We start from the raw sequence: 226,356 nt of genomic DNA on the forward strand, positions 1-226,356 counted from the left end.
TGCCGGCGGTCGTCGCGCTCCTGAGCGTCTGGCGCTACGGCGATCGGTACCCGACGTGGAGCCTGCTGCTCGTGCTGGTGGGACTGCTCCTCGCGGCCGGCGGTGCCGGGGCGGCGCACAACGGGCCGCTGGACTGGCTGGTGCCGGCGGCGCTGCGGGCCGGCGAGTACCTGTTCGCCATCGCGGTCGGTGTGATCGGTGGTGCGCCGGCCTGGCTGATCTTCGGGTACGTCTTCGTGCTCACCCTGCACCACTACGACCTGGTGGCGCGGCTGGAGAAGCGGCAGCCGGCACCTCCGTTGCACGCGGCGACGCTCGGCTGGGAGGGCCGGTCGGTGTTGCTGGGGCTGACGGCGATTGCCGGAATCACGAGTATTGGTCTGGCTACACTCGGTATCTACCTGTTGGTGCTCTTCGTGGCGAGCGTGGTGCTGGCCTGGTTCGTCCAGCCGGCCCGGCCGGCGCGGGTGCCGGCCGGTGCCGGGGGGAGCGCGACAATCTGACGGGGGCCGGGACGATGACGCTGATCAGCTTCGTCGTCCCGGCCTTCCGAGTGCAGGGCTACCTGCGGGAATGCCTGGACTCGATCCTCGGCCAGCCGGTCACCGACATCGAGGTGATCGGGGTCGACGACTGCTCGCCGGACGCCAGCGGCGACATCCTCGCCGAGTACGCGGCCCGCGACGACCGGGTCCGGGCCGTGCGGTTGGAGCGCAACGTCGGGCTCGGCCCGGCCCGCAACGCCGGGCTGGACCGGGCGGTGGGCGAGTACGTCTGGTTCGTCGACGGCGACGACTGGCTGGTGCCGGACTGCCTGGTGGAGGTGGCCGAGCGGCTCCGCGTCACCCGGCCCGACGTGCTGCTGGTCGACCACGTCCGGGCGCACTGGGACGACACGGTCACCCGCAGCGCGATGGCCGAGGTGTTTCCGGAGCCGACCGGACCGGTCGCGTTCTCGCTGCGGGACCGACCGGAGACCCTGGAACTGCTGCACACCGCCTGGAACCGGCTGGTCCGCCGGCAGTTCCTGGCCGAGGCCGGGCTGCGTTTCGCCGCCGGTTGGTACGAGGACGTGTCGTTCAGCTATCCGGTGCTGCTGGCGGCCGACCGGATCGGCGTACTCGACACGGTCTGCGTGAACTACCGGCAGCGGCGGGCGGGGGCGATCACGAAGACCCGGGGTGAGCGGCACTTCGAGGTCTTCGAGCAGTGGCACCGGGTGTTCCACGAGCTGGACCGGCTGGGCGCCGACGACCTGCGGGCGGCGCTGTTCGAGCGGATGATGTGGCACTACCTGACGGTGCTCGGCAACGGGGACCGGATCGCCCCGGAACTGCGGCCGACCTTCTTCGCCCGGGTGGCGATCGAGCACGCCCGGTTCCGGCCGCCGGGCGGGCACCGCATCCCACCGGGGGTGGAAGGGCTCAAGCACCGGCTGGTGGCGGCGGGACAGTGGCGGACGTACCGCGCGTTACGGGCCACCAGCCGGACCGGGGAGGCGGCCCGTCGTACCGCCGGACGGGTTCGGCGCCGGGTCGTACCGCCGGCCCGGGCCAGTCTGCGGACGGCCCGGGACGTCGCGCTGTACGGCTACCACCGCGCGGAGCTGTGTCGCCCCGTCGACCCCAACCTCGCCGTGTACGCGGCCTACTGGTATCGCGGCTACGCGTGTAACCCGGCGGCGGTCTACGAGGCGGCGCGGCGGTTGGCGCCACAGATCCGGGGCGTGTGGATCGTCCGCCGGGACCGGGTGCACACCATGCCCGACGGGGTCGAGTACGTGGTGGCCGGCACGCCCGCGTACCACCGGGTGTTGGCTCGGGCCAAGTGGCTGATCAACAACGTCAACTTTCCGGACTCGGTGCGCAAGCGGCCGGGTTCGGTGCACGTGCAGACCCACCACGGCACCCCGGTCAAGGTGATGGGGTTGGACCAGCAGCGCTACCCGTTGGGTGCGGTCGGGATGGACTTCGCCGGGCTGGTGCGCCGGATGGACCGCTGGGACTTCAGCATCACCGCGAACAGCTTCTCCACCCAGATGTGGGAGCGGGCGTATCCGGCCGCGTACACCACCCTGGAGGTGGGGTACCCCCGCAACGACCGGCTGGTCAGCGCGACCACCGAGGAGGTGCTGCGGCTGCGCGCGGAGCTCGGCGCCGGTCTCGGCGAGCAGGTCGTGTTGTACGCGCCGACGCACCGGGAGCACCTGCCCGGGTACCGGCCGCCGTTCGATCCGGAACGGGTCCTCGACGCGCTCGGCCCGTCCGGGTTGCTGCTGATGCGTAGTCACTACTTCCACGACCGCAACCACCTGCGGGCGTGGCCACCGGGCGGCCGGTCCCGAATCATGGACGTCAGCTCCCATCCGCAGATCGAGGACCTCTATCTCGCGGCCGACGTGCTGATCACCGACTATTCGTCGGCGATGTTCGACTACGCGGTGCTGGACCGGCCGATCGTCATCTACGCGCCGGACTGGGACGCGTACCGGCTGACCCGGGGTGTCTACTTCGACCTCGTCGCCGAGGCGCCCGGCCCGGTGGCGCGTACCTTCGCCGAGTTGCTGGCGGTGTTGCGCACCCGGCAGCTGGGCTCCACCGCTGCCGACGAGGCGCGGGCGCGGTTCCGGCAGCGATTCTGCGGGTTGGACGACGGTCGGGCCGCCGAGCGGGTGGTCAGCCAGGTGTTTCTCCGCGATATCTCCGGCTGAGTTTGGAAATTTCAGCCGATAGCCGCTACTCGATGGAACGTAATAGGTCTGTCACGACTCGAACATGGAACGTTTACCCGATGTGCGTTCGACATGATCCTGGTCACAGTCATTGCCGGGTTCGGCCGACGAGGTGGGGGAGGAGACGGGTGACCACCGTCGCGCTCAAGGATGTCACGAAAGTCTTCCGAGATGGCACGGTCGCGGTGGACAGCGTCAGTCTCGACGTCAACGACGGCGAGTTCATGGTGCTGCTCGGGCCGTCCGGCTGCGGCAAGTCGACGGTGCTGCGCATGGTCGCCGGGCTGGAGGAACCGACCTCGGGGGCGGTGATGCTCGACGGTGAGGTGGCCAACGACCTGCCGCCCCGGGAGCGGAAGATCGCCATGGTCTTCCAGGACTTCGCGCTCTACCCGCACATGAGTGTCGGCGACAACATCGCCTTTCCACTCAAGCTGGCCGGGATCGAGCCGGCCCCGCGCGGTGAGCGGGTCGCCGACGTGGCCAGTGCCCTCGGCATCGGTGACGTGCTGGCCCGACGCCCCAGCCAGCTCTCCGGTGGGCAGCGGCAACGGGTCGCGATGGGCCGGGCCATCGTCCGCCGACCCGGCCTGTTCCTGATGGACGAACCACTCTCCAATCTGGACAGCGGCCTGCGGGCGGAACTGCGCGCGGAGATCTCCGGCCTGACCCGTGAGCTGGGCGTCACCACCATCTACGTGACGCACGACCAGGCCGAGGCGCTGACCATGGCCGACCGGGTCGCCATCATGCGCAAGGGAGTCCTCCAGGACGTGGGCACCCCGACGCAGGTGTACGGCCGGCCGGCCACCCTCTACGTCGCGGCGTTCCTGGGCAGCCCCCGGATGAACCTGCTGGAGGCGTCGGTCTACGTCCACCTCGACCGGTACGTCACCCTCACCCTCGGCGATCAAGCTCTCTACCTGCCCTGGGACGACATCCGCAGCCGCGCGGTGGCGCACTACCACGGCGAACGGATCGTGGTCGGGATGCGGGCCGAGGCGCTCACCCCGGTCGCCCCGGACTCACCCGGCGACGTCCTCCAGGGCCGGATCCGTTACCTGGAGCACCACGGCCACGAGTCGCTCGCCTTCCTCGACATCGGTGCGACCGCGATCGTGGTGGACGAGGTCGGCGCACCGGCGGACAGCGACACCCCGTTCGGCCAGCGCGGTCTGCGCCGCTTCGGCCAGGTGATGCAACGATTCACCGGCCGGGCCGCCGTGCCGGACGCGAACCCGAACAGCGGCCGGACCAGCGGCCGGACCAGCGTGCTGAACGACCCGGGACGGCACCACCGTCGCCCGGCCGAACTGGCCGTCCGCCTCGCGCCATACCCGGCGGTCTCCGCCGGTCACCCCCTCGCCATCAAGGTACGCATGGACGCCCTGCACTTCTTCGACGAGCGCGGCGACCGCATCGACGTCGGCTGGCGCTGACGCTGGTAAGGAAGGGCCCCTTATTAACGCCTAGCCCGGTGTCTCGCGGACCTTGGTACGGGACGGCCCCCATGAGGGCCGTTACGTAACAAGATCCGGGGCGGGTCCTAGCTCGGGCCGGCGAGTGGGCGGCGGTAGGGGGACCAGGCGACGAAACGGGTGAAGAGGTCGCGCGGGGTGGGGCCGTCGTCGGGGTTGAGGCGGTAGAGATCCCGGGCGGCCTCGTAGAACAGCCCGGCCAGGTAGATGGAGAGGCCGATCTCGTTGCGGCCGTACTCGACCTTGAGCAGCAGGCGGGCCATGGCGCAGGGCCACGGATGCCCGCAGGCCCGGCAGCACCACATCGGGCGCAGCGGGGTGTGCGGTTTTTCGTGCGACGGGTACGCCCGGGGCCGGTCGGCCGCCGGTCCGCCGCTCGGCTGGGGCAACTGGTGGCTGATCACGTCGGACTCCTCGCCGTACGGATGGACTCGGGCGCCGGGGCCCGTCGCGTCAGGGGGATTGAGCGCGACGGGCCCCGACCGAAATCCCCGCGATATGGCGCAATCGGGGAACTTTCTACGTGACAGTCTGGTGAGGACACCGCTACTTTCGGAAGGCGATCGCCCCCTACCAGCCCGGCTGTACGACCCGGCCGGCACCGATGTGCAGAGGTGTGCAGATGGACCGGATGCCCATGCTGGACCTGTTCGCCGGTGAGCTACGCCGGCTGCGGACCAAGGCCGGGCTCTCGCAGGAGTCACTCGGCGAGCAGATCAGCTACTCGGCTTCGTTGGTGGCGTCGGTCGAGCAGTGCCGCCGCGCACCCCGGGAGGAGTTCACCGTCCGCTGCGACGACGCCCTGCACGGCGAGGGGCTGCTGGTCCGGATCCGGGAGGCCATCCTCAAGGAGAGCCTGATGCCGTGGTTCCGCGAGTGGGTGACGATCGAGCAGGAGGCGAGCGCGCTGTGCGGCTTCGAGCCGCTGGTGGTGCCCGGCCTGCTCCAGACCGAGGGGTACGCCCGCGCGCTCTACGAGGGCGCGAGCCAACTCGTCGGCGATCAGGTCGAGCAGCCGCTGGCCGCCCGGCTCGACCGGCAGAAGGTGCTCGCCCGGCCCAACCCGCCGCTGCTGGTGGCGGTGCTCGACTACACCGTGCTGGAGCGCCCGGTCGGTGGCCCGAAGGTGATGCGGGAGCAGTTGCGGCACCTGGTCGAGGTGGGCCGCCGGATCAAGGTGCACCTGCACGTGGTGCCCAAGGGGGTCGGCGCCTACCCGGGACTCAACGGCGCCTTCGTGATCGCCACGCCGCCGGAGGGCGACGACATCGCCTACCTGGATAACCAGATGCGCGGCACCATCGTCGAGCGCACTGTGGACGTAAACTCCCTGCGGCAGAACTGGGAATCTGTCCGGGCCGAGGCGCTGCCCCACGGGGCCACCCTCAAGATGATCTCGGAGGCGGCGGAAGCATGGACCTGACCGGCGCGATCTGGCGCAAGAGCAGCCGCAGCAGCGGTAACCAGGGCAACTGCGTGGAGGTGGCCGACAACCTGGCGCGGGTGGTCGGCGTACGCGACAGCAAGGACCGGCAGGGGCCGGTGCTCACCTTCGACCCGGAGACCTGGCGGGCCTTCGTGACGTTCACCAAGGGTCACTGAGCCGCGCTTGTCGAGGTAGTTACTGGCCGGTAACGTGCCGGTATGACTATCGACTCGCGGCAGGTGGCGGCCGGCATGCTCCAGGCGGTGCCGTTCGCCCGTACGCTCGGCATCGAATTTGTCGAGGTGGCTCCCGAGGCCGACGGCGGGGTCCGGGCGGTGGTCCGGCTGCCCGACTCGCCGGCCACCCACAACCACGTCGGCGGCCCGCACGCCGGGGCGATGTTCACCCTCGGTGAGACCGCCTCCGGCGCGGTGGTGCTCGCCGCCTTCGGCCACCTGCTCGACCGCGCGACGCCGCTGGCGGTGCGCGCGGAGATCGCGTACCGCAAGCTCGCCCTCGGGCCGGTGCTGGCCACGGCGCGCCTCGGTCGCCCGGCCGCCGACGTGGTCGCGGAGCTGGACGCCGGCCAGCGTCCCGAGTTTCCGGTCACCGTCGAGATCGCCACCGAGGCGGGCAAGCCGACCTCGGAGATGACCGTGATCTGGACCCTGCGCCCGAACTGACCGCCGCGCCGGCTCGGGCGAAGTGCGTTTGTTGACCGGTGACCGTGGATAGATTGGTACGGTGCTCGGCCTGCCTGATCATGTGACCGCATGTCTCTTCGACCTGGACGGTGTGCTCACGCAGACCGCCCGGGTGCACAACGCCGCCTGGACCGAGACCTTCGACGACTTCCTGCGTCGGCACGCCGACGCCACCGGCGAGCCGTACCGGCCGTTCGATCCGGGCCCGGACTACCACCGTTACGTCGACGGGCGCCCCCGCCTCGACGGCATCCGCACGTTCCTCGCCTCGCGCGGCATCACGCTGCCGGAAGGCACGCCGGACGATCCGCCGGGCGCGCAGACCGTGCACGGCCTCGGCAACCAGAAGAACTCCCTGGTGTTGGAGCGGATCCGCAGCATGGGCGTGGACGTCTACCCCGGCTCGGTGGCGTACCTGAAGGCGGCGGCCGAGGCCGGGCTGCGCCGAGCGGTCGTCACGGCCAGCGCCAACGGCCGGGAGGTGGTCGCCGCCGCCGGGCTGGCGCCGCTGCTTCAGGAGCGGGTGGACGGGTTGACCGCACGGGCCGAGGCGCTGCGCGGCAAACCGCACCCCGACACCTTTCTCGCCGGAGCGAAGCTGCTCGGTGTCCAGCCCGAGCAGGCGGCGGTCTTCGAGGACGCCCTCGCCGGGGTGGAGGCCGGGCGGGCCGGCGGATTCGGGTACGTGGTCGGGGTGGACCGCGCCGGCCAGGCCGACGAGTTGCGGGCCCACGGCGCCGACGTGGTGGTCAACGACCTGACCGACCTGCTCGCAGCCGGACGGCTCGCGTGATCAGGGAGCGGGCCTATCCGGTCGAGCCGTGGCACATTCGGGAGACCCAGCTCGACATGGACGTGCTGGCCCAGTCCGAATCGGTCTTCGCGCTGTCCAACGGGCACGTCGGGCTGCGCGGCAACCTGGACGAGGGTGAGCCGCACGGGTTGCCCGGCACCTACCTCAACTCGTTCTACGAGCTACGCCCCCTGCCGTACGCGGAGGCCGGGTTCGGGTTTCCCGAGTCCGGTCAGACCATCGTCAACGTGACCAACGGCAAGCTGATCCGGCTGCTGGTCGATGACGAACCGCTCGACGTGCGCTACGGCGAACTGCTCGCCCACGAGCGGATCCTCGACCTACGCGCCGGCACCCTGCACCGGACGCTGCACTGGCGCTCGCCGGCCGGGCGGGAGGTCCGGGTACACAGCACCCGACTGGTCTCCTTCCGGCAGCGCTCGGTGGCCGCCATCCGCTACGAGGTGGAGGTGGCCGACGACAAGCCGCTGCGGCTGATCGTCCAGTCCGAGCTGGTGGCCAACGAGACCCTGCCGCCGCAGAGCCGCGACCCCCGGGTCGCCGCCGTGCTGGAGTCGCCGTTGCTGGCGGAGGAGGAACTGACCACCGAAGACGGCGGGCTGCTGATCCATCGGACCAAGGTCTCCGGGCTACGGGTCGCCGCCGCGATGGAGCACGAGGTCGACTCACCGGCCCACACCAGCATCGAGTCCGAGGGGTACGAGGACTGGGTGCGTACCACCGTCGGATGCGTGCTGGAACCCGGCCAGAAGCTCCGCGTGGTGAAGTACCTGACCTACGGCTGGTCCAGCCGGCGTTCCCTGCCCGCCCTGCGCGACCAGGTCGGTGCCGCCCTGGCCGCCGCCCGACTCGACGGGTGGGACGGGCTGGTCCGTGAGCAACGGGAATACCTGGACGAGTTCTGGGACGCCGCCGACGTGGATGTCGACGGTGACCCGGAGGTGCAGCAGGCCGTCCGGTTCGGACTGTTCCACGTACTCCAGGCCGGCGCTCGCGCGGAACGCCGGCCCATCTCGGCCAAGGGGCTCACCGGTCCCGGGTACGACGGGCACGCCTTCTGGGACACCGAGATGTTCGTGCTGCCGGTGTTGACGTACACCCACCCGGCCGCCGTTCGGGACGCCCTGTACTGGCGATACTCCACGTTGGAGCAGGCGCACGAGCGGGCCCGCACGCTCAACCTGGAGGGCGCGGCCTTCCCCTGGCGGACCATCCAGGGCCCGGAGTCGTCGGGCTACTGGCCGGCCGGCACCGCCGCGTTCCACATCGCAGCCGGCATCGCCGACGCGGTACGGCGCTACGTGCTGGTCAGCGGCGACCGGCAGTTGGAGCGGGAGATCGGGCTGACCCTGCTGGTGGAGACCGCCCGGCTGTGGCGCTCCCTCGGGCACCACGACCGCAACGGCCAGTTCCACATCGACGGGGTGACCGGTCCCGACGAGTACACCGCGGTCAAGAACGACAACATCTACACCAACCTGATGGCGCAGCGGAACCTGCTGGCCGCCGCAGAGGTGGTGATGCGCTACCGCGACGAGGCGTTCCACCTCGGGGTCACCGACGAGGAGGCCGCCGCGTGGCGGGACGCCGCCGCCGGCATGCACGTCCCGTACGACGAGGAAATCGACGTACATCAGCAGGTGGAAGGCTTCACCCGGTTGCAGGAGTGGGACTTCGCGCACACCCCGCAGGACAAGTACCCGCTGCTGCTGCACTACCCGTACTTCGACCTGTACCGCAAGCAGGTGGTCAAGCAGGCCGACCTGGTGCTGGCCATGCACTGGCGAGGCGACGCCTTCACCCCCGAGCAGAAGCTGCGCAACTTCCTCTACTACGAGCGGCGTACCGTCCGGGACTCGTCGCTGTCGGCCTGCACCCAGGCGGTGCTGGCGGCGGAGGTCGGCTACCACGAGTTGGCGCACAGCTATCTGCGCGAGGCCGCGCTGATGGACCTGCACGACCTGAACGAGAACACCCGCGACGGGGTGCACATGGCCTCGCTGGCCGGCGCCTGGATCGCGTTGGTCGCCGGGTTCGGTGGGCTCCGCGACCACGACGGCGTGCCCTCGTTCGCCCCCCGGCTGTCCAGCCGGATCGGCCGGCTGTCGTTCTCCCTCCAGTGGTGCGGCATGCGGCTGCGGGTGGACGTACGACCGCACCAGACGACGTACGCCCTGCACCACGCCGAACCGGACGCGGTGCTTGAGCTACGCCACTACGGCGAGCCGGTACGGGTCACCTGTGCCGAGCCGGTGACCGTACCGGTTCCGCCGCCGTCGGAGGACCTGCCGCCGCCGGAGCAGCCACCCGGCCGCGCCCCGCTGCTACGCCTGCCCGAGCACCTGTCGTAGCCGCTTGCGGCGCCGCGCCCGGCGCCCGTGTGGCGTTCCGGTGCCGGCTGTTGCCGTCGGCGGGCTGGTGCGAGCGGTCAGATCGGCTCGCCCTGGGAGGGGCGGCCGGTGGCGTCGTGGGGCGTGCGGGCTCGCGGGTCGTCGGCCGAACGCGCCTGGGCCGCCTCGTCCGCCCAGTCCCGGTCGGGCCGGGTGTCCTGTTCCCGCCGCTTGCGCTCGGCGGCCTGGTCGACGGGCTCACGGTGATGATGCGGCATGACGGTCCTCGCGATCTGGTCGCCGACGCCGTTGACGCCGGTCCGTCTGCGGTCCCCCGACGGCTACCCGAGGTCACCAGCGGCAAACGCGCGGGCAGCGGACGGGCGGTCGGGCCCCGACGGCGTGGCGGCAGCCTGGCCGGGTACCCGCCGTGGCAGGCAGCGCCGTGATCTGGAGGATGAGATGGACGTTCGGGACAGTGCGGTGACGATCCCGGCGGGGGTGGCCGACCTGCCGGCGGACCTGATGGTCCCGGCCGACCCGGTCGGGGTGGTGCTGTTCGCGCACGGCAGCGGCAGCTCCCGGCACAGCCCGCGCAACCTGGCCGTGGCGCGCTCCCTCAACGAGGGCGGGCTCGGCACCGTCCTGGTCGACCTGCTCACCGAGGCCGAGGACGAAATGGACGCGGTCACCGCCGAACTGCGGTTCGACATCGAACTGCTGGCCACCCGGCTGGCCGCGATCGTGGACTGGCTGGCCGCCGAGCAACCGTTCGGCGCGGCCCGGATCGGTCTCTTCGGAGCCAGTACGGGTGCCGCCGCCGCCCTCGTCGCCGCCACACGACGACCGGAGCAGGTGCACGCCGTGGTGTCCCGGGGCGGTCGCCCCGACCTGGCCGGCGCCGCCCTGGGTGAGGTACGCGCCCCCACCCTGCTGCTCGTCGGTGGCCTCGACGAGCAGGTGATCTCCCTCAACCAGCACGCCCTGGGTCAGCTGGCGGCCCCGGCCGACCTGCGGGTGATCCCCGGCGCGACGCACCTCTTCGAGGAGCCCGGCACCCTGGAGCAGGTCGCCGAGGCGGCTGCCGCGTGGTTCCACGACCACCTGCACCCCCAACCCACCCCCGCCTGACACCGTGCGTGCCCGTTCGCGCACGCCAGGCGAGCCCCGCCCACGGTGCGCCCCGGGCCGACTCGTCGGGGTCGGGCGAGGCGCGGGTGCACGCCGGATGTGCCGGGGGCGAGGTGCGGCTCAGGCTGGTTCGGGGCGCGGTCGGGCGGGCGGTTCGGCTGGGCCGGGGGTGGGCGGTTGCGGCGGTGCTGCTGCGGCGGCCTGTCGTTGGCGCTGCACGCTGTCGATGATCCGCCAGGCGACGGCGGCGATCGGCACCGCGACGAAGGCACCCGCGATGCCGGCGATGAGGGTGCCGGCGGTCACCGCGAGCAGGATCACCACCGGGTGTAGTCGTACCTGCCGTTTCATCACCAGCGGCTCCAGCAGGTTGCCCTCGATCTGCTGGACGGCGATCACGGCGGCCAGGGTGAGCAGGGCCGTGGTGGGACCGTCGGCGGCCAGCGCGACCAGCACCGCGACCGCACCGGCCACCGTCGCACCGATGATCGGTACGAAGCCGCCGATGAACGTGATCAAGGCCAGCGGGAACGCCAGCGGCACTCCGAGCAGAACCAGTGCCAGGCCGATGCCGACCGCGTCGATGCCCGCGATCAGCATGGTCCCCCGGCTGTACGAGCCGAGGGTGTGCCAGCCGACCCGGCCCGCCTCGGCGGCGACCTCCCGGTTCGGCCCGGTCATCCGGTCCAGCGTCCAGTGCCACATCCCCCGGCCGTCCTTCAGCAGGAAGAACAGCAGCACCAGGGCGAGCAGGGCGGAGCCGAACACCTCGGCCACGGTGCGGGCACTGGAGACCGGGTCGACCTCCTGATCGGTGACCCCCTGGCGGAGCTGGGCGAGCAGGCCGTCGAGCTGCTGGTCGGTCACCGGCAGCGTGGAGGTGATCAGTTCGCGGGTGCGTCCCAGCCCCTGCCGCAACTCGTCGCCCAACTCGCTGAACTGGACGGCGGTCAGGTTCCACACCAGCACCCCGACCCCGCCCAGGATGCCGAGCAGCAGCAGCACGGTGAGCAGGGCGGCCAGCGCGGCGGGCAGCCGCAGCCGGCGCAGCGCGAGTTGTACCGGGTCGAGCAGGGCGGCGAGGAAGAAGGTGGCGGCCAGGGCGATGGCCAGCGGCGTGACCAGCATGGTGATCCGGGCCAGCAGATAGAGCCCGGCGGCGATCACCACCAGGCAGGCGCTCCAGACCACCGCGGAGCGAACCAGCCAGGGCAGGGCCGCCCACGTCTGTCGCGGTCCGGCTTCCCGGTCCGCCGCCTTATCGGGCTCGCGCCCGGCACCCGCTGCGACCACGTCGCCCTCCTCGCCTCGGGCGAGGTCGTACCCGTCCGGCGTCGCTCCGACACCGTCGTGGCGCAGGTTTGACCGACCCGCGCGGCCACCGGGCGTCCGCCTGCGGCGCGTCGGGTCAGTACGCGGCGACCGGGGCCCGGCCGACGGCCACGGTCGGAATCTCGCGGGTCTGCTCGACCCCACCGGACGCGGCCTGCTCGACCTCGCCGAACGCGGTCAGCGGCAGCACCGACTCGTGCTGTTCGGCTGCCGGCAGGAGCGCGGAGACGGTCTCCGCCCGCAGGCTGCGCGCCGACGCGGCGGCGACCTCGGCGGCCCGCCAGGCTTCCTGCTCCCGCTCCCGAGCGGCCCGCTGCTGGGCGAAGAGGTGGTCGCGTACCGCCCGGCGCAGCACCAACTCCTGCTCGACCGGGTGCAGTCGGGGATCCCAGCCCCGGTGTGCGAAGACATCGCTGAGCTGCTCCACCGACAGTTCCCGCCGCCAGTACGCGTCCAGCGCCGCCCGGTGCAGCCAGCGCTCACGGTCGGCGTACTCGGTCGGGGTGCGTGGGGTCTGCGGCAGTGGCAGGCCGGCGGCGTCGGACAACCGGCGGACGTCCGCCTCCGCCGCCTCGTACGCCTGCCACGCCTGCTCGGCCTCGTCCTGCGCGGCCAGCCAGTCGTCACGCTGGCGGCGGGCCGTCGTCTCGGCCCGCTCGGCGGCCACCGTCACCTCCTCGGCCCAGCGGTCCTGGTCGCGCTGCCGGGCGGGCTGTTCGGACTTGCTCGGCAGGGCCGCCTCGCGGATCCGGGCACCCGCGTCGAAGCGGAGTCGCCGGGGACGCAGCAGCAGGCCGGAGACGGCGAGGGTGACAACACCCAACAGGCTCAGCCAGATGGCGGCGGCCCGGGGTACGTCGAGGAGTACGGCGGAGAGAGCGGTTCGCATCATCAGCACCTCGTGGTCGGGTGAGGGTCGTCGACTGTGCTGGAGGGGAGGCAGGAGTCCGCGTGCCCATCGGGCCGGCGGAGCGTCGCGGGTGGGGCGCGGCTTCGGCGGTCGCCGAGGCTCGCGGTGACCCGTGACGGGCCTGCCTCGGTCAGGCGGTGGGCGGACCGCGCCGGGTCGGCTCGCCCGGACCGACGGCGATGCGTACGGCGGCGGGCCGGGTCGCGATGGCGGCGACCGGGGCGGCTACGGCGTCGGTGTGCTCGGGGCGGGCCGGTGCGAGCGCCTGGACCGGCCGGGCCGGTAGCTGCTCGGCGACTGGAACGGCCGCGACGACCGGCCGGGCCGCGACCACGGTGGCGGCCGGCGGGGCCGACAGGTCGGTGGCACCGGGCCGGGACGCGGGATCGGTGGCGGTGGCCGTGCCGAGACCGACGGCCAGTACGAGTGCCGCCAGCGCCAGGCGGGTCAACTCCCGCAGCGCGCACAGCGTCGCCGGCCACAGTGGACGGGCGAACGCGAAAGTCGGCACGGCTCAAACCTATCGCCCCCGGCGGGGGATCGCAGCGCCACGAAGGTGACCGGATGGTGAAGCGTGCCACGCCGAGCGTCGGGTCGGTGCCCGGATCTACGGCGTGGTGCCGGCCACCGGCTCCTTTGTGAACAGCGCCAGCAGGTCGCCGACCTGGCGGTCGGCCTCGGCGGGGTGGCGGAACCGGCCGGCCGGGTTGAGGGTGTATTCGTTGCGCCGCCCGACCCGGGTGCGATGCAGGTAACCGCCGGCCTCCAGGTCGGCGACGATGGCCTGGGCGGCCCGCTCGGTCACACCCACCTCGTCGGCGACGTCACGTAGCCGGGCGGTGGGGTTACGGGCGATGGCGAGCAGCACATGCGCGTGGTTTGTGAGGAAAGTCCAGTTACGGGTGCTTTCCCGCTCGCCTGTGGTTGCCATGTCCGCCATCGTATGACCCACCCTTCGGTTCTCCGGGCCGCGCCGTCCGCCCGCGCACCCGTTCGGTCCCGTACGCAAGCGTCGAGCGATACCTGAAATGCATATCACGCATTGCTTGACGTGGCTTGCACTGCGTGTGACGGTGGGGGCAGCCCGTGACCAGCGTCGGCCGGGATGACCAGGCATCGCACGAGAAGCGAGGTGACGCCGGATGAGTCGACCCGGATCGATCGGCACGCAGCCGGGGCCGGAGCGTGAGCTGCTCACCACGGATCTTCCGGGCGCCCCGCAACAGGCGCTCGCCGAGCTGATGGCCGGCAACCGACGGTTCGTCACCGACACGCTGCGGCACCCCAACCAGAACGCCGGCCGCCGGGCCGCCGTCGCGGCGGAGCAGCACCCGTTCGCGGTGATCGTCGGCTGCTCCGACTCCCGGCTGGCCGCTGAGATCATCTTCGACCGTGGGCTGGGTGACCTCTTCGTGGTCCGTACCGCCGGGCACACCATCGGCCCGGAGGTGCTGGGCAGCGTGGAGTACGCGGTGTCGGTGCTGCGTACGCCGCTGGTGGTGGTGCTCGGACACGACTCGTGCGGTGCCGTGCAGGCGGCCCGGGCGGCCCTGGCCACCGGCACCTCGCCCGGCGGACACCTGCGCGCGGTGGTGGACGCCGTGGTGCCCAGCCTGCGCCGGGCCCAGGCCGCCGGGGTGGACGAGCTGGACCAGATCGTCGACATCCACATCGCGCAGACCGTAACGGCGATGCTGGACTCCTCCACGACGCTCGCCGCCGAGGTGGCCGCCGGACGTTGCGCGGTGGTCGGCATGTCGTACCGGCTGGCCGCTGGCGAGGTGCGGGCGGTGGCCGCAGAACCGGCGGACCTGGCCGCCATCGCGGCGCCGGCCGCCTGACGCGCAACACCCCGGACCAAACGGCGAGGGCCGTCCCGCTACCAGCGGGACGGCCCTCGCAGTACGCCGGAGGCGGCCTAGAACAACGAGACGTGCACGTGGTCCGTGTGGTTCGACGGGCCGCTGTAGGAACTCCAGGTATTGCTCGTGACGAACCAGATCTGCCGGTTCCAGATCACGTAGTAGACGCCCAGCCGATCGGCGTTGCGGACCAGGAAGGCCGCCAGGTTGTTGCCGTAGATCCGGGTGTCGTTGTTGTGCCACGGGGCGAAGCCGCGGTTCTGCAACGACCAGTCACAGGCCCGGCCCTTGGGATGCTCGAACTTGTCGCCCGGCCGGAAGCAGCCCACGAACCGGTCGAAGCCGGCCCGCTTGACCTCCTTGTACATGTGCAGCGTCCGGGGCGTGATGCAGCCCGACGTGGTCGGGTCCTTCTGGCTGCACGACTCTGGCTTCCAGCTGCCGTCCGCGGCCCGGTTGGGCGCCACCCGGGCGACCGGGGAGGTGGCGGCCACCAGTCCGCCGGTGAGGCCGGTGCCGCCGACAAGCCGCAGCGACTTCTCTGCCTCGTTCTTCTTGCGGGCCATGTCGTTGGTCAGCTTCTGCTGCTCGCGTACCTCGGCGTCGAGCGCCAGCTTGGCGGTCTCGGCGCGCAGCTTCACCGCGTTGACCTCGCCCAGCTTCTTGCCGTTGACCAGGTTCAACTCGTCGAGTGCGGACGCCCGGTCGAGGAACGAGTCGGGGGCGTTGCTCTGCAACAGCATCGCGATCGCACCCACCCGACCGGTCCGGTACGACTGCGTCGCGATCTCGGCGACCTGCGGCGCGAGCGCGTCCAGATCGGCCTGCGCGCGGCGGACCTCCAACGCGAGGGAGAGCTGCTTCTTCTTGGACTTTTCGAGGTTCGCCTTGGCCTTGCTGAAGTCCCGGCTGCTCGCCTCGATCAGGTCGTTGAGCATCGGCGGGTCGTCATGATCCGAAGGCGCGGGTGGCTTTGGCGCGGCCGGCGCGGGCATCGGCCCGGCGAACACGGCGAACGCGGCGAACACGGCCACCACGGGCGTCAACCAGCGGCGTAGGGGTGCCGTCACTGTCTTCCCTTCCATCGACCGCCGACCGGGTTAGCTGACGGGTTCGGGACGGAAGTGGCCCCTACCGCTGTCGCGGATTCACCCCACGTACCTGGGTTCCCGGCTCGCCTGGTGGCGATTGGGCGGCGGCACCGCAGGCGCCGCTGCGCGCCTTCGGCGGTGACCGGCAGTGAGGTTACCTGACAGTCCATCTGGGCCTCTACGCCCCGAACCCGACGAGATGTGTCATTTCGTAATCGCGGTGGGTGACGAGTGACACGCATGCCGATCGGCGAGGTCGGCGCGTTCACGCTGAGGAGTGTCACCATCGGGTGTCCGTGCTCCTGTCCGGTTCGGGCCACTCCGAGCGGGTGGCGGAGGACGTGTTGCGGGTGCGCGGTGTGCTGAGGGCGTGTAGCGCCTCGGCCCGGTCCGTCGCCGGCCGGGAAACCCTGGGGTTGTCGCCGCCGCCCGCCACGGCAGCGGCCGGTTCGTCGTCGTCGGGCGGGCCGCCCGCGACGGTGGCCCCGGCACGGCCCCGGCCGGCGGTGGTCACCAGCGTCGCCAGGGCGGTGGTCAGCGGTACGGCGGCGATCAGCCCGAGCGTGGCCACCACGCTGCGGACGATCTCCTGGGCCAGGAACTCGCTGGTCACGATCTGACCCAGCGCGCGGGAGTCGGCGGTGAGCAGGAGCAGCAGCGGCAGCGACGCACCGGCGTACGCCAGGACGATGGTGTTCACCACGGAGGCGATGTGCGCCCGTCCCACCCGGGTCGCCGAGCGGTACAACTCGCGGCGGGAGAAGTTCGGGTTGGCGTGGGCCAGTTCGGTGACCGCCGCCGCCTGGGTGACCGTGACGTCGTCGAGTACGCCCAGGGAACCGATGATGATGCCGGCCAGCAGCAGGCCGTGCAGGTCCACGTCGGCCCGGAACATGGACAGCGTGGTGGCGTCCTCGCTGCCGAAGCCGGTCAGGTGGGTGGCGCCGGTCGCGGCCAGGCCGAGCAGCCCGGTGAGCACCAGCGCGCCCAGGGTGCCGAGTACGGCGACCGAGGTCTGCGCGGACACGCCGTGGGTCAGGTACAGCACCACGAACATGATCAACGCGGCGCCGACGATGGCGACCACCAGCGGCGGCTGGCCGGCGCTGATGCCGGGCAGCACGAAGGTGAGCAGGATGGCGAAGCTGGCGGCCAGACCGGCCAGGGCGGCCAGCCCGCGCAGCCGCCCGAAGGCGACGATGGCGGCGGCGAAGAGCACCCCGAGCCAGATCAGTGGCTTGCCGCGCTGGTGCTCGGCGATGTTGTAGGCGCTGATCGAGGGATCCTCCGGGTCGATCAGCGAAACCAGGATGACGTCGTCGTCGACGCCGACCCGGGGTGCGCCGGGGCCGGCCGGGATCGGCGTGGCGACCTCCTGGCCGGCGTCCGGACCGTTCTCCACCCGTACGGTGACGGTGCCGCACGGGCCGTCGGCCGTCGTCGGGGTGCCCTCCGGGACCACCGGGTTGGGCGGACACGGTTCGGTCACCACCCGGGTGACCGTGCCGTGGTAGCGGGGCAGGTCGTCGCCCGGCTCGGGGCGCGGTGCGTCACGGGGCCAGAGCACCAGGGCGGCGACCAGCGTGGCGAGGAAGAGGGGGACCACCGTCACGACGAGGATCCGCCGCACCCTGGGCGGGGTGGGCGGAGCGGAACGGGTGTGGTCGGCGCCCATTCAATAGTCTCCCAACGATTTCCATCCGGAGTACGTGTCGGCAGGCGAGTCGGTTCAGCCCTGTCGTACGACTGTCACGGTGGGCGGCCGAGGCGGCCGGAACGTGGCGAACCGGCTGCGTACGGTGAGTGTTGGGCCGGCTCTGGCCGGGCGCCGCAAAGCGGCGGCGGTGGTGTGCGTCCGGCGGGCGCGGGCCGGAAAGCGCGCAGGTCGGCAGGCCATCGTGTGCGAATGGTAGCCAGCCCGGCATCGGAACGCAGGTCGCGGGCGCTCGTCGGCGGTTCGCGACATCGGTCCACGCCCATGGGCGCGGGGCGGTACGGCTGCTCAGCCGCGCTTCATCAGGCGGCCGACGGCGGCCATCATCTCGGTGGCCATCTCGTCGGCGCGGCCCTCGGCGGCACCGGTGTGCATGCAGTGCCGGGCGTGCCCGTCGAGCAGCCCGAGGGCGACCTTGTCCAGCGCGGCCTGGATGGCGGAGATCTGGGTGAGCACGTCGATGCAGTAGCGATCGTCGTCGACCATCTTCTCGACGCCGCGCACCTGGCCCTCGACGCGGCGCAGCCGGGCGAGCAGTTGATCCTTGCTGGCGGTGTAGCCGCGGATCGGTGCGGGTGTGGTCATGACCACGAGGATAGCCTACCCCTGGGGGGTATGGTACGGTCGGCGCTGCGGATACCCCCGGTGGGTATCCAGGCGAGTGCCGGCCCAGCCAGCGGCTGGGCCCGGAAGGGAGAACCTCATGGTCACCACGACGTACCAGGTGCAGGGCATGACCTGCGGGCACTGCGTCAGCGCGGTCAGCGCCGAGGTCGGTGCGATCCCGGGCGTCAACGACGTCCAGGTCGATCTGGCCGCCGGCCGGGTCAGCGTGACCAGCGAACAGCCGCTCGACGAGAACGCGGTGCGCGCGGCCGTCGACGAAGCCGGATACGAGCTGCTCGGCGCCTGAGCCGACCGGCGGAAACCCGAGGTGCAGCGATGAACACGGCGACGAAGCTGAGTGGTTTCGCCCTCGGTCTCGCGGCGGTCTTCGGGGCGGCGTACGGGGTCGGCCAGGTGACCGGCCCCGTGGCCCCGGTCGTCGCCGACGGCCACGACGCGGACGGTGCCCCGCACGGCACCGACACAGCCGCGCCCGACGCGGCAGCGGACGGGCCCGACGCGGGGCTGCCCGGCGGGCTGCTCGTCTCCGACCGTGGCTACACCCTGGTGCCGGTCGGCGCGGCCCCAGGCGAATTCGCCTTCCGGATCAGCGGGCCGGACGGACAGCCGGTGACCAGGTACGACGTGGTCCACGACAAGCCGATGCACCTGATCGTGGCCCGCCGAGATCTGGCCGGCTTCCGGCACGTGCATCCGGAACTGGCCGCCGACGGGACCTGGCGGGTCGCCTCGCCGCTCGGTGGGCCCGGCGTGTGGCGGGCGTTCGCCGACTTCACCCCGACCGGCGCCGAGCCGCTGACCCTCGGCGTCGACCTGACCGTGCCCGGGGAGTTGACCGAGCGGCCACTGCCCGCCCCGGCGAGCCGCGCCACGGTCGACGGCTACACCGTCGACCTCGCCGGCACACCGCAGCCCGGCCGCAGCACGACGCTGACGCTCACCGTCAGCCGGGACGGCGTACCGGTCACCGATCTCGATCCGTACCTGGGCGCGTACGGGCACCTGGTCGCGCTGCGCCAGGGGGACCTGGCGTACCTGCACGTGCACCCCGAGGGCGTACCGGGTGACGGGCGGACCGAGCCCGGCCCACAGGTCAGCTTCGCCACCGAGTTCCCCTCGGTCGGGGCGTACCGGCTCTATCTCGACTTCCAACATGGCGGGGTGGTACGCACCGCCGAGTTCACCGTGCACGTCGGCGAACCGGGCGACCTTCCCAGGCCGGACGGGGCCACGCCCGACGACGGGCACGGTACGCCCGGCCACGAGCACGACTGACGGGACCAGCGATGACCACCAGCAGACCGCTGTCCACGGCGACGAACCAGATCGAGCTGTCGATCGGCGGGATGACCTGCGCCTCCTGCGCCGCCCGGATCGAGAAGAAACTGAACCGGCTCGACGGCGTCCAGGCCAGCGTCAACTACGCCACCGAGAAGGCCACCGTCTCGTACGACGCACCGGTCACCCCGGACGACCTGATCGCCACGGTGGAGAAGACCGGCTACCGCGCGACGCTGCCGGCGCCGGCCAACACCCCGGCCACCAGCGACGAGCCGGCGGACGAACTGCGGAGCCTGCGTACCCGGCTGTGGGTCTGCGTGGGGCTGACCGTGCCGGTGATCGCGCTGGCCATGGTGCCGTCCTGGCAGTTCACCTACTGGCAGTGGCTGTCGCTGGTCCTGGCCGCCCCGGTCGTGGTCTACGGCGGGCTGCCGTTCCACCGGGCCGCGCTGGTGAACCTGCGACACGGCGCGGCGACCATGGACACCCTGGTCTCGGTGGGCACCCTGGCGGCCTTCGGCTGGTCGGTGTGGGCGCTGTTCCTCGGCACCGCCGGCACGCCCGGAATGACCCACCCGTTCAGCTTCGACATCGGCCGCACCGACGGCGCCGGCAACATCTACCTGGAGGCGGCTGCCGGGGTGACCGCGTTCATCCTCGCCGGCCGCTACTTCGAGGCCCGCTCCAAGCGCACCGCCGGGGCGGCCCTGCGGGCACTGCTGGAACTCGGCGCCAAGGACGTGTCGGTGCTGCGCGACGGGGTGGAGACCCGGATCCCGGTCGAGCAACTCGCGGTGGGGGACCGGTTCGTGGTCCGGCCCGGCGAGAAGATCGCCACCGACGGGAAGGTGGACGAGGGCTCGTCGGCGGTCGACGCCAGCCTGGTCACCGGCGAGTCGGTACCGGTCGAAGTCGGGGTCGGTGACGCCGTGGTCGGCGGCTGCGTCAACGCCGGAGGCCGCCTGGTGGTCACCGCGACCCGGGTCGGCGCCGACACCCAACTGGCCCAGATGGCCCGGCTGGTCGAGCGGGCGCAGTCCGGCAAGGCCGCCGCCCAGCGCCTCGCCGACCGAATTTCTGGGATCTTCGTGCCGATCGTGCTGCTGCTGGCGGCCGGAACGCTCGGCTGGTGGCTCGGCTCCGGCGCCGGACCGACCCCGGCGTTCACCGCCGCGGTGGCGGTGCTGATCATCGCCTGCCCGTGCGCCCTCGGCCTGGCCACGCCGACCGCGCTGCTGGTCGGCACGGGACGCGGGGCCCAACTCGGTGTGTTGATCAAAGGGCCGGAGACGCTGGAGTCCACCAAACGGGTCGACACGGTGGTGCTGGACAAGACCGGCACCGTCACCACCGGTCGGATGACCCTGCTGGAGGTGACCCCCGGCGCGGGGGAGCAACGCGACGAGGTGCTCCGGCGGGCCGCCGCGCTGGAATCCGGCTCGGAGCATCCGGTCGCGCGGGCGGTGGTGGCCGGCGCCGTCGAGGTCGGCGAACTGCCGCCGGTCACCGGTTTCGTGAACGTGGCCGGGCTGGGCGTCACCGGCACCGTGGACGGCCGCGAGGTGCTGCTCGGCCGGCCCCGGTTGCTGCGTGAGCGCGGCCTTGTCGTACCGGACGATCTGGCGCGGGCGGCGACCGACGCGGAGGCGGCGGGCCGTACGGCGGTGCTGGTCGGTTGGGAGGGCCGGGCCCGTGCCGTGCTCGCCGTGGCCGACCAGGTCAAACCGACCAGCCCGGAGGCGGTACGCCGACTGCGTGCGTTGGGTCTGACCCCGGTGCTGCTCACCGGCGACAACGCCACGGTGGCGGCGGCGGTGGCCGCCGAGGTGGGTGTCGACGAGGTGATCGCGGAGGTGCTGCCGGCGGAGAAGGTCGACGTGGTCGCCCGGCTTCAGGCCGAGGGCCGGGTGGTGGCGATGGTGGGTGACGGGGTCAACGACGCCGCCGCGCTCGCCCAGGCCGATCTCGGTCTGGCCATGGGCACCGGTACGGATGCGGCGATCGAGGCGTCCGACCTGACCCTGGTCCGCGACGACCTGCTGGCCGCGGTGGACGCCATCCGGCTCGCCCGCCGCACCCTGGGCACCATCAAGGGCAACCTGTTCTGGGCCTTCGCGTACAACGTGGCGGCGCTGCCGTTGGCCGCCGCCGGGCTGCTCAACCCGATGATCGCCGGAGCGGCGATGGCCTTCTCCTCGGTCTTCGTGGTCGCCAACAGCCTGCGGCTCCGCCGGTTCCGCGCGGTTTCCTGACCTCGGTGGTTTGGCCGGGCTCGACTGGGTACCTGATTGCGGTAGCCACCGCACGAACCCCGGGAGGTTGACATGGGTCTCGAGGACAAGTTCAACAACAGCGCCGAGAACACCACCGGCAAGGTCAAGGAAGGTGTCGGCCGGGCCACCGACAACGAGCGGCTGGAGACCGAGGGTCGTGCCGATCAGACCCGCGCCAACATCAAGCAGGCCGGCGAGAAGATCAAGGACGCGTTCCGGAGCTGACCTGCGGATCCACCGAACCGCCGGGCTGGCCAGCGCCGCCCGGCGGTTCGGCCTGAGCGGGCTCCGGACCGGCGACGGCGTGAATCTCGGATGTCGCGGGAACCAACCCGCCCCGCCGACCGACCAATACGGCGATGACAGCCGTGACCGACGAGATCACCGGGTACGCGTTCGCCGCGGGCCGGGGCGACCATGCCGCCGCCGCGGCGTTCGTCCGCGCCACGCAGCATGACGTACGACGGTTCCTGGCCCACCTGCCCGGGGTGCGGGAGGTCGACGACCTGGTCCAGGAGACGTACCTGCGAGCCTGGCGTGCCCTGCCGTCGTTCGCCGGCCGTTCCACCGCCCGGACCTGGCTGCTCGCCATCGCCCGCCGGGTCGCCGTGGACCAGGTGCGGGCCGCCACCGCCCGCCCGCGCACCGCGAACCTCACCGACTGGCAGGCCGCCGCCGAGGCGACCTCGGCCGGGATGCGGGGCGGGGTGGACGAGGAGGTGGTGCTGCACGGGCTGCTCGACGGCCTGGCCCCCGAGCGGCGGGAGGCGTTCGTCACCACCCAACTGCTCGGGCTGTCGTACGCCGAGGCGGCGCAGGTCTGCGACATCCCGGTCGGCACCATCCGCTCCCGGGTGGCCCGGGCCCGCGAGGACCTGGTCGCGGCGATGCGTCCGGCCACCGGCCGCCGGGGTGACCGCCCGGGCGCCGTCGGCTGACCCGCGATCCCGACCTGGCCGGGGCGGTCCGACACCGCCCTGGCACGGGGGTCGGACCGGTCAGGCGGCTCGGCGCGGGGTGTGTTGCCGACCGTGCTGGGCCTGGGCCGGGTAGGGCGGCAGCAGGCGCAGGGCGGCGGGCTCGTCGGTCTCGTCGAGGCGCAACCGCCAGCGGGAACGCTCCGGGCGGTGCCGGTCGCTCGGGTCGCCGGGCTGCCGCATGCTGCGGGCCAGCAGCACGGTGATCAGATAACCGACCACCAGGAAGCCATGGCTGATCAGGCGCTCCACCGCGACCTGGGAGGCGACCAGGTCGTTGACGGACAGCAGGACGAGCGTCGCCACGAAGGCACTGAGCATGGGCAGCAGGCCGGAGGGGCGGGTCCGGCGCAGCGCCACGAAGAGGAAGCCGGCCCCGACCGCCACGTTCCAGGCGGCGGACTCGTGCCACAGGTGCTGACCGGTGGCGTGCAGGTGCTGGGCCACCTCGGCCCGACCGATCTGGGCCAGCCCGAGGACCAGTTGCACCGCACCGAGCAGGCCGAGCGCGGCACGCAAGCCGGTGACCGCGGTGACCCGGCCGGCCAGCGATGCGAACCACCGCTGGCGCCGCAGCGCGGCGACCGGCGTACGCCAGCGCCGCTGCGGTGGCGGCGCGGCGGTGAGGATGGTCTCGGTCAGATCCGGCAGCGCCGACACCACCTGGGTACGCGCCCGCCGGGTCACCGTGGCCGCCGTGTCCAGCCAGCCCCGGCAGCTCAGACAGGTGTCAAGGTGCCCGCTGGCCGCACGTTCCTCGCCCGGCGTCGCCTCACCGTCCAACTGCGCCGACAGAATCTCCCGCCACTGCTCGCACCCCATGTACCGGTAGTCGCTCGCCGGGCCGGCCTGGTTCCCAGCCGGACAACCCCGGGGCCGGTCAGTGACCACCCCGGGCGGCCCAGGCGTGCAGCGCCTCCCGGTCGCCGGCCCCGTCCAGGTTCAGCGCCGCCTCGATCAACGCGAGGTGGGTGAAGGCCTGCGGGTAGTTACCCAGCGCGGTGCCGTCGGCGGCGAGTTGCTCGGCGTACAGGCCGAGCGGGCCGGCGTACTGGCTGAGCTGGTCGAAGACCTTGCTGGCCTCGTCCCGCCGGCCGGCCAGCACCAGCGCCGAGACCAGCTCGAACGAGCAGAGCAGGAAGGCGCCCTCCTCGCCGGGCAGCCCGTCGTCGGCCCGGTAGCGCCGCAGCAGGCCAGGGCCGATCTCCAACTCCTGCCGCACCCGGTCGATGGTGGCGAGCATCCGGGGGTCGTCGCCGGGTAGGAAACCGACGAGCGGGATGCGCAGCAACGAGGCGTCCAGCTCGGTCGATCCGTACGTCATCACGAAGCTGCCGACCTGTGGGTCGAAGCCGCGCTCCAGGACCTCGGCGTGCACCGCGTCGCGGGCCGCGCGCCACCGCTCCACGTCGGCGGTCCGGTCGTCGAGCAGTTCCGCCAGGCGTACCCCCCGGTCCAGGCAGACCCAGGTCATCACCTTCGCGTTGACGTAGTGCTGGCGCGGCCCGCGTACCTCCCAGATGCCGTGATCCGGCTCGCGCCACCGGCCGGCCATCACGTCGACGTGCCGGCGCAGCAGCGCCCACTGCTCGTCGGTCAGGTCACCGGTGAGGTCCTGGTACACCAGCGCGGCATCCATGATGTGCCCGTACGTGTCGAACTGCACCTGCTCGGCGGCCTCGTTGCCGATCCGCACCGGCCGGGAGCCGGCGTACCCCTCCAGGTGGGGTAGCTCCTCCTCGTCGGCGGTGCTGCCGAGGATGTCGACAAGCGGGGTGAGCAACTCGCCGGTGCAGACGGAGAGCAGGAAGTGCAGGTACCGCCGCCCCTCCTCGGCGTGACCGAGCCGGAACAGGGCGAGCAGCAGCAGCGCCGCGTCCCGGTGCCAGGCGTAGCGGTAGTCCCAGTTGCGCACCCCGCCGATCTCCTCGGGCAGGCTGGTGGTGGGCGCGGCGATCAGCGCGCCGGTCTCGTCGAAGGAAAGCCCCCGCAGCACCAGCGCACTGTGCCGGACGGCGTCGGCCCCGAAGCCGGTGTAGTCGCTGCGCGCCGACCACGCCTGCCAGGTCCGGCAGGTACGAGCCAGCAACTCGTCCGGGTCGACCACGTCGGCTGCGTCGTCGTCGTAACCGACCAGCAGGGCCAACGTCGTACCGGCGGACAGCTCCGCGGCGAAGCGCAGCTCCCCACCGGTCACCTCGCCGGGCAGGTCGACGCCCACCCACAGATCGGTGCCGGTGGCCCGCCAGCGCCCGCCGGCCTGCTCCCAGACGACGTCCCGGGCGCCGTACCCGGCCCGGGGCGCCACCCGGACGGCCAACTCGACGGTGCCCCGCTCCACCGTCACCCGGCGCACCAGCAGCTTGTCGGCGCGCAGCGGCTGGGCCTCGTCACCCGGCGCCACCGACAGGAAGTCATGCACGATCGCCGACCCCTGCGGGGTCGACCACCGGGTCTCCAGGACGAGGGTGTCCGGCAGGTAGCGCCGGGTCGGCGCGGCGCCGCCGGCCACGGACAGTTCGAGCACGCCGCCCGCGTCACGATCCAGGAGGCGGGCGAGGACCGCGTCGCCGGCGAAGTGCGGCACGCAGAACCATTCGACCGCGCCGTCGGCGGCGACCAGCGCGGCGGTGTGGGTGTCGGAGAGGAAGGCGTACGAGTCAATGGGGGGATAGTTCACCGCCTACGACTACCCCGCCGGCTGCCGGGTAAGCGCCCCATTCGCGGAGCAGAGGAGTTCGTGGGGTGTCCCGTCCGTTCGTGAACTGGTCCGGCAGCCTCACCTTCACCCCGGCCGGCCACGCCGAGCCGGCCGACGAGGACGAGGTGCGGGACCTGATCGTGCGGGCCCGCGAGTCGGGCCGCACCCTGCGGCCGGTGGGCTCCGGACACTCGTCGAGCCCACTGGTGCGTACCGACGGCCTCCTGGTCAGCTTGGACCGGATGGCGGGGGTGATCGACAAGGCCGGCGAGTTCGCCACCGTCCTGGGCGGTACCCGGCTCAAGGCGCTCGGTGAGGGCCTCTACGACGCCGGCCTGGCGATGGACAACCTCGGTGACGTCGACTACCAGTCGATCGCGGGTGCCACCGCGACCGGCACCCACGGCACCGGCCTCGGCTTCGGCAACCTCTCCACCCAGGTGACCGGGGTCCGTCTGGTCACCGGGACCGGTGAGACGCTCGACATCTCGGCGGACCAGAACGCCGAACTGCTGCCCGCCGCCCGGCTCTCGCTGGGCGTACTGGGCGTGGTCACCCAGCTGACCCTCGGCGTGCAGCCTCGGTACGAACTGCGTCGGCGGGCCTGGTGCGCGCCGGTCGAGTGGACCCTGGACCACCTGGCCGAGTTGCAGCACACCAACCGCAACATGGACTTCTACTGGTATCCCCGCAGCGACCTGACCCAGGTCCGGACGATGAACCGGGCGGACGACGCGCAGGACGGGCAGCCGTGGTCGACCCGCCAACTGCTGGAGTCCGGCCCGGCGGGCGAGCTGCGGGAGATCGAGGTCGGGCCGACCCACCGGACCATCCCCCGGCACCGGGAACTGCGCTTCGAGGAGATCGAGTACATGCTCCCCTCGGATGCGTTCCCGGCCTGCTTCGCCGAGGTCCGGCGGCGCATTCTGAGCCGGCACCGCCGCACGGTGGGTTGGCGGGTGCTGGTCCGCACCATCGCCGGCGACGATATCTGGCTGAGCAACGCGTACGGCCGTCCCACCACCACCATCGCCTGCCTACAGAACACCTCCCTGCCCTACGAGGAGTACTTCCGCGACATGGAGGCCGTCTTCCGGCGTTACGGTGGCCGGCCGCACTGGGGCAAGAAGCACTGGTTGACCGCCCGGGAACTGCGTCCGTTGCTGCCCAGGTGGGACGACTTCCAGGAGGTGCGGCGTCGGCTCGACCCGGACGGGGTGTTCCTCACCCCCGACCTGGCCCGGCTGCTGGAGGATGCCTGATGGCGCTCGGGGCGCGGGTGTGGGTGGTGCCGGGTGGCCGCATCCCGTTCGGCGGCACCGGCCCGGAGCCGGAGTACACCAGCTTCGACCAGCTGTGTGTGCTCAACACCGGCGACGACGAGGCGGACCTGCGGCTGGACTTCTACTACGAGGACACCGAGCCGGTCGGGCCGTACCGGCTGGTCGTCGGCGCCCGGCGGATCCAGCACGTACGGGTCAACGACCTGATCGACCCGGAGGCCGTCCGCCTCGACCGGCCGTACGGCTGTGTGCTCCGGTCCCCGGTGCCGGTGGTGGTGCAGTTCCTCCGCCAGGACACCCGGCTTCCCGGCGCGCTGGCGCTCGCCGCCACGATGGCCTACCCGGTCGACTAGGTTCTGTCTCGCGGATCTTGGTACGAGACGGCCCCCATGGAGGCCGTTTCGAACCAAGATCCAGGGACGAGCTTTGGATTACGGCCAGAGGGGCGCGGTGAGGGTGACGGCGACGAAGGCGGCGCCGAGCGCGGCGGCGACGCTGAGCACGACGTTAGCCAGTGCGTGGCGGCGGGCGCCGTCCTCGAACAGCCGCACCGTCTCGTAGCCGAAGGTCGAGTAGGTGGTCAGTGCCCCGCACAGGCCGCTGCCGAGCAGGGCGACCAGGGAACCGGGGACCGCACCCACGGTGGCGCCACCGATCAGCACACCGAGGATCAGCGAGCCCACCACGTTGACGGTGAGGGTGCCCCAGGGGAAGGCGGAGTCGTGACGACTCTGCACCGCCCGGTCGAGGAGATAGCGCAGCGGTGCCCCGACGGCCGCGCCGAGCGCCACGAGCAGCACGGTCATCCGGCGCTCCGCCGGTGCCGCGCGCCGGTCGCCAGGCGGGTGAGGGTGAGGCCGAGCCGGACTGCGGTGAGCGCGGCGACCAGGCTGCCGGCGAGGTACAGCAGGGCCGTCCGGGGCGCGCCGACCGCCAGCGCCTGCTGCACCTCGACGGCGTACGTGGAGAAGGTGGTGTAGCCGCCGAGTACGCCGACGCCGAGGAAGGGGCGGACCAGCCGAGGTGCGGTCCACACCTCGGTTATGAACACCATCAGTACGCCGATGAGCAGGCAGCCCGAGACGTTGACCGCGAAGGTGGCCCACGGGAAGCCGCCGGGGTCGTGGGGGAACGCCACCGCCAACCCGTGCCGCAGCACGGCGCCGGCCATGCCGCCGAGGGCGATCGCGCCGAGCAGGGTGCCGCTACCGCCGGCCAACTCCGCTCGCTGGCGCGGTAGGTGGAGATCGACGTCCGGATCGACGGGCGGTCGGTCGGGCGGTACGGCGCCGGGCGGTACGGCGCCGGGCGGTACGGCGCCGGGCGGTACGGCGCCGGGCGGTACGGCGCCGGGCGGCGGGCCGGGCGACACGGGCCATCACCTCCTCACCGCTGATCGAGAGTAGTCCTGGCACCTGGCCGCTGCTCGACGCCGCGCAGTAGGGTGCGCCAGGTGACCGTGCTGCGTTCCGTCGTGCTGTTCGTCCTGGCCGCCGTCGCGGAGATCGGCGGGGCCTGGTTGGTGTGGCAGGGCTGGCGGGAGCACCGAGGGCTGTGGTTCGTCGCCGCCGGGGTGCTCGCCCTCGGCGCGTACGGGTTCGTCGCCACCTTCCAGCCCGACCCGAACTTCGGGCGCATCCTGGCCGCGTACGGCGGGGTTTTCGTCGCCGGCTCGCTCGCCTGGGGGATGATCTTCGACGGCTTCCGCCCGGATCGGTGGGACCTGACCGGAGCGGCGATCTGCCTGCTCGGCGTGGCCGTCATCATGTACGCCCCGCGCGGCGCCTGATCGTTTCCCGCTTCCGGGCAGGCCACTCCGGCACTGCATCCCCACCCAGCCCAGTGCGACGAATGTCCGGTTTAGCATATTTTGGGACGGGAGGGGATCTACAGTGCCTCAAGGGCTGGTGAGCAAGCTGAGCAGGGAGGGATCATGTCCTTCACGCGCTGGCGCGGGATCGTGCGCGGGACACTCCCGGTCGCCCTGGTCGCGGCAGCCGTGCTGGCCCTGCCCGGCGCCGCGGCGGCGGACGGCTCGGTCCTGTTCGATCAGCCCTTCCACAACAACACCCCGAACGGCACCGGTGCGGTGGCGGTGCCGGGTGTGCCCTCGGGTACCAGCAGCAACAGTGCCTGCCTGACCGCGGCGGGCAACAACACGACCGGGCCGCTGCTCAGTTGCCCCGTCGCCACCGACCCGCCAGGCTCCGGCCGGCTCCGGTTGACACCCGCGTCGCTCACCCGGCAGGGCGGGGTGTTCGGCGCGGTGAGCGTGCCGACCTCACAGGGACTGCACGTCACCTTCAACGCCTACCAGTACGGCGGTAGCAGTCCGGGCGCGGACGGTCTGGCCTTCGTGCTCGCCGCCGTCGATCCGGCCGACCCCCGCTCGCCGTCGATCATCGGCCAGCCGGGCGGCTCGCTCGGCTACTCGGCCGCGTACAACGGGGGTTCGGTCGGCCTGTCCAACGGCTATCTGGGCATCGGGTTCGACGTCTTCGGCAACTTCAGCAACAGCGTCTACCAGGGCACCGGGTGCACCAACCCGCCGTACATCTCCACCACCGGGGGACGGGTGCCCGGCCAGGTCGTCATCCGTGGCCCCGGCCGCAACGGGGTCGGCTACTGCGCGATCAACAGCACCGCCACCAGCACCTCGTCCACCGCCCTCGCGCTGCGGGCGAACACCCAGGCGGCATCCGTGGTGCCGGTCGAGGTGGTCGCCAACACCACTGGTTCGTCGTACACCACCAGCAGCGGGATCACCGTGCCGGCGGGGCAGTACGCGGTCCGGTTCACCCCGGTGGGCGGTACGGCGCGGACCCTCTCCGGCTCGCTGCCGGTGGTCGCGTCGAGCCTGTACCCCTCCCCGAGCTGGCTGAACGCCAACGGCATTCCCCGGCAGCTCGCCTTCGGCTGGGTCGGCTCGACCGGCGCCGTCACCGACTACCACGAGATCGACAACGCCCGCGCGGTCAGCTTCAACCAGGTGCCGAACCTCGTGGTGAGTCAGACCAGCTCGGTCGGCGCCAGCCCGCAGCCCGGCGACCCGGTCAGCTACACGGTCACCGCCGGGGTCGCGGCCGGCCCGAGCGAGCCCGCGCCGATCCTGGTGACCCAGACCATGCCGACCGGCGTCGTGCCGCGCGCCGCGTCCGGCACCGGCTGGGTCTGCGCGCAGCCCTCGGGCCAGAGCATCACCTGTACGAACAGCAACACACCGTTTGCCGGTGGCAGCACCCTGTCGCCGATCGGTGTGGTCGCGACGGTGACCGGCACCGGCGTCACCCCGGCACTGATCCAGACGGCGACCGTGGCCACCTCGTCGTCGGTCGACGCGAGTCCGGGTTACGCGAACTCCACCACCCCGGTCGCGCCGCTGGCCGCGCCCACCGCCGTGACCGCCTCCCCGGCATTGGGCTCGATCTCCGGCGGTGGTGCGGTCACCGTACGCGGCAGCAACCTGGCGGGGGCCACCGCGATCACCATCGGCACGGCCACCGAACAGTCGACCGGCACCTCGACCCTGCTGCTGCCGTGCACCGCCGCACCGGCGGCCGGCTGTTTCACCGCCAACGCGGACGGCAGCCTCGGCATCTCGTCGATGCCGGCGCGCTCCGGCGCCGCACCGGTCACCGTCACGGTCGTCACCCGGGGCGCCGCCGGCTCGGGCAGCTACGTCTACGCCGCCGTGCCGGCCACCCCGGCCACCCCGACGGCGGTTGCCGGCGTCGCCAGCGCCACCGTCTCGTGGACCGCCCCGGCGGACAACGGCAGCCCGATCACCGGGTATGTGCTCACCCCGATCCGGGACGGCGTGGCCCAGTCACCGATCACCGTCGACGCCGCCACCACCACCCGTACGCTGACCGGGCTGAGCACCTCGGTCCAGTACACCTTCCAGGTGGCGGCGACCAACGCGTTCGGCACCGGGACGGCCAGTAACGCGTCGGCCCCGGTGGTGCCCTACACGGTGCCCGCAGCGCCCATGATCAACTCGGTCGCCGCCGGCACCAACTCCGCCACGATCAGCTGGAGCGCGCCGGCCAACGGCGGCTCGACGATCACCGGCTACCGACTGACGCCGTACCTCGGTGGCGTCGCCCAGGCGCCGGTGTCGCTGCCCGCCACGCCGACCTCCGGCACGGTCACCGGCCTGACCGCCGGTGCGACGTACACCTTCCGGGTCGCGGCCGTCAACGCCGCTGGCACCGGGCCCGACTCGGCGCAGTCCGCCGGGGTGACGGTCAACGCCCCGCCGGTGTTGAACTTCCCGCCGCCGGCCGGCGGCGAGGTCGGGGCGAGCTATCGGGTCACCCTCACGGTCAGTGGTGGCACCGCGCCGTTCGCCTGGTCGGTGAGTGCCGGTGCGCTGCCGCCGGGGCTGACCCTGGGCGCCACCACCGGCGTGCTCTCCGGGGTGCCGAGCCAGGCCGGCAGCTTCGCGTTCACCGTTCGGGTCACCGATGCCAGTGGCTTCTCCGACACCCGACCGGCCACCGTGGTCATCGCCGCCCCGCCGAGCCTCGACTTCGCCGATCCGCCGGCCGGCAGGGCGTTCGAACCGTATTCGTACCAACTCACCGTGACCGGTGGCACCGCGCCGTTCGCCTGGTCGGTGAGTGCCGGTGCGCTGCCGCCCGGGTTGAGTCTCGACGCGGGCAGCGGGCTGCTGCGCGGCACGCCGACGCAGGCCGGGACGTTCGCCTTCACCGTACGGGTGACCGACTCGTTCGCGCAGTCCGCCACCCGCCCGGTCAGCCTGGTGATCGCACCGCTGGGCGGGCTGCGGATCAGCGTCCCGTCCGCCGCCTACCTCGGACGGGGTACCCCGGGCACCCCGTCGCTGACCAACCAGCTCGGGCTGGTCACGGTGACCGACGACCGGGGTCCGAACGCCGGTTCCTGGACCGCGACGGTGTCGGTCACCGCCTTCACCACGGGTTCCGGTTCACCCGGCGAGACCATCCCCCGGTCCGCCGTCCGGTACGCCTCCGGGTCGGCGGTGAACACCACCGGCTCCGGTGTCTTCCTGCCGCAACCGGGCACGGTGCTGGACGTGCCGCGTACCGCAGCGGGGTGGTCCGGGCCGACCGGGGCCAACTCGGCGACCTGGAACCCGAGCCTGTCGGTGGCGCTGCCGGCGGAGGCGGTGGCCGGCGGTTACCGGGCGACGGTGACCCACTCGGTCATCTGAGGGCCCGGCGTCGGCGACCCAGCGCGACGAGCACTCCGCCACCGGCGAGCAGCAGCAGGGCCAACGCCACCAGCGAGCTGGTGCCGGTGGCGGGCCCGGTGACCGGTAGCGGCGACGGGTCGGGTGTGGGTTGGGGCGGGTCCGGCGTCGGACTGCCGGTCGGCGATGGCAGCACCTCGAAGGTGACCCCGGTCGAGCCGGGCGGCGCCGTCGCGGCCAACGATCCGGTGCTGGGCCGGTGCTGGGCCGACACCGGGGGCGGGGCGGCGGTGACGCTGAACACCAGGGCCGCGACCAGGCTGGCGCAGGCCAGGAGGCCGAGCCGCGCCGGGCGGGTGAAGGGAACGTCGCGGGTCCGGACCATCATCACGACCTCCGTGCGGGCGTACGCCCGGACCGGGTCCGGCGCGGCCGGTCCCGGTTCGGAGCGGGGAGCGCGGCGGTCCGCGGTCACGGGCCGCCACCAAGGAACGCGTAACTGATCCTATATGCCCGATTATGAAGTGAATCTCGTTTTTCGTGACGAAGATGCGGTTCGGCCCGGCCCCGCCGAGGCGGCGGGCCGGGCCGGTTGTTGGTCGGTCGGGCGTCAGACGGGCTGGCGGAACAGCTCACTCGCCGCTTGCGGGTCATCGGCCGGCACGGTTTGGGACCTGCGTCGCGCGACGTACCAGACGGTGCAGACGACGACGGCCGCCAGCGCGACCAGCCCGCCGAGTGAGTAGATCAGCCAGGCGGGGGTCGAACTGTCCAGCGCGGTCCGCGCGGTGACCGGCAGGGTGATCCGGCCGTCGGCGGTGCGTTGCACGACGCCGCTGGCCAGGTCCAGTCGGACGGCCCAGACACCCGCCGGCAGCGACTGGTTGACCTCGATGCGTACCTGCCCGCTCTGGCCGGGTGGAATGGTCACCCCGTTGGTCACCTTGAACGGCCCGGCCCGGATCGACTCCTTGGTCAGGGTCAGCGTGCCGGTCATGTCCAGGGCGCGGCCGCCGGTGTTGGTCACCCGGGCGGTGACCACCGGGTACTCGCCCAGGCCCGGCTCGGCGGCCACCTCGTCGATCCGGAAGTCCGACGGCGGTTCGCCGCCGGGACCGACGTCGAGGTAAAGCCGGATGCCGACCCGGTGCACCTGGGTGACGTTGCCGCCCCGGGGTGACTCGCTGGACACCTGGGCCCAGATGGCGCCGTACCGTTCGCCCTTGGGCGCGGTACGGGGCACCTCGATGTCGACCTCGACCGGAGCGCGTTCGCCGGGTGCGAGATCGAGGCTCGCCGCTCCCAGGCTGACCCAGTCGCTGAGGTCGTTGCCGCCGCGCCCCTCGGTCACGGTGAACGTGTTGCCCTCGATGGTGGCGGCCCCCGCGTACAGCTCGATCTGCTGGCGCTCGGTGGAGTCGTTGCTGACCTCGACCCGGCGGCTGATCGTCGTGCCGGGCTTCACGTGGTCGATGACGTACACGCGGGCCCGGGGGTCGTCGGCTCGTGCCGCCGGGATGTCCAGCAGTCGGAGACCGATTCCCGCACCGTCGGGCGCGAGTGCGTGCCGGTGCTCCGGTACGGCGACGGCCGGTGCCGCCGGCACTCCGAGCGCCACGAGGGCGACGGAGGCCAGCGGCACCAGCCGGCCGAGGAGCCTAGAGCACCGAATGTGTCACCGTTCCCCGGTAGGTGCCCTGCACGGTTTCCGACGGGATGTTGACCACGAGGGTCGGGTTCCAGGTGGCGAAGTTGTTGCCGGTGCCGCCGGACTTGCTGAACGCCGTGCGCGGCACGTTGATGATCTGCTGGTCGCCCGAGGTCGGCTGGCCGGGTGTGAAGGTACCCGTGCCGGCCGTCGCCGTGGCCGTACCGGACCAGTACCGCACGTTGATGTTCGGGATCGTCTCGCCGGAGGATCCGCCGCCGGTGACGAAGTCGGTGGAGATGACCGTCGCGGTCCAGTTCGGGGTGAGTGACGAGCGCTGGTCGAGCACCGTGACCGGGCCGAGCAGGCCGGAGACGCTGCTCCCCTCGACGCCGTGGCCGATGTTCGCCGTGGCGGGCACGGTGATCGACAGGCCGCCGGTGGCGTCCACGGTCAGCGTGACGATCGTGTCTTCCGCGAAGGCGGGCGCGGCGAGCGCAGTGGACACGGCCACGCCCGCCATGACAGCGGCGGCAAATCTCTTTCGCATCGAGGCTCCTTCTTCCTGGATCTTCCGGTGGCGTCTTGAGGAGGCCACTGAAGATTAAGGAGCACTAGATGCCAGTTTGTGGTGTTTTGGGGCTAAATACCTTTTTGGGGGTTAGGTCCGTCTCGGCGGTCCTGCGAGGGGCTGCGCGCCCCGTGGTGGTCACCCCGCCGCGCTGCCACCTGACTGGCGACGCCGCAGGAGCACCACCACCGCACCGATCACCAGCGCGGCCAGCACGACGGCTCCGGCCAGCAGCGCGATGGTGCCCGCACCACCGGACGAGCCGCTCGCGGCGGGGCTGGCCGGTGCGGCGGAGGTCTGCTCGGCGGTCGGGCTCGGGCTCTCCGCCGGCTGGCTCGCCTCCGGACTGGGAGTGGGGCTGGGCTCGGCGGTCGCGGTCGGGTCGGCGACGGTGAACGTGTACGACCCCTGCACCGGGTGCCCGTCCAGGGAGACCACCCGGTACGCGACCGTGTAGACGCCATTGGCCAGCGTCGAGTCGATGGTGACGGTGCCCTTGGTGCCGTCGACCTCCGGTTCGCTGGTGGCCACCGGCTGCTTGTCGGCGTCACTGAGCGTGATCGTGGTGAACGACGGGTTCAGCTTCTGTAGGAAGTCCAGGGTGACCTTGGCGGGTGCCTTGGTCAGCTCGGCGTCCTGGGCAGGTGTCGCCTTGCGTAGCACGTTGTGCGCGTACGCGGGGGAGGCCGGGCCAGCCAGCAGGGCGGTGGCGGCCAGCAGGGCGGCGACCAGGCTCAGGGCGGACAGGTGGCGGAGTCGGGTGCGCATGATGACGATTCTCCTCCTCAGTCGAGCAACTGCTGGCCGACCCAGCCGCCCTCGGGGCAACCGGGCGGGATGGCGAAGACGGCGGAGCCGATCGGAGTGGTCCATTCGTTGAGCAGGTCGCGCTCGGCGAGCCGCTGCTGGATGGGCAGGAACTGCCGGGCGATGTCCGCCTGGTACGCGGCGAAGATCAATCCGCTGTCGGCGGTGCCGTCGGCCGCCGGCACCCCGTCGTAGTTGTAGGGGCGGCGCAGGATCCGGAACCGGTCGTCGCTGACGTGCGCCCGGGTGAGGTGGGAGAAGTCCGGAATGACGGTCAGCCCGTCGGGGCCGAGAGCGGCGAAGTCCGGCTCGTCGTGCTCGGCCGTGCCGGTCAGCGGGGCACCCGTGTCCAGCCGCCGACCCACGCTGAACTCGCGGTCGGTGCGACCGAGCAGATCCCAGGTCTCCAGGTCCATGCTGATCCGGCGGACCACCAGAGTGGTGCCGTCGCGCAGCCAGTCCGGCCCGTCGGGGATCCACACCGCCGTCTCCAGCGGTTCGCCCGGCTTCGGATTGGCGGTGCCGTCGAGCTGACCGAAGAGATTGCGCTGGGTCCGGCCCGGCTCGGCACCGGCGGCCCGCCGGAAGCCCGACTGGACCCAGCGCACGGTGGCGAACGGGCGGCCGTCCTTGACCAGCACCCGCTGGGCGTGGGCGACCGTGATCGGATCGTCGGCGCAGATCTGCACCAGCAGATCCCCGCCGGACCAACGCGGTTGCAGTCGGTCGATCGAAAACGGCGGCAGGTCGGCCACCGACGGTGGACGGCGCTCGTCGAGGCCGGCGGCGGTGAACAGGCCCGGACCGAAGCCGAACGTGACGGTCAGCCGGGCCGGCAGCAACCCCAGTTCCGGCTCGGTGTCGGCGAGCGCGGGCCGGCCCTGGGTGAGCCGGGCGGCGTCGTCGGAGAGCAGGCGCAGCATCCGACCGAGCGCGGCGCGGTCGGTGCCGGGGCGCAGGGTGAAGGCGACGAACGCCGCGTGCGCCTGGGGTTCGGTGGTGATGCCGGACTGGCGTACGCCGTGGAACGGCTCGGTCGCCGCACCGACGGTCGCGGCCACCGGCACCTGCTCCGGTGCGCCCGTGCGACCCCCGTCGCGGGTGGCGCCGACCACGGCGGCAGCGGCCAGCGTGCCACCGGCGGCCAGCGCCCCACCGGTGAGCAGCCCACGCCGGCTCACCGGCCGGCTGGTCGAGGTCACGGTGCCGGGCTGTGACTGGGCGACATGCCGGGCATCGGCTCGCCGTGACCGGGGGCGTAGCTCTCCTGGGCGCCGGTGAACGGCTTGGCCACGGCGGTGAACGTCTGCGTCCGGCCGTCACCGAAGGTGAGGGTGAAGCTGACCTCGTCGCCGGCGCGTACCGGCTGGGCGAGGTTCATCAACATCAGGTGATCGCCGCCGGGCTCCAACCGGTGCTCGGTGCCGGCTTTGATCACCACACCGCCGTCCTTGGCCCGCATGACCATCTTCCCGTCCTGCATGGCCATCTCGTGCAGTTCCAACGGGGAGACCGGGGAGGACGCGCCGGTGATGGTGACGTCGGAGTCGGTGTCGTTGACCAGCGTGGCGAACGCCCCCGTCATCCCCGTGTCGGCCGCCTTCACCCACGGGTCCTGGACGGTCAGTACGCCGTCCTGCGCGCCGGCGGGCGCGGCGGAGGTGGCGGTGGCCGACGGGTTCGGCGCGGTGGTCGAGCCGTCCTCGGCAGCCCCGCAGCCGGCGACCAGGCTGGCGAGGAGAACCCCGGTGAACAGGGCGGCCGGGCGCACGAGCCGGCCGGAGATGGCGCTGGGCATGGGCTTCCTCTCAAGGGTCGACGTCGTGAACTTGGTCGCCCACACCCACCCACAAGTTCCACCCACCCGCGTAATGCCGGTCACCCCTGGCCGCGATCGGGGAGCTTGCCCGGCACGGTGGCCGTCCCCGGTGGCGTCGGGTCGGCTCCCGGGGCGGCAGATGCCGGCTCCATCTCGCTCTGCATGCCGCAGATGCGATGCGCGACGCCGACTTTCCATCGAAAGTGCAGCCATCTAACATGGTCGCTGTGGCGGTGTTCCGGATGGGCGAGGCGGCCGAGCTGCTCGGGGTCAGTGTGGACACGATGCGGCGCTGGGTGGACGCCGGGCGGCTCGCCGCGAGCCGCGACGAGCAGGGCCACCGGGTGATCGACGGGGTGGACCTCGCCGCCTTCGTCCGGGCGCAGGCCGCCGACCCGGACCACCGGGCGGAGGAATCCTCGGCGCGGAACCGGTTGCGCGGCATCGTCACCGCCGTGGTCAAGGACGCGGTGATGGCTCAGGTGGACATCCAGGCCGGCCCGTTCCGGCTGGTGTCGCTGATGAGCCGGGAAGCGGTCGACCAACTTGGCCTGGAAGTCGGCTCGGTAGCCGTGGCAGTGATCAAGTCGACCACCGTCGTGGTGGAGCGGCCTGCCCTGGCCGTCGGAAACAGTGGGAGGACCAACCCGTGATCGCGACCCGCCTGCGTACCGTCCTGGCCGCCGTCGCCGTGCTCGCGGTGCTGGCGGTGACCGGCTGCGCCGACGAACCGGACGCCCCACCCTCGGCCGGCGACGGGATCAGCGGCGAGCTGACCGTGTTCGCCGCCGCCTCGCTGCGGGAGTCGTTCACCCGGATCGGGCAGGACTTCGAGTCCGCCCACCAGGGCTTGAAGATCACTTTCAACTTCGCCGGCAGCTCCGCCCTGGCGGCCCAGATCAACCAGGGGGCGCCCGCCGACGTGTTCGCCTCCGCCGCGCCGGCCAACATGGCCACCGTCGTCGACGCCGGCAACGCCGCCGACGAGCCGGTCATCTTCGTACGCAACCAACTCGTCATCGCCGTACCCAAGGGCAACCCGGCCGGGGTGACCGGCCTGGCCGATCTGACCAAGCCCGACGCGAAGGTCGCCATCTGCGCGGAGCAGGTGCCGTGCGGCGCGGCGGCGCGCAAGGCCCTGGACGCCGCCGGCGTGGCGCTCACCCCGGTCACCCTGGAGCAGGACGTCAAGGGCGCGTTGAACAAGGTGCAGCTCGGCGAGGTCGACGCCGCGCTGGTCTACCGCACCGACGCCCGCGCCGCGGCCAACGACGTCGACGGCGTCGAGTTCCCGGAGTCGGCCGGCGCCATCAACGACTACCCGATCGTGGTGCTGACCGACGCCGCCAACCCGACCGCCGCCCGCGCCTTCGTCGAGTTCGTCCGCGCAGACACCGGTCGTGCCGTGCTCACCGCCGCCGGATTCCAGGCGCCGTAGCCGGTGCTCGGGGCCACCAGGGAGGCGCCGCCGGCCAGGCGCATCAGCCACGCCCGCCGGATCCCGGTCGCGCTGCTGCTGCCAGCCGCGATCGGCCTGCTGTTCCTGCTGCTGCCCCTGGTCGGGCTGCTCGTCCGTACCCCGTGGGCGACCCTGCCGCAGCGGCTCACCGAGCCGGGTCTGCTCACCGCGCTGCGGCTGTCGGTGCAGACCGCCACCCTCGCCACCCTGCTCTGCCTGGCGCTCGGCGTACCCCTGGCCTGGCTGCTGGCCCGGGTGCCGTTCCCCGGCCGCCGGCTCGTGCGCGCCCTCGTCACCGTCCCGCTGGTGCTGCCGCCCGTGGTCGGCGGCGTGGCGCTGCTGTTGGTCTTCGGTCGTCGTGGGCTCGTCGGCTCCTGGCTGGACGAGACGTTCGGCGTCACCCTGCCGTTCACCACCACCGCGGTCGTGCTCGCTCAGGCCTTCGTCGCCATGCCGTTCCTGATCATCGCCGTCGAGGGCGCGCTGCGCGGTGCCGACACCCGCTACGAGGAGGCCGCCGCCACCCTCGGTGCCGGCCGCTGGACCACCTTCACCCACGTGACCCTGCCCCTGGTCGCACCCGGTGTGGCCGCCGGAGCGGTGCTCGGCTGGGCCCGCGCGCTCGGCGAGTTCGGCGCCACCATCACCTTCGCCGGCAACTATCCGGGCCGTACCCAGACCATGCCGGTGGCCGTCTACCTCGCGCTGGAGACCGACCTGGAGGCCGCCATCGTGCTCAGCCTCATCCTGCTCACCGTCTCCGTGGTGATCCTGGCCAGCCTCCGCGACCGCTGGGTGAGCGCACCATGACCACGCCGCGCCCCACACCGGCCACCGACCAACCCAGTCCGCTCGCCGGGCCGGGTCTGCTCGACGCGCACCTGGTGGTCGACCGGGGCAGCTTCCGGCTCGACCTGCCGCTGACCATCGCCCCCGGCGAGGTGGTGGCACTGCTCGGGCCCAACGGCGCCGGCAAGACCACCGCTCTGCGTGCCCTCGCCGGCCTGCACCCGCTCACCGCCGGCCACCTCACCCTCGCCGGCCGGAACCTCGACCACCCCGGCCTCGGGATCTGGATCCCCACCGAGCGCCGCCCGATCGGCGTGGTCTTCCAGGACTACCTGCTCTTTCCGCATCTCAGCGCGCTGGACAACGTCGCCTTCGGGCCGCGCCGGCACGGCCTGAGCCGGCAGCAGGCCCGGCACCGGGCGGCCGGTTGGCTGACCCGGATGGGGTTGACCGAGCACGCCCGCCGCAAGCCCCGCCAACTCTCCGGCGGTCAGGCTCAACGGGTCGCGCTCGCCCGTGCCCTGGCTGTCGACCCGGCGTTGCTGCTGCTCGACGAGCCACTGGCCGCCCTCGACGCCCGCACCCGACTCGACACCCGAGCCCAGCTGCAACAGCATCTCGCCGCCCACCCCGGCGCCACCCTGTTGGTCACCCACGATCCCCTCGACGCCCTGGTGCTCGCCGACCGACTCGTGATCATCGAGCATGGTCGGGTGGTCCAGGAAGGTGACGCCGCCACCATCACCGCCGAACCCCGTACCGACTACGTCGCCCGCCTGGTGGGGCTCAACCTCTACCGGGGACACGCCACCGGCCACCACGTCCGGCTCGCCGACGGTCATCTGCTGACCACCAGCGACCAGCACGACGGGGAGGTCTTCGTGGCCTTCGCACCGGCGGCCGTGGCCCTGCATCCCCGCCAGCCCGACGGCAGCCCACGCAACACCTGGCCGGCCACCATCACCGGCATCCAGCGCCACGGCGACAACCTCCGCATCCAGCTCACCGGGCCGATCGAGGTGGCCGCCGACGTCACCCCGGCCGCCGCCGCCCAGCTGCGACTGGCGCCGGGACAACCGGTCTGGGCCGCCGTGAAGGCCACCGAGACCCGCGCCTACCCCGCCGGGCAGGGGCGCTAAGTTCGGCAGATGTCCACCCGGCAGCAGGTACGGGTCTGGTCACCGCCGGTCGGCGGGATCACCGAAGTGCTGCACGCCCGATTCACCGACCACGCCTATCCCATGCACACCCATGGCAGTTGGACCCTGCTGGTGGTCGACGACGGCATCGTCCGCTACGACCTCGACCGTCACGAACACGGCGCGTTCCGGCAGGTGGTCACCCTGCTGCCGCCCGGAGTCGCGCACAACGGCAGCCCGGCCACCCCGGGCGGATTCCGCAAACGGGTCCTCTATCTCGACACCGGGCAGTTCGGTGACGGTCTGGTGGGTCGCGCCGTGGACCAACCGTCGTTCGACGACGTCACCCTGCGCCGTCGGATCGACCTGCTGCACACGTTGGTGGCGGAGCCCGGCGACGGGTTCGCCGCCGAGGTGCAACTCGCCGTCGTACTGGCACGGTTGCGGGCCCACCTCACCCGGCGTACGCCCGAGGCACCGGTGGTGCGCGACGCGCGGATCGCGCGCGGCCTGCGGGCACTGCTGGACGAGCACTTCGTGGCCGGGCTGAGCCTGCGCGACGCCGCCGAGGTCCTGCACGCCCACCCGACCTACCTGGTGCGGGCCTTCTCCACCGCGTACGGGCTCGGGCCGCACCAGTACCTGATCTCCCGGCGGGTGGACCGGGCCCGACAACTGCTGCGGGCGGGCCTGCCGGCTGGCGAGGTCGCCGTCGCCGCCGGCTTCTACGACCAGGCCCACCTGACCCGACACTTCAAACGGATCCTCGGATTCACCCCCGGCCGGTACCCGACCGCCGACGCGCGGCGGTCCTCGCCGCCCCGGCGTACGCCGAGCCAGGCGTGCCGGTCACGTTCGCGGTAGCTCGCCGAGTTACGGGTGCATCCGGGCACCCTTGATCACCTTGTCCACCCCGTTGCGTGGGCCGTACACGGCCAGGCCGGTCAGGTCCAGATCGGCGCGACCGACCGCGCGTACCACAGCCCGGTTGTCCCGGTCGTTACCGGTGCCGAACAGATCCGAGGTGAAAACCGCCAACGGCAGCTCACGCGCGACGGCGCGTTGGTGGGCGGCGGTCAACACCTCCTTCGAGCCGGCGAAGACCAGCACCGGCTGCCGGAACATCGGCAGGTAGGGCGTGCCGTCGGCGTCGGCGTACGGCTCGCCGATGACCTCGGGCGCGGCCCGGCCGATGCCGCTCACCAGGAACGCCGTCATGTTCAGCCGCTGCCAGACCGGCAGGTCGTCGCGGAGCAACACCGCGATCTTGGTGTCGAAGCGTACGGGCTCGATGCCGGTTTCCATGACACCGAGTGTGATGCCGTAGCCGGGCCGGGTCTTGTACGAATCTTCCCTGCGGCCGTTCACTGCGTTGCGCGCAGCTGGACCCGGCGCAGCAACTGGGCGTTGAGCGCCACCACGATCGTCGAGGCCGACATCAACACCGCGGCGACCGCCGGACTCAACGTCACCCCGGCCCAGGCCAGGACACCGGCGGCCAGCGGCAGCGCGACCACGTTGTAACCCGCCGCCCAGGCCAGGTTCTGGATCATCTTCCGGTACGCGGCCCGGGACAGCCGGATCACCCCGGTCACGCCGCGCGGGTCGGAGGAGGCGAGCACCACCCCGGCGGATTCGATCGCCACGTCGGTGCCGGCCCCGATCGCGATGCCGACGTTCGCGCGGGCCAGCGCCGGTGCGTCGTTGACGCCGTCCCCCACCATCGCCACCCGCAGCCCCCGGCGTTGCAGATCCGCCACCGCGTCGTCCTTCTCCGCCGGCAGCACCTCCGCGAAGACCTCGTCCGTACCCGCCCGGAAACCCAGATCGGCGGCGACCGCCTCGGCCACCGGACGCGCATCCCCGGTGATCATGACGATCTTCCGTACCCCCTGCGCCCGCAGGTCGGCGATAGCCTGCCGTGCCTCGGACCGCACCTCGTCCTCCAGCGCGAGCGCACCGAGCACCTCCGCTCGGCCATCGTGCAGCCGCAACAGGTGCAGCACGGCCGCACCACGGCGGGACCACTCTTCCTGCCGCCGGCTGAGATCGTCGGGAACGGCGGCGGCGAACTCCCGCAACAGCGCGGGTCCACCGACGGCGTAACTGGCACCATCGACCTCGGCCCGGACGCCCCGGCCGGTCAGCGACCGGAATCCGGTCGCCGTCCGGCGTAGACCCTGCGCCCCGGCGGCAGCCACGATCGCGCGAGCCAGCGGATGCTCGCTGTCCGCCTCCACCGCCGCCGCGATGGCCAGCACCTCCCGCTGCGCGTCCGTACCGGCCCTCTCCGGCCCGATCCCGCCGGCCGCGTCCCCGGTGGTGTTCTGATCGTGCGGACTGGCGGTGTTCTGGTTCTGTGGGCTGGCCGCGTCCTGGTCGTGTGGCTCGGTGGTGTTGTGGTCGTGTGGGCTGGCGGTGTTGTGGTTCTGTGGGCTGGCCGCGTCTTGGCCATGTGGCCCGGTGGTGTTCTGATCGTGCGGGCTGGCGGTGTTGTGGTTCTGTGGGCTGGCCGCGTCCGGGCCGTGTGGCTCGGTGGTGTTGTGGTCGTGTGGGCTGGCGGTGTTCTGGTTCTGTGGGCTGGCCGCGTCCTGGTCGTGTGGGCCGGCGGTGGCGGCGATGCCGGTGACCGCGTGTTCGCCCCGGGTCAGCGTCCCGGTCTTGTCGAACAGCACCGTGTCGACGGTTCGCATCCGCTCCAGCGCCAGCCGGTCCTTGACCAGGATGCCGCCCTTGGCGGCGACCGCCGTGGACAGGGCGATCACCAGCGGAATGGCCAGGCCGAGCGCGTGCGGGCAGGCGATGACGAGCACGGTGACCGTGCGGACCACCGCCTCGCTCAGGTTGCCGAGCACGGTCCACACCACGAGCGTGACCACGGCGGTGGCGCTCGCGATGTAGAACAACCAGGCGGCGAAGCGGTCGGCCAACACCTGCGCCCGGCCGCTGGACTGCTGCGCCTGCGCCACCAACCGCTGAATGCCGGCCAGCGCGGTGTCGTCGCCGACCGCGGCGATGCGTACCCGAAGCGCCGCGTCGGTGGCCACCGTGCCGGCCACCACCCGGTCACCGGCCGCCCGCAGCACCGGCCGCGACTCGCCGGTGATCATCGACTCGTCCAACTCGGCCTGCCCATCGACGACCTGCCCGTCCGCCGGCACCCGTCCACCCGGCCGCACCAGGACCGTGTCCCCGACGCGCAGCTCGGCCACCGGTACCCGCTCCGTCCCACCCCCCGGCCCGGTCCCGCCGTTCGGCTCGGTCTCGCCGTTCGGCCCGGTCCCGCCCTCAGGCCCGGTCTCGCCGTTCGGCCCGGTCCCGCCGTTCGGCCCGGTCCCGCCGTTCGGCCCGGTCCCGCCCTCAGGCCCGGTCTCGCCGTTCGGCCCGGTCCCGCCCGCCGGGCGGATCCGTTCCGCATCGTCGGGCAACAACGCGGCCAGCGCCGACAGGGCGCCCCGGGCCTGGCCGATCGCCTTCATCTCCTGCCAGTGCCCGAGCAACATGATGGTGACCAGCGCGGCCAGCTCCCACCAGAAGTCCAGATCGAACGCGCCGATCGCGGTGGCCAGCGAGGCCAGGTAGGCGACGCTGATCGCCATCGCGATCAGCAGCATCATGCCCGGGGCCCGGTCCTGGATCTCGCGTACCGCCCCTTGGAGGAAGGGCCATCCGCCGTACGCGAACACCACCGTGCCCAGCACCGGCCCCACCAGGTCGATCCCCGGAAAGTCCAGTTGGTAGCCGAACCAGTCCATCACCATGTGACTGCTGACCACGATCGGCACGGTCAGCACCAGGCTCAGCCAGAACTTACGACGAAACGCCTCCGGATCATGCCCCGCATGCTTGTCATGCCCCCCACGCTTGTCATGCCCCGCATGCCCGATGTGCCCCCCATGCCCGCGCCCCATCTCATCCCCTCCTCCCCGCCACGATATACCCCGTAGGGGTATAGGCGGCGCGGATCTTGGTACGAATGTGCCCCTATAAGGGCGCTTCCGTACCAAGATCTCTGGGGGGTTTGGGGGTAGGCGCCGGATCACTCGTAGGTGAATGGGTGCTCGGCCAGCTTCGACGCTGGTGTGCGGGGGTATCTGTGCCGCTCACGGCGTCGGTGGTGGGCGATCCGTGCCGCTCGGCGACCAGCGTGGATGGCGAGCGGCACGGGTCAGTCCCTGCGGGGTGGATCAGGCCAGGAACTGGGCGGGGTTGCGTTCGATCTGGTCCAGTTGTTCGCGCCGCCACCGGTCGACGAGCAGCCCGTGCAGTTCGACATGGGCGCGGAGTTCGCGCTCGGCCTTCTCCGTCGCCGCCGACGCGCCGGCCCGTAGCCGGGCGTTCTCCTCTTCCTCCAGGATCAGGTTCTCCGTGCGAAAACGCTGCACGTCACGCGTCTCCCGCAGTTCGCGGATCCGCTCGTACGCGGTCACCGGGCCGAGGAACACCAGCAACTTCGCCAGCACCGGCAGCATCTCCAGTGCGGTGATCAGCAGGATCAGCGCCAGGTAGGCGGCGCCCAGCGTGGCGTCGCGGTCGCGCAGGTCGTCCAGCGCGTCGATGCGGGCCAGCAGCCCGTCGTCCGCGCTGAGCCGGGCCGAGAAGCTGTCCTCTTCGTCCCGCCGGATCTGTTCGATCCGATCCAGCTCACCTCGGGCCGTTTCCAGGTCCGTGTCGGCGCTCTTGCGTTCCTCGGCGCGGATCCGCTCGGCATTCGTCCGTGCGGTCGCAAGCTGCTCCCGAGCCTGCTGGCGTTCGGTCGCCAACCGTCCTCGACGCTCGACCTTCTCCCGGTAGGCCGGACCCGCGCCGACCCGGCCGCTGCCGCACTTGCCTTCCTTCTCGCACACCACCGCCTTGTCGGCCGCCTCGTACGCGCGGCTGAGTCGCTGGTATTCCTGGCTGAGCCGGTTGACCGTCGGATCGTCCTCGACGTTGGTACCGCCGGTTCCGTTGACCACAGCCTGCAACTCGTCCACCCGCGCCTTGAGCGTGGGGATCGCGGTGAAGCGTGGATCCTCGGCCAGAGCCCGATTGAACGCCTCCTGTGCCACCCGGTGGTTGATCTCCAGTTGGGTCTCGATCTCACTCTCGAAGATCCGCAGCACGAGCGGCGTGGAAATGACCGCGCCGATCAGCATGGCCAGGGCCAGCCGGGGCAGTGCGGCGATCAGGTTGGCGTAGGCGGAGGGGCGACGGGTCACCCCGGCGATGAGCATCCGGTCGATGGTCAGCACCGCCAGACCCCAGAGCAGCCCGGCGAGCACGGCCCAGGCCAGGTCCAGGTCCATCGCCGTGGTCAAGGCGAAGGTCCCGGATACGGCGCCGAGGAACGCGGTGACAAGTACCGCCGCGCCAGTGGTCTGATAGCGATGCCGTTCACTGGGGCACTGTTCGAGAATGTCGGCGTCGGCGGCGGCGAGCCAGACGAAGAACTTACTGATCATGTTGTCTCCCCCGGTTCGGAAACAGGAAGGTGGTCAGGGGGCGTGGTGCCAGTCGACGTCGACCGGTCGGCACGTGGGGTGCCTCTGGTGACGCGGCCGTGCTCGGCGGCGCGCCCAGTGGCGGCAGGTTCGGTCGCCTGGAGGTGATCGCCGGAGTGGACGCTGGCGACAGCTGCGGTACCGGGACGGCACCACACCAGGGAGGTATCGCCAGCACCGAGATCACGGCCGACACCTCCTCCGCCGACCCGAACGGCCCGACGGCTCGAAGCCGGATCGGGCCGCTGGAGGTCGGGACGAGTTCGACGGATCCGTCGACGTCGTCGGTGACCACGCCGAAGCCCGGCGCGGCCACCAGCACGCTCCGCGCGTGCCGGGTCCGCCAGCGCACCGTCACGGCGTCGCCCGACAGGACGTGCGTACGATCCACATCGAGCAGATCCACCTGCGGTGGTCCGGCCCAGCGTCCCAACTCTCGGGCCCAGGTCGCAGCGGTGGGGCGGGCCTGGCGATCCTTCCAGCCGGTACGCAGGACCTGCCGGAACAGGTTGGCGAGGCCGGTGGGCAGTGCGGCGAACTCGGCCCGCCGCCAGTCCCGGTAAGCCTGATAGGTCGGCTCGGTCGAGTGATCGGGCCCATCCCGGTCCGCCTCAAGCGTCGCCGGTGCGAGGTCCGGTAGATGCCAGTACGGATGTGTCCCGAAGATCGCATGGTGCAGGACGACGGCGAGGGCCCACCGGTCGGTGACCGCGTCGGTCACCTCGGGGTGTACGCCGAACCGGTCGTACAGCTCGGGTGCGAGATGCCCGTCGAGGAGTTGGCTCCGGTCGGCATCGGCGCGGCCAACCGTCGCGGGCGCGGCGCCGGTCAGCACCGCCGCCGGTCGACCGGGGTCGACGAGCACGCTGGCGGTGTTGATGCCGCCATGCACGATGCCCGCCTCGTCGAGTGCGGCAACCGCCGTGGCGATCGACGCGGCCAGCCGGAGCCGCTCCCACAGCGGTCGGGCGAGGTGCCCGGCCGGGTCGTCGGTGAGCAGGTCGTGCAGCGGACGCGGCTGGTTGGCGTACCGGTCCGCGTCGAGCAGGACGACGTGTTCCTGGTGGGCGTCGTCCCAGGCGGCGCACACCACCGTGGACCGTGTCGCGATCGGCCAGCCTGGCCATCGCGGGGGTGCGCCGTCGCCTGCCACGGTCACCCCAGCACCAGGTGCGGCCGGCGACGGCCCGCCATCCGCTGCCGTGCGGCCACCCACACCACCCCGAGTTCCGGACCGGCGACCCTGGTGAGGTCGATGTCGGCCGGTGCCGGTCCAGGTTCGCCGCAGGTGGCGACGGCAAGCTGGATCCGGGAGTCGCTGGCGACCTCCGGGTGGCTCTCGCCCCGGCAGTCGCCGGCCGAGCCGATCATGGCCAGCAGGTCCACCGTTGCCGGCAGCCCGTCGTCACGTTGGTCGAGGAAGGACCGACTCAGCTGGTAGCCGGCGGCGAGGCCGGCGTCCAGTGCCGAGGGCGTGGTGACCGGGTCCGTGGAGAGTTGCCGGACGATGTCGGTCACCGCCCGGCCGGTGACCGTGTCCGCCCAGCCGTGCAGCGCCCTGGCGATCGTGTCGAACACCACCCAGGCGAAGTGGTGATTGGGCGCCGCGAGGGAACGGTTCGCCATGTCCACCACGTGGTCCATCGCGGTGGCCGGCCACTGGTCGCGCACGGTGGCGTCGATGAGGAAGACGACGAGTTGGTGACCGCTGCGGGGCGGAGGGGGCAGGATCATGGCAGGGCCCCGTACCGCTTGACGTGGCGCAGCAGGTCACCCATCCGGCGACCGGTCAGGGCCGCCCGGGCGGCGCGGAAGCCCTCGCCGTAGACCGGATCGGGCGAGCTGGCCATTCCCTGCCGCACCAGCGCCGCCCTGGGGTCCGGCTGCCGGCGCAACCACTCGTCGGCGGTCAACTCGCACAGCCCTTCCTCGACGGCCGTCGGCAGTTCAGGGAAGTCCCGTTGGCGGATCCAGACGTGCATGCTCTCGTGTGCGACGGTCGACCCGAAGTGCATTCGGGGCATCCCGGTACACACGGTGATCCCGGTGGCCGCGCCGTTGAGCAGATGCGTGACGCCGAAAGTGGTTCCTGCCGTTGCGCCTTCCGCGCTGTCCAGTTCGGCCGGCGTGCCGATCCGCACCCGGATCGGTGTCCGGAGGCGGACGCCCATGCGGTGCAGGCCGGCGCGCACCGTGGGCAGGTAGGCGCGAAGGTCGGCGGTCGAGCAGATCGCGGTGGCCGCGCAGGCGTCGCAGTAGCGACCCGTGGCCGAGTTGCGCATCGGCGCCGCGCAGAGCAGGCACGCTGGGCTGTCGCGGTGGGCGAGACAGAACCGGTCACCGAGGTGGTTCTCCCACCAACTGGTGCCCAGCCGCAGCCCACACAGTCGGCAGGAGCGGGCACGGTCAACGTACCCGGATCCACGTGCCGTCGGTGTCCCGTCGCCAGCCATCGGTTCCCACCACCTTCCGGGCCGGGAGTGGAAGCGCTGGCCTGGCGGGTGGTACCAGTGGAGCGCCGAGTCGTTCGCGGAGGTGGAACAGCCAGTCCCGGGCCTTCGGGCGGTCCTTCGGCGGTCCGTCGAGCGCCGCCCGCAGTAGCCGGGCGCCGGCCGATCCGAGCACCGGCGTGGCGATGGACCAGTCGCGGTTCACCGACGACCTGCGGCCCGGCGTGAGGCAACGAAGGATGAACAGGGCCAGCTTGTAGCGGTCGGTCAACTGGGACGAGCCCCGCACCCGTTCCGGCGGATCCCAGTCGGGGGAGTCCTGCTGCTTGTTGACTGCGGCGCTGCCGCGTACCCGAGCCGCGTCGCAGTCCACCAGCAGCACCGACGGGGTGGGGTGCAGCCGGTAGAGGATGTTCCGGGCGGACAGGTCGCCATAGACCAGGTCCGCACCGTGCATCAGCGATATCGCGTACGCGAGTTGGGCGCAGACGGCGATGCGGGACCGGACATCGCCGTCTGCGGGCACGTCGATCTCGCTCCGGCGGGCGGTGGCCGGATCGAAGATCAGATGTTGGACCTCCCGGGGTATGCGTTCCGGGGGGCCGAAGGGCAACGCGATGGTCTGCATGAAGTCGTCGGAGATCAGGCGCATGAGCACCCCGGCGGGGGCGCCGTCGCCGTCGACCACCACCCGGAGCGGCCAGACGGCCAGGTCGTCGAAGGCGGCCCGGCGCTGCGGTGCCATCCCGACCCGCACGGCCACCAGATGTTGCAGACCGGCCAGGGAGACCGACATCGATCGGAGTTTGTACTCCTTGAACACCAGCGGTCCCGGTGTGGCCGGCAGTTGGTAATCGCGCAGCAGGTAGATCGTGCCGTTGGCGCCGGCGTTGAGCCGGTCCCGCACGCCGAGGTCGTCGACGGAGACAGGTTTGGGCTGCTCGGTCACGGCTCGATCCCCGCCGGATCCCAGACCCCCACCACCGTACGGTCGTCGTCGTAGCTTTTCCGCCCGAACCCCACCTGAAGCGCGAAGTCCAGGGCGGACGCCGGTACGCCGGACCAGGCCCGGGCGAGAGCCGTGCCGACATCTCCGGTGCCGTCGCCCAGTGGGTCGCCCACCCCGTCGCTCATCGCCAGCATGACCGCGTGGACGGACACCCACTGCGTACGCACGGGAAGGTTCGCCGGATCGTCGGGCAGTTGCGGTAGGGCCACGGTTTTCGAGGAGGCGACCTCCTGCCCGGCGCCCTTGACCTCGGTGAGGCAGTTCCAGGTCCGGTCCGCCTCGATGACCCAGGCGGGCGAATCACCCAGCCACGCGACCTGGACCTGCCGCTGGCCGTTTTCCGCCTCGGTGGGACACACCAGGATCGTCACGGTCGTGGCCATCGCCGCGGGCACCTCGTGTCGGGGGAGCTTCAGCCGCTGCTCGCCCGTTGACAGGATCCTTCGCGACAACTGCTGAAACAGGTCGTACCACTCGGTCCGAGTAAGTGGGGTTGTCCGGTCGTGCAGCAGCCGGGCGGCCTGATGGGTGGCGTGGCGAGCGACCAACTGGGCCGCCCGGTGGGAGTGCTGGGCGGAGGAGAGTCCGTCCGCGACGGTGACCACCAGCCACCGCTCATCCGCAGAGGTGCTGACCGCGTAGGCATCCTGTCGTGGGCCACCCTTCTGGCGGTGGGAGAGCCCACGCACGCTGGCCGCGTACACCGAGAGAGGGCCTAGCTGGCCGCCGTCGAGGACGGTGTCCGGGGCGTCGAGCGTCCGGCCGAACAGTGGTTGGATCTGGGTGAACGAGTCGCCGGGGTTACCGATCTCCCAAGGTCGGACTGGCTGTGGCCCGTCGACCGCCACGCCGGTCGGCGGATCGGTCGGGTCCTCGCCGGGGTCCCCCATCCCGTTCTGGGCTGAACCTAGGGGGTCCACCTCGTTCTCCTGCGCGGACCGGAGCCGGTGGCGGCCCGCCGGCCGCGGCTTGGGCGGGATCGCCGTCCCCCTTGCCTCGGGCAGCAGGTCGCCGTCCATGCTGGACTGTCGACCGAGATACGGATCGGGATCGATGTCCGCCTCGTCGTCCGGGCCCTGCCCGCGCTGGTCATCGGGATGATCAGACCAGGTGAAGGCCGACCGGTCGGATCGCTGGCCGATGTTTCGGCTCTCCGGAGCGGTCGGAAGCGGTGGCGGGGCGTACGGTTCGGCGCTGGACGGCTGCTCCATGCTCAGTCCAGCCAGTCATCTTCGACGTCCAGGCTCGGCGGCACATCCCCCGGCCCGGGCAGAATCAGACCGGAACCACCCTGGGCGATGCTCTGCCCGGAGGCCAGCACCGAGGAGATCAGCACCTCGGTCATCGCCCGAATGGCTTCTGCGGCATCTTTGCCGGTCTTCATCATGTAGAGCTTGCTCTTGCTTGGGGGGTATGCCAGCTTTCGCAGGATGTCCCGATCGGCGGTGTCGACGCCGCAGGGGACGAGCACCGGGTACCACCGGAAACCGGCATTCGTCTCCCGGTCGTACTCGGTGAGCGCAGCGAAGTCGCTCTGCCAGTCGTCGAGGGGCTCACCGTCACTGATGAAGAAGACCGCCGGACGGTGCACGCGGTATCCGTCGCTGCGCAGTTGTGCAACGTCGGTCTCCAACTGCTGGCGCAGCATCCGGAACGCGGCGCCGTAATTGGTGCCGCCACGCAGGTCCAGGCTCGGCAGAGTGGTCAGCCGCGACACGTCGCAGAGCGGCACCCGCAACTCCGCGTCGTCGGCGAAGTCGAGCATGCCCAAGCGGACCTTGTCGTTGAGGATCGGGTTCTTCGTGAGCGCGTTCACGACGGCCGGGAAAATCTCCCGGGCCGCGTCGAGTTTGTCTCCCTTCATCGACCAGGAGACGTCGATGACCAGGTAGAAGGGGAGAAGGATTCCCTGTTCGGACATTGTCGAACTCCGTTTCCTGACTCAGGTTCGAGGGTCGGTTCCGGCGCCACCGGAGCGGTTGCCGGCGAGGGCGGTGAGCATCTGGGCGAGCAGGGCGACGACGTTGTGCTGCTCCATCGCGAGTGGAGCCCCGTCCGATCCCGGTCGCCCGTCGCCGTCGATGAGTCGCCGCAGGAGCTGCTCCACCAGGTCAGGGCGCTTGTCGGCACCGATCTCACTGAGCACCAGCGTGATCTTGGCGAGATGGTGCTGGTCCGCGCCGATCTGCCGTTCATGGGCGCGGTGCCCGGCCGACTCCCGGAGGCAGAGCGCCATCAGATAGGTGGCGGTGGTGGTGATGCCGATGGAGGCGATCAGGATCGGCCACTGCGGGTTGTTCCGGTGTGCGAGCGCGCCGACGACGAGCACGACCAACCCGAGCGCGCCGAAGCCCAGCCCCACGTGGCGCCAACGGTCGGCCTGCCGGCGCTCGCGGCTGCGGGTCCCGTCGTCGGTCCAGAACTCCGTACGGCGCACCCGCAGGTCGGCGCAGAGCAGCCGGGCCTCCTCCCGCAGCCTGGTGAGGAGCGAGAACTCGGTCTGGTAGGCCCGGCGCTCCCGATACAGCAGTTCGGCCACGCGCTGATCCAGGCCACGGAGTTGCTCCGCCAGCAGCACGCCCCGGTGTTCGTCGTTGCTGCGGTGCCGCCGCAGCGACTCCTCAAGCCTGCCCAACTGGGCGTCGACCTGGTCGGCCACGTGGCCAAGCGCCTGCTGCTGGACCTCGGTCAGCAACCGGAATCGGCGGCTGCGGGCATCGCCGTCGGGGTCGACCAGGCGCAGAAGATCGTCAACGGTGCGGCCGGCGTCCCGGATATCGCGGTTGAGCGTCGCGAGGAGTGCCAGCCGCTGGCTGTCCCCGGCGCCCCCGGTCCGCGCCCAGCAGAGCTCCACCTGGTCGAACAGCACGTTGACGCGGGTGGCGACGGCCGGCGTGTCCAGCAGGGCGTCCGGTGCCTCGGTGAGCCGGTCCAGCGCCAACTGGAGCAACCCGACACCGTCGGACAGGGTGAGGCGGTTCGACAGCGGTACGCCCTCGGTCAGTTGGATGAGCTGGCGGCGGGCGGCAGCGACCCGTTTGCCCATCTGGGCCGGGGCGGCGGGCGGGGGCGTCATGCCGATCCTGTTCGGCGCAGCCCGGCTGCGGCGGCCAGCACCGCCGGTGCCTGCTGGGCGTTGCTGACGATCACCCCCAGCAGCGGCTGGAGGTCGTCCGGGTCCGCGTCCTCGGCGACGAGCTGCCGTAGCTGCCGCAGCGCGCGGTCAACCTGCTCGGGGTCGCCGAGGCGGGCCCGGTTGTCGCGGACCGCCGCCGCGAGCTGGTCGAGCGGGTCGGGCCCGGTGCTGCCGTTGGTCGCCTGTGCGTGGTCGCCTATTGCCAGGGCATTCGCGTTCGCCTGCCCGACGTTGTAGGTGCTCACTCGTCGCCTCCGGTCGGTTCGAGGGGGTCAGGGGGTGCCCGCCCAGGGCAGCGTGAGGCCGGGCCCGGTGGGCGGTGTCGTGGGTGAGGTCGAGGCCAACGCCGGCTGACCCGTGGGGCCCACGGGGGCCGTGGCCTGCGCGTTGGTGCCGATGGCCATGGTGTTGGCGAGGGCGGTCTGAATGTTGTAGTTGGTGTTGTTGATCTTTGATCTGTCCTGGTTGAACTGGGTCGTGTCGACGCCGTGCTGATCGAGGAAGCGTTCGATCCCGGTGAGGACCCGGCGGCGTAGTGCGTTGAGGGTCATCTCCTCGTCCGCGTAGGCGAACAGGAAGATCCGCTCGCGGTCGGCCGCCAGATCGCGGATGTTGGTGGCCGCACCACGATCGAGGGCCTGGGCCCGCCGGACCCGGCGCCGATCGGCGGCGAGCGTGCGTGACCTGCCCAGATCCAGCAGCCCGATGTGAAGCAGTTCGAGCGGGCTGCGCACCAGCAGCCGCCATGCCGAACGGCCGGTGTCACGCAGGGCGTACCAGATGACCTCGTGGGTGTTGCGGGCGAGCCGGTCCAGCGCGCACATCTCGGCCCGAATCGGAAGCAGCACGAACGCGTGGCCCTCCACGAAGAGGTCCCCCGCCGCCAGCCCGACCCGGACGAAGAGGCTCACGACCAACTCGCCACGCCACGAGAACTTCTCGATGCAGAGGTAGGTCCGGGCGTCCGGTCGAGGCTTGGCAATGCCGAGGCGCAGGGCCTTCGGATCGACCCGGGACGCGGGCCGGTCGAACGGGTCCGGAAGCAGCGTCGGAACCGCCGCCACGCCGGTGCCACCGACGAAGAGCCGATTGTGCACCCGCAGGTCCGCAATGCCTGCGGCGCGGACCGCCCGGGTCAGCTCGCGATGCAGATCCACCGCGTCGAAGGGTTCGACCTGCCGGGGATTTCCCGCCGGGTCGGTGGCCGCCTTTGTCGCGTCCACGTCGATGCTCCAACTGCCCAGCGGCAGCCCGCAGCCGTCGAACGGCCATCCGCCGCGGAACACCACGACATTGCTCTCCATGACCTCGGCGAGGCGTCGCTCGACGGCGGGATCGGCCGGGCTGGCAAGGTCGCGTAGCTGCCCGCCGGCACCGTTGACGCGTTGCGCCGACCGATGCGCCACGATCATGGTGGTCAGCACGATGCCGTACGGCAGCACCAGCCCGACGCAGACGGCGGCCGTCATCAGGACACCGACCGCCTGACCGAACCACAGCGGATCGACGGTCAGCAGGAGCATGACGGCCAGGACCAGGAGCACCAGGTTGGCGGCGAGCAGACAACGCATCAACAGGCTGCGCCGGTAGGCGGTACTGGCATGGCGCACCAGCGCGATCAGGTCGACGCCGAAGGCCGGCCCCACGGATCGCAGACCGGGGGCGGTCAGTTCGTTGACCACGTACCGGGCGAAGGAGGGCGACAGATGGGCGTACGAGCACAGGTACCTGTCGACCGCGTCCGCCGTACCCCCCGGGGACCCGGCAGGGTCAGACGCCATCGCCGGCAGCCCTTCGGCCCGCGGTGAACCAGGTGCCGCCGGTGGGTCCGATCACGGCGTGTGCGGAACCGAGGACGACACCCGACCCGGCGGACGGCATCCCGGCGGTGTCGGCGGGCGCCGTCGGGCCGTTGGCGGCGACGGTACGACGCACCGCCGAGCTGTCCGCAGCCGCGGCCACCCAAGGCGCCGGCAGGTACGCCCAGGCGGAGAAGTTGCTCTCCTTCACCGTCACCGGGATGCGCCGGAACTGCTCCGGCGCCGGCCCGTAGCCCTGCCGGACCACGGCATCGAAAACCGCGTCGGAGACGACCAGAACCAGGTCCGCGTCGGGCGCATCGGCGATCAGGTCGCGCGCTGCGGGCGCGTCGAGCAGCCGGGCACACTCGCTGAGCACGATGCCCGCCCAACCGCCATGTGGCTCGCGATTCAGAAGCCCCATGTGGATGGCGACCCGAAGGCGCAACCGCGAGCGTTCGTTGGCGGACTGCCGATGGACCCGTAACTCGGTGACCAGGTTGTCGACGAAGGGGCTGACCATGGCCAGTGGCGACACTGCCGCCGGTGCGTGCAGGCGGAAGCCGTCGCCCAGGTCCGTCGGAGCCAACTCCGCCAGATCCAGGTCCTGCCGGCGAAGCGTCCGTTCGAGAACTCCGCGCAGGTCGTCGCGCATCTTCAGCTGGAGCTGATCGTGGCGGGCACTGGAGCCGACGACGTCGGTGGCCACGATGGTGTGGTGGAAGGGTTGAAAGCTCATGACATCTCCCGCGATCGCGTGCCATTCACTCTTAGTGGGGATTCCGGCGGAGCTCTGTGTACGGAGACACAGAAGAGAACTGGTCCGGCGAATCGGTCAGAGTTCAGTCGGCGATCAGGTCAGCTCGATCGACCACAATCCGCGAGCGACCCGTGCGAACGGCTCCCGATTCACGCAAACGGCGTAACTCGCGTGCCGTCGCCTCCCGGGACACCCCCGCGAGATCGGCCAGGTCCTGTTGGGACACGGGTACGACCACCGGCCCGGCGTCGCTGGGAAACAGGCCCGCCAGGCGGAGCAGGGCACGGCGTATCCGCTCCGGCACGTCGTAGGCGACATGGTCGAGGAGCCGGTGGTCCGACTCCACGGCGCCGCCGCCGATCACCTCCAGCAGGGGTGCGACGAGCCAGGAATGGTCCCGCAGGGTGGCCGACACCCGGGGACCGGACACGGTCACCACGGCCGAGGGCAACACGGCGACCATGGACAGCCGGACGGCCGCCCGGTCACCGAAATGACTCACGATGCTTCCGGCGGACCTGACCGCCAGCGTCGCGGTGGTGCCGTTCTCGGCCAGCCCGACCAGCTTGACCGCACCCTCCACGACCAGCGTGATGGCCTCCGGTTGGAGGTCCGGAAACGGCGTGGCCGAACCGACCGCCAGCAGCCGGTATCTGCCCGCCGTACGCAGGACCTGCCAGGCCCGGGGGATGCGGTCGCGGTCGGTCGATGGCCGTGCCGGCAACTGGCGTGCCGGCGTACGTGGGCCGCCGCTCGTCTCGGCGGCGAGCCGGCGGGTGTCAGGTCTGGCCTCGTGGCCTGTCGCGCCCATGCGGCCAGCCTGAATCCGGGACCGAGAACGCACGTGTTCGTCGATCACAGCCGCTACGTGTCCGTTGACACAGAGCGGCACAGCGACCGCAGCACCTCGGGTCGAACGACGACGATTCGCTGTCGACTGGTCCGCAGGACGTCCCGTTCCCGCAGTGCGCGCAGCGTACGGGCGGCCATCTCCCGGGAGGTCGCGGCGGCGGTGGCCAGCTCCCGTTGGGACAACGGCAAGTCGATGACCAACCCGTCGGGTGTGTCGACACCGTGCCGGGCGGCCAGTTCGAGCACCCGCGCCGCGATCCGAGCCGAGCTGCTCGTCGAGACGTACTCCAGGCGGTGGCGATCGGACTCCCGCAGGTTGCGAGATATGTGACGAAGCAGGGAAAGCGCCACCTGCGGATATTGTGTCAATGATCTGACAAAGCGCTCGTCGTCAATAACCACTGCTGATACCTCCAGCAACACCTGAGCTGAGGCCGACCGGTTCGCACCATCGATCGCGGCCAACTCGCCCAACACATCACCCGGCCCCCGGAGCGCGAGCAGCGCCTCCTCTCCGGTCCGCGACGTCGAAGTGACCTTGACCCATCCCTCCAGCAGCAGGATGACGTGCCGAGAAGGATCTCCCTGGTGGAACAGGATGCTGCGCGGTCGATAGACCCGACGGGCGCCAAGCTCCAGAAAGGCACGGCGTACGTCGGGCTCCAGGGCCGCCAGAAACGAATCCGGATGTGGCGCGATCTTCGGCATGACGCTCCCGCGCGATCGGTGATGTCGGCCTCTCACCGTAGGGCACGACAGATTGGCCATCGTTCGTCCACAAGGTCCGTACGAATCGGCCGGGTGACCGCCGGTCGCACCGCTTCTACCCACCCGCGAATAGCCATTTGACGCACTCGATCACACGACATCGACATCGTCGTCGCATCCTTCGCCTGCCAACGTGAGCCGTATGGTGCGAAACAGCGGAGCGGCCTGCGGTCCTGGTGATGCGGATCGAGGGGCGGCAACGCCCGACACCGTCGACGCCGATGGCCTGGATGACGTGGTGCGGGTGGCAGAGGCCCTCCTGGCCCAGTCGCGGGAGGAGCTACGCCGAGCCGACAGCAAGGCGTTGCAGGGCCTGGCCGTCGTGGCGGCGCTTGCCGTCCTCTGGACCGCACCCCTGACCGACGGCCTCTGGCGACCGGCGAGCCTCCATTGGTCGGGCCAACTGAGTTGGTGGCTGGGCTGGGCGCTGTGGTGCGCGGCCGCCGGGTCCTTCGGTGCCGCGGCCTTCCCGTGGCTGAGCTCCGCCCGCACCGAGAGCGTCGTCTACTTCGGCGACGTCAGCCGGTTGGCCGGCAACCTGCGCCGGTTGTCCGCCGCGCTGTCGAAAACCGCCTCGACGTACGTCCAAGGGCTCCTGGCCGAGTTGGCCTGGACCAGCCGTACCGCGATGCGCAAGTACCAACTCGTCCGGGTCGGATTCGCCGCCGTCGCGTTGGCGACCGCGGCCATGCTGCTGGCGCTGGCCTGACGGGCAAGGCTCGGCGGCCGGGCTGCGGCCGGCGTTGGCCCGGTGGGCGCTCAGGCTGGCGGCGGTGAGAACGCACCGCTACCTGCGGCATCACCACGACAATTGGCGCCTATCACCATGTTCTCCGAACGGCGTCGCCAGGTGCCTATAGGGCGAAATTGGCGAAATGTAATGGCGGGGTGCGCTGCCAGGCCCAACTGCCGCCGACGTACGGGCTCGCCGAGGTGCAGATCGCCGCGAAATCGAACGAATCAGCGCTTTCGCGCCGCTGCGGTCCCACTCGACAGCGCCGGTGCCGACGGTCGACCGTGCGCCCTCATCGTCGCGTGACCAGGAGCAACCCCAAACCGCAACAGCCTTGCAACACCCTTGACATCGGAAGACGTGCCCAGCGACACTACCCATGCTAATTCGATTTAGCAGAGCACCAGATCGAAAGCGTGCCGGAGCGAGTCGTCAGCGGGCAAGCCCGGTGGCCCAGGAGGAGGCTCCTCATGTCCAACCACCCCACCGCGTCTCGTCCCGCAGACATCGCCTGTCGGCCGCCGGCACCCAGCACATCCCCGTAGTACCCACCCCCGACGTTCGGCGAGCCGGACGAGCACCCGGCGGCAGCGCCGACGCGCGAGGGCGCCGCCACCCTCCGGTGGCTCCTGCGGCACCGAGCCGAACCAGGAATCGATGAATTCAGCCAGACGCCACCCGGGCTCGGCCGGAGGTGAACAGCGGGCCCTCAGTTGCCGTTTTCCGAAACAAATGCGAATAAGGCCACGAGAAGAGACTACAAAGGAGAATGCCCAAATGAGGAAGGCGATCGGAAGGCGCAGGCTCAGGCGTGCGGTCTCGTTGCTCGCGTTCATGTCACTCAGTGCGGTCGGAATCGTCGCCGCGCCAGCTGCCGTCGCAAACGAAGCCGCGACCGTGGAAGGCGCGACCGTCAAGGCGGACCAGGGCTCGCCGACCGGATACACCGTTGAATTCGTCTACCGCAATCCCAACGCCACGCAGGTCCGACTTGCCGGCGACCTGACGCTACTCGATGTCTTCACCGGCACCACGCGGTATCAGCCGGAGGCGTGGCAGACGGGTCGGTACCACGCTGGCGGTACCGAGTTCCTCAGGGACATGACCAGGGATTCGAACGGAAACTGGTCGGTCTCGCTCCCGCTGCACGCCGGCGGCCTCAGCTACTGGTACCGGGTCTGGGACCCGACGCAGGGCTGGGTGAACAAGCGCATCTGGGACCCCGCCTCGACGAACCCCCGCCCCCCGGGCCAGTCCTCGTTCCGGGTGAGGAACAACGACGTCCTCGACGCCGTGTACGTGCCGTACGCCGAAAAGCAGAACGACCCGGTGCTCAAGGAGCGGGCGGAATACGAACTGCCGATCACGGACCCCGCGAAGCGGGGCACCGTCAAGTACATCCCGTACACCACGATTCTGGGCGACGGCGGCCATTACCTCGGCGTCTACCTGCCGGCCAACTACGACGCCAACCGCGCAGAGCCCTACAAGGTCGCGTACCTTGCCCACGGCATTTTCGGTGACGAGACCGACTTCATGGTCCCGGCCAATGTCCCGAACATCCTGGACAACATGACGGCCAAGGGTGAGATCGAGCCGACCGTGGTGGTCACCATGGGCAACCACTTCACCGGCACCAGCCTCGGCTTCGCCTCGTACAACCAGACCAACGCCGCCAACAACCTGGTCCAGACGATCCTTCCCCTCATCGAGGAGAACTACAACGTCTCGACCGAGCGGGACGGGCGCGCCTACGCCGGATTCTCGTACGGCGGCATGACGGGTGCCCACGTCATCCGGGGCTACCCGACCACCTTCGCCTTCTACGGACACTTCTCCGGCAACCCGGCGCTCTCGACCCAGGACTACGACAACGTCGCCACCGCGGTCGGAAACGACGACCTCTTCGTGTTCCTCGGCAACGGTGTCTTCGAAGGCAACCTCAACGCGCAGAACACCATCGCGAACAACTTCCGGGCGCGCGGCTACACCGCCGAGACGACCCAGGTCCCCGGCGCGCACGACGGAATGACGGCGAGCCAGCTGTTCACGATCTTCGCCAGGGACTACCTGTGGTCCGGAGTCGACTCCGTGTCGGTCACGCCCGCGACGGAGAACCTGACGAAGGGCTGGAACTGGGTCAAGCAGTTCACCGCCAACGTCACCACGAACGAAGGCGTCAGCGGGGCGGTGACCTGGTCGGTCGAGGGCGCCAACTCGGCGGGCACGACCATCTCCGCGGACGGTCTCCTCTCGGTGGCCGCCAACGAGACCGCCTCGGCGCTCACCGTCGTGGCAACGTCGGTGGTCGACCCGACCAAGGCAGCCTCAGCCCAGGTCACCCTGACCGCCCCTGGCACCGCACGAGTCGTCGTCAAGGCGAAGGCCGCACCCGCGTCGGTCGTCCGTGGTGGCACCTTCACCCTGAACGTCGACGTACGGGCACAGCACCAGCACAAGAAGGCCCCGACGGTGACCGGCGAGATCGCCGTCACCTTCGGCGGCACCACGCAGGTGGTTCCGCTGACCGACGGCGCGGCCGTCGTCACCCTGCCGACCACCGGACTGCCGGCCGGCGGCTACCCGGTCCACGTCGCCTACTCCGGTGACTCGACCTACACCCCGGACACCGCAGTACACCAGCACCTGCGGGTTCGGTAGCCAGTAAGCATGGTGGGCCGACGACCTCCCGTCGTCGGTCCACCATCACCGGCCATTCGGGCGCCGGACGCAGGTGCTGGTGTAGCGCCGTCTCTGCCGGCCGCCGACCGGAAACCGGGGATGCCGGTGTACCAGCTGGCGTGGGCTGGGAGAACAGCGGTGCGGGGTGACGTGGGTGAAGGTGGGCCACTCCCTGCTACCCCGGGTGAAGCCCTCGGTCGCTAGACTGGCCACTCGCGCCCTCGTAGCTCAGGGGATAGAGCATCGGTTTCCTAACCCGACGCTCCGCCGCTGTCCGTAGGCCGATGACCTGCGGCTTCCTCTTTTTGTCGGTGCGTGCCGGTCGCTTCTCGGCCTTGCTGCGATCGATTGTTGACGATCAGCACACCACGCCCTTCGGTCCTCGGGTTCTGACCCGCTTCGGTGGCCCTGACCGGCCGTGGAGTGAACTGCGGGGGAGGTCAGTCTGCTGTCGAGGCGGAAACCTGCCACAGTGCGCTGACCGGCATTGCGCGGAGTCGGTCGCCGAACGGCAGCGTGGAGGTTCCGGTGTAGAGGACGACGCCGGTGATGAAGTCGTCGCCGAGGCGCTCGGCAAGTCGGCGTAGTCCGCGGAAGTCGTCGGGTCCGACGGTGGTGGCTGCTTTGACTTCGATCCCGACCACCTGACCAGCTCGATTCTCGAGCACCGCGTCGACTTCGTACCTGCTCTGGTCCCGGTAGTGGGACAGGTCGACGAACTGGTCGGACCAGGTGAGCTGGCGGGACAGCTCGGACAGGACGAATGATTCGAGCAACGGGCCGAACGGTGCGCCCGGCCGGAGCAGTGCCCGGGCGTCAGTCGCGATCTCGTTGGCGGCGATGCCCGAGTCGACGAAGATCAGTTTTGGCGCGGCGGTTGCCCGGCTGCCCAGGTTGCGGGACCAGCCGGGGATCCGTTTGACCAGAAAGATCTCTTCCAGTGCCTGGAGGTAGCGGGCGATCGTCGGCCGGCTGAGCCCGAGGTCGGATTCGAGGGAATTGGCGGCGATGATGGTCGCGGATCTGGCCGCGAGGAGTCGTACCAGCTTGCGTAGCTCGCCCTTGTGCTGGATGTCGGACAGTTGCCGCACATCGCGGTCGACGAGCGCCTGGACGTAGGCGTCGAGGAACCGTTGGCGGCGGCGTGGGTCGGTGCGGGTGGTCGCCTCGGGTAGGCCGCCGCGCACGATTCTGGCCGCGTAGTCGGCGCGGGACACGTCCGACTCGTGTCGCAGGTCCGGGCCGCGCGCGAAGATGGCGTCGACGAATCCATCCGGCGCTGCGTCGAGTTCGCCCTGGGAGAACGGCCAGAGTTCGACGGTTTCCATCCGGCCTGGCAGCGCGTCCGGGGCAGCCACCATGCCGAAGAGGCGAGATGAGCCGGTGAGCAGGTACCGGCCAGGACGGGGATCCTCGTCGACGGCAGCCTTGATGGCCAACAGGAGTTCCGGAGCACGCTGGATCTCGTCGATGACCAGGAGTTCGGAGGAGTCCACGAACCCAACGGGATCGGCGATCGCCGCCGCCCGGTCCTGGGCCCGATCGAGATCGCGGCGTTCGGCTAGACGATCGCCGGCAACGAGGCGGACCAGGGTGCTCTTGCCTGCTTGGCGTGCTCCGTTGATCAAGACGACGCGGGTGTCGGCCAGGGCAGCGTTGACCTGCGCGGCGGCGTGGCGGGGGATCAGGTGCGAGGTGGGCACGGCGTCATGATAGCGGGCGCGTTTCGATTTGCGAGGGCCTTAGGTTTCGATTTGCGGCACCAGGTATGTTCGATACGCGGCCATTTGATGTTCGATTTGCGGGCCACCCGGCCGGGGCGTTCGTGAAAGGGGTCCACCGTCATGCCGCGTTGTTGCGGGTGGCGGCGAGTTCGGGAAAGGCTTTTTCCCAGCGCTGGCGGAGCTGGGGTGGCAGCCAGAGGGTGGGCCAGAGCCTCCGGAGGAGGTCGGCGTCGAGCCAGGTGTGCAGATCCTCGACGGTACTGGCTTCGGTGAGCACCACCTTGTACATGCTGGCCAGGCGTGCGGTCCGGTTCAGGTCGTACTCGGGGTGCCCGGACCAGTCGAGGTGACGCGGGAGTGTCACCGTGCCTTCGGTCGGGCCGTGCAGCGCGGCGAGGGTTTCGGCCACTATGTAGGGCTTCCGGTCGCCGTAGGGTCGGTAGTCCGGCGGCGGCTGGGGTGATGTCCTGCGCCGGCTGATGTTGGTCGCCCGTCGGACTTCCGGTCGGAGCGCCTGACGGATGGTCTCTCGGCTGTATCCGGTGGCCCGCTGCAGATCCACCGGCCGCCAGCCGGCCGCATGAAACGCCCGCAGCTGGTCATCCCGCTCGGTCAACGCAGCCGCCCGCGTCGCCTCGTACCTGGAGACAACCGCCTGCAACTCATCCTCGGAGAACCGACCCATGGCCGTCAGCCTACTACGCTAGGCCAAGCACGCTTGGCTTTGTCATATCCCTGTAACCGGCGGGACCAGCCATGGTGATCGCGATGGGATGCACTCATGTTCTGGTGAAGCCGAGGCCCCGGTATCCGGGCATGCGGCGTGGGAGTGAGGCGGCGAGGATGGGGGTGGCCGGGTCGTGGTAGTCGTGGACCTCGGCGAGGTCCTTGCCGGGCGCGGCGCGGATGACGCGGCCGGCGCACTGGACGAGTAGGCCATCGAAGGAGATCGGGGCGGCGAGGAAGAGGGTGTCGAGGGCGGGGGCGTCGAAGCCTTCACCGATGAACGGTGTGGTGCCGATGACAAGCAGGCCGTCGCCGGCCTTGGCGCCGTCGAGCCGGTCAACGATGGTCCGCCGTTCGCGGGTGCTCATCGCGCCTTGGAGCACGAGCGGCTGGTGTCCGCGTGCGGCGAGCAGAGCGGTGAGCGCCTCGACCTGGGCGACCCGTCGGGTCAGGACGAGACAGTTGCGGCCGCGGGTCAGGGCTACGGCGACATCATCGGCGATCTGGGTGTTGCGGGGCTCGTCGAGGGCCAGTCGCCGGTGCACCTCGGCGAGCGCGCCGGGCACGTCCAGGTCGATGTCGCCGGGCTGGAATGTGGTCTCGTGGATGAACAGCGTTCGACGGGGTCCGGCGTCGGGGTGCATCGCCGCCGCGAGAGTGCCTTGTTGCTCGTCGGTCAGGGTGTGTCGGACGGGTCCGAGTTGCCAGGTGACGAGTTGGCCGAGGCCGTCGCGTCGGGTGGGTGTGGCGGTGAGGCCGAGCCAGAACTGCGCGGCGATCCGTTTTACCGAGTGCTCGTACGCGGCGGCGCCGAGGTGGTGGCATTCGTCGACGATGACGTGCCCGTACCCCTGGGTCAGGGTGGCGACGTCGTCGCGCCGCGCGAGGGAGGGCAGCAGCGCGATGTCCACCGTGCCGGTGAGCTTGCGTCGTCCGCCGCCGAGTTGGCCGGGCTTGATGCCGAGGAACTGTTGGATGCGGGTGCGCCACTGGTCGGCGAGGGCTTTGCGGTCGACGAGGACGAGGGTGGGGGTGTTGCGTTCGGCGATCACGGCGCAGGCCATGACGGTCTTGCCGGAGCCGGGTGGGGCGACCAGGATCCCGTCGTCGTGGGCGAGAAGCGCGCCGACCGCGGTGGCTTGCTTGCTGGTGAGTTCGGCGGTGAACGCGGTGTCGATCTCGGTCCCGGAGTTTCGTGCGTCCGTGACGGCCAGCCGTGACCCGGCGCGTTCGACGATCGTGGTGATGGTGTGCCGCAGGCCCCGCGGGAGGACCAGGCGGTCATCGAGGGTGAGGTCGTAGCCCTGGATGAAGCGTGGGGTGTCCCAGGTGGACTTGCGTAGTCGCTGCAGTTCGTAGAACTTCGGGTTGGCCATGGCGGCGGCGTGTTTGAACGTCGCCAGTGCGGCGGGGGTGAGCTGTCTGGCGTCGATGCTCAGCCCGGCGCCGGCCTCAGCGTGGACCACCGGAGGTAGCGGAGGATTGACCTGGGTTGCGGCGGACCGGCTCATCGTGGCGATGTCGGCACCGGTGACGGCTTGCTTGGCCTGCCGGGCGATGTGTTCGGCGTCGCCGGCGCTGAGCCGGTCCAGCGTCGACAGGAACGCCCACTGGTCCGCGTACGGCTCGAGCGTGCCGAGGTCGAGGAAGGTGGTCAGTCCGTCCTTGCGACGACGGCCCTGTAGCGGTGCGGCGATGAGGTTGCCGAAGCCGCCGTCAGGCAGCACGTCCTGGTTGGGGAACAGCCGGTCGTACGACCGCAGATCCATCGACCCGCGCAGCACCATCGCCTCACGGAGAAGCACGGTGCCGACGGCCCGGCCGGTGGCCGCGGGAACAGCGCCGGTGAAGAAGACCCACACGTGGGCGCCGCGGCCTGACTGGGAGATCTCCAATGCAGCCGGCACCGCGCTGGCGCGTGCTGCCTTCACGTAGGCGAGGGCGTCGAGCATCGCCGTCGGCCCGTCGAAGTCGGCCACGATGAAGTGGCAGGTGTTGCCGGGCATCAGCGGGTACAGGCCCATGAACACGTCGCCGACGAGATGCGCGGCGACGACCTCCGTCGTGCGGGGCAGGTAGGTGGCATCCCGCCGGTCCATACCCTTACGCCAGCCTCCGGCGATCGCGGGCATCCAACCGGCAGCGCCGGTACGGGTGTTCTCCCACCGCACGGCGTACACGTCGGTCCGGGCCCGGAACCGGTCGGCGAACAACGCCAGCTTGTCCCGAGTCGGCGAAGCCATGGTGACCAGCCCTGGCGGCTCAACCGGCGCGGACAACTGCTCCGGTGCCGCAGTCGTGTCCTGGCCGCGCAGCTCCAGCAGACGTGCCAGCCGGGTGTTCTCCGCCCGTAACCGCTCCACCTCCCGCCGAAGATCGACGAACTCGGCCACCGAACCCATGCCGACCATCCTCGCGCATCGGGCTCCGAGCACCCCGACAGCGGTCCGATATCCTCCGCCGATGGCATCGAAGGGTAACGCCGCGCTGGAGGCGATGATCGAGGAAGCGACCGTCGACGCGTGCGGCGACGACGAACAGCTCACCGGCCTGTTCACCATGATCGAGGAGCATCTGGCGGTGCCGTTCACCACCACCGTCCTCGGCGTCGAGGTCACCGTGCGGAAGATCGACCTGACCGCCGACAGCATCGTGGCGGTCTGCGCCCGCGGCCGACACCGGCAGAGGATCGGCATACTCGACCTGCCGCTACCCACCCCCGCGCCGGACGGCGCCGCGTGGATCGACGCCTACCGTCACTGGGTCGGGAGGTAGGCCACGATGAGCGAGTACCAGTACTACGAGTTCACCGCCGTCGACCGGCCCCTCACCATCCGGGAGCAGGCCGAACTGCGGTCGCTGTCCACCCGGGCCGACATCACCGCCACAAGCTTCGTCAACACCTATCAGTGGGGCGACTTCAAGGGCGATCCGCGCAAGCTGATGGCACGGTACTTCGACGCGCACCTGTACCTGGCGAACTGGGGTACCCGCCAGCTCATGCTGCGGCTACCGAAACACGTGCTCGACCCCGCCACAGTCGCCCAGTACTGCCAGGGCGGCAGCGCGTCTGCCAGGACCGCCGGCAAGCACGTCATCATCGACCTGCACAGCGAGGACGAGGACGGCACCTACGAGTGGGACCTCGACGGTCACGGCCTGCTCGCCTCGATCATCCCGATCCGGGCCAGCCTCGCCGCCGGCGACCTGCGCCTGCTGTACCTGGGGTGGCTCCACTGCGTACAGGCGGAGGACATCGCCGACGACGAGCCCGAACCGCCCATCCCAGCCGGACTGGGCACCCTCGACGCGCCCCTCACCGCCGTCGCCCAGTTCCTCCGCATCGACCCCGACCTGATCATGGCCGCGGCTGCCGGGTCTCCGCCAGCCGCAGCCAGCGAACCGACCCCTACGGAACTACGCACCTGGGTCGTCCAACTGCCCGCCCGGGACAAGGACGCCATCCTGACCGACCTGATCACCGGCGGCGACAGCCACCTACGCAGCCAACTGTTGCGCCGATACCGCGACGCGCACCACACCGACGCGTCCACCCCGACGGCCGCCCGCACCGCCGGGGACCTGCTCGCCACCGCCGCTGACCTGCGCGCCGAACGAGAACGCCGCGACGCCGACCAGCGCGAACGCGACCGGGTACGCCAGGAACGGTCCGCCGCAGCAGCCCGGCAACGACACCTCGACACCCTCGCGGTCGACCAACCCGCCGCCTGGCAGCAGGTGGACACCTTGATTGCCACAAAGAAGCCGCGTGAGTACGACACCGCAGTTCAACTCCTCGTCGACCTACGCGACCTCGGCGAACGCGACGCGGACAGCGGGCTGTTCCAGCGGCGGCTGGCCGAGCTACGGACGGTGCACGCCCGCAAGCCCAGCCTGCTCGAACGCTTCGACCTGGCAGGTCTGGATGCCTGAACAGATCCGGGCGACCGCCGCGTCCGCCCAGACCAACCTGCACGCCGTGCTGCACCTCGTGGCCACCGGTCGGCTCCGGTGTAGCCAGACGACCCGGCGGCCCGCGGCCACCGCCGTCGCCGCCATCGCCGACGTACTCGAGGGCGGCGACTTCTACCCCGACGAGCCGATCGCGGCGTTCGCGTGGCCGCTGATCCTCCAGGCCGGCGGGCTGGCCGAACTCGCCGGCGCCCGGCTGCAGCTCACCGACCGGGGACGCGCCGCCCTGGCCAAGCCGGCCGCCGCGACGGTCCGACGGCTCTGGCGATCCTGGGTCACCACCACCGTCCTCGACGAGTTCAACCGAATCGACGAGATCAAAGGCCAACGCGCCGCGAACGTCCTCACCTCAGCCAAGAACCGCCGCAAGGCCGTCGCCACCGCCCTCGCCGCCTGCCCGCACGACGAGTGGATCACCATCGACGACCTGTTCTCCACAATGCGCCGCAGAAGAGAAACCTCTCCGACCGTTGCCCGCAGCGAACGCGGACTGTGGAAGCTGTACCTCGTCGACCCCCAGTACGGCAGCCTCGGCTACAGCGGATTCGCGGACTGGCCGATCCTCGAAGGCCGCTACACCCTCGCCGTACTGTTCGAGTACGCGGCGACGCTCGGCCTCATCGACATCGAGTACACCGACCCCGCCGGTGCCCGCACCGACTACCACGACAACTGGGGCGCCGACGACCTCGACTACCTCAGCCGCTACGACGGCCTCCTCGCCATCCGCCTCAACCCACTCGGCGCCCACGCCCTCGGCCTAGCCGACGACTACCGGCCGGTGGACAACGTTGCGGCGCCGGAGCGGACCCTCAAGGTCCTCTCCACCCTGGACATCGTCGCCGTCGGCGACCCCACCGCCGCTGACCGGCTCATCCTCGACGCCCATGCCGAACGCACCAGCGACCGGGTCTGGACGATCCGCGCCGACACGCTCCTCACCGCGATCGAAACCGGCCGACAGCTCGGCCCATTCGTCACCTTCCTCGCTGACCGAACAACGCACGACCTGCCGGAAACCTTGACCGTCCTGGTCGATGACGTGACCACCCGAGCCACGAGGATCCGCGACCTCGGCCTCGTCCGTCTCATCGAATGCGCCGACGCCCCACTCGCGACCCTCATCGCCCGCGACCCAAAACTCCGCCGCCTGTGCACCCTCGTCGGCGACCGGCACCTCGCCGTGGCTGCCGAACACGAACCGCAGTTCCGCCGCATGCTGCGGCCCCTCGGACACACGGTCGCCGCCACGACCGGATGAACCCGCACAGTGCAGCAGGACACCGCCGCATCGCCAACGCGCCCCGCACGAAACTGTGGCGGTGGCAAATCTTGTACGTGTGCGGCGGCTCGGTGGCCACCAAGGTCAGCAGCTGCTCAGCATCACCCGCCGGGGAGACCAGCTCACCCGTCCGACGCCGGCGAGCGATGGTCGTGCTCGCGTCTCCGGTGGGAACACGGTGCCGGCGATCGCCCCGCCTGGTCCAAGCCGACGAGGACACGAGCCAGCAGCTCGCTGCCGGCCTCCAAGGCGAATGGAACCTCAATCCGACCGGATGCACGCCAAGCTCACCCGACTCGTCGCCCGCCAGATCCTGGCCGAACCCGAACCGGGGTCCGGTAGGCGTAGGCCATGTCGAGGAGGTTGGGCGTTCGGTCTCACTCGCGGGCCAGCCCCGGTGGCAGCGCGTCTTCGTCGGGTCGGATCTGGCGGGCGTTGGCCACCGGGTCGCGTTCGAGGGTGTGGATCAGTGGTGCCGGGCCGCCGACGCAGGTCCAGGTGTCGTCCCAGAGCGCGGAGACCAGCCATGACCGGTCGGCGGGGAAGAAGAGGTCGGGTAGCGCGCCGTGCGGGTGGCGGATGTGACCGCCGGTGCGCCAGGTGAGAGCTTGCTCGGGGCCGGCCTCGACCAGCACGTACGGCCAGTTCCAGTAGAGGAACACCCTCGGGGCGTGGGGGAAGACGACGTCGTGGGCGCCGGTGTCGAGGTAGGCCAGCCACCAGGACTGGTCAGGGGTGTGTGTGATGAGGTCCTCGATCAGGGCCTGCTCGTAGGCGGCGGCGGTGACGTCGTCAGCCTGGTACGTGGTGGCGTAGGCGTCGAAGACCGGCGGGATGGCGGTGGTGATCGAGACGCCGGCAGTGGTGTGACCAGCGATCCAGCCCACGTCGGCGGCGGCGCCGATGCGCCAGTCCCGCCCGTCCTTGCTGACCTGCACACCGCCATTCAAGCCGCTGCAGCGACGGTTGGCGTGGGAATCAGGCCGGTTGCGGAGCGGCGGCCCCGCGCCCCCGTTATGGGCAGTCACGCCGTACGCCTTCCCCGCGCTCGATCGATCCCCGGGTCTCGCACTTCGTGTCCGAGGCGCCGGCCAGCGACGGTGGGAGGCTGGGGTCGCCGTGCCCGCGGGGCCGGGAGTGGGGATGGCTGTGTGTGTTACGCCGTGATCGTGGCTGAGCTTCGAGGTGCCGCCCGCTCCCGCCTCGGGGGCGCGTTGGTTGAACGGGCGCGGCCCTCCTGGCCGTAGACCCCGATGCTCGGGAGCGGTGGGTATGGCTGCGTGTGTTTCGCCGAGATTGCTTGGCTGACGGTAGGAGATGCCACCCGCCGCTTCATCGTCTGCGAGATTCGGTAGACCGCTGATGGAGACCCGCGACCTGCGTTCGCATTGGTAGAAGGTGCCGGCAAATCCGAACCCACAGACCAGGGCCCGACAGAAATTCGATCGAATGAAGGAGAGGCGCGAGGGTGGCGAAGCTGTGGATCGGCGTGGACATCGGTAAGACCCACCACCACGTCGCCGCCGTTGATGGCGACGGTCGGCTCGTCTACTCCCGCCGGGTCGCCAACGACGAGACCGCTCTCCTGGCGGTCATGGCCGAGGTGTCGACGCACGGCCGCCCGGTCTGCTGGGCGGTCGACGTCACCACCGGCCTGTCGGCGCTGCTGCTGACCCTGTTCTGGCGGCGGCAGGTGCAGGTTCGCTACGTCTCCGGCACCGTCGCGTTCCACATGGCCGCCGCGTTCGCCGGGGAGAACAAGACCGACGCCCGCGACGCGGTGGTCATCGCGCAGACCATCCGGATGCGTCCTGACATCCCGATCCTGGAACCGTCTGACCGGCTCCTCGCCGAGTTGACCGTGCTGACCGGCTACCGGGCCGATCTCGTCGGCCAGCGCGTCGCCACCCTCTTCCGGTTACAGGAGCTACTCACCGGGATCAGCCCCGCCCTGGAACGGGCGGTCGACCTGAACCGCAAAGGCCCGATGATGGTCCTCGCCTGTTGGCAGACCCCGGCCGCGATCCGGCACGCCGGCGTCGACCGGATCACCACCCTGCTACGGCGCGGCCACGTCAAGAACGCCATCCAGGTCGCCGAGGCGATGGTCGCCGCCGCCCGGCAGCAGACCGTCACCCTGCCCGGCCAACGGGCCGCCGCCGTAGTCGTCGGGCAGATGGCCACCGAGATCCTCGCCTTGGAGCAGCGCATCGCCGCTGTCGACGACCTCATCGCCGAGCAGCTCGACCAGCACCAGCTGGCGCCGATCATCGGGAGTCTGCCCGGCATGGGCGCCCTGCTCACCGCCGAACTGCTGGTGCACACCGCCGGCATGACCGAGTACGACAGCCCTGCGAAACTCGCCGCCCACGCCGGCCTGGCGCCTGTTTCCCGCGACTCCGGGACGGTTTCCGGCAACCATCGGCAGCCTCGTCGCTTTCACCGTCGGCTGCGGCACATTCTGTGGATGGCCGCGTTCACCGCCGCCAGGGAATGCCCCACCTCCCGCGCCTACTACGAGAAGAAACGCGCCGAAGGAAAGAACCACCGGCAAGCCATACTCGCCCTCGCCCGGCGACGCGTCGACGTTCTCTGGGCACTCGTCCGTGACCGTAAGACATTCACCCGACCGGCACCAGCGATCCGCGCCGCAGCCTGAACCAGCACGCTCCCCGCCGACGCGACCCCGGTCCCGCCGGCCGCTCCACCCTGCCCGTCAAGATCATCTGGAGTCACATGGAGACTCGGGCTGTGGTCCTGGGCTGGGCGAACAGGGGTCCGGGGAACGGGGGTGAACGTGGGCCGCTCCCTGCCACCCCAGGTGAACCCCCAGGTCGCTAGACTGTGCCCTCGCGCCCTCGTAGCTCAGGGGATAGAGCATCGGTTTCCTAAACCGTGTGTCGCAGGTTCGAATCCTGCCGGGGGCACCAGGTCACAGCCTTGATCATCGATCACTGATCCGCCTGCCAGGCCGTCGTGTCCGATCGCTTGTACCTGCGCCCGACTGGTGTCCAGGTGTTCAGCGACAGGGGGGCTGATCAGGGGCGTAGGCGCGGCCGACCATCCGCGATTTTGCGGGCCTTGCTTCGGCCTACGTTCTGCCGATGGTGGTCGGTGCCAACTTCGATCCGCTGTGCGGAGGCATTCGTTGCTCTGCGTCGCCGTACTTTTTCCTCCACGGCACCAGCGACCGGCGCTGGTGCCGTGGAGGGCAGGTCGGGATGAAGTCCACCGGAAGTGCTTCGGGCAGTGGTCCGGACCGGCGGTCCGGGCAGCTGGCGGTGAACCAGGTCGCCCGGCGGTCTCGTTGGTGGTCGACTAGTTTCGAAGGGCCACGACGGGGCGCCGATCCTCGTTCTCGCGCAAGCTGCGGTCGCTCATGTGCTTGATGTTGTCGATCAGCACCAGCAGGGCGCGGACCGAGGGTAAGATCATCTGCCCCTCGCGGGTCAGCCTCGCGCCGGTGGAGTCGCGGTTGAACAGGCGCGCACCGAGCGACTGTTCAAGGCAACGGATTTGGTAGCTGACCGCCGGCTGGGAATAGCCTAGTTCCTTTGCGGCTAGGTCCATCCGTCCAATCTCGGCGATCAACGCGAAGGCTCTGAGCTCTCGCTCGTGCATACTGTCCCCCGTTTTAACTTATTCGTTCATCACGCCGTCAGGAACTGCGTCGATGACCGAGCGGATCCGGCTTTCACAGGAACCCAGGTCACCGATACGCCGTACGCGGGTGTGCGTGGGCGATTGCTCCGATTCCTCACAGCTGGTCCGATCCGCTAGCAGGATAAGCCGCGATCTGCGACCGCTGTCAATGGTCGGTCGCGCGGGAGCCACCAACCCCCTGCTGGCAAGTGGTGGAAGGGCTGCTGGTGGCCTTCGCTGTCCCGTCGCCTGGCGTGGGAAGCGCCGGTGAAACCAGGTATGTCGAGGGACGCTACCGTCTGCTGCTCGGGGTTTGGCCCGGACGGGAACGGCCTCTCGATCATGCATTCACGAGGGTTCACGCGAGACGCGGTGCGGACTGCGGCAGTCTCGGCCGCCCTCTGATGGATCACCTCGACCGCACGAGGGAGACGGCGGGGCGGTGGAGCTGGAACCTTCACGCACGTCTGGTCGTCGCCGAGCAGCAGCCAGCGACCGTCGGGCCGATGGTCGTGGTCACGTCGGCTGACTGAGTAGGCGATCAGCGCTCACCGCAAGGCCGCATGCAAGCTATCGATATAGCGGGTCAGGTCGTTGAGCGCGCCACCGCAGTCCCCGTACCGTCGCTCGTGGGTGACGCCGCCCGTCAGCCGGTAGCAGGCGCGGCGTCCCGGGCCGGTTCATGCCGCCCGCTCGCACGTCGGCACACCGACGTGATCACCACGGGGGAGATGACGATGGGTGATGTGATTCGACCTGGGCCGGGACGGCCGATGTCCGGAAGTTGTGCGGCCAGGATCGCCATTCGATGACGGCCGCAGGTCGACGGGCGGTCGCCGACCAGCCCACCATCGTGGACCTTCACCTGCACTCCCGTTTCTCCGACGGCGACGAGTCCCCGGGCGATCTGGCGCGTCGGTGCATCGCAGCCGGTCTGCGCGTCGCTGCCTGCACCGACCACGACACCCTCGACGGGGTGGCGGAGTTCGCGGCGGTGGCCGAGGAGGGTGGCGTTCGGGCCATTCCCGGGTGCGAGCTGACCGTCACGTGGCGCGGGCATGAGCTGCACTGCCTGGCGTACTTCGTCGACCCGTCGCAGCGGGCGCTGCGGGCCCGGGTCGACGAGGTCCGCCGCGCCGAGGTCGCCTGGTGGCGGGACTGGTTCGACCAGGCCGGCCGGGTTACCGGTGTGCCGGTCGACTGGACCCTCGCGGCGCAGAAGTTCGGTGCCGACCGGGTGGCCTACCGTGGCGATTACCTGGACCTATTCCTAGGCGCAGCGACGGGGGACGCCCGCTTCGCCGGTTATCCCATGGGCGAGCACGCGTCGTTCATCCAGGACTGGTGCCGGCCGGGGAAGCCGCTGCACGTGCCGTATCCCTGGCGGCCGGCGCTCGCCGACGTGGTCGGCTGGGTGGCCGGAGCCGGTGGGGTGACCGTACTGGCCCATCCTGCCCGCGCGTTCGCCGCTGACGAGTTGCCGGTCCGCTTCGCCGAGCTGGTGGAACTCGGGGTGACCGGGGTGGAGGTGTGGACGACGTGGCACGACCCCACGGAGATCGACCGACTGCACCGGCTGTGCGAGAAACACCAGCTGGTCCCGACCCAGGGCTCGGACCACCATGGGGTACGGCTCAAGCCGTGGGCACCGGAGCCGGGCCTGGTACCGGTCGACGCGCCCGATCCGCTCGACATCGTTGCGCGACTTGAGCAGGCGCGGCCGACCGTCGCTGCGGGGGCACGATGAGTTCCTGGCGCCTGCTGCCGGTGCTGGTGCTGCGCCAGGCCGGTTTCCCGTTCGAGATGGTCACCGAGTACGCCGACAGTAGGGCGGTCCTCGATGCCGCCGAGCTGACCGAAGCCGAGTCGATCGCCCGGGCGGCTGCCGAGGAACTCAAACGGTCGTTCCGCGCGGCGGCGCTGCCAGACCGTGTGGTCGTCGCGTCCTGGCTCGGCTTCCTGCGCCCTCTTGACGAGGTGCGGCTCGCCGACCTGCGCCGACGGTTGCCGGAGCCGGTCGGCCCGGTGCTGCGCCGGTATCAGGATGCCGCCGTCCGGCTCGACCACGGTTGGCGGTCCTGGCAGCGGTGTCACGACGAGCGCCTCGCCGAGGCCGCGACCAGGTTGACGACGACCTTCCGCACTGACGCCCTGCTGCGCGACGCCATGTTGCTCTCGAACGACGCGCAGTTCCCGCACTTCACGGCCTGGCTGGACGCCCCCGGTGACCCGATGTCCCGTCGGGGCCGCAAGATGACCGACCTGCTCATCCGTTACCTGCAAAGGTTCGGCACCAAGAACGAGACCCACTCGCACTTCGGTCCGCTGACCGTGGGCCGTGCGGCACGGGACGTGTCGGGGGTCGCCTGGGCCGCCGCGAAGCCCGAGCGACGGACGTTCTTCTCGCACTGGGCGGCGGAACGGGTGGCGGCGAACCTGTCGGTACGGCCCGAGCAGCGGGACCGGGTCACGGTGCGACGCCGTCCCCTGGCGTTCTTACGCGACGGCGCCGTGCACCTCTACGCGTTCACCAGCGAAGCGGGGTTGTCGGCCGACTGGCATTTCCGTCAGGTCGCCGAGCGGCCACTGAGCGGGGCGGAGCGACTGCTGTTCGAGTTGGCCGACGCGGAAACGACAGTTGGCCAGCTGCGTGCGGAGTTCGACCGGCGGGGCGTCGCTGGATTCGACGCCGCCCTGGAGTCACTGACCGTCGAGGACATCCTCGTCGCCCGGTTCGAGGTGCCGATCGGGGTACCGGAGCCGCTCGCGGCGCTGCGCGAGTCGATCACCGAGGACGTCGAGGCCGAGGCGGCGCTCGCCGCCCTGGACGAGGCGACCAGGGCGATGGCCGACACCACGCCAGCGGACCGTCCGGCCGCGCTGGCCCGGGTCAAGGAACTTTTCGGCACGGTGACCGGGGAGGCGGCGAACCGGGGCAGTGGTCGGCACTACGCCGACCGGTCGGTGCTGTTCGAGGAGTGCCACGGCGCGGTCAGCGACTTCGTGCTGGGGCGCGAGGCCGTCGACTTCGTCGAGGACGAACTGGCGCCGGTGTACGAGCTGGCGCTGGCCGGCCCCCGGCTGCGGATGATCCGTGAGACGGCGGTGCTGACGGACTGGCTGACCGAACGCTTCGGACCCGGCGCACAGGTGCCGCTGGATGAGTTCTACGCGGCCTACTTCGCCGACCGGGACAGCCTGTCACGCCGGTGTGACGTCATCGACGCCGAACTGGACCAGCTCGACCGGGACCTGACCGAGGTGCTGCTCGGCTCGCCCGACCCCGAGGCGGCTGAGGTCGCCGTACCCAGGGAAAGGCTCGACGCCTTCCTGGCCCGATGCCCATCCGGGCCGCCCGCGCTGTGCAACCCGGACATCATGCTGGCCGCCGAGGACGCGTCGGCGTTCGCGCGAGGGGAGTTCCTGGCGGTCGTGGGTGACTGCCACGCGACGCGGGAACTGCTCACCCACACCAGCTTCGCCGCACTCGTCCGCGAGCGCGCACCGGAGGTGGTGGCGGAGGTGGCGGCGGCGTACCGCGGCCTGGTGGAGCCGGACGAACTCGTCTGCGACCTCGCCCGCAGCCACCCGGACAAGACCGCGAACCGGGTCCCGTTGCCGATGCCGGATCTGGAGATCTACGGTCGTTCGTCCCGGCCACGGGCGGAGGTCATCACCCCGGATCGCCTCTACCTTCAGCTCGGATCCCGGATCGAGCTGCGGGCCGAGGGCGTGCCCGGACGGCTGCGACTGCTCGCGCCGCCGAGCGGCGGCCCCAGCATCAGACTGGACCCGCTCGCGCCGTTCGCGTTTCCGCGCCGACTCGGCGGCCTTGGCCTGCACGCCGGTCACCTGCCGCACGTACCACGCATCCGCGCCGGCCGGGTGGTGCTGCAACGCGAGCGGTGGCACATCCCCACCCAGGAGTTCGTCGGCACCGGCCCCGGCGCGGCCCGCCAGCGTGGCGACGCCGCCGAGTTCTACGCGGCCTGCCGCCTGCGGGAGCGGTACCGGCTGCCCCGGTTCGTGTTCGCCAAGGTGGCGCACGAGCCGAAGCCGGTGTTCGTGGACCTCGATGCCCCGCTGCTGGTGCGGCAGCTGTTCCGGCTGGCCCGCACGGGAACCGGGGTGATGCAGCTCAGCGAGATGCTGCCCGGCCCGCGACAGCTCTGGCTTCAACGCGACGGGCGGCGGTTCACCAGCGAGATCAGATGTGCACTGTTCACCGCGGATCGGTCCGGTGTCCGCCGGACGAAAGAGGAGGTGCGGACACATGGCTAGCAACGACGAGGCCGACTACCGGATCGCCGACCTGGGTCTGGCGCGAGCCGGCCGGGTGGAGATCCGGTGGGCCGAGCACGAGATGCCCGGGTTGATGGCGCTGCGCCGCAGGTACGCGCCGTCCCGGCCACTTGCGGGCAAGAGGATCAGCGGATTCCTGGCCCTGACCGTCCAGACGGCCGTCATCATCGAGACGCTGATCGACCTCGGTGCCGACGTGCGTTGGTCGGGCTGCAACGTGCTGGGCACCCAGGACCACGCGGCGGCAGCGGTGGTGGTCGGCCGGGACGGGACACCGGAGCGGCCCACCGGGCCGGCGGTCTTCGCCTGGCGTGGGCAGAACGTCGACGAGTACTGGTGGTGTGCGGAGCAGTCGCTGCGGTGGCCCGACGGCGGCGGTCCCGACTCGGTCATCGACGACGGCGGCGACTTCGGCATGGCGGTGCACACCGGGTTGGCCGCCGAGGCGGACGGCTTCGTGCCCGACCCGGCCACCGCGCGTACCGGGGACGAGGCCGCCATGCTGCGCATGCTCGCCGCCACCCTGGCCGAACGACCGAAGCAGTGGACCACCATGGTTGCCGGCCTCCGGGGCGTGACCGAGGAAACCACCTGCGGGATGGTCCGACTCAACCGCCTGCACGAGCGCAAAGAGCTGCTCTACCCGGTGATCAACATCAACGACGCGGTGACCAAGTCGAAGTACGACAACCACTTCGGTTGCCGGCACTCGCTCATCGACGGGATCAACCGGGCCACCGACGTCCTCATCGGCGGCAAGGTCGCCGTGGTGGTCGGCTACGGCAACGTCGGCAAGGGATGCGCCCAGGCGTTCCGTGGGCAGGGGGCGCGGGTGGTGGTCGTCGAGATCGACCCGATCTGCGCGTTGCAGGCCGCCATGGACGGCTACCAGGTGACCACGCTCAACGAGATCGTCCCGGTGGGGGACTTCTTCGTCACCGCCACCGGCGCCTGTCGGGTCATCCGCCCCGAACACATGGCGCGGATGAAGCATCTCGCGATCGTGGGCAACATCGGCCACTTCGACATCGAGGTCGACGTCGCCGGCCTGGCGGCATACCCGGGCATCCAGCGTGCGCAGGTGAAGCCGCAGGTGGACGAGTGGGTCTTCCCGGATGGTCACTCGGTGATCGTTCTCGGCGACGGCCGGGTCATCAACTTCGCCAACGCGACCGGCCATCCGTCGTACGTGATGTCGGCTTCCTTCACCAACCAGGTGATGGGGCAGTTGGAGCTGTACGAGCGTACGCCGGGCCTCGAAATCGGCATCCACCTGCTTTCCCGGCGGATGGACGAGGAGGTGGCGCGGCTGCATCTCGACTCGCTCGGGGTGCGGCTGGACGTCCTCACCGAGGAGCAGGCCGAGTACCTCAACGTTCCGGTGCAGGGACCCTTCAAGTCCGACACCTACCGGTACTGACCCGATGACGCCGAGGCAGGACGCCGCGTCGTGGACGGCTTTGCCGGTCGTGATGGTGCGCCAGGCGGGTTTCCCGGTCGACCTGCTGGAACCGCTCGCCGACAGCACGGTGACCAGCAGGATGGTCCGCCTGCGTACGGCTGAGGCCACGGCCCGGCGCGCCGCCGGTGAGCTGCGGGACCAACTGCGTGCCGCCGGTGGCCCGGTGTCGGCGACCGTGGCCGCCCGGATCGGCATGTTGGCACCGGTGCCGGACTCGGTTGCGGGCTCGCGCCGCTACCGGGAGGCGGTGGCCCAGCTCCAGGGCGAGTGGCGGGAGTTCGCGGAGCTGCACCGCGCCTGGCTGGCGCAGGGCCGTCGCAGCGTCGTGGACGCCTTCCGCGCCGATCCGGCGCTGCGTGAGGTGCTGTTGCTGTCCAACGATGCCCACTACCCACGGTTCGCCCGTTGGCTGGCCGAGCCGGACGTCGACCCGACCTCGCGGACCTACCGGCGGATGGCGGATCTGCTCTGTCGTTACCTGCAACGGGTCACCGCCAAGAACGACACGACCGCCCACTTCGGCCCGATCTCGGTCGCGTTGCTGGGTACCGAGCCCGGCCTGCACTGGTCCGACCGTAAGGCCGGCCGCCGGGTGGACTTCTTCACCCACTGGGCGGCCGAGGCACTGGGACGCCGTTTCGCCAGCCAGGCACCGCTGCGTGACCAGGTGCGGCCGCGACGTTCGCCGTTGGCCTTACTGGACGGCCGTCGACTACGGCAGTACGCCCCGACGACCAGCAGCGGCCTGATCTCCGACTGGCGGTTCGACCAGACCGACGACGTCGTTCTCGACCCGGAGCAGACCTGGTTGCTCGGGCGTTGCGACGGTGAGCGGACACTCGCGGAACTGCGGGCCGAGTGGCCCGGCGGCGACCTCGACGGCGTCCTCGCCGACCTGGCCGCGCGCGGCCATCTGGTGGCCCACTTCGAGATCCCGGTCGGCGAGCCGGATCCGCTGGCCGCGCTCCGCGCGGCATTGCCGTCGCCGGCCACGTCTCCGGCGGCCTCCTCGGCGCACGGACTGCTCGACACCTTCGGCAAGCTGCTAGCCGAGTTCGGGGCGGCGGAGTACGGGCGGCGGGCGCCGGTGCTGGAGCAGATGAAGCTCGCGTTCACCGAGGCGACCGGGGCACCGGCCCACCGGGGCGAGGGGCGCATCTACGCGGACCGGTCACTGGTGTACGAGGAATGCCACAGCCGGGCCGCGGACTTCACCTTCGGCCCCGATCTGGCCCGCCTCCTCACCGAGGACCTCGTCCCGGCGTACCAGATCGCGTTGGCGGGCTCCCGGGCGCGGATGCTGGCCGAGCGGGCCCTGCTCGCGGAGTGGGTCAGCGGTCGGTTCGGCGCCGGCCGCGACGTCGCACTGCCCGACTTCTACGCCGCACACGTCGAGGATCGGGCGCTGCTGGCCGAGCGGAGCCGCCCGGTCGACGAGCAGGTCGCGCAGCTTGAGCGGCACCTCGTCGGCACCCTGCTCGCCGACGCGGATCTTGACGCCCGCGCGGTGGAGGTGCCGGCGGAGCGGCTCGCCGCCCTCGTCGCGGGCCTGCCGACCGTCCCGTCGGCGGTCTGCAATCCGGACATCATGCTGGCGGCCAGTTCCGCCGACGCCGTCGCCGACGGCGACTACCAGGTCGTGGTGGGCGAATGCCACGCCGTCCGCGAACTGCTGGCGCACAGCAGCCTCAGCCCGCTGCTGGCCGAACGGGCACCGGAGCTTGCCGACCTTGTCCACGCGGCGTACGGGGGCCTGCTCGACTCCGACGAAGTGCTCTGTGACCTGGTCCGGTCGCATCCGAACAAGACCGCCGTCCAGCTCCGCTTCCCGTGCCCGGACATCGAGATCACCGGGCGCTCGGCGAAGCCACGCAGCCAGGTGATCCAGCCGGACCAGCTGTACCTCAGGGCGGCCGACGGGCAGATCGACCTGTACGCCCGGGGCGTGCCCCACCGGCTACGGCTGCTCACCACCCCCGCCGGGGGTCGCTCGATCCGGCGGGACCCACTGACCCCGTTCTCCTTTCCTCGACACTTCGGCGGGATCGGGATCCCGAGTGCGCTGCCGCACGTGCCGCGCATCACCTCGGGGCGGCTGGTCCTACGCCGGGAAAGTTGGCGCGTACCGGCGGATCAGCTGTGGCGGCCGACCGCCGTTGCCGGCATCTCCGGCGACCCGGCTGAGTTCCGTGCCGTGCAGGACCTGCGCGAGCGGCTGGGGCTGCCACGGCACGTCTTCGCGCGACTGCCCGGCGAGCCCAAGCCGATCTACCTGGACCTCGACTCGGCGATGTTGGTGCGCCAGGTCTGCCGAATCGCCCGGCAGACCGACGGAGTGGTCGAGCTCAGCGAGATGTTGCCGGGCCCGAGCCAGCTCTGGCTGCACCTGGATGGACAGCGGTACACGACCGAGCTGCGGTACGCCGTCTTCTCCGGTTCGCTCCGCACTACAGAAAACGGGGACCGTTCATGAAGATCTGTCTGCTGGTTGCCATGCCGGACCGGCCATTGTTGTTCGTGCAGCAGCCCGTGGAGTCGCTCTACACGGCGACGATCCTGCGGCAGCAGGGTCACGACGCCTACCTCGTCGACGCGCGACTGGGGGAGGACCAGGTCAAGCTCGGTGACCCAGACCTGGTCATCGTCATCACCCAGACGTACGACCTGACACAGTGCAACTCGATCTCGCTGGAAAAGTCCCGGGAACTCGTGGCCATGGTGCGGCAGCGGCATCCGGGGGTGCCCATCGTGGCGGCTGGTGTGCACGCCAGCATGGAACCGGAGATGACCCGCCGCGATCTTGACGTCGATGCGTCGCTCCCCGGCGAGTTGGAGTCGGCCGTACCGGCGTTCGTCGCGCGGGTGACCGCCGACCCCTTGGCGCTGCACGGCCCGTTTGACGACATACCGCAGCAGGTCGACCCGCAGACCCTGCCGGTGCCCGACTACGACCTGGTCGACGTGCATCGCTACTGGGGTGAGGTGGTCGACCCGTCCGGTGCCATCCGTAACGGGACCACCGGGCTGATCTTCGCCAATCGCGGGTGCCCGTACACGTGCAGCTACTGCTTCGTCTGGTTCGGCGCGAAGATCCGTCGGCGTGATCCCGAACAGGTCGTGGCGGAGATGCGGGCCCAGCGGGAACGGGGCGTACGACACTTCTTCTTCCTGGACTACACGTTCACCATCGTCCCCACCTGGGTACGGGAGCTGTGCGCCCTGATCCGCGCGGAGAAGCTGGACGTCTCCTGGATCTGCCAGACCCGGGTGGAGCGGGTGAATCCGGAACTGCTGGCGGACATGCGCTCGGCCGGATGCACCGGCATCTTCTACGGGGTCGAGTCGCCCTGGATCGCTGACCTGGACATGGACAAGCCGACCGGACGGGAGGCCATCGAGGAAGCGGTGCGGCAGACCAACGACGCCGGCATCCAGCCGCTGGTCTTCATCCTCTTCGGCACCGAGAACGGCGATCCGGCGAAGGCGCGGGAACTGCACGACTTCCTCCGTGACCTGCCGGCCACGTTCCATCCGAGCGTGCTGCTGCCACGGCCGTTCACCTCGCTGTGGAACAAGCACACCGAAGGGATGGCGCGACCGACCAGTTGGACCGAGTACGCGCAGGTGGCGTCCGAGCTTCAGCGGGAGATCCTCGGCCGGTCAGAGGTGGGCGCGGTGCACAAGGAAATCCTCCTACTGCCCAACTACGTCGAGAACCGGCTCCGGGTGGAGGAACCCGTTGAACAACGGTGACGGGGCCGACCGGGTGACAGTGGGGCGACAGGCGTTGGCCCGGTTCTGCCGGGAGCGGCGCCTGGCCCTCGGTCTCCTGACGGCATCGTTGGGCATGGCGCTGGTGTCGGCCGCGTTCCCGGTGGCCGTCGCCTACGGCGTCGACGCGGCGACGCGGTCGGACCGGCGTGCCGTCTGGACGCTCGCGGTCACCGCCGTCGCGATCGGCGTCGTCGTCTGGGCGCTCAACTGGATTCGCGTCCACCTGGCCCGGCGGCTGATCGCCCGTACCGTGCTCGAACTCCGGCTCGACCTGCTGCGGTGCGCGCTGCGCGGCGGCCTCGACCTGCACGACCGCTACCCACGCAGCACCTTGCTGAGCCGGGCCACGCACGAACTGGACGAGTTCGGCGAGAGCGTCTTCCGGCTGCTGGAACTGGCGCAGCAGGTGATCGTGGTCGCGTTGCTGCTGCCGCTGATGCTGGTGCTGGACTGGCGGCTGACCATCCTCACCCTGCTCTGTGGTGCACTGATAATCCTGGTGGGCAGGGTGTTCCGGCGCTACACGGCTGCGTCGGCGGCGCGGGCGGCAGCCGACGCGGGTGCGGTGTCCTCCCTGGTGCAGGAGTTGACGGCCGGTCTGCGGGTGATCCAGTCGTACCGGGCCCAGGATCTGCTGGACGAGGCGGTCGGTCGGGCGAACCGTGCCGCCGCCGCGTCCTGGCACTCCGCCATGACCCGGGCCGCGCTGCTCATGCCGATCATGGCGGTGCTGGTCGGACTGGCCATGGCCGGCGTGGTGTGGGGAGGAGGGCTGCTGGTGGGCGCCGCGGTGATCGGTGTCTCCGCCTGGTACCTCTTCGTCGTCGCCGCGGACCGGATCTCCTGGACGCTCTCCTCGGCGGGGGCGCTTGAGGCCCAGGTTCAGCAGGCGGCGGCGAATGCCGCCCGGGTCTTCGAGATCCTCGACCGGGACGAGCGGCCGGGCACCCTGCCCGGCGAGGAACACTCGCCACGGCGGCCGGCGGCCCGAGCCGTGGAACTCAGCCTTGACCAGGTGCGCCTGCGTTACCACAACGGGACCGAGGCGCTGCGCGGCGTGTCGTTGCGGGTGCCGGCCGGTTCCCGGATCGGGCTGGTGGGGCGGTCCGGCACCGGCAAGTCGAGCCTGATCAAGGCGGTTGCCGGGCTTCACCCGCTGGCCGGCGGCGCGGTGCTGCTGGACGGAATGCCCCTGCCGCGCTGGCCCGAGCCGGAACTGCGCCGCGTGGTGGCCTACCTGCCGCAGCGTCCGCAGCTCTTCTCGGGCACCCTGGCGGACAATCTGCGCCTGACCCGCCCGACCGCCACCGACGACGATCTGCTCCAGCTGATCCACCGGGCGGGGCTGGCCGACTGGTTGGCGACGCTGCCGGGTGGCCTGCGCGCCGACGTGGGGCCGGGTGGCGCGGGACTCTCGGCCGGGCAGCGGCAGATCGTCGGGATCCTGCGGGCGCTGGTCAAGGAGCCGGGTCTGGTGCTGCTCGACGAGCCCGCCGCGCACCTGGACAGCTCGACCGAGAAACACCTGCGCGAGGCGATGTGGTCGCTGCTCGATCAGGCCACCTGCCTGGTCATCGCGCACCGGCTCGACACGGTTCGGGAACTGGACCTGCTGGTCCTGCTCGACGCGGGACGGATCGTCGAGCAGGGGACCCACGACGAACTACTGAACGCCGACGGGACGTACGCGGCGCTGCACGCGGATCACCTGGTGGGGGCGATCCGTGCCTGATCGACTGTCCGGACCGACGGAACTCCGGGCCTGGCTCGTCGCACGGGCCGCCCGCTCCTGGCCGGTGCTGGTCGGTTCGCTCCTCGGAGGGCTGGCCGCCGCCGGGTTCGCCGTCCTCGCCCCGGTGGTGACGGGCTTCGCCGTCGACGGCGTGTTGGCGGGCGGCGCCACCGGCCGGCTACTCGCCCTCGGTGCCGCCGTCCTGCTCGCCAGCCAACTGCTCCGGGCGGCGGTGCTGCAGCTGCGCCAGCGCGCCGCGATCGCCTTCGCCGCCCGGACCGAGCGCGACCTGCGTACGGTGCTGGTGCGGCAGACGCTGCACCACGGCGACCCGGCGCACCGCCTGTCGCTGGCCAACGGGTTGGTCGGTGACCTGCGCGTGGTGCGGGCGGCGATCTACCCCGGGCTGGACATCACCGTCTCGTCGCTGGCGTTCCTGGTGGTCGCCATCGCGGTGGCCCCGCTCTACCACCCCTCGCTGCTGCTGGCACCAGCGCTGTTCACCGTCGGCTATCTGGTCGTCGGCGCACGCCACCTGCGCTCGCTGACGACCGCCGCCGAGCGGGTCCGCCAGGACGGCACGTCATTGGTTGCGGTGGTCGCCGAGGCACTCGGCAACGTCGAGGCGATCCGCGACGCGGACCTGCCCGACGCGGTCTGGGACCGGCTGCGCACCGCCGCCGTCGCCCACCACGACACGGTGGTACGCCGGGCCGGTACGGAGCGACGCGCCCCCATGTTCCTCCTGCTCGGCGTCGCCCAGGGGGTCGGCTTCGGCCACGCGCTGCTGCTTGCCAACCGGGGCACCCTGAGCCTGGGTGACCTGGCCGGCTACACCGGCGTGCTCATGCTGCTCGGCGCGCCGGCCTTCAGCGCGGTGATCGCCTTCAGCCTGGTCGCCGACGGGCGGGGCGCGCTCCGCCGGCTCGCGGCCACGTTCGCCCTTGCGGCCCCGCCGTCCTCCCTGCGGGCGACACCATCCGTGGACGTCCCCGTCATCACCGCCCGTGGCCTGGTGCTCGACGTTGCGCCCGGTGCCTCGTCGGTCGGCACGAACCTCACCATCGCGCCCCGGTCGCTCGTGGTGATCACCGGCGAGGTCGGAGCGGGAAAATCCGTGCTGGCCCGCACCCTCGCTGGCCTGCGGGCACCTCGGGCCGGCGGGGTCTGGATCGACGGGGACCCCACCGACGCGTGGGATCCGGTCGTCCTGTCCAACGTGGTGGCCCACGTCGACGAGGAGGACGCGCTGTTCTCGACGAGCCTTGCCGACAACGTCCGGGTCGGGCGGCTCGACGCCGGGCAGCGGGAGCAGACGTCGGCGGCGGACCGCGCGGGGGTCGACGAGTTCGCCCGGTCCCTGCCCGACGGCTACGACACGCTGCTCGGCGAAGGGGGCGGACACCTCTCCGGCGGCCAGCGGCAGCGGGTGCGGCTGGCCCGGGCGCTGTTGTCCCCGGCGCGGGTGCTGGTCCTCGATGATCCGTTCAGCGGTCTGGACGCCGAGACGGCGCGGCGGCTCGCGGCGGAGCTGGTGGAAGAGGCGCGGAACCGCACCGTGGTGGTGGTGACCGAGCGGCAGGACGTCGCCGACGCGGCGGCGGTGAACCTCTGTGTGTCGAATGGTGTCCTGACCGTCCAAGAAGCAGCCGCACAGGAGACAGCGTGACCGATCTGGACAGCCCGACCGCGGGAGCGAACGCGGACAGCAGCTACGACAGCAACGACCTGGTGAACATCGAGGCCGCCGTTGCCGAGGCGGTGGAGAAGCTCCAGTTGACCGACCTGGCTCCCGCCGGTTCGGGCCTGGAGTTCGTCGTACACCGCGCCGTCAGCTCCGAGCACGGACTGGTGGCGGTGCGGGTGCCCCGCTACCGGGCCTACCGGTTCCCCGGGCGCAAACCCTTCACCGCCGAGCGATCGCTGGGGCAGGAACAGCTGATCTGCGGGCACCTCTACGCGATGGGCTTCCCGGTCGCGGAGCCGCTCGCCATGGTGCAGACGGCGGCCGGGCCGGTGCTGGTGTCCGGTTTCCTGCCCAGCGACCGGGACGGCGCGGAGAGCGTACAGATCGGTGAGCTGCTGGCGCGGCTGCACGAGGCGCCCCTACCACCGGGACTCGATCCGCTGGACCATGACGGATACCCGGTGGCCGAGGCGGTGGCCCGGCGGTTGCGGCGCCGATGGTCCCAGATGATCGAACACCTGCCCGCCCTGCCGCCGGCTCCCACCCTCGATGCGGCCATCGCCGCCCTGGAGCCGATCTCCGGCAGCCCCGCGTTGCTGCACCTCGACATCCGCGCCTGCAACCTGCTCAGCGCCGACGACCGGATCACCGGCTGGGTCGACTGGACCTGCGCCATGGTGGGCCATCCGGGCATGGAGCTGGCCCGCCTGTCGGAGTACGCCCAGCTGCCCGAGAACGGGCTCTGCGAAGTCGAGGTGCGCGACGGATACCAGCGGGTCGCACCGCTACCGGAACTCGATCCGGCCCTGGAGGCATTGGTGCGACTCGACACCGTGCTGATGCTCGGGGTCATCTTCTTCGCGTACGCACCCGACGCGACCCGGCAGACCTGGGTCGGAGACCGCCTGGGTGTGCTGATCGAGCAGTGTGAGGGCGCCTTGGGCGGCCGGACCTGAGCGGGGCGGCGAACCCCGCGTTGCCGACTCGCTGGCGGCATCTGGGGTGCTGGCGACGGCCCGCCCGCCCGACGTGGCGCCGGGCGGGCGGGTCGGTGGTCAGAGTGCGGTGCGGATCGCCTCGGCAAGGGTGACCGGTGGCCGTCCGATCAGCGTGGCCAGGTCGTCGGTCTCGACGTACAGCTCGCCCTCGGCGGCACCTCGGTCGCTGTCGGCCAGCAGTTCGGCGTACGCCTCCGGCAGGCCGGCACCGACCAGGACCTCGACGTACTTCTCCACCGACAGGTCGGTGTAGCCGACCTCGCGGCCGCTCTGCCGGGACACCTCGGCGGCCAGCTCGGCCAGGGTGAACGCGGGGCCGCCCAGTTCGTACGCCCGGTCGGTGTGCCCGTCGCCGGTGAGTACCGCCGCGGCGGCCTGCGCGAAGTCGGCGCGGGCGGCGGCGCTGATCCGGCCGTCACCGGCCGCGCCGGCCACACCGTGCTCCAGGTACGTGGGCAGTTGTGGCAGGTAGTTCTCCAGGTACCAGCTGTTGCGCAGGAAGACGTACGGCAGCCCGGCGGCGATGATCTCCTGTTCGGTGGCCCGGTGCTCGGTGGCGAGGGCGAGGCTGGAGGTGTCGGCCTTGGCGATGCTGGTGTAGACGACCAGACCGATGCCGGCCTCCTTGGCGGCGGCGACCACGTTGCGGTGCTGGCCGATCCGCCGGCCGACCTCACTGCCGGAGACGAACATCAGCTTCTCGGCTCCGGCGAACGCGGCGCGCAGCGAGTCGAGGTCGTCGTAGTCGGCGCGCCGCACGGTGACGCCGAGCCCGGACAGCTCCGCCAGCCGGCCGCTGTCCCGGCCCAGCGCCACGATCTGGCCCGCCGGTACGCCCCGGTCCAGCAGCGCGGTGACGATCAGCCGGCCGAGATGTCCGGTGGCCCCGGTGACGACGATTGACATGGGTGTTGCTCCCTCCAGGAAAACGATCTGACCTCGTCGTCAACCCGGAACACCGTGGCGTTGCTTCCCGTTGGAGAGTGGGCACCTTGAAGTGCGCCACACTCTGTTGGAGAGTAAAGACGTGGAGCCGAACCTGTACGACCGCAACTGCGGCAGCCGCCAGGTGCTCGACCGGATCGGTGACCGGTGGAGCGTGCTGGTGGTGCTGACCCTCGCCGACGGCGTCAAGCGCTACAGCGAGTTGGCCCAACGCATCGACGGGGTGAGTCAGAAGATGCTCACCCAGACCCTGCGCGGCCTGGAGCGCGACGGTCTGGTCAGCCGCACCGTGCACGCCACCGTCCCGCCCCGGGTCGACTATGCGCTCACCGATCTTGGCCGCACCCTGCTGCCCCTGCTCTCCAGCCTGCAAGCCTGGGCCACCGGCCACCTCGCCGAGGTGGAAGCCGCCCGCACCCAATACGACACCCGCCCCTGACCGGCGAGGTCGGGCAAAAAGAGGTCCGCCGATTGAACCGGGCCGATTACCGTACGTAGTGCGCGTACCAGCCGTCCATTCGGACCGAAGGAGCGCAGGTGTACGACGAACAAGATCGTGACCACCGAGAACGGCCGCGAGCTAGCACGAACCATGGCTCGGGCAGCAGCGGAGACGAGGCGTCCCGGGCCTACCGTCCGCTACGAACCTGCTTCGCTGCCGCAGGCGGCCACCTACGGGCCCACCAGGCGCGTCGTTGCCGAACAGGGCTCGGTACGGGTCGGGCGCGATCGACTGCGGGTCGGGTTGCGATCGAATACGGATCGGGTGCGGCTGCTAGCGGATCGGGCTCGGTCTCGGCTGGTTCCGTCGCCGGAATCAGCCGGCGGAGAGTTGGTTGGCGGCGCTGAGAACCTGGTCGATCAGGCCGTACTGGCGGGCCTGGTCGGCGGTGAACCAGCGGTCCCGGTCCCAGTCCTGCTGGATCTCCGCCAGGGTGCGCCCGCTGTGCTGGGCGATCAACTCCAGCATGGTCCGCTTCACCTGCAGCATGTTCTCCGCCTGGATGGTGATGTCGGAGGCGGTGCCGCCCATTCCACCGGAGGGCTGGTGCATCAGGATCCGGGTGTGCGGGAGGGCGTACCGCTTGCCGGCTGTTCCTGCGGTGAGCAGAAACTGGCCCATCGAGCCGGCCAGCCCGAGCGCCAGGGTGGCCACGTCGTTCGGGACGAAACGCATGGTGTCGTAGACGGCCATGCCGGCGCTCACCGAGCCGCCCGGCGAGTTGATGTAAAGCTGGATGTCCCGCGTCGGGTCCTCGGCGGAGAGCAGCAGCATCTGGGCGCAGATCTGGTTGGCGATCTCGTCGGTCACCTCGCTGCCGAGGTAGACGATCCGCTCCCGCAACAGCCGTTCGAACACCTGATCACCGAAGGTCCGTCGCCCGTCGTCCAGCATCGTGATCATGTCGTCACACCCTCCGCCCGCCGGCGTGCGACGTCGTCTCGCCCGGGAACCGGCGCGTCCAGCGTGCGCGAGGGGCTCACTCCGCTGCCAGCGGTTCTGCCTCCGGCAGATCCGCCTACGGCAGAACCCCGCCTGCGGAGATCTTGGTACGCAATAGCCCTCTGAGCGGCCATTTCTTACCAAGATCGCGGTCGATGTGCGGTGACCTCGCTCGACGGGCGGCGCGGTGGCGCACGGACGGGCGAAGCGGGGACGGGTGGAGGGGGGATGGGCGGAGCAGGGTGGCTCGGATGACGGTGCAGGTCTGGATGGTCGGTGCGGGGAAGACGATCAGCTTGATTCCGCCGATCAGGCTGCCGCCGAGGCCGATGTGGTCGCCGCTGGCGGGGCTGCTGTCGGCAGCGGCACCGCTGGCGCCAGGCAGGAGGCCGAAGCCGGGTCGGGCCAGTCCGCGACCGCCTGGACCGCCTGCCGTGTCGAGATCGCGTCGGCCGCCTGCTGTGTCGAGATCGTGTCGGCCGCCTGCCGCGTCGGCATTGCGCCGGTTGCCTGCCGTGTCGAGATTGCGGCGGTCGGCTGGCGTGTCGAGATCGCGGCGGTCGGCTGGCGTGTCGAGATTGCGCCAGGTGGGCGAGGTCGACGTGGGCTTGAAGCCGAAGCCGCTGAAGTGGGCGACGGGATGAGCGGAGCCGTCCGTACCTCGTCTGATGGCGGCGACTGCGGGGTCGGCGCGCCGGTTGGCCGGGAGGTAACTGCCCTGGGGGGCGGCGGGCACCCGCCGCTCCACGCGCCGCAATTCGTCGCGGGCCTGCTCAAGTAGGTCGGAGAGGTAGAGCCCGAGCGCGCGGCAGATCGCGGCGAGCACCTCGGAAGAGGCTTCCTTGCGGCCCCGTTCGACCTCGGACAGGTAGGGCACGGAGACACCGGCGGCTCGGGCCAACTCCCGCAGGGTGAGGCCCTGGCGCTGGCGTTCGCGGCGTAACACCGCGCCGATCACCCGTCGCAGCAACGACATGCGGCCTCACTCTCGCCGGTCCTGCGCTGACCACCCCATCATGCCCGCCCGCCAGCGCCGATGCCGTCCCGCCCTAGGAGGCGACGTCCCACCGGCACGCCCGCCTGCCGCGCGGACGACGTGCTTGGGCCGCCTCGCCGTGCGGATTCCCCGCCAGGGGCTATGTTGTGGGCGTGCAGGCGACGGAGGCGGGGCAGGTCCCGCGGTGATCCATTTTCCCGCGCAGCGGCGTGGCCCGCTCAGCGCGCTGAGCCTACGGTTGGCCGCCGCCCTCGGGCTGGTGTTCGCCGTGGTCGCGGTGGTCTACCTCGAACGGGACCAGTACCGCGACATCAACGGCGACGGCCTGACCCTGTTGGACTGCTTCTACTACGCGGTGGTCTCGCTGTCGACCACCGGATACGGCGACATCGTGCCGGCCACCCAGGGGGCCCGGCTGGTCAACGTCCTGTTCATCACGCCGGCCCGGGTGCTGTTCCTGATCATCCTGGTCGGCACCACGCTGGAGGTGCTGACCGAGCAGTACCGGACCGGCCGCCGCCTGCACCGGTGGGAGAGGAAATTGAAGGACCACGTCATCATCTGCGGCTACGGCACCAAGGGGCGTAGCGCGATCTCGGCGCTTCAGGAGAACGGGCTCGACAAGTCCAGGATCGTCGTGGTGGAGCGCAACGCGTCGGCGTTGCGGCAGGCCACCTCGAACGGGCTGGTCGCCATCGAGGGCTCGGCGACCCGTTCCTCGGTGCTCAACCAGGCGCACGTGCGTACCGCCAAGGCGGTGATCATCGCGACCGACAGCGACGACGCGTCGGTGCTGGTGGCGCTGACCGTACGCCAGCTCACCGCCGGGCAGGTCCGGATCATCGCGGCGGCGCGGGAGGCGGAGAACGCGCCCCTGCTCAAGCAGAGCGGCGCGCACCACGTGATCGTCTCGTCGGCCACCGCCGGTCGGCTGCTCGGCCTCTCCACCTCCGCCCCACCGCTGATCGACGTGGTGGAGGATCTGCTGACTCCCGGCCAGGGCATGGCGCTGGCCATGCGGTCGGCCGAGCGGCACGAGGTGGGCAGGAATCCACGCGAGCTGGACTCGCTGGTGATCGCGCTGGTCCGGCGCGGGAAGGTGGTCACGCTGGCGGACCAGGCTGGCGCGGTCGTGGAGACCGGCGACATGCTGGTCCACGTACGCGACGACCGGCCCACGGCGAACACTCTGCCCTGAGAGCTAGCGGTCCTCCTCGGTGCAGGCCGCCGCTACCTCAGCACAGGCGGCTGCCTCGGCACAGGTCGCCGGTACCTCGCTGGTCGCCCGGCGCAGCAGGTCGTAGAGGGTGTCGCGTTCATTTTCGTTCAGCGCGCCGAGCACCTCGTCCTCGACGCTGGCCAGGGCACACTCGGCCTCGTTGAGGCGCTTTGCCCCGGTTTGCGTGAGGCTGACCACATGCCGTCGACGGTCCTCGGGTGAGCGCCGCCGCTCGACCAGGCCGTCCGCTTCGAGGTCGTTGAGCAGCCCCACCACGTTGGTGCCGTCGAGTTGAAGGGTGCCGGCGAGTCCTTGCTGGCTCATGTCGCCCGCATCGCGCAGCACGGTGAGTGCGACGAGGTGCCGGGGGCGCAGGCCGAGTGGTGCCAGCACCGACTCCGATCGCAGCCGCATCCGGCGGGCCAGGTATTCGAGCAGCGCGCCGCTGCGGCGCTCTGTCTGCTCGACCTGGTCGGGGGACATGTGACCCACTTTACCCGCGCAGCGGAAGATGTCCTTGCTATAAATGGTTGGCGCTACACAAACAATCTGTGGAGGGTTAGCCAATGTCTCACCTGTTGCACATCGACTCGAGCATCCGTGGCGAGCACTCGGTCAGCCGGCGGCTCACCGCCCGCGCGGCGGCCGCCTGGCGGGCGGCCAACCCGCACGGCACGATCAGCTACCGGGACCTCGGCAAGCAGCCGTTGCCCCACCTCGACGAGGCGGGCGGCCTGGCCCGGATGACGCCGCTCGACCAGCACACGCCGGAGCAGCGTCGCTCCTGGGAACTGACCGAGGGTCTGGTGGCCGAGGTGAAGCGGGCCGACACCGTTCTGCTCGGCCTGCCCCTGTACAACTACGGCGCGCCGAGCAGCGTGAAGACCTGGGTCGACCTGCTCATCGCGCCCGGCCTGTCGTACGACCCGGAGACCGGTGCCGGGCTGCTCGGCGAGCGCGAGTTCATCGTGCTGACCTCCCGGGGCGGCGGGTACGGCTCGGGTACTCCGCGCGAGGGCTGGGACCACGCCGAGTCCTGGCTGCCGCACGGGCTGTCGATGACCGGCCTCGCGCCGCGGTTCATCGCCACCGAGTTGACCCTCGCCCCGACCGTGCCCGCCATGGCGGAACTGGTCCCGAGCCACCAGGAGAGCCTGGCGGCGGCCGAACGGGCCATCGACGAACTCTGGGTACCGGCGGCGGTCTGACCTCTCGCCCGGCCCGCAAGGGTTCCGCCACGGCAGAACCGCCCGTCCCCGGGCCCGTGACGGGCGGTTCCGTGGCCACCGGTGGCCACGGAGGCGCGGGTTTGCCCGCCGGCCGTCGAAACGAGGGGCCCGCCCGCGAACGAGACGAGGGGTCCGGCCGGCGAACGAGACGAGGGCCCGGCCAGTGAACGAGGCGCCGGGCCCGGCCAGTAAACGGAGGCGAGGGCCCGGCCAGTGGACGGTACGAAGGGCCGCTCCGGTGCGGAGCGGCCCTTCGTGATGTCCGGTTCAGCCGACGATGGTCCAGGTGTCGCCGCTGCCCAGCAGGCCGGCGAGCTGCTGCTCGGGGGTCTCGGTGGCCTTCGCCTTGGCCTCGGCCACCTGACTCTGCACCACGCTGTCGTAGGACGGCCGGGCCACCGAGCGGAACACCCCGATCGGGGTGTTGCGCAGGTCGAAACCGGGCAGCCGGGACAGCGCGAACGCGTACGCCGGGTCGGCGACGCCCGCGTCGTGCACGACGATCTCCTCGGCGGCGGTGCTGGCGGTCTCGCGTACCTCCAGGCCGAAACCACCCGGCGGGTGTACGACGCAGAACTGCCCGTCCTTGCCGAAGGTGATCGGCTGGCCGTGCTCCAGGCGGATCAGGTGGTCGTCCCGAATGCCCGGGTCCTTGAGCTGGTCGAAGGCCCCGTCGTTGAAGATGTTGCAGTTCTGGTAGATCTCCACGAACGCCGAGCCTTCGTGCTCGGCGGCGGCGCGCAGCACCGACTGGAGGTGCTTGCGGTCGGAGTCGATGGTCCGGCCGACGAAGGTGGCTTCCGCGCCCAGCGCCAGCGAGATCGGGTTGAACGGCGCGTCCGCCGAGCCGACCGGGGTCGACTTGGTGATCTTGCCGACCTCGGAGGTGGGGCTGTACTGCCCCTTGGTCAGGCCGTAGATCCGGTTGTTGAACAGCAGGATCTTGAGGTTGACGTTGCGGCGCAGCGCGTGGATCAGGTGGTTGCCACCGATGGAGAGCGCGTCGCCGTCACCGGTGACCACCCAGACCGACAGGTCCGGACGGGAGACCGACAGGCCGGTGGCGATCGCCGGAGCCCGCCCGTGGATCGAGTGCATCCCGTACGTGTTCATGTAGTACGGGAAACGCGACGAGCAGCCGATGCCCGAGACGAAGACGATGTTCTCCCGGGGGATGTTCAGCTCCGGCATGAACTGCTGGACGGCGGCGAGGATCGCGTAGTCACCGCAGCCGGGGCACCAGCGCACCTCCTGGTCGGACTTGAAGTCCTTGGCGGTGAGCTTGAGGGCGATGGGCTCAGACATTCTTCAGGACCTCTTCCAGCATCGTCTCCAGCTCGGCGGCGGTGAACGGCAGGCCGCGGACCTGGTTGTAGCCGATCGCGTCGACCAGGTAGCGGGCCCGGATCACCTGGGCGAGCTGGCCGAGGTTCATCTCGGGAATGACCACCCGGTCGTACGAGGCCAGCACCGTGCCCAGGTTCGCCGGCATCGGCGCGAGGTGCCGCAGGTGCGCCTGCGCGACCGGCAGCCCCCGCTGGCGCAGGGCACGACAGGCGGCGCCGATCGGGCCGTACGTCGAACCCCAGCCGAGCACCAGCACCCGGGCGTCGCCGTCCGGGTCCTCGACCTCGATGTCCGGAACCGGGATGGTCTCGATCCGGGCGGCCCGGGTACGCACCATGAAGTCGTGGTTCGTCGGGTCGTACGAGATGTCGCCGGTCTTGTCGGCCTTCTCCAGCCCGCCGATGCGGTGCTCCAGACCGGGCGTGCCCGGAATGGCCCACGGCCGGGCCAGGGTCTGCGGATCGCGCAGGTACGGCAGGAAGGTGGTGCCGTCCTCGCCGTTGGGCGCGGTCGCGAACTCGACCCGCAGGTCCGGTAGCGACTCCACGTCCGGCAGCAGCCACGGCTCGGAGCCGTTGGCGACGTAGTTGTCCGACAGCAGGATCACCGGGGTGCGGTAGGTCAACGCGATCCGGGCCGCCTCCAGGGCGGCGTAGAAGCAGTCGGACGGCGACTTGGGCGCGATCACCGCCACCGGGGCCTCACCGTGCCGGCCGAACAGCGCCATGTTCAGGTCGGCCTGCTCGGTCTTGGTCGGCATGCCGGTGGACGGGCCGGCCCGCTGCACGTCGACGATGACCAGCGGCAGTTCCAGCGCCACGGCCAGCGAGATGGTCTCGCTCTTGAGCGCCACCCCGGGCCCACTGGTCGTGGTCACGCCGAGTGCGCCACCGTACGAGGCGCCCAGCGCGGCGCCGATCGCGGCGATCTCGTCCTCGGCCTGCATGGTGGTCACGCCGAACCGCTTGTGCTTGCTCAGCTCGTGCAGGATGTCCGAGGCCGGGGTGATCGGGTACGCGCCGAGGAAGACCGGCAGGCCGGAGCGGACCCCGGAGGCGACGAGGCCCAGCGACAGCGCCGCGTTGCCGGTGATGTTGCGGTAGGTGCCGGGCGGCATCTTCGCGGGCTTGACCTCGTACCGGACGGCGAAGTCCTCGGTGGTCTCGCCGAAGTTCCAGCCGGCCTTGAAGGCGGCCACGTTCGCCGCGACCAGCTCGGGCCGCTTGGCGAACTTGCGCTCCAGGAACCGCAGCGTGGAGGTGTACGGCCGGGAGTACATCCAGCTCAGCAGGCCCAGGGCGAACATGTTCTTGGCCCGTTCGGCGTCCTTCTTGGACACGTCGAGCTCGGCCAGCGCGCCGATGGTCATCGAGGTCAGCGCCACCGGGTGCACCGCGTACCCGTCGAGGGTGTCGTCGTCGAGCGGGCTGCTCGCGTACCCGACCTTGGCCAGGTTGCGCTTGGTGAACTCGTCGGTGTTGACGATGATGTCGGCACCGCGCGGCAGGTCGGCCAGGTTCGCCTTGAGTGCCGCCGGGTTCATCGCCACCAGCACGTTCGGTGCGTCACCCGGCGTCAGGATGTCGTAGTCGGCGAAGTGCACCTGGAAGCTCGACACGCCCGGCAGGGTGCCGGCGGGTGCCCGGATCTCGGCCGGGAAGTTGGGCAGCGTGGAGATGTCGTTGCCCAGTTGCGCAGTCTCCGAGGTGAACCGGTCGCCGGTGAGCTGCATGCCGTCACCGGAGTCGCCGGCGAATCGGATGACCACCCGGTCCAGTTGGCGGATCTGCTTGGTCACGCCCGCACCTCGCTTCGCTGCGCGCCGCGGTGCGGCGCGTCGTCCTCACCGAGAGCCTACGTCGAATCGGCTTCGCACCTTCCCCGGAGGTCCGCCGACTGGGAACAGATTGTGGGGTTTTATGCGGCCTATTGCGTTGTTTCGCACCGCCCGGGTAATCCAGATCACCGCCGCCCGACCGGTCGTACCCCGGGGCCACCGGCCGGTAGGCTGACCTGCCGTGACCGGCTATCTGGGCTCGTACGCGACGCTCGGGCTGCTGCTGCTCGTCAGCGTCCTCTTCTTCGTCGTTGCGTTCTCCGCGAATCGGGTGCTCAGGCCCGCTCGTCCGGCCGATCCGCCCGGCAAACGCGCCAGCTACGAGTGCGGTGTCGACCCGGTCGGCGGTGACTGGGCGCAGATGCAGATCCGCTACTACGTCTACGCCTACCTGTACGTGCTGTTCGCCGTCGAGGCGGTCTTCCTCTTCCCCTGGGCGTTGATCTTCGACCGGCCCGGCTTCGGGTTGGTCACCGTCGTCGAGATGGCGATCTTCGTGGCCGTGCTCGCCGTCGGTCTGCTCTACGCGTGGCGGCGCCGGATCCTCGACTGGACCTGATCCGCCCGTTCAGGCGAGCCCGCGGCGACTCAGCACCGGTGGGCGGGTGCCCTGGATGCTGGCGACCATGTCCAGCACGCGGCGGGTCTGACGCACCTGGTGGGCGCGGAAGACCCGGGCACCCAGCCAGGCGGAGACGGCGGTGGCGGCCAGCGTGCCCTCCAGCCGTTCGGCGACCGGCAGATCCAGCGTCTCGCCGATGAAGTCCTTGTTCGACAGGGCCACCAGCAGCGGCCAACCGGTGGCGGCCAGTTCGCCGAGCCGCCGGGTGATCTCCAACGAGTGCCGGGTGTTCTTGCCGAAGTCGTGCGCCGGGTCGATGAGGATCCCGTCGGGGCGTACGCCCAGCGACACCGCACGCTCGGCGAGGCCCGTCACCGTCGTCACCACGTCGGTCACCACGTCGGCGAAGGCGGCCCGGTGCGGGCGGGTACGCGGGCTGAGCCCGCCCGCGTGCGAGCAGACCAGGCCGGCGCCGGTCCGGCCGGCGACCCGGGCCAGCGCCGGGTCCGCCCCCGACCAGGTGTCGTTGAGCAGGTCCGCCCCGGCCGCCACCGCCTCCACCGCGACCTCGGCCCGCCAGGTGTCGATCGAGATCACCACCTCGGGGAAGGCGGCCCGGACGGCGGCGATCGTGTCGACGGTCCGGCGGATCTCCTCGGCGACGTCGACCTCGTCACCGGGGCCGGCCTTCACCCCGCCGATGTCGACGATCTCCGCGCCCTCGTCCACGGCCCGTTCCACGGCCCGCAGGGCGCTGTCCGCGGCGAACGTCGCACCCCGGTCGAAGAACGAGTCCGGGGTGCGGTTGACGATCGCCATCACCACCAGCTCGTCGGGGCCGAACGTGCGTCCACCGAGCCGCAGCACTCCGGACACGCCGCCTCCTTCATGCCGTACGCCGCCGGCGACCCGCTGCCGGACACCGTGACGCTATCCGGTCGCAGGTCGCAAGCCTCGTCCGGTACGCCGCGCCGGGTGGGGGTCGCCCCGTGCCGTCCGGCGTGCCACGATCAGTGGCATGGGTCAGCTTCTGCTCCTGCTGGTCGTGGCGGTCACCGTAGCGGCGGTGGTGTTCGGCGTTACGGTGTTGGCCACCGGCCGGGATCCCGGTCTGGTGCCCACCGAGGCGGACGGGCGGGCGGTGCCGTTGCCCGGCGACCGGCCACTGCGCGAGTCGGACGTGGGTGAGGTGCGCTTCGACACCGCGCTGCGTGGGTACCGGATGGCCCAGGTCGACCAGGCGCTGCGCCGGGCGGCTTACGACATCGGGTACAAGACCGAGCTGATCGGCGTACTGGAGGCAGAGGTGACCGCGCTGCGGGAGGGACGGACGGCCGAGGCCGACGCCCTGCGCAGTGCCCGTGAGCAGTCCGCCAGCCTGGCCCGGGGCCCGGCCGCCGACGCCGACGCGGCGAACAACGGCGCGGTGACCATCGACCTCGACGAGGTCGACACCGAGTCGGACGGCACGGCGGCGAAGCCGCAGGACGTGCCGGCAGCGCCGGAGGGCCCGGCGGCAGCACCCGACGGCGTGGCGGCGAAGCCGGAAGACGGGGCGGCCGAACCGGAGCGCGTCGCGGCGGAGGAACGGCCGGCGTCGGCGGTCCGCGCGGAGTCGCCGTGACCGACCCGGGCGCGTCGGACGACCTTCGCGAGGCGGCCCAGCGGGGCGCCGGTGAGGTCACCGCCACGGTGATCGTCGACGCCCCGGCGGAGAAGGTCTTCGCGGCGCTGCTCGCCTGGGAACGGCAGTCCGCCTGGATCCCGTTCACCACGGTGCGCGTGGTCGAGGGCGACGGCGGCGAGGGCAGCCTGGTCGAGGCGGTCACCTCGGTCGGCCCGGCCGTGCTGCGGGACAGGATGCGGGTGGTCCGGGTGGACCCGCCGTACGAGATCGGTGTGGTGCACTGCGGCACGCTGCTGCGGGGCCCCGGCGTGCTGCGCTGCACCCCGCTGGCGAGCGGGCGCAGCCAGGTGGTCTGGCACGAGTGGTTCCACCTGCCGGGCGGCCCCGCCGGCCGGGTGGCCTGGCCGGTGCTCTGGCCCGGCTCGAAGTTCGGCCTGACCCAGGCGCTACGACGCTTCGCCCGCCAGGTCGAGCAGGGCCGCCTGCCCTGAGGCCGTCCTGCACCGCCAAGGCGGGCGCGGGTCGGCCCTGCATCGACGGGCCGGTTCTGCACCGACACGGCGGGCGCTGACGGCGGCGGTGGGCATGTCGGTGGGCGGGCCTAGCCTGGACGACGTGACTGAGCTGGTGATCGGGGCCGACGGGCTACCCCGCTGCGGCTGGGGTGCGGGCACTGCTGACTACGCGGTCTACCACGACGAGGAGTGGGGCCGCGTGGTGCGGGGTGACGACGCCCTGTACGAACGGATGACGCTGGAGGCGTTCCAGTCCGGGCTGTCCTGGCTGACCATCCTGCGCAAGCGACCGGCGTTCCGGCGGGCCTTCGACGACTTCCGGATCAGCGTGGTGGCCGGCTACGGCGAGACCGAGGTGGATCGGCTGCTCGGCGACGCCGGCATCGTCCGTAACCGCGCCAAGATCGAAGCAGCCATCGCGAACGCGCGAGCCGCCCTGGAGTTGCCCGAGGGCCTGTCCGAGCTGCTCTGGTCCTTCGCGCCGCCGAGCCGCCCCCGGCCAACCAGCTACGCCGAGGTGCCGGCGTTGACCGACGCCTCCACGGCACTGGCCAAGGCGCTCAAGCGGCGCGGCTTCCGGTTCGTCGGCCCGACCACGGCGTACGCGCTGATGCAGGCCACCGGGATGGTCGACGACCACCTCGCGGGCTGTCACGTCGTAGCGCCGGGCGAGGCGTGATGGGATAGCGGCATGACGACCGACACCGCACCCCGGGTGGGCGGGGCGAGCCAGATCGACGGTACGGGCACCTGGGCGGTGCTCCTGCCCGCCGGCCGGTTCGACGCCGAACGACTCGTGCACCACGACACGCTGGAGCTGACCGGGCTGGCCGACGTCACCGCCCTGCCTCGCCCCGGTGACCAGGTCGCGGTGCTGGCCGACGAACCGCCCCGGCTGGTGGCCGTGGGCCGGGTGACCGCGCCGACGGCCCGGCGTCCCGAGGATCCGGACGACCCGCAGTCCGACCGGGGGCCCGAGGCGCTGGTGGTGGCGTACACCCGGCGGGCCTTCGACGAGCCGGTGCCGGCCGACGCGCTCGCCCTCGGCGGCCCGGTGACCGCGCTCGACGCGGGGACCTTCCGGGCGTTGGTCGACCGGCTCGGCCCGCCCCCGCAGCGAAGCAACTGGCTGGTCAGCCTGGATCTGCCGATCGAGGCCGACTCACCGGCCGAGGCGGTCCGCCTGTTCTGGGCGTACGTGCAGGAGCTGGGCCCCCGGGAGCTGCCCGCGTTCGTCTCGCCCTCCGGTGACGAGCTGGCCATGCAGGCGTTCGTGCTCGGCGCCGAGGCGAACCAGGATCCCGAAGAGGACGACTGATCCCCCGCCGGCCGGCGGCACTCTCAGCTAGCGGGGCAGCGCGGCTCAGCGGCCCTCGAAGACCGGCCGCTGCTTGTTGACGAAGGCCATGGTGGCGGCGCGGTGGTCGGTGGTGCCGCCGCAGATCGCCTGCGCCTGCGCCTCGGCGGCCAGCGCGTCGGCCAGGGTGCCGGCGTCGGCGACGGAGAGCTGACGCTTGATCGCGCCGTACGCCACGGTCGGGCCGGCGGCGAGCCGGGCGGCGAGTTCCTGGGCGGCCGGCAGCACGCCCTCGTCGTCGTCCACCATCCGGTTGAGCAGCCCCAGCCGGCACGCCTCGTCGGCGCGGACCGGCTCGGCCAGCATCAGCAACTCGACGGCCTTGGCGTGGCCGACCAGCCGGGGCAGCGTCCAGGACGCGCCGGTGTCGGCGGCGAGCCCGACCTTGGCGAACGCCATCAGGAAGCTGGTCGACGGCCCACCGATGCGGAAGTCGGCCAGGAACGCCAGCGAGGCGCCGGCCCCGGCGGCCATGCCACGGACCGCGGCCACCACCGGCTTGGGCAGGTTGGCCAGCCGGGCGGCGATCGGGTTGTAGTGCGCCTGCACGGTGTCCAGCGGGTTGCCGGCGCCCGATTCGAGGGTGGCCACGTGCTCGCGCAGATCCTGTCCCGCGCAGAACGATCCGCCGGCGCCGGCCAGGACGACCGCCCGGCAGCTCCGGTCGGTCTCCAACTCGGCGAGAGTGTCCCGAAGCGCCTCCTTGAGCGCCACGTCGAGCGAGTTCATCGCCGATGGGCGGTTCAGGGTCAGGGTCGCGACAGCGTCGGTGCGGTCGACGAGCAGTGGCTCGGTCACGTCTGGCGTTCCTTCGGTCGGATCATCCGGTTACCACCGTCGAGGCACTGCTCGACGTACCGGTCCGCGGCCGGCCGGAGTCGGGCCGCGTGCCGGTCGAAGAAGCTGGCCGCGGCGGTGCCGGGCCAGCGTTCGGGCAGCAGCGCCGGGGGCAGCTGCGGGTCCCGGAAGAGGAAGGTACGCCATGCGTGCACCAGCCGGAACCGGGCCGCGTACGCGTCCTCGTCGCAGCTACGGGCGGTGATCCCGGTCAGCAGGGCGCGCTGTTCGGCGACGAACTGCTCGTACGCCCGGCCGATCTCGGCCAGGTCCCAGGCCCGACGGACCAGGCCCATGGCGCCGGGGGTGCCGGCGGCGTGCGCGGCGCTGAACCGCTCGAAGCGTACGCCCGCCTCGTCCAGCAGCAGGTCGACGTCCTCGCCGGGGCGGGTGGCCACCCAGGTCTGCTCGTCCAACGTGCCGTAGCCGAGGTAGCGGAGGTTCGCGGAGAGGCGCTGCCGGTCCCGCCGCGCGGACGGCGCGTCGAGCACCAGCAGATCGAATCGCCCGTCCCAGGCGACCCGACCGGTGCGGTAGATCCGGGAGGCCGCCTCGTCGAGTCGGCGGGCCGCCTTCGGCGTGATCGAATAGCCCGGTCCGGACATCAGTTTGACCGGTTCGAGCCAGCCCTGTCGCACCATGCGGGACACCGCCGTGCGAACGGCCGGTGGGGCAATCCCGAGCGGCGCGAGGAGCTTGACCAGGGCAGCAACCGGTGCCCGGCCACCCCGGGGCCGGAGGTGGTCGCCGTACAGGTCGAATAGTGCCGACCGTGCCTGCATGACCGCACATTGTGACAGGCCATCTCGGGATAAGCTAGATGCTGTTACATCAATGCTGCTTCGGTTTGGGTCCGGCGGTGTTCATCAGGGAAAATCGTTGGTCGACACCCCCGTGCAAGTTGCGGGTGGTCATGGCGAAGTGGCTGTGGGGCAACCCACCGACCCTGGTGTAGGTCTGAGGGGAGACAACATGGCGGCGATGAAGCCGCGGACGGGCGACGGTCCGCTGGAAGTCACCAAGGAGGGCCGGGGCATCGTCATGCGGGTCCCGCTGGAGGGCGGTGGCCGGCTCGTCGTCGAGATGACTCCCGACGAGGCGACGGCGCTCGGTGACGCGCTGAAGGCGGCAGCTGGCTGAACAAGGCCGGTTGCGTTGGCGACGCTCGCCGCCGCGGACGGTTCGTTTGGGGCGTGTCTCCTGGAGCCGCGCCCATGCCCTGAGCCACCGGTCCAGCCGGTGGCTCAGGGCCTTCACACCATCTCGCGGGCGATTCGATCCGCGATCTTCTTCTGGAGGTACGGCTCCGCGTGCTCGCCATCCGTCTGACCGCCGAGCCGGACCGGCTCGGCGCCGTGGCCCTGCCCCTGCGACCGGGTGCCGGCGACGGCGCCGCGGCCGAACCGGTCCCGACCGACGTGGCGTTGCCCGTCGGGGTCGTCGACGAGGCCACCGCGCTGGCCCCGATGGCCGGGCTGACCGGTCGGGCCGGTGAGGTGCACCGGCAGCTGCGACCGGGCGCCGCCCCGGGCCGGCTACTGCTGGTCGGGGTCGGTGACGGCGACGAGTCGGCGTGGCGGGCGGCCGGAGCGGCGCTGGCTCGGGCGGCCAAGGATGAGACCCATCTCACAGTGGCGCTGCCGGTCGGCGGGTCACCGGAGGCGGTCCGTGGGCTGGTCGAAGGGCTGCTGCTGGGCTCGTACCGGTACCGGTTGGCGGCCGACGCCGAGGCTCCCGCACTGACCGGCGTGGACCTGGCGGTGGCCGAGCCCGACGCCGGGCAGCAGGCGGTGGAGCAGGCCCGCACGACCGCCCGGATGACCCGGCTGGCCCGCGACCTCACCAACACCCCCTCGTCGGTGAAGAACCCCCAGTGGTTCGCCAGCCAGGTCGCCGAGGCCGCCGCTGACCTGCCCGGCCTGCGGCTGCGGGTGCGTGAGCCCGAGGAGTTGGCCGCCGAGGGCTTCGGCGGGATCCTCGCCGTCGGCGGCGGCTCGGCCAGCGGCCCCCGCCTGGTCGAGCTGGACTGGCAGCCGGCCGGGGCCAGTACCCACGTGGTGCTGGTCGGCAAGGGCATCACCTTCGACACCGGCGGCATCTCGATCAAGCCGGTGCCGGCCATGAAGCTGATGCGCAAGGACATGGCCGGTGCGGCGGCCGTCGTGGCGGCGACCCTCGGTGCGGCGGCGCTGCGGCTGCCCGTACGGATCACCACGCTCGCCCCGCTGGCCGAGAACATGGTCAGCGGTGGCGCGTTCCGGCCCGGCGACATCGTCCGGCACTACGGCGGGCTGACCAGCGAGACGACGAACTCCGACGCCGAGGGGCGGCTGGTGCTCGCCGACGCGATGGCGTACGCGGTCCAGGAACTCAAGCCCGACCTGCTGATCGACCTGGCCACCCTGACCGGCGCGAACGCCGTCGCGCTCGGCACCCGTACCGGTGCCCTGTACAGCGACAACGACCAACTGGCCAGCGACGTGCTGGCCGCCATCGACGCGGCCGGCGAGGCCGCCTGGCGGATGCCGCTGCCGGCCGACTACGTCGAGCACCTCGGCAGCGACCTGGCCGACCTGCACAGCGCACCGACCCAGGGCGCCGGTTCCGTGCTGGCCGCGCTCTACCTGCGCGAGTTCACCGGCGCACTGCGCGAGCACTGGCTGCACATCGACATGTCGGCGCCCTCCTGGTGCGAGCGCGACGACGCCGAGTTGACCCGTGGGGCGACCGGTTGGGGCGTACGCGGCCTGCTGCGTTGGCTGGCCACGCTCTCCTGACCGGGGCTCAGCACCGGACCGCGGCCAGCAGGCCGTGGCCGACCGGCAGCACCGCCGGGATCCAGTGCTCCGACTCCCGAATGGCCTTGACCGTCTCGCGCACCGTCACCGTCTCCGCGTCGCGGGCCGCCGGGTCGCCGATCCGGCCGCCGGCCAGCGCGCCGTTGAGCACCAGCACACCCCCGGGCCGCAGCAGCCGCAGCGCGGCGTCCACGCAGGCGGTGAAGCCGGTCGCCTCGGCGTCGACGAAGACCAGGTCGTACGCGCCGTCCGCGAGCCGGGGGAGGACGTCCAGCGCCCGACCGGTGATGATCCGCGTCCGGCCGGCGACGAAGCCGGCCTCGGTGAAGATGCGTCGGGCGATGCGCTGGTGCTCCACCTCGACGTCGATGGTGGTGAGCACACCGTCGGCACGCATGCCGCGCAACAGCCAGACGCCGCTGACTCCGGTGCCGGTGCCGATCTCGACCACCGCGCGGGCGTTGCCGGCGGCGGCGAGCAGGCGCAACGTGGCACCCGCGCCCGGGGTGACCGCCTCAAGACCGACCTCGTTGGCCAGGCTGCGCGCGGTCCGCAGGACGAGGTCCTCCGTGACGTACGACTCGGCGAAGTGCAACGCCGGGTTCGCCGAACTGCCGGAACCAGCGACCGTGGCGATGGGACACCTCCGGGCAGCAAGCGTGAAGCGCGGGGCGGGTGGGCACTGTGACTCTAGAGGCGGCCCGCCACGGGCGCAGCCGGGCACCCACCCGCAGTGACAACCGCTGACCCCGCACGGCACATCCGTGCAATCCTGGAAGCGGTATCCCGTCGACCGCACGTCCGGCGGCATCCATCGCGGATCGTGGATACCGGGGACGGACTGGGAGGCACCGAGTGACCGACGGCTGGGACTGGCGCCAGCCCGGCGCGAGCGGCGTACCGGCGGGGCAGCCGGGGCCCGGACACCCGCCGGGAGGATCACCGACGACATCGCCGTACGGCGGCCAGCCGGCGGCCTCGCCGTGGTGGTCGGACGCGCTCGCCGACCCGTGGCGGGATCCGAACGCCCCGACGGCGGTGGTGATTCCGGCCGCGCCGGTACCAGGAACCGAGCCGGAACCGGTCACCGACCCGGATGCGCCCGGGCGCCCCAAACTGCACCAGATGCTGCTCATCCCCCTGATCACCGCCCTGCTCGCCGGCACTCTCGGCGGTGCGCTCGGCTATGCCTTCGCGGTGCGGGGCGGCGCCGCCGGCACGGTGCTCGGTGCCGCGCCGGGGCCGGTGCCGACGCTCGCCCAACGTGCCCCGGAATCGTTGGCCGGGGTTGCCGAGCGGGTCCTGCCCAGCGTGGTCACCGTCCGGGTGGCGGGGGTGGGTGGCACCAGCGAGGGCTCCGGATTCATCGCCAGCGCCGACGGACACGTGATCACCAACGATCACGTGGTGGCCGGTGGCACCGGCAAGGCGTCGGTGGTCTTCAACGACGGCAGTACCGCGTCGGCAACCGTGGTGGGGCAGGACGAGGAGTCCGACATCGCAGTGATCAAGGTCACCCGCAGCGGGCTGCGTCCGGTCGAGTTCGGTGACTCCGACGCGCTCGCGGTGGGCGACCCGGTGTTGGCCATCGGTTCGCCGCTGTCGCTGGCCAACACGGTCACCGCCGGCATCGTCAGCGCGCTGGACCGGACGATGCAGGCCGGCGAGCCGGGCGGCCCGACGCGCTACTACGCGGCCATCCAGACCGACGCCGCGGTCAACCACGGCAACTCGGGCGGGCCGCTGGTCGACGCGGCCGGGCGGGTGATCGGCGTCAACTCCACGATCAAGTCGCTGGTGGCCGAGGGACAGGAGGCCGGCAACATCGGGCTCGCCTTCGCCATCCCGATCAACCAGGCCAAGCGGATCACCCAGGAGATCATCGGCACCGGCAAGGCCCGGCGTACGGTGATCGGCGCCCAGGTCGGTGGACCTGGTTCCAACACCAACGGCTCCGGCGTACGCCTGGCGGCCGTCGAGCCGTCCGGTCCGGCCGACGGCGCGGGCCTACGGGCCGGTGACGTGATCCTGCGACTCAACGGCCGGCCGATGACCGAGCCGACCGACCTGATCGCCCTGGTCCGCAAGTACGCCCCCGGCTCGGTGGTGACGGTCGAGTACCGCCGGGGTTCCAGCCGGCAGAACACCTCGGTGACCCTCGCGGCGGACGCGAAGTGACCTCGCGCCCTCTTCTGGCGCGCCGGTGACGTGCGTACTCTTGCTGCGTAGCCCGGTGAGGAGGCCCCAGGGTGTTCGAGAACCTGAACGTGTGGGAGGTCGGCGCGCTGCTGCTGCTGGCGCTGCTGATCTTCGGTGACCGGCTGCCGGCGGTGATCGCCGACGGGCTGCGGATGGTGCGCAACCTGCGCACCATGGCCCGCAATGCCACCACCGACCTGAGCAAGGAACTCGGCACCGACATCCAGCTGGAGGACCTGCACCCGAAGGCGTTCATCCGCAAGCACCTGATCAGCGAGGAGGACGAGCAGGCGATCCGCAAGCCGCTGCAGGGCATGTACGACGACCTCCGGGCGGACGTCAGCAGCGTGCAGAAGGACATCAAGGACGTGGCCGCCACGGCGGATCCGCGTACCGGCCGCTCCTCCTCGACCGGCTCGTCGCCGGCCGCCGCCGCTCCGGCGCCGCGTGCCACCGGATACGACGAGGTCACCTGACCGCGCGGACGGCGACCAGCCAGGTCACGCCGGAGCCGAGGAACGCCAAATCGCCGCCCACCCCGGTAGGGGATGGGCGGCGTGGTGGTTCTGCCGGTAGTGGGCCGGTCAGCGGCCGGACGGCTTGAGGCCCAGCGGCTTGCCGAGCAGTGACTCGCGGCGCACCGCGAGCCGGTCGGCGACCTGGCCCAGGGCCTTCGCCGCCGGGGAGTCCGGCGCGGCGAGCACGATCGGGTTTCCCTCGTCGCCGGCCTCGCGGACCCGGGTGTCCAGCGGCACCTGGCCGAGCAGGGGCACCTGCGCGCCGATGGTCTGGGTCAGCGAGTCGGCCACGGTCTGACCACCACCGGCGCCGAAGATCTCCATCCGGGTGCCGTCCGGCAGCTCCAGCCAGGACATGTTCTCGATCACGCCGACCACCCGCTGGTGGGTCTGTAGGGCGATCGCGCCGGCCCGCTCGGCCACCTCGGCGGCGGCGGCCTGCGGCGTGGTGACCACCAGGATCTCGGCGTTGGGCAGCAGTTGGGCCAGGGAGATGGCCACGTCGCCGGTGCCCGGCGGCAGGTCGAGCAGGAGCACGTCCAGGTCGCCCCAGTAGACGTCGGCGAGGAACTGCTGCAACGCCCGGTGCAGCATCGGCCCGCGCCAGACCACGGCGGCGTTGCCGGCGGTGAACATGCCGATCGAGATGACCTTCACGCCGTGCGCCTGCGGCGGCATGATCATGTCCTCGACCCGGGTGGGACGGCCGTCCGCGCCGAGCATCCGGGGCACCGAGTGCCCGTAGATGTCCGCGTCGACAACGCCGACCGACAGGCCCCGGGCGGCCAGCGCCGCGGCCAGGTTCACCGTCACGCTGGACTTGCCCACGCCACCCTTGCCGCTGGCCACCGCGTACACCCGGGTCCGCGAACCGGGCTGGGCGAACGGGATGACCGGCTCCTCGGTCGCGCCGCCGCCGCGTAGCTTCGCCTGGAGGTTCTGGCGCTGCTCGGGGCTCATCACGCCGAAGTCGATCTCGACGCCGGTGACCCCGCTCACCGCGCTCACCGCGGCGGTGATGTCGGCGCGCAGCTTGTCCTTCAGCGGGCAGCCGGCCACGGTGAGCAGCAGCTCGACCCGGACCACACCGTCCTCGCCGACCTCGGCGGAGCGGACCATGCCGAGTTCGGTGATCGGCCGGCGGATCTCCGGGTCGTTGACCGTGGCCAGGGCGGCCTGAACAGCGTCGTTGACGGTGCTGACGGGTGCTGACATGGCCGCAATGTTACGTCGGCCGGCATCCGGCACCGGCGTCAGCGGCGGCGGTTGTGAGCGATTCGATCAGGTTTCCGGGCGATGCGGGGTGCCGGTGTCGCGCCGGCCGCCCTCCGGATGATCGCCGTCCAACTCGTCGCGGGGCTCGTCGAGGCCGTCGCCGCCACCCCGCGCGGCGGCGCCTTCCCGCTGCCGCCGCTCCAGGCGTTGCCGGCGCTGCGCCGCCTCGTCCAACTCCTCGGCCAGCCGGGACAGCTCCGAACGGACGAAGTCCCGCGTCGCCACCTCGCCCAGCGCGATCCGCAGCGCCGCGATCTCCCGGGCCAGGTACTCCGTGTCGGCCTTCTGCATGGTCGCCCGGCGCCGGTCCTCGTCCAACGCGATCCGATCCCGGTCCGCCTGGCGGTTCTGCGCCAGCAGGATCAGCGGAGCCGCGTACGAGGCCTGGATCGAGAGCACCAACGTCAGGAACGTGAAGGTGTACGGGTCGAACCGCATCCCCGCCGGCGCCAGGGTGTTCCAGGCGAACCAGGCGCCGATCACCAGCGTCATGTAGACGATGAAGTTCGCCGTGCCCATGCCACGGGCGATCCCCTCGGCCCAGCGGCCGAAGGTCTCCTGGTCGACCCGGGGCAGCTTCAGCCCCCGGGGCTCGCGGGGCAGGTCCAGCCGCTCCGCCCGACGTTGCTCAGACATCCGTACCCTCCGCCGCCGGGTCGGAAGCCGTGCTCAGCACCGCATCGCGGTCCCGCCAGTCCCGGGGCAGCGAATGGTCCAGCACGTCGTCCACGGTGACCGCGCCCACCAGCCGGTTGTTCCGATCGATCACCGGCATGGCCACCAGATCGTAGGTGGCCATCCGGCGGGTGATCTCCGGCAGGGGCGTGGTCGGGCGCAACGGGTCGATGTCGTTGACCACCACCCCGCCGAGCAGATCGGCCGGCGGCTCACGCAGCAGCCGCTGGAAGTGGACCATCCCCAGGTAGCGGCCGGTCGGCGTGGCCATCGGCGCCCGGGTCACGAACACCTGGGCGGCCACCGCCGGGGAGAGCTGCGGCTCCCGGATCCGGGCGAGCGCCTCCGCCACGGTGGCATCCGGCGGCAGGATGACCGGCTCCGAGGTCATCACGCTGCCGGCCGTGCCCGGGGTGTACTTCAGCAGCTGCCGGACCGAGTCCGCCTCGTCCGGTTCCATCAGGTCGAGCAGCACGTCCTGCTCCGGTGGAGGCAGCTCGCCGAGCAGGTCGGCGGCGTCGTCCGGGTCCATCTCCTCCAGGATGTCGGCAGCCCGCTCCCGGTCCAGCGCGGCCAGGATCTCGACCTGGTCGTGCTCGGGCAGCTCGCTCAGCACGTCGGCGAGCCGCTCGTCGTCCAGGGCCGCGGCGACCTCGTTGCGCCGGGTGTCGGGCAGGTCCTGCAAGGCGTTGGCCAGGTCGGCCGGGCGCATGTCCTCCAGTACGGCCAGCAGGTTGGCCGTACCCCGGGTCTCGGCGACACCACTGAGCCCGCGTACGTTGTCCCACCCGACCTGCTGCAGATTGCCCCGGCGGGCGAGCCGGCCGGTCTGCTCCCGTACGGCCACCCGGGTCAGCGACCACTCGCCGCCCCGGCTGCACTCCATCGCCACGTCGACCACCGCCGCCGCCCGGCCGTCCGGTTCGACCTGCACCCGGCGGTCCAGCAGCTCCTGGAGCACCAGCAACTCGTTGGGGCGCTTCTCGAACCGGCGCAGGTTCAGCGTGCCGCTGCCCAGCACGATCGCGTCGGCGTCGATCGAGGTGATCCGGTTGATGGAGAGGAAGATGCGCCGGCGCATCGGCATCTCGGCGACCAGACCCACCACCTCGGGTGGCCGCTGGCTCGGCCGCAGCCGGGCCACCGCGTCGCGGACCCGGCCCACCTGGTCGCCGTTGGGATCGAAGACGGCGACTCCGGCGAGTCGGGCGATGTAGACCCGGGTCGGCGTGCTCACGCGCACCAGCCTAAGCGCCTAGGGTTTATCAACATGTCGACCTTGGCTTACGAGATCGTGGACGTGTTCACCGACCGTCCGTACGCGGGGAACCCGCTCGCGGTGGTGTTCGGCGCCGAAGGGCTGGCCACCGACCAGATGCAGGCGTTGGCCCGGGAGTTCAACCTCTCGGAGACCGTCTTCGTGCTGCCCCCCACTCAGGTCGGCGTCACCTACCGGGCGCGGATCTTCACCCCGACCGACGAACTGCCCTTCGCCGGCCACCCCAGCGTGGGCGCGGCGGTGACCGCGAGCCGGCGCGGCCTGTTCGGGGCGGGTCAGGTCACCCAGGAGTGCGGCGCCGGTGTGCTGCCGATCGAGGTGACCGAGACCGGCGCGACGCTGACCGGTGGCATGCCGACGCTCGGTCCCGAACTGGACCCGGAGCCGTTGCTGGAGATGGCCGGCCTGGTGGCCGGCGACCACGTCGGTCCGCCGGCCCGGGTGGCCGGCTGCGGCCTGGAGTTCCCCTTCCTGCCGGTGCACCCCGACGCGCTGGCCCGGGCACAGGTCGATTCGATCGCGGCACGGCGGTACGGGATCGAGCATGTCAGCGTTTTCTCCTGGGACGCGCAGACGCAAACCGCGTACGCCCGGGTCTTCGTCCCTGGTCTCGGCATTCCGGAGGATCCGGCGACCGGCTCGGCGGCGCTCGGGTTGGGGGTGTGGCTGATCGCCAGTGGCCTGTTGCCCGGTGACGGACGATCGTCGTACACCGTGCGACAGGGCGTCGAGATGGGTCGGCCGTCGTCGCTGGCCTGCACGGTCACCGCGGCTGGCGGTGTCGCGCAGGGCGCCACCGTCGCCGGTCAGGTGATGGCCGTGGCCAGCGGAGAGATCCTGATTCCGCCGTTCGTCGGCTGACCGGCCGGCGCCGGACGGGTCAGGTACGAGAGGATGCCGTGGTGACCGACGAGCGCGACAGCACCCCACTTGTCGACGAGGCGATGAAGAAGGCGTCCGTGGCCTGGATCGCGGTGGCCGGCGGCCCGGCCCTCGCGCTGTGGTGTGTGCCGTTGGAGGGTGCGCTGTTCGTGGTCAGCGGCCCCGGTGAGCAGGCCGCGCCAGGGTTGGCCGAGGCCGACGAGGCGCAGGTGACGCTCCGCGGTGACCATGGCGGTCGGATCGTGACCTGGCTGGCCCGGGTGTCCCGGGTGGCGCCCGGCACCGACGAGTGGGACACGCTGGCCCCGCTGGTGGGCGCGAAACGGCTCAACGCGCCCGGTCCGACCGCCGAGCTGGTGGCCCGTTGGGCGACCGACGGCTGCGCGCTGGTCCGGCTGGCTCCGAGCGGGAACGCGGTGCACGGCGCAGACTTGCCGGCCGACTCGCTCGCCGAGGCGACCCGGCCGGCGCCGGTGGTCCGGGCCGTTCGAAAGCCGTTCCGGTTGCACCGGGTGCGCCGCCGCTGACGGCCCCGGCCGGGTGGCCGCCCGGAGGCGGTCGGCGGAGCGCTCACCAGGGCACCGCCACCGGCCTGCTGTCGACCATCGCGACCACCTCGCCGAGGGTGGCCAACGCCGGCCCGGCCCAGCCGCTGTCGACGTTGAAGACCAGGTGGTCAGCCAGGTCGGGGGTGGCCAGCCGGACGGCAGTCAGCCCGGCGTGCTGCGCACCGGTCAACTCCTGGCTGCCGCCGTCGCCGACGTAGAGGCAGTCCGCTGGCGGCAGGCCCAACCGGGCGCAGGCGGCCAGGTAGAGCGCCGGGTCCGGCTTGCAGCGGCCCAGCTGGATCGAGAAGATCCGTACGTCCAGCAGTGGCGCGACGGCCAGCTCCGGCAGCAACACCGGCAGTTCGTGGGTGCAGTCGCTGATCACCCCGGTCCGCATGCCACGCGCCCGCAGCGCCCGCAGGGTCGGCACCGCGTCCGCCCGTAGCCGGGTGTCGGCGCGGATGGCCTGTTGCCGGCAGGCCACCGCCGCCCGCAGGGCGTCCTCCGGTGGGCGTACGCCGGCCTGTTCGCAGACCCAGCGCAGCGTCGCCTCGGCGCTGCCGAAGCGTCCGCAGGCGCGTTCGTAGAAGCTGCGGTCGAGCACCTCGACGAAGGTGTCCGGCGGGCAACCGAGCAGCTCGGCGGTGGTGCGGTGACCGACGCCACGCTGGACCGGTCGGGTCAGCGTGCCGAAGAAGTCGAACAGCACCGCCTGGAACCTGGGCATGGGTGAGCGCCTCCGGCGCGAGTGAGGAGTCCCAACGGGACGGGCGTGATCGTAACCGAATGCTGACGGACCGTGTTGCCCGCTGGCGTGTGAGGATTACCCCTCGTGCCCCTCGAACCGCACCGCCCCCCGCGTGACCTGCTCACCACCGGCGCACTGGCGCTCGCCGTCGTCGCGGTCTCGTCGTCCGCTCCGCTGATCGCCTTCGCCGCCGCGCCCGCACTGGCGGTGGCGTTCTGGCGCAACATGATCGCGGTCGGTGTGCTGAGCCCGTTCGCGTTGACCCGGCGGCGGGCCGAGTTCCGCTCCCTGATGACCGGCGCCGGACGGCGGGAGGGCATGTTCTGCGTCCTGTCCGGGGTGGCGCTGGCGGCGCACTTCGCCACCTGGATGCCGAGCGCCAAGCTCACCTCGGTGGCCGCGGCGACGGCACTGGTCGCCACCCAGCCGGTCTGGCAGGGACTGATCGCCCGCGCCCAGGGCCGCCGGCTGCCGTCCGGGGTGTGGGTCGGCGTCGGCATCGCGGTCGTCGGTGCCGTGCTGGCCACCGGCGCCGACTTCACGGTCTCCGCCGAGGCGTTCGCCGGTGATCTGCTGGCGGTGGTCGGCGGCATGTTCGCGGCGGTCTACACGGCGCTGGGCGAGCGGGCCCGGGTCACGGTCAGCACCGCCACCTACACCACGATCTGCTACGCGGTCTGCGCGCTGATCCTGCTGGTGGTCTGCCTCATCGCCCGGGTACCGCTGGGTGGCTTCGACACCGGGACGTGGCTGGCGGTGCTGGCTCTGGTGGTCGGTGCCCAACTGCTCGGCCACTCGATGTTCAGCTACGCGCTGCGGCGGATCTCGGCCACCACGATCAGCGTGCTGATCCTGCTGGAGGCGCCCGGCGCGGCCCTGATCGGCTGGGCGTGGTTGGGGCAGCTGCCCGACCCGGTGACCCTGCCCGGCCTGGCGTTGTTGCTGGCCGGAGTCGCCGTGGTGGTGCTCTCCAGCGCCCGTACGGCCCGCCGCTCGGCCCGGGTGAGCACCGCCGTGCCGGCGGACGCCGCGCCGGTGCGCGACTGACGCCGGTCAGACCTCGTGCACCTCCAGCACCTGCGTGTGCGGTGCGGCGTCGCCCAGTTCCGCCCGCAGGGCGACCCGCTGCGGATCGACCAGGAACCCTTCGTAGCCGGCCCGGTCGTCGAACCGGATGACGTGTACCTCGGTACCCGCGTCGTCGGTACGCAGCCGCCGCTCCACCCGGCCACCGTGCCGGGGTAGCAGGGCGAGCACCTGGTCCTCGTACCGCTGGCCGGCCTCGATCGCGGCGTCGGCCATCCGCACCAGCGCGACCAGGCGCACCGCGGCGGCCGAATCGCTGTCGGCGTCGGTGACCCGTACCGACAGCTCCGCCTCGTCGTCGGCGCCGCTCGCCCGAACGCTGGCGTTCCCCGTGGTCGTCACGGGCGGAGTATCCCAACACCCCTCGATTCCCGCGACCCCGTCGCCCGGGTGGTGGTGGACGGCCTGAGCGGCGACCAGGTCCGGCCGGGGGGGCGCTCCGCTCAGGCGGGAAGGCCGACGGCGGCGGCGCTGGCGGTCCAGAGCCGGGCGGCGAGCTGCGGGTCGGCCGCCTTGCGCAGCGGGCGGCGGGGCCGGCAGTCGAAGTAGTAGCCGCCGTCGAGCAGCCGGGACTGATGCTGGTTGGCCAGCCACACCAGGGTCTGGGCGCCCTTGACCGGGCCGCGCAGCGGCAGCAGTCGCATGCCCGCCGCGATCAGCCGGCTCTCGCTGCCGAACCTGGTCCGCACCACCCCGGGGTGGAAGCAGTACGAGGCGACCGCCGGCCAGCGCCGGGCCGCCTCCGCCGTGAACAGGATGTTCGCCTGCTTGCTGGTGCCGTACGCGCTCATCGGGCGGTAGCGGCGCAGCGGGGCGTTGAAGTCGTCCGGGTCGAGCGCGCCGCTGCGGTGCGCGCCGGAGGCGGTCACCACCATCCGCCGGACCCGGTCGGCCAGCAGGTTGCCGAGCAGGAACGGCGCCAGATGGTTGGCCTGGATGGACAGTTCGAAGCCGTCGACCGTGGTGACCGGCTGGAGCACGATGGCGCCGGCGTTGTTGGCCAGCACGTCGATCCGGTCGTACGCGGCCCGCAGCTGCTCGGCCAACTGCCGGACGTCGTCGAGCACGGCGAAGTCCGCGCGGAACACCTCCGGGCGTTCGCCGGACGCCTCGCGTAGCTCGTCGGCCGCGCTACGCAACCGGGACGGATCGCGACCGACCAGCACCACCTGGTCACCGCGACGAGCCAGGTCGATGGCGGCGGCCAGGCCGATGCCGGAACTGGCTCCGGTCACCACCACCAGCCGGCGGCCAGTGAGATCTTCCACAGGTCCATTCTCCCCGGTCACGGCACGAGGTTACCGTGACGCCGCAATGGCTCTGGGATCGTCGAGCCAGCCCCGCGCCCGCCACGGCCGCGCGGGCCCGTGCCGGTCAGACCGTGGACGAGCTGGCGATAGCGAAGCCGATCAGGATGACGTAGACCGCGATCGCCAGGACGAGCAGGCCGGTGAGGACCCAGCCGACGATGATGGCGGCCTTGGCCATGCCCTCGCCGCCCTCGCCCTTCTCCCGGATCTGGCGCAGGGCGACGTGTCCCATGATCGCGCCGATCGGCGCGGTGATGCACGAGCCGATGCCGATCAGGGCGAGCACCAGCGCGACGATGGCCAGCGGGTTCGTCTGCTGCGGCGGCGGATAGCCGTAGCCCGGCGGCGGATACCCGTAGCCGGGGTGCGGCGGCGGATAGCCGGCCGGCGGGTACGGCGCGGCTGCCGGCGGCGTACCGAACTCCGATTTCATGCCGCCGTACGGGTCGGCGGGTTGGTAGGGGTCGTACCCGGTGGGCTGGGACGGCACGGGTGGCTGCGGGCTCACCGGCAGGGTGGGGTCGGCCGGTGGAGTGGAAGGCTGACCGGTCGACGAGGGGTCGGGCCAGCCGCCGGACGAGGGCTGTGTCATCGGGCTCACTTCCATCGCAAGATCGGGCGGAGTCAGCGTAGCCACCATCCGCCATGACGACGCGCCGTCCCCGACCCAGGGTGCCGCGTTGCCCGAGGCGGTGGCGCAGGGCAGGATCTCGGCATGGGGATTGACGCGCGTGCGGCGGACCGGTCCGGCAGTAGACCGAGGCGGGACATCAGCCGGCCCGGTGTGGCTCGGCGTCCTCGCGCCGCCGTGCCGGCCGGGGCGGAGGAACACGACTCGCCGGCCGTACTGCCCGAGCCGGTGACCATGCGGTTGGACGGCAAGGTGGCCCTGGTGACCGGTGCCGGCAGCCCGGACGGCATCGGGTACGCCACGGCCCGACGGTTGACCGACCTGGGTGCTCGGGTGGCGATCGTCTCCACCACCCGGCGAATCCACGAGCGGGCGGGTGAACTCGGGGTGACCGGATTCGTCGCCGACCTCACCGACGAGTCGGAGGTCGGCGCGTTGGCCGACGCGGTGGCCGAGCAACTCGGTGACGTGGAGGTCCTGGTCAACAACGCCGGACTGGCCAGCCGGGCCTCGCCGGAGGTGCTGCGCCCGGTGGCCCAGCTCAGCTACGACGAGTGGCGGGGCGAGATCGACCGGAACCTCACCACCGCGTTCCTGTGCAGTCGGGCCTTCATCGGCGGGATGGCCGAGCGGGGCTGGGGTCGGATCGTGAACCTGTCGGCCACCGCCGGCCCGGTGAACGCGTTGCCCACCGAGGCGGCGTACGCGGCGGCCAAGGCGGGTGTGGTGGGGCTGACCCGGGCCCTGGCGATGGAGATGATCGCCGACGGGGTGACCGTCAACGCGGTCGCCCCGGGCACCATCCACACGGCAGCGTCGACGATGGCCGAGATCAAGCAGGGCCTGGGCACCCCCGTGGGCCGTCCCGGTACCCCGGACGAGGTGGCCGCCGCGATCACCTTCCTCTGCTCGCCGGCCGCGTCGTACATCACCGGGCAGATGCTGGTGGTGGATGGCGGCAACAGTGTGCGGGAGGCCGAGTTCCGCTGACGCCGCTCAGGAGTACCGGCCGTCCGAGCCGGCCCAGAGCGCCAGCGCCAGCCAGCCGCAGCAGGCCAACAGGTAGATGCCGGTGAAGACGTAGCTGAGGATCAACCCCCAGGTGGCGAGCTGTTCGCCCTGTTCGCCGCTGGTGCGCAGCTGCCGCTTGGCCAGGTGCCCGAGGGCGATGCCGGCGGGCGCGAAGACGAACGCGAAGACCAGCGACAGGACGGCCAGCACGTTGGTGCCACCACCACCGCCGCCTCCGGGCGGTGACGGTGGGCCGTACTGCCCGTAGGGCACCTGCGGGGTGTACGGCGGTTGCTGTCCCCACTGCTGGCCGTGCGGCGGCTGACCCGGGTGCTCGTACGACGGCTGCCCGTACGCCGGCTGTCCGGGGTGCGGCGGCTGCGGCTCGCCCGGCGGCCCGTACTGCGGCTGCCCGTACGGCGAGGGCGGCGGCTCGTAGGGCGACGGCGGTTGGTCCGGCTCTGGCGGTTGGCCCACGCTGATCTCCCCCGTCCGCCGTACCGGCTTCCGCAGGCTGCCGGTAGCTGTCGGATGACACCCCCATTGCGGGACGCTACCTGCACCGGACCCTTTTCACAGCGGATCGCGGGACTGGCCGCGTCGCCGGTCCGCCCGGCGGTTCAGCCCAGCCGGGTCAGGTTCGCGGCGGCCCGCTCGACGATGAGGCACCGGTTCTCGACGTAGTCGATCCCGGCCTGCTGGGCGATCTGGCGGGCCTGCGGCGACACGATGCCCAGTTGCAACCAGACCGCCGGGGCACCGATCGCCACCGCTTCGCGAACCACCTCGACGGCGTCCTCTGCCGGCCGGAACACGTCGACCAGGTCGACCGGGTGCGGAATGTCGGCCAGGGAGCGGTACACCGGCTCGCCGAACAACTCGTCGGCGGTCGGGTTGACCGGGATGATCCGCCAGCCGTACCGCTGCATCTCCGCCGGCACGCGGTGGGCCGCCTTGCTCGGGTCGCGGGAGGCGCCGACGACGGCGATCACGGCGGATTCGGCGAGGATCTGCTGAGCGGAGCGCACCCGCCGACTGTAGTCGTACCGGGTCCGGTTCGCCCGGGTCGACGTGGCTGCTAGAGAAGGCTGAGCTGTTCGGGTGCGGGGGTGGGCGATCTCGGCACCTGGCGATGCTCACCCCGGTCGGGCCGGTGCAGGCCGTGCCGGCGAGCGGCGATGCGAACCCGGGCGGTCAGTTCCCGCTGGTAGGACTGCGGAGCATAGGCGCCGGACCGGTACAACTCCTGGTAGCGGGGGACCAGTTGGGGATGCTCCCGGGCGAGCCAGTGCGCGTACCACTCGCGGGCGCCGGTGCGCAGGTGCAGTGGCAGCGGTGTCACGCTGGCCGCCCCGGCGGCGGCGATCGCCGCGACGGTGGCCTCGATCGACTCGTCGCTGTCGCTGAGCCCGGGCAGGATCGGTGCCATCAGCACCCCGACCTCGAAGCCCGCGTCGGCGAACTGGCGTACCGCGTCGAGCCGCCGCCGTGGGCTCGGCGTGCCCGGCTCGACCGAGCGCCACAGCCGCTCGTCGACGAAGCCCACCGAGAACGACACCCCGACCCGGGTGACCTGCGCCGCCTGCCGGAGCAGCGGCAGGTCGCGCAGGATCAACGTGCCCTTGGTCAGGATCGAGAACGGGTTGGCGAAGTCGCGCAGCGCCTCGATGATCGGCGGCATGAGCCGGTAACGCCCCTCGGCCCGCTGATAGCAGTCGACGTTGGTGCCCATCGCCACGTGCGCGCCTCGCCAGCGTGGCGCGGCCAACTCGCGGCGCAGCAGCTCACCGGCGTTGACCTTGACGACCACCTGCCGGTCGAAGTCCGCCCCGGCGTCGAAGTCGAGGTAGGTGTGGGTGTTGCGGGCGAAGCAGTACAGGCAGGCGTGGCTACAGCCCCGGTACGGGTTCACCGTCCATTCGAACGGAACGCGGGAGGCCCCGGGGACCTTGTTGAGGAGCGACCTGGCGTGCACCTCGTAGAAGGTCATGCCGGCGAAACCGGGGGTGTCGAAGGTGCGGACGACTGCACCGGGCAGCGCCAGCGGCAGGGGTGGCGTCGCTGGCGCTGCCCGGCCGGGTGTGCCCTCGACCGGGGGAGCGGCGAGGTTGTCCCAGCGCATGGGCACTATTCGAACACATGTGCGACAGGGTGGCAAGTGGCTCGCCAGGTGTACGCGGCCCGCCAGCGGGGGACGATGGGGAGATGGCGACGTCGACCTTCGTCTACGACGGGGACTGCGGGTTCTGTAGCCGCTGTGCGCAGTTCATCCAGCGACGGATTCCGACCGAGGCCCGGGTGATCCCCTGGCAGTTCGCCGACCTCGACCGCCTCGGCCTGACCGAGGCCGAGTGCGAGGAGGCGGTGCAGTGGGTGGGTGCCGACGGCACTCGTGCGGCCGGCCCGGACGCCATCGCCGCCTTGCTCGGTGGCAGTGCGGCGCACTGGCGGGTGGCCGGAGCCGGACTGCGCTTCGCGCCGGTGCGGGCCGCCGCCTGGCCCGCGTACCGCTGGGTGGCCCGCAACCGGCATCGGCTGCCGGGCGCTACGCCGACCTGTGCCCTGCCCCGCACGCCTAGGCTCTCGTCCGCGGATCTTGGCACGAAACGGCCCCTATAAAGGCCGTTTCGTACCAAGATCCGTGAGAGACGGTGGTGCGGCGGACCTCGGCCACCACCGGTTTTTAGTGCTTGTGGTCGGCGAGCTTCTTGCGGACGTCGTCCATGTCCAGCGCCCGGACCTGCTCGATGAGGTTCTCCAGGGCCGACTCCGGCAGCGCGCCCGGTTGGGAGAAGACGATCACGCCGTCGCGGATGGCCATGATCGTGGGGATGGACCGGATGTCGAACTTGGCGGCGATCTCCTGCTGCGCCTCCGTGTCGACCTTGCCGAAGGTGATGTCGGAGTGCTTTCCGGACGAGCGCTCGTAGACCGGGGCGAACCGCTTGCAGGGGCCGCACCAGTCGGCCCAGAAGTCGACCAGAACGATGCCGTCGCTCTCGGTCACCTGGTCGAAGTTAGCCGTGGTCAGCTCGACGGTTGCCATGTGAATCTCTCCGATCACGCGGAACAAGGTACGTCTGGTGGAACTCAGACCTACCCCATCGCATTCCCGCCGGGGTGCCACCGAAACCCGGCCCGGTGGCGTCGCTGGGAGCTTTGTCCACATCGATCACCGTCGGTCGGATCGCGGGCTGGCTGATCGCAAATGCATGTCGCAATTGCGTGACTGGGGGTGATGGGAGCGTTTCCAGTTAGGACCGGCGCGAATCGCGCTACGTGGGGGTAACTTCGGCGTTGACGGGCGCCGATTCGACCTGCGGAGATCGCTTGTAGGGCGACCATCGGCTACGCAGAGTAATGTAACAAAAATATAAATGTGACCTCGGTCTCTGTGCAGTCGGACGGGCGTACGGCAGAATCTTGAACCATCAGAGCGTGGGCGGCGGGTGCCGGGGAGGGCCCCGCCGCTCATTGCGTCCGGCCTCGGTCGGCGGCCTCTGCCGCTGCGGCCACCGGTCGCCCGCGGGCCGTGACATCTCCACCGGCCCACCCACTTCAGATCACCTCGACCCCCGCTGGACAGCGGCGTCCCTTCCGCTGACCGTTGAACCGGACGGGTTGGCGGCGGATGGGGCCCGACCAGCGGTACGGCGCATATGCTGACGCCGGAGGTCCCGCCATGAGCGAGCGCAGCGAGCGAGTCGGCAGACGCGGCGCCAGGGTGCCATGGGCCGGCAGACGACGCGGTGGAGCGCTGGCATGAGCCAGCCGGTCGCCGGAGGGTCGCCGGAGGCTCCCCGCCCCGCCGCAGCAACCTCCGGCACGGGCTACTCCGCCACCGAGTGGGATCTGATCATCGGCCTGCCCGCCCAGGTGATCGTGATCGCCACCCAGCCCGGGCCCGGCCGGCCGTACCCGGGCATGGCGGCCGGCCTCGCGGGCCTGGACGCGATGGCGGCCGGTCGTGCCTTCGACAGCGATCTGGTCCGCTCGGTGGTGGCCGCGATCTACGCCCGCCACGACGGGACAGCCGAACCGCAGCCGCGCCCCGGGGACCTGGTGGACGTGCTCGCGGCGTGTCGGGCGGCGGTGCGGGTACTGGACCGGCGGGCCGACCCGGCCGACTCGGCGGCCTACCGGCAGTGGGTGCAGTCGGTGGCGGCGCGGGTGTGCCGTACCGGCTCGGCCGTGCTGCCGGACGGCACGCTGGCCCCGGCCGACCGTCGCCTCCTCGACCGGCTCGGTGGCGCTCTCGCGCTTGGCTGACCCTCGTGGCCCGTCGGTGCCGGGCTGGGCAGCGCGTACCCTGCCAGACCGTGACCGTTGAGCAGTTCGACGTCGGCGTGGGCCCGTGGCGCGGGGACCCGCCGGACGACCCTCGGTACGACCCGCTGCTGCTCGCCGAGGGCGACCGGCGCAACGTGGTCGACCGCTACCGCTACTGGCGGCGCGAGGCGGTCGTCGCCGATCTGGACCAGCGGCGGCACGACTTCCACGTGGCGATCGAGAACTGGCAGCACGACCTGAACATCGGCACGGTGGTACGCAACGCCAACGCCTTCCTGGCCGCCGAGGTGCACATCGTGGGCCGGCGCCGGTGGAATCGGCGGGGCGCCATGGTGACCGATCGCTATCAGCACGTACGCCATCACGAGACGATCGACGAGTTCGTGGCCTGGGCGGCGCAGGGCGGGTTGCCGCTGGTCGGCATCGACAACCTGCCCGGCTCGCGCCCGCTGGAGAGCACCACGCTGCCCCGGCGCTGCGTCCTGCTGTTCGGCCAGGAGGGACCCGGCCTCTCCGACGCTGCCCGGGTCGCCTGCGACGAACTCTTCTCCATCGCGCAGTACGGCTCGACCCGGTCCATCAACGCGGGCGTGGCGAGCGGGATCGCCATGCACGCCTGGATCCGCGCCTACGCCGGTCCACCTCCTGGTTGAGCCGGGTGGACGCGCGCCGGCAATGGCGCCGCTCCGCTTGACGGCTCGCCGCAGGAGGGCGACGGTGGAGTGGTGACTGTTGCGGTGAGTTGCCCGAGATGCGGCGGGGACGTGCGACCGCCGGACCTGATGCATGCGGAGTCGCGCTGCCCCGACTGCGGCCCGGTCGCCCCGCTGCACGTGCCCGAGCACATCGGCGCCGAGATCGTGGCGAGTGTGGTCGACCGGATCCAGGCCGCCGCGCAGCCGCAGGCGCCGGCGGTGCCGCTGTGGTGTCCGTGGCCGCTGCCGCCCGGATGGACCACCACCGCAGTGGCGTGGGCCGGCGACGACCGGCTCGGGGTACGCGCCACCGCCGTCGCCTGTGCCGGGCCGGCGCCGCTCGGCGGTGGTCCTGCCGACCTGGTTTTCGTGGCCGAGGAGCCGGGGGTGGGCCTGGGAGCCCGACTCGCCGGGGTGCCGGGTCCCGACGCGGGACCGGAACTCGCCGAGGCGTTGACCGAGCCCGGCCCCGGGCATCCCGGTCATGTCGGGCGAGCCGGGATCAGGGTGGCGGGTCACCCGACTCCACTGTGGCTGGTGAATTCCCTGACAGATCGAAGCGCGTACGCCGGCGAGGCTCGGGGATTGTGGCTGTATGCGATAGCCTGGCCGGCGAGTGCGGGGCATCTGCTCGCGGAGGACGTGGAGCTGCACGACCTGGTCGAGTGGACGCCATCCGAGCTCGTGTACGGCGCACCGTCTCCGTATCTGCACGGGAAGGCTTGACAAGCCCCCCGGAATGTCGGAGAACGGACGCAGATATTCACGGTAAGACACCACGCTGATACTCTGGGTGCCGCTGCGGTAATGGGACCCGGCGCCGCGCGAGAGGATGGCCCGCCATGGTCAAGAAGGTCCTCACCTGGGCCGGAATCGCATTCTTGATCTTCTTCGTTGCCTATCGGCCAAATTCCGCCGCGGACGTGTTCAAGTCGCTCGGTGGCGGGATCATGGACATCGCCCAGGGCTTCGGCGACTTCTTCACCAGCCTGGTCGCCTAGCCTCCGATGGCAAGCCCCCCCGGCCCGCCCTTCGACCCCGACGATCCTGATCGGGCGCGTCGGGAACGGGATACCGAGCCGATTCCCCGGATCGACCCCGACGACGGTCCACGCTCCGACCCCTACGGCCCCGACGCCCCGATCTTCTCCGACGATGCCGGTTACGGCCCAGGGCCGGGCTACGTCGGTGAGGATCGGTCGGGGCGGGCCTGGGTGCGGGATCCTGAGGCGGGCTACCAGCCGCCGCAGATCTCCGAGGACGAGCTGGCGGGGCTGCGCGCCGATGCCAGTGGCATGACCCCACGTCGGGTCCTGCCACTGGAAGACGAGCCCAGCTCGTTGGTGGCCCGCTACCTCTTCCCCACCGAGCGCTACCGAGGTGAGTGGAAGCGGCACTGGATCCACCTCACCACGCCGATCATCATCGGCGTCGCCGCCACCTTCGTGCTCGGCTACCTCTCCGGTTTCCTCGCCGGGCAGGACGTCGGGGCGCTCACCACGATCGCGGTCCTGCTCTGGTTCGCGGTGATGGGGTGGGTGGCCTGGCGGATCGCCGACTGGTGGTACGACCGGTTCATCCTGACCAACAAGCGGGTCATGGTGGTCAACGGGATCATCACCCGGCGGGTCGCCATGATGCCGCTCACCCGGGTCACCGACATGAAGTACGAGCAGTCGCCGGCGGGCCGCGCGCTCAACTACGGCACGTTCGTGCTGGAGTCGGCCGGCCAGGAGCAGGCGCTACGCGAGGTCAAGAACCTGCCCAACCCCAACGAACTCTACCTGCGTGTGGTCGAGGAGATGTACGAGCCGCAGGCGGTCGAGGCGCGGTTGGGCAAGGAGCAGGACGAGGCCAAGGCCGACGACGGCGCCTGAAAGTTTTTGACCGAACATCGGAGCTTCAGCGCACCTTTCGCCCTCGACCCGCTGGTCCGGCCATGGCAGGCTGCCCGCAGAACCAGGTTCGGAGGTGGCGCGTGGCCAGCAGCAATCCGCTGGAAGAGGAGTTCCGTGACTTCGTCACGGCCCGCTCCGGCGCCCTGCTGCGGACCGCGTACCTGCTGACCGGTGACTGGGGCACCGCGGAGGACCTGCTCCAGACCGCGTTGACCAAGACGTACCTGGCCTGGAAACGCCTCGGCGGGATCGAGGCGATCGAGCCGTACGCCCGGCGGGTCATGGTGAACACCTCGACCAGTTGGTGGCGGCGTCGCTGGCACGGTGAGCGCCCCACCGAGGTGCTGCCCGAGCGGGCCGCTGCCGACGAGATCGAGCAGCAGTTGGACCGGGACGTGCTCTGGCGGCACCTGCGGGCGTTGCCCGCCCGGCAGCGTGCGGTGCTGGTGCTGCGCTTCTACGAGGACATGTCGGAGGCGCAGACCGCCGCGCTGCTCGACATCTCGACGGGCACGGTCAAGAGCCAGACCTCCCGCGCGCTGGCCACGCTGCGCCGCAGGATCGGCGCGGACGAGTCGTTCACGCTGCCCGGTACGGTGCCGCCGAGCGCCGCCCCGTCGACGACCCGGCGGGCCGGGCGGGCGAGCGCACCCGCCCGAGCCGGCCAGCCGGCGCCGACCCGAGCCGGTCAGCCGGCGTCAGCCCAGGGTGGGCGGGCCGGTGTCCGGGTGCCGGCCGGAGCGGACGGCCCGGTGGTCACCGCTGGCAGCCCGGACCAGCAAGTCGGCGCCAACGAACCGCCGCCGACGGTCGTCGGGCGGCCGGCAGTCGTCGCCCAGCCGGATGGCGCCCTGGCGGGAGAACGACGGTGAACGCCGTTTCCGAAGGTCGTGACAACCCGAGCGGGACTCCGGATCGTCCAAGGGACGTGGGGCAGGACGGGCTGGAACGCGCCGTCCGGGAGGTGTTCTCCCGGCAGGCCGCGACACCGCATGCCGTCGTCGATCCGGCGGCGGCGGTGATCCGGCGGGCCAATCGCATCCAGCGTCGCCGGGCCCTGGCCGGGATGGGGCTGGCCGCGACGGCGATCATCGTGGTCAGTGCCGGGGCGTTGCAGTTCGCCCACGAGCCTCCGCCGAGTGGCAGCACGGTGGTGATCGGCGAACCGGACCAGGTGCCCGAGCCGCCCTTGACCCCGACCAACGCGCCGCCCACGGCGGACACCGGTACCCCGCTCGCCGAGGTCGACCTGGTGCTGGGCGAGACGATCGCCACCGCGCAGGGCCGGCGGGTGCGGGTGGTCGGCGCCGGGCCGATCGAACGGGCCCACCGCCTGCCCGACGGTCGCGGCTGGCTCGCCGTCAGCGCGCCCGGCCTGGCCGGGCGTTTCCTGTGGGCGGTGGCGCCTAACGGCACCGTGCAGGTGCTGCTCGCCGGCGCGGACGAGGTCGTCCTGGACGCGGAGGGGCGCCAGGTCGCCTGGAAGCAGGGCGCCACGCTGGGGACCGCGCGGATCGTCAACGGCGAGTTGACCGCCACCGCACGCGCGGAGGCGCCGGCCAAGGCCATGCCGTTGCGGTTCGTCGGCGGTGCCGTGCTGGTACGGCTCGCCCCCGACCGCCCCGGACACGTGCTGTGGCGCCTGCACCCGGGCACGCTCGACCCGGGTACCGACACGTCCACCGGGCGGATCTTCGGTGCGTTGCCCGACGGACGGCTGGTCGGGGAGGTCGTCACCGACCCGCCGCAGGGCACCTGCCTGACCCTGCTCGACCCGGCATCCGGCCTCGTCCCGACTAGCCCGGATTGCGGGCCGGAACTGACCGGGGACGGTCTGGGTTCGGTGTCGCCGGACGGGCGCTGGCTGCTGGTCAACGGGCGCGCCGAGGGCGGGGAGAAGGCCCTGCTGGTCGACCTGGCCCGGCTGGACCGGTCCGCTGAACCGGTGGTCGCCGGACCGGCGTTCACCGGTGCCGTGGTGTGGAGCACGCCCGCCACCGCCTACTACTACACCGAGACAGCCGGCCGGCTGGCCCGGGTGGATGTCGACCGGGCGACGAGTGGTGGTCCGCCGACCCTGCTCGCCATCACCGGCCAGCCGCCCGTGGTGGTCAGCGGCGGCTGACAGTCGGGCCGGTAGCCTCGGGCGATGATCCCCCGGATCGACCTGCACACGCACTCCACCGCCAGCGACGGCACGCTCGGCCCGGCCGAGCTGGTCCGCGCTGCCGCCGAGGCCGGGCTGGACGTGGTGGCCATCACCGATCACGACACCACCGCCGGCTGGGAGCCGGCGCTGCGGGCCCTGCCGGCCGGGCTGCGCCTGGTCCGGGGCGCGGAACTCTCCTGCCGCTGGGACGGCGTCGAGCCGGCGATACCGCTGCACCTGTTGGCGTACCTCTTCGATCCGGACGCCCCGGAGCTGGTCGCCGAGCTGGCCCGGGTGCGGGCGGCGCGGGTGCAGCGGGGTGAGCGGATCGTGGCGCTGCTGCGGGCCGACGGCATCGACGTCAGTTGGCCGGAGATCCTGGCCGGGGCGGGCGGCGGGACGGTCGGCCGGCCACACATCGCGCAGGCGCTGATCCGGGCCGGCCTGGTCACCACCACTGCGGAGGCGTTCGGATCGGACTGGCTGGGCGAGCGGTACCGGCTGCCCAAGGAGGACATCGAGGTGTTCCGGGCCGTCCGGCTGATCCGGGCGGCCGGTGGCGTGCCGGTCTTCGCCCATCCGAGGGCCAGCCGACGTGGCCGGATCGTGCCGGACGAGCTGATCGCCGACCTGGCGGCGGCCGGGCTCGCCGGACTGGAAGCCGACCACGAGGACCACTCGCCCGCCGAACGGGCACACGTGCGTGGCCTCGCCGCCGAGCTGGGCCTGCTGGTGACCGGATCGTCGGATTTCCACGGCACACACAAGACCGTCCGGTTGGGCGAGTTCAGCACCGGGCCCGAGGCGTACGAACGGATCGTCGCCGCCTCGTCCGGGGTGATCGAGGTCGCGTCGGGCTGATCTCTGTTTCAGCCGCCCCGCGCCGCTACGGTGACCAGGTGGATCTCAAGCTTTTCGGCGAGGTCTTCGTGACCCTGCTGGTGATCGTCGACCCGCCGGGCATGATGCCGATCTTCCTCGCCTTGACCGGCCCACTGGCGGCGCGGGAACGCAACCGGGCCGCCTGGCAGGCGGTCGCGTTGGCGCTCGGCGTGATCGTGGTCTTCGCGGTCGCCGGGCAGACCCTGCTCGCCTACCTGCACGTCGACCTGCCGGCGTTGCAGGCGGCCGGCGGACTGCTGCTGGTGCTGGTCGCCCTGGAACTGCTGACCGGCAAGGCCGACGACCCGACCAAACAGGCCACCTCCAACATCGCCCTGGTGCCGCTGGGTACGCCGCTGCTGGCCGGTCCCGGCGCGATCGTGGCCACCATGCTCTTCGTCCAGCAGGCCGACGCGACGGCGGACTATCTGGCCATCGCCACCGCGATCGTCGCGGTGATGCTGACCGTCTGGATCGTGCTGCGCTTCTCCGGCGGGATCGTCAAGGTGCTGCGGCCGGGCGGCATCGAGGTGCTCACCCGCATCGCCGGCCTGCTGCTGGCGGCGATCGCCGTCCAACTCATCGCGGACGCGATCTTCGCCTTCGTGGCCGACTTCGCCGCCACGCGCTGACCGGTCGGCGGGAGTGTCGGGGGTAGATGGCAGGATCGCAGGCGTGCGACGAGCCTCCCCAGCCGGACGACCCGCAGCCGGTGGTCGCGCGCCCCGGCCTGACCCACAGCCGGAGCAACTCGGCTTCGACGGTATGCCGGAGCGGCTGTTCGTCTGCACGCCGAGCAAGCTCGGCGCGTACGCGGACTGTCCCCGCCGTTACCGCTACTCGTACGTCGACCGGCCCGCGCCGCCGAAGGGCCCGCCCTGGGCGCACAACTCGCTCGGCGCGAGCGTGCACACCGCCCTGAAGAACTGGTATGCGCTGCCCGTCGACCGGCGTCGCACCGAGGTGCTGCCCACCCTGCTCAAGGGCACCTGGGTCCGCGACGGCTACCGGGACGACGAGCAGGAACGCGACGCCTACCGGCGGGCGCTGGGCTGGCTTGAGACGTACGTCGACGGGCTCGACCCGGCCGACGAACCGGTCGGCGTCGAGCGGGTGGTGGCCGTCAAGACCGGGGTGTTGGCGTTCAACGGCCGGGCCGACCGGATCGACGGGCGCACCGGTGAGCAGGGCCGCGAACTGGTCATCGTCGACTACAAGACCGGCCGCACCGGGCTCGACTCCGACGACGCCCGAGGCTCGCAGGCACTGGCCCTCTACGCGTACGCGGCCGAGCGGGTCTTCCGCCGGCCGTGCCGGCGGGTCGAGCTGCACCACCTGCCCAGCGGCACCGTCGCGGCGCACGAACACACCGCCGATTCGCTGGCGCGGCAGGTGACCCGGGCGGAGGAGACCGCCCGGGACATCATGGCCGCCGAGCGGGCGGTCGCCGACGGCGCCGACCCGGACGACGCCTTCCCCACCACGCCGAGCCCGCGCTGCGCCTGGTGCGACTACCGCCGCACCTGCCCGGCAGGCGCCACGGTGCCCGGCAAGGAGCCGTGGGCCGCCGTCGACCGCCCCGCCGCGCCCCCCGCCGAGCAGGGATGACCGCTCAGTCGACGACGTGGATCTTGGTGGGAAACGGCCCCCACGGGGGCCGTTTCCCACCAAGATCCGCGAGACCGAACCTAGTGGTCGGTGGAGCGGCGGGCCTGGCAGGCGGGGCAGAGGCCCCAGAAGGTGACCTCCGCCTCGTCGACCTGGAAGCCGTGGGTGATCCCCGAGTCGAGGCAGGGGGCGTCGCCGACCGCGCAGTCGATGTCGGCGATCTCGCCGCAGCCCCGGCACACCACGTGGTGGTGGTTGTCGCCCACCCGGGCCTCGTACCGGGCCGGGCTGCCGGCCGGCTCGATCCGACGGGACAGACCGGCACGGGAGAGCGCGCCCAGCACGTCGTAGACCGCCTGGGTGGAGACGGAGTCGAGGCGTTCCCGTACCCGGCGGGTGATCTCGTCGACTTCGAGGTGACCACCGCCGGCCAGGACGTCGAGCACGGCGAGGCGGGGCCGAGTGACCCGCAGGCCCTTCGACCGGAGCAGTTCCTCGCCGGTTGGCATGCGTCCATGACAGCACGGCACGCCCGGTGCGACAACCAACCCGGTTCGTCCGATCGTCCCCGGTCGCCGGGGCCATCGCCAGGTGGATCAGTTGACGGGACGGTGAACTTCGTCGGCCCGTCCCGCGTGTGACCCAGCAGAGCGCTGGGCGGGTGGACCCCGGCGCCGTACGCTGACAGCCACGATCATCCAGCCGGAGGTGTCGATGTTCGAGAAGGCGCTGGGCCTGCCCCTGCACATACTGGTGGTGCACGCGGTCGTGATCTTCGTACCGCTGCTGGTGCTGTTGGCTCTCGCGTACATCGCGTTGCCGCGCTTCCGGGCCCGACTGGACTGGGCGGTGCTGGCCCTGGCGGTGGTCGCGCCGATCACCGCGTGGGTCGGCGTGGAGTCCGGCGAGGCGCTCCAGCAGCGGCAGATCGCGCGGGGCTTCTCCGGCGAGATCCTCGACAAGATCAACGAACATGCCGAGTACGGCAACGTGCTGTTCCGGTACACCCTGGGGCTGGCCCTGGCGGTCATCCTGCTGGTCGTGGCGACCGGTCGCCACGAGCGGCTACCGAAGCTGCCCCGCTGGGCGGCGCCGGTGCTGTCGGTGGTGGTGCTGGGGCTCGGGGTGGCCGCCCTGGTCTACGTCTGGCTCACCGGGCACTCCGGTTCCGAGATGGTCTGGGGCAACACCTTCGACTAGTGCACCCCGCTCAGAACAGCGCCCGGGTGCAGAGCAGACAGACCAGCACCATGAGGACGGCACCGGCCACCGCGCCCACCCCCCAGGTCAACCGCTGCGCCCGCTGTTCCCGGGCGTCCAGGGCGGCCATGTCCTGCGCCGGCAGTTGCCGGGGCGGCAGCGCTTGCAGGTGCACCGGTGGCCGCCAGCCGGCCGGCGGCGCGATGGTCGGTGGCGGGCCGGGGTAGCCGTCCGAGGCGCCGGCAGCCGGTGGCTGGCCGGGGCCGCCGCCACCCGGTGCGGGGTGGCGTTGCGCCGGATCGCCGGACGTGGCCCCGTCGCCGGTGTCCGGCCGGCGCCACGGCTCGTCGGAGGCCGGACCGGGTGGGGAGGTGGTCACGCCGACCGACGCTACCAACCACCCCACGGCCACGCGGTCAGGCCGCGCCGCCCCGACGCTCAGCCGCCCGGCGACGCCCTGGTACCGCTGCCACCTGCCGGACGGCTACCCTTCGGCTCGTGAGCACGCAGGATCCCCGCAGCCGGGGCGACGACGACCGGGTGGTCGACCTGGGCGACGACTTCACGGTGCTGCCCGAGCAGACCGCCGACGACACCGACCAGGGCTGGGGCGAGCGGACCGGCGGCAACGACGACCGGCTGCTCGCCGAACGCCCGCCGCACTGGGACTGACCGGCGTCGGGCGGGCGGCGCCTCAGGAGGTGCTGGCGGCAGCCGGTGCCTTGCCCGTACCGCCACCGGAGGAACTGCTCGACGACCCGCCGGCCGAACCGGACGACGGGGTGCTCGCCGGGGTCGACGTCGAGCTGGACGACGACGAGTCGGACCCGCTGGACTTGCTCGTGGTGCTGCTCGACGTGCTCTCCGAGCCGGAGGAGCGGGAGTCGGTGCGGTAGAAGCCGGAGCCCTTGAAGACGATGCCGACGGAGTTGAACATCTTCCGCAGCCGCCCCTCGCACGCGGGGCACTCGGTCAGCGGCTCGTCAGAGAAGGACTGCACCGCCTCGAGCTGGTGACCGCACGCGGTGCAGGCGTACTGGTACGTGGGCACGTTCTCCTCCGGATCTGACACGGCCGGTTGGCACTCGACGTATTCGAGTGCCAATGGTGCGTCATGGGGCCCCGGTTCGTCCAGCGGAAGTGTGGGGCACGACACCCGGGAGGGTGTCGAGCGAGAGCAGGCCACCGGCGGGGGTGACCACCGCCCGTACCGGCCGGTCATGCGGTTCGGCCGGAAGCGCGTCGAGCAGCTCACCGTCGTGCAGCGGCACCACGGTCGGCACGGCCGCCGGCACCCGGGCCAGTGTCCGGTCGTACGAGCCACCGCCCCGGCCCAGCCGGACGCCCCGGCGATCCACCGCCAGGGCGGGCACGACGACCAGGTCGGCGGTGGCGATCGCGGCCAGTCCCAGCCGGGGCGTGGCCGGCTCCCGGATGCCCCGGCCGGCGGCCACCAGCGGCTGCCCTTCGGCCCACACCGCCCAGTCCAGGTCCAGGTCGTCGCGGAGGACCGGCAACAGCAACTGCGCCCCGGCCGGCAGCGCGGTGGCGAGCGCCGTCGGCAGTTGCGCCCCGCCGGGCTCACTGCCGACCGGCACGTACGCGGCGACCCGGTTCGGCCGGAGCCGGCGTACCAGGGCGACCAGTTCGTCCTGGACGCGCGCCGCAGCCGAGCGACGCTCGGTTCCGGTCATCGCCCGGCGGCGGGCGAGTAGCCCGGCCCGGACCGCCCGCTTCGCGTCATGCGTCACTTCCGCTTCTTCAGCAAATTCCGGCACGCAACACTCCTCACGCAACGCTCGTCTGGCGGTTGCTCTGTGTCAGCATCGCAAGCAACGGTCGCGCAACTTCCGGGGGGAAGTGTTGACGCTACGCGGGCGGTTGACAGCGGCCTTCCTGGCCGTGGCGTTCGGCCCGATCCTGCTCGGTGCCGTTTTCGTCGCGTCGACCGTGACGGCGGTCGACCGGAGCCGCGCCACCGAGCGGCTGGCGGTGGCCAACGCCGCCGTGCGTACCTCGATCGACGCGCTCTGCCAGCAGTTACGTGCCGCCGCGGACGCGGTTGCCCTCGCCGTCGACCACCCGGGCGCGGCCAGCCAGGTGGTCAGTCGGGGCCTCGCCGCAGCGGTCCAGGTCACCGACGTGGCCGGCCGGGTCGGCGTGGCCACTGCGAACGCTCCGCCGGCACCCTGGCGGGACTGCGCCGAACCCGGCCGGCCCAGCGGACCGGTCGCCGCGCTCGCCGTACGCGTCGAGCTGCGCGACGCCACCGGCGCGCGGCTCGGTACGGTCACCGCCGCGCAGCCGGTCGACCCGCTGCTCGTCGCCCGACTCGCGGCGGTGACCGGAGTCGCGGTGACGCTGCTCGACGGTGTCGCCCCGGCCGTCACGGTGGCCCACTCCACCGAGTCCGACGGCGGTCGGGAGGCGGTCCTGGCCGCTGCCGCCACCCTGCCCGAAGGGCGGGTCACCAGCACGCCAGAGGGCCGGTTCCTGCGCCGGGCCGGGCCGGCACCGGGGCAACCCCTGCCGTTGGTCTTGTCGGTGCCCAGTGACCAGCCGGCGGGGCTGTATCCGGTGCTGGTCGCCGTCGTGCTGCTGGCGGCCCTGCTGGGCGTGGCCGTGGCCTGGCGGTTGGCCCGGGTGACCACCCGGCCGCTGGTGGAACTGGCCGGTGCGGTGGACCGGGTCGCCGCGGGAGACCTCACCGCCCGGGTGCCGGTCCGCAGCGGTGACGAGATCGGTCGGCTGGCCGGCGCGTTCAACCGGATGACCCGGGACACCGGTGGCTACCTGGCGGCGCTGGCCAGCAGCCGGGACCAGTTGCGGGGCCACCTCGCCGTGCTCGGCGACACCCTGGCCAGCACCCACGACCTGCAACGGATCCTGCGGGTGATCCTGCACAGCGCACTCGCGGCGACCGGGGCCCGAGCCGGTGCGGTGCTGCTCACCGAGCCGGGCGGCGTACTCGTCGCGCAGTGCACCGAAGGTCTCGACGACGGGCGCTGGACCGGCAGCGGGCCGCCGGGGGTGCCGCTCGGCAGCGGGGTGGTCGGTGCGGTGGCGGCGACCGGGCAGCCCTGCCGGGGACGGGCCGAGGCGGATGACGCGCCGCCCGGCGAGCCACGATGCCGGACGTACATCGCCGTGCCGTTCGCCGCACCCGAGGCCAGCGGACTTCGGGGCCCCGGGGGCGTCCGGCCCGGGGAGGACGCGCCGCCCGTGGCCGGAACGGAACCGCCGGCCCGGCCGCTGGGCGTACTCGCCCTCTACGACCGGCTCGGCGGGGAGGAGTTCGACGACGACGATCTGGTGACCCTGCGTACCTTCGCCGGGCATGTGGCGGTGGCCGTCGACAACGTACGCGTCCACGAGGAGGCGCAGCGGCTCTCCCTCACCGATCCGCTGACCGGCCTGTGGAACTACCGCTACCTGCGCGAGTCGCTGCGTCGGGAGGTGGAACGGGCCAGCCGGTTCGGCCGGATGGTGAGCGTCCTCGTGCTCGACCTCGACCGGTTCAAGACGGTCAACGACACGTACGGGCACGCGGCCGGTGACACCGTGCTGGCCGAGTTCGCCCGCCGGGTTCGCGGCGAGATCCGCGAGGTCGATCTCGCCTTCCGTCAGGGTGGGGAGGAGTTCGTGGTGCTGCTACCCGAAACCGACGCCCGAGGCGCCACGATCGTCGCCGAACGGCTGGGCGCGGCCGTCCGCAACACCCCGGTCCCGGTGCTGGGACACGCGGGCGTCCAGGAGTCGATCGCGGTCACCGTGTCCATCGGCATCGCCGTCTACCCCGACCATGCCGCAACCGGCCTGCGGGTGCTGGAGGCGGCGGACGAGGCGCTCTACGCCGCCAAGGCGGCCGGCCGGGACACCTGGCAGGTGGCGGCGGGCGTGAGTCGGATGACCGACCCGGCCGACGGCGGCGCCGCCGGTGCCCGCGCCGTCCGGGCGGCGCCGCCCAGCCGGGAGATGTCGGTCTCCGTCGCCACCCGCAGTCCGGCGGACGGGCTGCCCCGGGCCGGGCCCGGCACCGATCCCGGCGCACCGGCGGAACACGACGAACCCGGCTGAGCCGGTCGTGTCGGCACCGGCAGAAGCGGTCGGGGAGGCGGCGCGTCTTCCGGTCCTCACCCGCCGAGGCGCGGCCATGGCCGATAGTCTCGCGACATGTCGGAGCACTCAGCGAACCCCTCAGCGGCCGCCGCCACCGGCCGTCCCCGTGCCGTCAAGGCCGTGATCCCGGCCGCCGGCCTGGCGACCCGGTTCCTGCCGGCCACCAAGGCGGTCCCCAAGGAACTGCTGCCGGTCGTCGACCGGCCGGTGTTGCAGTACATCGTCGAGGAGGCCGCGCAGGCCGGCATCGGCGACATCCTGCTGATCACCGGCCGGGGCAAGACATCGATGGTCGACCACTTCGATCGCCGGCCCGATCTGGAGGAGCGGCTCGCGGAGAAGCCCGACCTGCTGGCCGCCGTCAAGCGGACCGAGGAACTGGCGGCCATCTACACCTGCCGGCAGCCCGAGCAACTCGGGCTCGGCCACGCCGTGGGATTCGCCGAGTCGCACGTCGGTGATCAGCCCTTCGCGGTGCTGCTCGGCGACGAGTTCGTCAACCTCTCCGAGCCGCTGCTGCCGGCCATGCTGGAGTTGCAGGCCCGTACGGGTGGCGTGGTGCTGGCCTTCTTCGAGGTCGACCCGGCCGAGACCAAGCGGTACGGCATCGCCTCGGTCGAGCCGGCGGAGACCGAGCTGACCGACATCGGCGAGGTCGTGAAGGTGACCGGCATGGTCGAGAAGCCGAAGCCGGAGGAGGCGCCGAGCAACCTGGCCGTGCTCGGCCGGTACGTGTTGCCCGCCAAGGTCTTCGACGCGATCCGCCGCACCCAGCCCGGCAGCGGCGGGGAGATCCAGCTGACCGACGCGATGGAACTGCTGCGGGCCGAGGGAACCCCGGTGCACGCCATCGTCTACCGGGGCATCCGCTACGACACCGGCATGCCGCTGGGCTACCTCCAGACCGTGGTGCAGATCGCCGCCGAGCGCGAGGACCTGGGCAGCGAGTTCCGCAAGTGGCTGGCCGAATTCGTCAACTCCGACGCGTCGGGCGGTCGGAATACATGACCGCGACGGCCGACGCCGAGGCGGCCGAAAACGGGTTGACGCCGCTCGCCGACTACCTGGGCAGTGTGCTGCGCAGGTTACGCGCGCTGCCGCCACTCGACCTCGACCTCACCCAGGCGTACGGCAACGTCCTCGCCGAGGACGTCATCGCACCGCACTCGTTCCCGGCCTTCGACCAGGCGGCCGTCGACGGGTACGCCGCGCGCTGGGAGGACATCGCCGGCGGGGTCCGGGGCGTGGGCTACGTCCCGACCCAGTCCGGCGGGCCGGGTGGCCGGACGGTACGGCTCAACGTGGTCGGTGACCTCGGCGCGGCCAGCTGGCGCCCGGTGCGGCTCACCCCGGGCTCGTGTTTCTCGGTCGCCGCCGGTGCGCCGCTGCCGATCGCCGCCGACGTGGTGGTGCCGGTCGAATGGACCGACCAGGGCATGGCGGCGGTGGAGATCTTCCGCGCCCCCAAGCGGGGGTACGGGGTACGCCGGGCCGGTGCGGAGGTGGCCGCCGGTGCCCTGCTCGCCCGCTCCGGCACGTACGTCTCCCCGGCGCTGGTGGCGGTGCTCGCGGCCACCGGCATCGGGCACGTGGTGGTCCGCCCCAGCCCGCGCGTGGTGATCGTGGCCACCGGCGACGAACTCGTCGACGTGGGTCGGGGTAGCCAGCCGGGCCAGGTGGTGGACGCCAACTCGCACGCGTTGACCGCCGCGGCGGCGGAAGCGGGTGCGCTGGCGTACCGGGTGGGCATCTGCGACGACGACCCGGAAGGGCTGCGCGGCCTGCTGGAGGACCAGACGCTGCGGGCCGACCTGATCATCACCACCGGCGGCACCGGCACCGGGCCGGGCGACATGGTCCGCCGGATCCTGTCCCGCCGGGAAGGCAACCGGGCCGGCCCGGTCACCTTCACCGACGTGGCGCTCTACCCCGGCACCGCGCTCGGGTTCGGCACCGTCGGCGCCGAGGAGGTGCCGGTGGTCTGCCTGCCCGGCGACCCGGGCGCGGCGATGATCGGCTTCGAGGTGCTGGCCCGCCCGGCGATCAACCTGCTGGCCGGCGCCGAACCGGTGTTCCGGCCGAGCGTGCGGGCACACCTGCTGGAGACCGTCTCCTCGCCGGCCGGACTGCGCGAGTTCCGGCCCGCGCACGTCGCCGAGCGGCGTGGCGGGGGTTACACTGTCCAACCGCTCAACGGCGGCCCGTTCACCCTCTCCGGCCTGGCAGAGGCGAATGGACTTCTCGTACTCGGCGAGCGGGTGACCGCCGCCGCCGCCGGCTCCACGGTGGACGTGCTGCTGCTCGACCGCCGCCGATGAATCGCCGGTGACGCTGGGGAGTGGAGGACAGGTGCGGTTCCGACGGGCACCCGGCTGGCCGGCGGTGCTTACCGACGGCCCGGTGATCCTGCGGCCGTACCGGCGCTCCGACGCGGCAACCTGGTCGGAGGTGCGCTGCGCCAACCGGGACTGGCTGGCGCCCTGGGAGTCGTCGCTGGGCGGTGACTGGGACCAGTTGAACTCGCCGGCCACCTTCCGGTGGATGTACCGCGACCAGCGGCGATCGGCGCGGACCGGTGAGGGGATGCCGTTCGCGGTCTGCCTCGCCGAGGGCGGCGAGGAGCACCTGGTCGGGCACATCAACGTGGGCAACATCGTGCGCCGGGCGTTCTGCTCCGGGTACGTCGGCTACTGGGTGGACCGCCGGGTCGCCGGCCGTGGCGTTATCCCCACCGCGTTGGCCCTCGTCGTGGACCACGCCTTCGGCCCCGCCGGGCTGCACCGGGTGGAGGTCAACATCCGGCCGGAGAACGGGCCGTCCCGTCGCGTGGTGGAGAAGCTGGGCTTTCGCGAGGAGGCGTACCACCCGCGCTACATGCACATCGACGGTGCCTGGCGCGACCACATCGGATACGCGATGACCAGTGAGGAAGTCGCCGCCGAGGGCGGACTGCTGGCCCGCTGGCACCGGCTACGTGCCCGTACTCCATGATCGCGCCGTGAGCCGTCCCACGTGCGGGATCGGCGCGGCGCGGCGGTTCCGGCGACCCTGACCCGTAACCTCAGGTAACTGCAAGCTGCGGCAGGCGCTGCCCGCTCCGCACGATTCACGTCGCCGACGCCGTTCGGTGGAAGATCCTGCGGCCGGTCGGTGGTTGCTTCGAATCTGGTGACGGGAGGGGTGAGGGTGCCGACCTCGGTGCTCCTCGCCGTCCTCGCCGCCGCCGGTCTGCTCGCCCTCGCCCCGGCGCTGGTTCGCCGGTACGACGCTGCCGAGCGGCTGGTGGCGGAGCGGGCGCAGTCGACGGCGCGGGTGCTCCAGCGCCGCCGACGACGCCGTACTGTCCCGGGTCGCCGTCCCCTCAACGGCCCGCGCTCCCTGGTCGTCACCCTCAGCGAAGATTCCGCGTCGGGGGAACTCGCCGCCCCGGTCTCCGGGCCCCCCGCGCCGCGCCGCGCCGGCCGGCCCAGCCGGCTGCGATCCGTACCGCCCGCCGCGGGCCGGCCCCGCCGCCGCCCCGACCGACGTCGCCCGCACACCCCCGCCATCTACCGCCGCCGCCGGGTACTCGCCGCCCTGGTGCTGCTCAACGCCGTCGAACTGGTCGGCGTCGCGGTGGTCGGCCCCGGCTTCTGGATCGGCTTCGCGGTCACCGCCACCCTGTTGATCGTGTACGTCGCACACCTGCGCGCCCGCGCGCTGGCCGACCGGCGCCGCCGCCGGGACCGGGCCCGCGAGGCCGCCTGGCTCGCCGCCCGCCAGGCCGAGGTGCGCCGCGAGCAGGCCCGCCGCGCCGCCGCCCGGCGGGAGGCCCAACGCCGCCTGGCCGCCCAGCGGGAAGCCGTCCGGCGCGCCGCCATGGGCCTGGACCGCCCCGCCGACCTACCGGCCGCCGCCAGCGGCGGCTCGGTCTCCTACCGCCGAGCCGGCGGCCTGCGCGGTCGCCCCTACGAAGCCGGCCGCGGCTCGCACTCCGCTTAAGGAAGGGCACCTTAGAGCGACCGGCAATAGGCCGACACGTCCTGATAGCCAGCCCACCACCCAGGGCGGGGAAGATCTTGGTACGAATCTGCCCCTTGAGGGGCGCACTCGTACCAAGATCTCGGATGCCTTGGCGTGGCAGCGAGCCTGCCAATTGGTTGCCTGGGGTCAGTGACGGGCCCCTGGGCATGTGCCGCGTCCGCCTCCGGCCGCTCGACCTCCCGCTGCGTCACCACCACCAATTGCCGGCCGCTCTTATTAACACCGGAGGCGGCCGCGTGGCGGGCGACGGTCGGAGGCGGGTGCGGCTGGGCGGGGCGGTTCGCGGCGGAGCCGGTCGACCTGTTAGCCTTGTCGCCGGCCCGCCCGGTGACAGCCAGGTGGGACCGACGCCGGTTCGCCGGCGGAGGGGCTGTGGCGCAGACCGGTAGCGCACCTCGTTCGCATCGAGGGGGTCAGGGGTTCAAATCCCCTCAGCTCCACCACAAAGTAGCAGGTCATGGGCGGGTTCTCGATCATCCGAGAGCCCGCCCTTGATCATTTGACCGTCATTTGATCGGCGGACGGAGCCCCAGGCCGTGGCACGTGGCGGGCAAACTCAAGCCGAACGGGTGAGATGGGCGACAGCGGCAGCCCGGACAGAGCGTCACGCGGTGGCCAGCTGTCCCGTGGATTACGTGGGCCGAGTTCCCGGGCGAGCGCCCGGGTGAGCCCGTTGACCGCGCTCTTGGTCATCGCGTACGCGCTCACTCCGGGGCGGGGACGCGGCTGGCGAAGCTGCTGCCGATGTTGACGATCCGGCCTCCGGTACCCATGTGACGCACCGCCGCCTGGGTGGCCAGAGGCACTCGTCGGCCCGGCCATCGCCGGCCGACGGGATCGCGTCGCCGTCGTCCGTCCGCGATGGTCTCGATGTGGTGTACCCCGAGCCATGTCCTTCCACAGTGGAATGTTGCTACGTACGATATCGGCCACCAGCGCCACCACCGGCGCTTCTGCCCGTCCGGCTCCGAATCCTGTTCCCCGACCACCTTCAGTGGTGGCGAGAAGTTGGGTGCCCGCATGCACGTGGTGGCAATGGTTGGCAGCAAAACAAGACCCGCCCGGAGATTCCTGATAGCGCTCGCGATGACCGTCGTGCTGTTGGTCACCGCTTTCGCTCGACCAGTCGATGCGCAGAGCGTCGAACGATGCGAGCTGAGCGAGTCCTCCTTCGAGATAGGCCCGAGCGGACCCGGCGATGCCGCACTGCGCATAGGTTGCGCGCGCGACGCGGGCCGGTTCGGTGCGCTCGCCGACCGCGGTGACGACATCGTCGCGATCATTCAGTTCACTCCTCTCCGCGAGGAGGAAGAACTACAGGCGACACTGCAACGCCTGGTCGACGACGCCCAGCGGATGCGTGACTCGGGGCGCACCCTCGGCGACTTCTTCGAACGGCAGGCGGACGCGTACGGGATCGACTTCTTCACCGAGGAGACCGAGAACGTCGACTTCGACGGCGACATCCACCGGGTGGACAACCACATCGTCATCGTGGTGCCGCAGGCCGAGGTCGAGGCCGCGTGGAGCTGGATCATCGCACTGAAGAAGATCGCTCTCGCCATCATCTTCATCGCCACCTGGGCCCTCATCGAGGGTGCCTGCCTGGCCACCTTCGCGCCCGGCGCGGCCCTGGCCGCGCCGGTGTGCGGCGCCATCGGTGGATTCATCGCCGGAGGCACCCGGGAACTCCTGGCCGCCGTCTTCGACGGCAAGCCCATCGACGGCGAGGTGTGGTCGGCCGCGTTGGGGACGGCCCTCGGCTCCGCGCTCAGCGGCGCAGTCCTCACCGTCGCCGTCGAGCGGGTCGCGGAGATCGCCGGCCACTCCTTCTCCGGTATCCAGCGGTACCTGCGGGACCTCGCCCTGAAGGTCTGGAGCGTACTCACCGGCCCGATCCGGTACGTCGCCGATCTCTTCACCGCCCGGACCGCGCAGATCATGCGCGAGACCTTCGAGTTGGAGGCCCGCCGAAGGATGGGACTCACCGCGACCGGTTCCTGCCCCGACCCGACGGGCGCGACCGCGGCCAGGTGGGCCGAGCTCGGCCGGTTGGTCGACAACATCACCCGACTCCTGCGGCTGCTGGACGGCGGCACGAACGTGGGCGTCACCACCGCGGTACGGTTCGCGGACATCGACGGGGACGGGCTCGCCGACCGGGTGCTGGTCGGCGCGGCCGGTCGTACCGAGGTGTCGCAGAACGTCGGTTGTGGCGACGACGGCCAGCGGATCTGGTCGCCGCGTAGCGACAGCGGGCCGGTCGCCGAGACGTTGCGCCGGGCGGCGGCCACCCAGATCCACTTCGGCGACCTCGACGGCGACGACCGCGCCGACTACATCGCGGTCCTCGACGCGACCCAGTCGCCGACCGGGGCATCGAGCATCCAGGCGTGGCGCAACGACTCCTCGATCCAGCAGATCCGGTGGAACGAGGGCAGCAGGATCGCCAACAACCTCGGCTACGTCGACACCGACCGGCGGCTCTTCGCCGACATCGACGGAGACGGTGACGACGACTACCTGACCGTCGCGGCCGACAACACCGTCACCGCCTGGGAGAACACCGCGCGCGGCTTCCCGGGACCGGGCGACTGGCGGCGCTTCGACGGCTTCGGGCACCCGGGTCAGGGCCAGACCGGGAAGAAGGTCCACTTCGCGGACATCACCGGGGACGGCCGCGCGGACGTACTGCTCGTCGACAACGCCACCGGTGATGTCCAGGCGTGGGAGAACATCGGCGGGCCGTGGACCCGGACCGCCGGCTGGCGCTCGCTGGGCGTGATCCAGACCGGCAGCCCGCTCGCGGGCCGGACCGGCGCCATCTTCAGCGACCTGGACGGTGACCGGGTCGCCGACCTGTTGCTGTACGACCAGACGACGGCCGGCATCGACGCCTGGCGGCTGCCCCGGTACGGCGCCGGACCACAGGGCCCCGGTCAGCCTGGTACGCCGGGCTTCCCGACGCAGCTGCCGGCGGGCACCCTGCCGGCGTACCAGGGCGGGGAGCCGCGACCGCAGGTCACCGGCCGGTTGATCCAGAACAGCAACTTCACCGGCGACTTCAAGCCGTGGTGGGTGAACGCGGGCATGACCCCGAAGGTGGACGGCGGAGTCCTTTGCGTGACCGCACCGGCGTCGGCGAAACCGTGGGACGTGATCGTCGGGCACAACAGCATCTACCTGCCGCGCGGGAAGCCGTACACGTTCCGGTTCCGGGTACGCACGAGCCAGACGGTGAACCTCACCGTGCAGGTGGCGCCCTTCTACAACCCCAACAACACGACTTACCTGGTCAAGTACCCGACGGTGACCGGTGGTGCGTGGCGCCAGTACGAGTACACCTTCGACACCGGCTTCAGCGCCGACTACATGCTCTCCCAGGTGCAGTTCCGCCTCGGCGGCGCGGACAAGTCGTACGAGTTCTGCATGGACGACGTGACGCTCAACGGCGACAGCTACGTGTACCGGGCCGACCGGGGGCCGGCGGTGAAGGTGAACCAGCACGGCTACCTGCCGCGAGGACCGAAGCGGGCGACGCTGGTGAGCACCGCCACCAGCCCGCAGTCCTGGACGCTGCGCCGGGTCGGCGGCGGCACGGTCGCCACGGGCCAGAGCACTCCGGCCGGGTTCGACGGTTCGGCGGGAGCCAACGTCCACCTCATCGACTTCAGCTCGGTGACGGCGACCGGCCGGTTCGAGTTGGTGGTCGGCGGACAGGCCAGCTACCCGTTCGACATCCGCACGGACCTGTACGCCTCGCTGCGTACGGACTCGATGCGGTTCTTCTACCCGAACCGCAGCGGCATCGCCATCGACGGTGGCATCGCCGGAGCGGAGTACGCCCGCCCGGCCGGGCACGTCGCCGCCTCGCCGAACGGCGGCGACACCCGGGTGCCCTGCCAGACCCCGCAGCCGTTCATGAACAACTGGACCTGCGACTACACCCTCGACGTCACCGGCGGCTGGTACGACGCGGGTGACCACGGCAAGTACGTGGTCAACGGCGGCATCGCCACCTACCAGCTGCTCTCGGCCTGGGAACGGGCCGTGGCAGTGGGCCGACCCGGGCCGCTCGGCGATGCGACCCTGGCGGTCCCGGAGCGCGGCAACGGTGTGCCCGACATCCTCGACGAGGCCCGCTGGAACCTGGAGTTCATGCTCAAGATGCAGGTGCCGGCCGGTAAACCGCTGGCCGGGATGGTGCACCACAAGGTGCACGACGAGTCCTGGACCGGGCCGCCGATGCTGCCGCACCAGGACCGCAAACAGCGGGAACTGCATCGGCCGTCGACGGCGGCGACGTTGAACCTGGCGGCGGTGGCCGCGCAGGGGGCACGGCTCTACGCTCCGTACGACGCCGCGTTCGCCGCCCGGCTCCGCGCGGCGGCCGAGCGGGCCTACGCCGCGGCGTCGGCCAACCCCGCGTTGTACGCGCCCAGAGCGGACCGTTCCGGTGGTGGCCCGTACGCCGACGACGACGTCACCGACGAGTTCTACTGGGCGGCGACCCAGCTGTACCTGACCACCGGCGGCGCCACGTACCTCAACGCGCTGCGGTCGAACCGCTACCACAGGGCCGGGGTGGCCTTCGACCAGAACGGCTTCTACTGGGGGTCGGTCGCCGCCCTCGCCCAGCTGGACCTGGCCCGGTTCGGTAGTGGGCTGTCCGAGCAGACGCAGATCCGCGGCTGGGTCACCGCCGCGGCGAACCGGCTGATCTCGTTCCAGCGGGCCGAGCGGTTCGGTCAGTCGTACACCCCGACCAGCGGGATGTACGACTGGGGATCGAACGCGTCGATCCTGAACAACCAGGTGGTGATCGCCACGGCGTACGACCTCACCGGCGGCACGACCTACGCCGACGCGGTGTTCGAGGCGTTCGACTACCTGTTCGGCCGCAACGCTCTCGGGCAGTCCTACGTCACCGGGTACGGCACCCACGACGCCAGGAACCAGCACAGCCGCTGGTATGCGCGATCGTTCGACTCGACCCTGCCGAACCCGCCGGTCGGGTCGGTGGCCGGCGGGCCCAACTCCAGCCTCCAGGATCCGCTGTCGGCATCCTGGCTGCACGGCTGTGCTCCGCAGCTCTGCTACGTCGACAACCTGGAAGCCTGGTCGGTCAACGAGATCACCATCAACTGGAACTCGGCTCTTGCCTGGGTCGGCGCCTTCGCGGCCGACGTGGCACCCCGCCGGTGACCACCTGCCGGTCCGCCGGGGCTCCCCGGCGGACCGGCAGGCCGGCAGCGTCCTGGACGATGTGTCGACCGGACAAGGTCAAGCGTCGCGCAAGTACGGCGGCGCTGGCTCACCTGCTGCAACGGACCGACACTGATGTCTGCTGCGGTGCACCGTGCGTTCGAGTCCCCTGCAAGCTATGTGCGGATCCGTGGATTCGAACCACTACAGCAGGAGCAAATGGTGCTGCAGTACGTGGACGCTCACGGCCGGATAAGTCGTTCCCAGGCAGCCGGCCTCTGCTCGCTTGCAAGATCGCTGGGTACAGATCCGGTGCAGATCAGCGACGATTCTGGGACGTCCGGCCAGCCGGACGACGGCGGTTGCATGGCGTACGTCGAATTCGCTGATGATGACGGCTTACCTTCATGGTCTCGCGTACGGGCCCGTCTGGCTGGATCGAGTCCCTGGGGGACTATTACGTACCGCCGACGGCGTTCCCAACTGCGCTCTACGTCGCCGATGTGTTGTACCGATCGAGCGTGGCCTTGGAGGTGGACGCGTCTCGGAAGACAAGCTCCCAGGGGCCGGTGTTCACGTCCATGTCCTTGCCGAAGCCGATCCACTTTCCGGCCATTCGTCGGCCGGTGGGCTCGGCGATGAGTTGGAGTGCGCCGTGATATCTGGCGCCCCGGTAGTAGCCAGCGGGGTCGGTCTGCTCCACCCATGTGCCGGTGACGACGGCACCGTCCACGGTCAGGTCCAGCGAGAGAGACGAGGACGCCGATCCGGGCAGGCTTCGCGCGGTCAGCCGGTCCCCGTGCTGAAGCATCACGACGAAGTGTTGTCCGGCGAAGGAGTCTCCCCGGCCGCTGGAGTAGTACTGGTAGCGGCTGAGCCACACGCCTTCGTGTGACCGGTGGGCCGTGGTGCGCTTGGTCGTCGGTGTCGGCGTGGCCAGGCTGGACATGGGAGATGTCAGGTCATGGCCTCCGTGTTCATCGTCGGCGACATGGCCGCTGGGCACCGCGGCGAAGCCCAGCAGCGAGATGGGTAGCCCGGTGACGACTTCCAGCGCGCGGGCGTAGACGGGACGCGGGGCGGCGATCGCGCCAGACTCCCATCGCTGGACGAGCCGCTTGTTGGCGTCGTTGGGCTCGCCGACGCGGTGGCCGGCGGCCTGGAGCGCGCGGGCGAAGTCATCCTGGCTCATGCGCATTCCGGTGCGGACGGCGCGTAAGGCGGTGTTGGGGGCGGCCATGATTGCCACCATAGCTTCATGTCACCTTAATGTCGCCGGTAAAGGTGCCTGATTGTCGGCTCTGGTGCCGTCGCAGCAGGTGACATTCCGACGTCACTATGGATCCGCGACGGTCGGCGTGCCGCCGCTTCTACTGGCGGAGGTGGGGATGCCGGGTAAGGGCGACGAGCCGGCGGTGAGCCGGGGCGAGCAGATCCAGGCGGCCGAGCGGGAGGCGGCCAAGCGGCGGCTTCTGGCCGAGGCGGAGGCGGATCGGATTCCGGTGGAGGAGACCACGCGGGCCGTGCAGGATCGGCGGTGGCGTCGTGGGCAGCGTTGAGCTGTTGCCGGTCGGGCGGCGGGTGGCGTACTGGCGGGGTCGACGGAAGCTGTCGCAGCAGGTGTTCGCCGACCGGCTCGGCAAGTCGAAGAGCTGGGTCGACAAGGTCGAGCGCGGCGTCCGGTCGCTGGACAAGTTGTCGACCCTTCAGGAGATCGCCTGTGTGCTGCGCATCGACACCTCCGTTCTGGTCGGCCGGGACGTCGAGGCGGTCGGAACGACGGAACGCGGCGAGGGCGTCGACCGGATCAGGGCGGCGATGTCCCGGTACGAGATCCCGTTGGGCAAGCCGGCGGGTCGCCAGCCGGTGTTGCCGGTGGACCGGGTGCTGCGGGATGTGGGGTACGCGTGGACGGCATTCCAGCATGCCCGCTACCCGCAGGTGATCGACCTGGCGCCGGACCTGCTCACCAACGTGCAGCGCACCCACGCCCATGCTCCTGTGTCGGGCCGGGTGCCGCTCGTGGAGGCTTACCGGATCGCCGCCGCGCTGCTGGTCAAACTCGGAGACGCCGAGCTGGCGTGGTTGGCCGTTGACCGGGCGATGCTCGCCGCCACCGGGGACCGGGACCTGGTGGCCGCCGCAGCCGTCCAACTCGGGCAGGTGTTACGCGACTTCGGGCGGGCGCGGGAGGCGAAGTCGGTGATGCTCAGTGCCGCGTACCGAATCGCCCCGTCAGTGGTCGAGCACGGCACACCGGCGGAGTTGTCCCTGTGCGGAACTCTGCTCATCCAGGCTGCCCTGGCGGCGGCACAGGACGGGAACGAGGCCGCCGCCAGCGAGTTGATCGACGAGGCTGCCGGCATGGCGGAGCGGGTCGGCGACGGGTACGACCATCACCACACGGGTTTCGGGCCCACCGCCGTCGACCTGGCCCGCACCGCCGTAGCCGTCGAAGTCGGCGACGCTCATGCGGCGATCGTTTGGCACGAGAAGGCGACTGCGCGGGCCGGCTGGCGGTGGCTACCCGCCGAACACCGCGCCGCGCACCTGCTCGATGTCGCACGTGCCTACCTGCACGCCGGGATGCGGGCAACGCCGCTCGGGTGCTGATCGAGGCCGAGCGAACCGCACCAGCCGAGATCGCGTACCGGCCGGTTGCTCGGGATGTCCTCGCCGAGGTTGCCCGTGACCCGCGTGCCCCGACCACGATCGCTCAGCTCGCCGCCACCCTTGGGGTCGGCTGAGCAGTACAGACCCATTCCACGAAGCAGCAGGTCAAGGGCGGGTTCTCGGATGATCGAGGGGCCGCCCTTGATAATGGACGAGGCGCTGCTCCGGAGGGACGACGCCCTGCCCCGCTACACGGCGGTGGCGGCATACCTGCACGAACGCGACGGTGACCTGGCGACGGCGGCACGGCTCAACGCCCGCCGGCCCCGCTGACGGTTGTCGTACCCGGCTGTGAAGATCGCTGTCGTGACTGGATGGAGCTACAACGATCGTCCTGAGGGCGTCAGGTTCCTGACCGACCGGATCGCCGAGCCGGGCCGGAGCGAGATCGAGGACGAGATCTGGGACTGGGTGGTGCGCGGCCGGGACGACGCTGCCGAGTTCGTCGACTGTTTCGACGTCGAGGAGCAGCGGCACGGCGCCGCCGACGAGGACCTCACGCAGGCGTACGAGAAGGCGGTGGCGGTACGCCGGGAGCAGCAGCGCGACTGGGGCGAGGTGCGCGGCAACCTCAGCCGGGCCTTTGCCGAACTCATCGAGGTCGGCGTGTTGGCCAGGGAGAACTTCACCTGCTGCGGCACCTGCGCGGCGGCCGAGATCCACGACGAGCGGGACGACTCCCGGCACTGGCACGGCTACCTCTGGTACCACCAGCAGGACACGGAGTCGTTGCTGGCGAGCGAGGACGGCGAGGTCTACCTCGGCTACGGTGCCTACCCGCCACCGGACTTCGACGAGGACGCCTACGCCGCCCTGCCGGAGGCCGAGCAGCAGGCCCGCTACCAGGCCGACCTGGAACGGATGCTGGACGAGGTCGCCTTCCCGGTGCTGCGCAGACACGGCATGCGGGTGGAGTGGAATCGCAAGCAGTCCAGGCGGATCCGGGTCACCGGCGCCCAGTGGTACGCAGCGTTGACCTGACCGGCGTCGAGCGGTGCGTGGGGGAGCGACTGCCGGGCGTAGGCGGACGACCCGGGTGAGCTGAGTCCTGAGTCGACTGTCAGGATTACGACATGACGGTCCGACTTGCCGACAGGGTTGCTCTGGTAACAGGTGGAAGCCGTGGTATCGGTGCCGCCGTCGTGCGCCGGCTGGCCGAGGACGGCATCCACGTCGCCTTCACCTACCGCGCCGCCGAGCAGCGGGCGAAGGCCGTGGTCGCCGACATCGAGGCGTACGGCCGAACGGGCCTGTCGATCAGCGCGGACAGTGCCGACCCGGCGGCGGTGGTGGGCGCGGTCGAGCGGACCGTCGCCGAGTTGGGGCGGCTGGACATCCTGGTCAACAACGCCGGGGTGTTCGCGGGCGGCCCGATCGAGTCGGTCAGCTTCGACGACCTCGACCGGGCCGTCGCGGTGAACGTGCGCGGGGTGTACCTGGCCACCCAGGCGGCGGTACGCCACATGGCCGACGGCGGCCGGATCGTCAACATCGGCAGCAGTTTCGCCAGTCGCGTACCCGCGCCCGGGGTGAGTGCGTACGCGATGACCAAGAGCGCGGTCAACGGCCTGACCCGGGCGTTGGCCCGGGAACTCGGCCCGCGTGGGATCACCGTCAACCTGATCCTGCCCGGCTCGACCGACACCGACATGAACCCGGCGGACAGCGCCGGAGCCGACGCCCAGCGGTCGCACATCGCCCTCGGCCGGTACGCGGCCCCGGCCGACGTGGCGGCCACGGTCAGTCACCTGGTCAACGACGGTGGACGGCACATCACCGGTGCGTCGATCGCCGTCGACGGCGGCGCCACGGCCTGAGTGGACCGTCCCTAGACTCGGGCCGTGCGATACGACGAACTCGAAACGGCGATCCGGCGACTGATCGCTGAGGCCAGCGACGACAACCTGCGCGCCTTCGGCGCCGAGACGGTCAGCCGTCTCGTCGGGAACGAGCTGCTGTTCGACGTCGCCGACGAGGATGAGCTGGACGAGGACGCGTCGAGCGCGCTCGCCACCGCCCGGGAGAACGTCCTGACCGCCAGCGGCACCGAGTTGCGTACGCTGCTGACGCGGATCGACGACGGCATCCTCACCGACGGCGACATGGACCCCGGACTCCTGATCATCATCGCCGCGCTCGAACACTGGACGACCTACCTGGAGACGACCCAGCGCAGCGAGCTGTACGAGCTGGCCATCCGCTCCATCGAGCAGGTCGACTACCAGGTCTCGGCGGATCTCGGGGACTTTCTCGCCAAGCCCGAGATGGCCGCCGAGTACGACCGGATCGAGCGTCTGCTGACCGCTCCCGCCGGTGCCCGCCACGCCGGCTGAGCGGTCAACGCTGGGCCAGCCCGGCGAGCAGCGCGGCGAAGGTGAGCGTGTTGACCGTGCCGTGCACGATCATCGCGAGCACCATCCCGCGTGGTCGCCGCGCCACGATCGCCAGCGGCAGCGCGAACACGGTCAGTCAGGTGGCTGCCTGCCACAGCTGGTACCCGGCGAAACAGGGCCGCGTTCGTGACCACCGCGACGGCGGGCCGCGCGGGAATCCGGGGCAGCAGGAAGCCACAGAGTTACGCCTCCTCGACGGCCGGGCCGACCAGGACGAACGCGAGCAGCCAACCGACGGCGGTGACGACGTGCTGCCATTGCGCCGAGGTGGTCTGGGCGAGTGGATCGAGCCGCCACCAGGCCGGCAGGATCTCGCTCCCGTTGACCGACCCACGTGCTGGCGCTGTTCCTGACACCGCTCACCTAGGTTCTATCTCGCGGATCTTGGGACGAAACGGCCCCCATGGAGGCCGTCTAGTACCAAGATCCGCGGCTAGGATCGGGAGCCGACCAGCGGCGGGGGGCGGGCAGCGCAGCCAGGTCGGACGCGGCTTCAGCGGCGCAGGCACTGGCGCGACCAGGCGGCCCAGGTACGACATGCTCGGTACCCACTTCCACGCCTTGCTCGGACTCGTCGAACGTCGATCGGCCTACCCGCCGTCCCCGGCCAACAAGATCCGCCAGACAGAAACCTAGCCGGCTTGCCACAGCTCAGTGGGTGCGGGGCATGGTCAAACCCGTTCGAGGACCAGCAGGCGGTACTCGATCCAGCGCCGCGAGAGCCCGGCCTGCAACGCCGAGCCGCCGATCATGTTGGCCCAGAACGGCGTCTCGACCAGGCGATCGCGAACCTGGGGCAGTACGCCCGTGGCGCCCACGACCACGTTGATCACGCGGTCACGTGGCCGTCCCAGGTGCAGGTAGGACGTGAGGTCCAGGTTCTCCCGCAGGCGCAGCCCCACCCGCTGGCCCATCTCTTCCAACTCGGCCACGGTGTGCAGACTGCCGATGCGCCAGCCGGCGCGGAACTGGTCCAGGCAGCGCTCGCGGGCGGGTAGACCGCGATCCTTGTCGGTCATCCAGTCGTCGCAGACGATCAGCCGACCGCCCGGCTGCAGGCGCGCGGCCAACGACGGGATCAGCTCCGCCAGCGACGGCGAGTGCACCATGGACTCGATGGCGACCATCGCGTGATAGCGCGGCTCGGCGGGGAGTTGGGCGAAGTCGTCGCAGACGATCTGGCAGCGCTCCGCCAGATCTTCGGCCGTCAACCGCCGCTCGGCGATCTCGGCCTGCACCTGGCTGATGGTCACGCCGGTGACGTGGGCGTCCGTCGCCTTGGCGATCCGTACCACCGTCGCGCCGACACCGCACCCAAGATCGAGCACGCGTCCCTCGCCGGCCGGCAGATGACCGCTCAGGTGCTCGATCACCAAGCGGTTGACCATGTCGCCGGCTTCGGCGGTAGTCGCCACGCCCGGCATCCACACGCCCCGGTGGATGGCGTCGTTGATCTCTCCGAAGCGCAGGAAGCGCCGGGTGTTGGCGTCGTAGTAGCTAGCTACCCGAGTGACGTGCTCAGCCGCGACGCCACCGGCAGATACCTCACCCATCGGCGCAACCTACCACACACTTCGCGACCCGGACTGCCGGTGAAAACTGGCAGTAATAACCCATGTTCAAAGCGCCCTCCCTCGAAGCGGATAAGTCCTCCTCCCGTCGCCACTCACGGGCATCCGCGTCCCGGCGACCCTGTCAGCCCCGGTGCACACGCACCCTCCTCGGCTGGCAAGGTGCAGCCGTTCGGCGACCGGATTGATCAAGAAGTTTTGGTCTCCGTACGCGCTATTGCGCGACCAAAACTTCTTGATCGCCGTGGGCCGGCTGCGCCGGTGGGCCGGCTGCGCCGTGGGCCGGCTGCGCCGTGGGCCGGCTGCGCCGTGGGCCGGCTGCGCCGTGGGCCGGCTGCGCCGGTGGTGGTTAGGGGTGGGTGGGGAGGACGGTTACGGTTTTGGTGCGGCCTTCGGTGGGGGCGACGTAGGGGTCGAGCGGCTGGTACACGAAGTGGAAGTAGCCCGTCCTGGGGGGCGGGATGTCCACTGTGAACCGGCCCTTGGCGTCGGTGTCGAGGTTGCCGTATGCCACGTAGCCGCCGTTGTCGTCGTACAGGGTGAAGTAGATGGCCGAAATCTCGTTGGGGAGCGGCTTCCAGCCGGACGGCGTCAGCCAGGACAGCTGGCCGGAGAGCCGGACGGATTGACCAGCGACGACCTTGGTGCGGTCGGTCTTCACGGCGAGGCGCGTCTGCCGAGGGTCGATCGCCAGCGGGAAGCGGACCTCCTGCGACAGGTCGACGTAGGGGCGGTCGAGCGAGAGCACGTATCGGGCGCTCAGCTCCGGGCTGGACCCGTAGACGGTGAGGGTTTTGCTGAAGGTCCCATCGGCTGCGGCGATGGCCTCGTGGTGGCCGAACCCCTCGGAGATCGACACGGGGAAGCCGGCGAGCGGTCGGATCTCGCCGGTGCCGGGCCAGCGTCCCTTGAGCGTCCCGCTGATGGTCACCTGGCGGTCGTCGTAGTTGACGGAGCCGCGGTCGACGGTGACCTCGTCGAGGAAGGTCTCCACGTAGTAGAGCATCAAGCCGGCCCGCTCCTGTCGGAGGTGGTTGCCGGCGACATCGGTGACCGCTACGTGCACGACGAATTCGCCGGGCGCGTCGCGGATCAGGGGCACCGTGGAGGCCCAGATGGCGGCATCCGAGGTCTGTGACTGAAGGACGAAGTCCTCGAATTCGGCGACCGGGGCGCCGGTGTCCTCGGTGACCACCTCCGCCCGGAGCTCAGCCACCGGCTGGGTCGAGGTGACGGAGACGAACAGGATGCCCCGGTGACCCGTCGAGTCGTTGTAGACGCCATTGACCCGCAGGATGTCGTCGGCCTGGGCGGGCGCGGGTGCGCCGACGATGACCAGCGCCGCGCTGAGCACAGCGGCGACGAAGATGGATCTTCTCCTCATCACGTTCCCCCGTCAGATGCCCGCCGGAAATTGGCGGGAGCCGACAGTAGTTATAAAGACACTTGTCGTTGTCGGCAACCCCGCTCAGATCGTGGCTGCGGTTCGGCGAAGGGATCTCTAGGCTGAGCCCAGCCGCCCAGGGTGGGTGTTCGATCGGAGAGCCTGTGTCTGATCTGGCAATCAACCTTCTCGCCAGTGCTGTGGCCGGGCTAGCCGTCTGGCTCTCCCAGCGCATCTTCAACTATCGCAAGCAGGCCCGGGTACGGGCGTTCTTCGGCCTGGCGCCGGGGTCGAGCGCATTGCTCGTCGTGTCGAAGCAGGCCGGAGCCGAGTCGCCGACCGCGATCGAGAAGGCCGACGTCTCGGCGATGGTCGAACTCGCCGTACTGCTGAAGTCGTGCGATGTGACGCCCAGGTTCTTCATGCACCACGAGCGCTTGTCGGGCATGGGGGAGGAGGTCGAGTTCTGCATCGGTGGGCCGATGTCCAACCTGCGGACGGCGGCCCACCTGAAATGGCACCTGCCCGGCGTCTGGCAGGGCACCTTCGAGCAGGATCCCGAGGGCCTGACGCTGTACGTGGGCGACAAGCCGTACGCCCGGGTCCGGTCCGAGGTGGACTACGCGCTGGTGGCGAGGGTGTACGTGGACGACGGAAGCCGGCCCATCTTCGTCGTCCTCGGCCAGACGGCGCTGGCGAACGAGGGCGCGGCGCGCTACCTGGTCAAGGAGCGCCATGCCCTGGTCCGCAAGTACGGCAGTGCCGGCAACTTCTGTTTCGTGCTGGGCATCTACGGCCGCCAGGTGTACGGCTCGCACTTCGTGCGACTTGTCGACGACGTGACGGAGGCCGCGTTCACGGCGCGTACCGCGAAGCCCGGCCCGACCGGGCAAGCCGTTACCGGCTGATTACTCTCGGGTGTCGATCTCTTGACGGTGAAGGATGTTAGCGTTATCAATCCGTTAGCGCGACGCCAGATCGCGGTGACGAGAGGCGGTCGGACATGCGACTCAAGCTCGCCGGCAGGAGGTTGGTGGCCACGCTCGCCGCCCTGGTCATGGCGGTGAGCGTCGCGCTGGTCGGGCCGGCCGCGCCGGCCCGCGCCGCCGCCGTCTTCACGAACCCGCTGGCCGAGCAGCGCGCCGATCCGCACATCTACCGGCACACCGACGGCTACTACTACTTCACGGCGACCGTCCCCGAGTACGACCGCATCGTGCTGCGACGCGCCACCACGCTCCAGGGGCTCGCCACCGCGCCCGAGCAGGTGATCTGGCGCAGGCACAGCACCGGCGAGATGGGCGCGCACATCTGGGCGCCGGAGATTCACTTCATCGACGGCAGATGGTACATCTACTTCGCTGCGGGCCGGGCCGAGGACGTGTGGGCTATCCGGCCGTACGTGCTGGAGAGCAGCGCCGCGAATCCGCTGGATGGGCCGTGGGTGGAGCGTGGTCAACTCCAGCCGGCCCGGAGCAGCTTCTCGCTCGACGCGACCACTTTCGTCCACAATGGGCAGCGTTACCTGGCCTGGGCCGAGTATGCCGGCAGCAACTCCAACATCTACCTGGCTCGCCTGGTCAACCCGTGGACGTACGCGGGCACTCCGACCCTGATCGCCACCCCGACGTACGCCTGGGAGACCCGGGGTTACCGGGTGAACGAGGGGCCGGCGGTGCTGATCCGCAACGGCCGGGTGTTCCTGACCTACTCGGCGAGCGCGACCGACGCCAGCTATGCCATCGGGCTGCTCACCGCCGCAGCCGGCAGTGACCTGCTGAACCCGGCGTCGTGGAGCAAACGTGCCACGCCCGTCTTGGCCAGCGACGGCCGGACCGGTCAGTGGGGCCCAGGGCACAACTCGTTCACCGTCGCCGAGGACGGCAGCGACGTGATCGTCTACCACTCCCGTAACTACGAGCGGTACCTCGGCAACGGCTACGACCCGCTGACCGACCCGAACCGGCGCACCCGGATCCAGCGCTTCTACTGGAACGCCGACGGTACGCCGAACTTCGGCGTACCGGTGCCGGACGGCGCCACCCCGGTCCGGCTGCGCGCACACGACCTGCCCGATCGCTACCTGCGGCACTGGGAGTTCCGGGTCCGGTTGGAGCCGGACGTGACCAACCTGGCTGACTCGCAGTTCCGGATCGTCGCCGGGCTGGCCGACCCGTCGGCGATCTCGCTGGAGTCGACCAACTACCCCGGCTACTACCTGCGCCACCGCGACCATCAGGTCTGGGTGGAGCGCAACGACGGATCGAACCTGTTCCGGCAGGACGCGACGTTCGGCCGCCGAGCCGGTCTGGCCGACCCGGCCAAGGTGTCGCTGGAGTCGATGAACTTCCCGGGCCAGTACGTACGGCACCGCGGCGGCCTGCTCTACCTGGAGGCCGTTGCCGACCCGGCCGGATGGGCGTCGGCCACCTTCGCGCTGGACTGAGCCGGGTTTCCCCAGCCGGCTGGTGACCCGGCGGTTGGCCCGGTCGCGGCGATCGGAGCCGGTTTCGTGTCGGGGGGCGTGCCTAGACTTCCGCGACATGGCGACGGTGACCTTTGTGGACGAGAGCACGGCCGGTGCTCGTACCCCTGCGTGGGCCTTGCAGATCTTCGAGGAGCGGCTGACGCTGCGTGAGCTGATCCGGCGGCGGATCCACCAGGAGGTGGCCGAGCACAACGCGGCCACCCCGGCACCGCGCCGGCTGCTGGTGCAGCCCACCTCGACCGAGCGGGCCCTCAACGGGGAGCCGGCCGAGCGGTCGCACCGCCGGCTCGACGCGGCGCGGCAGATCGCCCTGGCCGAGGAGGCGTTCCGCCGTAACGGTTTCGTGGTGCTGGTCGGTGACCACCAGGTCGAGGAACTCGACGACGAGGTCGACCTGCGCCGCGACACCGAGGTCACCTTCCTCAAGCTCGTTCCGCTGGTGGGTGGCTGATGACCACCACCACCGACACCGTCTGGTACGCCACCCGTGCCCGCGAGCTGGTCGCCGCGAACGACCTGACCGCGCTGGCCGACCACCTCTACACGCACGCCCGGCTCTGCCTGGAAGACCCGGAGGTACGCGCCGCACTGCGCCCGTTGCCCCGAGCGGACGTGGCGCGTCTGGTGCACGCCATGGTGCTGCGCCAGAAGAACGGCCGTAACCGCAGCTGGACGGCGCTGGAGATGATCGGGCAGGTGGCCCGTCGGCTGCCCGCCGAGCTGACCCCGGAACAGCTCGAAGCGCTGGCCCGGTACGCCGTCCGGACGTCGTACGGCCTGCCGCCCGGCGCACTGGAGATCGTGGCCCGGGGCGTGGCCGCCGCCGGCCCGCTCCCCGCCGACCTGGAGAAGGTGCTGGCCGCCCGGTCGGGCGAGAGCCAGCGGCTGCGGCAACTGCTGGTCGAGCTTGCCGGCCTGCCGCTCGACCCGGCCGACCCGTGGGCGGAGCAGGTCCTGGCCGAGTTGCCCACCCTCAATCCGGCCTGGCAGCGGCTCGCCGCACACGCCAGCACCGCCACCACGGCCCGGCCGACGGCCGGCTGGTCGACCGAGGCGATTCGGCTGCTCGCCGAGGTCGAACCGGCCGAGGCGGCGACGGTGCTCGACCGGTGGCTGGCCGCCGCCGCACGCAGCCCGCACCGCACACCAACCCCGATCAACGCGGATCTGCTGCGTGGCCTGCTCTGGCTTGCCGAGCGGGCCGACCCGGCTCCCGAGCAGGTACGCCTGATCGGTGCCCTGGTCGAGGCGATGTTGCGCCGGCTGCCCGGCATCGGTCCGGCCTGCCCCAAGGTGGCCAACGCGGCCGTCGGGGTGCTCGGCCGGGTCGACGGCGAGGCGGCGCTGGCGCAGCTGGCCCGGCTGTCGACCCGGATCACCTACAAGGGCACCCGCAACGAGATCGACAAGGCGCTGGACGCCCGCGCGACGGCGATGGGCATCGGCCGCGACGAGATCGAGGAACTCGCCGTTCCCGACTACGGCCTGACCGAGGTGGGTCGGCACGAGGTGGCCCTCGGCGGCTGCCGGGCCGAGCTGCGGATCGCCGGCACCAGCGCCACTCTCGTCTGGCACAACGAGTCCGGCCGCCAGGTGAAGAGCCCGCCGGCCGTGGTGCGCCGGGACCACGCGGCGCAACTGGCCGACCTCAAGGGCCTGGCCAAGGAGGTCAGCGGGATGCTGGCCGCCCAGACGGCCCGGCTGGACGGGCTCTTCCTGGCCCAGCGCACCTGGACCGTCGCCGGATGGCGGCAGCGCTACCTCGATCATCCACTGGTCGGCGGGTTGGCCCGCCGACTGCTCTGGCTGGTCGACGGGGTGCCGTGCGGGTGGGCCGACGGCGCGCTGCGCACCGTGGACGACATCCCGGTCACCGCCGCCGACGACGCGCAGGTGCGGATCTGGCATCCGATCGACCGGCCGGTGGAGGAGGTCGTCGGCTGGCGGGAGTGGTTGGAGCGGCACCGGGTCGTCCAGCCGTTCAAGCAGGCACACCGGGAGGTCTACCTGCTCACCCCGGCCGAGGAGACGACCGGCACCTACTCCAACCGGTTCGCCGGGCACATCCTGCGCCAACATCAATACCATGCGCTGGCCGCTATCCGGGGCTGGAACGATCGGCTCCGGCTGATGGTCGACGACTCGTACCCGCCCACCTTCAGGGAGCTGCCCGGCTGGGGGCTGCGCGCCGAGTACTGGGTGGAGGGCGTGGGCGACGACTACGGCGTCGACACCACCGAGAGCGGGTCGTACCTGCGGCTCGTCACCGACCAGGTGCGCTTCTATCCGGTCGCCGCGGCGCAGAACTGGTCACACGCCTCCGGTGGCGGCTACACGTCGGGCCGGTGGGCCTGGACGGACGCCCGGCCGACCGAGCCGCTGCCGCTCGACCAGATCCCGCCGCTGGTGTTGAGCGAGATCATGCGGGATGTGGACCTGTTCGTCGGGGTGGCCAGCGTCGGTAACGACCCGACCTGGTCCGATGGGGGCCCGCAGGGCCGGTTCCGGGACTACTGGTCGTCGTACAGCTTCGGGGAACTGTCCGCGACGGCCGAGACCCGGCGGGATCTGCTGGCCCGGCTGTTGCCCCGGCTCGCCGTCGGGCAGCGGGCCCGCATCGACGGCCGGTTCCTGGTGGTCGACGGTGACCTGCGCACGTACCGGATCCACCTGGGGTCGGGCAACATCCTGATGAGCCCGAACGACGCCTACCTCTGCATCGTTCCGGACCGTGGCGCGGGTCGGCTGGGGGACCAGCAGTTCCTGCCGTTCGAGGGCGACGGCATGCTGGCCGTCATCCTCAGCAAGGCGATGCTGCTGGCCAAGGACGCCGAGATCACCGATCCGACGATCACCCACCAGATCGGCTCCGGCAGGTAACCCGACGGCGGGAGACCGGATGCCGGGGTTCGGCGCAGACGGTGGTCGGCCGGGCGATACCGTGATCAGGTGCGAGGCGACGCGGCCACCACCGGGCGATGGGTCCGGACCGTGCTGCTGGCCTGCACGCTGTTCGGGCTGGCCACCATGCACAGCCTCGGCCATGACCCGATGATCGGGGCGGCCGGGCACGGCAGCCACGCCGAGGCCGTCCCCGCCTGCGCCGACGGGCACTGCACCGCACTGGCCGCCCCGGCTTCCGAGCAGCCGGGGCACGGTGACGGTGCCGGCTGGGGGGTCTGCCTGGCCATCGCCGCCGGCTTCGCCCTCACCGTCGTGCTCGCCGTCCTTCTCCTTCGGGGTACGCGAGGCGGGCGGCCACGCGGCCGTACCCCGACCCCGCCGGCCGGCGGTCGGGCCCCGCCGGTGTTCGCCCCGATCGGTCTGACCACGGCCTCGGTGTCGGTGCTGCGGATATAGGAGCCGACCAGCGCGTCCCCCGACGAGGGGTGACCGCGCCGATGACTCCTGCCCATTGCACCGAAAGGCTGAACCGCACCATGAACCGCACCTACCTGCGCCGGGCCCTGCTGTCCGGCGTGAGTCTCGCCGTTGCCGTCGGCCTTGCCGCCTGCGGCTCGGACCACCAGTCCGCAGCCGGCCACGACCGGCCCGGCAGCCCGTCGGCCAGCGCGTCGGGCGGGGAAGCCGCCGCCAACAACGCGGCGGACCGGATGTTCGCCCAGATGATGATTCCGCACCACGAGCAGGCCGTGGAGATGTCCGACCTGGCCGCGACCCGGGCGGCCGACCCGGAGGTCAAGCAGTTGGCTGCCCAGATCAAGGACGCGCAGGCGCCCGAGATCACCCAACTGCGGGGCTGGCTCACGCAGTGGGGCGCTCCGGTGCCCACCTCCAGCGGTGACGGACACGGCACCGACCACGGGATGCCCGAGATGGACCACGAGATGCCGGGCATGATGTCCGACGCCGACATGGCCCGGCTCGAAGCCGCCACGGGTCCGGAGTTCGACCGGCAGTTCCTCACCATGATGATCGCCCATCACGGGGGCGCGATCACCATGGGCGAGGAGGAGATCGCGCAGGGCGCCAACCCGGACGCCAAGGCGTTGGCCCAGCAGATCGTCACCACGCAGCAGGCCGAGATCGACACCATGAAGAAGATCCTCGCCCGGCTGTGACGCCGAAGGGCTGACCCCGGCTGACCGGCCGGGGTCAGCCCTTGATGGCCCCGATCAGGACGCCCTTGACGAAGTGCCGCTGGATGAACGGGTAGACGGCGACGATCGGTGCCACGGTGATGATGACGACGGCCATCTTGATCGCCTCGGTGGGCGGCATGGTGGCGCTGGCGGCGCCGGAGGTGTTCGGCGCCTGCCCGGCGAGCAGGTAGCTCTGCAACACCCGCTGGATCGGGTACATGTCGTTGCGGTCGATGAACAGCAGCGCGTCGAACCAGACGTTCCAGTAGCTGACCGCGTAGAAGAGGCCGACCACCGCGATCACCGCGCGGGCCAGCGGTAGCACGATGCGGGTCAGGGTGAGGAAGTCGCTGGCACCGTCGATGCGGGCGCTGTCCAGCAGTTCCTGCGGGATGCCCTGGAAGAAGCCACGGACGACGACCAGGTTGAAGACGCTGATCGCGGGCGGTAGGACCAACGCCCAGATGGTGTCCTTGAGGCCCAGCCCGGTCACCACGAGATACTTCGGCACCAGTGGCGGATAGATCAGGAACGGCAGCAGGAAGTACGCGAGCAGCCAGCGGTAGCCCAGGGACCGCGGCCGGGACAGCCCGTACGCGGCGAGCACGGTCACGGTCAGCGCCAGGGCGGTGCCGATGACGGTGACCATGGTGCTGATCCACAGTGCCCGGGTGACCGCACCGCCCGCGAAGATCGTCTCGTAGGCGGAGGTGTCGATTCCCCGTGGGATGACCACGAGACCGCCGGCCTGGGCGATCGTCTCGCGCGACGACAGGCTGGTCACCAGGATCACCCAGAGCGGGAACAGCACGCTGAGCACCAGCAGGCCGAACAGGACGGTCTTGGCGCCCTGACCGAGCGGGCTGGGCGGCTCCTCCCAGACCGGGCGTCGGGGACGTGTTCCGGGCGGCTTCCGGACGATGGTGGCGGTCATGACCGTGAGTAGATCCCTCGTTCGCCGAGCATGTGTGCGACCTTGTTGGCGGCCAGGATCAGGCACAGCCCGATGGCGGCCTTGAACAGGCCGGCCGCGGCCCCGTAGCCGTAGTTCCCGGTGGCGATGGAGAAGTGGTAGACGAAGGTGTCCAACACTTCGGCGGCCTGCCGGCCGACGGCGTCGCGTTGCAGCAGGAACTGTTCGAAGCCGACCGAGAGCGCGTCACCGAGGCGCAGGATGAGCAGCAGCACGATCACCGGACGCAGGCCGGGTAGGGTGATGTGCCACAGCCGGCGCCACCGGCCGGCGCCGTCGGCGGCCGCCGCCTCGTAGAGGTTCTGGTCGATGGTGGACAGGGCGGCGAGGAAGACGATGGTGCCCCAGCCGACGTCCTTCCAGATCGCCTCGACGGTCACCAGGATGATGAACGTGTCCGGGTTGGTCATCACGTTCCAGGGTTCGAGCCCGGCCTCACGCATCGTCTGGGCGAGCAGTCCGGCGCCGCCGAGCATGGCGACGAAGAAGCTGACCACCAGCACCCAGCTGAAGAAGTGCGGCAGGTACACGACGGTCTGGATGAAGCCGCGCAGCCGGCTGGAGAGCAGGCTGTGCAGCCCGATCGCCAGCAGGATCGGCAGCGGGAAGAAGAAGACCAACTGGAACGCGGTGATCGCCAGGGTGTTGCGGAACGCGTGCCAGAACGCCGGATCGGCGAACAGGAGCTGGAACTGCCCGAACCCGATCCAGTTGCTCTGCACGAACGCGTCCAGCGGATTGCTGCCGAGGTAGGGGTTGTAGTCCTGGAAGGCGATGACGTTACCGAGGATCGGCAGGTAGCTGAAGATCAGCAGGATGACGAAGCCGGGCGCCACCATGGCGAGCAACTGCCAGTCACGGCGGAGTCGGGTGCGCAGCGGTACGCGCCGACGCCGGCCGGCGGGCCGGGGGACGGACGGAGCCGAGCCGTCGGGCCGGGTCCGGTCGGACCCGGCCTCGACGGTGGCCTCGCGGGTGCTCATCAGCCAGCCTTGGGCAACGAGTCAGCGAGCAGCTGCCGCGCCGCCTCCCCGCCCGCGGCCTTCCACTCCTGCAGAATCGAGTCCACGTCGGACAGCGGTCGTCGGCCGCGCAGCACGTCGGTGAACTTGTCCTCGGTCGGCACCTGGTTGGCCTTGAAGGCGGCCGGCATCTCCACCTTCACCCCGGCCCAGGGGTCCTTCTCCAGATACCTGACCATGGCGTTGGAGTAGGCCAACGCGTCCTGGACGTAGGTGGGGGTCTCCGCGAACGGGCCGATGGTCGGGTTGCGGCCACTGATGAAGAAGTACTGGTTGGCGATCTCCTTGAAGGCCAGATCGGTCTTGATCGGCCCGTTCGGCGTCCGCGTGTGGTGCCGACCCTCGACGCCGAAGTCGCGCAGCTGGGCCTCCTGGCTGCCCAGCGGGGCCGAGCACCAGTTGATGACCCGCAGCAGCTCCTTGACCCGCTCCTCGCCGACGCCCTTCTTGACGAAGGTGTACGAGATCGGCTGGTCGCCACCCCAGACCAGCGGGTCGCCACCGGCGACGGAGAAGATCGGCACCGGCTGGATGTTCAGCGCCTTGTTGGTCTTCTGGTGCTCGGCCTGGCCGGCCTGCCAGAAGCCGAAGCCGTCCTGCATGAAGACGATGTTGCCGCTCTTGGCGAACAGCTGCTTGGCGTCGGCGCCCTTGCTGGCCACGATGTCCGGGTGCACCAGGCCGTCCTGGTAGATCTTGGCCATGACTTCCAGCGCCTGACGGAACTCCGGGGTCTCGTACTTGAACTCGGGCGTGCCGTCGGAGCGCAGCCGCCACCCCTGCTTGGAGCCCGGCACCTTGTGGTACATCTGGATCATCGCGAAGACGTCGTTGAACGCCCACACCTTGCGCGCCGGGTCGGTGACCTGCTTGGCGATGGCGAGCAGGTCGTCCAGCGAGGTGGGGATGGCCAGACCACGGGCGTCCAGCAGGTCCTTGCGGCTGAACATGACCCAGGCGAAGGGTCCGTCGGTCGGGTTCGGTATGGCGGCCAGCCGCTCGTTCCAGATGGCGTGCCGCCAGGCCCCGGTCGGGAAGGCGGCCAGCATCGGGTACGCCTCGGCCGCGTTGCCCTTGAGGTGCTCGGTCAGGTCCTCGAACAGCACGCCGATCGCCTCGGCGAACCGCGGGATCTTGTCCACCTCCCAGCTCGGCACGCAGAGCAGATCGGGTACGTCCCGGGCGCCGAGCATGGCGTTGAGCTTGTCGGCGTACGTGATGCCGTCCTGGATGGTGAAGTTGACCGGCACGCCCAGCTCGGCGTTGACCGCCTGGAGGTAGGCGCTCTGGCCGAGCCCGGGCGGTGCGGGACCCCAGTGCGGGGTCATCGCGGTGATCTCCGTGCCGCTGCTGCCGGGCTTTTCGGTGATCAGGTCGACAAGGTTGCTCGGGTACTTGAGGTAGCCGTCGGGCACCGGACGGGTGCCGACGACGTCGGGTGCGATGGCGCCCGACAGCTCCTTGTGGGTGGGCAGCAGGTGGGCGAAGGCGTCGAGGTTCTGCGCGGTGCCGCTGCCGGCCGGCGCCTCGGAACAGCCGGTGAGCAGGGGACCGCCGGCGACGGCGGCGGCGCCGAGGCCGAACAGGCTGAGGAAGTTGCGGCGTGAGGTCGGCACGCCGGGGTTGTGCCGTGTCATCGGTCTCCCTCCGAAAAGGGCAACGGGCGAGCAGGCTCGCTGGGGTGATAGTTCGTCTGGATGGTAAACAAACTAATCGACGCCCGTACCTCTAACAAGAGGCGACCGCCGAGCGGCCCCGCGTACCTGCGCTGGATGCGACGGCGTGCGGTGAGAGCCGCCGGTAGGTCGCGCCCGGCACCTGCGCGACCTACCGGCGGTGGCTCACCTGACGTGGTGGCTCACCTGGAGCGGCTTACCGGGTGGCGGGACGGCGGGTCAGCGCGAAGCCGAACACGCCGGCGACCGCGGCCAGCACCCCGCCGACCGTGGTCCAGATCCACCGCGAGCCGGCCTCGGGCAGCCAGCCGGTGAGGTTGATGTTCCAGCCGTCGTCGTCCTCGTCCTCCCGAGTGACGGTCGGTACCGCGTCCAACACCTCGCCGGCATTGGTGGGCGGAACCAGCGACGCCTCCAGCTTGCCGTCCTCCGGGGCGGTGCCGGCGTCTCCGGTCGCGGAGATCAGCAGGTCCACGTCGATCGGCAGACCGAGGTCACGTTCGGGCAGGTCGACCACGGCCAGCCGGACGTAGTAGGTGCCCGGCAGCGGGTCGGCGGACCAGGGCTCCGCCCAGGGCCGGACCCGGCGCAGGACACAGCCGATGGCCACGGTGGACACCGAGGCGTCGGCGGTCGGCGTCTGCGCGCCGGCCGTGCAGGCCTGGCGGCGGCGCAACCCGTCGAAGACCTCGACCGTCCAGGTCGAGCTGCCGGCCCGGTCCTTGGCCAGCGCCACGGTGGCGCTGATCTGGTGGATCTCGCCCGCCCCGGCGGCGAACGACCAGTAGAGGAACTCGCCGGTGGAGGCGCCGACCCGGACCGGCTGGCCCGCCGCGACCGGGGTGGCGCTCAGGAACGTCGTGCCGGCCTTGGTCACGGTGGTCGAGCCGGGCGACGGGGTCGGGGTGGGCGCGGCCAGCGCCGTGGCCGGGGCCAGCGAGACGCCAGCGGCCACCATGGCGGCAAAGATCGCTGCGCGGGTACGCATCCTCAGTTCTCCCTCCAGGTGGCTACCCACCAGCGGGTGAGCAGGCCGGTGACGAGCCCGGTGAGCAGGCCGGCCAGGGTCAGCAGGAGCAGCAGCACCCAGCCCCGGCCCAGGTCCGGGCCGTCCGGGGTGGGCGAGGCGGCGACCACGTCGACGGTCAACTCGACCGGCATGCCGGGGTCCTTCTCGGTGCCCGCCCTGGGCGAGAACATGTTGCTGACCACCAGGCAGACGGTGGTGACAGGCGATGCCGAGGTGGCCGCCGGGGTCGGGGTGGCCTCCTGGTCACCCGCCTCCTCGTCGTCGTCCGCCCCGGCCGACCAGCGCAGTCCAGCCGACACCACGTCGGTACGCCCACTGCCCGCGTCCACGCCGCGGACCAGTTCCCGGCCGTCGGAGGCGGTGGCCCGCAGCAGTACGCCGTAGTCGGGATTCACCGGACGGTCCATCGCCACGCTGACCGAGGCGCGCAGTTCCTGGTCCGCCCGGACCGGCACCCGGTACCACCGGTGCTCGGAGAACGTCTCCCGGTCGGTGTAGACCCCCGGCGCCAGCAGCGGCGCACCCTGGCAGACATCGGCCCCGTCGACCTTCGCCGGCGTGGTCGCGTACGTGTCCCGGGCCCGGTCCACCAGTTGCTTGAGCCGGCCGGTGAGGTCCTCGGCGCTGGTGGCGGCCGTGTACGTCCCGCCGGTGGCGGCGGCGATGCAGAGCAGTTGCTTGCGGACCTTCTCGTCCGGGGCCAGCCCGAGGGTGTCCACCACCAGGGTGGTGCCCTGGGCCGCCAGCTCCCGCGCCACCTGGCACGGATCCGGCGGGGCGCAGGTGTCCTCGCCGTCGGTGATCAGCACGATGCGCCGGGCGGTGGTGCCGCTGCCCAGGTCCTTGGCGGCCTCGCGCAGCGCGAGCCCGACCGGGGTGAAGCCGGTCGGACGCAGCGTGGCCACCGCCGCCTTGGCCTGTTCCCGGTTCACCGGCCCGACCGGCACGATCTGCTGGGTGTCCAGGCAGCCCTGCTGCTTGTCCTTGCCCTGGTAGGTGGCGCCGAGCACCCGGATGCCCAGCTGGGTCTCGTCCGGCAGCGCGTCCACCACCTCGCCGAACGCCTGCTGGGCCACCGAGATGCGGCTGCGCCCGTCGATGTCCGTGGCCCGCATCGAGCCGCTCACGTCCAGTACGAGTTGGACGCGGGGCGGCTCGGCGACGGGTTCTGCTCTGTCGTCGGCGGATGCCGGCACCGGGCCGGCCAGCGTGGTCGCCGCCAGCAGTCCAAGGAGGACCGCTGACGACCATCTCTTGTTGATCACCGGGCGGAGTGTAGCGCCGTCCACTCAGGACAGAGACTCCGGTGGCCGGCTGCGCCCGGTGGCTACGGCTTCCAGGAGCCGGCGACCTCGAACAGGTGCTGGTACTCCAGGACGCCCCGGGTGTCGGCGACGTCGAAGACGACCGTGCCGGAACGCTTGCTGCCGGCCGGCAGGCTGTTGCCCGAGCCGAGCGGGTCGCCGCAGCCGGAGAGCGCGCCGACCAGGCCGTTGACGGTGGTGCCGTCGTCGGCCACCCACTCGAAGTAGAACGGGTTGATCGAGCCGGTGCCCTTGCTGACCGTGGCCGTCACCTCGGCGATCAGGTATCGCCCCTTCTGCGGCTTGGGCGCGAACGACTGGCAGCCCTCGGTGACGGTGCGGAACCTCGTCACGGTGATCTCGACCGTGCCGCTGCTGTCGGTGAGGACCAGCGTGTCGCCGGCGCTCATGTTGAACGTCTCGCCCTCGACGGCCGGCCTGCTCGGTGCGGCCCCGGTGGGTGCGTCGCTCGGTTCCGACGGCAGGTAGGTGACCGAAGGAGTCGGTAGCGCCTCGGAGACCTCCTCGGAGATCTGGTTCATCCCGGCGACGAGTGCGATGGTGCCGCCGATGCAGCAGAGCAACGCGAGGACCACCACCGTGATCACCACGATCAGGACGGTCCTGCCGCCCTTGCTGCCGCTGGTGGGAACCGGCGCACCCGGGCCCGGCGGATACCCCGCCCCACCGGGCGGGTAAGCGCCACCGGGCGGGTAGGCACCGGGCGGGTAGGCGCCGGGCGGGTAGGCACCGCCGGGCGGGTTGGCACCGCCGGGTGGGTAGGCACCGCCGGGCGGGTAGGCATCGCCGGGCGGGTAGGCACCGGGCGGGTAGGCGCCGCCGGGCGGGTAGGCACCGGGCGGGTAGGCGCCGCCGGGCGGGTAAGCGCCGCCGGGTGGGTAGGCATCACCGGGTGGGTAGGCACCGCCGGGCGGGTTGGCACCGCCGGGTGGGTAGGCGCCGCCGGGTTGGTAAGCGCCGTCGGGCGGGTTGGCGCCACCACTCGGGTAGCCGGCGCCCGGTGGGAAGGGGCCGCTCGGCGGGTTCGGGCCGGCCGGCGGCTGGGGACCACCCGTCGGGTACGGCGTACCCGAGGTGGGCTGCGGCGTGCCGGAGACCGGTGCCGGCGGCGGGGCGGGAGAGCCCGGCGCGGCCTGCGGGGACGGGGTGCTGCCGGGTGGTTGCGGGGCGGCCCACGGGCTGCCGGGTTCGGCCGGGGCGGGGGCCGCCCAGGTGCCGTCCTGCGGCGCTCCGGCTGTCGGCTCGACCGGGGGCGGTGGCGCCCACGGGTCGCTGGGCTGCTGCGACTCCGGCTGGTAAGGGTCCTGTGGCCCGGTTGGGGGCTGGGGGTGGCTCACCGTACTCCTCGGGCACCTGATACTGGACGAGAACCGCCTGACGCTACCGCGTGCCGACAACACCGCTCGGCCGCGGACCTTGGTACGTAACCGCCCTCATGAGGGCCGTTACGTACCAAGATCCGCGGCTAGAGCGGCGGCGGTGCGGACCAGGTGCGGGTCCACCGCGAACCGGCCGGTGATCACCGTCGGTGGGTGCGCGATCGAGGCGGCGGCGACCTGGGCCGGCGCGATCCGGGCGGTGAACGTGGCAGTGGCGGGGTCGACCTCCACCAGCGCGTCGTGGAAGCCCAGCCAGCTGCCGACGATCGGATGCCACACCTTGTAGACGGTCTCCTTGGCGCTGAACACCACGGTCGGCCAGGAGACGCCCGGAGGCAACCGGTCGGCCTGTTCCTCCTCCTCCGGCAGGCAGATCAGGCGGCGTACCTCCGGGCTCAGCTCGCGGTGCTGTTCGGCGTCCATGCCGACCGCCCGGATCTCGCTGCCGCGCCCCACCGCGGCGGCGCAGTAGCCGCGGGTGTGGGTGATGGTGCCGACCGTTCCCGGTGGCCAGATCGGCGACCGGTCGGCACCGGCCGGCACGGCGACGGGCGGCAGGCCCAGCATGGCCATGGCCCGGCGGGCACAGACCCGCCCGGCGGTGAAGTCGCGCCGCCGGCTGGCCACCACGCGGTCGCCCAGGCAGGCCGCCTCGGCGGCGTACAACTGCCCGTCCCAGTCGGGTGGCTCCGCCACCGCCACCGCAACGGCCGGCGGCAGCAGGTCACGCACGGTCGGCACCGCACTGGTGGGCCCGACCGGCGCTCCCGGTAGCATCGACCGACGCTGATCCGGGCGAGTGCGAGTGGTTCGGGTGGTGTGTCGCGGCGGCCATGGCTGGTGAACGTACCGCAACGATGTAACACCGGAGCGTTTCCGGGCGCTGTACGTTCGGCGCGGGGACCATGAATTCGGTCGATGATCGGCGGCAGGGGCTCCACCTGCCGTCCACGGCGAGGCGGAAGGGAGCGCGATGACAGGTGTTGCGGATCGCTCGGATGTCGGGGCGGCTCAGACGGGCAGTGTCGCGATCGCGGCGGGACCAGGTGAGCATGCTCCGGTGACACCCGACTGGACGTGCGGCACCTGTGGCGCGGAATGGCCGTGTGAGCCGAAACGTAACCGGCTGCTGTCCGAGTACGCGGCGGATCGCGCGATGCTCAGCATCTACCTGGGCGCCTGTCTGGCCGCCGCCGCCGACGATCTGCACCTGTCCGGGTCGACCTCGTTGCAGGATCGGTTTCTGGGTTGGCTGCCGCGCCGGCCGAAGCGGTTCTGAAAAGATCATGACGCGCGCCGGGACAGTCGACATCCCGGCGGTGACCAGCGCTCCGGCGTGGCGATGGGTCACCCAGCGGTGACCTCGCAGGTGTGATCGTCACCCTGACCGGTGCCCGTCGGAAATCTGACCCGGTCCGCCCCGTTGTGCCGCTGGTCATGGGTGGTTAAGCTTTTGATGCGCGCCCCAATCGCCCGCTTCCCCCGTGGCAGGCGATCGGGGCGCGTCCTTTTGCCTGTAGGACCCGAAAAAGCCCGCACGCTCAGGCGTGCGGGCTTTTCGCCGTACGGGTTCGACACGGTGGCGGCAGTTCGCCGCGCGGTGGCCCGGGGCCCCGGCCCCGGACCACCGTCCGCGATCAGATCCAGCGACCGTTCAGCCACATCCGTGCCGACCACTCCGGGTACGGAATGTTCTGGCCCACGAAGATCGGATAGAAGTACGCGAAACAGAGCACGACGAGCACCACGTACGCCCCGGCTACCACCGCGCCGATCAGCCGACGGTCCCGGCTGGCCTCGTCGTCCGCACCGCCGACGGGTCTGCTCCCACTCAGCCCGGCCGGTGACGCGATCGCGCCCAGCACATAGACCACTGCCAGCACCAGGAACGGCAGCGCGGGCGCGGTGTAGAAGGAGAACATCGTCCGGCCGTCGAGGGCGATCCAGAACCAGGGCAGCAGGCCGGCGGCCACGGTGAGCAGGATCGCCCCGGCTCGCCAGTCCCGCCGGGCCAGGCCCAGCCAGACCAGCGCCACCAGCGCGGGCAGGAAGGACCACCACAGCAGCGGCGTGCCGAGCAGCAGCACCTCCTCGGCGCAGGTCGGTGCCCCGCAGCCCGGGGGTTGCAACCAGTGGAACGCCACCGGCCGGCCCAGCAGCAGCCACTGCCACGGCCACGACTGGTACTTGTGTGGATCGTCGAGCTGGTTGTGGAAGCCCAGCGCGGCCTGGTGGTACTGCACCAGGTTCCACAGCGGGCCGAAAACCGGGACATCGCTGAGCCCTGCCTGCGGGTACCGCTCGGCGAGCCGGTAGTAGCCCTCGTGGCTGAGCAGCCAGCCCGACCAGGTCGTCACGTAGGTGACCGCCATCAGCAGGCCGGCGAGCACCATCCACGGCACCCCGTCGAGCAGGGTGCCGCGCCACGGTCGGCGTACCCCGGCCGAGCGGCGGGCGCCGACGTCCCAGAGCAACATCAACAGGGCGAACGCGGGAACGAAGAACAGCGCACTCCACTTGACCGCGAAGGCGCAGCCGAGCAGGACCCCGGTCGCCAGCCGCCACCAGGGCCAGTTCCGCCAGCCGCCGGGTGGGCGGCCGGCACGTCCCCGGGCGGTCGGATCCAGCCCCGCCTCCAGGGCCCGTGCCCAGCGCCGGCGGGTGGCGTCCCGATCGAGCACCAGCGCGCCGAACGCGGCCAGCACGAAGAAGAGCAGGAAGATGTCGAGCAGCGCGGTGCGGGACAGCACCAGGTGGAACCCGTCGATCGCGAGCAGCAGACCGGCGGCGCAGCCGAGCACCGTGGAGTGGAACATCCGGCGGCCGATGCGGACCAGGAGCAGCACCGACAGGGTGCCGATGAGTGCCGCCGAGAAGCGCCAGCCGAACTCGGGCGAGGTGGTCCACAGGTGGCCGGGGACCGAGATGCCGTGCTCGACGTCGGAGTAGCCGAAGGCCCACTCGCCCAGACCGATCAACCACTTGCCCAGTGGCGGGTGGACCACGTACGACGGGCCGCCGTCCTTGTAGTTCCACTCCACGCCCTTGTCCACCAACGCCCAGGCGTCCCGGGCGTAGTAGATCTCGTCGAAGATCTTCCCCGGTGGATGGCTGAGGTTGGCGAACCTGAAGATCGCCGCGATCGCCACCACCACCGCCGTGGCCAGCCACGACCGGCTGTCCAGTCGAGCCTCGACGGTGGCTAGCCGGTGGCGGATCGTCGCCGGTATGCCACTGTCCGGCCGGCCCGTCGAGCCGGCGGTGGGGGATCCGGCATCCGGCGCGGGCTGGTCGGCGCTCGCGCTGTGTGCTGTCGACGCACTCGTCACCCGGCGATCGTAGGCTGCCAACGGGGGCGATGGCGTGCATCGTCCCCGATTCCGGTACGACCATCGATGAAGGAGTTCGCACTCGTGGGCGAAATGTCCGGCTCGGGCCGTCTGGTTCTGCTCGGCGCGCCACTCGGCAATCCCGCCGACGCCTCCGCCCGCCTGCGCGACATGCTCGCCACCGCCGACGTGGTCGCCGCCGAGGACACCCGTCGGCTCAGCCGGCTGGCCCGCGACCTCGACGTGACGATCGCGGGGCGGATCGTCTCCTACTTCGAGGGCAACGAGGAACGGCGGACCCCCGAACTGGTCGACGAACTCACCGCCGGACAACTCGTCGTCCTGGTCACCGACGGCGGCATGCCGAGCGTCTCCGACCCCGGCTATCGACTGGTCCGGGCCGCCCTGGACGCCGGGATCCCGATCACCGCCGCACCCGGTCCGAGCGCGGTCACCACCGCTCTGGCGCTGTCCGGGCTGCCCTCCGACCGGTTCTGCTTCGAGGGGTTCCTGCCCCGCAGCCCGAGCGCCCGCCGGTCCCGGCTGCGGGCGCTGGCCACCGAGGAACGGACCCTGGTCCTGTTCGAGGCGCCGCACCGGGTCACCGCCGCCCTCGCCGACCTGGCCGACACCTTCGGTGCCGACCGGCCCGCCGCGCTGTGCCGGGAACTGACCAAGACGTACGAGGAGGTGCTGCGCCGGCCGCTCGGCGAACTGGCCCGGTGGGCCGCCGAGGGTGACCCGCGCGGCGAGATCACCCTCGTGGTGGCGGGCGCCCCGGCGACGCCCGCGACCCGCCCCGACGACGACACGCTGCGCGCCGCAGTGGCCGAACGCGAAGCCACCGGCCTGACCCGCCGCGACGCGATAACCGAGGTGGCGAGCACCTTCGGTCTGCGCCGACGCGACGTCTACACCGTCGTGCACCAGGTGTAAGGAAGGGCACCCTGTTAACGCCTCAGGTATAGCAAGGGCCCCCTTTTAACCAAGCCGCTTCACCAGGCGGCGACGAGGAAGCCGAGGGCGATCACCAGCGGGCCGGCGAACCCGGCGGCGACCGCCCAGCGTCGGGTGTTCGGGTCGGGTAGCCGGGTCGCGCCGGTCCACCGCACGATGCCCGCAGCGCAGCCGAGCAGCGCCAACAGGCCGAGCAGCCACCGCAGGTGCGCACCGACGCCCCGGTCGGCGTACGCGGTGTCGGCGTCCGGGCCGGTGACCCGGGCCGGCAGGACCGCACCGCTGGTGGCCCGCCGCTCGGGCACCCCACTGACCCGTACGCCATGGGTGCGGAACCGCTCGTCGGCGGCGGTGAAGATGCCCCGGCAGCGTTGGCTCAGCCCGCCGCCGGTGCAGTCGGTCACGACCACGGTGCCCGAGGTGGCATGCCCGACGGCGAGCCAGAACGGGCCGGCGCTGACCCAGGCGAAGAAGGCCGCCGCCAGGCTCAACCCGACCAGCGCGGCCAGCCCCACCAGCGGGTCCGGCGGATGGCGGGCCCGCTCCCGGCGACGCCACACCGGCCAGGCCGGTCGCCACCAGGGGCGGGACTCCTCCTGCCGCACCGGGGTGCCGTCCCAGTGCACCTGCTCGATCGGTGCCCAGAACGTGTCGCCCTGCTCCGGCGTACCGGCATCGGTGGGGTGATCCCGGCGCCCGGCGGACCGCACCGGGACCCGACGCGGCAGCGCGTCGACCGGCGCCCCGGTGGTCGGCTCGACCTCGACGGCGGCCGGGGCGGGAGCCTCGGGTGTCCCGGCGTCGAGGGTCTCCGGCGGCATGGTCCGGGGATGCGGTGCCACCGCGTGGGTACGCGAGGTCGTCACCGCATCCGGACGCTGGGCGGCCGCCCCCGGATCCGGGCGGGCGTCCGAGGGAGAGCCCTCGTCGTGGTCGTGCGCGGCTCTGCTGCCAGTCACGCGGTTCATTGGACACCGGTCGACGAGTCACAACGTGCAGCTCAGGTAGCGTGTCGGCGACAAATCGGGCGGGCGTGCGCCGGCTGTACCGACCCGGCACCCGTATTGGTTCGCAGCCACCCCGGGCGGGTCACTAGGCTTCCTGGGCATGAGTCACGTTCTCGCGGCAGTGGCCTGGCCGTACGCCAACGGCCCACGCCACATCGGCCACGTCTCCGGTTTCGGCGTTCCCTCCGACGTCTTCGCCCGGTACATGCGGATGGCCGGTCACGACGTGCTCATGGTCTCCGGCACCGACGAGCACGGCACCCCGATCCAGGTGCAGGCCGACGCCGAGGGGCTGACCCCGCGTGAGCTGGCCGACCGGTACAACCGGGTGATCGTGGAGGACCTGCACGGCCTCGGCCTGTCGTACGACCTGTTCACCCGGACCACCACCCGCAACCACTACGCGGTGGTGCAGGACCTGTTCGAGGGGATGTACCGCAACGGCTACATCGTGCCGAAGACCACGATGGGAGCGATCTCCCCGTCGACCGGCCGCACCCTGCCCGACCGGTACATCGAGGGCACCTGCCCGATCTGCGGCTACGACAGCGCCCGGGGCGACCAGTGCGACAACTGCGGCAACCAGCTCGACCCGATCGACCTGATCAACCCCAAGTCGAAGATCAACGGCGAGACGCCGAAGTTCGTCGAGACCGAGCACTTCTTCCTCGACCTGCCCGCCCTGGCCGACGTACTGCGGCAGTGGCTGGACACCCGGGAGGGCTGGCGCCCCAACGTGCTGCGCTTCTCCCGCAACCTGCTCGACGACCTCCAGCCCCGGGCCATCACGCGGGACCTGGAGTGGGGTGTGCCGATCCCGCTCGACGGCTGGCGTGAGCGCACCGACAAGCGCATCTACGTGTGGTTCGACGCGGTGATCGGCTACCTTTCCGCCTCCATCGAGTGGGCCCGCCGCACCGGCGACCCGGAAGCCTGGCGTCGCTGGTGGTCCACGGACGGGCAGGGCAAGGACGCCCAGTCCTACTACTTCATGGGCAAGGACAACATCGTCTTCCACTCGGTGATCTGGCCCGCCCTGCTCGCCGGCTACTCCGGCGAGGGCGCCCGCGACGGCGAGCCGGGCCAGCTCGGCCCGCTCAACCTGCCCACCGAGGTGGTCTCCAGCGAATTCCTGACCATGGAGGGACGCAAGTTCTCCTCCTCCCGCCGGGTGGTCATCTACGTCCGGGACTTCCTGGAGCGCTACGACGCCGACGCGCTGCGGTACTTCATCGCGGTGGCCGGCCCGGAGAGCAACGACACCGACTTCACCTGGGCCGAGTTCCTCCGGCGCAACAACGACGAACTCGTCGCCGGCTGGGGCAACCTGGTCAACCGGTCGGTCTCGATGGCCGCGAAGAACTTCGGCCAGATCCCGGCGGTCGACCCGGCCGGCCTCACCGACGCCGACCAGGCGCTGCTGGCGGTGGCCCGCGCCGGCTTCACCACGGTCGGCGACCTGATCGCCAAGCACCGCCAGAAGCAGGCCATCGGCGAGGCGATGAAGGTGGTCGCCGAGGCCAACAGGTACCTCTCCGAGCAGGCGCCGTGGAAGCTCAAGGACGAGGCGGACAAGCCCCGGATGGGCACCATCCTGCACGTCGCCCTCCAGGTGGTCAGCGACGCCAACACGCTGCTCACCCCGTTCCTGCCGCACTCCGCGCAGAAGGTCCACGAGCTGCTCGGCGGCACCGGGGTACACGCCCCGATGCCGGTCATCGAGCAGGTCGACGACCTCGACGGCGGGCCCGCGTACCCGGTGCTGACCGGGGACTACACGCAGGGCGCCCGCTGGGAATCCGTACCGCTTGAGGCGGGCCGACCGCTCGCGGCGCCCAAGCCGGTGTTCCGCAAGCTCGACCCGTCGATCGTCGACGAGGAACTGGCCCGGCTCGGCGGCTGAGGCAACACCCACACGACGGGCGCGACACCCCAGCCGGGGGTCGCGCCCGTCGCGTCTGCGGTGGCCGGGCCAGGTCAGGCCCGAGCCATCGACGGCGAACCGATGAACTCCATGATCGCCTTGTTCACCTCGGTGGCGTTGGTCCACGGCGTGCCGTGCGGCGCACCCTTGAGGGTGACCAGCCGGCTGTCCGACAGCATCGGCTGCAACCGCTGACCCGTCTTCGGGTACGGCAGCACCATGTCCTTGTCGCCCTGCACGATCAGCACCGGCACGTCGATGCGCGACACGTCGGCCCGGAAGTCGGTGCCCCAGGCGTCCACGCTGTCGTGCGTGGCGATCGCCGAGGCCCGCGCGCCGATCTCCCAGTGCGCCCGGTACGCCTCCTCGCTGACCAGCTTGCCCCGGTTCTCGTCGTAGTTGAAGAAGGCGTTGCAGAACTGGGTGAGGTAGGCGAACCGATCCTCGATGATGGCCTTCTTGAACCCCTCGAAGAGGCTCGGATCGACGCCCTCCGGGTCGTCCGGTGTCTGCTTCAGGTGCGGCGCCAGCGGTGCCAGCAGCACCGCCCGATCCACCCGATCCGAGCCGTACGCGCCCAGGTAACGGGTCACCTCGCCGGTGCCCATCGAGTGGCCGACCAGGATCGCGTTACGCAGATCCAGCTCGGTCATCAGCACGTCGAGGTCGGCGGCGAAGGTGTCGTAGTCGTACCCGAACGCCGGCTGCGCCGAATTGCCGAAACCGCGCCGGTCGTACGTGATCACCCGGTATCCGGCCGCGATCAGCGGCCCGGTCTGCTTCTCCCAGGTCGCCCCGTTGAACGGGAACCCGTGGATCAGCACGATCGGCTGACCCGAGCCGTGATCCTCGTAGTACAGGTCGATCGGCGCGGAGTTCTCCGTGCCGACGGTGATGAAGGGCATCGCGTCCTCCTGTCCAGGGTGGGACACGAGCCTTCCCCGGAGCCGGCCCGTTATTCCTGACCCCGGCCGGACCTTCAGAGGACGTACGGGTGATCCACCACCCGGTCGTCGGTGACCTCGCCGCCAGGAGCCCAGGTCTCGAAGACGCCCCGTTCGTGGCACTGCGCACCGGTGCTGACCACCGCGTCCGGATCCGGGTGCCGCAACCGCAGCCGCAGCCAGCCCGCCTCCTCCCGGAGCACCAGGCAGGGCGCTCCCCGCCAGGTCGCCAGGCGCAACCGCCGGCACACCCCGTCGACCGGGTACCGGGCGGCCCGGGTCAGCGCCAACACCCGGAACCCGCCGGGCAGGTCGGCCACCGCCTCGTACTCCCCACCGGCGTACGTGCCGACCAGCCGAGTGGACCGGGGCGCCTCGCCGGTCGGCACGTACTCCTGGTCCGGCGACAACCCCGGCACCGCGGCGAGCAGATGCCGCCACTGCGGCCCGACCATCCGCAGCCAGCCGCGCTGCTCGGCCTGGTACGCGTAGAGCACCACCTCGATCCCCTCGGCCGGATACGCCAGCAGGGTGGCGTTGGCCGGCATCGGCAGGTCGGCGAAGTCCCGGGTGACGAACTCGGGGATGAGCTGACTGCTGCTCGGCGTGAAGCCGGTGCCCAGCACGGCCGGCCCCAGCCGGTCCCGGGCGCTGAGCGCCGTCAGCCCCCGGTACGCGGCACCGACCGGCACGTCGTAGTCACCCGGATCGGCGGCCCGCCAGCGCAGCGCGTACGTGACATCCACCCCGTCCCGACCACCGCCACCGTCGGTACGCAACACCGTGGTGGCCGCCGGGGTACGCAGGTGCGCCACGTCGTGCTCCCGGTAACAGAACCCGTGCGGCAGCCAGCCCCGCACGTAACCGGCGAGCTGCCGGGCGGAGAGGATCTTCACCATTCGGGTGCCCCGGCGGATGGTGGCCGACGCGCGGACCGTGGTGACCAGCGGATCGTCCGCGGCGCCGGGCTGCTGGCCGAGCCGGTGCACCTCCGACCAGCCCCGCTCGCGGTGCAAGGGCACCAGCAGCGGTGCCTCCGGCTCCTCGGCCGACGCGGTCGACCCGTGCACGGCGGTGACCTCGGTGACGTGCACGAAACGCCGCCACGGCAGCGCCGAGTTGGGTCGGGGCGCCCACTCGAAACCCGGCACCTCCTGCGGGCTGAACAATTCGTACGCCGCGCCGCGGGCGACCTCCTCGGCGGGGTAGACGGCACCGCCGTACGCCACCCGCAGACCGGTCCGCTCCTGCGCCGTGCCCTCGGCGCGAGGGGTGACGCTCATGGCTTCACCTCGCTTCGTACAGTCACCCAGCGACGGTAGGACCGCCCGGCGTAGTCGAGGTGAACACCGGGTGGCGGACGGGTGGACCGCGCGGGTGTGTGATGCTGTCGCTGATGAGCGAGCCGACCGAGTCCCGCAGTCAGCGCGCGGCACGCCGCGCCGGTGAGTTCCCGCCCGCACCCGAACCGCTGCCCCGGCCGGTGCTCGACAGCCACACCCACCTGGACATCACCGTCAGCGAGGTCGGGGTACCGGGCGCCGGCACCGCCACCGACCCGGTCGGGGCAGCGATCGACATCGCCGCCGCCGTGGGTGTCGACCGGCTGGTGCAGGTCGGTGTCGACGTGCAGTCCTCCCGCTGGGGTGCCGAGGTGGCGGAGCGGCATCCCGCCGTGGTGGCCACCGTGGCACTGCACCCCAACGAGGCGCCCCGCCTGGCCGACCTCGACGCCGCGCTCCGGGAGATCGAGTCGCTGGCTGCCCGGGACCGGGTACGCGGTGTCGGCGAGACGGGCATGGACTTCTACCGCACCGGCGACGACGGCCGCGCCGCGCAGGAGGAGAGCTTCCGCGCGCACATCGCCATCGCCAAGCGGTACGGCAAGGCCCTGGTCATCCACGACCGGGAGGCCCACGCCGACGTGCTGCGCATCCTCGACGACGAAGGTGCGCCGGACACGGTGGTGATGCACTGCTTCTCCGGCGACGCCGAGTTCGCCGCCGAGTGTGTCCGTCGGGGCTATCTGCTCAGCTTCGCCGGCACGGTCACCTTCGCCAGCGCCGGGTCGCTGCGCGAGGCCGCCGCGCTGACCCCGCTCGACCAGATCCTGGTCGAGACCGACGCGCCGTACCTCACCCCGACGCCGTACCGGGGCCGGCCGAACGCGTCTTACCTCATTCCGCTGACCGTGCGGGCCCTGGCCGCCACCACCGGCGCCGATCTCGACGAACTCTGCGCCGCCATCTCCCGCACCGGCGAGCGGGCCTTCGGCCCCTGGCACTGACCGTCCCGCCTCGCAACGTTAGGAAGGGGCCCTTCCTATACACGAGGCGTTAATAAGGTGCCCTTCCTTGCACGTAGGCTGTCGGGCTATGGCCGCAGACCTACTCGGCCCGGCGGAGATCCGGGACCTCGCCGCCCGGCTCGGTGTCGCCCCCACCAAGAAGCTCGGGCAGAACTTCGTGCACGACCCGAACACCGTGCGCCGGATCGTCACCACCGCCGGGCTCACCCCCGACGACGTGGCCCTGGAGGTCGGCCCCGGGCTCGGCTCGCTGACCCTCGCCCTGCTGCCCGCCGCCGCCCACGTACACGCCGTGGAGATCGACCCGGCGTTGGCCGGCGCGCTGCCCGACACCGCCGCCCGGCACGCCGGCCCGTACGCCGTCCGGCTCACCGTGCACCGGGCCGACGCGCTGCGGATCACCGGCACCGAACTGGCCGACCCGGCACCGACGGCGCTGGTGGCGAACCTGCCCTACAACGTGGCCGTGCCGGTGGTCCTGCACCTACTTGCCGTCCTACCCAGCCTCCGACACGGGCTGGTCATGGTGCAGAAAGAGGTCGCCGACCGCCTCGTCGCCGGCCCCGGTTCCAAGGTGTACGGCATCCCGTCGGTCAAACTCGCCTGGTACGCCCGCGCCCGCGCCGCCGGGAAGGTGCCCCCGAGCGTGTTCTGGCCGGTGCCCAACGTCGACTCCGGCCTGGTCGCCTTCACCCGCCGCGAACCACCCCGCGCCGACGTGCCCCGCGAACAGGTCTTCGCCGTGGTGGACGCGGCCTTCGCGCAGCGCCGCAAGACGCTGCGGGCCGCCCTGGCCGGCTGGGCCGGTGGCGCCGACCGGGCCGCCGAGGCGCTCACCGCCGCCGGAGTCGACCCCGGCGCCCGGGGGGAGTCACTCACCGTCGAGCAGTTCGCCGCAGTGGCCGCGTCGGCCGGGAACCGTACGCCGGCAGCGCAGTAGGCTGACGCCGACGCGGGAACCGGCCGCCTGACACCGCCGAGGAGCTGATCGTGGAGAAGTCGTTCGACATCCCGTCGCGCGGACGGGGTCGCACCCGGTGACCGAGCCCTGGCGACGGGACGACGACGAGGAACGGCGCGGGGCCAGCGGACCGGTCCGCGTACGGGTGCCCGCCAAGGTCAACCTGCACCTGGGGGTCGGACCGCTGCGACGGGACGGGTACCACGAACTGAACACCGTCTACCACGCGATCTCGATCTACGACGAGTTGACCGCGCGACGTGGCGACACCCTCACCCTCACCATGGAGGGCGAAGGCACCGGTGAACTCGCCCTCGACGACTCCAACCTGGTCATCCGGGCCGCCCACGCGCTCGCCGGTTACACCGGCGCGGCGCCACACGCCCGCCTGCACCTGCGCAAGCAGATCCCGCTCGCCGGTGGCCTCGCCGGCGGCAGCGCCGACGCCGCCGCGACACTTGTCGCCTGCGACGCGCTGTGGGGCACCGGCCTGTCCCGCGACGAACTGGCCGGCATCGCCGCCGACCTCGGCTCGGACGTGCCCTTCCTGATCCACGGCGGCACCGCACTCGGCACCGGCCGGGGCGAGGCGATCAGTCCGGTACTGGCCCGCGCCACCTCGTGGCACTGGGTGGTCGCCATCGCCGACGGCGGGCTGTCGACCCCGCAGGCGTACCGCGAACTCGACCGGCTCCGGGAGACCGGCGCGGCGGGACCAGCGCTCGGCAGCACCGACGCGCTGCTGGCCGCGTTGCGCCAACGCGACCCCCGGGTGCTCGCCCTCGCCCTCGGCAACGACCTTCAGGACGCCGCCCTGTCCATGCGCCCCTCGCTGGCGGCCACCCTCAAGGCCGGGGAGGCGGCCGGCGCCCTGGCCGGCATCGTCTCCGGCTCCGGCCCCACCTGCGTCTTCCTCACCGCCGACGCCGCCGACGCCGAACGAGTCGCCGCCGAACTGGAAGCCGCCGGGGTGTGCCGCGAGGCCCGCACCGCCCACGGCCCGGTCCACGGCGCCCGCGTCACCTGAATTCGAGCACCGGGAAGGGCCGAGACTCGCTCCACAGCGCGGCAGCGTCCTGGAGGCGACGGAGGGCATCTTGCATCGGTACATGATCTGCGAGCGGGACCCCGCTGTCGCTGGCATATCCAGCCCCGCGAGTGCAGGCCCGGACCACCGCACCGCGGCCTACCTGGACACCCAGCTTCAGGGTCAAGTGGTTAGCGAACCAGCCGACCTGACGGACATACTGGCAGCGTGGGAGAACGTTCGTGGTGAGGCGATGTCCCACCGGCAGTCGATCGACCTGGTGAGGGAAGTGGCGGAGACATGGACCTGAGCGGCGCCCGGTGGCGCAAGAGCACCCGCAGCAGCGGCAACGGCGGCGCCTGCGTCGAGGTTGCCGACAACCTTCCCGGCGTGGTCCTCGTCCGTGACACGAAGGACCGCGACGGCGGCACCCTGACCTTCACGCCCGCCTCGTGGACGAGCTTCGTCGGGCTGGCGAAGGAGCACGGCCCCAACGCCTGAGCACACCCCGGCACGCCAGCCCTCGGCCCGACCGGCCGAGGGCTTCCGCGTCTGCGCAGCCCCGGAGGCACGGAGGAGCGCGCAGCGGTCCGCGTACCCTAGAGGCCAGGCGTCCCCAGGTGCCCGCCGGCACCGGGACGCCTTGATCATGGAAGGTGGGTTCGTGGCCAACATCGTCAACCTGGACCGGGTGTCCAAGGGCTACGGCGCCGCCGGGCCGCTGCTCACCGAGGTCTCGCTCGGCCTGGACGACGCGGACCGGATCGGCGTGGTGGGGCTCAACGGTGCCGGCAAGTCCACCCTGCTGCGGATGCTCACCCGCGCCGAGGAACCCGACGACGGCCGCGTCACCCACCGGCGCGACCTGCGGGTCGCCTGGCTGCCACAGAACCTCACCCTCAGCCCCGACGCCACCGTCCGCGACGTCGTGCTGGGCACCGAATGGCTCGCCGAGAGCATGGGCGCCGAGCACGAATGGGCCGGCGACGCCGGCGTACGCGCCATCCTCGACGGGCTCGGCATGCCCTACCTCGGCCTCGACGCCCCGGTCGGGCCGATGTCCGGTGGCGAGCGCCGCCGGGTCGCCCTGGCCGCCCTGCTGGTCCGCGAGGCCGACCTGCTCATCCTCGACGAACCGACCAACCACCTCGACGTCGGCGGTGTCGACTGGCTGGCCCGGCACCTGCTCGGCCGCAAGGGCGCCCTCGTGGTGGTCACCCACGACCGCTGGTTCCTCGACGCGGTCTGCACCACCACCTGGGAGGTCGCCGACCAGACCGTCCGCGCCTACGAGGGCGGCTACGCGGCCTGGACGCTGGCCCGCGCCGAACGCGAACGGGTCGCCGCCGCCACCGAGGCCCGCCGCCAGAACCTGCTCCGCAAGGAGATCGCCTGGCTGCGCCGGGGCCCACCGGCCCGCACCTCCAAGCCGAAGTTCCGCATCGACGCCGCCAACGCCCTCATCGCCGACGTGCCACCCCCGCGCGACAACATGTCGCTGCAACGCCTGGCCACCGCCCGGCTCGGCAAGCAGGTGTACGACCTGACGGACGTCCGGCTGCTCGCCGGCCCCAAGACCATCCTCGACCACGTCACCTGGCAGGTCGGCCCCGGTGACCGGGTCGCCATCCTCGGCGCCAACGGTGCCGGCAAGACCACCCTGCTCCGGCTGCTCGCCGGCATCACCCACCCCGACGGCGGCCGGCTGGTCACCGGCTCCACCGTACGACCGGCGTTCCTCTCCCAGGAACTCCGCGAACTCCCCAGCGAACTGCGGGTCCTCGAAGCGGTCGAGGAGATCGCCCGACGGGTGCGCCTCGGCGACCGGGAAATCTCCGCCGCCCAACTCGCCGAGGTCTTCGGCTTCGACGACCGGCGGCTCTGGACCCCGGTCGGCGACCTGTCCGGCGGGGAACGCCGCCGGTTGCAGATGCTGCGCCTGCTCGCCAGCGAGCCGAACGTGCTGCTGCTCGACGAGCCCACCAACGATCTCGACACCGACACCCTCGCCGCCCTGGAGGACCTGCTCGACTCCTGGCCCGGCACGATCGTCGTGGCCAGCCACGACCGCTACCTCATCGAGCGGGTGGCCGACACGGCGTACGGCATGTTCGGCGACGGACGGCTGGTGCACCTGCCCGGCGGTATCGAGGAGTACCTCAGCCGTGCCGCCAACCGACCCGGTTCCGGCCTCGGCGCCGGTGCGCCCGCCGCACCGAACACCACCACAGCCGACGGCAGCGGGATGAGCGCCGCCGAAGCGCGGCAGGCCCGCAAGGAACTCAGCCGGTTGGAGCGGCAGGTCGGCAAGCTGGAGCAGAAGGAGACCGCCCTGCTCGACCAGCTCGCCGCCAACGCCACCGACTACGCCAAGGTCGCCGAGTTGGATGCCCAGCTCCACCAGGTACGCGCGGAGCGGGAACAGGTCGAGGAAGCCTGGCTCGCCCTGGCCGACGAGATCCCGGCCGGGTGATCCCACCGCCGACCGGACGGTCCGCGGACCCGGCGCCGGGCGGCGACGCCGCGACCTGCCCAGGGACCCCGTGTGCGGCGTCACACCCCGGGGTGCGGGAGAATCGCCGACGACCCTGACCCCACAGCGTTGGAGACACAGAAATGGCCCACACCCCCGTCAACCATCCCGCGCGGCCGATCTACCGGGCGATCGGCGGGCTGATCGGTCTGTACCTGGTGCTCTTCGGTCTGATCGGCTTCTTCGCCAGCAGCGGTGACTCGTTCTTCGGCCAGGGCGACACCCAGGTGCTCGGGCAGGGAACCAACCTCGGCTTCTCGCTGTTGAGCGTCGTGTTGGGCGCGGTCGTGCTGGCCGGCACCGCGATCGGCCGCAACCTGGACGTGCTGATCAACCAGTGGAGCGCGTACCTGATCATGGTGGTCAGCCTGGCCGGGCTCGCCTTCCTGCGTACCGAGGCCAACATCTTCAACCTCAGCGTGGCCACCGTCGTCGTGCTGATGACCCTCAGCCTGGTGCTGCTGATGGCCGGCATGTACGGCAAGGTCGGCACGGACGACGAGCACGAGGCGTGGCAGAAGGCTCGGCTCGTGCTCTGAGCTTTGGGCTAATTTCGTTGGTTGCGGTGGTGGGGTTTCGCCGGATCCCGACCCGCTCCGGGCGGTCAGGCTTGATCCCTGCGCGGGTCGGGCTCCGGCGAAACCCTGTCCTGGCCGGGCATTCGCGGTGGGCGCACGACCGTGGGTGGGTGGCCTCTGGGTGGGCGCGGTGCGTCGGCGGGTGCGAGCACGCGAACGCGCCGAAAGGCGGGTGGGTGTCCCCTGGGCGGGTGGGGTGGTTTGGGGGGATTGGGGGGCGGGGGTGACGTGGGTGGGGGACAATTGTCCGGATTGTTTCCCGGTGGCGTGGAGGCTGGAATGCCGCACTTTCCCATCAACCACCCGGCGCGGCCGTTCTACCGGGCGCTGTCCGGCCTGATCGGGCTCTACATCCTGGTCTTCGGCGTCTGGGGCACCGTACTGACCCTGGGTGACCCGCTGTTCGCCCGCAACGGCAACTGGGCCCTCGGGCTCCGGACCAACCTGGCCTTCTCGCTCGTCTCGGTGGTCTTCGGGGCGGTGCTCATCATCGGCGCCTCCCGGCGCGGCAACCTGGGCCACTACATGAACCTGACCGCCGGAGTCGTCTTCCTGACCACCAGCATCCTGATGATGTCGGTGCTACAGACCCCCGCCAACTTCCTGAACTTCTCCATGTCGACGGTGGTCGTGTCGATGCTCTTCGGGCTGGTACTGCTCGGCACCGGTCTCTACGACAAGGTGGGCCCGCCCGAGCACGCCGAAGCCGAACGCAACCGCCGCTACCACCCCGTCGCCGAGATCCACCGCCGCCGCTGATCAGCGCCCGGCGGTGATCAGCCCCGGCTTCGCCTCCAGGTGCGACAGCCCGTTCCAGGACAGGTTCACCAGGTGCGCCGCCACCGTCTCCTTGCGCGGCTTGCGTACCTCCAACCACCAGCGGCCAGTCAGCGCGACCATGCCCACCAGCGCCTGCGCGTACAACTCCGCCAACTTCGGGTCGTACCCACGACTGGAGAACTCCGCGCCCAGGATGTGCTCCACCTGATGCGCCACGTCGTTCATCACGCTGCTGAAGTTGCCGGTCGCCGAGAGCACCGGTGACTCCCGTACCAGCACCCGGAAGCCGCTCGTCTCCTCCTCGATGTACCCGAGCAGGGCCAACGCCGCCTGCTCCAGCAACTCGCGCGGATGGCCCGCGGTCAGCGCCGTGGTGATCCGGTCCAGCAGCGACCGCACCTCCCGGTCCACCACCACCGCGTAGAGCCCCTCCTTGCCGCCGAAGTGCTCGTACACCACCGGCTTGGACACCTTGGCGCGCGATGCCACCTCCTCTATGGAGGTGGCATCGAAACCCCGCTCAGCGAAGATCTGCCGACCGATCGAGATCAGCTGTTCGCGACGCTGAGCAGCCGACATGCGTACCCGCGAGGGCTTGGTCGACGCGGCGCGAACCGTACGCCGAGGCCGCTTGTCGCCCTCGCCGCTGGGAACCTCGGCCATCTCGTCACCTCGGTGGCGCTCGGTGACGCCCTGTCGTGGGATGTTGCCTGCGTTCTGCCCGGTCACCCGAACATACTGCCAGGTAACTTGCCGGTGGCGTGTCCGGTCACCGCTACGCCGCCTGGTCCGCCGACTTGGCCAGCTTCGCCGCGATCCGCTCCGGCTTCGGCCAGCGCACGTCCCACGCCGCACCGAACTTCTCGAACAGCCAGATGACCCGGGCCGAGATGTCGATCTGACCGCGCAGGACGCCGTGCCGGGCGCTCGTCGGGTCGGCGTGATGCAGGTTGTGCCAGCTCTCCCCGAACGACACCAGCGCCAACGGCCAGAAGTTCGAGGCCCGGTCACCGTGGCGCATCATGAACGGCCGCTCCCCGTACACGTGACACACCGAGTTGATCGACCAGGTGACGTGGTGCAGCAGCGAGATGCGGACCAGCCCGCCCCAGAACAGCGCGGTCAGCGCCCCCTGCCAGGACCAGGTCAACAACCCACCCATCAGCGCCGGGCCGAGCACCGAGATGATCACCATCGCCGGGAAGAGGCGGTCCATCCGCCGGATGTCCCGGTCGTTGAGCAGGTCCGGGGCGAAGCGCTCCCGGTTGGACAACTCCCGACCGAACAGCCAACCGATGTGCGCGTGGAACAACCCCTTGGTCAGGCCGCGCAGGGTGGCGCCGAACCGCCACGGCGAGTGCGGATCCCCCTCCAGGTCGGAGAACGCGTGGTGCCGGCGGTGATCGGCCACCCACTGGATGATCTCGCCCTGCACGGCCAGCGAACCGGACCCGGCCAGGGCGACCCGCAGCCACCGCTTTGCCTTGAACGAGCCGTGGGTGAAGTAGCGGTGGTAGCCCACCGTGATGCCCAGGCCGGACAGCACGTACCAGAACGCGGCGACGCCCACGTCGACCCAGCTGAGCCAGCCGCCCCAGGCCACCGGCACGGCGGCGATCAGCGCCGCGAACGGAATCACGACAAAGGCCCACAACGCGACGAGAATGCCGCGCGACTGGGCGCCCTGGGTGAGCGGTTTCGGGCCGGTGGGGTGGGTATCGAGCAGGCCGGTGGACATGGCACCTCACACAGGGACGGCGGCAAAACACGAAACTACGGCTACGTCACCGTAACTTACGGGCCCGGTAGATCACATCAGACAGCGACGTGAACCGATGCCAAAGCTGTCGTACCTGGGACCTAGCCTCCGCCGCATGACCGAACCCCGCGCCGACGACGTCCGCCGCCTCCGCACCGAGGAGCAGCTCTCCGTCCGCGAGATCCGGGCCCGCACCGGTCTCGGCCGCAACCGGGTGTACGAGTTACTGCGCGGCGTCCCGCCGCCAGCGCGTACCCGGCGCCGCAACGCCAAGGACGACCTGCGCGCCGAGGCGGTCGCCCTGCGCTCGACGGGGCACTCCGTACCGGAGATCGCACGACGGCTGGGCGTGAGCAGGTCGACGGCGTACCTCTGGGTGCGACACCTGCCGCTGGACCGTGATCCGGAGGAGCAGCAGCGCCGCCGAGCCCACTCGAAAACCATGACGGACGCTCGGTGGGCGGCGCACCGCCAGGCACGCGACGAGGCGCAGGCGGCAGCGCATGCCTCGGCCGCGCGTACCGTCGGCGAGCTCGATGACCGGGACGTGCTGCTGCTCGGTGCGGTCAGCTACTGGTGTGAGGGCACCAAGTCGAAGCCGTGGCGCCGTGACGACCATGTGCAGTTCGTCAACAGTGACCCCGGGCTGCTGTCGGTCTTCCTCCGATTCCTGGAGGTCTGCGGGGTCGACCGCACCGTGCCGACCTACCGGGTGAGCATCCACGAAACCGCCGACGCCGAGGCCGCTGCCGACTGGTGGGCGCGGGAGTTGGCGCTGCCGCGTGACCGTTTCCGGCGGGCGAGCCTGAAGAAACACAAGGCCACGACGGCTCGCCGGAACGTCGGTGAGACCTATCGCGGCTGCCTCGTGATCAACGTGCCGGGCAGTCGCGAGCTCTACTGGCGAATTGAAGGTATGATCGCCGAGCTGTTTCGGTCCGTGACGGCACGCCTGAGCATTCGTTGATGTGGCGTCACGGGTTGACACGTCAATGGGGTGTGGGGTAACGGCAACCCGCAGGCCTTTGGAGCCTTGAGCTCCTGGTTCGAATCCAGGCACCCCAGCACGAGCGGATGTGCTGCCGATCCTCGTGGCCCTGCCAATCGCGGCGGATTGTCTGGTTAGCATGGCCGCGAGACTGTCCGCGTCCGACGGGAGCCACGTCGTGTCCGAGCCCCACCTCCGTACCGTCGTCGTGCTTGCCGCCGGTGAGGGCAAGCGGATGAAGTCGGCACTGCCCAAGGTGCTGCACCCGATGCTCGGCCGGACGCTGCTCGGACATGTGTTGAGCGCGGCCGAGCCGCTGGCGGCGGAGCGCACGATGGTGGTGGTCGGGCACGGCGCGGACCAGGTGCGGGCGCACCTGGCCGAGGTCGTTCCGGGCGCTGTGGCGGTGCACCAGGCCGAGCAGCTCGGCACCGGGCACGCGGTGCGGATCGCGTTGGAGGCGGCGCCGGAGGCGACCGGCACCGTGGTCGTACTCAACGGGGACGTGCCCCTGCTCCGCCCGGAGACGGTCGCCGCGCTGGTGGCGGCGCACGAGGGCGAGCGGGCGGCGGCCACCGTGCTGGCCGCCGAGGTGCCGGATCCGACCGGCCTCGGTCGCATCGTGCGGAACGCCGCGGGCCGGCTGGAGCAGATCGTCGAGCAGCGCGACGCCACCCCGGGTCAGCTTGAGATCAAGGAGATCAACGCCGGGATCTACGCCTTCGACGCGGGTCGGTTGCGGGACGTGCTGGGCAAGCTCTCCACCGACAACGACCAGGGCGAGGAGTACCTGACCGACGTGTTCGGGCTGCTCGTCTCGGCCGGGGAACCGGTGGCGGTGCATCTGGCCGCCGACCACACCGAGACGCTCGGCTGCAACGACCGGGTGGAGTTGGCGGCGCTGCGGCGGCTGTTGCGGGACCGGGTGAACGAGCGCTGGATGCGCGCCGGGGTGAGCCTGCTCGATCCGGAGACGACGTGGATCGACGTGACGGTGGCTCTGGACCGGGACGCGGTGGTGGACCAGAACACCCAGCTGCGGGGCGGTTCGGTGGTCGGTAGCGGCGCGGTGGTCGGCCCGGACGTGACGTTGGTGGACACGGTGGTGGGTGCGGGTGCGACGGTGCTGCGCAGCCACGCAGTCGGTGCGCAGGTCGGTCCGGGTGCCAGCGTCGGGCCGTACGCCTATCTGCGGCCGGACGCCCGGTTGGCGGAGAAGTCGAAGGTCGGCACGTTCGTCGAGGTGAAGAACGCGGAGATCGGTGCCGGCTCGAAGGTGCCGCACCTGACGTACGTGGGTGACGCGACGATCGGCGAGCAGAGCAACATCGGCGCGGCGTCGGTGTTCGTGAACTACGACGGCGTCAAGAAGCACCGCACGGTGATCGGCAGCCACGCCCGGACCGGCGCGGACAACATGTTCGTCGCGCCGGTGGAGGTGGGCGACGGGGCGTACACGGCGGCCGGCTCGGTGATCATCGAGAACGTGCCGGCGGGGGCGATGGGCGTGGCCCGCGCGCGGCAGCGCAACATCGAGGGCTGGGTGCTGAAGCGGCGGGCCGGTACGGCGGCGGCGGAGGCGGCCGAGCGAGCGTTGCAGGGTGCGTCGTCCCAGGTGCCGGCCGCAAGTGAAGGTGAGGCAATCCACGGCGCCGCCGAGTCGGTGGGCTCCGTCACGAAGGCGGGAGATACTGCAACCGAATAGTCCCCGGCCGACCACCACCGTAGGCCGGGTACCACCGACCAAAACGGGAGCAGACGGGCCCATGGGCAGCATCGTCGCCGAAAACCGCAAGAGCCTGATGCTCTTTTCCGGACGTGGCTTTCCGGAGCTGGCCAAGGAGATCGGTGAGGTGCTCGGCGTCGCGCCGACGCCGGCCGACGCGTACGAGTTCGCCAACGGCGAGATTTTCGTACGGTTCAAGGACTCGGTACGTGGTTCGGACGCCTTCGTGGTGCAGTCCGTCACGCACGGGGTGAACACCTGGGTCATGGAGACCCTGATCATGGTCGACGCGTTGAAGCGGGGTTCCGCCAAGCGCATCACCGTGGTCCTGCCCTTTTATCCGTACTCCCGGCAGGACAAGAAGCACCGCGGCCGGGAGCCGATCTCGGCGCGGCTGGTCGCCGATCTGCTGAAGACGGCGGGGGCGAACCGGATCCTCACCGTTGATCTGCACACCGCGCAGATCCAGGGTTTCTTCGACGGGCCGGTGGATCACCTGTTCGCGATGGACATCCTGGCCGAGTACGTGGAGCGCAAGTACGCGGGCCGGCCGATGACCGTGGTCGCGCCGGACTCGGGCCGGGTTCGGGTGGCCGAGCGCTGGACGGACCGGTTGGGTGGCTGCCCGCTGGCGTTCATCCACAAGACGCGGGATCCGTTGAAGCCGAACCAGGTGGTGGCGAACCGGGTGGTCGGCGAGGTCGAGGGTCGGGTCTGCCTGATCGTCGACGACATGATCGACACCGGGGGCACGATCTGCAAGGCGGCGGACATCCTGAAGGAGTCCGGTGCGGCGGATGTGATCGTGGCGTCGACGCACGCGCTGCTCTCGGATCCGGCGACGGAGCGGTTGAAGAACAGCCCGATCAGCGAGGTGGTGGTGACGAACACGTTGCCGCTGCCGCCGGAGAAGCAGCTCGACAAGATCACTGTGCTGTCCATCGCGCCGCTGCTGGCGCGGGCCATCCGTGAGGTGTTCGACGATGGTTCGGTGACCACCCTCTTCGGTGGGCTGAGCTGATCGACTGAGGTCCGGACGGGTCGGTGAGGTCGGCCGACTCGTCCGGATTCGTCCCGTGGGCGGTGCCGGCGGGAAGGGCTGCGGGCCGGCCGGCGGTGGTGGTACGGGGACTGCCGGCACTTCACCGATTCTGCTCGGGTAGACTGGTGCGGTTGCCACGGCGAGGGTGCCCTGCGGGCCGCTGAGAAGCGCCGCACGGAGGCACCGTGATCGACGCGGTGCTCCGGGCAGTCTGCTGACGCATGAGCCCCTGCGAGCCCCCCGCCCAGCACCGCCAGACGACAAGCTGCCGCAGCGAAGCATCAGGAGTTTCCCCGTGTCCGAGGTAAAGATCAGCGCCGAGCCCCGTACCGAGTTCGGCAAGGGTGGTGCCCGTCGTACCCGCCGGGCCGGCAAGGTGCCCGCCGTGCTGTACGGGCATGGCGAGAAGCCCAAGCACATCGCGTTGCCGGCGCGCGAGTTCGCGGCGGCGATCCGCAAGGGCGGCGCGAACCAGCTTTTCGCGATCGAGGTGAGCGACGGCACGCAGGCGCTGGCGCTGCCGAAGGCGATCCAGCGTGACCCGATCAAGGACACCTTCGAGCACGTCGACCTGCTGCTGGTGCGGCGGGGCGAGAAGGTGACCGTCGAGGTGCCGGTCGAGCTGACCGGTGAGGCCGCGAAGGACACCCTGATCGTGCACGACCACGCCACTCTCTCGGTGACCGCCGAGGCGACGAAGGTGCCGGATCACCTGGAGGCCTCGATCGAGGGTGCCGAGCCGGGCGTCCAGGTCACCGCCGCCGATGTCGAGCTGCCGGCCGGCGTGGAGTTGGCCGCCGACCCGGAGCTGCCGGTTGCCACGGTGACCGCCGCGCCGACCGCCGAGCAGCTTGAGGCGACGCTGCCCGAGGTCCAGGTGGCCGACGCCGAGGTCGAGGCCGGTGTGGGTGAGGAGACCGCCGAGTCGTCCGAGGGTGCCGAGACCGGCGAGCCGGCGGCTGCGGGTGGCGAGGAGACCGCCGAGGCGAAGACCGAGGCCTGATCGGTTCGTAGGCTGTGCGACAGGCGTCCCCGGGTTCACCGGGGGCGCCTGTCGGCGTATCGGGGTCGCCCGGCGCGCGGGCGCGGATGACGGAGGGGACGGGCGGTGACGGACGAGACCGGGCCGTGGCTGGTGGTCGGGCTGGGCAATCCGGGTCGGGAGTACGCCGGTAACCGGCACAACGTCGGTTTCCTGGTGGCCGACCTGCTGGCCGATCGGCTGGGTGCGAAGTTCGGCCGGTACAAGCGGGCGATGGCGGATGTGGCCGAGGGGCGGCTGGGCTTCGGTGGGCCCAAGTTGGTGCTGCTTAAGCCGATGACGTACATGAACCTCTCCGGTGGTCCGGTGGCCAGCCTGGCCCAGTTCTTCAAGGTGCCGACGGCTCAGGTGATCGCGGTGCACGACGAACTGGACATCGGCTACGGCCAGGTGCGGGTGAAGTTCGGCGGCGGTGAGGGCGGGCACAACGGCCTGCGGTCGATGTCGAAGTCGCTGGGCACGAAGGACTATGTGCGGGTGCGGTTCGGGATCGGTCGGCCGCCGGGGCGGCAGGATCCGGCGGATTACGTTCTGTCGGATTTCGGCGCGGCGGAACGCAAGGAGTTGGACTTCCTGGTGGACCGGGCCGCGGACGTGGTGGAGTCGGTGATCACCCGGGGTGTGGAGCCGACGCAGAACCTGTACCACGGCACCTGAGGGCGGCCGGCCGGGCGGCCGGTCGGTAATGTGCGGGGTCGCGGCCGAGCGGGGCGGCTGCTCGGCGTACGCGGATTGCGGCAGAGGCGACGGGAGCGCAGGGCATGAGCAGTCCTCCGATGGTCGACGCGGAGTTCGCCCGCTGGTTGGCGGCCCGGGCGGGTGAGGCGCTGGTGGGCTTGCGGGCGGAGTTGGGCTTCGACGATCCCGCCGCGCTGAAGTCGGCGGGGGACAAGGTCTCGCATGATCTGATCCGGGCCGAGCTGGCGCGGTGGCGTCCGGGTGACGCGGTGCTCTCCGAGGAGGACGAGGGTTCCCGGCGGGCGTTTTCGGCTGACGGTGACGCGGGGGCGGTGTCCCGGCTGACCGCGGACCGGGTGTGGATCATCGACCCGTTGGACGGTACGCGGGAGTTCAGCGAGCAGGGGCGTACGGACTGGGCGGTGCATGTGGCGCTCTGGGCGCGTACGGCGCCGAGCGCACACGGTCTGGTCGCCGGTGCTGTCGGGTTGCCGGCGCAGCACCGGGTGTTGGCCACCGACCGGCCGCCCGCGTACCCGCCGCTGACGCCGGACGCGGCGACCGCCGGTGGCGTACGCCGGCTGCGGTTGGCGGCGAGTCGGAGCCGGCCGCCGGCGTTCCTGGCCGACCTGGCCGAGGAGGTCGGGGCGGAGTTGGTGCCGATGGGTTCGGCCGGGGCGAAGATCGCTGCGGTGGTCACCGGTGCGGTGGACGGGTACGTCCACGCGGGTGGGCAGTACGAGTGGGATTCGGCCGCGCCGGTGGCTGTGGCGACGGCCACCGGACTGCACGCTTCCCGGATCGACGGTTCTGCGCTGAAATACAACGAGGCGGACCCGCGCCTGCCTGATCTGTTGGTGTGCCGCAAGGATCTCGCCAGCCGGTTACTTGCAGCGCTGCACCGGCATGGCGGGTAGCCTGGCGCTACTTTCTGACATCCCCGACCGGAAAGGTCTGGAAAGCGGATGAGCGAGCGAATCGAGTCGGTGTCATGACCGCCACCGCGGCCTACCAGGTCACCCATCTCGACGCCCTGGAGGCGGAGAGCATCTTCGTGATGCGCGAGGTCGTCGCCGAGATGGAACGACCGGTGTTGCTCTTCTCCGGCGGCAAGGACTCGATCGTCATGCTCCGGCTGGCGCAGAAGGCGTTCGCGCCGGCGCACATCCCGTTTCCGGTGATGCACGTCGACACCGGCCACAACTTCCCCGAGGTGCTGGACTACCGCGACCGGCGGGTCGCCGAGCTGAGCCTGCACCTGGTGGTGGCCAGCGTGCCGGAGGCCCTGGCCAGCGGCCTGGTCCGGGAGTCGGCTGACGGGATGCGCAACCGGATCCAGACGCCGGTGCTGCTGGACGCGGTGGAGAAGCACCGGTTCGACGCACTCTTCGGCGGGGCCCGCCGGGACGAGGAGAAGGCCCGCGCCAAGGAGCGGGTGTTCAGCTTCCGCGACGAGTTCGGCCAGTGGGATCCGAAGAACCAGCGGCCGGAGCTGTGGTCGCTCTACAACGGCCGGCACCACCCGGGCGAGTCGATCCGGGTGTTCCCGCTGTCGAACTGGACCGAGTTGGACGTCTGGCACTACATCGCCCGGGAACGGATCGAGCTGCCGTCGATCTACTACGCGCACGAGCGTGAGGTGATCGAGCGCGACGGGATGCTCTACGCGGTCAACGAGTTCCTGCCGGCCCGCGCCGGTGAGGAGCGGTTCAAGGCCCAGGTGCGATACCGGACGGTGGGCGACGCCTCCTGCACGGCGGCGGTCCGCTCGGACGCGGACACGGTCGAGAAGGTCATCGAGGAGGTCGCCGCGACCCGGATCACCGAGCGTGGGGCGACCCGGGGCGACGACCGGGTCAGCGAGGCCGCGATGGAGGACCGCAAGCGGGAGGGCTACTTCTGATGACCACCGAGACGCTCACGCCGGATTCGGCCCGCAGTGCTGCCGCCGGGCCGGAGGTCCGGCGGATGGACCTGCTGCGCTTCGCCACCGCCGGCAGCGTGGACGACGGCAAGTCGACCCTGATCGGTCGGCTGCTGTACGACACGAAGTCGCTGTTCACCGACCAGTTGGCCGCGGTGGAGGCGGTCAGCGCGGCCCGGGGCGACGAGTACACCAACCTGGCCTTGCTCACCGACGGCCTGCGGGCCGAGCGGGAGCAGGGCATCACCATCGACGTGGCGTACCGCTACTTCGCCACGCCCCGGCGCAAGTTCATCATCGCCGACACCCCCGGGCACATCCAGTACACCCGGAACATGGTCACCGGCGCCTCGACGGCCGATCTGGCGTTGATCCTGGTGGACGCCCGTAAGGGGCTGGTCGAGCAGTCCCGCCGGCATGCCTTCCTCTGCTCGCTGCTGCGGGTGCCGCACCTGGTGCTCTGCGTGAACAAGATGGATCTGGTCGACTACTCGCAGGAGGTCTTCGAGCGGATCGCCGACGAGTTCACCGCCTTCGCGGCGAAGCTGGACGTACCGGATCTGACCGTGGTGCCGATCTCCGCGCTGAAGGGCGACAACATCGTCACCCGCTCGGAGAGCATGCCCTGGTACGAAGGCCCGGCGCTGCTGCACCACCTGGAGCGGGTGCACATCGCCAGCGACCGCAACCTGGTCGACGTCCGTTTCCCGGTGCAGTACGTCATCCGCCCGCAGTCGACCACGGTCACCGACTACCGGGGTTACGCCGGCCAGGTGGCCTCCGGGGTGCTCAAGCCGGGTGACGAGGTGATGGTGCTGCCGTCCGGCTTCACCAGCCGGATCGCCTCGGTGGAGACCGCCGACGGGCCGGTCGCGGAGGCGTTCCCGCCGATGTCGGTGACGGTACGGCTGGAAGACGAGATCGACATCTCCCGGGGCGACATGATCTGCCGTCCGAACAACGCGCCGGCCGTCGCGCAGGACATCGAGGCGATGGTCTGCTGGATGGACGAGACCCGCCCGTTGCAGGTCGGTGGCAAGTACGCGATCAAGCACACCACCCGTACGGCTCGGGCGATCGTCCGTGGCCTGCACTACCGCCTCGACATCAACTCGCTGCACCGCGACGAGTCCGCAGCCGAACTGCGCCTCAACGAGATCGGCCGGGTCCGCCTCCGTACCACGATCCCGCTGCTCGCCGACGAGTACCGCCGCAACCGCACCACCGGCGGTTTCGTCATCATCGACGAAACCACCAACCGCACCGTAGCCGCCGGCATGATCGTCGAAACCCCCTAACCCCCCCCCGTTACCTCCTCCCCGGGGGCCGCCGCCCGGAGCTGCGGATCTTGGTACGGGATGGCCTCCATGGGGGCCGTTTCGTACCAAGATCTGCGAGACGGAAGTTAGGGGAGGGGGGTGGCGCCGGTGGAGGGGAGGGCGGTGGTGATGGTGGGTGGGGGGTAGGCGCGGGTGGCGTACGCGGTGGTGACGGTTTGGGCTATCGCGGTGGACTGGTCGGCCTCGATGAGGGCCAGGACGCAGCCGCCGAAGCCGCCGCCGGTCATCCGGGCGCCGAGCGCGCCAGCGGCGAGCGCGGCCTCCACGGCGGTGTCCACCTCGGGCACGGTGATGGCGAAGTCGTCCCGCATGGAGACGTGCGAGGCGGTGAGCAGCGCGCCGATCTGCCGGATCCGTCCGGCTCGCAGCAGGTCGACGGTGTCGCACACCCGCTGGTTCTCGGTGACCACGTGCCGGACCCGGCGGCGGGTCTCGTCGTCGGGCAGCCGGGCCAGCGCGTCGTCGAGTTCGTCGGCCGGTACGTCTCGGAGTGCGGGTACGCCGAGCAGGCCGGCGGCCTTCTCGCAGCTGGCGCGGCGGGCCGCGTACTCCCCGTCGACGTGGCGGTGCGGGGCGTTGCTGTCGATCACCAGTACGGCGAGCCCGGCGGCGCCCGGATCGAACGGGATGTGCTCCACCTGCTCGGTGCGGCAGTCGAGGAAGAGGGCGTGCCCGGCCCGGCAGCGGATCGCCGCCGACTGGTCCATGATCCCGGTGGGCGCCCCGACGTAGTGGTTCTCGGCCCGCTGGGCCAGCCGGGGCTGGTCTTCGGCGGGCAGGTCGAGCCCGCCGAGGTCGACCAGGGCGGCGAGCACGGCGGCCTCCAGGGCGGCGGAGGAGGAGAGGCCGGCGCCGAGCGGCACGTCGGAGGCGATCGCCAGCCGTGCACCCGGCACCCGGTGGCCCGCCTCGCGCAGCGACCAGACCACCCCGGCCACGTAACCGGCCCAACCGGTGACCCGGCCGGCAGCGGTCACCTCGTCGGCACCGAAGTCGACCGTCTCGCCGGTCAACTCGGACCAGACCGTCCACTGTTCCTCCGGCTGCCGCGCGGCGGCGGCGACGGTGCGCAGCGGCAGGGCGAAGGGCAGCACGAAGCCGTCGTTGTAGTCGGTGTGCTCGCCGATCAGGTTGACCCGGCCGGGTGCCGCCCAGCGGCCGGTGGGCGGCTCGCCGTACACCTGCTGGAAGCCGGCCGTGGCGCGGCCGGCGACGTCGGTCACGGCTGGGCCAGCCGGTGCGTGCGGTAGAAGGCCCAGGCGTCGGTGACCATGTCGTGCAGCGTCGGCTTGTGCGGTTGCCAGCCCAGTTCGACCCGGGCCAGTTCGGCCGAGGCGACCAGTTCGGCCGGGTCGCCTTCGCGGCGGGGTGCCACCTCCAACGGCACCGGGTGGCCGGTGACCTCGCGGACCACCTCGACCACCTGGCGGTTGGTGAAGCCGTTGCCGTTGCCGAGGTTGTAGATGCGATGCTGCCCGGCGGTGGCGGCGTCGAGGGCGAGCAGGTGGGCGCGGGCCAGATCGGCGACGTGGATGTAGTCGCGGACGCAGGTGCCGTCGGCGGTGGGGTAGTCGTCGCCGAACAGTTGCAGCTTCTCCCGCCGCTCGGCGGCCACCTCCAGCGCGATCGGGATGAGGTGGGTTTCCGGGTCGTGCCGTTCGCCGAGGGCGATGTCGCCGTCGAGGTACGCGCCGGCCACGTTGAAGTAGCGCAGCGAGACGGCGGCCAGGCCGTGCCCGATCGCCTCGGAGGTGAGCGCCATGTCGACGGCGAGTTTGGTCGCCCCGTACGTGTTGGTGGGGGCCTTGACGGCGGTCTCGGGGATGGGCAGCTCGACCGGGTTGCCGTAGACGGCGGCGGTGGAGGAGAAGACCAGCCGGGGTACGCCGGCCGCCCGGACCGCGTCGATCAGCGCCAGCGAACCGACGGTGTTGTTCTGCCAGTACCGTTCCGGGGCGACCATCGACTCACCGGCGGCGATCAGCGCGGCGAAGTGCAACACGCCGTCGAAGCCGGCCTGCGGGGTGAGTACCTGCGCGGCGTCGTGGATGCCCGCCTCGACGTGGGTCGCGTCGGGCGCGAGCGCTTCCCGGTGACCGGTCCGCAGATCGTCCAGTACGACGACCTCGTGACCTGCGTCGAGCAACATCCGGGTCACCACGCTGCCAATGAAGCCAGCGCCGCCGGTGACGAGCAGTTTCACCTCGGTCCCTCCTACCTGGCCCGTCCGATCGTGGCCATGTGGTGATGACAGCCTACGGCGCGCCCGCTGACTACCATCACTGTCATGCGGGCAGCGCGTCGGCGCGGATCCCGGCGGCGCGGGCCACACCGACCCCGCCGCGAACCTGGGCGGCTGGCCTGGGCCGTCGCCCGGGTGGTGGTTCGGGCCGCTGACGGTGCCCTGCGGCTGGTCACCGACGTGCTCGGGGCGGGCCCGGCGGCCGGCCGGGAGCGGATCAGCGAAGCGGAACTGCGGGACCTGGTCGCCGCGAACACGGTGCTCGACCCGGTGGGCCGGCGCATCATCGACGAGGTGCTGGTGGCCGGCGCGAGCCTGGTCCGCGAGGTGATGATGCCTCGTACGGAGGTGGTGTTCCTCTCCGCCGCGTTGACCATCGCCGAGGCGGAACCCCTGGTCCGGGCCGGTACGCACAGCCGCTATCCGGTGGTCGACGGCACCCACGACGACGTCGTCGGCTTCGTGCACCTGCGCGACGTGCTGTGGCGCCCGGGACGCGACCCGGACACCACGGTCGGCGAGTTGATCCGTGAGGTGAAGCGACTGCCGGCCAGTAAACGGGTGCTCGCCGCGCTGACCGAGATGCGGCGGGAGGGGCACCACCTGGCCGTGGTGGTCGACGAGTACGGCGGCACGGCCGGCATCGTCACCTGTGAGGATCTGATCGAGGAACTGGTCGGCGAGATCCATGACGAGTACGCGCACGCACCCGAGCCGACGCTGGCCGGGCTACCGGCGGTGGTGGACGGTCGACTCAACCTCGCCGACTTCGCCGAGCGCACCGGCGTGGTGCTGCCGGTCGGGCCGTACGAGACGGTGGGTGGGTTCGTGATGGCCGCGCTCGGGCGGCTGCCGAGGCCCGGTGACGAGACCCCGGTGCCCGAGCCGTCGGGGACCGGCGGCGGTGGCTGGCTGCTGCGGGTGCTGAGCCTGGAGGGGCGCCGGGTGGCCCGCCTCGCGGTGACCGCCGCCCGCCTGCCCGAACAACGGCGAGTGCCGGGCCCTGCCGGCGACCGGACCCGACCTGCCGGCCCGTCATGACGTACGCCGGGGGATGCTGACAGAATTGCCGGCATGTCCGACGTTCCCGCCCGCCCGCGCGTCTTCTCCGGCATCCAGCCGACGGCCGACTCGTTCCACCTCGGCAACTACCTCGGCGCGGTGCGGCACTGGGTGGCGTTGCAGGATTCGCATGACGCCTTCTACTGCGTGGTCGACCTGCACGCCATCACCGCCGGGCACGACCCGAAGGTGTTGCACCAGCGCTCCCGGGTGGCCGCCGCGCAGCTGCTCGCCGTCGGGCTGGACCCGGAGCGTTGCACGCTGTTCGTGCAGTCGCAGGTGCCCGAGCACGCGCAGTTGGCCTGGGTGCTGGGCTGCATCACCGGGTTCGGTGAGGCCAACCGGATGACCCAGTTCAAGGACAAGTCGCAGAAGCAGGGCAACGAGCGGGCCAGCGTGGGCCTGTTCACGTACCCGATCCTGCAGGCCGCCGACATCCTGCTCTACCAGGCCAACGCGGTGCCGGTGGGCGAGGACCAGCGGCAGCACCTGGAGCTTTCCCGCGATCTGGCGCAGCGGTTCAACACGCTGTTCGGGCCGACGTTCACCGTGCCCGCCCCGCACATCGTGAAGTCCACCGCGAAGATCACCGACCTGCAGGATCCGACGGCGAAGATGTCCAAGTCGTCCTCGTCGCCGAACGGCATCGTCGATCTGCTGGAGGATCCGGCCCGGTCGGCCAAGAAGATCCGTTCGGCGGTCACCGACACCGGTCGTGAGATCGTCTTCGACGAGGAGACCAAGCCGGGCATCGCCAACCTGCTGACCATCTTCTCGGCGCTGAGTGGACGCGGCATCGACGATCTGGTGGCGGCGTACGACGGCAAGGGCTACGGCGACCTGAAGAAGGATCTCGCCGAGGTGGTTCGGGAGTTCGTGGTGCCGATCCAGGAACGCACCCGCTCCTACCTCGACGACCCGGCCCAGTTGGACAAGCTGCTCGCCGATGGGGCGGAGAAGGCTCGGCGGGTGGCGGCGCCGACGCTGCTCAAGGCGTACGAGCGGGTGGGTTTCTTCCCGCCGGTGCGCGGCGAGTAGCCGTCCGCACCAGCGGACGGTCCGAACAGGTCGGTGGCCGAAGGAGTGGCACGGAACGTGGACCACGGGAACGGGGCGTCGGCTGCCGGCGACACCGTCCAGATCGGCATCGCGGTGGACATCCCCGAGCCGTGGGGCAGCACGTTGACCCGGCGTCGGTTGGCGGCCGGCGACCCGAACACGGTGCCGGCCCACGTCACCCTGCTCGGGCCGACCGAGATTCCGGTGTCCGCGCTGCCCGAGGTGGAACGGCACCTGGCCCGGGTCGCCGCCGCCCACCTGCCGTTCACCCTGCATCTGCGGGGCACCGGTACGTTCCGGCCGGTGACCCAGGTGGTCTTCGTCGCGGTCGCCGCCGGGATCAGCGAGTGTGAACTGCTGGCCGCGGCGATCAACGCCGCTCCCCAGCTGCGCCGGGAGCTGCGCTTTCCCTACCACCCGCACGTCACCGTGGCCCAGGACGTCGCGCCGGAGGCGCTGGACCAGGCGTACGAGGATCTGGCCGACTTCTCGGCGATGTTCGAGGTGGACTCCTTCACTCTCTTCTCGCACAGCGGGCAGACGCGGTGGCAGCCCCGCCGGGATTTCCGGTTGGGCGGTTGACCGTCCGGTCGGGCCGGGCGTGGGCACACTGACGTGGAAGCGGCGAGGATGACGACGTGAACCTCCTGGGTCGGGTCGAGGCGGGCATCGACCGCCGGCTCAGCACTGCCCGCCGCCGCTCCCCGGCCTTCGGTCACCTGTGGCGGGCCGGGGTGCGCTACACCAACCTGCAGGGCGGTCGGCTGGCCGCCGCGATCGCGTACTACGGCTTCTTCGCCGTTTTCGCGCTCGCACTGGTGGCGTACGCGGCCTTCGGCGCGATCCTGGACGAGAACGACGAGGTTCGGGCGGGGGCGGAGGAGTTCCTCCAGGAGAACCTGCCCTTCCTCGACCCGGCGCAGGTCGCCGACAGCAGCGGCACCGTCGGGGTGGTCGGCCTGCTCATCCTGATCCTGACCGGGATCGGCTGGGTCGAGGCGATCCGCTCCTCGCAGCGGCTGATGCACGGTTTCGACCAGCATCCCGGCAACCTGGTCGTCCGCCGGCTGGTCGACCTCGGGGTGCTGCTCGTGGTCTTCGTGCTCCTCGGCGCCTCGGTGGCGGCGGTGGACGCGCTGGAGTCGCTGCTGCGTTTCCTGCTGCGCAGCACCGGTTCGGTCGGGTTGACCACGGTCAGCGCGGTGCTCAGCGTGCTGGTCAACGCGGTACTGGCCACCCTGCTGCTGGTCGCGGTGCCGCGACTGCGGATGAGCCAGGCCCGGCTCCGGCCGGTGGTGCTGCTGGTCGCGGTCGGCATCACCCTGCTCAACACCGTCGGTCGGTACTGGGTCGGGCGGGTCGAGCACAATCCGGCGTACACGGTGGTGGCCACCGCCGTCGGCCTGCTGGTCTACCTGTATCTGCTCAATCAGCTGGTGCTGTTCGGCGCGGCGTTGGCCGCGACCAGCCGGCGCGGGCGGGTGGTGGACCTGGCGGGCGGGGCCCGCCCCGTCGAGTTGGACACGGACACCGATCCGGGTACCCCGGGCGGGGCTGGTTGAGCGGCGGTGATGTGCCGAATCGGCCTCGACGCCACCGGGCACCGACGATGATGAGCCCGTGGGGGCACTCGTGACGTTGGACCTGCCGAGCGATTCACCGATGCTCGACCTGCCGTGGATCATCACGTTCGGTCCGCTCGGTGACGACGAGTGGGAGCCGGTGGTCTGCGGCCCGTACGAGCGACCGCACGCGCTGGCACTGGCCGAGGCCGTGGTCGCCGACGAACAGCTGATGGCGGTGGTCGAGCCGCTGGTACCCGCGGTTTCCGTGGAGCAGATCCGCGGCGAGATCGCCGCCGCCCAGCTCGCCGCCACCGACGAAGCCCACCAGGTGGAGCAGGCCGACCTCTACGGCGATTACGAGGACACCATCGACGAGGAGGAACTGGAGGCGGCCGAGCACGATCGGGCGTCCGGCCCGCTGCCGGCGCCGGACGTGGCCGAGCTGCGCGCCGGTTTCGCCCGGATCGCCGCTCAACTGACCGGCAGCTGAGCGTCGCGCAACCGACCGGCGGGTGAGCGTCGCCCGACTGGCCGGCGGCTGGGCGTCGCGCAACTGGCCGGCGGGTGGCCGGGTTTCGGGGCCGACAGCGGTATCCGGTGCCCGGAGGGTCGCCCCGGGCACCGGCACCTTCGCACCCCCCACCACAAGGGGTCGTCAGCCCCAGCCGTCCGGCGGCGCGGGGCACGCCGAACGGCCAGGTCGTAGTCGGAGTTACCCGTTCAGCGTCGTTCGAACCAGACGGCCGCGTCGACCGGGAGCAGGTGGCCGCCGTCCTGCTCGGTGAGCGTCTCGCTGGCGACCAGCGGGACGCCGTACCCGTCGATCCGCACCGGGCTGTCGCCGGTGTTGACCACACAGGTCAGCACGGTGCCGTCGGTGCTGCGGCTGAAGGCGAGCAGCCCCGGCCCGGTCTCCTGCCAGGTGATGCCGTCGGTGCCGGCGAGCGCGGGATGGGTGTGCCGGATCCCAAGCGCCGCCCGGTACAGCTCCAGGGTCGAGTCGGGTACGCCGGTCTGGGCGGCCACCGACAGCGCACGCCAGGTCGCCGGGGCCGGCAGCCAGCTCAGCTCGCTACCGGCCGGGCCGAAACCGTACGGGGCCAGCTCGCCGCTCCACGGGATGGGCACCCGGCAGCCGTCCCGGCTCTCGCCGGTACGCAGGAAGGCGGGATCCTGCCGCAGTTCGTCGGGGAGGTCGAGCACCTCGGGCAGACCCAGTTCCTCGCCCTGGTAGAGGTAGGCGCAACCGGGCAGGGCGAGCATCAGCAGTGCGGCGGCGCGGGCCCGGCGCAACCCGACCGGACCGTCGCCGTAGCGGGTGACGTGCCGCTGGCGGTCGTGGTTGGACAGCACCCAGGTGGTCGGGGCGCCGACGATCGTCGACTCGGCCAGCGCGGTGTCGATCACCTTGCGGAACGAGTCGGCGGACCAGGTGGCGTCGAGGAAGTCGAAGCTGAACGCCTGGTGCAGCTCGTCCGGGCCGATGTAGCGGGCCAGCCGCTGCGGGGTTTCGGCCCACGCCTCGGCCACCGCCATCCGGCCGCCGGGGTAGCTGTCCAGGATGGGCCGCCAGGCGCGGTAGATGTCGTGCACCTCGTCCTGGTCGAAGTAGGGCAGCCGGCCCTTGCCGAGCAACTCGGACTGGCGCCGGCCGGTGGTCATCGAGTTGAAGCCGACGTCCGGCAGCCCGGCGGCCTTGATCATGCCGTGGGCCACGTCGATCCGGAATCCGTCGACGCCACGGTCCAGCCAGAACCGTAGGACGTCCTCGAATTCGGCGCGTACCCCCGGGTGGCGCCAGTTCAGGTCGGGCTGGGCCGGGTCGAACAGGTGCAGGTACCACTGGCCGTCGGGCACCCGGGTCCAGGCCGGGCCACCGAAGATGCTCTCCCAGTCGTTGGGGGGCTGCTCGCCGTCCGCGCCCTTGCCGTCGGCGAAGAGGTAGCGCTCGCGTTCGGCAGAGCCGGGGGCGGCGGCCAGTGCCGCCTGGAACCAGGGGTGCCGGTCGGAGGTGTGGTTCGGCACGATGTCGACGATGATCCGCAGGCCGAGCGCGTGGGCGTCGGTGATCATCGCTTCGAAGTCGCCGAGGGTGCCGAACATCGGGTCGACGTCCCGGTAGTCGGCGACGTCGTAACCGCCGTCGACCATCGGGGAGGTGTAGAAGGGGGTCAGCCAGAGCGCGTCGACGCCGAGGTCGCGCAGGTACGGCAGGCGTTCCTGGATGCCCCGCAGGTCACCGATGCCGTCGCCGTTGGAGTCGGCGAAGCTGCGGACGTAGACCTGGTAAACGACGGCGGACCGCCACCAGTCGGCGTCGGAGGTCAGCGGCGAGGGATTGCTGACGGTCATCGGGTGTTCCCCGTTCTGTGGCGCGGGACGGCGGCACCCGGCGGGGCGACGGTGGGACGCGCGGGTGTCTGAGAAGAATGCCGGGCCAGCGCTGCAAGCGTCAAGCAAATCTTGCGCAAGAGCCGCCTATGATCGCCGGAATGCGACCCGTGTCACGCCGGGAGTGGTACCGGCTGCTGTCGCTGCGCGCCGCCCTGGGTGGGCCTGGAGTCCGGCCGTGCCACGGCGGTCGAGCCGCGTACCACCAGCTCGGGCCGGAACAGGTATTCCGAGTGCGGTGCGCCGTGGCCGTTGATCTCGTCGACCAGTGCCCGCACCGCGGCCACCGCCATCGCGGTCACCGGCTGACGCATGGTGGTCAGCGGTGGATCGGTGAAGGCCATCAGCGGAGAGTCGTCGTACCCGAGGACGGAGAGGTCGGCCGGGACGGTGAGGCCGCGTTGCCGGGCGGCCCGGATCGCGCCGAGCGCCATCAGGTCGGAACCGCAGACGATGCCGGTCGCGCCCCGCTCGATCAGCCGTCCGGCCGCCGCCTCGCCACCCTCCACACCGAACAGGGAAAGCTCGGTCAGCTCGGCCATCTCGTCGTCGTCGACCCCGGCGAGTCGCTGCATCGCCGCCTTGTATCCGCCGACCTTGCGCTGCACCGGCACGAACCGGTCCGGTCCGGTGATCAGGCCGATCCGCCGGTGTCCCAGGGCCACCAGGTGGGCCACCGCCAGCTCGGCCGCCTCCCGGTCGTCGCACGAGACGAATGGCGCGGGGATGCCGGGCGCGTACCCATTGATCATGACGATGGGCAGCGGTCGGGCGATCAGGGTCCGGTACCGGTCGTGATCGGCGGCGGTGTCGGCGTGCAGGCCGGAGACGAAGACGATGCCGGAGACCTGCCGGTCGAGCAGCATCTCGACGTACTCGTCCTCGCGTACGCCGCCGGGGGTCTGGGTGCACAGCACCGGGGTGTACCCGGTGGGCGCCAGGGCCGACTCGATGATCTGGGCGAACGCGGGAAAGATCGGGTTGTCCAGTTCCGGCACCACCAGACCGACCAGCCCGGCGCTGCGCTTGCGCAGCCGGGCGGGGCGTTCGTAGCCGAGCACGTCGAGGGCGGTCAGGACGGCCTGCCGGGTCTCCGGTGCCACGCCGGGGCGGTCGTTGAGCACCCGCGACACCGTGGCCTCGCTGACGTCGGCCTGTTGGGCGATGTCGGACAAACGAGCGCGCATGGCGGCACTGTAGCTCACCGCCAAGTTCTTGCGCAGTAGCCAGCAAGAACTTGCAGAATCGAGCAGCGAGCGTCGGGCGCGGTTGCTCGTTCGGGCGTACGGCGGGACGTTGGGTGCAGTGGGCGTTCGCGGAGAGTGACTTTGGTGGTCGGCGCGACCGGCCCGCGCCGAGGCGAAATGCCCAGATGGCGGCAGTTGTCGGCTGGCCGAGTTGCGGATGGGGCACGGTTGTTGCAGGGGTGTTCGCAAGGGGTTTCGAGTTACGAAAGTTCTTGCTACTGTCCCGCCGTTACCCGGCAGGCAACTTAGGAGCGAACATGCGTCGCACAGCCAGGGGGATCGCCGTACTCGCCTCCGCCACCCTCGCCCTCACCGTCGCCGCGTGCGGCGGCGAGGACAAGGCGGCCGAGGAGCAGCCCAAGGTCGACCCCGCCGCCCTCACCGCAGAACTGACCTGGTGGGACACCTCCGACCCGCAGAACGAGGGCCCGGCGTTCAAGGAACTGATCGCCAAGTTCAACCAGAGCTACCCGAACGTGAAGATCAACTACCAGTCGGTCCCGTTCGGTGAGGCGCAGAACAAGTTCAAGACCGCCGCGCAGGCCAAGACCGGCGCCCCGGACATCCTGCGGGCCGAGGTGGCCTGGGTGCCCGAGTTCGCCTCGCTCGGATACCTCTACGCGCTGGACGGCTCGGAGCTGCTCAGCGACGCGTCCGACTTCCTGGAGACCCCGCTCGCCTCCAACAAGTACGACGGCAAGACCTACGGCGTCCCGCAGGTCACCGACAGCCTCGCGCTGATGTACAACAAGGAACTGCTGGGCAAGGCCGGCATCAGCGAGCCGCCGAAGACCTGGGCCGAGCTGAAGTCCGCGTCGCAGACCATCAAGGACAAGACCGGCGCCGAGGGCGTGTACGTCAACCCGGCCGGCTACTTCCTGCTGCCCTTCATGTACGGCGAGGGTGGCGACCTGGTCGACACCGGCGCCCAGAAGATCGTCATCAACTCGGACCAGAACGCCGCCGGGCTGAAGATCGCCAAGGATCTGATCGACAGCGGCGCCGCCGCCAAGCCGTCCGCCAACGACTCGTACGGCACCATGATGACCCTGTTCAAGGAGCAGAAGGTCGCCATGATCATCAACGGGCCGTGGGAGGTCAACAACGTAAAGTCCGCGCCGGACTTCGGCGGCCTGGACAACCTGGGCATCGCCCCGGTGCCGGCCGGTTCGGCTCGGGCCGGTGGCCCGGTCGGCGGCCACAACTACGTGATCTGGTCCGGCATGCCGCAGGAGAAGGTCGACGCCGCCGTCGCGTTCGTCAAGTTCATGAGTTCCGCCGAGTCGCAGGCGTTCCTGTCGGAGAAGCTCGGCCTGCTGCCCACCCGCACCTCCGCCTACCAGGTGGACGCGGTCAAGAACAACGCCGTGGTGGCCGCGTTCCAGGCGGTGAACGAGGCTGCCGTGGGCCGTCCGTGGATCCCCGAGGCCGGCCAGTTCTTCGGCCCGCTCGACCAGATGGCCACCGAGGTGCTGATCCAGAACCGGGACCCGAAGGCCGCGCTGGACGCCGTCGCCAAGAAGTACAAGGCCGAGGTCGTACCCAACTACGGGCTCTGACCCGCCCGGGGATCGGTCCGGGTCCGACGCCGGTATCCGGACCGATTCCCGCCGCGCCGGACCGCCTCCTGGCCACCGCCCCGGCCTCGGCCCAGGACTGTGACACCCGCCCTGACACCGGCCGTGCGCCGGTGACCCTTCGGCACCCCGGCAGGGTCGGCGACCGCGACGGTCACCGACCCTGCCGGATCTCTCCTCTGGAGTGCAGCTGATGTCCACCGTGACAGCCGATCCGGCGCCGTCGTCGGCGCGGCCCGGCCGATCCGCTCGTCCGTCCCGGCTGCGCCGCAGCTGGGAGAAGCACTGGTACGCCTGGGCGATGGTGCTGCCCGTCGTCGTCGTCCTGGCGGTGCTGATCTTCTACCCGCTGTTCCGCGGGATCTGGCTCTCCTTCACCAACCTCAACGAGGCCAACCAGGTCGCCGAGATCTGCACCAGGTCGATCACCGGCGGCGAGGTCTGTAACGACAACCCCAACAAGTGGGAGTTCGTCGGCCTGGACAACTACGTACGGGTGCTCACCGGCGAGGTCGGTGAGTTCTGGCAGTGGACCGGCACCACGCTGATCTGGACGTTCGTCTGCGTGGCCTGCCACTTCGGGCTGGGCCTCGGCCTGGCCAGCATGCTCAACCGCCCGATGCGGGCGCGTGGGTTGTACCGGGTGCTGCTGGTGCTGCCCTGGGCGGTACCCGCCTTCGTCAGCGCGTTCGCCTGGAAGTTCATCTTCAACGAGCGGCTCGGCCTGGCCAACGCCCTGCTCACCGCCGTCGGCATCGAACCGGTCTCCTGGTTCGCCGACCGGTGGACCGCGCTGTTCACCGCCATCGTCACCAACATCTGGCTGGGCGTGCCGTTCATGATGGTGGCGCTGCTCGGCGGCATGCAGACCATCCCGTCCGAGCTGTACGAGGCGGCCGAGATCGACGGTGCCTCGGCCTGGCAGCGATTCAAGAACATCACCCTGCCCGGACTGCGTCCGGTCAGCATGACGGTGGTGCTGCTCGGCACCATCTGGACGTTCAACATGTTCCCGATCATCTTCCTGGTGACCGAGGGCCAGCCGGCCGGGCAAAGCGAGATCCTGGTGACCGGTGCCTACCGCGCCGCCTTCGAGGGCATCCGTAACTACTCGCTGGCCTCGACGTACGGCGTACTGATCCTGTCGATCCTGCTGGTGTTCTCGGTGTTCTACCGGCGGGTGCTGCGTAAGCAAGGCGAGGTGTGGTGATGGGACGGGCGCCGAAGACCGGACGCAGCCGGCGTAGCCCGGCGATGTCGGTGCTGTTGCACGGCACGTTGATCCTGGCCTCGCTGATCGCGATCGGCCCGATCGTCTGGGTGCTGCTCTCCTCGCTGAAACCCGGGTACGCGATCCAGAGCAGCGAGCTGACCCTGTTCCGGGACACCACCCTGGCCAACTACCGCTACGTGTTGACCGAGACGAACTTTCCCCGGTGGTTCCTCAACTCGGTGATCGTCGCGGCGTTCACCATGGCGATCGGCATCTTCCTGTCGGCCACCACCGGCTACGCGGTGTCCCGGTTCAACTTCCCGGGCCGGCGACCGCTGATGATGGTCTTCCTGGTCACCCAGATGTTCCCGGTGGCCATCCTGATCGTGCCGATCTACACGATCCTGGCCCGACTCGGCCTGATCAACACCATGCCGGCGTTGATCGTCGCGTACCTGACCATCGCGGTGCCGTTCTGCGCCTGGATGTTGAAGGGCTACTTCGACTCCATCCCGACCTCGCTGGACGAGGCGGCGGCGTTGGACGGCTGCGGCCCGTTCGCCACCTTCTGGAAGGTGGTGCTGCCGCTGGCCCGACCGGCGGTGGCGGTCACCGCCTTCTACACCTTCCTCACCGCCTGGGGTGAGGTGGCGTACGCGTCGGCGTTCATCCAGACCGACAACAGGTTCACCCTGGCGTACGGGCTCCAGCAGTTCGTGCCGCAGTTCAACCCGCAGTGGGAGTACCTGACCGCCGCCGCGGTCCTGGTCACCATCCCGGCCGGGCTGGTCTTCTTCTTCGCCCAGAAGCACCTGGTTTCCGGCCTGACCGCAGGTGGCACGAAGGGCTGACGGGGCGGCCTCTACTACAAACTGTCGTTGATGAGGCAGGATGGGTCGGGTGGAAGCACTTCGACTCATCCTCCTCTACGCCCACCTGATCGGGTTCGCGCTGCTGCTCGGTGGCGCGATCGCCCAATACCTGACCGGCAAGATCCGGATCAACCCCGCCATGCTCTGGGGCGCGGTGATCCAACTACTCACCGGCATCGGGCTGTCCGCGCCGCTGCGCGACGGCGACGAGCCGGCACCGGCGAAACTTGTTACCAAGCTGGTGTTGGCCCTGCTGATCTTCGTAATGGTCTTCTTCTCCCGGAAGCGGGCCGAGGTCAACCGGGGGCACTTCCTCGCCATCGTGGGATTGACCCTGCTCAACGCCGCCGTGGCGGTCTTCTGGCGCTGACCGTCAGAGCCGTTTGCCCGCCGGGGAAACGGACTTTCCGGACGCTCGCGTACCCGCCTGCCGGCACTGTGAGTGATCTGCCCCACCCGAGCATTACGTAGGGGTAACAGGCCTCCAACAGTCCTGCACGATTGTCGTTCGGCAGGTGGGCGCGGGCGTACGCTCTGCGTCCGTAACGTGGGACGCCGGCGGCACAGCGCAGGCCGGTTCAAGGGCTGCCACCGCAACCACGCGGTGTGCAATGGGAAGGGAGACGTCTTGCGCTCGGTGCGTGGGATGCGGATTGCCTCGATCATCGCGGCGGGTGGGCTCGTGCTGAGCGCCGCCGCCTGTGGCGAGGCACCGGATGAGGACAACAACGCCGGCTCCGGCGGCGAGAAGTTCACCGCTTGTATGGTCACCGACGTCGGCGGCATCGACGACAAGTCGTTCAACGCCTCGGCCTGGAAGGGCCTGGAGGCCGCCAAGGCCGAGAACAGCAACATCGACATCAAGTACGTGGCGTCCAAGGCCGAGGCGGACTACGAGCCGAACCTCACCCAGTACGTCAACCAGGACTGCAACTTCGTCCTGGCCGTCGGCGGCCTGATGGGCGACGCCACCAAGAAGATCGCCGAGGCGAACCCGAACCAGCAGTTCGGCATCGTCGACGCCAACCCGGGCGTGGCCAACGTCTTCCCGATGGAGTTCGACACCGCGCAGGCCGGTTTCCTCGCCGGCTACGTGGCGGCCGGGATGAGCGAGAGCGGCAAGGTGGGCACCTACGGCGGCATGAAGATCCCGCCGGTGACCATCTTCATGGACGGCTTCGTCGACGGCGTGGCGCACTACAACCAGGCCAAGAGCGCGAACGTCCAGGCCCTCGGCTGGAACAAGGCGACCCAGAACGGCTCCTTCACCAACGACTTCGTCAAGCAGGACGAGGGCAAGAAGGTCAGCGACGCGCTGGTCGCCCAGGGCGCGGACATCATCATGCCGGTCGCCGGCGGCGCCGGCCTCGGCACCACCAGCGCGGCCAAGGCCTCCGGTGGCAAGTACAACACCATCTGGGTGGACGTCGACGGCTGCGAGAGCACGCCGGACTGCTCGGCGATCATCACCACCGTGGTCAAGAACATCTCGGGCGCCGTCAAGGAGGCCGTGCTCAAGGCCGCCGGTGGCGAGAAGCTCAACGCCGAGGAGGGCTTCGTCGGCGTCCTGGCCAACGACGGCGTCTCGATCGCCCCGTACCACGAGTTCGACAGCAAGGTCCCGGCCGAGCTCAAGGCCGAGGTCGACAAGCTGAAGGCGGACATCTCCGCCGGCACCGTCAAGGTCACCTCGGCCGCCCAGCCGAAGTGACCCGTCGCCGGTCGCCCGCGGTGAGACGATCACCGCAGGCGGCCGGCGAGCCATGCCACATCACGATCCGGCCGTTCCGGCGCGGGGGAGACCCGCCGCGCCGGAGCGGCCGATCCGCGCCACCGGTCGGGCAGAAGCCGGACCCCGCCCGCCAGCAGCTACGCTGCACCATCGCTTCGCACTCCAGGAGGTTGCGCTGAGACTCGAACTGCGCGGCATCACCAAGCGGTTCGGTGATCTGGTCGCCAACGACCACATCGACCTGACGGTGGAGCCTGGAGAGATCCACGCCCTGCTCGGCGAGAACGGCGCCGGCAAGTCGACCCTGATGAACGTGCTGTACGGGCTCTACCAGCCCGACGAGGGCGAGATCCTGGTCGACGGCAAGCCGCTGAAGCTGCGCGGGCCCTCCGACGCGATCGCGGCCGGCATCGGCATGGTGCACCAGCACTTCATGCTCGTACCGGTCTTCACGGTCACCGAGAACATCATGCTCGGCGCGGAGCAGGTGCGCGGCGGCATCGCCGGATTCCTGGACCGGCGCCGGGCCCGGCGCGAGGTCGCCGAGGTTTCGCAGCGGTACAACCTGCGGGTCGATCCGGACGCGGTGATCGAGGACCTGCCGGTCGGCATCCAGCAGCGGGTGGAGATCGTCAAGGCGCTCACCCGCGACGTGGACCTGCTGATCCTGGACGAGCCGACGGCGGTGCTCACCCCGCAGGAGACCGAGGAACTGCTCACCGTGATGCGGTCGCTCAAGGCCGCCGGCAAGTCGATCGTCTTCATCACCCACAAGCTCGGCGAGGTCAAGGCGATCGCCGACCGGATCACCGTGATCCGGCGTGGCAAGACCGTGGGTACCGCCTCGCCCGAGGCCAGCCGCGACGAGCTGGCCGCGCTGATGGTCGGCCGGACCGTCCGGCTCACCGTGGACAAGGCCCCGGCCACCCCGGGTGAGCCGGTGCTGGACGTCGCCGGCCTGGTCGTCGACGACGACCGGCAGGTCCGCGCGGTGGACGGCGTCGACCTGACCGTACGCGCGGGTGAGGTGCTCGGCATCGCGGGCGTGCAGGGCAACGGTCAGACCGAACTGATCGAGGCGATCATGGGGCTGCGCCCGGTGCTCGCCGGCACGGTCACCCTCGACGGCCAGCGGGTCGATGGCTGGTCCACCAAGAAGGTGCTCCGCGCGGGCGTCGGCTACGTACCGGAGGACCGCAGCGTCGACGGGCTGGTCAAGGAGTTCTCCGTCGCGGAGAACCTGGTGCTGGACATCTACGACCGGCCGCCGTTCGGCCGAGGTCTGTCGATCAAACCGGACGCCATCGCCAAGTCGGCGCAGGAGCGGATCGAGCAGTTCGACGTACGCACCTCCTCCGCGCAGGCGCCGGTCGGCACCCTCTCCGGCGGCAACCAGCAGAAGGTGATCGTGGCCCGGGAACTGTCCCGGCCACTGAAGCTCTTCATCGCCGCCCAGCCCACCCGGGGTGTCGACGTCGGTTCGATCGAGTTCATCCACAGCCGGGTCATCCGCGAGCGGGACATCGGCACCGCCGTACTCGTGGTCTCCAGCGAACTCGACGAGGTGATCGGGTTGGCCGACCGGATCGCGGTGATGTACCGGGGTCGGATCATCGGCATCGTCGGCCCGGACACCCCGCGTGAGGAGATCGGCCTGCTGATGGCGGGGATCACCCCCGACGCGACGGACGGCTCCCCGGCCGCCGAGGGCGGCGCGGACGGCGAGACGGCCACCACCGACCACGCCGATGCGGCGACCACGGACGCCGACGCGGTGTCCGGCAGCGGCACGGCCGCGACCACCGACCGCGACGTCACGGCGACCACCGACGGCGTGGCTCCGGGCCCCGTTGGGCCAGGCAACGAGGACGAGAAGGCATGACCGACAACCCCCAGCCGGGCTCCCCCGACAAGGAGCCGGCCAGCGAGGAGCAGGCCGCCCAGACCACGCTCGGCAACACCGAGCGGGCCGAGGCCGCCACCACGCCCACCGCATCCGAGCAGCGCCCCACCCTGGGGCGGCTGTTCCTGGAGAACCTGTGGGCCGCCAACACCTTCACGGTGACCCTGCTGTCGCTGGTCCTCGCCATGATCGTCGGCGCTGTCCTGATGATCATCTCTGATCCGGACGTGCTCGCCACCTACGCCTACTTCACCGCCCGCCCGGCGGACGCGATCAACGCCAGCTGGACGCTGGTCAGCGAGGCGTACGCGAACCTGTTCAAGGGCTCGGTCTTCGACCCGGGGGCGACCACCCTCAACGCCGCGCTGAGCCCGATCTCCGAGACGCTCACCTACACCGCGCCGCTGGTCTTCACCGGCCTGTCGGTGGCGCTGGCCTTCCGGGGCGGTCTGTTCAACATCGGCGCCCAGGGGCAGGCCATCATGGGCGTCGTCCTGGCCGCCCTGGCCGGTTTCCTGCTGCCGCTGCCGCCCGGACTGCACCTGCTGGTCGCGGTGCTGGCCGGCGCGCTCGGCGGGGCCATCTGGGGTTTCATCCCGGGCATCCTCAAGGCGCGCACCGGCGCCCACGAGGTGATCAACACGATCATGCTCAACTACGTCGCGGTCTACTTCCTGACCTGGCTGATCGTGCAGAACGGGGTGCAGGACCCGAACCGGACCGACGCGATCAGCCGGCCGGTGGACGCCTCCGCCCAGCTACCCCGCCTGTTCGGTGACGGGCTGCGGGCACACGCCGGCATCCTGCTGGCCGTGCTGGCCACCTGGGCGGTCGCCTGGCTGCTCAACCGCTCCACCCTCGGCTTCGAGCTGCGGGCCGTGGGGGCCAACCCGGACGCGGCACGCACCGCGGGCATCAGCGTCACCCGCACGTACGTCCTGATCATGGTGTTCGCCGGGACCCTGGCCGGGCTCGGCGGCTCGCAGATGGTGCTCGGCACCACCGCCGCCGCACTGACCCCGCTGGTGGTCGCCCAGATCGGCTTCGACGGCATCCTGGTCGCCCTGTTGGGACGGGTGAAACCGTGGGGTGTGGCAATGGCCGCCCTGCTCTTCGGGGCCCTGCAGGCCGGCGGCAACCGGATGCAGTCGTACGCCGGGATCTCGTTGGAGCTGGTCACCGTGCTCCAGGCGCTGATCGTCATCTTCATCGCCGCGCCGGCCCTGGTGAAGGCGATCTTCCAGCTCCGGGCCGCGCGGGCCGCCCGGTTGCAGACGAGCCTCGCGAAGGGCTGGTGAGGCATGTCCACCATGGCTGTTCCCGACGTCGCGGTCGCGCCGGTCGACGAGGGCTTCTGGACCCGTACCCGCAAGGTCGGTCTGGTGCTGCTGGCACTCGGCCTGCTGGCCACGGTGCTCTTCGGGGCGCTCGCCACCGGCGAGCAGGCCCGCTTCACGCTCAGCGAGGACGCCGCCGGGGCCGCGCTGGAGGTCAACGGTACGGTCGGGGCGATCATCTTCGGCCTGATCACCCTGGCCGCAGGCGCGGCCATGCTCGCCGGCCTGCCGAAGCGCTGGTTCATCCCGGCGCTCGCCGTGGGCCTGGTCGCGTTCGTGCTCTCCTTCCTGTGCTGGCAGATCTCCGCCGCGCCGGCCGGGCAGAACTTCATGCCGCTGGTCAACATCGTGCGGGGCACCTTCCTGCTCGCCCTGCCGCTGATCTTCGGGTCGCTGGCCGGCGTGCTCTGCGAGCGGTCCGGCGTGGTCAACGTGGCCATCGAGGGACAACTGCTGATGGGCGCGTTCAGCGGCGCGCTGTTCGGCAGCATCTCCGGCAGTGTCTGGGTGGGCCTGTTCGCCGCCGCGATCGGTGGTTCCTTCATCTCGCTGCTGCTGGCCGTCTTCTCCATCCGCTACCTGGTCGACCAGGTGGTCATGGGCATCGTGCTGAACCTGCTGGCGCTCGGCATCACCGGCTTCCTCTACGAGCGGCTGATGCAGACCGACGCGGCCCGCTACAACAGCGCGCCCCGGTTCAGCAACTGGGAGATCCCGCTGCTGTCGGACATCCCGGTGCTGGGACCGGCGCTGTTCCGGGGCAACATCTTCCTCTACCTCGCGCTGGTGCTGGTGCTGGTGATCCACATCGCGCTGTTCCGTACCCGGTGGGGGCTGCGGACCCGCTCGGTGGGTGAGCACCCGACGGCAGCGGACACCCTCGGCGTGAAGGTCCTCGGCCTGCGCTACCGCAACGTGATCCTGGCCGGCGCGGTCGCCGGCATCGGCGGTGCGTCGTACACGCTGGCCCTCTTCTCGTTCACCAAGAACATGATCGGCGGTAAGGGCTTCATCGCCCTGGCCGCGCTGATCTTCGGCCGGTGGAGCCCGACTGGGGCGCTGCTCGCCGCGCTCTTCTTCGGCTTCGCCGACCAGTTGGCCACCTACCTGGGCGCGATCAACAGCATCATCCCCGGCCAGTTCCTGGCCATGCTGCCGTACCTGGCGACGATCCTGGCCGTGGCCGGGCTGGTCGGCCGGGTCCGGGCGCCGGCCGCCGACGGTAAGCCGTACATCAAGGGCTGAGCCAGGGGGAACACACCATGGAGATCGACTGGGAGCGGCTGCGGGCCGCCGCCACCGAAGTGATGCGGCACGCGTACGTGCCGTACTCGAAGTTCCCGGTGGGCGCGGCGGCCCTGGTCGACGACGGCCGGGTGGTCGTCGGCTGCAACGTCGAGAACGCCGCGTACGGCGTGGTGCTCTGCGCCGAGTGCGGAGTGGTCTCCTCGCTGCACGCCACCGGTGGTGGCCGGATCGTCGCGCTGTCCTGTGTCGACGCCACCGGTGAGCCGCTGATGCCGTGCGGGCGCTGCCGGCAACTGCTCTGGGAGCAGGGCGGGCCGGAGTGCCTGATCGAGGGCAAGGCGGGCCCACTGCGAATGGCCGAACTGCTGCCACACGCCTTCGACGTGGCCGACATCGAGGCGGTGACCGGCGAACAGCCGGTCCCGGTGGTGCCCGACCGGCTGGCCGCCTGGCGTGGGCGGGGCACCGTCTTCGTGCACCCCGACCTGTCCGCCGGAAAGCAGGTCTGGACGGCCTACTGGGAACGTTCGTCCGGCGACGACGCGGGTGCCGAGACCGGGGTGCTGGAGGAGGGGCCGAGCTGGGACGACTCCGCTGCGGCGATCAGCTGGGGGTTGGCGCGGACGCCTCGGGTGGTGGTGGTGGACGCGTCCGGCACGATCTTCTGGGCTGGCGAGGGCGAGCCGCCGCTGGAGATTCCGGTGCGCTGGGCTGGTTGAGTTTGCCGGGTTCGCGGTGGTTGCGGTTGGGGTCTGGGCCCGCCCCGTACCCGGCTCCGGGCGGTCAGGCTTGATCCCTCCGCCGGGCACGGCAGGCCCCGGCCCGCGCCGGTGCGGTCCGTGGGCTCGTCGCGCAGGTGGGTTGCCCGCGGGGCCGTTGCGGCGGGGCGCGGGTCGGGTTCCGGCGGGGAGGCTGGCTCTCGGGTTGGTGCTGATGGGCTGACGATCGGTGGGGTGCGGGCCGGGTGGGCTGTTTCGGACGACTAGGAAGATTGTTCTGATGAGTGGGTTTGCGGCGGTTGATGTTATTCGGGTCAAGCGGGATGGGGGGGTGCTGTCGGACGCGCAGATCGACTGGGTGGTGGATGCGTACACCCGGGGGGTGGTGGCCGACGAGCAGATGTCCGCGCTGGCCATGGCGATCCTGTTGAACGGGATGACCGGGCCGGAGATCGCCCGCTGGACGGCCGCGATGATCGCCAGTGGCGAGCGGCTGGACCTGTCGTCCGTGGCCCGGCCGACGGTGGACAAGCACTCGACCGGTGGGGTCGGCGACAAGATCACCCTGCCGCTGACGCCGCTGGTGGCCGCGTGCGGTGCGGCGGTGCCGCAGCTGTCCGGGCGCGGGCTGGGGCACACCGGCGGCACGCTGGACAAGCTGGAGTCGATTCCCGGTTGGCGGGCGGCGCTGAGCAACCAGGAGTTCATCGCGCAGCTGCGCGACATCGGGGCGGTGATCTGCGCCGCCGGGTCGGGGCTGGCCCCGGCCGACCGCAAGCTGTACGCGCTGCGTGACGTCACCGGCACCGTCGAGGCGATCCCGTTGATCGCCAGTTCGATCATGAGCAAGAAGATCGCCGAGGGCACCGGCGCGCTGGTGCTCGACGTCAAGGTCGGCTCCGGTGCGTTCATGAAGTCCATCGACGATGCCCGTGAGCTGGCCCGGACCATGGTGGAGCTGGGCGGCGCCCACGGGGTGAAGACGGTCGCGCTGCTCACCGACATGTCGACTCCGCTCGGCCGGACCATCGGCAACGGGATCGAGGTGACCGAGTCCGTCGAGGTGCTCGCCGGCGGCGGACCCGCCGACGTCGTGGAGCTGACCCTGGCACTGGCCCGGGAGATGCTGGACGCCGCCGGGCTGACCGACGCCGATCCGGCCGCCGCGCTGCGCGACGGGCGGGCGATGGACGTGTGGCGCTCGATGATCCGGGCGCAGGGCGGTGACCCGGACGCGCCGATGCCGACGGCGGCCGAGGTCGAGGTGGTCCGCGCGGACTCGGACGGCTACGTGGCGGCGGTCGACGCGTACGCCATGGGGGTGGCGGCCTGGCGTCTCGGCGCGGGTCGGGCCCGCAAGGAGGACCCGGTGAGTGTGCCGGCCGGTGTGGTGCTGCACAAACGTCCCGGTGACCCGGTGCGGGCCGGGGAGCCGCTCTACGAACTGCGGGCCGAGCGGGCCGAGCTGATCCCGGCGGCGCTGGCGGAGTCTGCGCTGGCGGTGACCATCGAGCAGCGGCCACCGACACCGACGTCGTTGGTGATCGAACGAGTCGAGTGAACCAACGGTTCGTCCGTCCCATGGTGCCGCGTCAATCGGGCCGCTATTCTCGCAGGCCAGGGGGGACCGTCGGCGCCGAGACGTCGTGAGCAGACAGGGATGTTGCCGTGATCGTTCCTGCCCCGGACCCCCGGGAAGTGCGCGAGGCGAGCCTGGAAGAGCTGTCCCGGTTGCGGCTTCCGCTGCCGCCCCCGCAGTTTCCGCTGGTCTGGGAACCGGGCGACGAGATCGAGCTGCGACCCACCGGGGAGATCGAGGCGCGGATCGCGGTGCTGCACCTGATCCTGGCCCGCTGCTTCGGCATGCCGCCCCAGGCCGCGATGAGCTGGCTGCTCGCCTCGCACCTGGTGGAGATGGTCACCCCGCCGGAATTCCAGTTCGTCACCGGGGCCAAGGGTGACCATCGTTCCTTCGTCCTGCACCACGACGCGCTGTTCTCGCTGGCCTGGGTACTCGGCCTGACAAAGCAGCTCGACCCCACCATGCCGGCGGACGACCGGCTGGTGGAGCGGCTGCCGAACATCGCCGAGGGGGAGACCTTCCGGCAGTGGCGGTCCAGGATCCTGGCAGCGCCGCAGCACCCGGCGGACGCGGCGGCCCTGCTCGACCTGCACTACTGCCTGGACTGGGCGTACCTGGAGGTGGGCCGCGCCGGCCGGGCGATGCCCGGTCTGGTGGACGCCAACGCGATCGGCCAGCGACGCTGGGCGCTGGAGTGGGCGGTGATCCTGCGCGGGCCCTACCACGACGAGCCGCCCGGTTGGGAAGAGGTCGACCTCTCCACCTAGGACGGTCGGTAGACGCCGAGCCGGACCGCCACGGTCACCCGGACCGGCTCGCCGAGGGCGGAGATCCGGGCGGCCAGCGCCACCGGGTCGGTGTGCCAGGCGCTCGGGCCCATGCCGACCAGGGTGGCCACCTCCGGGCCGGAGAGCGTCAGCTCCTGCCGGTGCACGGTGGCCGACTCCTCGGTGAAGTGCCCGCCCAGGCTGGCCGCCACCCGATCCGCCTTGGCCGGGTCGACCCGGAGCAGACCGAGCGCGGCGACCAGTTCGGTGAGATGGTCGGTGGCCGGGGTCACCACCAGCAGCCGTCCGGTCGGGGCGAGGATCCGGTGGAACTCGGCGCCGTTGCGGGGCGCGAAGACGTTCAGCAGCAGCGCCGCCGAGGCGTCCGCCAGCGGCAGTCGCTGCCAGGTGTCGGCCAGCGCCGCGGTGACGCGCGGGTGGGTCCGGGCGGCCCGCCGTAGCGCGGGCTTGGCGATGTCCAGGGCGAGACCGACCGCCGTCGGCACCGCCGCCAGCACCGCCGCGAGGTGCCGGCCGGTGCCCGCGCCGGCATCCACCACCAGCGGGTACGGCTCGACGGCACCGGCCGCCTGGGCGCCAGGCACCGCCAGCTGTGCCGCCTTTGCTCTGCTTACCTCCACGCGCCACTCTCGCCCGGTTTCCGTTGCGTCCGTTGAAGCAGAGCAAAGGGAGTGCGGGGCAGTTAGGTGAGCGGCGGCGGCGTCGGCGAGGGCGGCGGAGATGACGTCGTAGTGGCCGGCAGCCAGGAAGTCCGCTCGGGCGGCGACCATCTCCGCGGTGTCGCCGGTGTGCGGGGCGCGACCGGCGAGCAGGTTGACGTAGCCCTGCCGGGCGACGTCGAAACTGTGCCGGCGCGGACAGCGCAGGGTGTGGACGACGGTGGTCAGTCCTTCGCCGCAGACCGGGCAGCGCAGGCGGTCGACGACCCGAGGGTCCGGTCCAGGTGCGTTCACCAGGCCATTGTCCCTGGTGGTCGGGTGGGGCCGGTCAGCGGCGGGGACTAGGGTCAGACCATGGTCACGACTCTGCGGTACGAGGACATCGTCAAGGCACCGAAGGCGCTGCTGCACGACCATCTGGACGGCGGCCTGCGACCTGCGACGATCATCGACCTGGCCGCCGAGGTCGGTCACGAGTTGCCCAGCACCGACCCCGATGAGCTGGGTCGTTGGTTCGTGGCGGCGGCCCACTCCGGATCGCTGGAGCGTTACCTGGAGACCTTCGCGCACACCGTCGCCGTGATGCAGACCCCCTCGGCGCTACGCCGGGTCGCCCGCGAGTGTGCGCTGGACCTGGCCGCCGACGGGGTGGTCTACGCCGAGGTGCGGTTCGCCCCGGAGCAGCACCTGGAACGGGATCTGAGCCTGGACGAGGTGGTCGAGGCGGTGTTGGCCGGTTTCGTCGAGGGCAGCGCCCTCGCCGCCGAGTTGGGTACGCCGATCCGGGTCGGCACGTTGCTCACCGCGATGCGGCACGCGGCCCGGTCGCAGGAGATCGCCGAGTTGGCGGTACGGCACCGCGACCACGGTGTGGTGGGTTTCGACATCGCCGGCGCGGAGGCGGGCTTCCCGCCCACCCGGCATCTGGACGCCTTCGAATACCTCCAGCGGGAGAACTTCCACTTCACCATCCACGCCGGTGAGGCGTTCGGGCTGCCGTCGATCTGGCAGGCCATCCAGTGGTGCGGCGCGGATCGGCTCGGGCACGGCGTACGCATCGTCGACGACATCACGCCGGGTGCCGAGCCGACGCTCGGCCGGCTGGCCGCGTACGTGCGGGACAAGCGCATTCCGCTGGAGCTCTGCCCGTCGTCCAACGTGCAGACCGGCGCCGCCGCCTCGATCGCCGAGCACCCCATCGGTCTGCTGCGTGACCTGCGGTTCCGGGTCACCGTCAACACCGACAACCGGCTGATGAGCGGCACCTCGGTCTCCCGCGAGATGGCTCTGCTCTCCGAGGCGTTCGGCTACGGCTGGCGCGAGGTGCAGTGGTTCACCATCAACGCGATGAAGAGTGCCTTCATCCCGTTCGACGAGCGGCTCCAGATCATCGACGAGGTGATCAAGCCGGCGTACGCGAAGCTCCTGGGGTGACTCACCGGGCGGGTGGGTGACCGGCGGCGAGCAGTCGGGCCACCCGCCGCAGGACTTCCCGGCCACGGGCCGCCTCCGCGCCGAGGCCGGTCTGCCGCCGCAGCACCGCCGGTTCGGCCCGCAGCAGCGCGACGCCGCGACTCAGCAGCACCCGGGGGCCCTTGCGCTGCTCGGCGAGATCCCGGCTCAGGCGGCGGAGGAAGGTCGCGCCACGCGGCCGGCGCAGGGCGTACGCCCCGGCGAGCAGGCCGCGTCGTCGGCATTCCTCGACGATCTCGGCAGCGAAAATCCCTTCGGCGACGAAAAGTGGCGCATCGGCCAGGTCGAAGCGTCGGCTGGCTACCCGGCGATCCTCATTTATGGCATAGACCGGCACGTCTGCTTGGCCGTGGCGGATCAGTTGGGCAATGATCTCGATCGCGCTCTCGGCGTCCCAGGAATCGGGCGACTCCCAGTCGATCTGCCCGTTCCGTCTAGGTAACGTAGGGTCATCGCCGTCTTTGTAAAAGTCGTCCAAGCAGAGGACCGGTAGACCGGTTCGTTGGGCTATGTACGACTTTCCGGAGCCGGAAGGGCCGGCAAGTAGGACGACTCGGCGCGGGGATACCATTACTTTTAGTGACTCCGGACAGACGGACCGCGATCAAATTGCATCAACATCTCATCACACCGCCAGCTAGGGCCAACCTGGGCTTTCTCTTTGCCGGGCGGCGTGATGGAATCTCGGATGGTCCGACCCGCCGGGTCGGCCGCTGGGCGTTGCCCGGGGGCAACGCGGACGCTGCAATCACGAGGGCGGTGACGTGAGCAAACGGCCGAAGACGGCAGGCTCCTTCCTGTCGCGTCTGCGCCGGCCGGCTGGTCGGCTCCGCGACATGCCGATCTGGTCAAAGCTCGGTCTCATCATGATCGTGCCGACCATCGCCACGGTCGTCGTGGGCACCAGCGGCCTGGTCGACCACCTGGAATCGCTGAGCGACGCGAACCGGGCCGGTGACCTTGCCGAGCTCATCGGCTATTCCGGCGAACTGGTGGACGGCCTGCAGGACGAGCGGACCGCGGCGGTGCTGCTGCTGGGTGTGCCGCCGCAGCAGGCGGGGCAGCCCGAGTCGGAGGCGAAGAAGAAGTACTCCGCCCTCTACAACCAGGTTTCCGCGCGGGTCGACGAGGTCAAGGACCCCTACTCGCAGCAGCGGGCCGAACTCACCGATCTGCCCTCCAGCCTCGGTGGTCTGCTCAACCAGATCGACGGGCGGCTGACCGACCTGCCGGGCACGCGTAGTCAGGTGTTCAACGGCAAGTTCAAGATCACCGATGCGCTCCAGTCCTACGACGAGCTGATCAACCAGCTGCTCACCGTTCGGGACTCGGCCAGCCAGCTCGCCGGTGACAACGAGCTGAGCGACCGGATGCGCGCCTCCGCCGCCGTGGCCCGGGAGAAGGAGTGGCTCTCCGTGCGCCGGGTGGTGGTGCACCGGGCGCTCCAGCGGGGCATGAGTTCCGCCCTGCGGACCGACTACATCTCCAGCGAGACCGGTCAGCAGCAGGCGCAGCAGAGCTTCAACTCGGTCGCCACCGACGAAGAGGCGGAGTTCCACGCCCAGACCATCGGCGGCGGTGACCGCCGGCAGGCGACCATCTACATCAGCCAGGTCAACGCCGACACCTCCCCGGACCTCTCCGGCATCTCCTTCACCGCCGACCAGTGGGACGCGGCGCTGGTCGCCAACGGGAAGCTGATCCGTGCGGTCGAGTCGAAGTTCGACACCGACGTGCAGACGCAGGCTGCCGAACTCCGCTCCGACGTGCAGCGCCAGGTGTTCCTGGAGACCGGCCTGCTGCTGACCATGCTGCTGCTCGCCGTCATCCTGGCGTACCTGGTGGCCCGCTCGATGGCCCGCTCCCTGCGGGAACTGCGCCAGGGTGCGCTCTCCATCGCCCAGTACGGGCTGCCCCAGGCGGTGGCCCGGCTGCGTGACCCGCAGGTCACCGGGCAGCTCTCCCCGGTGCAACTGGCCAACCAGATCGCCGAGCCGCTGCCGGTGCGCAGCCGCGACGAGTTCGGTCAGGTGACCGAGGCCTTCAACGCGGTCCACCTGGAGGCGGTCCGCACCGCCGCCGAGCAGGCCGCACTGCGGGCGTCCGTCGCCACCATGTTCGTCAACCTGGCCCGCCGGTCCCAGATCCTGGTCGACCGGCTGATCGGGCACCTCGACCGGCTGGAACGCGGCGAGGAGGACCCGGACCGGCTGGCCGAGCTGTTCCAGCTCGACCACCTCGCCACCCGGATGCGCCGCAACGACGAGAACCTGCTGGTCCTCGCCGGTGCCGACTCGACCCGCGTGCAGCGGGAGCCGGCCGCGCTGATCGACGTGCTGCGCGCCGCGCAGTCCGAGGTCGAGCACTACACGCGCATCGAGTTCGGGGTGATCGACCGCGACATCGAGGTCGCCGCGCACGCGGTGAACGACCTCGTCCACCTCGTCGCGGAGCTGTTCGACAACGCCACCGCGTTCTCGCCGCCGGATTCGCAGGTGCTGGTCGAGGCCCGTCGGGTCGGCGACCGCGCCTCGCTGTACGTGGAGGACCGGGGCATCGGGATCAGCCCCGAGCAACTGGCCGACCTGAACGAGCGGCTTGCCACGCCGCCGCAGGTGGACGTGGCCGTATCCCGGATGATGGGTCTGGTCGTGGTCGCCCGGCTGGCGTCCCGGCACGTGGTCAAGGTCGAGTTGCGTCCCGGCAACGACCGGGGCACGGTCGCCGACGTCACGCTGCCCCCCACCGTGCTGGTGCCCCGGGCACTGTCCGGTCGGGGAATGCAGCCCGCCGCGTTGCCCGCCCCGGCCGCTGCGCCGCCCGGCCCGAACCTGGCCTTCGGGGCGCTGCCCGCGCTCGGCAACGGTCCGGCCGCACCTGCGGCGCCCACGCAGCGCCCCGGCGGCTCCGGCAACCAGGTGACCCTGGGCGGGCGGCCCTTCGACCCGGCCAGCCGCAACGGGGCGGGAACCCCGGCCACCGCGGCGGGTGCGGCCAACCTGCCCGCCTGGTCGGACCTGACCGGCGCCAGCGGCGTCACCGGTGGCGGCGGTGGCGCCGGCGCGAGCAACTTCGCCCCCCGCTCCTCCAACGGCCAGCCGATCGATCCGCTGCCGCAGCGTCGGGCCGCCGACGAGCACCCCGGCGCCGGTTCGCAGCCGAACATTCCGCGCCAGCTGCCGAGCAGCCCGGAGGCCATGCCGTACGCGCCGCCCGCGGTGTCGGCCCCGCCGATCCCGCCGATCTCGTCGCCCCCGATCTCGGGTACGCCGTACTCCGCCCCGCCGGTCTCGGCCGCTCCGGCGTCCGGACAGCCGTACTCCGCCGCCCCGATCTCGACGCCGCCGGGCAGCCAACTGCCGCAGCGTCCGGTGTCGGCGGGACCGACCAGTCCGGCACCCTCGGCGCCGCCCGCCTGGCCCCCGGTCGCCGGGGAACCGGCGGCCCCGGCCGTGCCGGAGCGACTGGCCGCGGCGCTGGACATGACCACCGAGCTGCCTCGGGTGCCACGTCCGGCGGCGCAGTCCGCCCGGCCGACCACTCCGACGCCGCAGGCGCAGAACCGGCAGCGGTACGCGGATGAGACGATGGAGCTGCCCATCTTCCGGGAGCTGGAGTCGGCGTGGTTCCGCACCCGCCGTCCGGGCCCGGAGGAGTCGGCAGGTGCCCGCCAGCCGGCGGCGAACGGTGCACCGACCCAACAGTTCTCCGCGGTCGACACCGCTGGTCGGTCCGCTCCGCAGACCGCACCCGGGACGACAGGTAACGCACCGATGGCAGAGACTCCGACGGCCGGCGGCGGGCTGGGCGGGAACGGCGCCGGGACGAACGGCGGGCCCCGTCCGGGTGCCGCCGAGAGCCGGCCCGCATACCGTCCTGCGCCGCAGGAGAGTGTGTGGCAGACTGCGGCCGACGACGGCTGGCGGGCCGCCTCCGCCGCCAGTCAGGTGTCGACCGGCGGCACCACCCAGACCGGGCTGCCGAAGCGCACGCCGATGGCGCAGCTCGTACCGGGAGCGGTGGAGAAGCCGAGCACCTCGGTGCAGCGACGCAACCCCGAGTCGGTGCGCGGACTGCTCTCCGCTTACCACCGTGGTGTCCAGCGGGGGCGTAACCACCCGTCGGACAGCAACCCGACCGGCCCGGAGGGAACTTCGGGCGGGCAGCAATCCTCGCAGTCTGGCTCAGGCCCGGTGGCCGGGAGCGGGCAGAAGGAGCAAGAAGGATGACTAGTACGCAGGATCTCGGCTGGCTGCTGGCCAACTTCGCCGATCGGGTACCGGGTGTCGCGCACGCGGTCGCCGTCTCCGCGGACGGCCTGCTCCTGGCGTCGTCACGAGACCTCCCGCGGGACCGGGCGGATCAGCTGGCGGCGATCGCCTCCGGCCTGGTCAGCCTGACCCAGGGGGCGGCCCGCTGCTTCGAGGGAGGCGCCGTGCTGCAGACCGTGGTCGAGATGGACAATGGCTTCCTGTTCCTGATGTCGATCTCCGACGGCTCGTCGTTCGCGGTGCTCGCCGCGCGCAGCTCCGACGTGGGGCAGGTCGGTTACGAAATGGCCCTGCTCGTCGACCGGGTGGGCGACGCCCTGACCCCGGCGCCGCGTACGGCTGTCGGGATGATGGGCTGATCGTCGCGCCGGCCGGGTGGCGGGCGAGGCGAGACACTACATACGACGGGTAGCACCGGGTCATCCGGTGCCGGGTACGAAGGAGGTGAGCGGCGACATGACTGATCGTGACGAGCCGACCGGCGCATTGGTCCGTCCATACGCCGTAACCCGTGGTCGTACCCGTCCCCGCCTCGACATCGCCCTGGAGGCGCTGGTCGAGACGACGGTGCGCGGTCGGGCCGCTGCCACCGGCAACAACGGTGGGCAAGGCCGTGAACACCAGTACATCGCCGCGCTGTGCGACGGACGCGTGCAGTCACTCGCCGAGATCGCGGCGCGAATGCAGCTTCCGCTCGGCGTGGCCCGGGTGCTCATCGCCGACATGGCGACGGACGGCCTGGTCGCGGTCCACGAGCCGACCATCCTGGACGACTCGGACGACGCGGTGGGCACTGAATTGCTGGAGAGGGTGCTGAGTGGACTTCGCAGGCTCTGACATGTCGCACCGCCCGCCGACCCCGAGCGGGCGCGTGACCTCGGCGAAGATCGTTATCGCCGGTGGATTCGGCGTCGGCAAGACGACGCTGGTCGGCTCGGTCTCGGAGATCACGCCGCTGACGACCGAGGCGATCATGACCTCCGCCGGGGTTGGCGTCGACGACACCCGGCAGGTGCCGGGTAAGACGACCACGGTGGCCATGGACTTCGGCCGTATCTCGATCGATCGCGACCTGATCCTGTACCTGTTCGGTACGCCGGGTCAGACCCGCTTCTGGTTCATGTGGGACGAACTGGTGCGCGGCGCGATCGGCGCGGTCGTGTTGGTGGACACCCGCCGGCTGGCCGACTGCTTCGCGGCGATCGACTTCTTCGAGCACCGGCGGCTGCCGTACCTGGTGGCCATCAACTGCTTCGACGGCATGCAGTACCACGACCCGCAGGACGTCCGGGAGGCGCTCGCCATCTCCTCCCACGTCCCGGTGGTGGCCTGCGACGCCCGGAACCGGGAGTCGACGAAGCACGTGCTGATCTCGCTGGTCGAGTACGTGCTCACCATGCGTCGCTCGCGGGCCGTCGCCCCGGCCTGAGTATCACGTCGCAGCGCCCGGTGTCGGCTCCGCCGTCACCGGGCGCTGGTTGCTGTGCGGATAACGGCGCCGCCACCTCGGTCGCGGTGGATCCGGAGTTGGCGCCGTCGATCCGGTGGCCCGCGCTGCTGCCCGTACGCCGGTACCGCGCCGAGACGCGGCTGCCCAGGGCTGGGCCCCGAGCGGGCGCCAGGGGCCGATCAGCCGCAGGCGCCCGGGGCCGATCAGCTGTGCCGGTTCCAGGCGCCGCCGTCCACCCGGTACACCCCGAGGGAGTGCCGCTCCATCCCGCTGTGCCGGATGGGCGTGAACGAGTACAGCCCCGACATCCCGTCGGTGACCTGGTTCTGTAGGTAGGCCCGCAGCCGGCCACGGTCCACACTGTCGGCCAGCCGGGCCGCCGTGGTGATGAGCAGCAGGGCGTCCGAGGCGTACGGGGCGAAGCCGTTGTAGGCGCCGTGCCGGTGGATGTACTGCGAGACGAGATCCCGGTACGCGCGACCGGCGGCGCTGCCGTTGGCCATGGTGGAGCCGCCCAACGAGGTCGGGTGCACGGCGTACGCGCCTTCCACGGCGAGCGCGTTGCGGCCCTCCAGGGTCTCCTCGGCGACCGCCCCGGCGTCGAACAACAGCGTGCCGTCGAATCCGGCCTCGCGGAGCGCCCGTGCGGCGGCACCGGAGGTCGGGGCGGTACCCCAGACGACCACGCCGTCGGTTCGGGCCGCTACGGCCTGCTCAGCGGCGCGGGTGACGCCATCGGCGGCCCGGGGGAGCCGTACCGTGCGGACGATCTCCGCGTCGGCGGCGCGTACGGCGTTGCTCATCGCCCGTACGCCGGAGTCGCCGTGCAGCCCACCCTCGGCCAGCAGCACGATCCGGCGTACCCGCTGGCTGTCGAGCAGTTGGGTCAGCCGCCGGGCGACGTCCCCGGCGTCCGGGGTGACCTTGTAGATGAACGCCCGCTGGGCCAGCGGGACGGTGATCGCGTCACCGAACGCCAGCGACACGAACGGCAGCCGGAGCTGCTGCGCCGCCCCGATGATCGACATCGAGGTCTCCGCCAGGGCGCCCCCGATCAGGGCGTGCACGTCGTCGCGCTCGCCCAGCTCGGTGGCCTGCTGGGCGGCGAGCCGGGGGTCGCTGCGGTTGTCCAGTACCTCCAGCCGGACGGTCCGGCGCAGGTTGCCGACGGCCACACCCTTGACGTTGGCGGCCTCCGCGCTGATCGCCAGGGCCCGCTCCTGGGCCACGCCCAGGGCCGCGCCCGGCCCGCTCAGCTCCAGCGTCACGCCGATGACCAGTTCGTGTCCGGGGGTGGGCCGGACGACAGCCTGCTCGCGGTCACCTTCGCGCCCGCAGGCGCTGAGCAGCAGGGTGCCCGCCGCCGCAGCCAGGACGCCCCGTCGGGTGAGCACGCAGGGGCCGGTTGCCGGTGTTGCCATGTGTCGCCTTCCCGCCCGGCGACCTGCCGCCGGCTGTTCCGCGGGTATGCTTCCGGCCCCGCCGACCCGGCGTCAAATTATCCGGGTGTGGGCAGAAACACGCAGGTGAGCGGGGGTGCCGGCGTCAGGAGCGGTAGCCGGCGGAGCGGTACTCGTACTCCCGATCGTCGTCGCGGTCGCCGGTGTCCCGGGTGAAGTCCCAGCCGCCGGCCGACTCCCGACCCGGGCGGCCACCGACCGCGAACCCGCCGATCTCCTGTCCCCGGCGCCAGCCGCGGAAGTAGCCGGTGGTGTTCTCGGCCAGGCTCGCCGCGTCCCGCACGATCCGCAGTGGACGCTCCTCGCGCAGCGGTGAGCCGGGCACCAGGTTGGCCTGCGGTACGCGCTTGGGCAGCCCGGCGTTCGTCTCGGCACCGACTGCCGGACGGGCGGCCTGCTCGGCGGCCTGCCATCCGCTGTCGGCCAGACTCGACCAGTCCAGGTCGGCATCCTCGCCGTGCCCGACGAACCAGGCCGACTTGGCCTGGGCGAAGATCAGCAGATCGCCGTCACCCTCGTCGGAGATCGGCGACGGCCGGTGTTCGACCGGCGGGACCGGGCGGCGCGGCGGCGTGAGATCCAGCTGCTCCGCCGGGCGCCCACCGTGCTCCTCGGCCCGAGCCCGGTCCACCAGACGCAGCGGCGGGTTCTCCAGATGCGACTCCGCCCCGCCCCGCAGAGCCCGGTCGGCCAGCGGGGGCGGCTCGACGAGCCGCAGCACCGGAGGCTCCGGCGGCAGGTCGTCGGCGAGCCACGGCGGGGTCACCCGACGCTCGGTGTTCAGGTCGGCGGGCACCTCGGCCTGGGTGTCGGCGGCGGCCCCCCGGTGCCGGTCGTCGTACGAGCCGACGGCGGGGTTGCGGGCCGAGCTGTCGACGGGGTTCTCGGGGTTGTTGACCAGCGGCCAGTTGGCGCGCGAGCCGGGCGCGGCCGGCTCCTGCCCGGGGCGGGGCGTCGGCACCGGCACGCTGAGGTCGGTGGCGCTGAAACCGCCCGTCGGTGCCGGCGGCTCACCGTTGGTCTTGGGCCGGGGCGGGATGATGGTGCGCTGGCGCTCGGCGCGGGCACTGTTGATCGCCGCCGTGGTCAGCGTCGGGCGGAACGGCTCGCCGGCCTCGGCGGGTGGGATCGAGCCGCGTGGTGCCGGCGCGATCGGGGTGATCCCGGGCGGTGGCGGTGGCGTGGAGATCGGCCGGTTCGTCGGCCCGTCGATCCGCGACCCGGTGGACTCGGGCCGCGACGGCGGCGCCGAGACGGGCGGGCCGGCGACGGCGGCCGGCGCGACCGGGGCCGGTGCGACCGGCGGCGGGGTGACCGGGGCTGGCGCCATCGGCGGCGGACCCATCGGCCGGGGCGTCGCCGGTGCGGCGTTGCCCGGTACGGGCTCGGGGCGGGCCCGGCGCCCGCCGGCCGGCTCGGGACCGGTGGGACGTACCGCGCGCAGGGCGGCTGCGCTGTTGGCGACCGGCAGCTCGCCGACCGGCTCGCCGCGCCGGGCGGCGGCCCGGCGGCCGGTTGCCTGGGCCGGGCCGGCGGTCCGGGCGTGCAGCGCGCCGACCAGTGCCTCGCAGCCGGCGTCGCAGGCCCGCACGGAGGCGACCGCCTGCCGGATGGTCTCGGCGGCGGCTGCGGTGAGCGCCCGGTTGACGGTGGACCGACGCGGCGTCTCGGAGATGGCCACCCGCAGCGCGGTGACCGCCTCGTCGATCGCGTCGGGGTCGCCCATGCCATCGGTCGCGAGTTGCGCGGCGACGGCGTCGGCGGTGACTGCGGCGTCCCGGCCCCGGCCGGCGTCGGTGAGCATGCTCGGCTCGGGCAGTGCCTCCAGCACCGCCAGCGGGATCGACTCCGCGGGGTCGGGGAAGGCCCGCAGGGCGGCCGGGTACAGCTCGCGCAGCACCTCGCGGAGTGCGACCGCGGCGGAGTGCCGGCCGCTGGTCAGTGCCGCGTGCGCGGCGAGCACCTGCTTGTAACCGGCCAGCTCCCGGGGAGCCGGCAGGGTCACGGCCGACAGGGCGCCGGCCTGTAGGGCGCGGGCCAGGCCGACGGCCCGCCGCACCGCCGGAGGGGACTGCATCTCCTCGATCGAATCGTCGTCGGCGAACCGCTCGGCGAAGTCGTCGACCGAGTCGTCATCGGCGAGCGCCAATGGGCGACCGGCGGCGCTGAGCAGTGAGGTGACGGTGTGGTCGTCGCTGTCGGCGGCGATCGCCGCGCCACTCGGCCCGCCTGAGCGGTCCACGAGGAGCGTGACCAGCCGGGCGTAGCCCGCCGGGTCGTCGCCGACCTCGGAGACATGCAGCAGACGGCCTGCGTCGTCGACCACAGCGGACGTCAGCGTCGATCCGGCCGAGGCCGGTCGGTCGGCCGGATCCGCCGAGGCCAGACCGCAGTACACGCGCACGAGCGCCACGGCGTCGTCCTCCTCCCGGGACACAGGTTTCTCTGCCAGAGACTGATGCTCCCTGGTGCGGGTCAGTCGCGCCAGTCCACGACCGCAGAGATCTTTCCGACAATCGTCCGCCAACCGAGACTTGCGGTTTGTGCCCCGATTTTCTTCAGCCGGCGACGACCCAGAAAACCGCCGATGCCGCCGTTGGCCGAGGCCCGCAGCGCCTCGTCCAGGTCGTCGAGACTGGAGCCGGCGGAGAGCATGTCGAGTACGGCGGGCAGGCGCAGCGCGTACGCCACGTCCCGGGCGACCTCGCCGGCCTCGATGAGCAGCGTCGGGTCCCAGGTGTCGTGCCCGCCGCGCAGGTTCTCCACCACGAGGTCGAGTTCGTAGATGTCCTCGTCGAGTGGCGCGATGTCGGCCGGCTCCACCCGTTCGGACAATTCATTCCAACTGTCCAGCTGAGACAGATCGTTCGGTGCGCCGGACCGGACGAAGCTCACCAGCGACTCGGGGGTCTTGAACAGCAGCAGCCGTCCCCGGTGGCTCAGGAAGACCGGCACCTCCTCGTCGCCGGCCTCGTCGGCCGCCTTCGCGTCGGTGTCCTCCTTGGCGTCGGTGTCCGCGGCGCCGTCCTTGGCCCGCTTCTCCTCGTCGTCGCTCTCGGCGAACTCCCGGGCGACCTCCTCGTCGAGGATGACGACCTCGTCGCTCTCGTCGTCCTCGGCCTCGACGACCTGACGGCGGGCCAGGAACGGATCGTCGGCGTCGCGCTCGGCCACGTCGGTCGGGGTCAGCTCGCTGGCCGGCCGGTACGCCCGCAGCGTGTATCCGGTGCCGGCCGGCAGGGCGATCTCCACCGGGTCGATCCGCAGCTCGTCCCAGAGCGCGCGGGCGGCGCCGGTGTCCGCCTCGGTGGCGGCCTCCGGTTCGGCGGTGGCGTCCGGCTCGGCGGCGCCGGTCGTGTCATCGAGCTCGGGCTCGTCGGCGTCCGGCCGTTGAGGCGACTGGCGGGCCACGGTGACCTCCGGGTGCGTCGGGCTGCCCACTCGCCGGCGCGGATGCCGGCAAGTGACTCTGGGCACATACCCTAGTTGGCTGCGCTGGGTGACCGGTGCCCGCCCCGGTGGCGGTGTCGTGGTCCGACAAGTAGCGTTCCTACCTATGAACGCCCAGGCGCTGCACGGCCACCTCGACGCCCTCCTGCTCGCCGTGCTGGAGCGGGGTGCCCTGCACGGCTACGCCATCATCGAGGCGCTGCGGGCCCGCAGCGACGGCCTGCTCGACCTGCCCACCGGCACCGTCTACCCGGCGCTGCGACGGCTGGAGCGGGCCGGGCACGTGGTCAGCGCATGGAGCACGGTCAACGGGCGGGAGCGGCGGACGTACGAGCTGACCGACGCCGGCCGACGCGCCCTGGCCGACCAGCGGACGGGGTGGCGCGAGTTCAGTGCGACGGTCGGCCGTTTCCTCGACAGCGGCCACCCCTCGACGGCATCGAGCTGATCACGGCGCCTAGCCGCCGATCTTGGTACGAGACGGCCTCCATGAGGGCTGTCTCGTACCAAGATCCGTGAGACAGAACCTAGCCGGCGGCGAGCCGGCGGGTGGCGAGCAGCCAGGTGCGTGCGATCCGGCCCAGCCAGAGGTATGCCGCACCCACGACGAGCATGCCGACGATCATCGGCGGCCAACTGAGGGCCGCGTCCCACAGCACGATCGACCAGCCGAACAGCGCCGCCCCGGCCAGCGCGCCCAGCACGACGGTGGCGGTCAGCAGGATGCCCATCGCGTGGGCTGCGGTGGCGAGCCTGGGCCCGGACGACCGCGCGGTCGCCACCGCCAGCACCAGCCCCGCCGCACCGACCAGGAACGCCACCGCCCAGAACACGTCCACCGACCGGGACAACAGCAGGTAGCCGGCGGGCGGAGGTGGTCCCGCGCTCCAGCTCGACCCGCGCCAGGTCAGGTCCCCGGCGAGCGCGGCGACCCCGGCGAAGGCCACGATCCACAGCGCCAGCCGGCGCAGCGCGGCCATCGCCAGCTCGGCCTGGTACGCCGGGGCGAGCTGCTCCGGCGTACCGAAGTCGGCCACCGCCCGCCGGGACGCCTCGCCGGCCGGTAGACCGCTGTCCCGGTACGCCTCGACGGCGTCCAGCAGCCCGTGCCGCGCCTCGGTCAACAGGTCGGCGCGCAGCCGGCGTGGCCCGTGCAGTCGGCCGGCCAGCTGCCGCAGGTGCTCCTCGACCATGACGTCATCACCCACCGGCATGGCCCTCATGCTGCCATCCGAGCGGCCCTCCCGCCGTCGGGGACATCCCTGAGGGGGTCAGCCGGACAGCGCCAGATAACCGTGCTCGGCGGCCTGTTGCAGGGTCCACTGCTCCCGGTACCAGCCGGGGGCCTCGACCAGCTCCGCGTGCCGGCCACGCTGGACGATCCGCCCCGCGTCGAGCACCACGATCTCGTCCAGCCCGGCCAGACCGCTGAGCCGGTGGGAGATCAGCAGTACCGAGCGCCCGGCGGGGACGCTGGCGAGGGTGGCGGCGAGTACCTGGTCGGCGGCGACCGGGTCGAGCCCTTCGGTCGGCTCGTCGAGCACCAGCACGGCGGGCGCGGCGAGCAGCGCCCGGGCCAGCGCGAGACGCTGCCGCTGACCGCCGGAGAGCTGCCCGCCCTCCTCACCGACGACGGTGTCCCAACCGTCCGGCTGCGCCCGTACCCAGCCCGCCAACCCGGCCGCCTCGGTCGCGGCGGTCAGCGCCTGCTCGTCGGCGGCGGGACGGCCGAGCAGCAGGTTCTCCCGAACCGTGGCGTGGAAGACGTACGCCTCGGCGAGCAGTCCGCCGACCACCGCCGGCAACTCCTCGGGCGGGTAATCGGCCAGCTCGCGCCCGGCCAGGGTGACCCGACCGGAATCCGGGCGTACCGCACCGGTCAGCACCGCCGCGAGGGTGCTCTTGCCGGCGCCGCTCGGGCCGACCACCGCCACCCGGCGACCCGCCGGCAGGTCGAGGTCGAACCCGTTCAGCGCCGCCGGGGCGCCGCTGCGGTACCGCACCGTCACCCCGTCGAACCGCACCTCAGGAGCCCTGCCCCGGCCGTCAGCGCCGACCCCGCGCGCCACCGGGCCGGCTTCGGTGGCGGTGTCGTCGGCGACGGTCGGGCCGACTGCCGTCGGGGTGTTCGAGCCCGGCGAGACGGTGGGCGGCGGCTGGCCGGTGGCGGCGGACGGTTCGATGGCCGGGGTCTCGGCCAC

General features: G+C 71.3%; 215 protein-coding genes, 3 tRNA genes, 7 pseudogenes and 1 riboswitch (2 of these 226 cut by a window edge). Of the genes and pseudogenes, 130 read left to right on the plus strand and 95 right to left on the minus strand.

All coding sequences use genetic code 11. The features are described 5' to 3' along the window. The 3 genes from E0H26_RS03250 to E0H26_RS03260 form a co-directional block, all read left to right on the plus strand. Positions 1–503, plus strand: partial view of a DUF5941 domain-containing protein gene (locus E0H26_RS03250; protein WP_131300640.1) — the 3' end only. 1,489 nt of this gene lie to the left of the window's left edge; only the last 503 of its 1,992 coding nucleotides appear in the window; its start codon lies off the left edge, out of view; it ends in the stop codon at positions 501–503. 14 nt (positions 504–517) lie between these two features. Then, positions 518–2,710 carry a bifunctional glycosyltransferase/CDP-glycerol:glycerophosphate glycerophosphotransferase gene (locus E0H26_RS03255; RefSeq protein ID WP_131300642.1) on the plus strand — a complete coding sequence of 731 codons (2,193 nt, stop codon included), beginning with the start codon at positions 518–520 and terminating at the stop codon, positions 2,708–2,710. A gap of 149 nt (positions 2,711–2,859) precedes the next feature. Then, positions 2,860–4,170, plus strand: a complete 1,311-nt coding sequence (locus E0H26_RS03260) for an ABC transporter ATP-binding protein (protein ID WP_131300644.1) — start codon at positions 2,860–2,862, stop codon at positions 4,168–4,170. Positions 4,171–4,277: 107 nt separating this feature from the next. On the opposite strand, the gene E0H26_RS03265 is transcribed toward E0H26_RS03260, so the two are convergent. After that, complete coding sequence (locus E0H26_RS03265) at positions 4,278–4,613, minus strand: hypothetical protein (RefSeq protein WP_131300646.1); 336 nt, start codon at positions 4,611–4,613, stop codon at positions 4,278–4,280. Positions 4,614–4,831: 218 nt separating this feature from the next. Here E0H26_RS03265 and E0H26_RS03270 point away from each other — a divergent pair, with 218 nt between their 5' ends. From E0H26_RS03270 to E0H26_RS03290, 5 genes are all read left to right on the plus strand, one after another. Further along, positions 4,832–5,632: a helix-turn-helix domain-containing protein gene (locus E0H26_RS03270; protein WP_131300648.1), complete on the plus strand. Its 801-nt coding sequence runs from the start codon at positions 4,832–4,834 to the stop codon at positions 5,630–5,632. Then, positions 5,623–5,811 carry a DUF397 domain-containing protein gene (locus E0H26_RS03275; protein ID WP_131300650.1) on the plus strand — a complete coding sequence of 63 codons (189 nt, stop codon included), beginning with the start codon at positions 5,623–5,625 and terminating at the stop codon, positions 5,809–5,811. Before E0H26_RS03270 ends, E0H26_RS03275 begins: the two co-directional genes overlap by 10 nt. 42 nt (positions 5,812–5,853) lie before the next feature. Further along, positions 5,854–6,318, plus strand: a complete 465-nt coding sequence (locus tag E0H26_RS03280; RefSeq protein ID WP_131300652.1) for a DUF4442 domain-containing protein — start codon at positions 5,854–5,856, stop codon at positions 6,316–6,318. Between the two features lie 61 nt (positions 6,319–6,379). Beyond that, a complete protein-coding gene (locus E0H26_RS03285) occupies positions 6,380–7,132 on the plus strand; it encodes an HAD family hydrolase (RefSeq protein ID WP_131300654.1) in 753 nt (250 codons plus the stop codon). Then, positions 7,129–9,504 (plus strand): glycoside hydrolase family 65 protein, encoded by a 2,376-nt coding sequence (locus E0H26_RS03290; RefSeq protein ID WP_131300656.1) that lies wholly within the window; start codon positions 7,129–7,131, stop codon positions 9,502–9,504. The genes E0H26_RS03285 and E0H26_RS03290 overlap by 4 nt, the downstream gene beginning before the upstream one ends. A gap of 77 nt (positions 9,505–9,581) precedes the next feature. Here E0H26_RS03290 and E0H26_RS03295 read toward each other — a convergent pair whose 3' ends face one another. Beyond that, positions 9,582–9,761 (minus strand): hypothetical protein, encoded by a 180-nt coding sequence (locus E0H26_RS03295; protein ID WP_131300658.1) that lies wholly within the window; start codon positions 9,759–9,761, stop codon positions 9,582–9,584. A gap of 184 nt (positions 9,762–9,945) precedes the next feature. Here E0H26_RS03295 and E0H26_RS03300 point away from each other — a divergent pair, with 184 nt between their 5' ends. Beyond that, complete coding sequence (locus E0H26_RS03300) at positions 9,946–10,614, plus strand: dienelactone hydrolase family protein (RefSeq protein WP_131300660.1); 669 nt, start codon at positions 9,946–9,948, stop codon at positions 10,612–10,614. A gap of 120 nt (positions 10,615–10,734) precedes the next feature. On the opposite strand, the gene E0H26_RS03305 is transcribed toward E0H26_RS03300, so the two are convergent. The 4 genes from E0H26_RS03305 to E0H26_RS03320 all read right to left on the minus strand — a co-directional run bounded on the left by E0H26_RS03305 (position 10,735) and on the right by E0H26_RS03320 (position 13,796). Beyond that, complete coding sequence (locus tag E0H26_RS03305; protein ID WP_131300662.1) at positions 10,735–11,907, minus strand: AI-2E family transporter; 1,173 nt, start codon at positions 11,905–11,907, stop codon at positions 10,735–10,737. Positions 11,908–12,022: 115 nt separating this feature from the next. Next, positions 12,023–12,838 carry a hypothetical protein gene (locus tag E0H26_RS03310; RefSeq protein ID WP_240741994.1) on the minus strand — a complete coding sequence of 272 codons (816 nt, stop codon included), beginning with the start codon at positions 12,836–12,838 and terminating at the stop codon, positions 12,023–12,025. Positions 12,839–12,986: 148 nt separating this feature from the next. Then, the gene (locus E0H26_RS03315) at positions 12,987–13,367 is read right to left on the minus strand and encodes a hypothetical protein (protein WP_131300664.1); all 381 of its coding nucleotides are present in this window, start codon (positions 13,365–13,367) and stop codon (positions 12,987–12,989) included. Positions 13,368–13,463: 96 nt separating this feature from the next. Further along, positions 13,464–13,796, minus strand: coding sequence for a helix-turn-helix transcriptional regulator (locus E0H26_RS03320; protein WP_131300666.1), 333 nt, complete (start codon positions 13,794–13,796; stop codon positions 13,464–13,466). Positions 13,797–13,998: 202 nt separating this feature from the next. Between E0H26_RS03320 and E0H26_RS03325 the strand changes: the two genes are divergently transcribed. Beyond that, positions 13,999–14,697: a carbonic anhydrase gene (locus E0H26_RS03325; RefSeq protein ID WP_131300668.1), complete on the plus strand. Its 699-nt coding sequence runs from the start codon at positions 13,999–14,001 to the stop codon at positions 14,695–14,697. A gap of 77 nt (positions 14,698–14,774) precedes the next feature. Here E0H26_RS03325 and E0H26_RS03330 read toward each other — a convergent pair whose 3' ends face one another. The 3 genes from E0H26_RS03330 to E0H26_RS03340 all read right to left on the minus strand — a co-directional run bounded on the left by E0H26_RS03330 (position 14,775) and on the right by E0H26_RS03340 (position 18,108). After that, positions 14,775–15,788 (minus strand): coiled-coil domain-containing protein, encoded by a 1,014-nt coding sequence (locus E0H26_RS03330; RefSeq protein ID WP_131300670.1) that lies wholly within the window; start codon positions 15,786–15,788, stop codon positions 14,775–14,777. Positions 15,789–15,792: 4 nt separating this feature from the next. Continuing rightward, positions 15,793–15,923, minus strand: a riboswitch (cyclic di-AMP (ydaO/yuaA leader). A 166-nt stretch (positions 15,924–16,089) separates the two neighbouring features. Further along, the gene (locus E0H26_RS03335; protein WP_131300672.1) at positions 16,090–17,484 is read right to left on the minus strand and encodes a YibE/F family protein; all 1,395 of its coding nucleotides are present in this window, start codon (positions 17,482–17,484) and stop codon (positions 16,090–16,092) included. A gap of 327 nt (positions 17,485–17,811) precedes the next feature. Then, the gene (locus E0H26_RS03340) at positions 17,812–18,108 is read right to left on the minus strand and encodes a metal-sensitive transcriptional regulator (protein ID WP_131300674.1); all 297 of its coding nucleotides are present in this window, start codon (positions 18,106–18,108) and stop codon (positions 17,812–17,814) included. A gap of 118 nt (positions 18,109–18,226) precedes the next feature. On the opposite strand from E0H26_RS03340, the gene E0H26_RS03345 reads away from it, so the two are divergent. The 5 genes from E0H26_RS03345 to E0H26_RS03365 all read left to right on the plus strand — a co-directional run bounded on the left by E0H26_RS03345 (position 18,227) and on the right by E0H26_RS03365 (position 22,642). Then, entirely contained in the window at positions 18,227–18,436 is a 210-nt protein-coding gene (locus E0H26_RS03345; protein WP_131300676.1) for a heavy-metal-associated domain-containing protein, read from the plus strand. Between the two features lie 29 nt (positions 18,437–18,465). Continuing rightward, positions 18,466–19,425 (plus strand): hypothetical protein, encoded by a 960-nt coding sequence (locus tag E0H26_RS03350; protein WP_131300678.1) that lies wholly within the window; start codon positions 18,466–18,468, stop codon positions 19,423–19,425. Positions 19,426–19,436: 11 nt separating this feature from the next. Beyond that, positions 19,437–21,683, plus strand: a complete 2,247-nt coding sequence (locus tag E0H26_RS03355) for a heavy metal translocating P-type ATPase (protein ID WP_131300680.1) — start codon at positions 19,437–19,439, stop codon at positions 21,681–21,683. 72 nt (positions 21,684–21,755) lie between these two features. Beyond that, positions 21,756–21,929, plus strand: coding sequence for a CsbD family protein (locus E0H26_RS03360; protein ID WP_131300682.1), 174 nt, complete (start codon positions 21,756–21,758; stop codon positions 21,927–21,929). Between the two features lie 134 nt (positions 21,930–22,063). Next, positions 22,064–22,642 carry a sigma-70 family RNA polymerase sigma factor gene (locus E0H26_RS03365; protein WP_131300684.1) on the plus strand — a complete coding sequence of 193 codons (579 nt, stop codon included), beginning with the start codon at positions 22,064–22,066 and terminating at the stop codon, positions 22,640–22,642. A gap of 60 nt (positions 22,643–22,702) precedes the next feature. Here E0H26_RS03365 and E0H26_RS03370 read toward each other — a convergent pair whose 3' ends face one another. Further along, a complete protein-coding gene (locus E0H26_RS03370) occupies positions 22,703–23,503 on the minus strand; it encodes a zf-HC2 domain-containing protein (protein ID WP_131300686.1) in 801 nt (266 codons plus the stop codon). A 58-nt stretch (positions 23,504–23,561) separates the two neighbouring features. Next, positions 23,562–25,361 carry a glycoside hydrolase family 15 protein gene (locus E0H26_RS03375; RefSeq protein ID WP_131300688.1) on the minus strand — a complete coding sequence of 600 codons (1,800 nt, stop codon included), beginning with the start codon at positions 25,359–25,361 and terminating at the stop codon, positions 23,562–23,564. Between the two features lie 65 nt (positions 25,362–25,426). Between E0H26_RS03375 and E0H26_RS03380 the strand changes: the two genes are divergently transcribed. Then, positions 25,427–26,644 (plus strand): D-arabinono-1,4-lactone oxidase, encoded by a 1,218-nt coding sequence (locus tag E0H26_RS03380; RefSeq protein WP_131300690.1) that lies wholly within the window; start codon positions 25,427–25,429, stop codon positions 26,642–26,644. Beyond that, a complete protein-coding gene (locus E0H26_RS03385) occupies positions 26,644–27,018 on the plus strand; it encodes a sensory rhodopsin transducer (protein ID WP_131300692.1) in 375 nt (124 codons plus the stop codon). Before E0H26_RS03380 ends, E0H26_RS03385 begins: the two co-directional genes overlap by 1 nt. Before the next feature lie 78 nt (positions 27,019–27,096). Here the strand turns inward: E0H26_RS03385 and crcB (E0H26_RS03390) are convergent, their stop codons facing one another. Both crcB (E0H26_RS03390) and crcB (E0H26_RS03395) read right to left on the minus strand, forming a co-directional pair. After that, a complete protein-coding gene (gene crcB, locus E0H26_RS03390; RefSeq protein WP_131300694.1) occupies positions 27,097–27,471 on the minus strand; it encodes a fluoride efflux transporter CrcB in 375 nt (124 codons plus the stop codon). After that, positions 27,468–28,037 carry a fluoride efflux transporter CrcB gene (gene crcB, locus E0H26_RS03395; RefSeq protein ID WP_131300696.1) on the minus strand — a complete coding sequence of 190 codons (570 nt, stop codon included), beginning with the start codon at positions 28,035–28,037 and terminating at the stop codon, positions 27,468–27,470. The genes crcB (E0H26_RS03390) and crcB (E0H26_RS03395) overlap by 4 nt, the downstream gene beginning before the upstream one ends. A gap of 81 nt (positions 28,038–28,118) precedes the next feature. On the opposite strand from crcB (E0H26_RS03395), the gene E0H26_RS03400 reads away from it, so the two are divergent. Then, positions 28,119–28,454 carry a YnfA family protein gene (locus tag E0H26_RS03400; RefSeq protein WP_131300698.1) on the plus strand — a complete coding sequence of 112 codons (336 nt, stop codon included), beginning with the start codon at positions 28,119–28,121 and terminating at the stop codon, positions 28,452–28,454. Between the two features lie 144 nt (positions 28,455–28,598). After that, positions 28,599–31,862 carry a putative Ig domain-containing protein gene (locus tag E0H26_RS03405; RefSeq protein WP_131300700.1) on the plus strand — a complete coding sequence of 1,088 codons (3,264 nt, stop codon included), beginning with the start codon at positions 28,599–28,601 and terminating at the stop codon, positions 31,860–31,862. Here E0H26_RS03405 and E0H26_RS03410 read toward each other — a convergent pair. The 6 genes from E0H26_RS03410 to E0H26_RS03435 all read right to left on the minus strand — a co-directional run bounded on the left by E0H26_RS03410 (position 31,855) and on the right by E0H26_RS03435 (position 36,665). After that, on the minus strand, positions 31,855–32,316 hold the full coding sequence (locus E0H26_RS03410) for an LPXTG cell wall anchor domain-containing protein (RefSeq protein WP_131300702.1): 462 nt from the start codon (positions 32,314–32,316) through the stop codon (positions 31,855–31,857). The two genes, E0H26_RS03405 and E0H26_RS03410, sit on opposite strands and share 8 nt — an antisense overlap. A 135-nt stretch (positions 32,317–32,451) precedes the next feature. Next, complete coding sequence (locus E0H26_RS03415) at positions 32,452–33,483, minus strand: COG1361 family protein (RefSeq protein ID WP_131300705.1); 1,032 nt, start codon at positions 33,481–33,483, stop codon at positions 32,452–32,454. Positions 33,484–33,499: 16 nt separating this feature from the next. Continuing rightward, positions 33,500–34,039 carry a hypothetical protein gene (locus tag E0H26_RS03420; RefSeq protein ID WP_131300707.1) on the minus strand — a complete coding sequence of 180 codons (540 nt, stop codon included), beginning with the start codon at positions 34,037–34,039 and terminating at the stop codon, positions 33,500–33,502. Positions 34,040–34,198: 159 nt separating this feature from the next. Further along, on the minus strand, positions 34,199–34,828 hold the full coding sequence (locus tag E0H26_RS03425) for a copper resistance CopC family protein (RefSeq protein ID WP_131300709.1): 630 nt from the start codon (positions 34,826–34,828) through the stop codon (positions 34,199–34,201). 17 nt (positions 34,829–34,845) lie between these two features. Next, positions 34,846–36,069, minus strand: a complete 1,224-nt coding sequence (locus tag E0H26_RS03430) for a Dyp-type peroxidase (RefSeq protein WP_131300711.1) — start codon at positions 36,067–36,069, stop codon at positions 34,846–34,848. Further along, positions 36,066–36,665, minus strand: coding sequence for a copper chaperone PCu(A)C (locus E0H26_RS03435; protein ID WP_131300713.1), 600 nt, complete (start codon positions 36,663–36,665; stop codon positions 36,066–36,068). The genes E0H26_RS03430 and E0H26_RS03435 overlap by 4 nt, the downstream gene beginning before the upstream one ends. A gap of 248 nt (positions 36,666–36,913) precedes the next feature. Here E0H26_RS03435 and E0H26_RS03440 point away from each other — a divergent pair, with 248 nt between their 5' ends. The 5 genes from E0H26_RS03440 to E0H26_RS03460 are packed head-to-tail and all read left to right on the plus strand — an operon-like array spanning position 36,914 to position 40,937. Next, on the plus strand, positions 36,914–37,339 hold the full coding sequence (locus tag E0H26_RS03440; protein WP_131300715.1) for a TOBE domain-containing protein: 426 nt from the start codon (positions 36,914–36,916) through the stop codon (positions 37,337–37,339). After that, complete coding sequence (modA, locus tag E0H26_RS03445) at positions 37,336–38,124, plus strand: molybdate ABC transporter substrate-binding protein (RefSeq protein WP_240741995.1); 789 nt, start codon at positions 37,336–37,338, stop codon at positions 38,122–38,124. Before E0H26_RS03440 ends, modA begins: the two co-directional genes overlap by 4 nt. Before the next feature lie 3 nt (positions 38,125–38,127). Then, complete coding sequence (locus E0H26_RS03450; RefSeq protein WP_131300717.1) at positions 38,128–38,955, plus strand: ABC transporter permease; 828 nt, start codon at positions 38,128–38,130, stop codon at positions 38,953–38,955. Then, the gene (locus E0H26_RS03455; protein WP_131300720.1) at positions 38,952–40,073 is read left to right on the plus strand and encodes an ABC transporter ATP-binding protein; all 1,122 of its coding nucleotides are present in this window, start codon (positions 38,952–38,954) and stop codon (positions 40,071–40,073) included. Before E0H26_RS03450 ends, E0H26_RS03455 begins: the two co-directional genes overlap by 4 nt. 9 nt (positions 40,074–40,082) lie before the next feature. Further along, a complete protein-coding gene (locus E0H26_RS03460) occupies positions 40,083–40,937 on the plus strand; it encodes a helix-turn-helix transcriptional regulator (RefSeq protein ID WP_131300722.1) in 855 nt (284 codons plus the stop codon). Between the two features lie 9 nt (positions 40,938–40,946). Here E0H26_RS03460 and E0H26_RS03465 read toward each other — a convergent pair whose 3' ends face one another. From E0H26_RS03465 to E0H26_RS03535, 15 genes are all read right to left on the minus strand, one after another. Continuing rightward, positions 40,947–41,378 carry a DUF2000 domain-containing protein gene (locus E0H26_RS03465; RefSeq protein ID WP_131300724.1) on the minus strand — a complete coding sequence of 144 codons (432 nt, stop codon included), beginning with the start codon at positions 41,376–41,378 and terminating at the stop codon, positions 40,947–40,949. A 59-nt stretch (positions 41,379–41,437) separates the two neighbouring features. Next, entirely contained in the window at positions 41,438–43,984 is a 2,547-nt protein-coding gene (locus E0H26_RS03470; RefSeq protein ID WP_131300726.1) for an HAD-IC family P-type ATPase, read from the minus strand. Positions 43,985–44,260: 276 nt separating this feature from the next. Further along, entirely contained in the window at positions 44,261–45,517 is a 1,257-nt protein-coding gene (locus E0H26_RS03475) for a DUF4407 domain-containing protein (RefSeq protein WP_131300728.1), read from the minus strand. Beyond that, on the minus strand, positions 45,507–46,646 hold the full coding sequence (locus E0H26_RS03480; protein ID WP_131300730.1) for a serine/threonine-protein kinase: 1,140 nt from the start codon (positions 46,644–46,646) through the stop codon (positions 45,507–45,509). Before E0H26_RS03480 ends, E0H26_RS03475 begins: the two co-directional genes overlap by 11 nt. 65 nt (positions 46,647–46,711) lie before the next feature. Next, entirely contained in the window at positions 46,712–47,290 is a 579-nt protein-coding gene (locus E0H26_RS03485; RefSeq protein WP_131300732.1) for a hypothetical protein, read from the minus strand. After that, positions 47,287–48,009 carry a protein DA1 gene (locus E0H26_RS03490; protein ID WP_131300735.1) on the minus strand — a complete coding sequence of 241 codons (723 nt, stop codon included), beginning with the start codon at positions 48,007–48,009 and terminating at the stop codon, positions 47,287–47,289. Before E0H26_RS03490 ends, E0H26_RS03485 begins: the two co-directional genes overlap by 4 nt. Continuing rightward, positions 47,963–48,955 carry a protein kinase family protein gene (locus tag E0H26_RS03495; protein ID WP_131300737.1) on the minus strand — a complete coding sequence of 331 codons (993 nt, stop codon included), beginning with the start codon at positions 48,953–48,955 and terminating at the stop codon, positions 47,963–47,965. The genes E0H26_RS03490 and E0H26_RS03495 overlap by 47 nt, the downstream gene beginning before the upstream one ends. After that, entirely contained in the window at positions 48,952–50,226 is a 1,275-nt protein-coding gene (locus tag E0H26_RS03500; protein ID WP_131300739.1) for a protein phosphatase 2C domain-containing protein, read from the minus strand. The genes E0H26_RS03495 and E0H26_RS03500 overlap by 4 nt, the downstream gene beginning before the upstream one ends. A 2-nt stretch (positions 50,227–50,228) precedes the next feature. Beyond that, positions 50,229–50,936 (minus strand): vWA domain-containing protein, encoded by a 708-nt coding sequence (locus E0H26_RS03505; RefSeq protein ID WP_131300741.1) that lies wholly within the window; start codon positions 50,934–50,936, stop codon positions 50,229–50,231. Positions 50,937–50,957: 21 nt separating this feature from the next. Next, complete coding sequence (locus E0H26_RS03510) at positions 50,958–52,091, minus strand: hypothetical protein (RefSeq protein WP_131300743.1); 1,134 nt, start codon at positions 52,089–52,091, stop codon at positions 50,958–50,960. Then, on the minus strand, positions 52,088–52,396 hold the full coding sequence (locus E0H26_RS03515; protein ID WP_131300746.1) for a hypothetical protein: 309 nt from the start codon (positions 52,394–52,396) through the stop codon (positions 52,088–52,090). The genes E0H26_RS03510 and E0H26_RS03515 overlap by 4 nt, the downstream gene beginning before the upstream one ends. Before the next feature lie 27 nt (positions 52,397–52,423). Beyond that, a complete protein-coding gene (locus E0H26_RS03520) occupies positions 52,424–53,932 on the minus strand; it encodes a hypothetical protein (protein WP_131300748.1) in 1,509 nt (502 codons plus the stop codon). Beyond that, positions 53,922–54,689 carry a hypothetical protein gene (locus E0H26_RS03525; protein WP_131300750.1) on the minus strand — a complete coding sequence of 256 codons (768 nt, stop codon included), beginning with the start codon at positions 54,687–54,689 and terminating at the stop codon, positions 53,922–53,924. Before E0H26_RS03525 ends, E0H26_RS03520 begins: the two co-directional genes overlap by 11 nt. Before the next feature lie 103 nt (positions 54,690–54,792). Continuing rightward, the gene (locus E0H26_RS03530; protein WP_131300752.1) at positions 54,793–55,521 is read right to left on the minus strand and encodes a Crp/Fnr family transcriptional regulator; all 729 of its coding nucleotides are present in this window, start codon (positions 55,519–55,521) and stop codon (positions 54,793–54,795) included. Between the two features lie 53 nt (positions 55,522–55,574). Next, positions 55,575–56,270 (minus strand): Crp/Fnr family transcriptional regulator, encoded by a 696-nt coding sequence (locus E0H26_RS03535; RefSeq protein WP_131300754.1) that lies wholly within the window; start codon positions 56,268–56,270, stop codon positions 55,575–55,577. A gap of 304 nt (positions 56,271–56,574) precedes the next feature. On the opposite strand from E0H26_RS03535, the gene E0H26_RS03540 reads away from it, so the two are divergent. Together E0H26_RS03540 and E0H26_RS03545 are read left to right on the plus strand one after the other, a co-directional pair. Beyond that, a complete protein-coding gene (locus E0H26_RS03540; RefSeq protein ID WP_131300756.1) occupies positions 56,575–57,039 on the plus strand; it encodes a Pycsar system effector family protein in 465 nt (154 codons plus the stop codon). 921 nt (positions 57,040–57,960) lie between these two features. After that, complete coding sequence (locus E0H26_RS03545) at positions 57,961–59,724, plus strand: alpha/beta hydrolase-fold protein (protein WP_165521752.1); 1,764 nt, start codon at positions 57,961–57,963, stop codon at positions 59,722–59,724. A 461-nt stretch (positions 59,725–60,185) separates the two neighbouring features. Here the strand turns inward: E0H26_RS03545 and E0H26_RS03550 are convergent, their stop codons facing one another. From E0H26_RS03550 to E0H26_RS03560, 3 genes are all read right to left on the minus strand, one after another. Then, entirely contained in the window at positions 60,186–61,448 is a 1,263-nt protein-coding gene (locus tag E0H26_RS03550; protein ID WP_131300760.1) for an ATP-binding protein, read from the minus strand. Positions 61,449–61,587: 139 nt separating this feature from the next. After that, positions 61,588–62,154: a hypothetical protein gene (locus tag E0H26_RS03555; protein ID WP_131300762.1), complete on the minus strand. Its 567-nt coding sequence runs from the start codon at positions 62,152–62,154 to the stop codon at positions 61,588–61,590. A 94-nt stretch (positions 62,155–62,248) separates the two neighbouring features. Next, complete coding sequence (locus E0H26_RS03560) at positions 62,249–64,597, minus strand: DEAD/DEAH box helicase (protein WP_131300764.1); 2,349 nt, start codon at positions 64,595–64,597, stop codon at positions 62,249–62,251. 61 nt (positions 64,598–64,658) lie between these two features. Here E0H26_RS03560 and E0H26_RS03565 point away from each other — a divergent pair, with 61 nt between their 5' ends. Genes E0H26_RS03565 through E0H26_RS03575 form a run of 3 tightly spaced genes read left to right on the plus strand, consistent with a single transcriptional unit; the run spans position 64,659 to position 67,428 of the window. Continuing rightward, positions 64,659–64,970: a hypothetical protein gene (locus E0H26_RS03565; protein ID WP_206024862.1), complete on the plus strand. Its 312-nt coding sequence runs from the start codon at positions 64,659–64,661 to the stop codon at positions 64,968–64,970. A 6-nt stretch (positions 64,971–64,976) separates the two neighbouring features. Further along, entirely contained in the window at positions 64,977–66,128 is a 1,152-nt protein-coding gene (locus tag E0H26_RS03570; protein WP_131300768.1) for a hypothetical protein, read from the plus strand. Then, a complete protein-coding gene (locus E0H26_RS03575) occupies positions 66,121–67,428 on the plus strand; it encodes a hypothetical protein (RefSeq protein ID WP_131300770.1) in 1,308 nt (435 codons plus the stop codon). Before E0H26_RS03570 ends, E0H26_RS03575 begins: the two co-directional genes overlap by 8 nt. Before the next feature lie 398 nt (positions 67,429–67,826). Here E0H26_RS03575 and E0H26_RS29520 read toward each other — a convergent pair whose 3' ends face one another. Further along, positions 67,827–68,387: a hypothetical protein gene (locus E0H26_RS29520; RefSeq protein ID WP_206024864.1), complete on the minus strand. Its 561-nt coding sequence runs from the start codon at positions 68,385–68,387 to the stop codon at positions 67,827–67,829. 530 nt (positions 68,388–68,917) lie between these two features. Between E0H26_RS29520 and E0H26_RS03585 the strand changes: the two genes are divergently transcribed. Continuing rightward, positions 68,918–70,108 carry an IS110 family RNA-guided transposase gene (locus E0H26_RS03585; RefSeq protein WP_131300772.1) on the plus strand — a complete coding sequence of 397 codons (1,191 nt, stop codon included), beginning with the start codon at positions 68,918–68,920 and terminating at the stop codon, positions 70,106–70,108. A 195-nt stretch (positions 70,109–70,303) separates the two neighbouring features. Beyond that, a tRNA-Arg gene (locus tag E0H26_RS03590) sits at positions 70,304–70,379 on the plus strand. A 388-nt stretch (positions 70,380–70,767) separates the two neighbouring features. Here the strand turns inward: E0H26_RS03590 and E0H26_RS03595 are convergent. Beyond that, positions 70,768–71,070 carry a helix-turn-helix domain-containing protein gene (locus tag E0H26_RS03595; protein ID WP_131300774.1) on the minus strand — a complete coding sequence of 101 codons (303 nt, stop codon included), beginning with the start codon at positions 71,068–71,070 and terminating at the stop codon, positions 70,768–70,770. 829 nt (positions 71,071–71,899) lie between these two features. Between E0H26_RS03595 and E0H26_RS03600 the strand changes: the two genes are divergently transcribed. From E0H26_RS03600 to E0H26_RS03635, 8 genes are read left to right on the plus strand one after another with little or no spacing between them, the layout of a single operon-like run. Beyond that, entirely contained in the window at positions 71,900–72,838 is a 939-nt protein-coding gene (locus E0H26_RS03600; protein ID WP_131300777.1) for a PHP domain-containing protein, read from the plus strand. Then, positions 72,835–75,372, plus strand: a complete 2,538-nt coding sequence (locus E0H26_RS03605; protein ID WP_131300779.1) for a lantibiotic dehydratase — start codon at positions 72,835–72,837, stop codon at positions 75,370–75,372. The genes E0H26_RS03600 and E0H26_RS03605 overlap by 4 nt, the downstream gene beginning before the upstream one ends. Then, positions 75,365–76,813 (plus strand): adenosylhomocysteinase, encoded by a 1,449-nt coding sequence (gene ahcY / locus E0H26_RS03610; RefSeq protein ID WP_131300781.1) that lies wholly within the window; start codon positions 75,365–75,367, stop codon positions 76,811–76,813. Before E0H26_RS03605 ends, ahcY begins: the two co-directional genes overlap by 8 nt. Before the next feature lie 4 nt (positions 76,814–76,817). Beyond that, the gene (locus E0H26_RS03615; protein WP_131300783.1) at positions 76,818–79,328 is read left to right on the plus strand and encodes a lantibiotic dehydratase; all 2,511 of its coding nucleotides are present in this window, start codon (positions 76,818–76,820) and stop codon (positions 79,326–79,328) included. Then, positions 79,325–80,608: a B12-binding domain-containing radical SAM protein gene (locus E0H26_RS03620; RefSeq protein WP_131300785.1), complete on the plus strand. Its 1,284-nt coding sequence runs from the start codon at positions 79,325–79,327 to the stop codon at positions 80,606–80,608. The genes E0H26_RS03615 and E0H26_RS03620 overlap by 4 nt, the downstream gene beginning before the upstream one ends. Beyond that, positions 80,595–82,361, plus strand: a complete 1,767-nt coding sequence (locus tag E0H26_RS03625) for an ABC transporter ATP-binding protein (RefSeq protein WP_131300787.1) — start codon at positions 80,595–80,597, stop codon at positions 82,359–82,361. The genes E0H26_RS03620 and E0H26_RS03625 overlap by 14 nt, the downstream gene beginning before the upstream one ends. After that, positions 82,354–84,030, plus strand: coding sequence for an ATP-binding cassette domain-containing protein (locus E0H26_RS03630; RefSeq protein WP_131300789.1), 1,677 nt, complete (start codon positions 82,354–82,356; stop codon positions 84,028–84,030). The genes E0H26_RS03625 and E0H26_RS03630 overlap by 8 nt, the downstream gene beginning before the upstream one ends. Next, the gene (locus E0H26_RS03635) at positions 84,027–85,004 is read left to right on the plus strand and encodes a phosphotransferase family protein (protein ID WP_165521753.1); all 978 of its coding nucleotides are present in this window, start codon (positions 84,027–84,029) and stop codon (positions 85,002–85,004) included. Before E0H26_RS03630 ends, E0H26_RS03635 begins: the two co-directional genes overlap by 4 nt. A gap of 99 nt (positions 85,005–85,103) precedes the next feature. On the opposite strand, the gene E0H26_RS03640 is transcribed toward E0H26_RS03635, so the two are convergent. Continuing rightward, positions 85,104–85,952 carry an SDR family oxidoreductase gene (locus tag E0H26_RS03640; protein ID WP_131300793.1) on the minus strand — a complete coding sequence of 283 codons (849 nt, stop codon included), beginning with the start codon at positions 85,950–85,952 and terminating at the stop codon, positions 85,104–85,106. 121 nt (positions 85,953–86,073) lie between these two features. Between E0H26_RS03640 and E0H26_RS03645 the strand changes: the two genes are divergently transcribed. Next, positions 86,074–86,430, plus strand: a complete 357-nt coding sequence (locus tag E0H26_RS03645) for a winged helix-turn-helix transcriptional regulator (RefSeq protein WP_240741996.1) — start codon at positions 86,074–86,076, stop codon at positions 86,428–86,430. 378 nt (positions 86,431–86,808) lie between these two features. Here the strand turns inward: E0H26_RS03645 and E0H26_RS03650 are convergent, their stop codons facing one another. Then, entirely contained in the window at positions 86,809–87,396 is a 588-nt protein-coding gene (locus E0H26_RS03650) for a ClpP family protease (RefSeq protein WP_131300798.1), read from the minus strand. 769 nt (positions 87,397–88,165) lie between these two features. Continuing rightward, positions 88,166–88,411: pseudogene (locus tag E0H26_RS03655) on the minus strand (helix-turn-helix domain-containing protein); the annotation flags it as partial. Between the two features lie 205 nt (positions 88,412–88,616). Between E0H26_RS03655 and E0H26_RS03660 the strand changes: the two are divergent. After that, the gene (locus E0H26_RS03660; RefSeq protein WP_131300800.1) at positions 88,617–89,630 is read left to right on the plus strand and encodes a potassium channel family protein; all 1,014 of its coding nucleotides are present in this window, start codon (positions 88,617–88,619) and stop codon (positions 89,628–89,630) included. 3 nt (positions 89,631–89,633) lie between these two features. Here the strand turns inward: E0H26_RS03660 and E0H26_RS03665 are convergent, their stop codons facing one another. Further along, a complete protein-coding gene (locus E0H26_RS03665) occupies positions 89,634–90,134 on the minus strand; it encodes a MarR family winged helix-turn-helix transcriptional regulator (RefSeq protein WP_131300802.1) in 501 nt (166 codons plus the stop codon). Between the two features lie 83 nt (positions 90,135–90,217). On the opposite strand from E0H26_RS03665, the gene E0H26_RS03670 reads away from it, so the two are divergent. Next, positions 90,218–90,859: an FMN-dependent NADH-azoreductase gene (locus tag E0H26_RS03670; protein WP_131300804.1), complete on the plus strand. Its 642-nt coding sequence runs from the start codon at positions 90,218–90,220 to the stop codon at positions 90,857–90,859. Between the two features lie 288 nt (positions 90,860–91,147). On the opposite strand, the gene E0H26_RS03675 is transcribed toward E0H26_RS03670, so the two are convergent. Both E0H26_RS03675 and E0H26_RS03680 read right to left on the minus strand, forming a co-directional pair. After that, on the minus strand, positions 91,148–92,185 hold the full coding sequence (locus E0H26_RS03675) for a 2-oxoacid:ferredoxin oxidoreductase subunit beta (RefSeq protein WP_131300806.1): 1,038 nt from the start codon (positions 92,183–92,185) through the stop codon (positions 91,148–91,150). Next, positions 92,178–94,025, minus strand: a complete 1,848-nt coding sequence (locus E0H26_RS03680; RefSeq protein ID WP_131300809.1) for a 2-oxoacid:acceptor oxidoreductase subunit alpha — start codon at positions 94,023–94,025, stop codon at positions 92,178–92,180. The genes E0H26_RS03675 and E0H26_RS03680 overlap by 8 nt, the downstream gene beginning before the upstream one ends. 220 nt (positions 94,026–94,245) lie before the next feature. Here E0H26_RS03680 and ndhC point away from each other — a divergent pair, with 220 nt between their 5' ends. After that, the gene (ndhC, locus tag E0H26_RS03685; RefSeq protein WP_131300811.1) at positions 94,246–94,623 is read left to right on the plus strand and encodes an NADH-quinone oxidoreductase subunit A; all 378 of its coding nucleotides are present in this window, start codon (positions 94,246–94,248) and stop codon (positions 94,621–94,623) included. Between the two features lie 9 nt (positions 94,624–94,632). On the opposite strand, the gene folP is transcribed toward ndhC, so the two are convergent. Then, entirely contained in the window at positions 94,633–95,502 is an 870-nt protein-coding gene (gene folP, locus E0H26_RS03690) for a dihydropteroate synthase (protein WP_131300813.1), read from the minus strand. Between the two features lie 142 nt (positions 95,503–95,644). On the opposite strand from folP, the gene E0H26_RS03695 reads away from it, so the two are divergent. From E0H26_RS03695 to E0H26_RS03710, 4 genes are all read left to right on the plus strand, one after another. Beyond that, complete coding sequence (locus E0H26_RS03695; RefSeq protein WP_131300815.1) at positions 95,645–96,250, plus strand: DivIVA domain-containing protein; 606 nt, start codon at positions 95,645–95,647, stop codon at positions 96,248–96,250. Further along, on the plus strand, positions 96,247–96,744 hold the full coding sequence (locus E0H26_RS03700) for an SRPBCC family protein (RefSeq protein WP_131300817.1): 498 nt from the start codon (positions 96,247–96,249) through the stop codon (positions 96,742–96,744). Before E0H26_RS03695 ends, E0H26_RS03700 begins: the two co-directional genes overlap by 4 nt. A gap of 124 nt (positions 96,745–96,868) precedes the next feature. Next, positions 96,869–97,447, plus strand: coding sequence for a DNA-3-methyladenine glycosylase I (locus tag E0H26_RS03705; protein ID WP_131300819.1), 579 nt, complete (start codon positions 96,869–96,871; stop codon positions 97,445–97,447). Between the two features lie 12 nt (positions 97,448–97,459). Beyond that, the gene (locus E0H26_RS03710; RefSeq protein ID WP_131300821.1) at positions 97,460–98,086 is read left to right on the plus strand and encodes a hypothetical protein; all 627 of its coding nucleotides are present in this window, start codon (positions 97,460–97,462) and stop codon (positions 98,084–98,086) included. A gap of 45 nt (positions 98,087–98,131) precedes the next feature. On the opposite strand, the gene E0H26_RS03715 is transcribed toward E0H26_RS03710, so the two are convergent. After that, positions 98,132–98,923, minus strand: a complete 792-nt coding sequence (locus E0H26_RS03715; protein WP_131300822.1) for an enoyl-CoA hydratase-related protein — start codon at positions 98,921–98,923, stop codon at positions 98,132–98,134. Continuing rightward, the gene (locus E0H26_RS03720) at positions 98,920–99,744 is read right to left on the minus strand and encodes a PaaX family transcriptional regulator (protein WP_131300823.1); all 825 of its coding nucleotides are present in this window, start codon (positions 99,742–99,744) and stop codon (positions 98,920–98,922) included. Before E0H26_RS03720 ends, E0H26_RS03715 begins: the two co-directional genes overlap by 4 nt. Before the next feature lie 190 nt (positions 99,745–99,934). Between E0H26_RS03720 and E0H26_RS03725 the strand changes: the two genes are divergently transcribed. After that, the gene (locus tag E0H26_RS03725) at positions 99,935–100,102 is read left to right on the plus strand and encodes a DUF3117 domain-containing protein (protein WP_013283866.1); all 168 of its coding nucleotides are present in this window, start codon (positions 99,935–99,937) and stop codon (positions 100,100–100,102) included. A gap of 170 nt (positions 100,103–100,272) precedes the next feature. Further along, on the plus strand, positions 100,273–101,739 hold the full coding sequence (locus tag E0H26_RS03730) for a leucyl aminopeptidase family protein (RefSeq protein ID WP_131300824.1): 1,467 nt from the start codon (positions 100,273–100,275) through the stop codon (positions 101,737–101,739). Positions 101,740–101,746: 7 nt separating this feature from the next. Here E0H26_RS03730 and E0H26_RS03735 read toward each other — a convergent pair whose 3' ends face one another. After that, positions 101,747–102,355: an O-methyltransferase gene (locus E0H26_RS03735; protein WP_131300825.1), complete on the minus strand. Its 609-nt coding sequence runs from the start codon at positions 102,353–102,355 to the stop codon at positions 101,747–101,749. Between the two features lie 260 nt (positions 102,356–102,615). Here E0H26_RS03735 and E0H26_RS03740 point away from each other — a divergent pair, with 260 nt between their 5' ends. Then, positions 102,616–103,938 (plus strand): S1C family serine protease, encoded by a 1,323-nt coding sequence (locus E0H26_RS03740; protein ID WP_131300827.1) that lies wholly within the window; start codon positions 102,616–102,618, stop codon positions 103,936–103,938. A 71-nt stretch (positions 103,939–104,009) separates the two neighbouring features. Next, the gene (locus E0H26_RS03745; protein WP_131300829.1) at positions 104,010–104,435 is read left to right on the plus strand and encodes a twin-arginine translocase TatA/TatE family subunit; all 426 of its coding nucleotides are present in this window, start codon (positions 104,010–104,012) and stop codon (positions 104,433–104,435) included. Between the two features lie 108 nt (positions 104,436–104,543). On the opposite strand, the gene E0H26_RS03750 is transcribed toward E0H26_RS03745, so the two are convergent. The 3 genes from E0H26_RS03750 to E0H26_RS03760 form a co-directional block, all read right to left on the minus strand. Continuing rightward, the gene (locus E0H26_RS03750) at positions 104,544–105,692 is read right to left on the minus strand and encodes an Mrp/NBP35 family ATP-binding protein (RefSeq protein ID WP_131300831.1); all 1,149 of its coding nucleotides are present in this window, start codon (positions 105,690–105,692) and stop codon (positions 104,544–104,546) included. 66 nt (positions 105,693–105,758) lie between these two features. Then, entirely contained in the window at positions 105,759–106,388 is a 630-nt protein-coding gene (locus E0H26_RS03755) for a DUF1003 domain-containing protein (protein WP_131300833.1), read from the minus strand. After that, entirely contained in the window at positions 106,381–107,664 is a 1,284-nt protein-coding gene (locus tag E0H26_RS03760; RefSeq protein ID WP_131300835.1) for a magnesium transporter MgtE N-terminal domain-containing protein, read from the minus strand. Before E0H26_RS03760 ends, E0H26_RS03755 begins: the two co-directional genes overlap by 8 nt. A 33-nt stretch (positions 107,665–107,697) precedes the next feature. On the opposite strand from E0H26_RS03760, the gene E0H26_RS03765 reads away from it, so the two are divergent. Then, positions 107,698–108,567: a PhzF family phenazine biosynthesis protein gene (locus tag E0H26_RS03765; protein WP_131300837.1), complete on the plus strand. Its 870-nt coding sequence runs from the start codon at positions 107,698–107,700 to the stop codon at positions 108,565–108,567. 83 nt (positions 108,568–108,650) lie between these two features. Next, positions 108,651–109,115: a hypothetical protein gene (locus tag E0H26_RS03770; protein ID WP_131301421.1), complete on the plus strand. Its 465-nt coding sequence runs from the start codon at positions 108,651–108,653 to the stop codon at positions 109,113–109,115. Between the two features lie 43 nt (positions 109,116–109,158). Here the strand turns inward: E0H26_RS03770 and E0H26_RS03775 are convergent, their stop codons facing one another. Beyond that, entirely contained in the window at positions 109,159–109,863 is a 705-nt protein-coding gene (locus E0H26_RS03775) for an HAD family hydrolase (protein ID WP_131300839.1), read from the minus strand. 105 nt (positions 109,864–109,968) lie between these two features. On the opposite strand from E0H26_RS03775, the gene E0H26_RS03780 reads away from it, so the two are divergent. Then, complete coding sequence (locus E0H26_RS03780; RefSeq protein WP_131300841.1) at positions 109,969–110,931, plus strand: DMT family transporter; 963 nt, start codon at positions 109,969–109,971, stop codon at positions 110,929–110,931. A 6-nt stretch (positions 110,932–110,937) separates the two neighbouring features. Here E0H26_RS03780 and E0H26_RS03785 read toward each other — a convergent pair whose 3' ends face one another. The 3 genes from E0H26_RS03785 to E0H26_RS03795 form a co-directional block, all read right to left on the minus strand. Next, entirely contained in the window at positions 110,938–111,312 is a 375-nt protein-coding gene (locus E0H26_RS03785) for a hypothetical protein (RefSeq protein WP_240741997.1), read from the minus strand. A 101-nt stretch (positions 111,313–111,413) separates the two neighbouring features. Further along, positions 111,414–112,238 carry an SDR family NAD(P)-dependent oxidoreductase gene (locus E0H26_RS03790; protein WP_131300843.1) on the minus strand — a complete coding sequence of 275 codons (825 nt, stop codon included), beginning with the start codon at positions 112,236–112,238 and terminating at the stop codon, positions 111,414–111,416. A gap of 106 nt (positions 112,239–112,344) precedes the next feature. Beyond that, a complete protein-coding gene (locus E0H26_RS03795; protein WP_131300846.1) occupies positions 112,345–112,872 on the minus strand; it encodes a DUF4190 domain-containing protein in 528 nt (175 codons plus the stop codon). Positions 112,873–112,995: 123 nt separating this feature from the next. On the opposite strand from E0H26_RS03795, the gene E0H26_RS03800 reads away from it, so the two are divergent. Then, positions 112,996–113,901 (plus strand): SDR family NAD(P)-dependent oxidoreductase, encoded by a 906-nt coding sequence (locus E0H26_RS03800; protein WP_131300848.1) that lies wholly within the window; start codon positions 112,996–112,998, stop codon positions 113,899–113,901. A gap of 6 nt (positions 113,902–113,907) precedes the next feature. On the opposite strand, the gene E0H26_RS03805 is transcribed toward E0H26_RS03800, so the two are convergent. The 3 genes from E0H26_RS03805 to E0H26_RS03815 form a co-directional block, all read right to left on the minus strand. Then, positions 113,908–114,399, minus strand: coding sequence for a DUF4190 domain-containing protein (locus E0H26_RS03805; RefSeq protein WP_131300850.1), 492 nt, complete (start codon positions 114,397–114,399; stop codon positions 113,908–113,910). Positions 114,400–114,542: 143 nt separating this feature from the next. Then, on the minus strand, positions 114,543–114,950 hold the full coding sequence (locus tag E0H26_RS03810; RefSeq protein ID WP_131300852.1) for a CoA-binding protein: 408 nt from the start codon (positions 114,948–114,950) through the stop codon (positions 114,543–114,545). A 50-nt stretch (positions 114,951–115,000) separates the two neighbouring features. Further along, positions 115,001–116,044 carry an Rv2578c family radical SAM protein gene (locus tag E0H26_RS03815; protein ID WP_131300855.1) on the minus strand — a complete coding sequence of 348 codons (1,044 nt, stop codon included), beginning with the start codon at positions 116,042–116,044 and terminating at the stop codon, positions 115,001–115,003. Positions 116,045–116,127: 83 nt separating this feature from the next. Here E0H26_RS03815 and E0H26_RS03820 point away from each other — a divergent pair, with 83 nt between their 5' ends. Further along, positions 116,128–116,541 carry a thiol-disulfide oxidoreductase DCC family protein gene (locus tag E0H26_RS03820; RefSeq protein WP_131300857.1) on the plus strand — a complete coding sequence of 138 codons (414 nt, stop codon included), beginning with the start codon at positions 116,128–116,130 and terminating at the stop codon, positions 116,539–116,541. A gap of 64 nt (positions 116,542–116,605) precedes the next feature. On the opposite strand, the gene trxA is transcribed toward E0H26_RS03820, so the two are convergent. Then, positions 116,606–116,968, minus strand: coding sequence for a thioredoxin (gene trxA / locus E0H26_RS03825; protein WP_131301425.1), 363 nt, complete (start codon positions 116,966–116,968; stop codon positions 116,606–116,608). A gap of 716 nt (positions 116,969–117,684) precedes the next feature. On the opposite strand from trxA, the gene E0H26_RS03830 reads away from it, so the two are divergent. The 10 genes from E0H26_RS03830 to E0H26_RS03870 all read left to right on the plus strand — a co-directional run bounded on the left by E0H26_RS03830 (position 117,685) and on the right by E0H26_RS03870 (position 125,444). Continuing rightward, a complete protein-coding gene (locus tag E0H26_RS03830) occupies positions 117,685–118,191 on the plus strand; it encodes a hypothetical protein (protein ID WP_131300859.1) in 507 nt (168 codons plus the stop codon). A gap of 50 nt (positions 118,192–118,241) precedes the next feature. Continuing rightward, a complete protein-coding gene (locus E0H26_RS03835; protein ID WP_131300861.1) occupies positions 118,242–118,865 on the plus strand; it encodes a TrmH family RNA methyltransferase in 624 nt (207 codons plus the stop codon). A gap of 84 nt (positions 118,866–118,949) precedes the next feature. Next, on the plus strand, positions 118,950–119,633 hold the full coding sequence (locus tag E0H26_RS03840; protein WP_338106192.1) for a DUF6758 family protein: 684 nt from the start codon (positions 118,950–118,952) through the stop codon (positions 119,631–119,633). A gap of 116 nt (positions 119,634–119,749) precedes the next feature. Next, positions 119,750–119,908, plus strand: a complete 159-nt coding sequence (locus tag E0H26_RS29100) for a hypothetical protein (protein WP_007455302.1) — start codon at positions 119,750–119,752, stop codon at positions 119,906–119,908. 6 nt (positions 119,909–119,914) lie between these two features. Then, positions 119,915–120,784: a PH domain-containing protein gene (locus E0H26_RS03845; RefSeq protein ID WP_131300863.1), complete on the plus strand. Its 870-nt coding sequence runs from the start codon at positions 119,915–119,917 to the stop codon at positions 120,782–120,784. A 101-nt stretch (positions 120,785–120,885) separates the two neighbouring features. After that, complete coding sequence (locus tag E0H26_RS03850; protein ID WP_131300865.1) at positions 120,886–121,677, plus strand: SigE family RNA polymerase sigma factor; 792 nt, start codon at positions 120,886–120,888, stop codon at positions 121,675–121,677. A gap of 56 nt (positions 121,678–121,733) precedes the next feature. Then, positions 121,734–122,930 carry a hypothetical protein gene (locus E0H26_RS03855; RefSeq protein WP_131300868.1) on the plus strand — a complete coding sequence of 399 codons (1,197 nt, stop codon included), beginning with the start codon at positions 121,734–121,736 and terminating at the stop codon, positions 122,928–122,930. A 24-nt stretch (positions 122,931–122,954) separates the two neighbouring features. Further along, entirely contained in the window at positions 122,955–123,815 is an 861-nt protein-coding gene (locus E0H26_RS03860; protein WP_131300870.1) for a PHP domain-containing protein, read from the plus strand. A gap of 38 nt (positions 123,816–123,853) precedes the next feature. Then, positions 123,854–124,468, plus strand: a complete 615-nt coding sequence (locus E0H26_RS03865) for a MarC family protein (RefSeq protein ID WP_131300872.1) — start codon at positions 123,854–123,856, stop codon at positions 124,466–124,468. 133 nt (positions 124,469–124,601) lie between these two features. Then, positions 124,602–125,444, plus strand: a complete 843-nt coding sequence (locus E0H26_RS03870) for a RecB family exonuclease (protein WP_240742012.1) — start codon at positions 124,602–124,604, stop codon at positions 125,442–125,444. An 80-nt stretch (positions 125,445–125,524) separates the two neighbouring features. Here E0H26_RS03870 and E0H26_RS03875 read toward each other — a convergent pair whose 3' ends face one another. Further along, on the minus strand, positions 125,525–125,953 hold the full coding sequence (locus tag E0H26_RS03875; protein WP_131300876.1) for a Fur family transcriptional regulator: 429 nt from the start codon (positions 125,951–125,953) through the stop codon (positions 125,525–125,527). A 205-nt stretch (positions 125,954–126,158) separates the two neighbouring features. On the opposite strand from E0H26_RS03875, the gene E0H26_RS03880 reads away from it, so the two are divergent. After that, entirely contained in the window at positions 126,159–126,644 is a 486-nt protein-coding gene (locus E0H26_RS03880) for a DUF2231 domain-containing protein (RefSeq protein WP_131300878.1), read from the plus strand. A gap of 10 nt (positions 126,645–126,654) precedes the next feature. On the opposite strand, the gene E0H26_RS03885 is transcribed toward E0H26_RS03880, so the two are convergent. Then, positions 126,655–127,023, minus strand: coding sequence for a hypothetical protein (locus E0H26_RS03885; protein ID WP_131300881.1), 369 nt, complete (start codon positions 127,021–127,023; stop codon positions 126,655–126,657). A 119-nt stretch (positions 127,024–127,142) separates the two neighbouring features. Between E0H26_RS03885 and E0H26_RS29105 the strand changes: the two genes are divergently transcribed. Both E0H26_RS29105 and E0H26_RS29710 read left to right on the plus strand, forming a co-directional pair. Then, positions 127,143–127,316, plus strand: coding sequence for a hypothetical protein (locus tag E0H26_RS29105; RefSeq protein ID WP_165521754.1), 174 nt, complete (start codon positions 127,143–127,145; stop codon positions 127,314–127,316). Between the two features lie 29 nt (positions 127,317–127,345). Continuing rightward, a complete protein-coding gene (locus E0H26_RS29710) occupies positions 127,346–127,540 on the plus strand; it encodes a hypothetical protein (protein ID WP_240742022.1) in 195 nt (64 codons plus the stop codon). A 62-nt stretch (positions 127,541–127,602) separates the two neighbouring features. Here E0H26_RS29710 and E0H26_RS29715 read toward each other — a convergent pair. Both E0H26_RS29715 and E0H26_RS03895 read right to left on the minus strand, forming a co-directional pair. Further along, positions 127,603–127,866: pseudogene (locus E0H26_RS29715) on the minus strand (FmdB family zinc ribbon protein); the annotation flags it as partial. Next, positions 127,757–128,395: a 5-formyltetrahydrofolate cyclo-ligase gene (locus E0H26_RS03895; RefSeq protein ID WP_206024868.1), complete on the minus strand. Its 639-nt coding sequence runs from the start codon at positions 128,393–128,395 to the stop codon at positions 127,757–127,759. The gene E0H26_RS03895 and the pseudogene E0H26_RS29715, both read right to left, overlap by 110 nt. A 112-nt stretch (positions 128,396–128,507) precedes the next feature. Between E0H26_RS03895 and E0H26_RS03900 the strand changes: the two are divergent. The 6 genes and pseudogenes from E0H26_RS03900 (at position 128,508) to E0H26_RS03925 (ending at position 135,229) form a co-directional block, all read left to right on the plus strand. After that, positions 128,508–130,808, plus strand: a pseudogene (locus E0H26_RS03900) (diguanylate cyclase). A 9-nt stretch (positions 130,809–130,817) separates the two neighbouring features. After that, positions 130,818–131,771, plus strand: a complete 954-nt coding sequence (locus E0H26_RS03905; protein ID WP_131300887.1) for a UTP--glucose-1-phosphate uridylyltransferase — start codon at positions 130,818–130,820, stop codon at positions 131,769–131,771. Beyond that, complete coding sequence (locus tag E0H26_RS03910; RefSeq protein ID WP_131300889.1) at positions 131,768–133,081, plus strand: molybdopterin molybdotransferase MoeA; 1,314 nt, start codon at positions 131,768–131,770, stop codon at positions 133,079–133,081. Before E0H26_RS03905 ends, E0H26_RS03910 begins: the two co-directional genes overlap by 4 nt. 31 nt (positions 133,082–133,112) lie before the next feature. Further along, positions 133,113–133,754, plus strand: coding sequence for a GNAT family N-acetyltransferase (locus E0H26_RS03915; protein WP_131300891.1), 642 nt, complete (start codon positions 133,113–133,115; stop codon positions 133,752–133,754). A gap of 189 nt (positions 133,755–133,943) precedes the next feature. Next, complete coding sequence (gene sepX / locus E0H26_RS03920) at positions 133,944–134,744, plus strand: divisome protein SepX/GlpR (protein ID WP_206024870.1); 801 nt, start codon at positions 133,944–133,946, stop codon at positions 134,742–134,744. A gap of 408 nt (positions 134,745–135,152) precedes the next feature. Further along, positions 135,153–135,229: transfer RNA gene (locus E0H26_RS03925), tRNA-Ala, on the plus strand. Between the two features lie 190 nt (positions 135,230–135,419). Here E0H26_RS03925 and E0H26_RS29720 read toward each other — a convergent pair. After that, positions 135,420–135,586 (minus strand): annotated as a pseudogene (locus tag E0H26_RS29720) (SDR family NAD(P)-dependent oxidoreductase); the annotation flags it as partial. A 286-nt stretch (positions 135,587–135,872) separates the two neighbouring features. On the opposite strand from E0H26_RS29720, the gene E0H26_RS03935 reads away from it, so the two are divergent. After that, positions 135,873–139,991, plus strand: a complete 4,119-nt coding sequence (locus E0H26_RS03935) for a glycoside hydrolase family 9 protein (protein ID WP_131300895.1) — start codon at positions 135,873–135,875, stop codon at positions 139,989–139,991. 490 nt (positions 139,992–140,481) lie between these two features. Here E0H26_RS03935 and E0H26_RS03940 read toward each other — a convergent pair whose 3' ends face one another. Beyond that, positions 140,482–141,243: a helix-turn-helix domain-containing protein gene (locus E0H26_RS03940; RefSeq protein ID WP_420812777.1), complete on the minus strand. Its 762-nt coding sequence runs from the start codon at positions 141,241–141,243 to the stop codon at positions 140,482–140,484. A gap of 67 nt (positions 141,244–141,310) precedes the next feature. Between E0H26_RS03940 and E0H26_RS03945 the strand changes: the two genes are divergently transcribed. The 6 genes from E0H26_RS03945 (at position 141,311) to E0H26_RS03965 (ending at position 144,997) form a co-directional block, all read left to right on the plus strand. After that, on the plus strand, positions 141,311–141,550 hold the full coding sequence (locus E0H26_RS03945) for a hypothetical protein (protein ID WP_131300899.1): 240 nt from the start codon (positions 141,311–141,313) through the stop codon (positions 141,548–141,550). Next, positions 141,537–142,604, plus strand: a complete 1,068-nt coding sequence (locus E0H26_RS03950; protein ID WP_240741998.1) for a helix-turn-helix domain-containing protein — start codon at positions 141,537–141,539, stop codon at positions 142,602–142,604. Before E0H26_RS03945 ends, E0H26_RS03950 begins: the two co-directional genes overlap by 14 nt. A gap of 183 nt (positions 142,605–142,787) precedes the next feature. Further along, on the plus strand, positions 142,788–142,937 hold the full coding sequence (locus tag E0H26_RS29110) for a hypothetical protein (RefSeq protein WP_165521750.1): 150 nt from the start codon (positions 142,788–142,790) through the stop codon (positions 142,935–142,937). A 33-nt stretch (positions 142,938–142,970) separates the two neighbouring features. Further along, positions 142,971–143,645: a DUF6891 domain-containing protein gene (locus tag E0H26_RS03955; RefSeq protein ID WP_131300901.1), complete on the plus strand. Its 675-nt coding sequence runs from the start codon at positions 142,971–142,973 to the stop codon at positions 143,643–143,645. 92 nt (positions 143,646–143,737) lie between these two features. Further along, a complete protein-coding gene (locus tag E0H26_RS03960; RefSeq protein WP_131300903.1) occupies positions 143,738–144,481 on the plus strand; it encodes an SDR family NAD(P)-dependent oxidoreductase in 744 nt (247 codons plus the stop codon). 24 nt (positions 144,482–144,505) lie between these two features. Continuing rightward, on the plus strand, positions 144,506–144,997 hold the full coding sequence (locus tag E0H26_RS03965; protein ID WP_131300905.1) for a hypothetical protein: 492 nt from the start codon (positions 144,506–144,508) through the stop codon (positions 144,995–144,997). A gap of 4 nt (positions 144,998–145,001) precedes the next feature. On the opposite strand, the gene E0H26_RS30265 is transcribed toward E0H26_RS03965, so the two are convergent. From E0H26_RS30265 to E0H26_RS03975, 4 genes are all read right to left on the minus strand, one after another. Further along, positions 145,002–145,127: a hypothetical protein gene (locus E0H26_RS30265; protein WP_276320375.1), complete on the minus strand. Its 126-nt coding sequence runs from the start codon at positions 145,125–145,127 to the stop codon at positions 145,002–145,004. 112 nt (positions 145,128–145,239) lie between these two features. Then, the gene (locus E0H26_RS29115) at positions 145,240–145,413 is read right to left on the minus strand and encodes a hypothetical protein (protein WP_165521755.1); all 174 of its coding nucleotides are present in this window, start codon (positions 145,411–145,413) and stop codon (positions 145,240–145,242) included. A 315-nt stretch (positions 145,414–145,728) separates the two neighbouring features. Next, on the minus strand, positions 145,729–146,610 hold the full coding sequence (locus E0H26_RS03970) for an SAM-dependent methyltransferase (RefSeq protein ID WP_131300906.1): 882 nt from the start codon (positions 146,608–146,610) through the stop codon (positions 145,729–145,731). Positions 146,611–146,977: 367 nt separating this feature from the next. After that, positions 146,978–148,012, minus strand: coding sequence for a hypothetical protein (locus E0H26_RS03975; RefSeq protein WP_131300908.1), 1,035 nt, complete (start codon positions 148,010–148,012; stop codon positions 146,978–146,980). A 164-nt stretch (positions 148,013–148,176) separates the two neighbouring features. Here E0H26_RS03975 and E0H26_RS03980 point away from each other — a divergent pair, with 164 nt between their 5' ends. The 6 genes from E0H26_RS03980 (at position 148,177) to E0H26_RS04005 (ending at position 154,582) form a co-directional block, all read left to right on the plus strand. After that, the gene (locus E0H26_RS03980) at positions 148,177–148,920 is read left to right on the plus strand and encodes a hypothetical protein (RefSeq protein ID WP_131300910.1); all 744 of its coding nucleotides are present in this window, start codon (positions 148,177–148,179) and stop codon (positions 148,918–148,920) included. A 95-nt stretch (positions 148,921–149,015) separates the two neighbouring features. Next, the gene (locus E0H26_RS03985; protein ID WP_165521756.1) at positions 149,016–150,458 is read left to right on the plus strand and encodes a family 43 glycosylhydrolase; all 1,443 of its coding nucleotides are present in this window, start codon (positions 149,016–149,018) and stop codon (positions 150,456–150,458) included. A gap of 97 nt (positions 150,459–150,555) precedes the next feature. After that, complete coding sequence (locus E0H26_RS03990; protein WP_165521757.1) at positions 150,556–150,951, plus strand: hypothetical protein; 396 nt, start codon at positions 150,556–150,558, stop codon at positions 150,949–150,951. Continuing rightward, positions 150,951–153,380, plus strand: coding sequence for a DUF4132 domain-containing protein (locus E0H26_RS03995; RefSeq protein WP_131300912.1), 2,430 nt, complete (start codon positions 150,951–150,953; stop codon positions 153,378–153,380). The genes E0H26_RS03990 and E0H26_RS03995 overlap by 1 nt, the downstream gene beginning before the upstream one ends. A gap of 69 nt (positions 153,381–153,449) precedes the next feature. Continuing rightward, entirely contained in the window at positions 153,450–153,860 is a 411-nt protein-coding gene (locus E0H26_RS04000) for a DUF6153 family protein (protein ID WP_131300914.1), read from the plus strand. An 80-nt stretch (positions 153,861–153,940) separates the two neighbouring features. Continuing rightward, positions 153,941–154,582, plus strand: a complete 642-nt coding sequence (locus E0H26_RS04005) for a DUF305 domain-containing protein (RefSeq protein WP_131300916.1) — start codon at positions 153,941–153,943, stop codon at positions 154,580–154,582. A 34-nt stretch (positions 154,583–154,616) separates the two neighbouring features. On the opposite strand, the gene E0H26_RS04010 is transcribed toward E0H26_RS04005, so the two are convergent. From E0H26_RS04010 to E0H26_RS04040, 7 genes are all read right to left on the minus strand, one after another. Next, complete coding sequence (locus E0H26_RS04010) at positions 154,617–155,537, minus strand: carbohydrate ABC transporter permease (protein WP_131300918.1); 921 nt, start codon at positions 155,535–155,537, stop codon at positions 154,617–154,619. Continuing rightward, complete coding sequence (locus E0H26_RS04015; RefSeq protein ID WP_131300920.1) at positions 155,534–156,559, minus strand: ABC transporter permease; 1,026 nt, start codon at positions 156,557–156,559, stop codon at positions 155,534–155,536. Before E0H26_RS04015 ends, E0H26_RS04010 begins: the two co-directional genes overlap by 4 nt. Beyond that, positions 156,559–158,235 (minus strand): extracellular solute-binding protein, encoded by a 1,677-nt coding sequence (locus tag E0H26_RS04020; protein ID WP_131300922.1) that lies wholly within the window; start codon positions 158,233–158,235, stop codon positions 156,559–156,561. The genes E0H26_RS04015 and E0H26_RS04020 overlap by 1 nt, the downstream gene beginning before the upstream one ends. A 235-nt stretch (positions 158,236–158,470) precedes the next feature. Further along, positions 158,471–159,262 carry a peptidase gene (locus tag E0H26_RS04025; protein ID WP_131300924.1) on the minus strand — a complete coding sequence of 264 codons (792 nt, stop codon included), beginning with the start codon at positions 159,260–159,262 and terminating at the stop codon, positions 158,471–158,473. 2 nt (positions 159,263–159,264) lie between these two features. Beyond that, a complete protein-coding gene (locus E0H26_RS04030; protein WP_131300927.1) occupies positions 159,265–160,569 on the minus strand; it encodes a VWA domain-containing protein in 1,305 nt (434 codons plus the stop codon). A 62-nt stretch (positions 160,570–160,631) separates the two neighbouring features. Further along, positions 160,632–161,966 carry a DUF4352 domain-containing protein gene (locus tag E0H26_RS04035; RefSeq protein ID WP_131300929.1) on the minus strand — a complete coding sequence of 445 codons (1,335 nt, stop codon included), beginning with the start codon at positions 161,964–161,966 and terminating at the stop codon, positions 160,632–160,634. 108 nt (positions 161,967–162,074) lie between these two features. Continuing rightward, complete coding sequence (locus E0H26_RS04040) at positions 162,075–162,740, minus strand: 4'-phosphopantetheinyl transferase family protein (RefSeq protein ID WP_131301433.1); 666 nt, start codon at positions 162,738–162,740, stop codon at positions 162,075–162,077. 328 nt (positions 162,741–163,068) lie between these two features. Here E0H26_RS04040 and E0H26_RS04045 point away from each other — a divergent pair, with 328 nt between their 5' ends. Next, positions 163,069–163,287, plus strand: coding sequence for a hypothetical protein (locus tag E0H26_RS04045; protein ID WP_240741999.1), 219 nt, complete (start codon positions 163,069–163,071; stop codon positions 163,285–163,287). 358 nt (positions 163,288–163,645) lie between these two features. Here the strand turns inward: E0H26_RS04045 and E0H26_RS04050 are convergent, their stop codons facing one another. Continuing rightward, positions 163,646–165,337, minus strand: coding sequence for a dolichyl-phosphate-mannose--protein mannosyltransferase (locus E0H26_RS04050; RefSeq protein ID WP_131300931.1), 1,692 nt, complete (start codon positions 165,335–165,337; stop codon positions 163,646–163,648). 66 nt (positions 165,338–165,403) lie between these two features. On the opposite strand from E0H26_RS04050, the gene rsmI reads away from it, so the two are divergent. Further along, positions 165,404–166,273, plus strand: coding sequence for a 16S rRNA (cytidine(1402)-2'-O)-methyltransferase (gene rsmI / locus E0H26_RS04055; RefSeq protein WP_420812780.1), 870 nt, complete (start codon positions 165,404–165,406; stop codon positions 166,271–166,273). A 59-nt stretch (positions 166,274–166,332) separates the two neighbouring features. Here the strand turns inward: rsmI and E0H26_RS04060 are convergent, their stop codons facing one another. Further along, positions 166,333–167,262, minus strand: coding sequence for a hypothetical protein (locus E0H26_RS04060; RefSeq protein WP_240742000.1), 930 nt, complete (start codon positions 167,260–167,262; stop codon positions 166,333–166,335). A 139-nt stretch (positions 167,263–167,401) separates the two neighbouring features. Between E0H26_RS04060 and metG the strand changes: the two genes are divergently transcribed. Further along, on the plus strand, positions 167,402–169,204 hold the full coding sequence (gene metG / locus E0H26_RS04065) for a methionine--tRNA ligase (protein ID WP_131300933.1): 1,803 nt from the start codon (positions 167,402–167,404) through the stop codon (positions 169,202–169,204). Positions 169,205–169,278: 74 nt separating this feature from the next. Here metG and E0H26_RS04070 read toward each other — a convergent pair whose 3' ends face one another. Both E0H26_RS04070 and E0H26_RS04075 read right to left on the minus strand, forming a co-directional pair. Next, complete coding sequence (locus E0H26_RS04070) at positions 169,279–170,130, minus strand: alpha/beta fold hydrolase (RefSeq protein WP_131300935.1); 852 nt, start codon at positions 170,128–170,130, stop codon at positions 169,279–169,281. A gap of 74 nt (positions 170,131–170,204) precedes the next feature. Continuing rightward, positions 170,205–171,452, minus strand: coding sequence for a hypothetical protein (locus tag E0H26_RS04075; protein WP_131300937.1), 1,248 nt, complete (start codon positions 171,450–171,452; stop codon positions 170,205–170,207). 101 nt (positions 171,453–171,553) lie between these two features. Between E0H26_RS04075 and E0H26_RS04080 the strand changes: the two genes are divergently transcribed. From E0H26_RS04080 to E0H26_RS04115, 8 genes and pseudogenes are all read left to right on the plus strand, one after another. Further along, positions 171,554–172,456 carry a TatD family hydrolase gene (locus tag E0H26_RS04080; protein WP_131300939.1) on the plus strand — a complete coding sequence of 301 codons (903 nt, stop codon included), beginning with the start codon at positions 171,554–171,556 and terminating at the stop codon, positions 172,454–172,456. A gap of 88 nt (positions 172,457–172,544) precedes the next feature. Next, positions 172,545–173,417 (plus strand): 16S rRNA (adenine(1518)-N(6)/adenine(1519)-N(6))-dimethyltransferase RsmA, encoded by an 873-nt coding sequence (gene rsmA, locus E0H26_RS04085; protein WP_131300941.1) that lies wholly within the window; start codon positions 172,545–172,547, stop codon positions 173,415–173,417. A 97-nt stretch (positions 173,418–173,514) separates the two neighbouring features. After that, the gene (locus E0H26_RS04090) at positions 173,515–174,465 is read left to right on the plus strand and encodes a 4-(cytidine 5'-diphospho)-2-C-methyl-D-erythritol kinase (RefSeq protein ID WP_131300943.1); all 951 of its coding nucleotides are present in this window, start codon (positions 173,515–173,517) and stop codon (positions 174,463–174,465) included. Between the two features lie 103 nt (positions 174,466–174,568). Next, positions 174,569–174,775 (plus strand): annotated as a pseudogene (locus E0H26_RS29725) (Scr1 family TA system antitoxin-like transcriptional regulator); the annotation flags it as partial. Then, the gene (locus E0H26_RS04100; protein ID WP_131300947.1) at positions 174,766–174,966 is read left to right on the plus strand and encodes a DUF397 domain-containing protein; all 201 of its coding nucleotides are present in this window, start codon (positions 174,766–174,768) and stop codon (positions 174,964–174,966) included. The pseudogene E0H26_RS29725 and the gene E0H26_RS04100, both read left to right, overlap by 10 nt. Before the next feature lie 163 nt (positions 174,967–175,129). Then, on the plus strand, positions 175,130–176,938 hold the full coding sequence (locus tag E0H26_RS04105; RefSeq protein ID WP_131300949.1) for an ABC-F family ATP-binding cassette domain-containing protein: 1,809 nt from the start codon (positions 175,130–175,132) through the stop codon (positions 176,936–176,938). A 143-nt stretch (positions 176,939–177,081) separates the two neighbouring features. Further along, entirely contained in the window at positions 177,082–177,537 is a 456-nt protein-coding gene (locus tag E0H26_RS04110; RefSeq protein WP_131300951.1) for a DUF4383 domain-containing protein, read from the plus strand. 318 nt (positions 177,538–177,855) lie between these two features. Further along, positions 177,856–178,335 carry a DUF4383 domain-containing protein gene (locus E0H26_RS04115; protein WP_131300953.1) on the plus strand — a complete coding sequence of 160 codons (480 nt, stop codon included), beginning with the start codon at positions 177,856–177,858 and terminating at the stop codon, positions 178,333–178,335. Here E0H26_RS04115 and E0H26_RS04120 read toward each other — a convergent pair whose 3' ends face one another. Further along, entirely contained in the window at positions 178,336–179,019 is a 684-nt protein-coding gene (locus E0H26_RS04120) for a TetR/AcrR family transcriptional regulator (protein ID WP_131301442.1), read from the minus strand. Positions 179,020–179,131: 112 nt separating this feature from the next. Beyond that, on the minus strand, positions 179,132–180,094 hold the full coding sequence (locus E0H26_RS04125) for an acyl-CoA desaturase (protein WP_131300955.1): 963 nt from the start codon (positions 180,092–180,094) through the stop codon (positions 179,132–179,134). Between the two features lie 136 nt (positions 180,095–180,230). Here E0H26_RS04125 and E0H26_RS04130 point away from each other — a divergent pair, with 136 nt between their 5' ends. From E0H26_RS04130 to cysN, 9 genes are all read left to right on the plus strand, one after another. Beyond that, on the plus strand, positions 180,231–181,082 hold the full coding sequence (locus E0H26_RS04130; RefSeq protein ID WP_131300957.1) for a helix-turn-helix domain-containing protein: 852 nt from the start codon (positions 180,231–180,233) through the stop codon (positions 181,080–181,082). A gap of 26 nt (positions 181,083–181,108) precedes the next feature. Continuing rightward, positions 181,109–181,180, plus strand: a tRNA-Gln gene (locus E0H26_RS04135). 101 nt (positions 181,181–181,281) lie between these two features. Then, entirely contained in the window at positions 181,282–182,808 is a 1,527-nt protein-coding gene (glmU, locus tag E0H26_RS04140) for a bifunctional UDP-N-acetylglucosamine diphosphorylase/glucosamine-1-phosphate N-acetyltransferase GlmU (RefSeq protein ID WP_476703375.1), read from the plus strand. Between the two features lie 61 nt (positions 182,809–182,869). Further along, positions 182,870–183,850, plus strand: coding sequence for a ribose-phosphate diphosphokinase (locus E0H26_RS04145; RefSeq protein ID WP_131300961.1), 981 nt, complete (start codon positions 182,870–182,872; stop codon positions 183,848–183,850). A gap of 316 nt (positions 183,851–184,166) precedes the next feature. Beyond that, positions 184,167–184,874: a 50S ribosomal protein L25/general stress protein Ctc gene (locus E0H26_RS04150; RefSeq protein ID WP_131300963.1), complete on the plus strand. Its 708-nt coding sequence runs from the start codon at positions 184,167–184,169 to the stop codon at positions 184,872–184,874. 105 nt (positions 184,875–184,979) lie between these two features. Beyond that, positions 184,980–185,570 carry an aminoacyl-tRNA hydrolase gene (gene pth, locus E0H26_RS04155; RefSeq protein ID WP_131300965.1) on the plus strand — a complete coding sequence of 197 codons (591 nt, stop codon included), beginning with the start codon at positions 184,980–184,982 and terminating at the stop codon, positions 185,568–185,570. A gap of 104 nt (positions 185,571–185,674) precedes the next feature. After that, entirely contained in the window at positions 185,675–186,508 is an 834-nt protein-coding gene (locus E0H26_RS04160; protein WP_131300968.1) for an inositol monophosphatase family protein, read from the plus strand. A gap of 74 nt (positions 186,509–186,582) precedes the next feature. Then, complete coding sequence (cysD, locus tag E0H26_RS04165) at positions 186,583–187,494, plus strand: sulfate adenylyltransferase subunit CysD (protein ID WP_131300970.1); 912 nt, start codon at positions 186,583–186,585, stop codon at positions 187,492–187,494. A 65-nt stretch (positions 187,495–187,559) separates the two neighbouring features. Continuing rightward, positions 187,560–188,813, plus strand: coding sequence for a sulfate adenylyltransferase subunit CysN (cysN, locus tag E0H26_RS04170; protein WP_420812786.1), 1,254 nt, complete (start codon positions 187,560–187,562; stop codon positions 188,811–188,813). A 107-nt stretch (positions 188,814–188,920) separates the two neighbouring features. Here cysN and galK read toward each other — a convergent pair whose 3' ends face one another. Beyond that, complete coding sequence (galK, locus tag E0H26_RS04175) at positions 188,921–190,078, minus strand: galactokinase (protein ID WP_131300974.1); 1,158 nt, start codon at positions 190,076–190,078, stop codon at positions 188,921–188,923. Beyond that, positions 190,075–191,058 (minus strand): UDP-glucose 4-epimerase GalE, encoded by a 984-nt coding sequence (gene galE, locus E0H26_RS04180; RefSeq protein ID WP_131300976.1) that lies wholly within the window; start codon positions 191,056–191,058, stop codon positions 190,075–190,077. The genes galK and galE overlap by 4 nt, the downstream gene beginning before the upstream one ends. Before the next feature lie 84 nt (positions 191,059–191,142). Between galE and E0H26_RS04185 the strand changes: the two genes are divergently transcribed. Genes E0H26_RS04185 through E0H26_RS04205 form a run of 5 tightly spaced genes read left to right on the plus strand, consistent with a single transcriptional unit; the run spans position 191,143 to position 195,273 of the window. Then, positions 191,143–192,138: a hemolysin family protein gene (locus E0H26_RS04185; RefSeq protein WP_131300978.1), complete on the plus strand. Its 996-nt coding sequence runs from the start codon at positions 191,143–191,145 to the stop codon at positions 192,136–192,138. A gap of 33 nt (positions 192,139–192,171) precedes the next feature. Next, positions 192,172–193,197 (plus strand): tryptophan--tRNA ligase, encoded by a 1,026-nt coding sequence (trpS, locus tag E0H26_RS04190; protein ID WP_131300980.1) that lies wholly within the window; start codon positions 192,172–192,174, stop codon positions 193,195–193,197. Positions 193,198–193,230: 33 nt separating this feature from the next. Then, complete coding sequence (locus tag E0H26_RS04195; RefSeq protein ID WP_131300982.1) at positions 193,231–193,800, plus strand: 2'-5' RNA ligase family protein; 570 nt, start codon at positions 193,231–193,233, stop codon at positions 193,798–193,800. A 56-nt stretch (positions 193,801–193,856) separates the two neighbouring features. Next, positions 193,857–194,780, plus strand: coding sequence for a YihY/virulence factor BrkB family protein (locus E0H26_RS04200; protein WP_131300984.1), 924 nt, complete (start codon positions 193,857–193,859; stop codon positions 194,778–194,780). 58 nt (positions 194,781–194,838) lie between these two features. After that, positions 194,839–195,273: a hypothetical protein gene (locus E0H26_RS04205; protein WP_131300986.1), complete on the plus strand. Its 435-nt coding sequence runs from the start codon at positions 194,839–194,841 to the stop codon at positions 195,271–195,273. 230 nt (positions 195,274–195,503) lie between these two features. Here E0H26_RS04205 and E0H26_RS04210 read toward each other — a convergent pair whose 3' ends face one another. Both E0H26_RS04210 and E0H26_RS04215 read right to left on the minus strand, forming a co-directional pair. After that, complete coding sequence (locus tag E0H26_RS04210; protein ID WP_131300989.1) at positions 195,504–197,135, minus strand: glycoside hydrolase family 13 protein; 1,632 nt, start codon at positions 197,133–197,135, stop codon at positions 195,504–195,506. Between the two features lie 152 nt (positions 197,136–197,287). Further along, entirely contained in the window at positions 197,288–198,361 is a 1,074-nt protein-coding gene (locus tag E0H26_RS04215; RefSeq protein WP_206024872.1) for a LacI family DNA-binding transcriptional regulator, read from the minus strand. A 317-nt stretch (positions 198,362–198,678) separates the two neighbouring features. On the opposite strand from E0H26_RS04215, the gene E0H26_RS04220 reads away from it, so the two are divergent. The 11 genes from E0H26_RS04220 (at position 198,679) to E0H26_RS04270 (ending at position 211,371) form a co-directional block, all read left to right on the plus strand. Beyond that, entirely contained in the window at positions 198,679–199,980 is a 1,302-nt protein-coding gene (locus E0H26_RS04220; RefSeq protein ID WP_131300993.1) for an extracellular solute-binding protein, read from the plus strand. Between the two features lie 211 nt (positions 199,981–200,191). Beyond that, positions 200,192–201,208, plus strand: coding sequence for a carbohydrate ABC transporter permease (locus E0H26_RS04225; RefSeq protein WP_131300995.1), 1,017 nt, complete (start codon positions 200,192–200,194; stop codon positions 201,206–201,208). Beyond that, positions 201,208–202,062, plus strand: coding sequence for a sugar ABC transporter permease (locus E0H26_RS04230; protein ID WP_131300997.1), 855 nt, complete (start codon positions 201,208–201,210; stop codon positions 202,060–202,062). Before E0H26_RS04225 ends, E0H26_RS04230 begins: the two co-directional genes overlap by 1 nt. A gap of 49 nt (positions 202,063–202,111) precedes the next feature. After that, the gene (locus E0H26_RS04235; RefSeq protein ID WP_131300999.1) at positions 202,112–202,453 is read left to right on the plus strand and encodes a hypothetical protein; all 342 of its coding nucleotides are present in this window, start codon (positions 202,112–202,114) and stop codon (positions 202,451–202,453) included. A gap of 276 nt (positions 202,454–202,729) precedes the next feature. Next, complete coding sequence (locus E0H26_RS04240; RefSeq protein ID WP_131301444.1) at positions 202,730–203,794, plus strand: BMP family lipoprotein; 1,065 nt, start codon at positions 202,730–202,732, stop codon at positions 203,792–203,794. A 52-nt stretch (positions 203,795–203,846) separates the two neighbouring features. Next, the gene (locus E0H26_RS04245; protein WP_338106188.1) at positions 203,847–205,697 is read left to right on the plus strand and encodes an ABC transporter ATP-binding protein; all 1,851 of its coding nucleotides are present in this window, start codon (positions 203,847–203,849) and stop codon (positions 205,695–205,697) included. Next, positions 205,694–207,016: an ABC transporter permease gene (locus E0H26_RS04250; protein ID WP_131301001.1), complete on the plus strand. Its 1,323-nt coding sequence runs from the start codon at positions 205,694–205,696 to the stop codon at positions 207,014–207,016. Before E0H26_RS04245 ends, E0H26_RS04250 begins: the two co-directional genes overlap by 4 nt. Before the next feature lie 3 nt (positions 207,017–207,019). Further along, the gene (locus E0H26_RS04255; protein ID WP_131301003.1) at positions 207,020–208,300 is read left to right on the plus strand and encodes an ABC transporter permease; all 1,281 of its coding nucleotides are present in this window, start codon (positions 207,020–207,022) and stop codon (positions 208,298–208,300) included. Between the two features lie 17 nt (positions 208,301–208,317). After that, entirely contained in the window at positions 208,318–209,022 is a 705-nt protein-coding gene (locus tag E0H26_RS04260) for a cytidine deaminase (protein WP_131301005.1), read from the plus strand. Positions 209,023–209,302: 280 nt separating this feature from the next. Further along, positions 209,303–210,583, plus strand: a complete 1,281-nt coding sequence (locus E0H26_RS04265; RefSeq protein WP_131301007.1) for a thymidine phosphorylase — start codon at positions 209,303–209,305, stop codon at positions 210,581–210,583. A gap of 107 nt (positions 210,584–210,690) precedes the next feature. Next, positions 210,691–211,371, plus strand: coding sequence for a DUF4272 domain-containing protein (locus E0H26_RS04270; protein ID WP_131301009.1), 681 nt, complete (start codon positions 210,691–210,693; stop codon positions 211,369–211,371). Here the strand turns inward: E0H26_RS04270 and E0H26_RS04275 are convergent. Beyond that, complete coding sequence (locus E0H26_RS04275; RefSeq protein WP_131301011.1) at positions 211,368–212,345, minus strand: putative RNA methyltransferase; 978 nt, start codon at positions 212,343–212,345, stop codon at positions 211,368–211,370. The genes E0H26_RS04270 and E0H26_RS04275 overlap by 4 nt on opposite strands. A gap of 60 nt (positions 212,346–212,405) precedes the next feature. Between E0H26_RS04275 and E0H26_RS04280 the strand changes: the two genes are divergently transcribed. Beyond that, positions 212,406–213,485, plus strand: coding sequence for an adenosine deaminase (locus tag E0H26_RS04280; RefSeq protein WP_131301013.1), 1,080 nt, complete (start codon positions 212,406–212,408; stop codon positions 213,483–213,485). Position 213,486: 1 nt separating this feature from the next. Here the strand turns inward: E0H26_RS04280 and E0H26_RS04285 are convergent, their stop codons facing one another. Next, entirely contained in the window at positions 213,487–214,002 is a 516-nt protein-coding gene (locus tag E0H26_RS04285) for an ATP-binding protein (protein ID WP_240742001.1), read from the minus strand. A 286-nt stretch (positions 214,003–214,288) separates the two neighbouring features. Between E0H26_RS04285 and E0H26_RS04290 the strand changes: the two genes are divergently transcribed. The 4 genes from E0H26_RS04290 to E0H26_RS04305 all read left to right on the plus strand — a co-directional run bounded on the left by E0H26_RS04290 (position 214,289) and on the right by E0H26_RS04305 (position 219,224). After that, positions 214,289–217,753, plus strand: coding sequence for a sensor histidine kinase (locus E0H26_RS04290; RefSeq protein ID WP_131301017.1), 3,465 nt, complete (start codon positions 214,289–214,291; stop codon positions 217,751–217,753). Then, complete coding sequence (locus E0H26_RS04295; RefSeq protein ID WP_131301019.1) at positions 217,750–218,154, plus strand: roadblock/LC7 domain-containing protein; 405 nt, start codon at positions 217,750–217,752, stop codon at positions 218,152–218,154. The genes E0H26_RS04290 and E0H26_RS04295 overlap by 4 nt, the downstream gene beginning before the upstream one ends. 97 nt (positions 218,155–218,251) lie before the next feature. Continuing rightward, entirely contained in the window at positions 218,252–218,632 is a 381-nt protein-coding gene (locus tag E0H26_RS04300) for a DUF742 domain-containing protein (RefSeq protein ID WP_131301021.1), read from the plus strand. Position 218,633: 1 nt separating this feature from the next. Continuing rightward, entirely contained in the window at positions 218,634–219,224 is a 591-nt protein-coding gene (locus E0H26_RS04305; protein WP_131301023.1) for a GTP-binding protein, read from the plus strand. Between the two features lie 224 nt (positions 219,225–219,448). Here the strand turns inward: E0H26_RS04305 and E0H26_RS04310 are convergent, their stop codons facing one another. The 4 genes and pseudogenes from E0H26_RS04310 to E0H26_RS04320 all read right to left on the minus strand — a co-directional run bounded on the left by E0H26_RS04310 (position 219,449) and on the right by E0H26_RS04320 (position 224,146). After that, entirely contained in the window at positions 219,449–220,666 is a 1,218-nt protein-coding gene (locus E0H26_RS04310) for an ABC transporter substrate-binding protein (protein WP_131301025.1), read from the minus strand. Positions 220,667–220,790: 124 nt separating this feature from the next. Beyond that, positions 220,791–221,258, minus strand: a pseudogene (locus E0H26_RS30540) (transposase); the annotation flags it as partial. 68 nt (positions 221,259–221,326) lie between these two features. Then, positions 221,327–223,142, minus strand: a pseudogene (locus E0H26_RS04315) (transposase); the annotation flags it as partial. Positions 223,143–223,180: 38 nt separating this feature from the next. After that, entirely contained in the window at positions 223,181–224,146 is a 966-nt protein-coding gene (locus E0H26_RS04320) for a DNA primase (protein WP_131301029.1), read from the minus strand. Positions 224,147–224,261: 115 nt separating this feature from the next. Between E0H26_RS04320 and E0H26_RS04325 the strand changes: the two genes are divergently transcribed. Further along, positions 224,262–224,603, plus strand: coding sequence for a PadR family transcriptional regulator (locus tag E0H26_RS04325; RefSeq protein ID WP_131301031.1), 342 nt, complete (start codon positions 224,262–224,264; stop codon positions 224,601–224,603). A gap of 79 nt (positions 224,604–224,682) precedes the next feature. Here E0H26_RS04325 and E0H26_RS04330 read toward each other — a convergent pair whose 3' ends face one another. Together E0H26_RS04330 and cydC are read right to left on the minus strand one after the other, a co-directional pair. Further along, the gene (locus E0H26_RS04330; RefSeq protein ID WP_131301033.1) at positions 224,683–225,369 is read right to left on the minus strand and encodes a permease prefix domain 1-containing protein; all 687 of its coding nucleotides are present in this window, start codon (positions 225,367–225,369) and stop codon (positions 224,683–224,685) included. 57 nt (positions 225,370–225,426) lie between these two features. Next, positions 225,427–226,356 carry the final stretch of a thiol reductant ABC exporter subunit CydC gene (gene cydC, locus E0H26_RS04335; protein WP_131301035.1) on the minus strand. Its footprint extends 963 nt past the window's final position, so 930 of the gene's 1,893 nt are visible here — the last part of the coding sequence; its start codon lies beyond the right edge, outside the window; its stop codon occupies positions 225,427–225,429.

It is taken from the genome of Micromonospora zingiberis (assembly GCF_004331455.1).
GTDB classification, from domain to species: Bacteria; Actinomycetota; Actinomycetes; order Mycobacteriales; family Micromonosporaceae; genus Micromonospora; species Micromonospora zingiberis.

Excerpts from the sequence above, each read along its gene's own strand:
- E0H26_RS04250 (WP_131301001.1), top strand. The coding sequence starts at position 205,694 with ATGACCGACAACCCCCAGCCGGGCTCCCCCGACAAGGAGCCGGCCAGC.
- E0H26_RS03505 (WP_131300741.1), bottom strand. The coding sequence starts at position 50,936 with ATGTCCGAACAGGGAATCCTTCTCCCCTTCTACCTGGTCATCGACGTC.
- E0H26_RS03340 (WP_131300674.1), bottom strand. The coding sequence starts at position 18,108 with ATGACCACACCCGCACCGATCCGCGGCTACACCGCCAGCAAGGATCAA.
- E0H26_RS04310 (WP_131301025.1), bottom strand. The coding sequence starts at position 220,666 with ATGGCAACACCGGCAACCGGCCCCTGCGTGCTCACCCGACGGGGCGTC.
- E0H26_RS03755 (WP_131300833.1), bottom strand. The coding sequence starts at position 106,388 with ATGTCTGAGCAACGTCGGGCGGAGCGGCTGGACCTGCCCCGCGAGCCC.
- E0H26_RS04145 (WP_131300961.1), top strand. The coding sequence starts at position 182,870 with ATGGGCAGCATCGTCGCCGAAAACCGCAAGAGCCTGATGCTCTTTTCC.
- E0H26_RS03795 (WP_131300846.1), bottom strand. The coding sequence starts at position 112,872 with ATGACACAGCCCTCGTCCGGCGGCTGGCCCGACCCCTCGTCGACCGGT.
- E0H26_RS04280 (WP_131301013.1), top strand. The coding sequence starts at position 212,406 with ATGGTCACGACTCTGCGGTACGAGGACATCGTCAAGGCACCGAAGGCG.
- E0H26_RS03385 (WP_131300692.1), top strand. The coding sequence starts at position 26,644 with ATGGCGCTCGGGGCGCGGGTGTGGGTGGTGCCGGGTGGCCGCATCCCG.
- E0H26_RS04325 (WP_131301031.1), top strand. The coding sequence starts at position 224,262 with ATGAACGCCCAGGCGCTGCACGGCCACCTCGACGCCCTCCTGCTCGCC.
- E0H26_RS03620 (WP_131300785.1), top strand. The coding sequence starts at position 79,325 with ATGAAGATCTGTCTGCTGGTTGCCATGCCGGACCGGCCATTGTTGTTC.
- E0H26_RS04025 (WP_131300924.1), bottom strand. The coding sequence starts at position 159,262 with ATGCGTACCCGCGCAGCGATCTTTGCCGCCATGGTGGCCGCTGGCGTC.
- E0H26_RS03665 (WP_131300802.1), bottom strand. The coding sequence starts at position 90,134 with ATGTCCCCCGACCAGGTCGAGCAGACAGAGCGCCGCAGCGGCGCGCTG.
- E0H26_RS03650 (WP_131300798.1), bottom strand. The coding sequence starts at position 87,396 with ATGATCACGATGCTGGACGACGGGCGACGGACCTTCGGTGATCAGGTG.
- E0H26_RS04240 (WP_131301444.1), top strand. The coding sequence starts at position 202,730 with ATGCGGATTGCCTCGATCATCGCGGCGGGTGGGCTCGTGCTGAGCGCC.
- E0H26_RS04010 (WP_131300918.1), bottom strand. The coding sequence starts at position 155,537 with ATGACCGCCACCATCGTCCGGAAGCCGCCCGGAACACGTCCCCGACGC.
- E0H26_RS04215 (WP_206024872.1), bottom strand. The coding sequence starts at position 198,361 with ATGCGCGCTCGTTTGTCCGACATCGCCCAACAGGCCGACGTCAGCGAG.
- E0H26_RS03970 (WP_131300906.1), bottom strand. The coding sequence starts at position 146,610 with ATGGGTGAGGTATCTGCCGGTGGCGTCGCGGCTGAGCACGTCACTCGG.
- E0H26_RS03800 (WP_131300848.1), top strand. The coding sequence starts at position 112,996 with ATGGGGATTGACGCGCGTGCGGCGGACCGGTCCGGCAGTAGACCGAGG.
- E0H26_RS04245 (WP_338106188.1), top strand. The coding sequence starts at position 203,847 with ATGCCACATCACGATCCGGCCGTTCCGGCGCGGGGGAGACCCGCCGCG.
- E0H26_RS03530 (WP_131300752.1), bottom strand. The coding sequence starts at position 55,521 with ATGGGCGCGACAGGCCACGAGGCCAGACCTGACACCCGCCGGCTCGCC.
- E0H26_RS04110 (WP_131300951.1), top strand. The coding sequence starts at position 177,082 with ATGGCCCACACCCCCGTCAACCATCCCGCGCGGCCGATCTACCGGGCG.
- E0H26_RS03270 (WP_131300648.1), top strand. The coding sequence starts at position 4,832 with ATGGACCGGATGCCCATGCTGGACCTGTTCGCCGGTGAGCTACGCCGG.
- E0H26_RS03775 (WP_131300839.1), bottom strand. The coding sequence starts at position 109,863 with ATGCCCAGGTTCCAGGCGGTGCTGTTCGACTTCTTCGGCACGCTGACC.
- E0H26_RS03935 (WP_131300895.1), top strand. The coding sequence starts at position 135,873 with ATGACCGTCGTGCTGTTGGTCACCGCTTTCGCTCGACCAGTCGATGCG.
- E0H26_RS04160 (WP_131300968.1), top strand. The coding sequence starts at position 185,675 with ATGAGCAGTCCTCCGATGGTCGACGCGGAGTTCGCCCGCTGGTTGGCG.
- E0H26_RS03460 (WP_131300722.1), top strand. The coding sequence starts at position 40,083 with ATGTCCACCCGGCAGCAGGTACGGGTCTGGTCACCGCCGGTCGGCGGG.
- E0H26_RS03910 (WP_131300889.1), top strand. The coding sequence starts at position 131,768 with ATGACCGCGACGGCCGACGCCGAGGCGGCCGAAAACGGGTTGACGCCG.
- E0H26_RS04300 (WP_131301021.1), top strand. The coding sequence starts at position 218,252 with ATGACTGATCGTGACGAGCCGACCGGCGCATTGGTCCGTCCATACGCC.
- E0H26_RS04080 (WP_131300939.1), top strand. The coding sequence starts at position 171,554 with ATGCTGTCGCTGATGAGCGAGCCGACCGAGTCCCGCAGTCAGCGCGCG.
- E0H26_RS03990 (WP_165521757.1), top strand. The coding sequence starts at position 150,556 with ATGGCGACGGTGACCTTTGTGGACGAGAGCACGGCCGGTGCTCGTACC.
- E0H26_RS03600 (WP_131300777.1), top strand. The coding sequence starts at position 71,900 with ATGACGGCCGCAGGTCGACGGGCGGTCGCCGACCAGCCCACCATCGTG.
- E0H26_RS04070 (WP_131300935.1), bottom strand. The coding sequence starts at position 170,130 with ATGCCCTTCATCACCGTCGGCACGGAGAACTCCGCGCCGATCGACCTG.
- E0H26_RS03830 (WP_131300859.1), top strand. The coding sequence starts at position 117,685 with ATGAGCCAGCCGGTCGCCGGAGGGTCGCCGGAGGCTCCCCGCCCCGCC.
- E0H26_RS04005 (WP_131300916.1), top strand. The coding sequence starts at position 153,941 with ATGAACCGCACCTACCTGCGCCGGGCCCTGCTGTCCGGCGTGAGTCTC.
- E0H26_RS03455 (WP_131300720.1), top strand. The coding sequence starts at position 38,952 with ATGACCACGCCGCGCCCCACACCGGCCACCGACCAACCCAGTCCGCTC.
- E0H26_RS03725 (WP_013283866.1), top strand. The coding sequence starts at position 99,935 with ATGGCGGCGATGAAGCCGCGGACGGGCGACGGTCCGCTGGAAGTCACC.
- E0H26_RS03750 (WP_131300831.1), bottom strand. The coding sequence starts at position 105,692 with ATGTCAGCACCCGTCAGCACCGTCAACGACGCTGTTCAGGCCGCCCTG.
- E0H26_RS04330 (WP_131301033.1), bottom strand. The coding sequence starts at position 225,369 with ATGCCGGTGGGTGATGACGTCATGGTCGAGGAGCACCTGCGGCAGCTG.
- rsmI (WP_420812780.1), top strand. The coding sequence starts at position 165,404 with ATGAAGGAGTTCGCACTCGTGGGCGAAATGTCCGGCTCGGGCCGTCTG.
- E0H26_RS03295 (WP_131300658.1), bottom strand. The coding sequence starts at position 9,761 with ATGCCGCATCATCACCGTGAGCCCGTCGACCAGGCCGCCGAGCGCAAG.
- E0H26_RS03875 (WP_131300876.1), bottom strand. The coding sequence starts at position 125,953 with ATGCCAACCGGCGAGGAACTGCTCCGGTCGAAGGGCCTGCGGGTCACT.
- E0H26_RS03770 (WP_131301421.1), top strand. The coding sequence starts at position 108,651 with ATGAAGAAGGCGTCCGTGGCCTGGATCGCGGTGGCCGGCGGCCCGGCC.
- E0H26_RS29110 (WP_165521750.1), top strand. The coding sequence starts at position 142,788 with ATGATCGAGGGGCCGCCCTTGATAATGGACGAGGCGCTGCTCCGGAGG.
- E0H26_RS03595 (WP_131300774.1), bottom strand. The coding sequence starts at position 71,070 with ATGCACGAGCGAGAGCTCAGAGCCTTCGCGTTGATCGCCGAGATTGGA.
- E0H26_RS03995 (WP_131300912.1), top strand. The coding sequence starts at position 150,951 with ATGACCACCACCACCGACACCGTCTGGTACGCCACCCGTGCCCGCGAG.
- E0H26_RS03345 (WP_131300676.1), top strand. The coding sequence starts at position 18,227 with ATGGTCACCACGACGTACCAGGTGCAGGGCATGACCTGCGGGCACTGC.
- E0H26_RS03280 (WP_131300652.1), top strand. The coding sequence starts at position 5,854 with ATGACTATCGACTCGCGGCAGGTGGCGGCCGGCATGCTCCAGGCGGTG.
- E0H26_RS03570 (WP_131300768.1), top strand. The coding sequence starts at position 64,977 with ATGAGCGAGTACCAGTACTACGAGTTCACCGCCGTCGACCGGCCCCTC.
- E0H26_RS03465 (WP_131300724.1), bottom strand. The coding sequence starts at position 41,378 with ATGGAAACCGGCATCGAGCCCGTACGCTTCGACACCAAGATCGCGGTG.
- E0H26_RS03985 (WP_165521756.1), top strand. The coding sequence starts at position 149,016 with ATGCGACTCAAGCTCGCCGGCAGGAGGTTGGTGGCCACGCTCGCCGCC.
- E0H26_RS03275 (WP_131300650.1), top strand. The coding sequence starts at position 5,623 with ATGGACCTGACCGGCGCGATCTGGCGCAAGAGCAGCCGCAGCAGCGGT.
- E0H26_RS04305 (WP_131301023.1), top strand. The coding sequence starts at position 218,634 with ATGTCGCACCGCCCGCCGACCCCGAGCGGGCGCGTGACCTCGGCGAAG.
- E0H26_RS04185 (WP_131300978.1), top strand. The coding sequence starts at position 191,143 with ATGCGGGCAGCGCGTCGGCGCGGATCCCGGCGGCGCGGGCCACACCGA.
- E0H26_RS03520 (WP_131300748.1), bottom strand. The coding sequence starts at position 53,932 with ATGGCGTCTGACCCTGCCGGGTCCCCGGGGGGTACGGCGGACGCGGTC.
- E0H26_RS04225 (WP_131300995.1), top strand. The coding sequence starts at position 200,192 with ATGTCCACCGTGACAGCCGATCCGGCGCCGTCGTCGGCGCGGCCCGGC.
- E0H26_RS03255 (WP_131300642.1), top strand. The coding sequence starts at position 518 with ATGACGCTGATCAGCTTCGTCGTCCCGGCCTTCCGAGTGCAGGGCTAC.
- cysN (WP_420812786.1), top strand. The coding sequence starts at position 187,560 with ATGGACCTGCTGCGCTTCGCCACCGCCGGCAGCGTGGACGACGGCAAG.
- E0H26_RS03765 (WP_131300837.1), top strand. The coding sequence starts at position 107,698 with ATGTCGACCTTGGCTTACGAGATCGTGGACGTGTTCACCGACCGTCCG.
- E0H26_RS04015 (WP_131300920.1), bottom strand. The coding sequence starts at position 156,559 with ATGAGCACCCGCGAGGCCACCGTCGAGGCCGGGTCCGACCGGACCCGG.
- E0H26_RS04255 (WP_131301003.1), top strand. The coding sequence starts at position 207,020 with ATGTCCACCATGGCTGTTCCCGACGTCGCGGTCGCGCCGGTCGACGAG.
- E0H26_RS04260 (WP_131301005.1), top strand. The coding sequence starts at position 208,318 with ATGGAGATCGACTGGGAGCGGCTGCGGGCCGCCGCCACCGAAGTGATG.
- E0H26_RS03425 (WP_131300709.1), bottom strand. The coding sequence starts at position 34,828 with ATGCGCACCCGACTCCGCCACCTGTCCGCCCTGAGCCTGGTCGCCGCC.
- ahcY (WP_131300781.1), top strand. The coding sequence starts at position 75,365 with ATGGCTAGCAACGACGAGGCCGACTACCGGATCGCCGACCTGGGTCTG.
- metG (WP_131300933.1), top strand. The coding sequence starts at position 167,402 with ATGAGTCACGTTCTCGCGGCAGTGGCCTGGCCGTACGCCAACGGCCCA.
- E0H26_RS03720 (WP_131300823.1), bottom strand. The coding sequence starts at position 99,744 with ATGCAGGCACGGTCGGCACTATTCGACCTGTACGGCGACCACCTCCGG.
- E0H26_RS03640 (WP_131300793.1), bottom strand. The coding sequence starts at position 85,952 with ATGTCAATCGTCGTCACCGGGGCCACCGGACATCTCGGCCGGCTGATC.
- E0H26_RS04100 (WP_131300947.1), top strand. The coding sequence starts at position 174,766 with ATGGACCTGAGCGGCGCCCGGTGGCGCAAGAGCACCCGCAGCAGCGGC.
- E0H26_RS03535 (WP_131300754.1), bottom strand. The coding sequence starts at position 56,270 with ATGCCGAAGATCGCGCCACATCCGGATTCGTTTCTGGCGGCCCTGGAG.
- E0H26_RS03360 (WP_131300682.1), top strand. The coding sequence starts at position 21,756 with ATGGGTCTCGAGGACAAGTTCAACAACAGCGCCGAGAACACCACCGGC.
- E0H26_RS03905 (WP_131300887.1), top strand. The coding sequence starts at position 130,818 with ATGTCGGAGCACTCAGCGAACCCCTCAGCGGCCGCCGCCACCGGCCGT.
- cysD (WP_131300970.1), top strand. The coding sequence starts at position 186,583 with ATGACCGCCACCGCGGCCTACCAGGTCACCCATCTCGACGCCCTGGAG.
- E0H26_RS03860 (WP_131300870.1), top strand. The coding sequence starts at position 122,955 with ATGATCCCCCGGATCGACCTGCACACGCACTCCACCGCCAGCGACGGC.
- E0H26_RS04075 (WP_131300937.1), bottom strand. The coding sequence starts at position 171,452 with ATGAGCGTCACCCCTCGCGCCGAGGGCACGGCGCAGGAGCGGACCGGT.
- E0H26_RS03320 (WP_131300666.1), bottom strand. The coding sequence starts at position 13,796 with ATGGCGGACATGGCAACCACAGGCGAGCGGGAAAGCACCCGTAACTGG.
- E0H26_RS03815 (WP_131300855.1), bottom strand. The coding sequence starts at position 116,044 with ATGCGCTGGGACAACCTCGCCGCTCCCCCGGTCGAGGGCACACCCGGC.
- E0H26_RS03405 (WP_131300700.1), top strand. The coding sequence starts at position 28,599 with ATGTCCTTCACGCGCTGGCGCGGGATCGTGCGCGGGACACTCCCGGTC.
- E0H26_RS04120 (WP_131301442.1), bottom strand. The coding sequence starts at position 179,019 with ATGGCCGAGGTTCCCAGCGGCGAGGGCGACAAGCGGCCTCGGCGTACG.
- E0H26_RS04230 (WP_131300997.1), top strand. The coding sequence starts at position 201,208 with ATGGGACGGGCGCCGAAGACCGGACGCAGCCGGCGTAGCCCGGCGATG.
- E0H26_RS03525 (WP_131300750.1), bottom strand. The coding sequence starts at position 54,689 with ATGAGCTTTCAACCCTTCCACCACACCATCGTGGCCACCGACGTCGTC.
- E0H26_RS03820 (WP_131300857.1), top strand. The coding sequence starts at position 116,128 with ATGGCGACGTCGACCTTCGTCTACGACGGGGACTGCGGGTTCTGTAGC.
- trxA (WP_131301425.1), bottom strand. The coding sequence starts at position 116,968 with ATGGCAACCGTCGAGCTGACCACGGCTAACTTCGACCAGGTGACCGAG.
- E0H26_RS04210 (WP_131300989.1), bottom strand. The coding sequence starts at position 197,135 with ATGACCGTCAGCAATCCCTCGCCGCTGACCTCCGACGCCGACTGGTGG.
- E0H26_RS03710 (WP_131300821.1), top strand. The coding sequence starts at position 97,460 with ATGACGACCGACACCGCACCCCGGGTGGGCGGGGCGAGCCAGATCGAC.
- E0H26_RS03555 (WP_131300762.1), bottom strand. The coding sequence starts at position 62,154 with ATGGGTCGGTTCTCCGAGGATGAGTTGCAGGCGGTTGTCTCCAGGTAC.
- crcB (WP_131300694.1), bottom strand. The coding sequence starts at position 27,471 with ATGACCGTGCTGCTCGTGGCGCTCGGCGCGGCCGTCGGGGCACCGCTG.
- E0H26_RS29100 (WP_007455302.1), top strand. The coding sequence starts at position 119,750 with ATGGTCAAGAAGGTCCTCACCTGGGCCGGAATCGCATTCTTGATCTTC.
- E0H26_RS03845 (WP_131300863.1), top strand. The coding sequence starts at position 119,915 with ATGGCAAGCCCCCCCGGCCCGCCCTTCGACCCCGACGATCCTGATCGG.
- E0H26_RS03485 (WP_131300732.1), bottom strand. The coding sequence starts at position 47,290 with ATGATCCTGCCCCCTCCGCCCCGCAGCGGTCACCAACTCGTCGTCTTC.
- E0H26_RS03560 (WP_131300764.1), bottom strand. The coding sequence starts at position 64,597 with ATGGGTTCGGTGGCCGAGTTCGTCGATCTTCGGCGGGAGGTGGAGCGG.
- E0H26_RS03940 (WP_420812777.1), bottom strand. The coding sequence starts at position 141,243 with ATGGTGGCAATCATGGCCGCCCCCAACACCGCCTTACGCGCCGTCCGC.
- E0H26_RS04295 (WP_131301019.1), top strand. The coding sequence starts at position 217,750 with ATGACTAGTACGCAGGATCTCGGCTGGCTGCTGGCCAACTTCGCCGAT.
- E0H26_RS03310 (WP_240741994.1), bottom strand. The coding sequence starts at position 12,838 with ATGATGCGAACCGCTCTCTCCGCCGTACTCCTCGACGTACCCCGGGCC.
- E0H26_RS03365 (WP_131300684.1), top strand. The coding sequence starts at position 22,064 with ATGACAGCCGTGACCGACGAGATCACCGGGTACGCGTTCGCCGCGGGC.
- E0H26_RS03325 (WP_131300668.1), top strand. The coding sequence starts at position 13,999 with ATGAGTCGACCCGGATCGATCGGCACGCAGCCGGGGCCGGAGCGTGAG.
- E0H26_RS03565 (WP_206024862.1), top strand. The coding sequence starts at position 64,659 with ATGGCATCGAAGGGTAACGCCGCGCTGGAGGCGATGATCGAGGAAGCG.
- E0H26_RS04125 (WP_131300955.1), bottom strand. The coding sequence starts at position 180,094 with ATGTCCACCGGCCTGCTCGATACCCACCCCACCGGCCCGAAACCGCTC.
- E0H26_RS03350 (WP_131300678.1), top strand. The coding sequence starts at position 18,466 with ATGAACACGGCGACGAAGCTGAGTGGTTTCGCCCTCGGTCTCGCGGCG.
- E0H26_RS03490 (WP_131300735.1), bottom strand. The coding sequence starts at position 48,009 with ATGGCTGGCGACGGGACACCGACGGCACGTGGATCCGGGTACGTTGAC.
- E0H26_RS03420 (WP_131300707.1), bottom strand. The coding sequence starts at position 34,039 with ATGCGAAAGAGATTTGCCGCCGCTGTCATGGCGGGCGTGGCCGTGTCC.
- E0H26_RS03370 (WP_131300686.1), bottom strand. The coding sequence starts at position 23,503 with ATGGGGTGCGAGCAGTGGCGGGAGATTCTGTCGGCGCAGTTGGACGGT.
- E0H26_RS03575 (WP_131300770.1), top strand. The coding sequence starts at position 66,121 with ATGCCTGAACAGATCCGGGCGACCGCCGCGTCCGCCCAGACCAACCTG.
- E0H26_RS04130 (WP_131300957.1), top strand. The coding sequence starts at position 180,231 with ATGACCGAACCCCGCGCCGACGACGTCCGCCGCCTCCGCACCGAGGAG.
- E0H26_RS03670 (WP_131300804.1), top strand. The coding sequence starts at position 90,218 with ATGTCTCACCTGTTGCACATCGACTCGAGCATCCGTGGCGAGCACTCG.
- E0H26_RS03335 (WP_131300672.1), bottom strand. The coding sequence starts at position 17,484 with ATGGGCGCCGACCACACCCGTTCCGCTCCGCCCACCCCGCCCAGGGTG.
- E0H26_RS03300 (WP_131300660.1), top strand. The coding sequence starts at position 9,946 with ATGGACGTTCGGGACAGTGCGGTGACGATCCCGGCGGGGGTGGCCGAC.
- E0H26_RS03475 (WP_131300728.1), bottom strand. The coding sequence starts at position 45,517 with ATGATCAGTAAGTTCTTCGTCTGGCTCGCCGCCGCCGACGCCGACATT.
- E0H26_RS03880 (WP_131300878.1), top strand. The coding sequence starts at position 126,159 with ATGTTCGAGAAGGCGCTGGGCCTGCCCCTGCACATACTGGTGGTGCAC.
- E0H26_RS03500 (WP_131300739.1), bottom strand. The coding sequence starts at position 50,226 with ATGGAGCAGCCGTCCAGCGCCGAACCGTACGCCCCGCCACCGCTTCCG.
- E0H26_RS04020 (WP_131300922.1), bottom strand. The coding sequence starts at position 158,235 with ATGACACGGCACAACCCCGGCGTGCCGACCTCACGCCGCAACTTCCTC.
- rsmA (WP_131300941.1), top strand. The coding sequence starts at position 172,545 with ATGGCCGCAGACCTACTCGGCCCGGCGGAGATCCGGGACCTCGCCGCC.
- E0H26_RS03960 (WP_131300903.1), top strand. The coding sequence starts at position 143,738 with ATGACGGTCCGACTTGCCGACAGGGTTGCTCTGGTAACAGGTGGAAGC.
- trpS (WP_131300980.1), top strand. The coding sequence starts at position 192,172 with ATGTCCGACGTTCCCGCCCGCCCGCGCGTCTTCTCCGGCATCCAGCCG.
- E0H26_RS04220 (WP_131300993.1), top strand. The coding sequence starts at position 198,679 with ATGCGTCGCACAGCCAGGGGGATCGCCGTACTCGCCTCCGCCACCCTC.
- E0H26_RS03435 (WP_131300713.1), bottom strand. The coding sequence starts at position 36,665 with ATGCCCAGCGCCATCTCCGGCCGGCTCGTGCGCCCGGCCGCCCTGTTC.
- E0H26_RS04060 (WP_240742000.1), bottom strand. The coding sequence starts at position 167,262 with ATGAACCGCGTGACTGGCAGCAGAGCCGCGCACGACCACGACGAGGGC.
- E0H26_RS03615 (WP_131300783.1), top strand. The coding sequence starts at position 76,818 with ATGACGCCGAGGCAGGACGCCGCGTCGTGGACGGCTTTGCCGGTCGTG.
- E0H26_RS03470 (WP_131300726.1), bottom strand. The coding sequence starts at position 43,984 with ATGGGGCGCGGGCATGGGGGGCACATCGGGCATGCGGGGCATGACAAG.
- E0H26_RS03870 (WP_240742012.1), top strand. The coding sequence starts at position 124,602 with ATGCCGGAGCGGCTGTTCGTCTGCACGCCGAGCAAGCTCGGCGCGTAC.
- E0H26_RS03975 (WP_131300908.1), bottom strand. The coding sequence starts at position 148,012 with ATGAGGAGAAGATCCATCTTCGTCGCCGCTGTGCTCAGCGCGGCGCTG.
- E0H26_RS03675 (WP_131300806.1), bottom strand. The coding sequence starts at position 92,185 with ATGTCTGAGCCCATCGCCCTCAAGCTCACCGCCAAGGACTTCAAGTCC.
- E0H26_RS03695 (WP_131300815.1), top strand. The coding sequence starts at position 95,645 with ATGGGTCAGCTTCTGCTCCTGCTGGTCGTGGCGGTCACCGTAGCGGCG.
- E0H26_RS04115 (WP_131300953.1), top strand. The coding sequence starts at position 177,856 with ATGCCGCACTTTCCCATCAACCACCCGGCGCGGCCGTTCTACCGGGCG.
- E0H26_RS03510 (WP_131300743.1), bottom strand. The coding sequence starts at position 52,091 with ATGACGCCCCCGCCCGCCGCCCCGGCCCAGATGGGCAAACGGGTCGCT.
- E0H26_RS04265 (WP_131301007.1), top strand. The coding sequence starts at position 209,303 with ATGAGTGGGTTTGCGGCGGTTGATGTTATTCGGGTCAAGCGGGATGGG.
- E0H26_RS03355 (WP_131300680.1), top strand. The coding sequence starts at position 19,437 with ATGACCACCAGCAGACCGCTGTCCACGGCGACGAACCAGATCGAGCTG.
- E0H26_RS03605 (WP_131300779.1), top strand. The coding sequence starts at position 72,835 with ATGAGTTCCTGGCGCCTGCTGCCGGTGCTGGTGCTGCGCCAGGCCGGT.